The following is a 230,686-nucleotide window of genomic DNA, read 5'->3' as shown; positions in this document are numbered from 1 at the left end:
CACCCGGCCCACGGTGGCGGTGCGGTGCTCCAGGTCGTCGTCGGTCCGGGTCTGGAGGGAGACCGGCGAGGTCTCGGTCATGCCGTAGCAGATGGCGACCTCGGCCATGTGCATCTCGGCGACCACCCGCTTCATCACCTCCACCGGGCAGGGCGAGCCCGCCATGATGCCGGTGCGCAGGGTGGAGAGGTCGTAGGAGGCGAAGTCCGGGAGGTTCAACTCCGCGATGAACATGGTCGGTACGCCGTACAGGGACGTGCACCTCTCCCGCTGCACCGCCTCCAGGGTGGCCCTCGGCTCGAAGGACGGGGCCGGGATCACCAGGCAGGCGCCGTGCGAGGTGGCCGCCAGATTGGCCATCACCATGCCGAAGCAGTGGTAGAAGGGGACCGGGACGCAGATCCGGTCCCGCTCGGTGTACTTGACCAACTCCCCCACGAAATACCCGTTGTTGAGGATGTTGTGGTGGGAGAGGGTCGCGCCCTTCGGGAAGCCGGTGGTGCCCGAGGTGTACTGGATGTTGATCGGGTCGTCGCAGGACAACTCCGCCTCGCGGGCGCTGAGTTCGGCCCGGTCGACGGTGGCGCCGCGAGCGGCGAACGCCTCCCAGGACGGGTCCCCGAGGTAGACGACCTCGCGCAGTTCACGGCACCGCCCGCGGACCTCCTCGACCATGGCGCGGTAGTCGCTGGACTTGTGCGCGACGGAGGCGAACAGCAGCCGCACACCGGACTGGCCGAGGACGAACTCCACCTCGTGGGTGCGGTAGGCCGGGTTGATGTTGACCATGACGGCGCCGACCCGGGCGGTGGCGTACTGCACGAGCACCCACTCGGCGCGGTTGACCGCCCAGATGCCCACCCGGTCGCCCTTGGCGACGCCGCTCGCCAGCAGGGCGCGGGCGAGCCGGTCCACGTCGGCGTCGAAGGCGGCGTAGGTCCAGCGCCGCCCGGCGGCCACGTCGACCAGGGCCTCGCGCTCCGGCCAGGCCGCCGCCGTACGGGCGAGGTTGGCGCCGATGGTGTCGCCGAGCAGCGGGGTGGTGCCCGTGCCGTGGGCGTACGACAACTGCCGTGCGGTCACCGGAAGTCCTCCTCGCGGTACTCGTCCGCCGAACCCTGGGCGGTGGCCTCGCGCAGTTCGATGCGGCGGATCTTGCCGGAGACGGTCTTGGGCAGCGCGCCGAACTCCAGGCGGCGGATGCGCTTGTAGGGGGCGAGCACCCGGCGGGAGTGCTCGAAGACCACCTTGGCGGTGTCGGGTCCGGGCTCGTAGCCCTCGGCGAGCACGACGTACGCCTTGGGCACGGCGAGCCGCAGTTCGTCCGGGGCGGGCACGACGGCCGCCTCGGCCACCGCCGGGTGCTCCAGCAGCGCGCTCTCCAGCTCGAACGGGCTGATCTTGTAGTCGGACGCCTTGAAGACGTCGTCGGCACGGCCGATGTAGGTCAGGTAGCCGTCCTCGTCGCGGGCGGCGATGTCGCCGGTGCGGTAGTAGCCGCCCGCCATGGCCTCGGCGGTGCGGTCCGGGTCGCCGTGGTAGCCGGCCATCAGACCGACCGGGCGCGCGGCGAGGTCCAGCGCGATCTCGCCCTCCGCGGCGCCGGGCGCGCCGGTGACCGGGTCGAGGAGCTCCACGCGGTAGCCGGGGCTGGGGCGGCCCATGGAGCCGGTCTTCAGCCGCTGGCCGGGGCTGTTGGAGACCTGGACGGCGGTCTCGGTCTGGCCGAAGCCGTCCCGGATGGTCAGCCCCCAGGCGCGCCGCACCTGTTCGATGACCTCGGGGTTGAGCGGCTCGCCCGCGGCCACCACCTCGCGCGGCGGGGTGCGCAGCTGCCCCAGGTCGGCCTGGATGAGCATGCGCCACACGGTCGGCGGGGCGCAGAAGGTGGTCACCCCGGCGCGGTCCATCTCGGCCATCAGCCGGGCCGCGTCGAACCGGCCGTAGTTGAAGATGAAGACGGTCGCCTCGGCGTTCCACGGGGCGAACAGGTTGGACCAGGCGTGCTTGGCCCAGCCGGGCGAGGAGATGTTCAGGTGGACGTCCCCGGGCTTGAGACCGATCCAGTACATGGTGGCCAAGTGGCCGATGGGGTACGAGACATGGGTGTGCTCGACCAGCTTGGGGCGGGCGGTGGTGCCGGAGGTGAAGTAGAGCATCAGCGGGTCGTCGGCGCGGGTCGGGCCGTCGGGCGTGAACTCCGCGGAGGCGTCGTACGCCTCCTCGTACCGCGCCCAGCCCTCCCGCGGATCGCCGCCTACGCGGACGCGGGTGTAGGAGCCGGGCACCTCGTCGAACTTGGCGGCGTCCTCGGCCCGGACGATCACGTGCCTGATCCGGCCGCGCTCGACGCGGTCGCGCAGATCGGCGGGGCCGAGCAGCGGGGTGGCCGGGATGACGACGGCGCGCAGCTTCATCGCGGCCAGCGCGGTCTCCCACAGCTCGGCCTGGTTGCCGAGCATGACCAGCACGCGGTCCTCGGCGGCGACGCCCCGCGCGCGCAGCCAGTTCGCGACCCGGTCCGAGCGCTCGGCCAGCTCGGCGAAGGACAGTTTCGTCTCGTGGCTGTCCTCCTCCACGATGTGCAGCGCGGTGCGGTCGTTGCCGGCGGCGATCACGTCGAACCAGTCCAGCGCCCAGTTGAAGTGCTCAGGCCGGGGCCACTCGAACCCGTCGTGGGCGGTGGCATAGTCCTCGCGGTGTGCCAGCAGGAAGTCCCGTGCGTTCCTGAAGGCATCGGTCGCCGTCGTCATCCGTCGTCCTCCTATGTTCCCGACCATTGCCGGGCGGCTCCCCCGCATCGTCTAATCCGTGATGCAGGTCTCACTACCCCCGAACGGGGGTGTGGTCCGCGTGTGCACGGGGGGTGTGGTCCGCGCATCAGCCGCACCGAGGGAGCGACGAGTGACAGCACAGGCCGTGACGGTGGTGGAGATCCGTGGGGCGCTGCTCAGCCTGCGGCGGGCGACCGGGCTGCCGGTCGCGTTCGGCGGGCTGGTCGAGTCCGGCCGGCCCCAGGTGCGCATCAGCGAGCTGAGCGGCACGGCCACGGCGGCGCTGCGCTGCCTCGCGGTGTCCTCCGGCAGCGGTCTGGGCGGCAAGGCGGTGGCGCTGGCCCGGCCGTGCGCGGTGACGGACTACTCCAGCTCCCGGCAGATCAGCCACGAGTACGACGTGCCGGTGGCCGCGGAGGGCATCCGCTCGGTGCTCGCGGTGCCGGTGGTGGTGCGGCGCCGGGTGCGCGGGGTGCTCTACGGCGCGCTGCGCTCGGCCCAGCCGCTCGGCGACCGGGCGCTGGGCGCGGCGGTGGCGGTGGCACGGGACGTGGAGCAGTCGCTGGTGGTGCGGGACCAGGCGCGGGAGTTGCTGGCGGCGGCCCGGCCCGAGCCGGCCGGCGAGGTGCGGGCGGCGGCCGGGACGGGGCCGGCGGCCTGGGAGCAGGTGCGCGAGGCGCACGCGGCGCTGCGGGCGCTGGCGCCCCGGATCACCGATCCGGTCCTGCGGGCCGAACTGCTCGCCGCCTGCGGGCTGCTGACCGCGCCGCGCCCGGCCGACGGGCCCGCTCTGGCGCCGCGCGAGCTGGACGTGCTGTCCTGGGTGGCAGCCGGTGCGACCAACGCAGCGGTGGCCGAGCGGCTGGGGTTGCGCCCGGAGACGGTCAAGGGTTATCTGCGCTCGGCCATGCGGAAGCTGGGCGCCCACACCCGGGGGGAGGCGGTGACCGCGGCACGCCGGGCGGGGCTGCTGCCGTAGCCCCCGGAGAGGAAGGAAACCTTCCCATTCATGCGCAGACGCTTTGAATTTCCTGATGCTTGACCGTTTGTTATTTCCCTCACCACGGCTTCCGTCCGAATTTCCAGGATCGTTGCCTAGAATTTGGCCCGGACACGACATACGAGGGGAGCGGTGACCGTGCGACGGGACTTCCAGGAGCCTGCGAGATGCCGCTCCGACCTGGTCATAGGCCGCGAGGAGCGGTGCGCCGCCGCCCGCGCCCAACTCGCCTCCGGCGGCAGTGTGCTGCTCCACGGATCGGCCGGAATTGGGAAATCGACCATCCTGCGGGCATTGGCAGAGGAATACGCGTCCCCCGCGCACACCGTGCTGCGCTGCTCGGCGACCGAGTCGGAATCGCACCTTCCCTTCCTCGCCCTCGCCGACCTCCTCGGCCTGGTCCTCGACGACGTCTCCCCGCGGCTGCCCGCCGCCCAGCGCACCGCCCTGGAGTCGGCGCTCACCGGGCGCGGCGAGTCCAGCCTCCAGCGCGACGGCCTCGCCCTGCGCCTCGCGGTGCTGTCCGCGCTGCGCGCGCTCGCCGCCCGCGGCCCGGTGCTGATCGTCGCCGACGATCTCCAGTGGCTGGATCCGGCCAGTGCCGAACTGCTCGGCTTCGCCGCCCGCCGCCTCGGCGGCACCCCGGTCCAACTGCTGTGCGCGGCACGGACCGAGGGACAGGAGAGCCAGGAGTACGACCGCCATCTGCGGTCCTGCCCACCGGACACGCTCGCCGTCCGGCTCGGCCCGCTCTCGCACCCCCAGGTCGCCGAACTGCTCGGCCACCGCGGCCACGGAGGCCTGCCCCGTTCCACGGTCCGCGACATCCACCGCACCAGCGACGGCAACCCGCTGTTCGCGCTCGAACTCGGCCGCGCCCTCACCGAAAGCCCCACCCCGCCCCGGCCCGGCGAGCCGCTGCCGGTGCCCACCTCGCTGCGCGCCCTGGTGCTCAGCCGTCTGGACATGCTGTCGGTCGAGGCCCGCCGCACCCTGCTGGTGGCCAGCGCCGGTGCCCGCCCCACCCTGGCCCTGCTGCACGCGGCGGGGCGGGAGAACGCCGAGGCCGAGTGCGCCCAGGCCGCCGAACTCGGGCTGCTGGCCACGGAGTCGGACACACCCGCCGTACGCTTCGCGCACCCCCTCATCTCCGCCGCGCTGTACGCGGAGGCGCCCGCGCAGGAGCGGCGCGCCGCGCACGCGGCCCTGTCCACGGCCGCCTCCGACCCCATCGAGCGCGCCCGCCACCTCGCCCTCGCCACCACCGGGGCCGACCCGGAGGTCGCCGCCCGGCTCGCCGAGGCCGCCGCCCTCGCCCGGGACCGCGGCGCGCCCTCGGTCGCCGCCCAGCTGGGGCTGCTGGCCGCCCGGCACACCCCCGCCGACGGCTCCCCGAGCCCGCAGGAGCGGCGCCTGACGGCCGCCGAGGACGCCATCACCGCGGGCGAGGTGGACCTGGCCCGGGACATCGCCCGGGAGGTGCTGACCCGGGCGAGCGTGCCCGCCGAACGGGTGCGGGCCTGGATCATCGTCATCGACACCGCGGGCCACACCATGGCCGAGGTCGACGCCTTCTTCCCGCAGGCCCTCGCCGACGCCGGGGACGACCCCCGGCTGCTGGCCCTGGTCCACTACCAGCTGGGCTGGCGGGCGCTGATCGTGGAGGGCGACTTCACCGCGGCCCGCGACGCCGCCGCGCACGCCGCCGAGCTGGCCGCGCGCGGCAAGGACCGGCGCACCGAGCTGCTGGCCCTCGCCTTCCAGGCGCAGACCGAGACCCTGATGGGCCATCCGGAGGCGCCGCGCACCATCAAACGGGCCCTGCGCGAGCCCCAGGACCCCCGGGTGGCCTGGCACCACAACGGGGCGGGCAGCGCCCGGTTCCGCTGGCTGGTCATGGGCGACCAGCTGGCCGAGGCGCGGGCCACGGTCACCGGGCTGCTGCGCGAGGTGCGCCGGCGCGGCTCGGTGGAGAGCGAGGTGCACTTCCTGCGCGGCCTGGCCGAGACCGAACTGCGCGCCGGGCACTGCGGGCGCGCCCTCGACCTGGCCCGGGAGAGTCTGCGGCTCGCCCGGGACTCCGGGATCGGCGAGACCGCCTCGGCGATGCTGACCTCGCTCGCGGAGGCGTCCGGCGGGGACGTGGACCGGGCGCTCACCCTCGCCCGGGAGGCGGTGGAGCACGCCGAGGGGGACGGCGACCAGATGTATCTGTCCCGGGCCCTGGGCGCCCTCGGGTACGCCCAGTTGGTGGCCGGGGATCCGGCGGGCACCGTGCGCTCGCTGCGCCGGGTGCGCACCCTGGAGCTGGGCCTCGGCATCACCGACCCGGCGCGCGGCCGCTGGCAGGGCGATCTCGCCGAGGCGCTGGTCCGCACCGGTGAGCCGGCCGAGGCGCAGGACGTCATCGACACCGCCCGGGAGCACGCCCTCCGGCTCGGCCGGGAGAGCGTGCTCGCCGTCCTGGACCGCTCCGAGGCGCTGGTGCGCGCCGCCCAGGGCGCAACCGAGGCCGCGCTCGCCCAGCTGAGGTCCGCTCAGGACCGGCTGGGCAAGCTGGGTTACGGGCTGGAGGAGGCGCGGGCCGCGTTCGCGCTGGCCCGGCTGCGCGGCCGGCGCCCCGGGGCCGCGGCCTACGACGAGGCCACCCGGCTGTTCCGGCGCTGCCGGGCGCTGCCCTGGCTGCGCCAGGTGGAGGCGGCCCTCGCCACCCTCGACGCGGAACCGGCCCGGGCGGTGCGCGGCACCCTGGACGCGCTGGACGTGCTGGCCGCGATGGAGCGTCAGGTCGCCGCGCTGGTCATGGAGGGCGCCACCAACAGGGAGATCGCCGCCCGGCTGTTCATCAGCGTCAAGACCGTCGAGGCCACCCTGACACGGGTCTACCGGAAGCTGGGGATCCGGTCACGGGTCGACATCGTCCGATTGGCGGCAGGTCGGCGCGCGCACTGAGCACGGCTCTTGTTAACTGAACCGGACCGAGGGTTTTCCCTCACCCAACCCCCTAGGGGGTTCCCTCATTGGGAGCCGAGGGTTCCGGGACCTAGCGTAATGGGCGTGCCGCTCGCCCGGGCACAGGGGGTCGGTCCCGCGACCTCCGTGCACAACCCCCGCCCGTGCGAACCCCCCACCGGTGCAACCCACTGAGGAGACTCATGTTCGGGCCCAGACGTGCCAGACAGACCGCCGCGACCGTGCTGGCCGGCGCCGCCGCGGCGGCGACCGCGCTGCTCGCCGCCCCCACGGCGAGCGCGGCTCCCCAGCCCATCGTCGGCGGTACGGCGACCACCACGGCCGCCTACCCGTTCGTCGTGCAGATCACGGACGCGGCCGGCAGCCAGTTCTGCGGCGGCACCCTGGTGGCCGCCAAGAAGGTGGTGACGGCCGCGCACTGCATGGCCGGCGAGACCACCGGCAGCGTCCGCGTCGTCGGCGGCCGCACCAGGCTCGACGGCACCGACGGCACGGTGAGCCGGGTCGGCAGGATCTGGGTGAACCCGGACTACCGGGACGCGACCCAGGGCGACGACGTGGCCGTGCTGACCCTCTCGACGGCGATGCCGTACAAGCCGGTGTCGTACGTCTCCTCCACCCAGACGAACGTGTACGCGCCGGGCACCACGGCCCGGATCCTCGGCTGGGGCACGACCTCGGAGAACGGCAGCTCCGCCAACCAGCTGCGGACCGCGACCGTGCCGGTCGTGTCCGACTCCAGCTGCCGTTCCTCCTACGGTTCGGACTACGTGCAGTCCGACATGGTGTGCGCCGGATACAGCTCCGGCGGCGTAGACACCTGCCAGGGCGACAGCGGCGGTCCCCTGCTCATCGGGGGCGTCCTGGCAGGGATCACTTCTTGGGGCGAGGGGTGCGCGGAGGCGGGTTACCCGGGTGTCTACACCCGGCTGACCACCTTCTCGGACCAGGTGACCGCACAGGTCGACTCGTGACCCGGAAGGACTCCCGAGCACCCCTCGGGTAAGGCCAGGGGGGCGTTGCGAGCGACCACGAGCAGCCCGCAACGCCCCCCTCTCCACGTCCACCCCCGTGGGACGCGGGACTACTTGTCGGCGGTCAGCCGTCCCGCCGCGCCCCAGCTGTCCGCGGGCACCTCGTGGATCCACACCTGCACGCTCTCGGCGGGGATGCGGTACGCGTCCACGAAGGCGTCGGTGACGCGCTTGACCAGGTCACGCTTCAGCTCGGCGTCCCGCGGGCCCTGCTGGATGGTGACGATCGGCATGACTGAACTCCTCTGTCCCGGGCGGTGCTTGCCGCCCTTTCGGGTGTGCGGGGTCCAGTCCACCGCGCGGGACGCCGCCGGCCAAGGAGCAGTCCGCGACCGCAGCGATCAGCTTTCGTGATCGGTGCAGGCCAGCAGGAGACTCTCCAGGTGCTCGGTGGGGTCCGCGGCCGGTACCGCGAGCCCCGTGGACAGGGCGAGGCCGGGGGCGCGGAAGGGGACGTAGGCCACCCGGGGGGTGTGCAGCACGCGCGCGTGGGAGGCGAAGACGACGGTCCACAGGGGCCGGGCGCCGATGGTGGCGAGGGTGTCCTGGAGGGAGCCGTTCGACGGCCCCGGCACCGGCTCGAACCCGGCCGCGTGGCAGGCGCCGACGACCAGGTCCACGAGGGCGGGGTTGTTGCGGCGCGGGGTGAGCGCGAGGGGCAGCGCGGCCAGGTCGGACAGGTCGATCTCCGGGGCACGGGCGAGCGGGTGCGCGGCGGGTACGGCGGCCACCAGCGGGTCGGACCACAGGGGCAGCACCCGCACGCCGGACGGGGGTTCGGCACCGCGCACGAAGGCCGCGTCGAGCCGGCCGGCGGCGACACGGGCCAGCCGTTCCCCGACCGGCAGCGAGCACAGCTCCACCGGGACGCCGGGGGCCCGCTCGGCGAACGCGGCGAGCACCCGGTCCAGGTGGGTGCCGAGGCCGGTGCTGGTGCCGAGCCGCAGCCCCGCGGGCGGTGCCACGGCGGCGCGGGCCCGTTCGGCCGCCGTGAGGACGGCGCGCGCCTGTGGCAGCAGCCGTTCCCCGGCCGGTGTCAGCCGCACCCGGCGCGGCGAGCGGTCGAACAGCTCGGCGCCCAGTTCCCGTTCCAGCCGCTGTATCTGCTGGCTCACCGCGGACTGCACGATGTGCAGCCGGTCGGCCGCCCGCCCGAAGTGCAACTCCTCGGCGACGGCGACGAAATAGCCGAGCTGCCGCAGTTCCATGGGCCGACTGTAGCCGGTGGCGCCGACGGGAATGACCGCGGCGCCCACGGCCGTTGGCGTTGGGGAGATCGATTCCGTCCAAGGAGCAGAGATGACCGAGGCGTTGGTGCTGGGTGGCGGCGGGGTGGGCGGGATCGCCTGGATGACCGGGCTGCTCGCGGGGCTCGCGGATACGGGACAGGACGTCACGGGGGCCGGTCTGCTCGTGGGAACCTCGGCCGGGGCGGCCGTCGCGGCCCAACTGGGCAGCGAGGTCGGCCTGGAGGAGCTGTACGCGCGGCAGGTGGACCCCGCCCGGCAGGCCGCGGAGATCATGGCCGAGCTGGACCTGGAGAAGTTCACCGCGCAGATCGGTGCCGCGCTGGCGACGGCCGCCTCCCCGGCCGATCTGCGGCGCGCGGTCGGGCGGCTCGCGCTCGGCGCGCGGACGGTCGGCGAGCCGGAGCGGCGGGCGGTGATCGAGTCCCGGCTGCCGGTCCACGCGTGGCCCGAGCGGGCGCTGAAGATCGTCGCGGTGGACGCGGAGAGCGGCGCGTCGCGGATCCTGGACCGGGACTCGGGGGTCCTCCTGGTGGACGCGGTCGCGGCGAGCTGCGCGGTGCCCGGGGTGTGGCCGCCGGTGACGATCGGCGAGCGCCGCTACGTCGACGGCGGTATCCGCTCCGTCGCCAACGTCGACCTGGCCGCCGGCGCGGACCACGTCCTGGTGCTGCTGCCGCTGGGCGCCGTCGAGCCCTTCCCCAGCGACCATCCCCTGGACCGGACCGTCGCCGACCTGCGGGAGAGGGGCGCCGAGGTCACCCTGGTCGCCCCGGACGAGGCGTCCGCCGCCGCGATCGGTCCGAACCCTCTGGACCCCGCGACCCGCCGCCCGGCGGCGGAGGCGGGCCGGGCGCAGGGGCGGGCGCTGAGGATCGGCTGAGGGAGGCCGGGTGAGCGGGCGGCCCCTCGCCGCGGCCGCCCGGTGGCCCCGCCCCTCAGGTCACGGCACCTGGTCGCACACCGACGGCAGCCACGTCTGGTCCGGGGCCCGGGTGAGGGTGTCCAGGTTGGTGAGAAGGGTTTCCAGGTGGCCGGGGTGGGCCAGGTAGTCGATGGTGGCCTCGGCGAAGGCGTCGCGGACGGTGGGCGGCATGGCGTCCGAGGCGTCGAAGCAGTGGGCCGCCCGCCGGTCGAGGAGCGTCGCGGCGAGGCCCCGGTGCCAGGCGGGTCCCGCCGCGCCGGGGGCGGGCTGGGCCCCGGCGTGCACCGAGAAGCCCGACTCCGCGGTGTTCCAGGCGCGTTGGGCGTTCGCGGAGGCGAGGTAGCGGATCAGCTGCTCGGCCTGCGGGGTGGCGTGCAGCAGGGCGACCAGGTCGCCGGAGACCTCCCAGGCGTCGTGCGCGGTGGCGCCGGGGATGAGCCGGGCCGAGGGTTCGTAGCGGCCGTCGACCCGTTTCCACGCGTCGGACTGGGTGCGGATGAAGGACGCCTGGTGTTCGAGCGTGCAGCCGCGCGGGTCCGCGGCGACCGGCGCCGACGCCTTCCCGTAGTCGGTCTGCAGGGTGCGGCGCAGCAGGGTGTCGGAGGTGCCCGCGCCCATCAGCAGGCCCCAGGTCGTCCACGCCTTCCGCACCTCGGGAGAGCGCCAGGACAGCCGGCCGCCCGCCCACGCCTGGTAGGTGCGCGGGCCCTGCTGCTGGAGCAGGATGTCCTCGATCCAGTCCGTGCCGGGCCATCCGCTGGTCGCCCCGGAGCCCATGCCGACGCACCACTGCGCCGGCTGGTCCCTGGCCTGCCTGCGCTGCCGCTCGCCGGTGCCGGCCGGGTACCACACGATGCTCTTGAGGTCGGCCTTGAGCGGGAACCAGTAGACGTGTCCGTCCGTGAGCGGTGTGGCCCAGGACGCGCTGAAGTCCTCGCGGGAAATGAGGCCTTCGAGCGGCTGGAGCTGCTTCTGCCCGGCGTAGTCGGCGAGTTCGCCGGGACCGGTCAGCACCACCACGTCCGGCGGCGTACCGGCCTCCACATCGGCGCCGAGCACCTGGCTCTCGGCCGAACTGCCCTGGTAGTCGACGCGTACGTGGTACTTCCGCTCGAACGGCTCGATCACCGTCCGCCGCAGGTTGCCCTCGTCGCGCCCGGTCCAGTTGGCCAGCAGGGTGACGGTCGGCTCCCGGCCGGCGGCGCGGATGCCGAGGACCACGGCCGCCGCCAGCAGGACGAGGCAGCTCGCCACCACGGTGACGGTACGGGTGCGGCGGCGCGCGGGTCCGCCGCCCGGGTGCGCGCTCACCGCGGCCTGAACCGGTACTCGTCGATGTGCCGCCGCAGGCCCGTCTCGGCCAGTGCCATGACCAGGACGCCTCCTATCAGGATTCCCCCGGCCGCCGAGGCGCGGAAGCCGGTGTGTGCCAGGTGCGCGGCGGTCTCCCGCCCCGCGTCGGTGATGGCCGGCCCGGCGAGCCGGCGGTCGAGCAACCGCCGGGTGTCCGTCATGCCCTGGTGCGTCCACACCGTGAACAGCAGGGTGACGGCGAGCCCGGCCGCGAGCAGGGCGCCGGCCGCGAGCAGCCCGCGGTTGTAGCGGCGGCGGAAGCGGCGGCGCAGGAACAGCTGGGTCTCCAGCAGGCAGCCGGCCAGCGCGAGCGCGATCACCAGGGTCGCGGCCCAGCCGAGCCACAGCAGCGGTCCGAAGGAGGTCTGCCGGTGCACGGCGGCGCGCTGCTGTGCCTGAAGGACCTTCAGTCTGGCCAGTATCCCGGAGCCTTTGTCGGTCAGGATGCTGGTGGCGTAGCTGAGGTACGCCTGCCGCAGGGCGCTGCCCGCGGGCTGGAGCTGGGCCTGCTGGACCTTGACGGCGTACACGGTGATCAGTGCGGCGACGGTCTGCAACGCCTGCCGGCCCGGCGGTCCGCCGACGTTGTCGCCGGCGGCGGCCGCGAGGCTCTGCGCGGCGACCGAGATCTGCTTCTGGAAGTCGCTGGTGGGGGTCGCGGCCCCGGCGTCCCGCTCCGCCTCGCCGAGGGCGTACAGCGCGGTGTCGATGGACAGCACCGCCGGGGCGCTGGAGGTGCGCAGCGGGTCGGCGTCGCCGTGCACTCCCTCGTACGACATGAACAGCGACAGCGTGAGCAGCGCGGACAGGGCGAGCAGCAGCCGGTGGCGCACGGCGAGTTCGTGGGCGGTCGTGCTGGCGCCCGGGCCCGGCCGGGGGCGCCGGCGCCCGCCGAGCGGGCGCGCCGGTGCGCCGAGGCCGCCGTCGGCCGGTGCCCGGTGGTCGGCCCGGGGCGCGGGACCGGGCCCGGACGCGCCCGCCGGCGCGCCGGGGCGGGCCGTCGCGACGGCGGGCGGTTCCACCGGGTGAGCGCCGGAGCGGGCGCCGGGGCGTGCGTCCGGGGGCGCGCCGGTGGCCGGATCGGGGAGCGCGCCGGTGACCGGGGCCGGGGGCGCGCCGGCTCCCGGCTCGGAGCCGCTCGCGCGGGCCTCGTACCCGCGCTCCCCCGCCCCGCGCCCCGCCGGATCCCTGTCGGTGCTCATGCGGACGGTCCCCTCAGCCGGCGGCCGCAGTCGCCGCCGCAGTAGACCGAGTCGGCCGGGCCGAGCCAGCCGCAGTCCGGGCACTCGACGAGGCCGTCGGCGGCGGGCGGCGCCTGCGGGGCGGGCGGTGACGGGTCGCCGGCCGGGTGGCGCGGTGGGCTGGTCATGGCGCTGGAGAGGATGAGGTGCTGCCAGTCGACGTCCTTCAGGCCGGTGCGGACACGGCCGCTGCCGGGGCCGTCCTCGATCCGGCGCAGCGCGTCGAGCAGGTGGCCGTCGCCGAGTTCGCCCGCCAGGTGCACGGCCCGCGCGAACTCCCGGTCGGCGGCCGGTCGGCCCTCGCTGCCGCGCAGCCAGGCCCGGTAGGCGAGGGCCACGGCGGCGCTGGCCTGCTGGTACAGCTCGTGTCTGCGCACTCCGGGGTGGCGCCGGGAGGCGTCGAGCGGGTTGTCGGTCCAGCGCACCAGGATGGGCCGGGGCCGGGGCAGCCGCACCGGGTGGCCGAAGTCGGGCACGGCGACCTCGACGGCGGCCAGTTGCAGGTACTCGCCCCGCTCGCGGCCGGTCGGGTCGGCGGCCAGCACCACCTGGAAGTGCCGTACCTCCTCGCCCCAGGCGCGGGTGACGTACTCGGTGGCGCGGCCGGCCGCGCCGGCGGGCAGCAGTTCCTGTTCGCCGGGGACCACCTGGGTGACCCGGCGGATGACGGTGCCGGGGGTGGGGGTGAGCCTGATGCGCAGCTCGGGCACCGCCGTGCCCAGCAGACCGTTCACCAACTCCTCGTAGGCGGCTGGCAGTTCGTGGTCCTCGCGGACGGCCCTGGCGCGGCCGTGCAGCCGTCGGGTGATGCTCAGCAGCAGGTCGGCGTCCCAGTCGTCGCCGATGCCCCAGGCGTCGCAGACGAAGCGTCCCTCGCAGGCGTCGAGGGCGGTGTCCAGGGGCATGGTGGCCCGGTGGTCGTGCTCGTTGCGTCCGTCGGTGAGCAGCAGGACGTGTTTGACGGCCGCGGGGTGGTCCTTGAGCAGGCGGCGGGCGAGGTCGAGCCAGGTGCCGATGGCGGTGCCGCCGTCCGCGTCGAGGATGCGGACGGCCCGTTCGGCGGCGGCGCGTTCGGCGGGCCCGGCGACGGCGAGCGACGCGCGGTCCGGGCCGGGGTGGACGACGCCCGCGTGGAAGCGGCCGGAGAGCACGGCGAAGGCGGTGCCCTCGGGCAGCAGCCGGACGGCGGCGACGGTGGCGTCCTTGGCCGCGTGGAGTTTGGTGGCGGGGTGGAGCATGGAGCGGGAGGTGTCCACGATCAGCACCTCGGCCAGCGCGGGTGCGCCGCCGGGCGCCCGTCCGCCGATCAGCCCGGCGCCGCCGTGGACGCCGATCTCCAGGATGGCGTGCATCTCCTGTTCGACGCCCCGCCCCCGGCCGGCCGGCTCGGCGGGCAGGTCCGTCTCCTGGCCGACCGTGAGCGTCACCTCGGTCTCCTCGGCCACGGTCATCGGTGTCTCTCTCCAGGGGTCATGGGTGTCCTCAGAAGGTGGTCAGGGGCCGCACCGCGTGGGCCAGGTCGAGCAGCCTGCCGTGTTCCCCGGCCGTGCGGGCCTGGGCGGCCAGCTGGCGGAAGGAGTGTTCGAGCAGGGTGCGCAGGCCGTGCTCGTCGCCGGGCCCGAGGAGGTCTCCGGCCGGTCGGCCGAGGGCGCGTCCGTGCAGGGCGTTCTCGCGGACCTCGGCGACCAGCCGGGCCCGGGACTCGCCGTCCCGCGCCCCGCCGTCCAGGCGCAGTTCGGGCAGTCTGCGGGCCGCGTCGGCCAGGTCGGCGGGGGTGGGCGGGCGGCCGTGCAGCAGTCCCGCGCGGATGCGGACGGCGGCGACGCGGGCGGCGTCGTGGTGGCGCGAGGTGGCCGGTACGTCGTCCAGGACGCGGACGGCGGCGTCCCGGTCGCCGCCGGCCAGGTGGCCGCGGGCCAGGCCGAAGGCGGCGGCGGTGTGCGCGAAGTCCCGTTTCCACACGGCCTCGTAGAAGCGCATGGCGCGGGCGGTGCGTCCGCCGTGCTCGGCGCAGTGGCCGAGGGCGAGCTTGGGCACGTACTCGCCGGGCAGCGCCCGGTACACGGCGTCGAACCGGGCGCCGGCCAGCTCCACTTCGCCCCTGCTGAGGTGCAGTACGCCACGGTGCCAGGCGATCCGCCAGTCGTGGGCGGCGGCACGCTCGCCGAGCTGGGTCTCGGCCTCGGCGAGCCAGCCGGCCGCCTCGTCCCGCTCGCCGCGCCTGAGGTAGGCGCGGCACAGCCACAGCGCGGTCTCCGGGGTGCCGTAGCGGGACTCCCGGGGCCACTGCCGGGCCACCCGGTCGGGGGTGTCGGGCGAGAAGGTGTCCAGCAGCAGGGCGGCGCCGTCGGCGGGGTCGGGGACCGGTTCGGGCAGGGCGCCGGCGACCTCGGCGGGCGAGGGCGGGGAGACGTCCAGTTCGGCGGGGTGCCCGGCGGGGCGGGCGGTCCAGTGGTCCAGGGCGGGGATCGCGCCGAGTCCGGCGTCCAGGCTGGCGCCGGTGGCGCGGAACCGGGTGGAACTCTCCGGCAGCTGCTCGCCGAACTGGAGCGACCTGAACTCCCGCAGCACCTCCCACAGTTGGCGGGACATCTCGGCGGCGGAGCGGAACCGGGCGCGGGGCTCGGGGTGGGTGGCGCGGGCGATGAGCCGGCGGAAGGAGTCGGGGGCGAGGCCCCGGGCCGGTTCGGTGGCGCGGGCCAGGGCTTGCAGGGTCATGCCGACGGTGTAGAGGTCGCTGTCGATGTGCCAGCCGCGCCGGTCGATCTCCTCCTTCGGCGGCGCGAACGTCGCGGTGTACATGTAGGCGGAGGCGCGGTCGCCGATCGCGCGGACCGCGCCGAGGTCGATGACCTTCACGGCCCGGCCGAAGTGGATGACGTTGGCGGGCTTCATGTCGCAGTAGAGCAGGCCGCGTTCGTGCATGTACTCCAGGGCGCCGAGGATCTTGCAGCCGTAGGTGAGGACGTGGTCCAGGCGGGGGCGGCCGTGGAAGACGCGCTCGATGTCGTCGGCGTCGAAGAGCTGTTGCAGGGAGCGGCCGCCGATGTAGTCCATCACCAGGTACCCGGTGGGTGGTTCGGCGCCCGCGGCGCGGTGTTCGGCGTACGTGATGATCCGCACGATGTCCGGGTGGTGCAGGTCGGTGAGGGAGCGGCGCTCCTCGACGGCGGTACGGCGGGCGAGCGCACCGCCCGCGTTGATCTGGCTCTTGAGGACGACGCGGTGGCCCTCGGCGCGGGTGTCCTCGGCGAGGTGGATCCAGCCGAGACCGCCGTGGGCGAGACAGCCGAGCACCCGGTAGTGGTCCGCGACCAGCTCGCCGCGGGTCAGCTGGGGCAGGAAGGAGTACGGCGTGCCGCAGCGGGGGCAGCGGCCGGTGGCGCGGGCGGGCTGGCCGCCGTAGCCGACCCCGACGATCATGCTGCAGTCGCCGCCGTCGCAGCGGCGCCCACCGGTGGGCGGGCTGGGGTCCGCCACCAGGACGTCGTCGGGCTCGGGCACCTCGGGCAGCACGACCAGTCCGTGCTGGTCGAGTTCGCCGACCCCGGCGACGGCGTGCACGGTCGCCGGTCCCGGACTCTCCTCGGTGACGACCGGCGCGGTGGCGGCCCGCCCGGCGCGGGGCGGCGCGCTGTGCGGCTCGACGTGCCGGTGCCCGCAGGTGTCGCAGTACCCGGTGTCCATGATGCGCCCGGCGCATCCGGGCCGTACGCAGGAGGTCATGAGCCACGCTCCTTCCGGGGTCCGCGGCCCGTCCGCCACGGCAGGGGACGTCCGGCCGCGCCGTCGCCGCCGCCGGGCCGGGGCGGAGCGGCACCGGGTGGCCGTGCGTGTCCGGCCACCCCCTCGTCGTACGGCCGCAGACGTCCGCCCGCTCCCCCCGCGAGGGGCGGCTCCGGCCAGGGCGGCGGGCCGGGGGGAGGGACGTGACCGGTGCCGGCGGCCCCGGGAGGCGACGGCCGGTCCGGCACCGCCTCGGCTCGTGACGCCCCGGTGCGAGCGCCCGCCCCCGGGTCCGGTGATCGGGCCCGGCCGCTCTCCGCCGCCCCGGGCAGCCGTGGACCGCCGTCCTCGCGCGCCGCAGGGGGGCGTGCGTGGTCCGTCGCGTCACCGCCGCCGGGCGGCCGCGGACGACCGGACGCTCCCCCGCCACCGGACGCCCTGCGACGACCGCCCGCCCCCGGGTCACCGTCCGCCTCACCCGGACCGCGCGTCATCCGCCCCCGCGCCGAACCCCCGGCTGCACCTGAACGCCCTTGTCCGCCAGGGGAGTCGGCGTCGTCCGCGGGTTCGCCCCCCGTTCCCGAGCAGAATCCGATGAACCGCTCCACCGCGGTCTCCGCCGCCTCGATGTCGCACGGCGTCCGGCGCAGGAGTACCAGGGCGGACTCGTAGAGGCGGTACGCGGCGATCACGCGGTCGCCGTCCTCCGTGGCGCGGGCGCGGCACAGGGGCCACTCGGCGGTGACCCGGCCGCGGAGTTCCTCCCAGCGGCGCAGGCGGGCGTCGAGGACGGCGAGGGCCTGGTCCAGGCGCTGGCGGCGGCGTTCGGCGGCGTCCTCGAAGGTGAACAGCAGGTCGGCGCGCCGCGGTTCGCGGTCCGCGGCGGAGCTGTGGGCGACCCATGCGCGCAGCATCCGGCTGCGGCCGACGGCGGCCTCGGCCGCGTCCAGCAGCGCCCCGGTGCCGGGCCCGGCGGTCACCCGGTCCCGGCGGGTGTCCAGGGCGGGGCCCAACTCGTCGACGATGCGGTCGAGTTCCGCGCCGAGCCGGGACCAGCGTGCGCGCAGCGGCCGGTGTACCAGCGATTCGGCGGCCTGTGCCGCGCGTCCGCCCTGGCGGCGGTGGACCAGCAGCAGCCGGGCCCCGTGCCGGGCGAGCCGGTCCAGCAGGGCGAGCAGGGCGTCCGGTTCGGCGGACTCGTCGACGCCGACCAGGACCGCGGCGAGCGGGACCCGCAGGGTGGCGAGCCGTTCCGGGCGGGGGTCGTCGCGGATGCCGAGGCGTTCGGCGATGCGGTCCATGACCTGGGCGGCCGTCAGCCCCTTGACGTCGAGCGCGAGGTCGTGCGCGCCGGCCGGGGGCACGGTCTCGGGCGGGTCGTCGCTGAAGGCGCTGGTGTTGCGGTGCGTGCGCAGCTCCCGGTCGGCGAGGGTGACGGCCCGCTCCAGCGTGAAGGCGCGGTCGCCCCGGTCCGGCACCACGGTGACCAGGACCGGCCAGCCCTCGCCCCGGAACCAGCCGGCGAGTTCGGTGGCGAAGGGCACGTCGAGCCGTCCGCCGCCGCCCGGCGCACGGCTGCGCAGCCGGGGGTCGACGGCCTCGGCGCCGTCGGTCCAGGCGGCGACCTGCGGCAGATGGCTGAGGATGGTCTCGGTGGGGCTCATCTGGCTGAAGGCGGAGACCTGCCCCTCGTCCACGCTGAGCACGATGCCGATGACCTGGTCGGTGGCGTGGTCGACCACTCCGCCGCCGCTGAAGCCGGGCGCGGCCAGCTCGTCCGGGGTGATCGGGCGCAGCTGCACCCGGCTGTCCCGGCCGCGCGCGGCGACCAGGGTGGCGCCGTGCCAGCGGCCGCCGTCGTCGCCGGCCGGGAAGCCGTACATGCTCACGGGTCCGTGCGGTGAGGCGAGCCGGTAGAGGCGGGTGGCGTGTTCGGCGGGCAGCGGTTCGGCAAGGCTCAGCAGGGCCAGGTCGCCGCTGCGGTCGCCGAACGCGTCCTCGCGCTCCGGTACGTGCTCGTCCGGGCGGACGGTGGCGGCGACGGCGCCCTGTCCCGGCACGCCGACGAGTCGTACGACGTACGGCGCGCCCGGTGTGACGACATGGCCGGCGGTGAGCACCCGGTCCGCCGCGAGCAGCACCCCGGCGCCGAGCACCACACCGTCCGGGTCCTCGATGCGGGCGATCCAGGTCGGTGTGCGTAAGCGGGACTTGACGGCTCGTTCCCCCGTGCGCGTCATGCCGCCGAGGTTACTCCCCGTACCGGCCCGGAACCACCAGTGTGCACGAGGTGGTGGCATGTGAAGGTGCGAACACATTCGAACGACGTTCTATACACTGTGTGTATAGTCCCCGCATGGCCTTTTCCCTCAGCACGACCCCGACGCCCGCTTCCGCGACCGGGAAGACGCGCGAACGGCGCCGCGGGTTCCGCGCGGCCGCGCTCGTCCCGGCCGCGGTCGGCCTGGCGCTCGCCCTCACCGGCTGCGCCCAGGTCGACACCACCTCGCCGAGCACCGCGCGGAAGCAGGCGGCGCAGGGGGCGCAGGGATCGCCGTCGAAGTTCGGCGACGTCGACTGCCGCAAGGCGAAGTGCATCGCGCTCACCTTCGACGCGGGCCCCAGCGAGAACTCCCCCAAGCTGCTGGACATCCTGAAGGAGAAGAAGGTCCACGCGACGTTCTTCCTGCTGGGCAAGCGGCACATCGAGAAGTACCCGCAGCTCGTCAAGCGGATGTCGGCCGAGGGGCACGAGGTGGCGAGCCACACCTGGGACCACAAGATACTCACCGACATATCCGACGACCAGGTGCGCGACGAACTCGTGCGGCCCAACGAGGCGATCGAACGGCTCACCGGGCACAAGCCCACCCTGATGCGCCCGCCGCAGGGCCGCACCGACGCCAACATCCACAAGATCTGCAAGGAGTTGGGGCTCGCGGAGGTGCTGTGGAGCGTCACGGCCAAGGACTACGCGACCAACGACTCGGCGCTCATCAAGAAGCGCGTCCTCGAACAGGCCGACCGGGACGGGATCATCCTGCTGCACGACATCTACCCCGGCACCGTGCCCGCCGTCCCCGGCATCATCGACGCCCTGAAGGAACGCGGCTACCACTTCGTGACGGTCCCCCAGCTCCTCGCCCCCGGCACGGCGGAGCCGGGCAAGGTCTACCGTCCCTGAGCCGCCCGGGGCACCACCGCTCGGCCGACCGGGTGAGCGGGCGGCGAACTCACGGCAGTCCGACGGGCACTGCCTACGATCGGTGCCGTGCCGACCTTCACCCTCACCCGTGCCGTCCCGCTCTCCCCGGACGAGGCATGGCGCCGGCTCACCGAGTGGCCCCGCCACGCCGGTGCGGTGCCGCTGACCCGGATCAGGGTGCTCACCCCCGGGCCGACCCGGGTCGGCACCCGCTTCACCGCCCGCTCGGGTGTCGCGCCGCTGACGCTGGACGACACCATGGAGGTGACCGTCTGGCGCCCGCCCCTGGGCGAGGAGGGCGGGCTGTGCCGGCTGGAGAAGCGGGGTCGGGTGATCCTCGGCTGGGCGGAGATCGAGGTGCGGCCGCGTCCCGGGGGCGGCAGCCGGGTGCGGTGGCGGGAGGAGCTGCGGGTGCGTTCGCTGCCCCGCGCCCTCGACGGCATCGTCAGGAGCACGTCCCGCATGGTGTTCGCACGCGCGCTGGACCGGCTGCTCAAGCGACCCTGAACGGCCGTACAGGCGACGGCACTTCAACTGTCGCGGCCCGTCGCCGCCACCGTCACGCCCAGCCCGATCAAGGTCAGGCCGCCGATGCCGCCGACCGCGGACAGCCGCCGGGGCGAGCGGGCGAACCAGCCGCGGGCGGCCGAGGCGAGCAGCCCCCAGGCGCTGTCCGAGACCAGCGCGATGACGTTGAAGACCAGGCCGAGCAGCAGCATCTGGAGCGGCACCCGCCCCTGGGCGCGATCCACGAACTGGGGCAGTACGGCGGCGAAGAACACCATGGTCTTGGGGTTGGCCACGCCGACCGCGAATCCCTCCCCGAGGGTGCGCAGGCCCCCGCCCCGCCCGGGGCGCTCCGTGCACTCGAACGCGGCTCGCAGCGAGCCGCGCCGGCGCCACGTCCGCACCCCGAGGTGGACGAGGTAGGCGGCGCCCGCGAGCTTGAGCGCGGTGAAGAGCGGCACGGAGCGCTCCACCACCGGACCGATGCCGAGGGCCACGGCGGCGACGAGGACGTAGGCCCCGAGGGTGTTGCCGGCCACGGAGGTCAGCGCGGTGCGGCGGCCGTGCGCCAGCGCCCGCCCGATGACGAAGAGCACGCTCGGGCCGGGTATCACGATCAGCAGGAGGGACAGCGCCGCGAAGGCGGACAGCCGGTCGGTGGAGACCATGTCCCCATGCAACCCAGGGGCCGGGGCGCGCGGCAATCGGTTTTCCGCGCCCCTCACGCCACCGAGCCGATCCGCGCCTCCCCCGCGTCGTGGTGGATCGGGGTGTGCCCGCCGGTCAGCGCGCGGCCGCTGCCGCCGCGCCGTTCGGCGACGATCTGCGCGGCGATCGACAGGGCCGTCTCCTCCGGCGTGCGGGCACCGAGGTCGAGGCCGATCGGGGAGCGCAGCCGGGCCAGTTCCGGCTCGGTGACGCCCGCCTCGCGCAGCCGCCGGGCGCGGTCGAGATGGGTGCGCCGGGAGCCCATCGCGCCGACGTAGGCGACCGGCAGCCGCAGCGCCACCCGCAGCAGCGGGATGTCGAACTTGGCGTCGTGGGTGAGGACGCACAGCACGGTACGGCCGTCGGTCCCGGTGCGCTCCAGATACGTGTGGGGCCACTCGACCACGATCTCGTCGGCCTCCGGGAAGCGGGCGCGGGTGGCGAAGACCGGTCGGGCGTCGCACACCGTGACGTGGTAGCCGAGGAACTTCCCGGCGCGCACGAGGGCGGCGGCGAAGTCGATCGCGCCGAAGACGATCATCCGGGGCGGGGGCACGGAGGACTCGACCAGCACGGTGACCGGCGCGCCGCAGCGCGAGCCGCGGGCACCGATCTCCAGGGCGCCGGTGCGCCCGGCGTCCAGGAGGGCGCGGGCCTCGGCGGCGACGGTGCGGTCCAGTTCGGGGTGGGCGCCGAAGCCGCCGTACGAGGAGCCGTCGGGGCGCACCAGCAGGGCCCGGCCCGAAAGCCCGGCCGGCCCCCGGGTGATCCGGGCGAGCGCCGCCGCCTCGCCGCGTGCGGCGGCGGCCAGCGCGGCCGCGGCCACCGGCCGGGCGGGGTCGTCCGCCCGGACCGGGGTGACCAGGATGTCGAGGACGCCGCCGCAGGTCAGGCCGACCGCGAAGGCGTCCTCGTCGCTGTAGCCGAAGCGTTCGAGGACGGTCTCGCCGTCCAGGAGGGCCTGCCGGCACAGCTCGTAGACCGCGCCCTCCACACAACCGCCGGAGACCGAGCCGATGGCCGTGCCGTCGGCGTCCACCGCGAGGGCGGCGCCGGGCTGCCGGGGCGCGCTGCCGCCGACGGCCACCACGGTGGCGACGGCGAAGTCACGGCCCTGCGCGGTCCACCGGTTCAGCTCCTCGGCGATGTCCAGCATCTGTCGTTCTCCTCAACGAGCTTGCGGAAAAGGGGGGTTGCTAGTGGACTCCGAGCCAGCCCTCGACGGGATGGAGCGCGAAGTAGACCAGGAAGACGGCCGTCAGGCCCCACATGAAGGCGCCGACCTCGCGGAAGCGGCCCTGGGCCGCCTTGATGGCCGTCCAGGAGACGACACCCGCGGCGACACCGGTGGTGATGGTGTACGTGAACGGCATCAGGACGACGGTCAGGAAGACCGGGATGGCGGTGGCACGGTCGCCCCAGTCCACGTGCCGGGCGTTCATCAGCATCATCGCGCCGATGACGACCAGGGCGGCGGAGGCGACCTCCTGCGGGACGATCGCGGTGACCGGGGTGAAGAAGAGGCACGCGGCGAAGAACAGGCCGGTGACCACGGAGGCCAGGCCGGTGCGCGCGCCCTCGCCGACGCCGGTCGCCGACTCGATGAAGACGGTCTGCCCGGAGCCGCCGGTCACCCCGCCGATCGCCCCGCCCGCGCCGTCGATGAACAGCGCCTTGGACAGGCCGGGCATCCGGCCCTGGGCGTCGGCGAGCCGGGCCTCGGTGCCGACCCCGATGATGGTGGCCATCGCGTCGAAGAAGCCGGCCAGGACCAGGGTGAAGACGATCACCGCGATGGTCATTCCGCCGACCTGGCCCCAGCCGCCGAAGCCGACGTGGCCGAAGAGCGAGAAGTCCGGCATGGAGACCGCGCCGCCGTGCAGTTCGGGCGCGCCGCCCGCCCACTGGCGGGGGTCGATGACGCCGAGGCCGTTGAGGACGGCGGCGACGACGGTGCCGGCGACGATGCCGATGAGGATGGCGCCGGGGATGCCCCGGGCCTGGAGCATGAAGATCAGCAGCAGGGTGCCGGCGAAGAGCAGCACCGGCCAGCCGGTGAGCTGGCCCGCGGGTCCCAGGCCGAGCGGGGTGCCCTTGCCCTGGTGCACGAAGCCGGACTTGTAGAAGCCGATCAGGGCGATGAACAGGCCGATGCCCATGGTGATGCCGTGCTTGAGCGCGAGCGGGATCGCGTTCATGATCATCTCGCGCAGGCCGGTGACGACCAGCAGCATGATGACGGCGCCGTACAGCACGCACATGCCCATCGCCTGCGGCCAGGTCATGTGGGGGACCACCTGCGCGGACAGCACGCCGGAGACCGACAGGCCGGCGGCGAGGGCGAGCGGCACCTTGCCGACGAAGCCCATCAGCAGGGTGGTGAGGGCCGCGGCGAAGGCGGTCGCGGTGATCAGGGCCTTCTGGCCGAGGGTGTCCCCGTGCACGTCCTTGCCGGACAGGATCAGGGGGTTGAGCAGGAGGATGTAGGCCATCGCCATGAAGGTGGTGATGCCGCCGCGCACCTCGCGCGCGACCGTGGATCCTCTGCGGGATATGTGGAAGTACCGGTCGAGCCAGGACCGGCCGGCCGGGACGCGGCTGCCGTCTCCGGCGTCCTCGGCGGTGGTCCTGGGCTCCACTGATGGGTGGGTCATGGTGCCGTCTCCCAAGGTTCACAGGGGCACCCACGACTCCGCTGGGGAGCGCGGGATTTGGGATGTGCACGTAAACCCGGGGGACGGCCCGGCGCTGCACGTGTGGGGTGGGCCGGGGACGAGCGGTCGCCCGGCGCCGGGGTGCCGCGGCGGGCACCCGCATGGGGGTGCCCGCGGCGGCGGTGGGTGGGGTTACGCGGTGCCCGTCAGGTGTTCCGGGCGCACCGGCGTGCGGTTCAGTTCCAGGCCCGTGGCGTCGCGGATCGCCGCCAGCACGGCCGGGGTCGAGGACAGCGTCGGGGCCTCGCCGATGCCGCGCAGGCCGTACGGGGCGTGCTCGTCGGCGAGTTCGAGGACGTCGACCGGGATGGTCGGGGTGTCGAGGATGGTCGGGATCAGATAGTCCGTGAAGGAGGGGTTGCGCACCTTCGCGGTCTTCGGGTCCACGATGATCTCCTCCATCACCGCGACGCCCAGGCCCTGCGTGGTGCCGCCCTGGATCTGGCCGGTGACGGACAGCGGGTTGAGCGCCTTGCCGACGTCCTGGGCGCAGGCCAGTTCGACGACCTTGACGAGGCCCAGCTCGGTGTCCACCTCGACCACGGCGCGGTGCGCGGCGAAGGAGTACTGGACGTGTCCGTTGCCCTGCCCGGTGCGCAGGTCGAACGCCTCGGTCGGCCGGTGCCGCCACTCCTCCTCGACCTCCACGGCCTCGCCCTCCAGGACGTCGACCAGGTCGGCGAGCGCCTCGCCGCCGTCGGTGACGACCTTGCCGCCCTCCAGCAGCAACTCCGCGGTGGCCCAGGCCGGATGGTAGGAGCCGAACTTGCGCCGGCCGATCTCCAGCACCCGCTCGCGGACGAGTTCGCAGGCGTTCTTGACGGCGCCGCCGGTGACGTACGTCTGACGGGAGGCGGAGGTGGAGCCCGCCGAGCCCACCTGGGTGTCGGCGGGGTGGATGGTCACCCGGGAGACGCCGAGTTCGCTGCGGGCGATCTGGGCGTGCACGGTGACCCCGCCCTGGCCGACCTCCGCCATCGCGGTGTGCACGGTGGCCACCGGCTCGCCCGCGATCACCTCCATGCGCACCTTCGCGGTGGAGTAGTCGTCGAACCCCTCGGAGAAACCGACGTTCTTGATGCCGACGGCGTAGCCGATGCCGCGGACGACGCCCTCGCCGTGCGTGGTGTTGGACAGGCCGCCGGGCAGCTGCCGTACGTCGGCGCCCTCGCTGGACTCCCACTGGCGCTCGGGCGGCAGCGGCATCGCCTTGACGCGGCGCAGCAGTTCGGCGACCGGGGCCGGGGAGTCGACGGGCTGTCCGGTGGGCATGAGGGTGCCCTGCTCCATGGCGTTGCGCTGCCGGAACTCCACGGGGTCCAGGCCCAGTCGGTGCGCCAGCTTGTCCATCTGCGCCTCGTAGGCGAAGCACGCCTGGACCGCGCCGAAGCCGCGCATGGCGCCGCACGGCGGGTTGTTGGTGTAGAGGGCGATGGCCTCGATGTCGACGTCGTCCACGACGTACGGTCCGACGCCGAGCGAGGAGGCGTTGCCGACGACCGCCGGGGAGGCGGAGGCGTAGGCGCCGCCGTCCAGCACGATCCGGCACTTGACGTGGGTCAGCTTGCCGTCACGGGTGGCCCCGTGCTCGTAGTACAGCTTGGCCGGGTGGCGGTGGACGTGCCCGAAGAAGGACTCGAACCGGTTGTAGACGATCTTCACGGGCTTGCCGGTGCGCAGCGCGAGCAGACAGGCGTGGATCTGCATGGACAGGTCCTCGCGGCCGCCGAACGCGCCGCCGACGCCCGCCAGGGTCATCCGCACCTTCTTCTCGGGCAGGCCGAGCACGGGCGCGATCTGGCGCAGGTCGGAGTGGAGCCACTGGGTGGCGATGTAGAGGTGGACGCCGCCGTCCTCCTCGGGGACGGCGAGGCCGGACTCGGGGCCGAGGAAGGCCTGGTCCTGCATGCCGAAGGTGTACTCGCCCCGGACGATCACGTCGGCGCGGGCGGCGGCCGCGGCCGCGTCGCCCCGGACGATCGGCTGGCGGTGCACGATGTTCGGGTGCGGGACGTGCCCGATGTGGTGGTCGTCGCGGTGTTCGTGGACGAGCACCGCGTCCGGCGCGAGGGCCGTCTTCTCGTCGGTGATCACCGGGAGTTCGCGGTACTCCACCTTGATCTTCGCGGCGGCGCGGCGGGCGGTCTCCGGGTGGTCGGCGGCGACGATGGCGACCGGCTCGCCGTGGTGGCGCACCTTGCCGTGGGCGAGCACCGGGGTGTCCTGGATCTCCAGGCCGTAGTGCTTCACCTCGGTGGGCAGGTCGTCGTACGTCATCACGGCGTACACGCCGGGCAGGGCCAGGGCCTCGGAGGTGTCGATGGAGACGATCTCGGCGTGCGCGACGGTGGAGCGCAGGATCTGGCCCCAGAGCATGTCCTCGTGCCACATGTCGGACGAGTAGGCGAACTCGCCGGTGACCTTGAGGGTGCCGTCCGGCCGGAGGGTCGACTCGCCGATGCCGCCCTTGGTGCGGGAGCCCTGCGTGATCTTCGTGGGTGCGCCGTTGGCGGGCATGGTCAGACCCCCTCGGACTGGCGGGCGGCCGCGAGGCGGACCGCGTCCATGATCTTCTCGTAGCCCGTGCAGCGGCACAGGTTGCCCGACAGCGCCTCGCGGATGTCGGCGTCGGACGGGTTCGGGTTGCGCTCCAGCAGTTCGTCGGAGGCGACGAGCAGGCCCGGGGTGCAGAACCCGCACTGGACGGCGCCCGCGTCGATGAACGCCTGCTGGATCGGGGCGAGTTCGGCGCCCTCGCCGGTCTGCGAGTCGGTGCCGCCCGCGGCCTGCCAGCCCTTGGCCGCGTCCAGGGAGGTGCCCTCGCCCTCGCCCTGGGCGCGCTGCCTGGCGAAGTCGGCCAGCCCCTCGACGGTCACCACGTCCCGGCCCTCGGCCTGCCCGGCCGCGACCAGACAGGAGCAGACCGGCACGCCGTCGAGCCGGACCGTGCAGGAGCCGCACTCGCCCTGCTCGCAGGCGTTCTTGGAACCGGGCAGGCCGAGCCGCTCGCGCAGCACGTAGAGCAGGGACTCGCCCTCCCAGACGTCGTCGGCCTGCTGCGGGCGTCCGTTGACGGTGAAGTTGACGCGCATCACGCAGCTCCCTCGGTGGTGCGGCGGGCGCCGCGGTAAGACTCCCAGGTCCAGGTCAGCGTCCGGCGGGCCAGCACGCCGATCGCGTGGCGGCGGTAGCTCGCGGTGCCGCGGACGTCGTCGATCGGGTTGCAGGCGGCCGCGCACAGGTCGGCGAACCGCTTGACGGCCGACGGGGTGACGACCTTCCCGTTGTCCCAGAAGCCGCCTTCCTCCAGGGCCGCGTTGAGGAACTCCTCCGCGGCCGTGGCGCGCACCGGCGTGGGCGCGGCGGAGCCGATGCCGGTGCGCACGGTGCGGGTGGCCGGGTGCAGGGCGAGTCCGAAGGCGCACACGGCGATGACCATGGCGTTGCGGGTGCCGACCTTGGAGTACTGCTGCGGTCCGTCGGCCTTCGCGATGTGCACGGCGCGGATCAGCTCGTCGGGCTGGAGCGCGTTGCGCTTGACGCCGGTGTAGAAGGCGTCGATCGGGATCATGCGGGTGCCGCGCGCGGCCGACGCCACCTCGACCTCGGCGCCGGCCGCGAGGAGCGCGGGGTGGGCGTCGCCGGCGGGCGAGGCCGTGCCGAGGTTGCCGCCGACGCCGCCGCGGTTGCGGATCTGCGGGGAGGCGACCGTGTGCGCGGCGAGCGCGAGGCCCGGCAGCTCGGCACGGAGCTGCTCCATGATCGCGGTGTACGGCACGGAGGCGCCCAGCCGTACGGTGTCCTCGCCGGCCTCCCATTCCTGGAGTTCGCCGACTCGGTTGAGGTCGAGCAGGTACTCGGGCCTGCGGTGGTCGAAGTTGATCTCGACCATCACATCGGTGCCACCCGCAATCGGCACAGCGGTGGGATGCTCGGCCTTCGCGGCGAGCGCCTCCTCCCAGCTGGCGGGGCGAAGGAAGTCCATGACCGGCTCTCTTCTTCGTCTCGTGGGTTGTGCGAGGTGAGCCAATCCGTGTGCGGCGGGCGCGGCTCGTTCCTGTCCTGTTGACGCGGAGTGGAGTCAGTACACCGCCGCGTACTCCGGCGGGGTCAGTCACCGAAACCATGAAGGAGTTCGCTGGCCAGGCCGAGCATCTTGTAGATTCGTATGAACGGAGGACATCGGAATCCTCTCCGTTTCTCCCGGGACACACGGGAAGCGGCTTCCCGCCGGCGGCGGGAGCGGCGGCGGAGACCCCGAGCGGGCCCCGGAGCGCCGCGCCGGTCGCTCCCCCTTCACCCTCCCAAGATCCAACGTAGATTTCGAGACACAGAAACGGCGGCGACGAGATGCGGCTGCGCGCACTGCTGGACACCGACGCGCTGGGCCTGCTGCTGCTCGGCGGCGAGGACGAGCTGGACCGCTCGGTGCGCGGTGTGATGACGACCGACCTGCGCGACCCCAGCCGCTACCTCTCCGGCGGTGAGCTGGTGCTGACCGGGCTGGCCTGGCGCCGGGACGCGGCGGATTCCGAGCCTTTCGTGCGCATCCTGGTGCAGGCCGGGGTGGCGGCCCTCGCGTCCGGCACCGCCGAGCTGGGCGGGGTGCCGGAGGACCTGGTGGCGGCCTGCGCCAAGCACCGGCTGCCGCTGTTCGCGGTGGACGAGTCGGTCTCCTTCGCCACGGTCACCGAGCATGTCGTGCGCCAGGTCTCCGGCGAGCGCGCCGGGGACCTGGCCGCCGTCGTGGACCGGCACCGCCGGATGATGACCTCGGGCCCCGCGGGCGGCGGCCCGGACGTGGTGCTCGACCTGCTCGGCTCGGACCTGGACATGCGCGCCTGGGTGCTCTCCCCCACCGGCCGGCTGATCGCCGGTTCCAAGGTGGCGGGCCCGGCCCTGCCCGCCGAGACCTGTGCCCGGCTGGCCGCCGAGCACCTGGCCGCCACCCGCAGCGGCAGGCGCGGCCCGCACCGGGTGCCGCTGGGCGGCACGACGTACTCGCTCTTCCCGGTCCGCTCCTCGGGGCGCGCCCCGCAGGCCGCGCGCGACGTGCGCGAGACGGTGCTCTCGGACTGGCTGCTGGCCGTGGAGGCGGACGCGGGCGACTGGCCCGAGCAGCGCATGGACCTGCTCCAGGGCGTCACCCAGCTGATAGCCGTCGAGCGCGACCGCCGGGAGGCGGCCCGCACGGTACGGCGCCGGCTCGCCCAGGAGGTCCTGGAACTGGTGCAGACGGGCGCCGCGCCTGCCGAGATCGCCGCCAGGCTGCGGGTGGCCGCGCCGGTGCTGCTGCCCGGACTCGGGGCGGCCCCGCACTGGCAGGTCGTGGTGGCCCGGGTGGAGTGGGAGGGCGAGGAGATCGAGGGCGGTCCGGTGGCCCAGTCCCTGCTGGAGGAGGTGCTGGTCGACCCGCTGGCGACCGGCCCCGAGCCGTCCGACCGGATCGCCGTGGCGCACACCGGCGACGAGGCGGTCGCCCTGGTGCCGCTGCCCGCCGTGCCCGCCGTCGCGGCCGACCACGAGGGCGCGGAGACCGGTCTGCTCGCCGACGCCCTGCTGCGGGCGGTGCGCGAGCCGCTGGCGGCGGGCCTGGACGACGACGGGCGGCTCACCCTCGGCGTCAGCGCGGCCGTGCACTCGGCGGAGGGCCTGCGCGGCGCCCTGGAGGAGGCCCGGCACGCCCGCCGGGTGGCGGCGGCCCGCCCAGGCCGGGTCTGCGCGGCCGGCCACCAGGAACTGGCCAGCCACGTCCTGCTGCTCCCCTTCGTCCCGGACGACGTGCGCCGCGCCTTCACGGCCCGGCTGCTGGACCCGCTGAAGGACTACGACCGCCGGCACCGGGCGGAGCTGATCCCGACCCTGGAGGCGTTCCTGGACTGCGACGGCTCCTGGACGCGCTGCGCCACCCGGCTCCACCTGCACGTCAACACGCTGCGCTACCGGGTCGGCCGGATCGAGCAGTTGACGGGACGCGATCTGTCCCGCCTGGAGGACAAGCTCGACTTCTTCCTGGCACTGCGGATGAGCTGAACCGAACCGGGCGAAGCGGACGAAGCACGGCGTGCCGACTCCCCGCCACTTTGTGAAAAGTTTCACCCACCCTCTTGGCCCCGCCACTCGATCGGTGCTGGAATGCGGCCACCACTCATGGGCTCGATGGCGTGCTAGGGGAGGTCAACGTGGCGCATACCGCCATGTCTGGGAACGGAACGACCGCCGGTGACGATCCTCTCCAGACCGCGGTATGGAGGCTGCGCTCGCGGGCCTGCTGGGCCGACGCCGCGGCCCTGCTGCCACCCGACAGCCCGGGCGCGGCGCTGCAACGGGCCATGCTGCTGGTCGAACGCTGCCTGTACACCGAGCGCGGCTGGGCGGACGCGGAGGACGCGCTGCGGACGGCGGAGGCGCTCGCGCACACCGACGAGGAGCGGGGCGCGGCCGCCTGCGAGCGCGGCCAGCTCGCCTACGCCGCGACCCTGCACGGCGTGCGGGACCGGGTGGACGAGGCGCGGGCGGCGCTGGGGCGGGCGGCGGCGCTGATCCCGCCGGGGGCGGCGGGCCGGGCGCTGCTGGACTTCCGCCGGGGGCTGCTCGCGGAGAACCTGTCCCGTTCGCCGCAGGCGGCGCGGGCCGCCTACCGCCGGGCCCACGCGGGCGCCACCGCGCACGCGGACCCGCTGCTGCTGTCGTTCACCTGGCGCCATCTCGCCGGACTCGCCCTGCGCGACGGGGAGTTGGCGGAGGCCCGGCACGGCTTCGCCGAGTCCCTGCGGATCCGGGAGGAGCTGGGCTACCTGGTGGGTACGGCGCCGGCCCTGGTGTCGCTGGCCGACACCGAGGAGGAACCGGCCGCGTCCCGGCTGCGGGAGGAGGCCCGCCGCCTGTTCCGCCTGCTGGGCGGCGTACCGACCTGGCTGGCGGCCCAGCTGGCCCCGCCGGCGGCCGGGACCGCGACCGCGTGAGCGGAGATGCGTGGGGGGACGGGGTGCTCAGAGGGAACTGAGAGACGGCTGTGCCAGTCTGACGCGCCCCGAACCCCCCACTCCAGGAGAACGTCGGATGACACTCGTCAACGGCCTGCCGGCCCATGTCCTGCTCGTGCACGTCGTCGTGGTCCTGATACCCCTGACGGCCCTCGCCCTGATGGCCGCGGCGCTGTGGCCGCGGGCCGCGCGGCGGCTGGGCGTGCTGCTGCCCGTGCTGGCCTTCGTCGGGCTCGTCAGCGTGCCGCTGACCACCAACGCGGGCGAGTGGCTGGAGCGGCACGTCGACTCCGACCCGCTGGTGCGCCGGCACACCGAACTGGGCGACGGGCTGCTGCCGTGGGCCCTCGGCCTCTTCGTCCTCGCGGCGTTCGTGTGGTGGGCGGGGCGTCGCACGGCGGGCGCCGAGCGCGGCGGGCGCTGGTCCGCGCTTCCGGTGCGGGTCGTGGTGGGCGTGCTGTCCGTGGTCGTCGCGGTGGGCGCGGTGGTGGACGTGTACCGGATCGGAGACTCCGGGGCGAAGGCGGCGTGGCACGACGGCTTCTCGAAGACGGCGCACGAGGAGCGCGGTGCCGACGGGTCCTGAGCGGCGGGCCGCCGTCGCGGCGGGCGGCCGTACCACCGGCCGGGTGCCTCACCGAGGCGCCCGGCCGGTGTTTTCGTGCGGCCCGGGGGCGCCGATCAGCTCACGCCCGCGAAGTGCTCGGTCACCAGCCCCGGCACCACGTCGAGGTCCCCGGCGACCAGCGCGTCCAGCAGGGTCACGTGCTCGGCCGCGTCCGCGGCCAGGTCCGCGCGGGCGTGGCGGACGGCGCCGCCGACGAGGGGCCACTGCGCCCGCCGGTGCAGGTCCTCCGCGATCCGGACCAGTTCCTCGTTGCCGGACAGCCCCAGCATCGCCCGGTGGAAGGCACGGTCGGACTCCGCGTACGCGGCCGGACAGCCCGAGGCCGCCGCCCGCACCGATTCCTCCGCCAGCGGCCGCAGCGCCGCCCAGCGCTCCGCCGGCACCGTCCGGGCCAGCCGCAGCATCACCGGGACCTCGATCAGCTCCCGCACCTCCGCCAGCTCGGCCAGCTCGCGCGCCCCGCGCTCCACCACCCGGAACCCGCGGTTGGGCACCACCTCGACGGCGCCCTCCAGGGCGAGCTGCTGCATGGCCTCCCGCACGGGCGTGGCCGAGACCCCGAAGCGTTCCCCGAGCACCGGCGCCGAGTACACCTCGCCCGGCCTCAGCTCGCCGGTCACCAGCGCCGTGCGCAGCGCCTCCAGGATCTGTCCGCGCACCGAGGACCGCCGCACCGAAGGGCGCTCGGCCGCGGCCGACGGACCGGCGACCGGCCGGTCACCGCGCGTGAGATCACCCGGTACGGCCCCCGGTGCGCCGGCGTCCGGCTCGCGTGCGGGGCGCTCGGCGCGCGCCGGGCGCAGTTGCGCCGGCACCCGCGCGCCGTTCCGCGCCCCGGCGGAGCCCTGCACGCCCTGCTTCACCGGGTCCTCCTGGCGGCTTGTCGGTACTTGGGGTCATTAACGACGGCTTGTCGGTTGTTCGTCAAGCACCTTAGACATACCGAGCGGCAGGTCAAACTCGATCGAGGAAGATAAGGGAAGGCTCACCTCACCAATTTGCCCGCTCGCCGGGGCGGGAGCCGCGCCGAAGCACCACATCTTCCCCGCCACCCGCCCGCCGCACCACCGGGATCACCAACAACCGGGCTCGCGAGGCCGCCTGACGGGCCCTCAACGACAGAAGGGCCCCGGCCGTCCATTAAGATCGACGCGAATCGGACCGCCCCGCCCGGACAGGTGATTCACAACTTCCTCACCTCTCGCAGGAACTTTCCGAGGAACCATCCGTACGGGTAGTCTTATTCGAACTCAACTCCCGCCCCTCACGCGGTAGTTCGAGCAGAACGCCGTCCCTGGGCATCCCCTCGCACCTTCTTGGCGGCCTCTTGCCGCGAAACCCCCTGAGGGCCGCCGGGAGTGGGCCACTATGGCGGGCGTTACGCCCTATCCCAATGCAAGGGACCCCTATGAGACTGACCGACATATCGCTGAACTGGCTGCTTCCCGGCGCCGTACTGCTCCTGGGCATGCTGGCGGCGGTGGCGGTGCTCGTGCGCGGCAAGCGCTCCTCCGGGGAGAACGCGAACGCGGACGACTCCTGGGAGCGCAGCGAGGAGCGCCGCAGGCGCAAGGAGGCCATCTACGGCACCGCCTCCTACGTGCTGCTGTTCTGCTGTGCGGCGGTGGCGGCCGCCCTGTCCTTCCACGGCCTGGTCGGCTTCGGCGAGCAGAACCTCGGGCTGAGCGACGGCTGGCAGTACCTGGTGCCGTTCGGCCTGGACGGCGCGGCCATGTTCTGCTCCGTGCTCGCCGTGCGCGAGGCCAGCCACGGTGACGCGGCGCTCGGCTCGCGCATCCTCGTGTGGCTGTTCGCGGCGGCCGCGGCCTGGTTCAACTGGGTGCACGCGCCGCGCGGCGCCGGGCACGCGGGCGCCCCGCAGTTCTTCTCCGGTATGTCCCTGTCGGCGGCCGTCCTGTTCGACCGCGCGCTGAAGCAGACCCGCCGTGCGGCGCTGCGTGAGCAGGGTCTGGTGCCGCGTCCGCTGCCGCAGATCCGCATCGTGCGCTGGCTGCGGGCGCCCCGCGAGACCTACCGCGCCTGGTCGCTGATGCTGCTGGAGGGCGTGCGCAGCCTCGACGAGGCCGTCGAGGAGGTCCGCGAGGACAAGCGGCAGAAGGAGCAGGCGCGGCAGCGGCGGCGCGAGCAGGAGCGGATGGAGCGCGCCCAGCTCAAGGCGATCAGCCGGGGCCACGGGCGGCTGGTGGGCCGTCCCGGCGGCCGGCAGGTGGAGGTGCAGGCGGTGGAGCGCGGGCCCGCGCCCGCTCCCGCGGAGCCTGCCATATCGGGTACGGACCAGCTTCCGGTACCGTCCCGTCCCTCTCTTCAGCCGGTTCGCAAGGGGTCTGAGCCGGTGACCGTCGACCTCACCGCGGAGGACGACACCATGGCCCTGCCTCGACTGGACTCCCTGGAGCGCAAGCTCAAGGACCTGGAGCAGCAGTTCGGCTAGTGCGGCCGGGAGCGACGGCTCCTCATGGGTCGGGGGCGTGACCGGCGGTCACGCCCCCGACCCATGTCCGCTGCGCCTCAGGCCGCTTCGGCGCCCAGTTCGAACCACACCGACTTGCCGACCCCGTGCGGCCGGACGCCCCAGGCGTCGGCGAGGGACTCCACCAGGACCATGCCCCGGCCGTGGGTGTCGTCGTCCGGCTGGGGGGTGCGCACCTGGGGTCTTCGGGGCACGAAGTCCCGTACCTCCACGCGGAGTCCGCCGGGCGCCACGACGGCGGTGAGCACGGCGTCGTCGTCGGTGTGGACGAGCGCGTTGGTGACCAGCTCGCTGGTGAGCAGCTCGGCGATCTCCGACTGCCCCGGCTTGCCCCAGTCCCGCAGCAGCTCCCGCAGCTCCCGCCGCGCCTCCGGCACGGCCCGCAGGTCGGCCCGCCCGAGTCTGCGCCACAACCGCTGCGGGTACTGCGGCCCGGCTTCGGCACGAAGGCCGTGCCTGGCGCCCGCCCTCCCCCGCCCGGCGCCCTCACCGGTGCGACGGCCGTCCTCCCGCCCGGCCCCCGCGCCGGCCCTGTGGCCGGACTCCCGTCCGGACCCCGCGCCGGTACCGTGCCCGCCGTCCCGGGCGTCCGCGGTCGCGGCGGCCCTCTCCCGCGTGGCGTCCGCGGTCGCACCGCCGTTCTTCCACGCGGTGTCCACGGCGGGGCCCCGCCGCTGCCGCGCGGCACGGGGGCGGTGGCCCGCGGAGCCGGTGGCGGGGACCGCCGTGTCGCTCACGGCGGCGGCCGGCACCCCGGCCCTGCCCCCCGGGGCGTCCGCGGCCCCGCCCGGAGCGGCCTCCTCGACGAGCGGTTCCGCGCCCCGGCCGTACCCCTCGGCCACCGGGCCCCCGCCCGGCCCCGGTACCTCCGCCAGGGCGCCCGTGACCCGGCCGGACCCCTCACGCGCGTCGTCCGGCAGGCTCCCCCGGCGTCCCCTCACGGCATCCGCGCCACCACCGCTCTCCGCCCGCGCACCGCCGACGGCGCTCCCGGTCCCGGTGGCGAGACCGTCTCGGGCGCCGTCCATGTCGGCCGGCCTCACGGACCCGTCTCCCCATGCCTCCGCGAGCTGCCCCGAGCCGCCCTCCACGGCTCCCGCGAAACGCCCCCGGCGCCCGCCCTCGGCCTCCGGCAGCAGTCCCACCGGCTGCCGCGGCGATCGTCCCGGCGTCTCCCGTAAGGACCGCGCCGGACGTCCCGCCGTCCCGTCCCCGGCCGCCGGCATCCGCCCCGCCTGCTCCCCCGCCGGCTGGGCCCCTCGTCCCGCCGTCCCCTCCACCGCCTCCGGCATCCGCCCGGCCGGTTCCCCCACGGCGTCCCCAAGGCGTCCCGCCGCTTCCCCCACGGTTTCCCCCGTTCCGTCCTCCGGCTCCGGTGAAGAGGTGCCCGTGGTCGCGGGACCTCCTCGTGCCTGCCTGTTCATGGCCCCCGCCCGCACGCCGCTCGAACCCTGCCCCTTCTGGTCGAACACGTTCACGGGGGATGCTTGCCCAGCCCTCACCCCGGCAGTCCTGGGGGTGGGGCGATGACCGGCGGTTCGGCCACCGACGGGGGGCCGCGGCCCGGGCGCGGGGTGCGCGCGGTGGCCGGAGGAGCACCCGCGCGGGGGCCGCCTGGCGCCGCTGACGCCCCGTGACGGCGGGGCAGCCGCGTCCGGCACGGGCGGTCGGCGTGTCGTCACGGGCCGTGAAACTGGCCGAAATCCGCTCCCCGGTCCGGGTGGTGTCAGGGGCGCGGCACGTTGCGGAGGTTGGAGCGGGCCATCTGCACCATGCGGCCGACGCCGCCGTCCAGCACGATCTTGGAGGCGGACAGCGCGAACCCGGTGACCATCTCGGCGCTGATCTTCGGCGGGATGGACAGCGCGTTGGGGTCGGTGACGATGTCCACCAGCGCCGGCCCCTTGTGCCGGAACGCGTCCTTGAGCGCGTCGGCCAGCTGCTTGGGCTTCTCCACCCGCACCCCGTACGCCCCGCACGCCCGGGCCACCGCGGCGAAGTCGGGGTTGGCGTTGGCCGTGCCGTACGAGGGCAGGCCGGAGACCATCATCTCCAACTCCACCATGCCGAGCGAGGAGTTGTTGAAGAGGACGACCTTGACCGGAAGGTCGTGCTGTACGAGGGTCAGGAAGTCGCCCATCAGCATGGCGAAGCCGCCGTCCCCGGACATGGACACCACCTGCCGGCGCCGGTCGGTGAACTGCGCGCCGATCGCCATGGGCAGCGCGTTCGCCATCGAGCCGTGCGAGAAGGAACCGATGATCCTGCGGCGGCCGTTGGGCGAGATGTAGCGGGCCGCCCACACGTTGCACATCCCGGTGTCCACGGTGAACACCGCGTCGTCCGCGGCGACTTCGTCGAGCACCGCGGCCACGTACTCGGGGTGGATCGGGACGTGCTTGTCGACCTTCCTGGTGTACGCCTTGACCACGCCCTCCAGCGCGTCGGCGTGCTTCTTCAGCATCCGGTCGAGGAAGCGCCGGCTGGTCTTCTCCTGGACCCGGGGGGTGAGACAGCGCAGGGTCTCGCGCACATCGCCCCACACGGCGAGGTCGAGCCGGGACCTGCGGCCGAGCACCTCGGGCCGCACGTCGATCTGGGCGATCTGCACGTCGTCGGGGAGGAAGGCGTTGTACGGGAAGTCGGTGCCGAGCAGGATCAGCAGATCGCACTCGTGGGTGGCCTCGTAGGCGGCGCCGTAGCCGAGCAGTCCGCTCATGCCGACGTCGTACGGGTTGTCGTACTGGATGAACTCCTTGCCGCGCAGGGCGTGGCCCACCGGCGCCTTGAGCTTCCCGGCGAACTCCATGACCTCGGCGTGCGCCCCCGCCGTGCCGCTGCCGCAGAAGAGGGTGACCTTGCCGGCCTTGTCGATCATGTCCACCAGGGCGTCGATCTCGGCGTCGCCGGGGCGGACGGTGGGCCGTGAGGTGACCAGGGCGCTCTGCGCGGACCGCTCCGGCGCGGGCTCGGCGGCGATGTCGCCGGGCAGGGCGACCACGCTGACCCCGCTCTGCCCGACCGCGTGCTGGATCGCGGTCTGCAGCAGCCGGGGCATCTGCCTGGGGCTGGAGATCAGCTCGCTGTAGTGGCTGCACTCCTGGAAGAGCCGGTCCGGGTGGGTCTCCTGGAAGTACCCGAGGCCGATCTCGCTGGAGGGGATGTGGGAGGCGAGGGCCAGCACGGGGGCCATCGAACGGTGGGCGTCGTACAGGCCGTTGACGAGGTGCAGGTTGCCGGGGCCGCAGGAGCCCGCGCAGGCGGCCAGCTTCCCGGTGATCTGGGCCTCGGCCCCGGCCGCGAAGGCGGCGGTCTCCTCGTGGCGGACGTGGACCCAGTCGATGGTGGAGTGACGGCGCACCGCGTCCACGATCGGGTTGAGGCTGTCGCCGACGACGCCGTAGAGGCGGCGCACGCCGGCGCGGACGAGGATGTCGACGAACTGCTCGGCTACGTTCTGTTTGGCCATGTTCTCTCGTCTGCCCCTTCCGAGGTCCCGGGTGTCCGTGGTCCCGGTTCCATGGAGGCATACGAGCAGCCGTCACGCCTCCCACACGGCCGCCGCCGTACGGTCGTCGGCGTAGCCCTTGACCCGCACCCGGGTGTCGGCGAGGAACGCGGCGAGACCGGGCGCGCGGCGGCCGGACCAGCGGCGGGCCAGGTGAGCACCGAGCGCGGGCTCCTCGCGCAACGGCTCGGCCAGGCCCGTCGTACACATCACCAGGACATCACCCGGGCGGGCTAGCGAGGCGTGGAAGCGGAACGGCGCCGGGTCCGGCGCGGGCCCGGCGGGCGGGACGCCGAGGCCGAGGGTGACCCGGTCGTCGTCGGACGGCGTCGCGCGTGCGGCGGGCGTGGCCCGCGGCTCGATGTCCCGGAAGGCGCCGTCCCGCAGCAGGAACAGGCCGCCGTCGCCGGTGCCGAAGAACAGCCGGGTACGGCAGTCCGGGTCGGCCGGCAGCAGCAGGCAGCGCAGGGCCGCCGTGTACTCCCGCGGGTCGAGGCCCCGTTCGACCGCGCTCGACCGGAGCCGGCCGAGGCCCCGGTCGGTCAGCCGGTGCAGGCCGGCCCGCAGATCGGCGCGCCGGGCCGCCCGCAGGTCCTCGGCGAGGCGCCGGTGGCTGCGGCCCACCGCCCGGCCGATCCAGCGGCACGCCTCGGCCGCCGCCAGGTGCGCCTCCGGCGTGGTCCGGGCGCCGGTGGCCATCGCGACGAGCAGCAGCGCCTGCCCGCCGGTGCCGAACCGGGCGGTCAGCAGCGCGTCCCGGCGCGGCTCGCCCCGGTAGCGCGCCGAGTCCCCGCGCAGCGAGACGGAGCGCAGCGTCCACGCGCCGTACCGGGCACCGTCCAGCACGGTGTCCGGCACCGACTCCTCCAGCGCCTCCGGCTCGGCGGCCGGCAGGGCGGTGGGCTCGGGGTCGTAGGTGGGCGGCCCCGAGCCCACGTAGTCGAGGGGGGAGGCGGGCTCGGGGGCGGGCGGGTCCGGCGGGGTCCGGGGCCCTTTGACCGTCCGCTCGACCGAGGTGAAGCGGTCGTCCAGGGAGTCGGGCGCGGCCGTGGGGCCCGTGTCCCCGGTGGCGTCGTCGTACAGGTCCCCCCACCAGTCGTCCTCGGGACGGACGGCGGGTCTTCCCCCCTGCTGGCTCATGCCCTGATTGTCACCACGGGGGCGGTGGGAAAACGGGGGATCGGGAAAAACCGCCGCCCGGCAGGCGCCCAGGGCGGCGTGTCGGGGGACGGGTCGTACGGCCGTACGACGAGGGGCGCGGGGTGGCTCGTGGTGGAAGGCCGCCGGGCGGTCCCACCCCCCACGGGGGGACCGCCCGGCGACGTGCGAAGTGACCCGGCCCCGTGTCCCCTCCACGTCCTCGGCACGTCCTCGGACGCGCGGACACGCACGGGCCCGGGTCACGGTCCTTCGGTACCGGGCCTTGTCGGCCACCGGTCCACCGGCCGGATCGCGGCGTCGTCGCCTCGGCCGCGGCGGCGCGACCGGGCGCACGGACGCCCCGGCCCGGCAGGTCTCCGGGCACGAATGCCGCGGTGAGGCCCACCTTGGCAGAGGCACCCGCGGTACCGCGATGATGGGCGGCGGCGGGTTTGCGTCGTGGCCGGTTTCCGCCAGCCGCGGGCCCGTGTGACGGCTTGTTCTCACACTGCTCGGACTCAGGGGAGGGACGCGGGGCGATGCTGGCGGCGATAGGGCTGGACGAGAGACACGAGGCGGCGTACCGGGCGCTGGTGGCGGTGGGCGCGGCCGAGGTGGCCGATCTGGCGCGGCGGTTGACGCTGGCGGAGCAGGACACCGAGCACGCGCTGCGCCGGCTGGAGCGGCAGGGGCTCGCGGCCCGCTCCTCGGCGCGTCCCGGCCGCTGGGTGGCGGCGCCGCCCGCGGTGGCCCTGGGCGCGCTGCTGACCCGGCAGCGGCACGAGCTGGAGCAGGCGGAGCTGGCGGCGGCGCTGCTCGCGCGGGAGTACCGGGCGGCGGCGGACGAGCCCGCGGTGCACGACCTGGTGGAGGTGGTGACCGGCGCCTCGGCGGTGGCCCAGCGTTTTCTCCAGCTCCAGTTGGGCGCCGCCGACGAGGTGTGCGCGCTGGTGACGGGGAACCCCGTGGTGGTCTCGGCGGCGGAGAACGAGGCGGAGGAGCAGGCGGCCGGGCGCGGGGTGCGCTACCGGGTGGTGGTGGAGCGGGCGGTGCTGGATCCGCCGCAGGGGCTCGGCGGGCTGGCCGCCGCGCTCGGCCGGGGCGAGCGGGTGCGGGTGGTGGACCGGGTGCCGACGAAGCTGGTCGTCGCCGACCGCTCGCTGGCGATGGTGCCGCTGACCTCGCGCAGCGCGGAGCCGGCCGCGCTGGTGGTGCACGCCAGCGGGCTGCTGGAGCTGCTGGCGGGGCTGTTCGAGTCGGTGTGGCGCGAGGCGCTGCCGCTGCGGCTGAACAGGCAGGGGGCGGCCGAGGAGGTGCCGGACGGGCCGGACGGCACCGATCTGGAGGTGCTGTCGCTGCTGCTGGCCGGGCTGACCGACGCGAGCGTGGCCAAGCAACTGGACCTGGGGCTGCGGACGGTGCAGCGCCGGGTGAAGCGGCTGATGGAGCTGGCCGGGGTGACCACCCGGCTGCAACTGGGCTGGCACGCCCACGAGCGGGGCTGGGTCGCGCGCGAGCCGGGCTGATGCGCCGCCGTCCGGTCGTGTGCGGCTGCCCGTGCTGGGGGCGGTGGCGCCGAAGGGCCGCTCACGTGTGGCCGGTCGGCGCGGGCAGGCGGAGCGCGCGGCGGACCGTCTCGGCCACCGCGGCCATGCCCGCGTCGGTGAAGTGCAGGTGGTCGCCCGGGTCGTAGGCGGGGCGGATGCGGGTGGGGTCGGCTCGGTCGCGGACGGCGGCGTCGGCGTCGGCGACCGCGTCGAAGGCGCCGCCGGTGCGGATGAAGGCGTTGACCCGCTGCCGTACCTCCTCGCGGGCGACCGTGTAGGCGGCGTACCCGTTGAACGGGGTGAGGGTGACGCCGACGACCCGGATGCCGTGCGCGTGGGCGCGGTCGACGATGGTGCGGTAGGCGTCGGCGTAGGCGGCGGGGTCGTTGGCCGGGGGGAGGCCCTTGATGTCGTTGATGCCCTCGAAGACGACGAGGATCCGCGCGCCGGTCCGGTCCAGGGCGTCGGCGGCGAGGCGGCTGAGGGCGCTCGGCCCGGCGCCGTCGCGCAGCAGCCGGTTGCCGCCAATCCCGGCGTTGAGGACGCCCGTGCCGGAAAGGCGCGCGGCGAGCCGGTCGGGCCAGCGGCGGTTGGCGTCGGGGGTGGATCCGGTGCCGTCGGTGAGCGAGTCGCCGAAGGCCACGACGCTGCCGGTGGCGCGGCCCAGGACGTCGACCCCGGTGACGTAGTACCAGCAGGTGAGGGTGGCCCGGTACGCGGAGCCGTCCGCGTCGGCGGCGTGGCCCGCGCCCTCGGCGGCCACGTAGCTGGTCTGGAGGGCGGTGGCGTGGTAGGTGGCGCGTCCGTCGTCCTCGGGGGTGTACACGGTGACGAGGAGGTCGGCGGCGGCCGGCACGGTCAGCCGCACCGGGTCGCTGACGGTCTCCCCGCCGGGCGGGACGGTGGCGGTGGCGGCGCCCCGGAACGTGGCGGCGCGCAGGGTACCGGGCGCGGCGTCCGGACCGGCGGCCCGGCGCAGCGCGACGGTCACCGCGCCGAGCCGCAGGGGCGCGCTGCCGAACCGGTTGCTGAGCCGCACCCGCACGGCGGTGCCGCCGACGCTGAGGTGGACGACGTTGCGGACGGCCGCGCCGGGCAGCGCGGCGGCGGTGCCCGACGGCGCGGTCTCCCAACTCCCGGTCCAGCGAGGCGCGTTGAGTACGGCGCCGACCGCGGGGACGGCCCCGGCGGTGGCCCGCGCGCCCGGCAGTCCCAGCGCCAGCAGCAGGACCGCGAGGACCCGTCCGACCTTGCCCATGTGTACGCCCGCCCTTCCCCGTGTTCCGCCGGAGGCGACCGTGCCACAGCCCGGCGCCGCCGCGCCGCAACTCCGTCCCGTTTCCACCCGGTCGGCGCAACGGCCCGGCGGGCCGGGCGAGTCGGCGGCTCGGGCGCTCAGCCGGAGACCCGGGGAGCCCGCCCCGTGACCAGGCCGTCCTCGGTGGCGGCCATGAATGCGAGCATCAGCCGGTTGGCCAGGTCCGCGTGGTCGATCTGCGGTCCGTGCCCGGTGTCCGCGACGATCTCGGCGCGGGCGCCGGGCACGAGCCGGGGCACGCGCTCGACCTGCCGCCGGGGGTGCACCAGGAGGCTGCGCTTGCCGAGCAGCAGGTACAACGGCGTGCGTATGGTGGCGAGTTCGGCGTCGGTCAGCGGCTTCGGCACCGGCCGGCGGATGCGGTAGGCGCGCACCCCGGTGTGGGTCATCGCGCGCAACTCGGGTACCACCAGCACCGGTTGCTCCAGCCAGGACGCGAGGCGGGGCCGCAGCGCCTTGGGGGCGAAGGTGGCCAGCAGGCTGGCGAAGATCCAAACGAAGAAGCGCAGCCCGACCTTCTCCAGGCCGCCGGGGTCGAGCAGTGTGACCGAGGCGAGCCGTTCGGGCCTGCGGTGGGCCTGGTTCAGGGCGAGCCAGCCGCCGTAGGAGGTGCCGACCAGGTGCACCTTGTCGAGGCCGAGCCCGGCGAGGGCCTCGTCCAGCCAGCGGGCGGCGTGCTCCGGCTCGTGGATGGGGGCGCGTTGCACGCTGCGGCCGGGGTCGCCCGGGGTGTCGAGGGCGTACACGGTCCGCTCGGCGCTGAGGGCGCCGGTGTTCGGGTACCACATCGCCGAGCAGCTGCCGGCGCCGTGCACCAGGACGACGGGCGTACGGTCGCGGGTCTCCCCCGCCGGGTCGCCGCCCTCCCGCGCCGGTCCGGGCTCGGGGCCGTAGCGGTAGACGTGCGTGGTGCCGAAGGACGTCTCCACGTCCTGTTCCCCGGACGCGGCCACGCCCAGCGCGAACACCGCGTCGCAGGCGGCGAAGTAGCGGTCGCGCAGGGCGTCGCTGACGAAGCGGCCGACGTCGGCCTGGGGACGGGCTGCTGCGGGCCGGGACACGGCCACCTCCGGGGGCAGTCGGTTTTTCGTGATACGAACGTACCACGTTGCTGGTACAGCTGTACCATGAAGCCCGGATCAGCGAACGGCGGGCCGGACGGCACCGGTCCGCGGGACAGGGAGAGGGCGGCGGATGCCCAGGCGCGTGGACCACGCCGAGCGGCGGACCGAGATCGCGGAGGCCCTGGTGCGGGCGGCGGCCCGGCTCGGGCTGCACGCCGTGGGGATGCGCGACGTGGCCGCGGAGGCGGGCGTCTCACTGCGGCTGGTGCAGTACTACTTCGAGTCCAAGGAGAAGCTGCTGCTCTTCGGACTGCGCCACCTGGCGGAGCGGTTCGGGCAGCGGGTGGCCGCCCGGGTCGCCGCGGCCGGGCCGGAGCCGGGGCCGCGCGCGGTGATCGAGGCGCTGCTGACGGCCGCGCTGCCGGTCGACGCGGAGAGCCGTACGTTCCACCACCTCTACACCTCGTACGCCGTGCTGTCGGTGACCGACGAGGCACTGGCCGCCCAGCCGTTCATCAAGGACCCCGACGCGGCCGAGGCGACCGTGGCCGCGCTGCTCCGACGGGCCGCCGACGCCGGGCGGTTGCGGCCCGGCACCGACCCGGGGGCGGCGGCGGCCGGCCTGCTGGCCATGTCCGCCGGACTGGGCACCGGCGTCCTGGTCGGCCAGCGCTCCGCCGAGTCCGCCGCCGAGGTGCTCGCCTATCACCTGGACCGGATCTTCCGGCCGGACTGAGCCGCCCGGGGGTCAGGCCCGCGGACAGGCGAGGACGGCCAGCACCCTGCGGTGCGTCTGGTCCGGCGGGCTCGCGCGAGTGGCCTCCGGCGGGCGCCGGCCGCCGGACCGTCAGTTCCCCCGCGGCGCCGCCAGGGCCCCCTCCAGGGTCAGCAGCCGCACCTTGCGGTCGAGGCCGCCCGCGTAGCCGGTCAGGGAGCCGTCGGCGCCGATCACCCGGTGGCAGGGGCGCACGATCAGCAGGGGGTTGGCGCCGAGCGCTCCGCCGACGGCGCGAACGGCCGCCCGGGGCGCGCCGATCCGGGCGGCGAGCCGGCCGTAGGTGACGGTGGTGCCGTACGGCACCTCGTCCATCGCGTCCCACACCCGCCGCCGGAACTCGGTGCCCTCCGCCCGCAAGGGCAGCCGGAATTCCCGGAGTTCACCGGCGAAGTAGGCGTCGAGTTGTTCCCGCGCGGCGCGGAACGGCCCCGGGTCCTCCCGCAGCCCGTCCGGAATCTCCCCCGCGCAGCGCAGGGAGGTGAGCGCCCCGTCCGGGTCGGCGGTGAGCAGCAGCCGGCCGAGGGGCGAGTCGAGACGGGTGAAGCATCCGGCGGTGGTCATCGTGTCAACTCTCCTGCTGCGTAAAGGTGGTGGACGGCGTAGGTGCGCCAGGGCCGCCAGGTGTCGGGCACCTGGATGCCGGGCGGGGCCACGTCGGGGTCGCCGAGGGCGCGGGCGCACAGGACGGCTGCCGTGTCCGGGTCCATCCCCGGCAGGGCGAGCAGCGCCCGCCGGGCGTCGTCCCGGTCGGCGCCCGGGTCCAGCCGGAGGGCGCCGTCGGCGAGGGCGGCGGCGAGCGCGGTGAGCGGGTTGCCGGCGCGGCCGTCCGCCTCGGCGAGCGCATCCGGTTCCGGGAAGAGGTGGGTGAGCGTGCCGCTCGGGGCGTCGAGGGTCTTGCCGTGGCGCTGGACCAGCCGCGCGGCACCCGCGGGGCCGGCCAGGGCGCGCACGGCGGGTTCCAGGGGGTCCACGGCGCCGGGTGCGCGCAGGCCGGGGCGGGCGGCGACCAGGGGGGCGAGGCGGGGGTCGGCGGCGAGCCGTCCGTCCACCGCGTAGGGGTCGGCGTCCAGGTCGAACAGCCGCCGCAGCCGCTGCACGGCGGTGGTCAGGTCCCGCGGGTCGGTGAGGTGCAGACGGGCGTCCAGCCAGCCGCCGGGATGCGTGCCGGTGCCCGGGCGCGGTGTCCGGGTGCGTTCGGCGACGGCGGCGATCCCGGTGCCGTAGGGCAGCCGCAGGGTGCGCCGGTAGGTGAGGGCGCCGGGGCGGCCCGTGACCTCCTCGATGCCCGCCACCGCCTCCCGGGCGAGCTGGTCGAAGACGGCGGCGGCCTGGTACGGGCCCCGGTGGGCGAGGCGCAGCGGGATGCCGGTGCCCGCGGCGGCCCGGCGGGCCCCGCTGCCGCGCGGGGCGGCGGCCCGCACCTCGGTCGGCGTCGCCGCGTACACCTCGCGGACGGTGTCGTTGAACTGGCGCACGCTCGCGAACCCCGCCGCGAACGCGATCTCGGTGACCGGCAGTTCCGTGGTCTGGAGCAGCACCCGCGCGGTGTGCGCCCGCTGCGCGCGGGCCAGCGCCACCGGTCCGGCGCCCAGCTCGGTGGTGAGCTGCCGCTGCACCTGCCGGGCGCTGTAGCCGAGGCGGGCCGCGAGCCCGGCGACGCCCTCGCGGTCCACCACGCCGTCGGCGATCAGCCGCATGGCCCGGCCGACGACGTCCGCGCGCACGTTCCACTCCGCCGAGCCCGGCACCGCGTCCGGCCGGCAGCGCCGGCAGGCCCGGAACCCGGAGCGCTGGGCGGCGGCGGCCGTCGGGAAGAACCGCACGTTGCGCCGCTTGGGTGTCACCGCGGGGCAGCTGGGCCGGCAGTAGATCCCGGTCGTCTCGACGGCGAAGAAGAACGCCCCGTCGAACCGTCCGTCCCGGCTGCGCACCGCCTCGTACCTGCTGTCCTCGTCCATCACAGGTTCCAGTGTGGGCCCCGCCCGGACGAACGGCTGGCGGAAAACGGACACCCAGCTACGGGGCCCGGCCACGACTCAGATGCTCTCCCACTGGTCCAGGATGTCGTCGGTGGTGCCCGCGTCGGCGCCGGCGGCCGGGGTGGGGCGCTCCTCCTGCGGGGCCAGCTCGGCCCAGATCACCTTGCCGCGCGCCGTGTAGCGGGTGCCCCAGCGGGTGGCGAGCTGGGCGACGAGGAACAGGCCGCGCCCGCCCTCGTCGGTGGCCGCCGCCCGCCGCGGGTGCGGCGCGGTGCTGCTGCCGTCGGCGACCTCGCAGATCAGCCCGCGGTCGTGCAGCAGCCGGACCCGGATGGGCGAGGCGCCGTAGCGGACCGCGTTGGTGATCAGCTCGCTGAGGATCAGCTCGGCGGTGTACCCGACGTCCCCGAGGCCCCAGGCGTCCAGGGTGGCGGCGCACTCGGCGCGGACGGGGGCGACGGCCGCCGGATCGCGGGGCACGTCCCACTCGGCGACGTGCTCGGGGCCCAGCAGCCGGGTGCGGGCCACCAGCAGGGCGACGTCGTCGATGGTCGGGGCGGGCAGCACCGTCTCGAGGACGGCCGCGCAGACGGCCTCCGGAGCGCGGCCCGCCGAAGCGGCCAGCGTGCCGCGCAGCAGTTCGAGGCCGGTGTCGAGGTCCCGGCGGCGGTCCTCCAGCAGCCCGTCGGTGTACAGCACCAGCTGGGACCCCTCCGGCAGCTCCAGTTCCAGCGTCTCCACCGGCATGCCGTCGCCGAGGCCCAGCGGCGGGGAGACCGGCACGTCGGGGAAGGTGGCGGTGCCGTCGGGCAGCAGCAGGGCGGGCCCGGGATGACCGGCCCGGGCGATGGTGGCACGCCCGGCGACCGGGTCGTACAGCGTGTACAGGCAGGTGGCTCCGGTGACGTCCGCGACCGCGTCCCGCCCGTCGCCCGCGCTCCCGTCCCCCCGTTCGTCGCTGTCGATGCGGCTGACCAGTTCGTCCAGGTGGACGAGGAGTTCGTCGGGGCTGAGGTCGAGGGCGGAGAAGTTGTGCACGGCGGTGCGCAGCCGGCCCATGGTGGCCGCCGCGTGCAGCCCGTGCCCGACGACGTCGCCGACGACCAGCGCCACCCGCGCGCCCGGCAGCTGGATGACGTCGAACCAGTCGCCACCCACCCCGGCCTGCGCCGGCAGGTACCGGTAGGCCACCTCGAGCGCCGACTGGTCGGGGACGCCGCGCGGCAGCAGGCTGCGCTGGAGGGTGACGGCGGTGGTGTGCTCCCGGGTGTAACGGCGGGCGTTGTCGATGGCGACCGCGGCCCGGGCGACCAGCTCCTCGGCGACCGCCATGTCCTCCTGCTCGAACGGCTCGGCGTCCGCCGAACGCCAGAAACTGGCCACGCCCATCAGGACGCCACGCGCCCGCACCGGCACCACGAGCATCGAGTGGATGCCGTGGGCGAGGATCCGGGAGGCGTTGGCGGGGTCGTACTGCTGCCATCCGGTGCCGCGGCTCAGGTCCGGCTCCAGGACCGGCACGCCGGTGCCCATGCCGATCGCCTGCGGGGTCTGGGAGGCGAAGTCGGTGAGCGAGCCGACCGGGTACAGCGGATGGTCCGAGTCGATGGCGGTGAGGGCCGTACGGCGCATCGTGGTGCCCTCGGGCTCGCCGCCGCGCAGGATCGAGTCGAGCAGGTCCACGCAGGCGTAGTCGGCGAACCGGGGGACGGTGAACCGGGTCAGCTCCTCGGCCGTGCGCCGCACGTCGAGGGTGGTGCCGACCCTGCTCATGGCGTCGTACAGCAGCCGCAGCCGCCGCTGGGCCACGGCCGCGCGGCCGGCGACGGCCCGCAGCTCGGTGGTGTCGAGCAGGGTGACGACGCTGGAGGGCGCGCAGTCGTGCGACGTGGTGGGCCGGACGCTCACGGCGAGCAGCCGGTCGCCGGCCTCGCACACCTCGTCGGTGACCGGCCGCCCCGCGGTCAGCAGCTCGGCGAGGGACGGCGCGAGCCCGAGGCCGGCCAGCTGTCTGCCCTCGGCGTCCGCGGGCAGGCCCAGCAGGCGCAGCGCCTCGTCGTTGGCGAGCAGCAGCGTGCCGTCGGCCGCGACGATGAGCACGCCCTCGCGGGCGGCGTGCAGCACGGCGTCGTGGTGGTCGTACATCCGCCGCAGCTCGGCCGGTTCCAGGCCGCGGGTCTGCCGCCGCAGCCGGCGGTTCACCAGTACCACCCCGGCCGTCGCCAGCAGCAGCGCGCCGCAGCCGGCCGCGAGCAGCAGCGGCAGCTGCCGGGTGACCTGCGCCTCGATGCTGCGCGTGGTGATGCCGACGGAGACGAGTCCGACGACCTTGTGGTGGGCGTCGACGACGGGGGCGGTGGAGTCCACGGCCACGCCCACGGGGGTGTCGGCGGTGATGGTCCGCGTGTGTCCGCGCAGCGGCCGCTCGTAGGAACCGATGACGTGTTTGCCGATCAGCTGCGGGACGGGGTGCGTCCAGCGGATGCCGGCCGGGTTGAACGCGACCACGTAGTCGACGCCGGCGGCCTTGCGGATCGCCTCGGCGCGGGGTTGCAGCACCGCCGTGGGGTCCGGGGAGCGCATCGCGTCGAGGGTGCCCGGGGAGTTGGCGAAGCTGACGGCGGTGGCGAGCGTGCGGTGCCGTGCCTCGTTCAGTCCGGCCTGCCGGGCCTGGAGCACCAGGGTGGTGCCGGCCACGGCGCCGAACAGCAGCAGGATGACCAGCTGGAGGAGGAACATCTGTCCGGCGACCGTGCGGACGCCGGGCGGCAGCCACCGGGACCGGCCGGGGTCGGCACCGGCCAGGGACGCTCCGGCCGGGACGGAAGCGTCCCACCCCTGAAACAGGCCGAAACGCCTCTTCATGATGCATTTCTAACATTCACCAATGAAGGGGACACGGTTCGACCTGCCGGGGTGGGTGATACGGGTCAGCTCCAGCGGCCCCGTTTCGCCTCCATCGCGGCCTTGCCCTCCGCGCCCCTGCGCTTCCATTCCCGCCTCAGCTCGGCACGGACGCGGGCGTCGGTCTTGGCGACGATCCACTGGTTCTCACGGATGAGTTTGCGGTAGCTGTCCAGCCTGCGCACGGCGAGTTCACCGCTGTCCACGGCGGCGAGCACGGCGCAGCCCGGCTCGCTCTCGTGGGCGCAGTCGTGGAAGCGGCACCGGCCGGCCAGCTCCTCGATCTCGGCGAACACCTGCCCGACCCCGCTCTCGGCGTCGTACAGGCCGACGCCGCGCAGCCCGGGCGTGTCGATGAGGACGCCCCCGCCGGGCAGCGCGAGCAGGTTGCGGGTGGTCGTGGTGTGCCGTCCCTTGCCGTCGACGTCCCGCGCGGCCCGGACGTCCATCACGTCCTCGCCGACGAGCGCGTTGGCCAGGGTGGACTTGCCCGCGCCGGACTGGCCGAGCAGCACGGTCGTCCCGGAGCCGGTCAGCGCGAGCAGGACGTCGAGACCGTCGCCGGTGTGGGCGCTGACGCCGAGCACCGGCACGCCGGGCGCGCTGTGCTCGACGTCCTGCACCAGGTGCGCGAGGGAGACCGGATCGGCCACCAGGTCACTCTTGGTGAGGACGACCACGGGCTGGGCGCCGGACTCCCAGGCGAGGGCGAGGAACCGTTCGACCCGGCCGAGGTCGAGTTCGACGGCGAGGGACACCGCGACCACGGCGTGGTCGACGTTGGCCGCGAGGATCTGCCCCTCGGACCGCTTGGAGGAGGTGGACCGCACGAAGGCGGTACGGCGCGGCAGGTACGTCCGGACGTACCGGGGGTTGCCGCCCGCTTCGACGGCGACCCAGTCGCCGGTGCACACGACCCGCAGGGGGTCGTGCGGGGTGACGAAGGCGGTGTCGGCGCGGACGACGCCGTCGGCGGTGACGACGTCGCACTGCCCGCGGTCGACCCGTACGACCCGGCCGGGCAGCAGCCCTTCGGCCGCGTGGGGGGCGAACGCGTCGGCCCAGTCGTCGTCCCAGCCGTAGGGAGCCAGGGCGGAGTGCACAGCGGAGGTGGAAGACAAGGGAAACCCTTCGAAGGGCGGCCCCGGGCAGCGGCGGTCGACGCCGTCGACCCGCTCGGATCAGCCGGTGGCCACGGAGGTGGAGATGAGGTGTTCCTGGGTGTGGGCAGCGCCCGGCACGGTGACAGCCATCGTCGACACCTCCTCGTCCTCGCTCGTGGTCGCGCACGCCACCTCGGCGTGTGGGAGGACAGTAGCCCGGGTGCGGGGGGCCGCGTCAACGCGTTTTCCGCGCGGCGTCGTGCGGCGCTCGTCCGGTGCGGGCGCGCGTCAGCCGCCGGCGCAGGGCGCGCCGTTGAGGGCGAACCCGCCGGGGGCGCGGTTGGCGGCGGCCCAGGTGCCGGTGAAGCCGAAGGACACGGCGGTGCGGGCGGGGACGGCCTGGTCGTAGTCGGCGGCGGTGGCGGTGACGCGGGCGCCGGTCTGCCGGGCGGTGGCGGCCCACATCCGGGTGATCTGCTGGCCGTCGGGGAAGGACCAGTCGACCCGCCATCCGGCGAGGGCCCGCTCGGCGGTGACGGTGACCGTGGCCTGGAATCCGCCGGACCACTGGCCGACCAGGTCGTAGGCGACATGGCAGGAGACCGGCGGGGTGGTCGTGGGGGCGGGGGCCACGGCGGCCGCCCCGGTGTCGCCGGGGCGGCGGGCCGGGGAGGGGACGCCGGAGGGCGCGGTGTCGGGGGCGGGGCTGGGTGTCGTACGGCTGGAGTCGCGGGTGCCGGGGGTGGCGGGCGTGCGGGTCAGGGTCGCGGCCGGGGCGGGCGAGGGGTCGGCGGTGGCCGGGCGGCCGCCGGGGGTGGCCTGGATTCGGCCGTGGTCGCGGGACGCCTTCTCGCCCGGGGCCCCGGTGTCGTCGGGTGCCGTGCCGTCCTCGCGGGTGGCGGCGGTGTCGTCGCGCGCGGCGAAGGAGTCCGCGCCGGAACCGCCGTACGGCATCAGCGAGGCGGCCAGCGCCAGCGCCGACAGCAGCAGCGCGGTGGCGAACAGGCCGCCGCCCCGCAGCAGCCGGCCGAGCCCCGCGCGCTTGTCGGTCTCGCCGCCGTCCGCGGCCTCGGCGGGCCGCCCGGTGCCCTGCCGCACCTCGCTGGCCCGCCGGCGCCGTTCCAGGTAGGCGAGGGAGCCCCAGCCGATCACCGCGCCGGCGAGGACAGGGGCGAGTGCGGCGCCCTGCTGCCGGGCGGCGGGGCCGGCGCAGTGGGAGCAGGCGGGCGGGTGCCCGGGAGAACCGGCGCGGGCGCAGACCCGGCACTCGCCGTCCGCCCCGCCCTCGCCGTGGGCGTGGCGGCAGCGGTCCCGGAAGAGCGTGCGCACCCGTTCGAGTTCACCCGAGACGGCGGCCGGCTCCAGACCGAGCCGGCGGGCGGCCGCGGACGGCGGCAGCGCCTCCACCTCCGCCAGCCACAGCAGCGCCGCGTCGGCCTCCGCCAGGTCGCGCAGGGCGCGCAGCGCTGCGGGGCGCTCGCGGGGCGGGCCCAGGTGGCGGGCCGCCTCGGCGGAGTCCAGCCACTCGCTCAGGCCGGGGTCGAGCCGGTGCCCCTGCCCCTCGGCCTGCCAGCCGGCCGCGGTGGCGCGCACCGCGGTGAGCAGGGCCGGGATCGTCGGCAGCCGCGGGGTACGGCGGCCCGCGCCGCGCACATGGGTGCGCGCGGCGGCACGGACCTCGCGCATGCCGCGCGTGAACGCCTCGGTGGCCAGCCGGTGGGCCGTGGCCGACCCGGAGGTGCACAGGTCGGCGTACGAGAGCACCGCGTCCCAGGCCTCCGAGAACAGCGCGGCCTCGGTTCCCTGGGGGGTCGGCAGGTCGGGCATGGAACTCCTGCATCCACGGGCGAGGTCAACTCACCACAGGAACGACGGAGTTGGCAGAAACCTCGCGGCACTCCCCCGAGCCTTTCACGCACCGGGCGCCGCTGACAAGCGGCCCGTACGCTTCCGGTCACGCACAGTGGCGGCCTTGGCCCCGGCCTGGTCAGGCCTCGGCCGGCTCCTGCGCGGGCAGGCTGTCCATGAAGGAGCTGACCGAGAAGACCGCGCGGCCGGGCCCGGGCGGGCCGTAGCCGGGCGGGGAGGACAGGCCGAAGTCGTCCATGGTCTGACGGTAGGCCTGGAGCAGCCGGATGTGGTACTCCAGCGGCGCGCCCTGCGGGTTGGCCTTGCCGAGCGGGGTGGTGGGCTCCGGGCACCAGGTGGTGAAGCGGGGCGTGATCCCGTGCGACATGAAGAAGCGCAGCCCCTCGGTGGTGGAGGCGATGGCCTCGTCCACGGTGGTGAAGCCGAACGGCTCGGCCATCTCCACGCCCGCCACGAAGTTGGGGATCACATTGCGCGGCCCGAACACCTCGGCGGAGTCCAGGATCCGCTTGTGCCACTCGTCGCGGCCGACGTAGCGCTCCTTGCCGGGGCAGTACAGCTCGAACAGCCGGCGGTCCCACACCTCGAAGTTGGGGTGGTAGATCTGCACGCCGTAGTCCTTGAACCGCTGCACGTCCGCCTTGGGCAGCGCCTGCGCCACCACCTTGCCGATCCAGCGGCCGGGGAAGCGCTCCTCGATGGCCTTGGCGTAGTGGCCGTAGAAGTCGGCCTCGTCGCGCCCGGCGACCGTCTTGGTGATCGCGCCGCCGGTCAGGGTGTACGCGGTGGACGCCTTCTGGGTGTCGTACCGGTCGATGATCTCCAGGGCCTCGAGGACCTCCTCGACGTCCTTCACGCCCGTGTACGGCCGCCCCGCCGCCTTGTGCTGGCGCCAGTTGTGGTTGATGTCGCAGTACTGGCACTCCTCCTTGGCGCCGAAGTACTGGCAGACCCGGAAGACGGTCAGGTAGATCAGGTAGCCCCACTGGATGGTGGGCGCGACCTCCATGACGGACTTCCCGTTGGAGAGGGTGTGCCGGTAGTACTCGGGCATCGGCGGCACGCCGACGTCGGCGATGCGCTTGCCGTCCAGGTAGAGGCCGAGCAGCCCCTCCTCGTCGGCGGCCACCCGGTAGGGGGAGGCGGGGTTCACCCGTACGGAGACGACCGTACGGCGCAGGTCGTACGGGCCGCCCGTGAGGATGATCTCCTCCGGGGGCCGGCGCAGCGCGGCCTCGCCCAGCTCGGGCAGGGTGCCGTGGTCGAAGGAGAAGATGAAGTACGACTTCGGCTTGACGTCACCGTTCTCGTTGTCGCTGAGGGCGGATTTGTCGAAGGCGACGCCGCCCCGGAGCAGGTCCTCCTTGAAGACGGCTTCCCGCGGCACGTGCGGGAACCGCTCCATCAGATCCTCGACCAGCGCGGTGCGACTGCCCATCCGTATGTCTCCTCCCGGCTCAGGCGTACTTCCCACACCGTATGCCCCCGGGTCCGGGGAATCCGTGGCGGGTCCGGGTGACGTGTCCGGGAGGGGGTGTGCGCGGTGCGGCGGGGGGTGGCGCATACGGCGCACATCGGGCGATGTGCGGCATACGGGCGTCAGGCCAGCCGGTCGAGCGCCGTGGGGTCGACCGGGTACAGAAGCCCGTCGCCGGCCGACAGCCGGGCGGCCTCCTCGACCACCGTCCGGCCGAGGCGGGACACCTCGTTCCCCTGGGAGCCCGCCAGGTGCGGGGTGATGAACGCGTTGGGCAGGTCGAACAGCGGCGAGTCGGCGGGCAGCGGTTCCGGGTCGGTGACGTCCAGGACGGCGGCGAGCCGGCCCGTGGCCAGCTCCTCGGCGAGCGCGTCGTGGTCGACCAGGGCGCCGCGCGCGGTGTTGACGAGCACCGCCCCGGTGGGCATCAGGGCGAGTTCACGGGCGCCGATCATACGGCGCGTCCCGGGTGTCTCGGGGGCGTGCAGCGTGACGACGTCCGAGGTGCGCAGCAGCTCGTCCAGGGGCAGCAGCGGCACTCCGAGCCGGGCCGCCTCCGGGGCGTCGACATGCGGGTCGGTGAGCGTGACGGCGAGGTCGTACGGGCGCAGCAGTTCGATCAGCCGGCGTCCGACGCGGGAGGCGCCGACGACGCCCACGCGGCGGCCGTGGTTGCCGATGCCGGGGGTGACGTCGCCGTACGGGAAGTCGCGCCGGGCGCGCAGCAGCCGGCGGAACGCGAAGACGTCCTTGCCGGTGAGCAGGATCATGGCGAGCGTGTACTCGGCCACGGGCAGGGCGTTCGCGGCGGCCGCCGAGGAGACGACGATGCCGCGCCGCCACACCTCGGCGGTGGCGAAGCCCTTGACCGAGCCGGCCGCGTGCAGCACCGCGCGCAGCTTCGGCGCGGCGTCCAGGGCGGCCGCGTCGAGGCGGGGGCAGCCCCAGCCGGTGATGAGGATCTCGGCGCGGGCCAGGGCCTCGCGCAGCCGCGGCTCGGTGAAGTCGTGCGCGACGAGCGCCGGGTCGATGTCCACCGAGGCGCGCAGCCGGGTGAGGAGTTCGGGCGGGAAGAGGTGCGGGACGTTCTCGGCCGCCATGGCGAACACAGCCTGCGGGCGCTCGGTCAAGGGCGGACCTCCCGGTCGGTGAGGCGCGGACGGCAAGCGATCTCTACCGTAGGTCGCGGCGGACGAGAGGGTCAACGGACCCGCGCCCCTGTGGAAGGAACGGCGATATGAGCGAAATGGTGACCAACTGGGCACACACCATCACCTACGGCGCGAAGGAGTACCAGCGCCCCCGCACGCTCGACGCGTTGCGCGCCCTGGTGGCCGGCGCCGCGAAGGTGCGGGTGCTGGGCAGCGGGCACTCCTTCAACCGCATCGCCGATCCCGGTCCGAACGGCGTTCTGCTGTCGGCCGCCCAGCTGCCGCCGGTGATCGACGTGGACTCGGCCGCGCGGACCGTCCGGGTGTCGGGCGGGGTCCGCTACGCCGAGCTGGCCCGCGCGGTGCACGCCCGGGGTCTGGCCCTGCCCAACATGGCCTCGCTGCCGCACATCTCGGTGGCCGGTTCGGTGGCGACCGGTACGCACGGCTCGGGGGTGGCCAACCCTCCGCTGGCGTCGGCGGTGCGCGAGGTGGAGCTGGTCGTCGCGGACGGTACGACGGTGACGATCGGCCGGGGCGACGCCCGCTTCGACGGCGCCGTGACCTCGCTGGGCGCGCTGGGCGTCGTCACCGCGCTCACGCTCGACCTCGAACCGGCCTTCGAGGTGGAACAGCGGGTGTTCACCGAACTGCCGTGGGAGGGCCTGGACTTCGAGGCGGTGGCGGGGGCCGCGTACAGCGTGAGCCTGTTCACGGACTGGCGGGAGCCCGGCTTCCGGCAGGTGTGGCTCAAGGCGCGCACCGACCGGACGGCGGGTGCCTTCCCCGAGGCCGCTGCGGCGGTCGAGGCCATGCATCCGGTGCCGGGCATGCCGGCGGAGAACTGCACCGTGCAGTTGGGGGTGCCGGGGCCGTGGCACGAGCGACTGCCGCACTTCCGGGCGGAGTTCACGCCGAGCAGCGGCGAGGAGATTCAGTCGGAGTACCTGCTGCCGCGCTCGGCGGCCGTCGACGCGCTGTCCGCGATCGACCGGATACGGCACACCGTCGCCGGTGTTCTCCAGATCTGCGAAGTGCGTACGGTCGCCGCCGATCCCCAGTGGCTCAGCCCGGCCCATGCGCGCGACTCGGTCGCGCTCCACTTCACCTGGGTGCGGGACGAGGCGGCCGTGCTGCCGGTGGTGCGCCGGCTGGAGGAGGCGCTGGAGCCGTTCGATCCGCGCCCGCACTGGGGAAAGGTATTCGGTATACCGTCGGCGGTGCTTCGCGGACGGTACGCACGACTCGGCGACTTCCGGGCCCTCGTCCGAACCCTCGACCCGACCGGCAAGTTCACCAACGCCTTCGTCGCCGACCTGCTCGACGCCTGACGATCCCTCCCGCCTGACCCACCCGACCTCGTGTGGCACCAGATCGGAGACCGATGTCCGTCCCCCTGCGCACCGCCGTCGACTACGTCGAGGACGTCTCCCCCGGCTCCGGGACGCTGCCGCCCCGCGCCTGGTACGCGTCCTCGGACGCCAAGGCCCTTTCCCTGAACGGGGAATGGCGGTTCCGGCTGTCGCCGGCGGCCGGTGCCGAGGACGACTCCTTCGCGCGGGAGGGGTTCGACGCGCACGGGTGGGCGCGGATCGCGGTGCCGGGCCACTGGGTCCTCCAGGGCCATGGTTCTCCCGTCTACACGAACCACCGCTACCCGTTCCCGGTGGATCCGCCGCGGGTGCCGGCCGAGAATCCGACCGGCGACCATCTGCGGGTCTTCGATCTGCCGCCCGACTGGCCGGACCGCTTCGACGGCGAGGCGGTGCTGCGGTTCGAGGGGGTGGAGTCCTGCGCCCGGGTGTGGCTGAACGGGACGGAACTCGGCACGTTCAAGGGGTCGCGGCTGCCGCACGAGTTCGCGGTCGGCCGCCTGCTGAGGACGGCCGGCAACGTGCTGGCGGTGCGTGTCCACCAGTGGTCGGCGGGCTCCTATCTGGAGGACCAGGACCAGTGGTGGCTGCCGGGCATCTTCCGGGACGTCACCTTGGCGCACCGCCCGGCCGACGGTGTACGGGATTTCTTCGTGCACGCCGGCTACGACCACCGCGCGGGCACCGGCACCCTGCGCGTCGACTCGGTGGTGCCCGGCCGGGTCACCGTCCCGGGGCTCGGCATCGACGTCCCGACCGGGGAGCCGGTGACGGTGCCGGTGCAGCCGTGGTCGGCGGAGGTGCCGCGGCTCTACGACGGTGTGCTGGCCACCCGGGGCGAGCGAGTGCCGCTGCGGATCGGCTTCCGCACGGTGGAGGTGTCGGACGGCCTGCTCAGGGTCAACGGCAGGCCCGTCCTCTTCAAGGGGGTCAACCGGCACGAGTGGCACCCGGAGCGGGGCCGCGCGCTGGACCTCGCGACCATGCGCGAGGACGTGCTGCTGATGAAGCGGCACAACGTCAACGCCGTCCGCACCTCCCACTACCCGCCGCACCCCGCCTTCCTCGACCTGTGCGACGAGTACGGCCTGTGGGTGATCGACGAGTGCGATCTGGAGACCCACGGCTTCACCGAAGCGGGCTGGCGGGACAACCCGGTGGACGACGACCGCTGGACCCCCGCCCTGCTGGACCGGGCGGCCCGCATGGTCGAGCGGGACAAGAACCATCCGTCGATCGTCCTGTGGTCCCTCGGCAACGAGGCGGGCACGGGCCGTGGCCTGACCGCGATGGCCGAGTGGATCCACGGCCGCGACCCGTCCCGCCCGGTCCACTACGAGGGCGACCCCGACTGCCGTGACACGGACGTGTACTCCCGGATGTACGCCGGCCACGCCGAGGTGGAGCGCATCGGGCGCGGCCTGGACGGCGGACCGCTCGGCCGGCGCCGACTGCCGTTCCTGCTGTGCGAGTACGCCCACGCGATGGGCAACGGGCCCGGCGGACTCGCCGAGTACCAGCGGCTGTTCGAGTCGTACGAGCGGTTGCAGGGCGGGTTCGTCTGGGAGTGGATCGATCACGGCATCACGCACCCGGAGCTGGGCCACGCCTACGGCGGTGACTTCGGGGAGGAACTGCACGACGGCAACTTCGTCTGCGACGGCCTGCTCTTCCCGGACCGGCGGCCCTCCCCGGGGCTGGTCGAGTACCGGAAGGTGATCGAGCCGGTCGGCATCGCGGGCGACGGCAGGGACGGCACGGTCCGGGTGACCAACAAGTACGACGTGGCCGATCTGTCGGCGCTCGCGTTCTCGTGGTCGTACCAGGTCGACGGGGAGACGGTGGCGTCCGGCCCCCTGCCGGTGCCCCCGCTCGCGCCCGGCGGGTCGGCGGACGTCGAGCTGCCCGTGCCGCCGCGTGACGCGCCGGCCGGGGAGGCGCACTGGCTGGTCCGGGCGGCGCTCGCGGCGGACGCGCCGTGGGCGGACCGGGGCCATGTCGTCGCCTGGGGCCAGTTCCCGGCGTCGGAACGCACGGCCCCCCACGTCCGGGCGACCGCCCGGCCGCGCACCGGGGACGGCGTGCTCACCCTCGGCCCCGGGACGTTCGACGCGCGGAGCGGCGCCCTGGTGGCGGTCGGCGATGTGGCCGTCGACGGTCTGCGGCTGGACGTGTGGCGGGCGCCCACCGACAACGACGAGGGCGCCGCCTGGCAGAGCGAGCCGCGCTGCGGCCCGCTGTGGCGCGGGATCGGGCTGCACCGGATGCGGCACCGGCTGGACGCGGTGGAGATCGGCGAGGGCGCGCTGACGGTCCGTACCAGGGTGGCGCCGGCCGGGCGGGAGCTGGGACTGTCGACGGTGTACCGCTGGACGTCCGACGGAGACCGGCTGCGGCTGACCGTGGGCGTTGTACCGGAGGGCGACTGGACGGTGCCGCTCCCCCGGCTCGGCATCCGCTTCGGATTGCACACGGCCGACCGTGTGCGGTGGTTCGGCGGCGGACCGGGCGAGGCGTATCCGGACACCAGGACGGCGGCCGTCGTCGGCCGTTGGCAGTCGACTGTGGACGGTATGCAGACGCCCTACGTCCGCCCCCAGGAGAACGGCGCCCGCATCGACGTCCGCTGGGCCGAGCTGGGCGGTCTGCGCATCGAGGGCGACCCCCTCTTCTTCCTCACCGCCCGCCGCTGGACCACCGAGCAGCTGGACGCCGCCGCCCACCGCACCGACCTGGTGCCCGGTGACTCCGTCTGGGTCAACCTCGACCACGCCCACCACGGCATCGGCTCCCAGTCCTGCGGCCCCGGCCCCCTGCCCCGCTACCACCTGCGCCCGGAACCGGCCGGGTTCTCCTTCGTCTTCTCCCCGCTGCCCTCCTGATCCGCCGGCGCCTAATTCGGAGGCTCCGGCGCGGCGCGGGACGTACCGTCTGCCGGGTATGACGATCAACGCCCGCCGGCCGGGCGTGCGTTGCCACCGGGAGAGGACGAGCGATGACCGAGACGGGGCGCCAGGACGGCCGCGACCACTACGACGTGACGGGCGGCGGGCCCGTGCTGCTGGTGCTGCCGGGCGGGGCCGGGCACCCGATGGGGCTCGGGCCGCTGGTCGAGCGGCTGGCGACGCGGTTCACCGTGGTGACGTACGACCCGCTGGGACTCGCGCACGGCCGGCTCGGTCTGCCGGTGGCCGAGCAGCGGGTGGCGGACTGGAGCGAGGGGGCGCACCGGGTGCTGGAGGCGGTGCTGCCCGAGGGTGAACCGGCGTATGTGTTCGGCACCAGCTCGGGCGGTATCGCGGTGCTCGACCTGCTCGTGCGGCATCCGGGGCGGCTGGCGCACGTGGTGGCGCACGAGCCGCCCTGTGTCACCGTGCTGCCGGACGGTGCCGAGCTGCGCGCCGAACTCATCGGCCGACTGGACGGCTCCGGTCGGCCCCCGGCCGAGGGCGAATCGGCGACGCCGATGGGGGTGTTCCTCGCCCGGGTGCTGCACCCGTTCGTCCGGTACGCACCCGCCGCGGTACCGGCGGGCGTTCCGCTCACGCTCGCCGCGGGCGCGGACTCCCGCGGCCACGTGCTGCACCGCACGGCGGAGTTCCTGGCCGAGCGGCTGGGCGGGGCGTTCACGGAGTTTCCCGGCGGACACCTGGGCACGCTGGAACACCCGGTGGAGTTCGCCGACAGGCTGGCCGAGTCGCTGCTTTCCGGCGCGCGGAGCCCGTCGTAGGCCGGTGCCTGCCGTCCGGGAGCGGCCGGCAGGGCGCCGCCGTCACGAGGCCAGCGACGGGTGCCGTGCGACGGCCAGGACCGGCTGATCCCCAACGGCTCGCTCCGCCCCGCTGATCTCGGCCCAGACGGCGTCGAGGGAGAGGCCGAGGGTGTCGGCGATCGCCGCGATGGTCGGGAAGGCGGGGGTGGCCACACGGCCGGACTCGATCTTCCGCAGGGTTTCCGGCGAGATGTGCGAGGCGAGCGCCACGTCCAGCATCGAGCGGCGGCCACGGGCCCGGCGGAGCAGGGCCCCGAGGCGCTGTCCGCGTTCGATCTCGGCGGGGGTGAGCGGCAACCTGACCATGGGGCAATTCTAATACCGGTACAGTTAGACCGGTATAGTTATTGGACACACATGAGAGGTCCCCATGATCGAGATCCTGAACTCCGCGCGGCTCGACCGGGCGAGGGACACCGGCGCCCTGGTCGGAGACATCCTGCACACGCTGAGGCAGCGCAGCGCGGTCGGGACGAACCTGCTGGACATCGACCGGTGGGCCAAGGAAATGATCGTCGAGGCGGGTGCGGAGTCCTGCTACGTCGACTACGCGCCTTCCTTCGGGCGCGGCCCGTTCGGGCACTACATCTGCACGGCCGTCAACGACGGGGTGCTCCACGGGCTGCCGCACGACTACACGCTGGCGGACGGGGACCTGCTGACCCTCGACCTCGCCGTGGCCAGGGGCGGGGTGGCCGCGGACGCGGCGATCAGCTTCCTGGTGGGCGACGCCAGGCCGGCGGAGAGCGTCGCGCTGATCGAGACGACCGAACGCGCGCTCGCCGCCGGCATCGCCGCCGCCCGGCCCGGGGCGCGCATCGGCGACCTCTCCCACGCCATCGGCACGGTCCTCGGCAAGGCGGGCTACCCGGTCAACACCGAGTTCGGGGGCCACGGCATCGGCTCGACGATGCACCAGGACCCGCACGTCCCGAACACCGGGCGGCCCGGCCGCGGTTACCAGCTGCGCCCCGGACTGCTGCTCGCCCTGGAGCCCTGGGTCATGGCCGACACCGCCACACTGGTCACCGACGCGGACGGCTGGACGCTGCGCAGCGCGACGGGCTGCCGCACCGCGCACAGCGAGCACACCATCGCGATCACCGAGGACGGAGCCGAGATCCTCACCCTGCCCACGCACGCGCGAGCGTGAGCACCCGCACCGGTGCCTCCCCGGCGGACCCGGCCGGGCCGCGCCGGCGGTACGTCGTGTGGGCTAGCGTCGTGGCATGACCGGCAACGTCTGCTCCCCCAGCCTCGCCGCCGCCCTCGCCGCCGGCACGGTCGTACTCGACGGCGGACTGTCCAACCAGCTGGAGTCCGCCGGGCACGACCTGAGCGACGCGCTGTGGTCGGCGCGGCTGCTCGCCGAGCGGCCGGACGCGATCACCGAGGCCCATCTCGCCTACTTCCTCGCGGGCGCGAGCGTGGCGATCACCGCGAGCTACCAGGCCACCTTCGAGGGCTTCGCGCGGCGCGGCACAGGGCGCGCGGAGGCGGCCCGGCTGCTCGCGCTGAGCGTGCGGCTGGCCCGGGAGGCGGCCGGGCGGGCCCGGGAGGCGGGTGTGCGGCGGCCGTTGTGGGTGGCGGCCTCGGCGGGGCCGTACGGGGCGATGCTCGCGGACGGCTCCGAGTACCGGGGCCGCTACGGGCTCGGCGTGGCCGAGCTGGAGCGGTTCCACCGGCCCCGGCTGGAGGTGCTGGCCGCCGCCGGGCCGGACGTGCTGGCGCTGGAGACGGTGCCGGACACCGACGAGGCCGTCGCGCTGCTGCGTGCGGTGCGCGGGCTCGGGGTGCCCGCCTGGCTCTCGTACACGGTCGACGGTCCGCGCACCCGCGCCGGGCAGCCCCTGGAGGAGGCCTTCGCCCTGGCGGCGGAAGCGGACGAGGTGATCGCGGTCGGTGTGAACTGCTGCGCGCCCCGGGACGTGGGACCCGCCGTGGAGATCGCGGCGCGGGTCACCGGGAAGCCGGTGGTGGCCTACCCCAACAGCGGGGAGTCCTGGGACGCGGGGGCCCGGGCCTGGGACGGGCGCACCACGTTCGGCGCCGAGCGGGTCACGGCGTGGCGGGCCGAGGGGGCGCGGCTGATCGGCGGGTGCTGCCGGGTGGGCCCGGAGTCCATCGCCTCGATCGCACGGGCGCTGGAGGCGGGGACGGCCTGACGCGCCGCGGGCCGCGTCGGGTGCGTCCACCGCGCCCCGACATCCGCCGGCCCCCAGGTCGGGCACGCGCCCCCGACCGGGGTCTCCGCCCCCGGATCAGCGGCGCAGGGCACCGACCGAGCGGCGCAGACGGCGCATGGCGGAGGCCAGTTCGGCGCCGGGGGCGCGGGGGACGGCGGCCGGGCGGGGCGGCGGGGTGACGGGGACGGCCGACCACAGGGCGACTTCCGCGTCCCGGGGACCGTACGCGGTATGCGCGACGCCGTCGCCGAAGATCCGCACCGGATGCGAGGCGTCCCACGCCTCCCAGCCGGGGTCCCCGCTCGTCGCGAACCGCACCCACGCCGTGTGCATCTCGTCGCACAGCTCGTGCGGCGCGCCGTGCCCGGCGAGCTTCTGCGACTCGGGGATGTCGCCGGAGTCGAACACGAAGCCAAGCTCCAGGGCGTGGCAGGCGCGGAGTCCGGGGCGCAGGGAGGGCCAGGCGAACTCGTAGAGATGGCTCCTGCCGGGGCGGGCGTCGGCGAGACGGTGCAGCGGGACGCGCAGCAGGTGGTCGGTGACCATCTGGCCGACGATCTCGGCGGCGCCCGCGTCGGGGTGCAGGGCCCGGTAGCCGCGCGGGACCTCGTGGCCGGAGTGGCAGCGGGCCATGGCTCCGGCCAGGGCGACGGCGCCGAGCCGGTCGACGTGCTCCACCAGTCCCCCGGGCACCAGCCACAGCCGGTACTCGTCCCGGGTCCAGCCCATCAGCAGGTCCACGTCCCGGGCGGCGTCGTGCTCGGCCAGGGCCTTCAGCGGGTCGCGGGGCACGAGGTCGCCGTCCACGACGACGCCGAACGCCGGCCCGCCCAGCACCGGGCTGGAGAGCCGGCCGACCTCGGCCTGGGTCCGCAGCAGCAGTTCGCGGTCGACGGCGGCGAAGGCCTCGGCGGTGGCGGGGACCTTCAGCCGGGCGGCCATCCGGCGCACCATCCGCCGTACCTTTTCGCGGTCGGAGATCTCGGGCGCGCCGCTCTGCAGCACCGCGCGCCGGACCAGGCCGTCCGTGTGGGGCGAGGCGAGCAGGACGCCGGCGCTGATGGCGCCCGCCGACTGGCCGCACAGGGTGACGCGGCCGGGGTCGCCGCCGAAGGCGCCGATCGCCTCGTGCACCCAGCGCAGCGCGGCGAGCTGGTCGCGCAGCCCGGGGTTGGGCGGCGCGTCCGGGAACAGTCCGTAGCCCTCGACGCCCAGCCGGTAGTTGACCGAGACGAAGACGACGCCGTCACGCGCGAAGGTGCGGCCGTCGTAGACCGGCACGGCGGAGGAACCCCTGGTCAGCGCGCCGCCGTGCAGCCACACCAGGACGGGCAGCCGGGCGCCGGGGGCCGGGTCGGGCGTCCATATGTTGAGGTTGAGGCAGTCGTCGCCGGGGATGGCGGGGTCGGACAGGTACTCGGCGAACGCCTCAGAGTACGGCGGTTTCGGCGCGGTCGGTCCGAACACGCCCGCGTCGCGCACCCCGTCCCAGGGCTCGGGCGGCTCGGGCGGCCGGAAGCGCCGGGGGCCGAAGGGCGGGGCGGCGTACGGGATGCCCCGGAATACCGCGACTCCCCCTTCGTACCGGCCGCGGACCGCACCGTGGGGCGTTCTGGCCACCGGGCCCGTCGGGTCTGCCGTCATCGCCCACCAGCCCTTCGCCGACGAGTCTTGCCCTGTTCACATCAGAGCAACACGGCGACCGGATGTATTCCGGTGCACAGACCACGCGGTAGGCCGTCCGGTGTACCCGGACGGCCGGACACGACGAGGCCGGGCCGCCTCCCTGGAGGGGAGGTGCCCGGCCGCCGTCGCCCCCGAGCACGCGGCCGTACGACCGCGTGGGCGCGTGGGTCCCGTCCGGTCTCCGGTCAGTCCTCCTCGTCCGACGGTCGGGGGTTGCCGAAGAGGGCCTCGATGGCGTCCACGGCGCTGCCGTCGTGGTCGCTGCCGGCGTCTCCCCGGCCGGTCTGCACGTTGGCCGTGCGGTCGACCTCCAGCCAGGAGTCGGCGTGCGAGTTGTCGACCACCGTGACCAGGCTGTCGTCCGCGACCGCCGGGACGGCGCCGCCGCCGAGGAAGGCGACGGCGAGCGCCACCGCCGCTCGGGCGCGGGCCACCCGGGCGCCGGTCACACGCCCACGCTCTGGGGAACCAGCCGGTCGCGGGCGATGTTGCGCTCCAGCAGGGTGGTGGACGCCTGCACCCCGATACCGCTCGCGGGATCCACCTCGGGCAGCCGGCCGTCGGCGGCCTTCAGCCCGGTGAGCGCGGAGTCCATCGCCTCGTGCGCGGCGAACAGACACGGGGTGCTGTAGATGGCGACGTCCACGCCGAGGTCGGAGAGTTCCCCGAGGGAGAGGCGGGGGGACTTTCCGCCGGCGATCTGGTTGAACAGCAGCGGCTTGTCGCCGACGACCTTCCGGATCCGCTTGATCCACTCCACGCTGCGCACGCCGTCGACCAGGACCACGTCCGCGTCGGTCGCGGCGAGCCGCTCGGCGCGGTGCAGGATGTCGTGCTCGTCGGTGGCGTCGGTCCGGGCGACGACCACCAGGTCCTTGCGGGTCGCCAGCACCTGGTCGAGCTTCTCCAGGTACTCCTCCAGGGGCAGCACCTGCTTGCCGTCGGCGTGGCCGCAGCGGCGGGGCCGCTTCTGGTCCTCCAGGATGACGCCCGAGGCGCCGATGCGCTCCAGGCCCTCGACCACGTGGCAGGCGACCTCGGGGTCGACGTAGCCGTCGTCGATGTCCACCAGGAGGTGGTGGTGCGGGAACGCGCCCCGCAGCCGCTGGACGAAGGCCACCATGTCGGGCCAGGCGATGAAGCCGATGTCCGGCAGTCCGTAGTACGAGGCCGCGAAACCGAATCCGGAGACGAACATCCCGTCGTAGTGCTTGGCCGCGATCGATGCCGAGTACATGTCGTAGACGCCGATCAGCGGTGTGGTCCCGGGCCCGGCGATGCGATCGCGCAGCTTCTTCCCGTAAGTCAAGGTCCGGCTCCTCCTGTGGGTGGGTGGCACGACGGCGGGAGCCGCCGCACCCAAGCGCCCTTTGCCAAGCCAAGAGCATCACCAGGTACACACATTGGTGAGTGATTACGCAAGCTTTACTCACTCGGGTGGAGCAAACCGTTCACCGCAGAAACGTCACTTGAGGGCCGCGGGCTGTAAATCGGTCCGGCGGCTTCACGCTGGCCCGGCCGGTACGCGGGGTGCCGGGTGAACCGGGCGCCGAGCAGGGTGCCGTGGTACGGCCATCCGTACTCCGTGCGGGCCGCCGCGTGCACCCCGGCGAAGCCGCCGCCCGCGTCCGGGTGGCGGGCGAGCCGGGCACGGCCGGCCGGGGTCGGCACGTCCCCGCTGGTGGACAGGGGGACGACGGCCGCGTAGCCGTCCAGCAACTCCCCAGGGGGGCGGGGTCCTCGGTGTGCTCGACGGCCTTGAACGGCACGGCGGTTGACCGTAGCCTCCCACGGGGTGAACGCCATTCCCGCGTATCTGGACCACCTCGTCCTCGCCACCCCCGATCTGGCCGCGACCGTCGCCGAGTTCGCGCGGCGCACCGGGGTGACGCCCGCCCCCGGCGGCGCGCACCTCGGCCATGGCACCCGCAACCATCTGGTGGGGCTGGGCGGCCGGGCCTATCTGGAGATCGTCGGCCCGGACCCGGAGCAGCCGGAGCCCGCCGGGGCCCGGCCGTTCGAGGTCGACCGGCTGCCCGGGCCGCGCGTGCTGACCTGGGCGATCAGTCCGCCGGACCTGGACGAGGCGATCGCAGCGGCCCGGGCGCGGGGCTACGACCCCGGCCCCGCGCACCCGATGAGCCGCCGCACCCCGGACGGCACGGTGCTGCGCTGGCGGCTGACCGGCGGCGACGCGCACCCCTCCGGGCTGGTGCCGTTCCTGATCGACTGGGGCGACTCGCGCCACCCCACCGCCTCGGGCCTGCCGGTCACTCCCCTGCTGGAGGTGTCCGCGACGGCTCCGGGACCGCGGGAGGTGGCCGGACCGCTGGCGGCCCTGGGCACCGGTCTCGCCCTGGCCGAGGGACCGGTCTCGCTGACCTTCACCGTGGACACGCCCAGGGGGCCGGTCACCTTCGGCTGAACCCTCGGCCCGGGCCGTCCGAATGCCCGGCCCGGGGCGGCTCCAGGTGGCCGCGCCGGGTGTCCGATTCCTTCAAGACCCGGCGCGCGGCCGCCGCCTACGGTGGCCGCATGACCCCACGTTTCGCGCTGATCGGCGTGGTGGCCTCCGACATGGCCGCCTCGCTCGCCTTCTACCGCCGCCTCGGACTGGTGTTCCCGGAGGGCGCCGAGACCCTGCCGCACGCCGAGGCCGAGCTGCCCGGCGGGCTGACCCTCGCCCTGGACACCGAGGAGACCGTCCGTTCCTTCCACCCCGCCTGGCGCCCGCCGGCCGCCGGTGGCCGCCTCTCCCTCGCCTTCCGGTGCGGCTCGCCGGGAGAGGTCGACGCGCTGTACGAGGACCTGGTGGGCGCCGGGTACCACGGGGAGCTGAAGCCGTGGGACGCCGTCTGGGGCCAGCGGTACGCCACCGTGCTCGACCCCGACGGCAACGGCGTCGACCTGTTCGCCCCGCTACCGGCCGCCGAGTAGCCGCCCGAGCGGCATGCCCGCCAGCTCCCGTACGTCCCGCGCGAGATGGGACTGGTCCGCGTATCCGGCGCGGGCCGCCGTCTCGGCGTACGGCACGCCCGCGCGGGCCAGTTCCAGGGCCCGTCGCAGGCGCAGGATGCGGGCCAGGGTCTTGGGACCGTAGCCGAAGGCGGCGAGGCAGCGGCGGTGCAGGGTGCGGGCGCCGAGGCCGAGTTCGGCGGCGGTGGCGGCGACCGGGCGGCCCTCGTCGAGGCGTCGTACCAGCCGGTGCACCCATGGATCGGGGGGCGGCGCCACCGCGGCCCGGTCCAGGGCGATGTCCTCCAGGGCGGTCGCCGGGTCGGCCGCCGCCGCCATCCGGTCGTGCAACCGCCGGACCCGGGCGGCCGGCCACAGATCGGCCAACTCCACTCGCCGGTCGAGGAGCTCGCGCGCCGGGACGCCCAGCAGGGCGGGCGCGGTGCCGGGCTGGAAACGGACGCCCACCCAGCGGCGCGGGCCCTCGGCGTCGGTGATGCAGGGGCGGGTGTCGGGGCCGGCGACCAGCAGCCGCTCCCCGTTCCAGAGCAGGTCCATACAGCCGTCGGGCAGCACGGGTGCGGCGGCGGCCGGTGTGTTCGTCCACACCACCGCGCCGGTCAGCCGGGACGTCCGCTCCGTGTACACGGCCGCCAGGGTACGACCCCGCGGGCCGGCGCGGTCACGTCACCACTGGCGGAAGGGCGCGCCCCCGTTCGCGCCCCCGTCGCCGTCCCCGGCCCCGTTGCTGTTGCCCAGGGCGTGCGGCTGCTCCCCGCCCCCCTTGCCCTGGTCCTTCCGCTCCTTGCCCGGCCCCTGCGCGTTCTTCGGGTGCGCGCGCAGCCGGGCCGTGACGTCCTCGGGCGGCAGGAAACGGGACCAGCGTTCGGGGAACTCGGAGGGCATGTCGGGGTCGTCCGGGTCCGGGTCGGCCTCGCGGGCCGCGGCGGCGCGGGCGACGTACTCGGCGATCTGCGCCGAGCGCACCCGGTCGTTGGCCTCGCGGGCGGCGGCCGTGGCGGCGGCCGGCCACACCCGGTCGATGGCGGCGTTGACGGCCGCGCCGACGAGCACGGCGAAGGCGGACACGCCGATCCACAGCATGACGGCGACGGACGCGGCGAGGGAGCCGTAGATCGTGGCGCCCTCGATGGTGTGCACGAGGTAGATGCGCAGCAGGAAACTGCCGAGGACCCACATGGCCAGGGCGACCAGGGCCCCGGGGACGTCCTCGATCCAGGGCGAGCGCACCGGCACGGACACGTGGTACAGGGTGGTCAGGAAGACGATGGACAGGACGATGACGACCGGCCAGTAAAGGATCTGCACCACCGTCTCCGACCAGGGCACCACCCGGACCACCGCGTCCGGGCCCGCCACCATCAGCGGCAGCGCCACCGAGCCGATCAGCAGCGCCACGATGAACAGCACGAAGGACATGATCCGGGTGCGCACGATGCCCCGGACGCCGTCGAGGCCGTACATGACGGTGATGGTGTCGATGAAGACGTTCACCGCGCGGGATCCCGACCACAGGGCGAACAGGAAGCCCAGGGAGATGACGTCGGGCCGGCCGCCCTTTATCACGTCGTGCAGGATCGGTTCGGTGATCTCCTTGACGCCCTTGTCGGACAGGACGGTCCGGGAGGCGTCCAGCATGTTGGTCTCCAGGCTGCCGATGGTGTGGGCGCCGGTCCAGGTGTCGACGTAGGCGAGCAGCCCGATGAGGCACAGGAGCAGCGGCGGCACGGACAGCAGGGTGAAGAACGCGGCTTCGGCGGCCAGGCCGAGGATGCGGTACTCCATGCAGGAGTTGACGGTGTCCTTGAGCAGCAGCCAGGCGGTCCTGCGCTTGGAGACGTTCCGGTAGAGGGCGCGGGCCCGGTGGAGCCGTCCGACCGGCCGTTCGGGGGATTCACTTGCTGGCTGCACGACCCAAAGGTATCCGCAGCGACGGGCCTGCCTCACCTCCCGGGGCGCGCTGCCGATCGGCTCGTCGCACCCTGTGCACACCTGCCCGTTTTCGCCCGGTCGCGGCGGCCGCCCTGTGTCACCCTGGAGGCCATCACCACCGCCGTTCCGGGTAGGTTCGCAATCATGGCAGGCATCTCCTCCCACACCGTGACGAACCAGCCGCCCCCGCTGGCCGGCTACGACCTGTTCACCGCCGACCGGGCACTGGTGGAGGCCGTCGAGCGGCACACTCCGCAGGCGCTGGTGGACGAGGTGCGCGGGGAGCTGTCGGCGCTGGGCCGGGCCGGGGGCTCGGCGCAGCTCCAGGAGTGGGCGACGCAGGCGAACGAGCGGCCGCCCCGGCTGCGCAGCCACGACCGCTACGGCCACCGGATCGACGAGGTGGAGTTCCACCCGGCCTGGCACCGGCTGCTCGGCAAGGGCGTCTCGGCGGGGCTGACCGGCGCCTGGACGCGACCCGCCGGGCATGTGCGCCGGGCGGCCGGGTTCCTGCTGTGGACCCAGGTCGAGGCGGGCACCTGCTGCCCGCTGTCCATGACGCACGCGGCGGTGCCCGCGCTGCGCACCGACCCCGCGCTCGCCGCGGTCTGGGAGCCCCGGCTGACCTCCACCGTCTACGACCAGGAGCTGCGGCCGGCCGCGGACAAGCCCGGCGCCCTGTTCGGGATGGGCATGACCGAGAAGCAGGGCGGCAGCGACGTCCGGGCCAACACCACCCAGGCCCGCCCGCTCGCCGAGGAGGGCACTTACGCGCTCACCGGGCACAAGTGGTTCTGCTCGGCGCCGATGTCGGACGGGTTCCTGGTGCTGGCGCAGGCCCCCGGGGGCCTGACCTGCTTCCTGGTGCCGCGCGTCCTGGACGACGGCACCCGCAACGTCTTCCTGCTCCAGCGGCTCAAGGACAAGCTGGGCAACCGGTCCAACGCCTCCGCCGAGGTGGAGTTCGACGGCACCTGGGCGCGCCGGGTCGGCGAGGAGGGACGCGGGGTGCGCACCATCATGGGGATGGTCGCCGCGACCCGGCTGGACTGCGCGCTCGGCTCGGCGGGCCTGATGCGGCAGGCGGTGGCGCAGGCGGTGCACCACTGCGGCCACCGGGAGGCGTTCGGCGGCCTGCTGCTCGACAAACCGCTGATGCGCAATGTGCTCGCCGACCTCGCGCTGGAGTCGGAGGCGGCGACCGCGCTGGCGATGCGGCTGGCGGCGGCGTACGACGACGGGGGCGAGCGGGAGCGCGCCTTCCTGCGGCTCGCGGTGCCGGCCGCCAAGTACTGGATCGCCAAGCGGTGCGCGCCGGTCGTGGTCGAGGCCGCCGAGTGCCTGGGCGGCAACGGGTACGTGGAGGAGTCGGGGCTGCCCCGGCTGGTGCGCGAGTCGCCGCTCAACTCCGTGTGGGAGGGCGCCGGGAACGTGCAGGCGCTGGACGCGCTGCGGGCGTTGCGGCGGGAGCCGGGCGCGCTGGACGCCTGTCTGACCGAGATCGGGCAGGCGCACGGCGCCGATCACCGGCTGGACCGGGCGGTGAAGGACCTGTTCACCGAACTGGCCGATCTGGAGGGCGTGGAGGGCCGGGCGCGGCGGCTGGTGGAGCGGCTCGCGCTGGTGCTCCAGGGCTCCCTGCTGGTGCGGCACGCGCCGCCGGAGGTGGCCGACGCCTTCTGCGCCTCCCGGCTGGGCGGTGACCACGGCGGGACGTTCGGCACGCTGCCCGGCGGGCTGGATCTGGTCCCGGTGGTCGAGCGGGCACGGCCGGTCTCCTGAAGCACCGCACGTCCACGGGGGGTTGTTCGATGTCCTGGCCGGAATCGGCCGGTGCCCGGCCGGGGGTGGTGCTGCGCCGACACGGCACCACCCCCGCCACATGGGCCCGTTGCAGAAGCCCGTGGACGCCACGGAGGGCGTCGTGGTCAAGTCTCGACCGGGTTCGGACGGTTCACCAGGGTTGCAGGGGGTTGCAACTTCTCGGCGCACATGCGCGGAGTGTGTGCCTCCGGCCTGCCCGGCCCGGCAGTATGAGAGGAACAGCCGACCGGAATGCGCCGCCCGGGCGGCTCGAGGAGTTTGTTCGACGTCCTTCTCCGGGAGGGGACCCGTGGTGAACCCGCCGATGAACGTGGCGCGCCTGGCCGCCGTGGACGCGGCGCAGGCGGCCCGGGTGATGAACGAGGTGCGCGAGGCGACGCTCGCCGGTCAGCGCGGGCCCGTCGCGCCCCGGCCGGTGATCGAGCAGTCCTGGGGGCGGATGATGCGCAGCGGTGTCGACCCGGAGCGCGACTGCAGATCGGGGCTGTTGCCCCTGGAGGAGGTGCGGCGGCGGCGCGAGGAGTCGCCGCTGCGGCATGTCCTGCCGGTGCTGCGCGAGGGGCTGCTCTCGGTCGCCGACGTGGCCCAGCACATCATGGTCGTCGCGGACGCCGAGGGACGGGTGCTGTGGCGCGAGGGGTCGGTTGCGGTGCTGCGCAAGGCGGACGGGCTCGGCTTCGAACTGGGCGCGGACTGGCGGGAGGACGTGGTCGGCACCAACGGGGTGGGCACCCCGGTGGTCGTGCGCCGGCCCGTGCAGGTGTTCGCCGCCGAGCACTTCGTGCGCTCGCACACCTCCTGGACGTGCACGGGGGCGCCGATCACCGATCCGCGGGACGGCCGGCTGCTCGGGGTGGTGGACGTGAGCGGCCCGCTGGAGACCATGCATCCGGCGACCCTCGCCTGGGTGGACTCGGTGGCCAAGCTCGCCGAGGCGCGGCTGCGGGAGCTGCACCTGACCTCGCTGGAGCGGCTGCGGACGGTGGCGGCGCCGGTGCTGGCGCGGCTTCCGGGGCGGGCCCTGGTGGTGGACCGGGACGGCTGGGCGGCGGCCGTGACGGGGATGCCGTACGTGCGGCGGGTGGGGCTGCCCAAGTCGCTGGTGCCCGGCCGCCGGTGGCTGCCGTCGCTCGGCTGGTGCGCGGTGGAGCCGCTGTGCGGGGGCTGGCTGCTGCGGGCGGACGACGAGCCGCACACCGCGTCGTCCGCCCGCGTGGTACTGGACCTGACCCGGCCCGAGCGCGCGGCGGTGACGGTGTCGGCCGGATCCTCGGCGGGCACGTGGTCGCGTGAACTGAGCCCACGGCACGCGGAGTTGCTGTTTCTGCTGGCGGAACACCCCGGCGGGCGCGGGGCGGCGGAGCTGGCCGGGGACCTGTTCGGGGACCCGTCACGGACGGTGACGGTGCGGGCGGAGATGTCGCGGATCCGCCGGTATCTCGGGGGACTTCTCCAGCATCGGCCGTATCGTTTCTCTGAAGCGGCGGACATCGAGTTGCTGCTGCCCGAGAACCCCCGTGACCTGCTGCCCCGTTCGACGGCCGGGGCGGTGGAGCGCCGTCGGGTGGCCCTGACGGGGGACCGTCCGGCGCCCGCGTGACGGCGGGGGCACGGCTCTTCCCGTGTGTGTTCCGGGTATTTGCGGGGTCTTCGCCCTGCGCGGACCGTTACTGCCGTAGCATCCCTACGGGCCCGGCAGCACGGGGTGCGCGTCAACCGGCGCGTGGCCGGGCGCAGTTGGACCACCCCGGCCGCGGGGCCGGGGCGACGGCGTGCGCCGGAGCGAAGGGACCCTGAAGAGGGGACGACATGAACCATCGCGGCAGACACCGTCGGCGCAGGCGGGGTTCGGCCCTGCGCGCCGCGCTGACCGGGACCGCGCTGGCGCTGACCGCGGCCGCCACCCTGATCAGCACCTCGCAGGCGCAGGTCACCGAGCGCCCGGGCGCGCTCAAGCCGCTCACCGCCCCGGCGGACACCGCCCCGCTGCGGCTGCGCGAACAACGGGTGCCCGGCCGCGCCCTGGACCGGCTGGCCGCCGCCATGGGCCGTCCGGTCGGCGTGGACGCCGTGCTGGGCAGCGCCGACCGCACCCTCGCCGAGGGCGCCGGCTGCTCCGACACCGACCGCGCCTCCCTGCCGGTCACCCCCTCCGCCGCCCGCGCCTACTGCTGGGACCCCGCCGACACCGCCGCCGGCACGGACTGGCGGCCCACCGCGGTGACCACGTCCGGGGACGCCGACGAGGACGGGGTGTGGGGCAGCCACCGGGTCGTCCTGAGCGGCTGGACGCACAGCGCCGAGGACGGCCCGCGCGCCGAGCGGGGCCTCGCCCGGGTCGCCTTCGTGAACGCCGACGACCCGGACCGGCTCTCCTACCGCTGGGTGCTGCTGGTGGTGCCGGTGGACGGTGGCCGCGACTACCGGGGCCTCGGTTCCGGGATCTCCTCCATGGTCTGGTACCAGGACAAACTGCTGGTCACCACCCGGCGGGCCGGCGCCACCGCGCTCTATGTGTACGACATGGACCGCATCCAGCGCACCACGGTCGACGGACCCGGGGTCGGCCGGGTGCGCGGCGGCTGGTCCGCAGACGGCTACCGGTACGTGATGCCCGCGGTCGGCTCCTACCGCTACACCGGGGGCCGCTGTTCGGCGTCCGGGCCGCCCTGTCCGAGCGCGCTGGCGCTCGACCGCAGTACGGCGCCGGACAGCCTGGTCGCCGCCGAGTGGACCACCCCCGGCAGCGAGCGGACCGCCCGGCTGTGGCGGTACGCGTTCAGCACCGCGCCCGGGCACGAGGGGCTGCTCGCCACGAACGCCGCGGGGCAGGTGAACGCGGTGGAGGAGTACCGGACCCGGGTGACCGGCATCCGGGGCGTGCTGTCGTACCGGCGGGCCGGGGCCGAGCGTCCGTCCTGGTATGTGGGACGACTGCCCGGCTCGCAAGACGGGCACGGCGGGCTGCTGCGCCAGGACACCCGGGGCGCCAGGGCCGCCGAGTGCGGCGCGGACGGCACCCACCGCTGCTGGGCCGACTCCCCGGGCTCCCTGTCGTACTGGCAGGAGACCGGCGAGGTGTGGTCCCTGTCCGACCGGATGCTGTTCGCGCTGCCGCTGGCGGAGCTGGACCGGTCGCTGGACTGAGACCGAGCGGGACCGTCGCCGCACGGGGCGGGCGTCCCACCGCGGGGGGCGGCGCACGGCGGCCGTCGACAGACCCCGCGGCGGGATGATTCCCTGGCCCGCATGAGCAGCAACCCTGTCACCACCTGGTACCTGGAGCAGACGTCCCCGGCCGATCTGCTGCCCGCCGCCGCGCCCGAGGGCGATGTCCGCATCGTCCGCGCGGAGGTGCCCTCCCCCGAGTTCAACCGGTTCCTGTACACCGCGGTGGGCGGGGACATCCGCTGGACCGACCGGCTCGGCTGGCCGTACGCGCGCTGGCAGGAGCTGCTGGAGCAGCCGGGAACGGAGACCTGGGTGGCCTACGACCGCGGCACCCCGGCCGGGTACGTCGAGTTGCAGGCCCAGGACGAGGGCGCGGTGGAGATCCTCTACTTCGGGCTGCTGCCGGCCTTCCGCGGCCGGGGCATCGGCGGCCATCTGCTGGCCCAGGGCACCGCCCGCGCCTGGGACCTCGCCGAGCGCTGGCCGGGCCGGACGCCGACGAAGCGGGTGTGGGTGCACACCTGCGACAAGGACGGCGAGTTCGCCATGGCCAACTACCAGCGACGCGGGTTCAAGCTGTACGACACCAGGGTCGAGCCGGAGCCCGACGTGGCGACGCCGGGGCCCTGGCCCGGCGCCCACCCTGCCTGACCTGCCGGGACAAGCCTCCGCCCGGCACATGTGAGCGACGACACCCTTGTCCCGCGATTTGGGACAAGGGTGTCCGCATGCCGGAAGAAGCTGGACTGTGTCCAGATCGCCGTGACACGCTGCCGTCATGCCTGGAACTGGAATTGCCTTGGTGAGTCGGCGGCACGTCGACCTCGGCCGCATGTCCAGCGCCATCTGTCCGGCGAGCTGACCCCTACAGCACCGCCGTTCCCGCACTTCTGATCTCCGCCTGACCCCTGCCCGCGCACGGCCGCGCATCCCTGCCCGTGCGCGCATGTACGTGCAGGTCAGAGCCGTCAGACCCGCCTTTCCTCCGGTCCCGAAGGACGTAGCAGCCATGGCCGCCACCCCACAGAACCCAGCCGCCTCCGCGCCCCGCCGCAAGGTGAGCCGTCACCGCGGCGAAGGCCAGTGGGCCCAGGGCCACTTCACACCGCTCAACGGCAACGAACAGTTCAAGAAGGACGACGACGGTCTCAACGTACGGACACGTATTGAGACGATCTACGCCCAGCGCGGGTTCGACTCCATCGACCCGAACGATCTGCGCGGCCGGATGCGCTGGTGGGGCCTGTACACCCAGCGCAAGCCGGGCATCGACGGCGGCAAGACCGCGATCCTCGAGCCCGAGGAGCTGGACGACGAGTACTTCATGCTCCGGGTGCGGATCGACGGCGGCCGGCTGACCACCGCGCAGCTGCGGGTCATCGGCGAGGTCTCCCAGGAGTTCGCGCGCGGCACCGCCGACATCACCGACCGGCAGAACATCCAGCTGCACTGGGTCCGGATCGAGGACGTCCCGGAGATCTGGCGGCGCCTGGAGGCGGTGGGCCTGTCCACGACCGAGGCCTGCGGCGACACGCCCCGCGCGATCCTCGGTTCCCCGGTGGCCGGCATCGCCGAGGACGAGATCGTCGACGGCACCCCGGCCATCGAGGAGATCCACCGGCGCGTCGTCGGCAACCCGGCGTACTCGAACCTGCCGCGCAAGTTCAAGACCGCGGTCTCCGGCTCGCCGCTGCTGGACGTGGCGCACGAGATCAACGACGTCGCGTTCGTCGGTGTCGAACACCCCGAGCACGGCCCCGGATTCGACCTGTGGGTCGGCGGCGGGCTGTCCACCAACCCCAAGATCGGCGTGCGGCTGGGCGCCTGGGTGCCGCTGGAGGAGGTCGCCGACGTCCACGAGGGCGTCATCTCGATCTTCCGTGACTACGGCTACCGGCGGCTGCGCAACCGGGCCCGGCTGAAGTTCCTCGTCGCCGACTGGGGCGCGGAGCGGTTCCGGCAGGTGCTGGAGGACGAGTACCTCGAGCGGAAGCTGATCGACGGCCCGGCGCCGGCCCAGCCCGTGGAGCGCTGGCGCGACCACGTCGGCGTGCACCGGCAGAAGGACGGCCGCTTCTACGTCGGCTTCGCGCCGCGCGTCGGCCGGGTCGACGGCACCACGCTGGCCAAGATCGCCGATGTCGCCGAGGCACACGGGTCCGGGCGGGTGCGCACCACCACCGAGCAGAAGATGATCGTGCTGGACGTCGAGGAGACCCAGGTCGACTCGTTGCGCACGGCGCTCGACGCGCTCGGCCTCAGCGTCTCCCCGTCCCCGTTCCGGCGCGGCACCATGGCCTGCACCGGCATCGAGTTCTGCAAGCTCGCCATCGTGGAGACCAAGGCGCGCGGCAGCGCCCTGATCGACGAACTGGAGCGCCGGCTCCCCGAGTTCGACGAGCCGCTGACCATCAACATCAACGGCTGCCCCAACGCCTGCGCCCGCATCCAGGTGGCGGACATCGGTCTCAAGGGCCAGCTGGTCCTGGACGAGGACGGCAACCAGGTCGAGGGCTACCAGGTGCACCTGGGCGGCGCCCTCGGTCTGGAGGCGGGCTTCGGCCGCAAGGTGCGCGGGCTGAAGGTCACCTCGCAGGAACTGCCCGACTACATCGAGCGGGTGCTCAGGCGCTACCTGGCCGAGCGCGAGGACGGCGAGCGGTTCGCCGCCTGGGCCGGCCGCGCCCCCGAGGAGGCCCTGTCGTGAGCGAGCGTGCGGCACCCTTCCACTGCCCCTACTGCGGCGACGAGGACCTGCGGCCGAACGAACAGGGCCACGGCGCATGGGAGTGCGGCGCGTGCAACCGCGCCTTCCAGCTGAAATTCCTCGGGCTGCTCGCCCAGGGACTGCGGCGAGCCGACGACCACAAGGGCGGACGGATATGACGGAAGTTCAGCAAGGGCGCACCGCCGAGGAGTTGCGGGAGCTGGCCGAGCGCGCGGGCCGCGAGCTGGAGGACGCCTCCGCCCTGGACATCCTGCGCTGGGCGGTGGACACCTTCGGCGCGGAGTTCTGTGTGACCTCCTCCATGGAGGACGCCGTCGTCGCGCACCTCGCCTCCCGGGTGCGCGAGGGCGTGGACGTCGTCTTCCTCGACACCGGCTACCACTTCCCGGAGACCATCGGCACCCGGGACGCGGTGGCCGCCGTGATGGACGTCAACGTCATCACCCTCACCCCCCGGCAGACGGTCGCCGAACAGGACGCGGAGTACGGCCCGAGGCTGCACGACCGCGACCCCGACCTGTGCTGCGCCCTGCGCAAGGTGCGGCCGCTGGCGGAGGGCCTGGCGAACTACCGGGCGTGGGCCACCGGACTGCGCCGTGACGAGTCGCCGACCCGGGCGAACACCCCGGTCGTCGGCTGGGACGAGAAGCGGCAGAAGGTCAAGGTCTCCCCCATCGCCCGCTGGACCCAGGACGACGTGGACGCCTACGTCGCGGAACACGGCGTCCTCACCAACCCGTTGCTGATGGACGGCTACCCCTCCATCGGCTGCGCCCCGTGCACCCGCCGGGTGCTGGAGGGCGAGGACCCGCGGGCCGGACGCTGGGCGGGCCGCGCCAAGACCGAGTGCGGGCTGCACGGATGACGCCCCACCCGATACCCGATCCGACACAGGAGAACGACGTGACCACCGGAGCCACCGTCTGGCTCACCGGGCTGCCGAGCGCCGGCAAGACCACCATCGCCCATGAACTGGCCGCCCGGCTGCGGACCGACGGCCGCCGGGTGGAGGTGCTCGACGGAGACGAGATCCGCGAGTTCATCTCGGCGGGCCTCGGCTTCTCCCGCGAGGACCGGCACACCAATGTGCAGCGCATCGGCTTCGTCGCCGAACTGCTCGCCCGCAACGGGGTGCTGGCGCTGGTGCCGGTGATCGCGCCGTACGCGGACAGCCGGGAGGCGGTGCGCAAACGGCACGAGGAGAACGCCACGCCGTATCTGGAGGTGCATGTGGCGACGCCGGTCGAGGTGTGCAGCGTCCGCGATGTGAAGGGTCTGTACGCCAAGCAGGCCGCGGGCGAGCTGACCGGGCTGACCGGTGTGGACGACCCGTACGAGGAGCCGGAGTCGCCCGAGCTGCGGATCGAGTCGCAGCACCAGACCGTGCAGGAGTCCGCGGCCGCCGTGTACGCCCTGCTGAGCGAGAGGGGACTGGCATGACCGCGGTCGCCGAGGCCCAGGGCGGTACGGACAGCCCGTACGCCCTGTCGCACCTGGACGCGCTGGAGTCCGAGGCGGTGCACATCTTCCGCGAGGTGGCGGGCGAGTTCGAGAACCCGGTGATCCTGTTCTCCGGGGGCAAGGACTCGATCGTGATGCTGCACCTGGCGCTGAAGGCGTTCGCGCCCGCGCCGGTGCCCTTCGCGCTGCTGCACGTGGACACCGGGCACAACTTCCCCGAGGTGCTGGACTACCGGGACCGCGCGGTCGAGCGGCACGGGCTGCGCCTGCACGTGGCGTCCGTGCAGGACTACATCGACCGGGGCGTCCTCAAGGAGCGCCCGGACGGCACCCGCAACCCGCTCCAGACGCTGCCGCTGACCGAGAAGATCCAGTCGGAGAAGTTCGACGCGGTCTTCGGCGGTGGCCGCCGCGACGAGGAGAAGGCCCGCGCGAAGGAGCGGGTGTTCTCGCTGCGCGACGAGTTCTCCCAGTGGGACCCGCGCCGCCAGCGCCCCGAGCTGTGGAACCTGTACAACGGCCGCCACGCCCCCGGCGAGCACGTCCGGGTGTTCCCGCTGTCCAACTGGACCGAGCTGGACGTGTGGCAGTACATCGCCCGCGAGGGCATCGAGCTGCCGCAGATCTACTTCGCCCACGAGCGCGAGGTGTTCCGGCGGGCCGGCATGTGGCTGACCGCCGGCGACTGGGGCGGCCCGCGCCCGGAGGAGACCGTGGAGAAGCGGCGCGTCCGCTACCGCACCGTCGGCGACATGTCCTGCACGGGCGCCGTCGACTCCGACGCCACGACCCTGGACGCCGTGATCGCCGAGATCGCCGCGTCCCGGCTCACCGAGCGGGGCGCCACCCGCGCGGACGACAAGCTGTCCGAGGCCGCGATGGAAGACCGCAAGCGCGAGGGGTACTTCTAGCCATGAGCACCACCACGACCGAGGCACTCTCGGCCACCACCCTGCTGCGGTTCGCCACCGCCGGCTCCGTGGACGACGGCAAGTCCACCCTCGTCGGCCGGCTGCTGCACGACTCCAAGTCGGTCCTCGCCGACCAGCTCGAAGCCGTGGAGCGGGCGTCGGCGAGCCGTGGCCAGGACGGTCCCGACCTCGCCCTGCTCACCGACGGTCTGCGCGCCGAGCGCGAACAGGGCATCACCATCGACGTGGCGTACCGCTACTTCGCCACGCCCCGGCGGCGGTTCATCCTCGCCGACACCCCGGGCCATGTGCAGTACACCCGCAACATGGTCACCGGCGCGTCCACGGCGGAGCTGACCGTCATCCTGGTCGACGCCCGCAACGGCGTGGTCGAGCAGACCCGCCGGCACGCCGCGATCGCCGCCCTGCTGCGGGTGCCGCACGTGGTCCTCGCGGTCAACAAGATGGACCTGGTCGACTACGCGGAGCCCGTGTTCGCCGCGACAGCCGAGGAGTTCACGGCGTACGCGACGGAGCTGGGCGTCCCGGAGGTGACCGCGATCCCGATCTCCGCGCTGGCCGGCGACAACGTGGTGGAGCCGTCCGCGCACATGGACTGGTACGGCGGTCCCACCGTCCTGGAGCACCTGGAGACCGTCCCGGTCAGCCACGACCTGGCGCACTGCCACGCGCGGCTGCCCGTGCAGTACGTGATCCGCCCGCAGACCGCGGAGCACCGCGACTACCGGGGGTACGCGGGCCAGATCGCGGCGGGCAGCTTCCGGGTCGGCGAGGAGGTCACCGTCCTGCCGTCCGGGCGGACCTCGACGATCTCCGGCATCGACCTGCTGGGCGAGCCGGTGGACGTCGCGTGGACCACGCAGTCCGTGACCCTCCTGCTGGCGGACGACATCGACGTCTCGCGCGGCGATCTGATCGTGCCGACGAAGGACGCGCCGCCCACCACGCAGGACGTGGAGGCGACCGTCTGCCACGTCGCCGACCAGCCGCTGACGGTCGGCCACCGGGTGCTGCTCAAGCACGGCACGCGCACGGTCAAGGCGATCGTGAAGGACATCCCGTCCCGGCTCACCCTGGACGACCTGTCCCTGCACCCGCACCCCGGGCAGCTCGCCGCCAACGACATCGGCCGCGTCAAGATCCGCACGGCCGAACCCCTCCCGGTCGACTCCTACGCCGACTCCCGCCGCACCGGTTCGTTCATCCTGATCGACCCGGCCGACGGCACCACGCTCACCGCGGGCATGGTCGGCGAGTCGTTCGCGGCGCCCGACCCGGTCAAGAGCGCGGCCGACGACGACGGCTGGGACTTCTGACCATGAACCCTCCCGATTTCTTCTCGGCGTTCGCGAAGGAGGGCGGCCGTGTGGGCAGCGGCGCCCTCGGCAGCGGCCAGGGCGGGGTCGCGCGATGTGTGCGCTGACGTACGCGCACCGCTCGCGCGCCCTCACCCCCCACCGCCGTAAACGAAGACCTGCCGACCTCCCGGCCACGACCTGAGAGACCGTGACCGCCGGGCCAACGAGAGGAAAACCTCCCGTGCCTGCCATCAACTCCCGCGTGCTGCGCCGCTCGACGGCCGCGCTGGCCGCGCTCCCCCTGCTCCTGCTCGCCGCGTGCGGCTACGGCTCCGAGGCGAAGACCGACGACACCGCGAAGGTCGCCGCCGGGGCGAAGAAGACCGACGGTCTCGACTCCGTGAAGATCGGTTACTTCCCGAACCTGACCCACGGCACCGCGCTGGTGGGCCGGGAGCGCGGTCTGTTCCAGAAGGAACTGGGCGCCACCAAGGCCGAGTACGCCACGTTCAACGCCGGACCCTCCGAGATCGAGGCGCTGAACTCGGGCTCCATCGACATCGGCTGGATCGGCCCCTCCCCGGCGATCAACGGCTACACCAAGTCCGACGGCAAGAGCCTGAAGATCATCGGTGGTTCGGCGTCCGGCGGGGTCAAGCTGGTCGTCGACCCCAAGAAGATCACGTCGCTGAAGGACGTCAAGGGCAAGAAGATCGCCACTCCGCAGCTGGGCAACACGCAGGACGTGGCGTTCCTCAACTGGGCCGCGGAGCAGGGCTGGAAGGTGGACCCGCAGAGCGGCAAGGGCGATGTCACGGTCGTGCGCAGCGACAACAAGGTGACCCCGGACGCCTTCAAGTCGGGCTCCGTCGACGGCGCCTGGGTGCCGGAGCCGACCGCGTCCAAGCTGGTCGCCGAGGGCGGCAAGGTGCTGCTGGACGAGTCCTCGCTGTGGCCGGGCAACAAGTTCGTGATCACCAACATCGTCGTGCGCCAGGCGTTCCTCAAGGAGCACCCGAAGGCCGTCGAGGCGGTGCTGAGGGCGTCCGTCGAGGCCAACAAGTGGATCAACGCCAACCCGGAGCAGGCGAAGCAGGCCGCGAACAAGCAGCTCGCGGACGACTCCGGCAAGGCGCTGCCGGCCGATGTGCTCGACCCGGCGTGGAAGTCCGTCCGCTTCACCGACGACCCGCTGGCCGCCAGCCTCGACAGCGAGGCGGCGCACGCGGTCAAGGCCGGGCTGCTGGCCAAGCCGGATCTGAAGGGGATCTACGACCTGACGATCCTCAACAAGGTTCTCAAGGCCGAGGGCGGACGTCCGGTCGACGCCGCCGGTCTCGGCACCAGCTGACACCCGCCCCACGACGTCCCAGGAGGTGACGACCATGGCCACGACCCTCGCCAAGGCCGCGCGGTCGGTGGAGTACGCCGCACGCCTTGAGCATGTCTCGAAGTCCTTCGCCACACCGGGCGGGCCCCAGCTCGTCCTGGACGACATCGGCATCGATGTCGCACCCGGCGAGTTCGTCACCCTCCTGGGTGCCTCGGGCTGCGGTAAGTCCACGCTGCTCAACCTGGTGGCGGGCCTGGACAAGCCCACCACGGGCACCATCCACACCGACGGCCGCCCCGCGCTGATGTTCCAGGAACACGCCCTGTTCCCCTGGCTGACCGCCGGCAAGAACATCGAACTCGCCCTCCGGCTCAGGGGAGTCCCCCGCCCGGAGCGGCGCGGCAAGGCCGAGGAACTGCTCGAACTCGTCCGGCTGCAGGGCGCGTACGGCAAGCGCGTGCACGAACTGTCCGGCGGCATGCGCCAGCGGGTCGCGATGGCCCGCGCGCTGGCGCAGGAGAGCCGGCTGCTGCTGATGGACGAGCCGTTCGCGGCCCTGGACGCCATCACGCGGGACGTGCTGCACGACGAGCTGACCCGGATCTGGTCGGAGACCGGTCTGTCGGTGCTGTTCGTGACGCACAACGTGCGCGAGGCGGTGCGGCTCGCCCAGCGGGTCGTGCTGCTCTCCTCCCGGCCCGGCCGCATCGCCCGGGAGTGGGAGGTCGGCATCCCGCATCCGCGGCGCATCGAGGACGCGCCCGTGGCGGAGCTGTCCCTGGAGATCACCGAAGTCCTGCGTGGGGAGATCCGCCGTCATGGCCAGCAGTGAGACGACGACCGGTCCCGCGACGGACGGTCCCGCGACGGACAGCGTGGGGGCGGGCCTCGACGCGCTGGAGACCACCCCGTCGCGCCGTACCCCGTTCCGCAAGACCCTCGTCGACAAGATCGTCCCGCCCCTCGCCGCGATCGTCGTGGTGCTGGTGGTGTGGCAGGGCCTGATCACCCTGAAGATCGTGGACGATCCCACCAAGCTGCCCACGCCGGGCGCGGTCTGGGGCGCCTTCCGCGACGACTGGCTCCAGGGCAAGCTGCTCGGCTACATCTGGACCTCCGTCTCCCGGGGCCTGCTCGGCTTCTGCCTCGCACTCCTGATCGGCACCCCGCTGGGGCTGCTGGTGGCGCGGGTCAGGTTCGTGCGCGCGGCGATCGGGCCGGTGCTGTCCGGGCTCCAGTCGCTGCCGTCGGTGGCCTGGGTGCCGCCCGCGGTGATCTGGCTGGGCCTGAACAACTCCATGATGTACACGGTGATCCTGCTCGGCGCGGTGCCGTCCATCGCCAACGGGCTGGTCTCCGGGGTGGACCAGGTCTCCCCGCTGTTCCTGCGCGCGGGCCGCACGCTGGGCGCCACCGGCGTCAGGGGCACCTGGCACATCACCCTGCCGGCCGCCCTGCCCGGCTATGTGGCCGGCATGAAGCAGGGCTGGGCGTTCTCCTGGCGCTCCCTGATGGCCGCGGAGATCATCGCCAGCTTCCCCGATCTGGGCACCGGCCTCGGCCAGTTGCTGGAGAACGCGCGCACCGCCAGCGACATGGCGATGGTGTTCGAGGCCATCCTGCTGATCCTGTTCGTCGGCATAGCGATCGACCTGCTGATCTTCAGTCCGCTGGAGCGGTGGGTGCTGCGCAGCCGCGGGCTGCTGGTGAGGGGCTGACCGGCATGAACGGGCCCGTGCTCCTCGTCATCGCCCACGGCAGCCGCGACCCGCGGCACGCCCGGACCGTGCACGCCCTGGTGGAGCGGGTGCGGTCGCAGCGGCCCGGGCTGCGCGTGGAGACCGGCTTCCTGGACTTCAACGTGCCCTCGGTGCAGGGCGTCCTGGGGTCCCTGGCGGCGGAGGGGGTCCGGGACGTCGTGGCCCTGCCACTGCTGCTGACCCGTGCCTTCCACGCCAAGGCCGACATCCCGGCGGTGCTGCGGCAGGCGCCCGCGCGGCTGCGCATCCGGCAGGCGGAGGTGCTCGGCCCGTCGCCGCTGCTGCTCGCGGCGCTGGAGCGGCGCCTGTACGAGGCCGGGCTGTCCCCGGCCGACAAGTCCTCGACCGGGGTCGTACTGGCCTCGGCGGGGTCCAGTGACCCGGAGGCGATCGCGGTGATCGCCGACATCGCGCGGGAGTGGTGGCACACCGGTTGGTGCGCCGTGCGGCCCGCGTTCGCCTCCGCCTCCCTGCCGCGCACCGAGGACGCCGTGCGCGAACTGCGCGCGCTCGGCTGCGCCCGCGTGGCCGTCGCGCCGTACGTGCTGGCCCCCGGCTTCCTGCCGGACCGCATCGCGCGCGGCGCCGCCGGTGCGGACGTGCTCGCCGAGGTACTGGGTCCCGCGCCGGAGGTGGCGCGGCTGCTGCTGCGCCGGTACGACGCCGCGTGCCGCCCGGCGCTCCAGGTGCTGGGCGCCTGAGGGGCACCGCCGAGGCGCGCACCGCGCCGGCCGGCGGTCACAGCCCGAGGGCCTGCACCAGCTGCCGGGTGTAGGCGAGGCTGGCGGTGCCGGCCGATGCCCCGATGCAGATGTCGTCCAGCGCGGAACGGATGCGGCCGCGGTTGGGCGGCAGCCCGTCGTCGGCGGACTCCGCGAACGCCGCCTCGATGATCTGGCCCTGGCGGACGAGCCCCGGGCACTCCCTGCGCAACGCCTCGGTGAGCCGGGCGGAGACGGCGATCAGGGCATCGAGGGGCGGGGTGCCGTGCGTCAGGTCGAGGGCGACGAACTCGCCGTACTGTCCGGGGCCGTTGACGTGTCCGTAGTCATAGGTGCTCATGTCCAGTCCTCGCTCGTGGATCGGAGGTGACGTTGCCGGCGGTCCGGGCGGGCGCCGCGGCCCGGTGGCGCGGCGCCTGCCCGCCGCGACGGCGAACGCGCCGAGTAGGCCGAAAATCGCCGCTCGTTCGGGCGAACGGTGTCGGTCGGCCGGGCCGGGCGTGCAAGCGGAACCGCGCGCGCGTGCTCCGGCGCGGGTCCCGGACCGCCCGGCGTGGCTTCAACCCTAGGCATGCGGGCGGGACTTGTCGCGTTGTTCGCAGACCCTGACCCCTTGCGGGCGAGGTCGTGGTAAAAGCCGTCACGGCCCGGCGCTCCCCTGTGACGTCGGACCGCGACGGCTCTTCGTTCTGCGTCCCGGGCGGCCCCGGTGTCACAGCGGAGGATCAAGCAGCCGCGCCCCAGGGGCGGTTATCGGCCATCTGTACGCCGGCTCACCCCGGCTCCGGTTGCGGCCAAGCGGAGAGCGGGTCAGTACGTCCGCCGCTCGGCCTCGTCGGCCATGCGGACCAGGTCGGCGATCGGCAGGGAGCCCGCGGGCCGGCGCTCCCGGGCGAAGGTGCCGGCGAGACGCTGGAGGAGTTCGTTCAGCGGGGTGGGCACGCCGTGCAGCCGGCCGAGGAGGACGATCTCGCCGTTGAGGTAGTCCGCCTCGATGCTGCCGGTGCCGCGGACGAGGGACTGCCAGGAGGAGCCGCCGCCGCGCGGGGCGCCCTCCAGCGGGACCAGGGTCACCTTGCCGCCGCGCGCCGCGCGCTGCTCCTCGGCGCTCGCCCAGTCGATCCGCGCGGCCTCCAGCACGGCCTCCCCCTCGGCCCGCACCCGCGCGGACAGCGCCTTGGCGGCCTCGGACGTGCCGGGCCCGCTCACCGCCTCCTGGGCGTTGGCCAGGTTGCCGAGCAGCTTGGCGTACTGCCAGCGGGCCACGTCCGGCACGACCGGCGCCTCGAAGCGGGCGTCCGCGAGGTCGGCGGCGACGCTCCGGGCGGTGCCGTCGGTGTCGTGCGGGGCGCGGCCCAGGTGCAGCACACCGGTCAGCGGGGAGCCGGCGGCGGAGACGACACCGGGTTCCACGAAGGTGGCGGGCAGCCAGACGCAGACGCCGTAGACCCGGCGGAAGCGGCGCAGCGCGAGCCGGGGGCCCTCCACGCCGTTCTGGAGGCAGAACAGCGGCAGCCGCTCACCGGCGGTGCCGCCGCCGGCCACCGGGGCGCCGGCCCAGGTGTCCAGGGCGGCCACGGTGTCCTGGGTCTTCACGGCGAGCAGCAGCACGTCGTCGGCCCGCAGCGCGCCGAGCGGCTCCGGGCCCGCGACGGCCGGCAGCCGGTGCCTCAGCTCGCCCTCGGGGACGCGCAGGCGCAGCCCGTGCTCGCCGAGCGCCGTCAGCTGGGTGCCGCGGGCGACGAGCACGACCTCACGGCCGGCCTGGGCCAGCCGGCCGCCGACGGCGCCGCCGACCGCGCCCGCCCCGATCACGATGTAGCGCATCGGCCGGTCCCCTCTCCGTGTTCAGGTCGCCGGCGTGGTCAGCTCGACCAGCTTGACCACGGTGTTCCAGTTCCGGCTGGTGGCGATCAGGTCCTTGGTGGCGCGCGGCCGGCTCAGCGCCGCGGCGAGCTTGGAGCGGCCGAGGCCGTCGGGGGCGTACAGGTACAGGCAGCGGTCGCCGAGGCGGAACTCCTCGGGGAGATGGGCCGCTTGGTCGATGTGCGCGTAGCGGTCGGGGGTGACGGGCGCGGAGAAGTAGGTGACGTGCAGTTGCCGGGCCGCCAGGTCGGCGGCCGGGAAGGGGCAGGCGCGGGCCACTTCGGCCAGGTAGGCGTGGTCGCGCACCAGGACGTCCACCGCGAAGCCGAAGCGCTCCTCGATCGCGTCGGCCAGCTCCGCCGCGAGGGTGTCCTCGTCGCCGTGGCCGGCGGTGAACACCGCCTGGCCGCTCTGCAGATGGGTGCGGACGCCGGTGTGGCCGAGGCCGCCGAGCAGGGCGCGCAGGTCGGCCATGGGGAGCTTGCGGTTGCCGCCGACGTTGATCCCGCGCAACAGCGCCGCATAGGTGGTCACCCGGTCAGCTTAGAACGGCCGTCGTGCCCCGTGGGGGCGGGCACGACGGCCGGGGCCCGTGCTTCGCTCGGGCTGCGCGAAACTCTGCCGGTTCGACGGGGTCGGGATCAACCTCTGCACGCGGCTGTGACTTGTTCAACAAGCTTTCGTAATCACAAAGTGGATCTCTGGCGGCGGAACGGACATCCCCGCCTCGCGGGCGGGCCCGGCCAGGGCGAATGGGAGACTGGCCGGGGGAAACGGCATCCGCCGGGACCCCGTACGACGGCTCGGGACGACGGAGGCACGACGATGGACGAGGCACGGGCGCGGGAGGTGCTGGCCGCGGCTGGGGTGCCGACGGTCGCGGCCGGGGACGCGCGGCTGCTCGCGCTCGGCGAGAACGCGGTGTTCGCCGCCGGTGACCTGGTGGTCAAGGTGGGCCGGGACGCCGAGCTGCTGGAGCGGGCCCGGCGCGAGCTGGCCATCGCCGGGTGGCTGGCCGAGGCGGGCGTGCCCGCGGTACGGGCCGCCGAGCCGGAGCCGCGTCTGGTGGGCGGTCACCCGGTGACCGTGTGGCACCGGCTGCCCGATGCCGAGCGGCCCGCCGAGCCCAGGGACCTGGCCGAGCTGCTGCGGGTCGTGCACGCCCTGCCCGCCGCGCCGTTCGCGCTGCCGCGCCGGGAACTGCTCGGCGGGGTGGAGCGCTGGCTGCGGCTGGCGGGTACGGCGATCGACCCCGAGGACGCGGCGTATCTGCGCGAGCGCCGGGACGGCTTCGCGGCGGCCGCGGCCGCGCTGACGCCCCGTCTGACGCCGGGCCCGATCCACGGCGACGCGCTGCCCCGCAATGTGCACATCGGTCCGCACGGGCCGGTCCTGGTGGACCTGGAGACCTTCTCGGCCGACCTGCGCGAGCACGACCTGGTGGTCATGGCGCTGTCCCGCGACCGGTACGGGCTGCCGGCCGAGGCGTACGACGCGTTCACCGGGACCTACGGCTGGGACGTGCGCGAGTGGGAGGGGTGCTCGGTGCTCCGCGGCGCCCGGGAGACGGCCAGCTGTGCCTGGGTGGCCCAGCACGCGCCGAGCAACCCCAAGGCGCTGGCGGAGTTCCGCCGCCGGGTGGCCTCACTGCGGGACGGGGACGAGTCGGTGCGCTGGTACCCCTTCTGAGCGCCGCGCCGAACCGCTCTGCCGCACTCCCGCGAACGCCCCGTCACACCACCTCGGGCGTCAGCTCCCGCAGCGGCCACGCGCCGTCCACCACCGCCGCCGCCTCCCCCTTGCGGCGCAGGAAGGCCTGGAAGTCGGCCGCCCACTGCGCGTACCACTCGATCTGCCTGCGGTGCAGTTCCGCGGGGCCGAGGGCGGCGATCTTGGGGTGGCGGTCGGCTATCGCGGTGGCCAGGCGGGCCGCGGCGAGGGCGTCGGCCGAGGCGTTGTGCGCCGCCTCCAGGACGACGCCGTACTCCGCGCACACCGCCTCCAGGTTCCGCTTGCCGCGGCGGTAGCGGTCGGCCCAGCGGTCGATCGTATAGGGATCGACGACGGGGGCCGGGGCGAGGCCGCCGAGGCGGTCGGAGAGCGACGGCAGTCCGTGGCGGCGCAGTTCGGCGGAGAGCAGGGTGAGGTCGAAGGCCGCGTTGTAGGCGACGACGGGGACGCCCGCCGTCCAGTAGGACACCAGCGCGCGGGCGATGGCGTCGGCCACCCGGTCGGCCGGCTCGCCCTCGGCCGCCGCGCGTTCGTTGCTGATGCCGTGCACGGCGACCGCGTCCTCCGGGATCTCCACGCCCGGGTCGGCCAGCCACTCCCGGTGTCCCAGTCGTTCGCCGGCCCTGACCTCGATCACCGCGCCGCTGACGATGCGCGCCTCGCGCGGATCCGTGCCGGTCGTCTCCAGGTCGAAACCGATCAGCAGCTCCCGGTGCCAGCCCATGGGTGGTCCCCCTTCTTGACGGTGCGTTCCCCCAGTGGTCTCCACCTTCGCACGCGCCACTGACAACCAGAGGACCGCGTTCCGCTTCTCGCCGGGGACGGTTCAGGACACCGGGCGCGAATCGGCCCAGGCCAGCTCGAACTCCTCACGGTATGTCGGGAACAGCCCGGCTTCGCCCGCGTCGTCCGACTTGACCAGGCGGCTGCCGTTGCGCAGCACCAGCACGGGGGACTCCATGCCGCGCGCCCCGCGCAGATAGGACTGCACCACGGCGACGCCGTCGGCACCGTCGCCGTCCACCAGGTAGGCGGTGAAGCGGGGCGTCTCGTCGTAGACCTGGATCTCGAAGGCGCCCGGGTCGCGCAGCCGGGAGCGCACCCGGCGCATGTGCAGGATGTTCATCTCGACCGAGCGGCTGAGTTCGCCGCGCTTCATGCCGAGTTCGCGCTCGCGGCGCTTGACCGAGCTGGAGGCGGGGTTGAGGAAGAGCAGCCGCACCCGGCAGCCGGACTCGGCGAGCCGGATCAGGCGCCGCCCGGAGAAGTTCTGCACCAGCAGGTTGAGGCCGATGCCGATGGCGTCGAGGCGCCGGGCGCCGCCGAAGATGTCCTCGGCCGGGAACTGGCGCATCAGCCGCACCCGGTCAGAGTGCACGGCGACCACGTCCGCGTACCGGTCGCCGACCAGGTCCTCCACCGCGTCGACCGGCAGCCGGCGCGCGGAGGGCACGTCGCCGCCCGCGCCGAGCATCTCCAGGAGCCGGGCCGAGGCGCGCTCCGCCTGGCCGAGCACCGCCTCGGACAGGGCCCGGTTGCGGGAGACGACGTTGCGGGTCACCTCCAGCTCGTCCAGGGCGAGTTCGAGGTCGCGGCGCTCGTCGAAGTACGGCTCGAAGCAGGGCCAGTGCTGCACCATCAGTTCGCGCAGCTGCGGCAGCGTCAGGAAACTGAGCACGTTGTCGTCGGCCGGGTCGAGCAAGTAGCCCTTGCGGCGGCTGACTTCGCGGACGGCGACCGCGCGCTGCACCCACTCCTGACCGGCCGGTCCGGCGGCGGCGACCACCCACTCGTCGCCGTGCACGGGCTCGTAGACCGGCCGCAGGACGGCCGCGACGACCGACCGCAGCCGCTGCTCCACCAGGTTCAGCCAGATGTAGGCCCGGCCGGCCCGCTGGGCGCGGGTGCGCACCTCGTGCCAGGCGTCGGCGTCCCAGTCCAGCTCCGGCCCGATGGAACCCGCGTCCATCGGCCGTGCCAGCGACACCGCGCCGGGCGGGACGTCCGCGGAGTTCCCCTCGTGACCCTCGTCACCAGGGGGCAGCTCCAGCCCTCCCGAGCCCACCCGTGCACCGCCTTCCACTTCCGGGCCTCTCCCGTCTCAACGATCAAGGAAGGGTACTCCGGTAGCACTGTGCGCTGCAGCCGGATGGACAGGTCGGTTCCCCGGCTGCTTCGCTCAACTGCTTGGGGTTTCCGGGCCGTTCCGCCCCGGCGGGGCACCGGGAGTGAGCGGTTTCATAGCGGGGGCTCCCGGGGCGCACCCGGCCGGGCCACCGGCGCCTCCGGCCGCCGACGTGCCGTGCGCGCCCACGGCCCCCGCTCCCGGCGCGCCCCGCCCTGCCCCACCCGGTCCGGCCGCGCCCCCTCACACCTGTTCCCGTTTTCGGGGGAGACTTCCTGCCGTCAGGGGGACTCGTAGCGCAACGCGGCCCGAGCGGGCCGCACAGCTGGGAGAGTCGTGTCCATGCAGGTCTGGCCTGGAGAGGCATATCCGCTCGGCGCCACCTATGACGGCGCCGGCACCAACTTCGCGGTCTTCACGGAGGCCGCGGACCGAGTAGAGCTGTGTCTGCTGCACGACGACGGCTCGGAGACGGCGGTGGAACTGCGCGAGAGCGACGCGTTCGTGCGGCACGCGTACGTACCGGGGGTGATGCCCGGGCAGCGGTACGGCTTCCGGGTGCACGGACCGTACGACCCCGGGCGCGGGCTGCGCTGCAACTCGGCGAAACTGCTGCTCGACCCGTACGCGAAGGCGATCGGCGGCCGCATCCGCTGGGGCGAGGAGGTGTACGGCCACCACTTCGACGCGCCCGAGCGGCGCAACGACCTGGACTCGGCGCCGCACACCATGTCCTCGGTGGTGATCAACCCGTACTTCGACTGGGGCGACGACCGGCCGCCGCGCACCGAGTACCACCACACGGTGATCTACGAGGCGCACGTCAAGGGCCTGACCATGCGTCACCCGGACATTCCGGAGGAGCTGCGCGGCACGTACGCGGGGCTCGCCCACCCGGCGCTGATCGAACACCTGACCAAGCTGGGCGTGACGGCCCTCGAACTGATGCCCGTGCACCAGTTCGTGAACGACCACCGGCTGGTGGACCTGGGCCTGAGCAACTACTGGGGCTACAACACCATCGGCTTCTTCGCCCCGCACAACGCGTACGCCTCCTGGGGCGACCGCGGCCAGCAGGTGCTGGAGTTCAAGTCGGCGGTCCGCGCCCTGCACGAGGCCGGGATCGAGGTCATCCTGGACGTCGTCTACAACCACACCGCCGAGGGCAACCACCTGGGCCCCACCCTGTCGTTCAAGGGCATCGACAACCCGTCGTACTACCGGCTGGCGGACGACCCCCGCTACTACACGGACACCACGGGCACCGGGAACTCGCTGCTGATGCGGTCCCCGCACGTACTCCAGATGATCATGGACTCGCTGCGCTACTGGGTCACCGAGATGCACGTCGACGGCTTCCGCTTCGACCTCGCCGCCACCCTGGCCCGGCAGTTCCACGAGGTGGACCGGCTGTCCTCGTTCTTCGACCTGGTGCAGCAGGACCCGGTGGTCTCCCAGGTGAAGCTGATCGCCGAGCCCTGGGACGTGGGCGAGGGCGGCTACCAGGTGGGCAACTTCCCGCCGCTGTGGACCGAGTGGAACGGCAAGTACCGGGACACGGTGCGGGACCTGTGGCGGGGCGAGCCGCGCGCGCTCGGGGAGTTCGCCTCCCGGCTGACCGGCTCCTCCGACCTCTACCAGGACGACGGCCGCCGCCCGCTCGCCTCCATCAACTTCGTCACCTGCCACGACGGCTTCACCCTGCACGACCTGGTGTCGTACGACGACAAGCACAACGAGGCCAACGGCGAGGACAACCGGGACGGCGAGAGCCACAACCGGTCCTGGAACTGCGGGGCGGAGGGCGACACCGACGATCCCGCCGTCCTGGAGCTGCGCGCCCGGCAGATGCGGAACTTCGCGGCCACGCTGATGCTGTCCCAGGGCGTGCCGATGATCAGCCACGGCGACGAGTTCGCCCGCACCCAGCGGGGCAACAACAACGCCTACTGCCAGGACAACGAGCTGAGCTGGCTCGCCTGGCCGGACGACGGCGGCGAGCTGCTGGAGTTCTGGCGCACGATGGTGTGGCTGCGCCGCGACCACCCGGTGCTGCGCCGGCGCCGCTTCTTCCACGGCCGTCCGGTCGAGGGCACCCACGACGAGCTGTCCGACATCGCCTGGTTCACCCCCGAGGGCGAGGAGATGACCCAGCGGGACTGGCAGTCGGCGCGGGCCTCCGCGCTCACGGTGTTCCTCAACGGCAACGCGATCTCCGAGCCGGGGCCGCGCGGCGAGCGGATCACCGACGACTCCTTCCTGCTGATGTTCAACGCCTCCCCGCAGCCCCTGGACTTCCTGGTGCCGGTGAACCACGGCCGGCAGTGGCAGGTGGTGGTGGACACGGCCCGGCCGCAGGGGGTGCCGCCCGGCTCGGGGGCGAAGGCGGGGGCGGGCGACCGGCTGCGGCTGGCGGACCGCAGCCTCACGGTGCTGCGGCGCCCGGGGTAGCCCGAGCGGGCGACCCGATCCGCCGGTCGGCCCGGCGGCGGTGACAGGGCGGGCGGGATGGGTACCTAGGTTCCCATGACCTCAGCGCGACCCGGACCGGAGGTGCCCACGGCCACCTACCGGCTCCAGCTCCAGCCCGCCTTCCCGTTCTCCGCCGCCGCGGCGGCCGTCCCGTACCTCGCCTCGCTCGGCGTGTCGCACCTGCACCTGTCACCGGTCCTGGAGGCCGTACCGGGCTCCACGCACGGCTACGACGTCGTGGACCACACCCGGGTGCGCGCGGAACTCGGCGGGGAGGAGGGGCTGCGGGCGCTGGCCGGCACCGCCCGGGAGCACGGTCTGGGCCTGGTGCTGGACATCGTGCCCAACCACATGGCGCTGGCGCCCCGGCACAACCAGGCCCTGTGGGAGGTGCTGCGCGAAGGGCCGCGGTCGCCGTACGCGCGCTGGTTCGACATCGACTGGGCGGCCGGGGACGGCCGGGTGCTGCTGCCGGTGCTGGGCGGACCGCTCGGCGCGCAGCTGGAGCACCTGAGGGTCGACGGCGACGTCCTGCGCTGCCACGACCACGTGCTGCCGCTGCGCGCCGGCACCGCGCACCTGCCGCTGCCCGAGTTGCTGGACGCCCAGTGGTACCGCCCGGTGTGGTGGCGGCTGGCCCGCACGGAGCTGAACTACCGGCGGTTCTTCAGCATCTCGGAGCTGATCGGGGTGCGGGTGGAGGACCCCGAGGTCTTCGAGGCCATCCACGGCAAGGTCCTCCAACTGCTGGCGGAGGGCGTGGTGGACGGGCTGCGCGTGGACCACCCGGACGGCCTCGCCGACCCCGACGGCTATCTCGCGCGGCTGCACGAGGCGACCGGCGGGCGCTGGACGGTGGTGGAGAAGATCCTCGCCGACGGTGAACACCTGCCGCCCTCCTGGCCGGTCGCGGGCACCACCGGCTACGACGCCCTGCGCCAGGTCGACGGCCTGTTCACGGACCCGGACGGCGCGGCCGAACTCCTCGCCGAATACCGGGACTTCGCGGCTCCGCAGCCGGACCGCGGCGGGGTCTGGGACGCCACGGTACGGCGGGCCGCCTACAAGGTGCTCACGCACGAACTCGCCACCGAGACCGACCGGCTCACCCGGGTCGCCGCCCGGCTGTGCGCCACCTCGCCGGACCTGGCGCTGCGCGACCGGGCGCCCTGGGCGCTGCGCACGGCCCTGGAGGAGCTGCTGGTCCGCATGCGGGTCTACCGGCCCTACGCGTCCGGCGACGCGGCCCTCGCGATCACCGAGGAGGCCGCCGAGGAGGCCCGGCTCGCCTTCGTGGTGCCGGAGGAGGCGGCGGCCGTCGACGTCGTGCGCCGGCTGCTGGTCGAGCCGCCCGGCGACCCGGCCGCGCCGGACCACGCCGACCGGGTGGAGCTGCGCACCCGGTTCGCGCAGACCGCCTCCGCGCTGCGCGCCAAGTCGGTGGAGGACACGGCGTTCTACCGCTACGTTCCGCTGCTGTCGGCGACCGAGGTGGGCGGTGACCCGGGCCGGCCGGGGGTGTCCCCGCGCGAGTTCCACGCCCACTGCGCACGGGTGCAGCGCGACTGGCCGCTCACCGGTACGGCGGTCACCACGCACGACACCAAGCGCAGCGCCGACGTCCGCGCGGCCCTCGCGGTGCTCACCGAATGCCCGTCCCGCTGGGCGGAGCTGGTGGCCGAGCTGACCCGGGGGCAGGAGGGCGTGCCCGACGGGCAGCTGGCCTGGGCGGCCTGGCAGACGGTGTTCGGGCTGGGGCCCGCCGAGGAGGAGCGGGTGCGCGAGGCCCTGCTGAAGCATGTGCGCGAGGCGGGCATGTACACCAGCTGGACCGAGCGGGAGGCGCCGTACGAGGAGGCGGTGGCCGCCTTCGTCGCGGCCGGTCCGTGCGGGCCGCCCGGCGACCGCGTGGCCGCCTTCCGCAAGGCCCTGGAGCCGCACATCCGCGCCAACGTCCTCGGCACCGCCCTGGTCCATCTGACGATGCCGGGGGTCCCGGACGTCTACCAGGGCGCCGAGGGCGAGTTCCGGGCCCTGGTGGACCCCGACAACCGGCGCCCGGCCGCCTTCCCGCCCCTGTCGCCCGGCGAGAAGAACGCGCTGACCGCCGCCGCGCTGCGGCTGCGCGCCCGCCGCCCCGACGCCTTCGGCCCCGCCGCCTCCCACACCCCCCTGCCCGCCGAGGGCCCCGCGGCGGAGCACTGCACGGCGTTCGCCCGCTCCGGCGAGGTGATCACGGCCGTCACCCGCCTCTCGCTGCGGCTCGCCGAGTCGGGCGGCTGGCAAGACACCCTGCTGCCCCTGCCCCCCGGCCGCTGGACCGACGTCCTGCATCCCGAACGCGAGTTCACCGGCCGTGTCCGGGCGGCCGACCTGTTCGCGCCCCTGCCGGTCGCGCTGCTGGAACGGAGCACGGCGGACTGATCCGCCGACGCGGTGCGGCGGACCGCGTCCGCGCCGGCCGGCCCCGATCACCACCGGGTGCCCGACCGCACCCGGTCGGTAGGGTCACCGGAATGGATCACGAACCCGTGCTCGAAGCGTTCCGCCGGGAATCGACGGCGCTGGACGATGCGGTGTCAGGACTGTCCGAGGCGGAGTGGAGCCTGCCGACACGCTGCGTCCCGTGGACCGTGCGCGACCTGCTGGGGCACATCTGCGTCGTGATCGACTGGCTCCCGGGCATGCTCGACGCGCCCGCCCCGGACGCGGCCCGGATCTCCGCGGCGGAGTACTACCGCCCGGACGACCGCTTCTCGGCCCGGACCAACGGCGCCCGGATCGCCCTGGCCCGGGACCGGGCGGCGCAGCCGGCCGAGGGCGGTGACATCGCCGCGGACTTCACCGCGACCTGGCGACGCGTCGACCGGCTGTGCCGGGCCCAGCCGCCCGGCCGCACCGTGCGGACGCGTCACGGTGACGCCATGCTCCTGCCGGAGTTCCTGCTCACCCGGGTCGTCGAGGTCGCCCTCCACGGCCTCGACCTGGCCGACGCACTCGGCCGTGCGCCCTGGCTCACCTCGTCGGCCGGCGACGCCGTGCTGGAACTGCTCCTCGGCCCCGAGCAGGCGACCGCCACCGGGACACTGGGCTGGAGCCGCGCGCGTTTCCTGCGCAAGGCCACCGGCCGCGAGCCGCTGGACGAGACGGAGAGCGCGCGGGTCGGACAACTCGGCGTCCGGTGGCTCGCCCTGGGCTGACCGCCGCTCGCCGGGCGACCGGCACAGCACCCGCGGACGGCCGGACCCACGCGTGCGCCCGCAGACGCCCGGACCGGCGCCCCGGCCGTCACCGCCGGGCCCGCCATGCCCGGACGGTCGCGCCTGCGGCCCGGATCACGCGGTGCCGGACCGCTGCGGAAGCCCGCTCACGCTGGGCCAGACGGCCCGCAGCAACGTCACGAAGGCCTCGGCGGCCCCGGTGGGCGGCACCCGCGCGTAGACGGCGAGCGGGCGCCGCCAGACCGGGTCGGGCGTGAGCACGACGCAGTCCTCGCCGACCGCGCCGCGCACGATGTGGGCGGCCGCGGCGCACACCCCGACCCCGGCGGCCGCCATCCGTACCGCCGTGGACGCCTGCTCGGTCCACACCGCCGTCCGGGGCGTGAACCCGGCCTGCCCGCAGGCCCAGTCGAGGAAGCGCGCGCCGTGCACCACGGGTTCCATCGCGCAGCGGACCCAGGAACGGTCCGCGAGTTCGGGCAGCGTCACCGTCGTGCGCCCCGCCAGCCGGTCGTCGAACGGCACCACCAGGACGATCTCCTCCGCCCCGATCGGCACCACGGTCCCGGGCGGCTCGACGGGCTCGGGGCCCACGGCGAGATCGGCGGTACCGCGGCGCACGGCCTCCTCCAGCGCCTCCGACGTGGCGTACTCGTGCAGCCGCAGCAGGACCCTCGGATGGGCGGCGCGCCAGCGGGCGAACACGTCGGGCAGGGCCCCGACGGCGATGGAGTGCAGGGCGGCGACGTGCAGTTCGCCGCCCTCGGCCCCGGCGGCGGCGCGGGCCGCGCGACGGGCCTGCGCGGCGCTGCGGACGGCGAGTTCGGCGTGCGGCAGGAAGGCGCGGCCCATCGGGGTGAGCCGCACACCCCGGGGCAGCCGCTCCAGCAGTGCCCCGCCGACCGCCTTCTCCAGCGCCTTGATCTGGTGCGAGAGGGCGGGCTGGGTGACGTGCAGGGCGTCCGCCGCACGCGTGAAGGACGCCTCCTGGACGACCGTCACGAAGTACTCCATCTGCCGCAGGCTCAACTCCCCGCCCTCCCATGAGCGTTCTGCATGGATTCCACAAGAACATTGCCTTGGACGCATGGCAAGGGACAGCCGCAGGGTGGTGGCCATGAGCATGGACACAGCGGATGTGATCGTCATCGGCGGTGGCACGGGCGGCTACGGCACCGCCCTGCGCGCCGCCGCCCTCGGCCTGGACGTCGTCCTCGTGGAACGCGACAAGCTGGGCGGCACCTGTCTGCACCGCGGCTGCATCCCGAGCAAGGCGATGCTGCACGCCGCCGAACTGGTCGACGGCATCGCCGAGGCCCGGGAGCGGTGGGGGGTGAAGGCCACGCTGGACGACGTGGACTGGACGGCGCTGGTGGCCACCCGCGACGACATCGTGGAGCGCAACCACAAGGGGGTGGCGGCGCACCTGGAGCACGCGGGCGTGCGGGTGGTGCGGGGCAGCGCCCGGCTGACGGGGCCGCGCACGGTGGAGGTTCAGGGCGCGGGACGGCCGAAGGCTCCGGCTGCCGCGCCCGGCGCGTACCGGCTCACCGCACGCCGGGGCATCGTCCTCGCCACCGGTTCGCGCCCGCGCACGCTCCCCGGGCTCGTGCCGGACGGGAGCCGGGTGGTGACCAGTGACGACGCGCTGTTCGCGTCGGGGCTGCCGGGCTCGGTCCTGGTGCTCGGCGGGGGCGCGATCGGGGTGGAGTACGCCTCCTTCCACCGGTCGATGGGCGCGGAGGTCACCCTGGTCGAGGCGGCCGAGCGGATCGTGCCGCTGGAGGACGCGGACGTGAGCCGGCATCTGACGCGCGGGCTGCGCAGGCGCGGCATCGACGTGCAGGCGGGGGCCCGGTTGCTGGACGCGGAGGTGCTGGACGGCGGGGTGCGGGCCCGGGTGCGCACCGCGCGCGGCGAGACCCGGACGCTGACCGCCGAGCGGCTGCTGGTGGCGGTCGGCCGGGTGCCGGTCACCGAGGGCCTGGACCTGGCCGCCGCGGGCCTCGCGGCGGACGCGCGCGGATTCGTCGTACCGGCCGACTGGGACCGGCTGGAGACGGCCGTGCCGGGCGTCCATGTCGTCGGCGATCTGCTGCCGCCGCCCTCGCTCGGCCTCGCGCACGCCTCGTTCGCGGAGGCGCTGGTGGTGGCCGAGACCCTCGCCGGGCTGCGGCCGGCGCCGGTCGACTACGCGGCCGTGCCCCGGGTGACGTACTCCTCGCCGCAGACCGCCTCCGTGGGCCTGGGCGAGGAGGAGGCGCGGGCGCGGGGGCACGAGGTGGACGTCAACACCATGCCGCTGACCGCCGTGGCCAAGGGGATGGTGCACGGCCGGGGCGGGATGGTGAAGGTGGTGGCGGAGGCCGGCGGCGGGCGGGTGCTCGGCGTGCATCTGGTCGGCCCGCACGTGTCGGAGATGGTCGCGGAGGGTCAGCTGATCGTCGGCTGGGACGCCGAACCCGCCGACGTGGCCCGGCACGTCCACCCGCACCCGACGCTCTCCGAGGCGGTGGGCGAGGTGTTCCTGACGCTCGCGGGGCGTGGGCTGCACCAGCGGTGAGCACGGCGGATCCGGTGGCCCGTCCTCCGGTTGCCGCTTGCCCGCGGGGCATCCCGCCGGATGCTTGACAGCCACCCCGTGCCGTGCGGGACTGGGAGGGCGAAGCCGGGTGGGGCCAAACGGGGGTGAGTCTTCTGCCGGAGCTGCGCTACCCCAGCGTTCCCGAACTGGTCGCCAGCGCACAGGCGTTGGCCGCCCAGGAACCCGGGCTGTGCGCGCTGCGGCAGGTGGGCCTGTCCCGGGCGGGGCGACCGCTGCACCTGCTGTCGGTCGGCCACGCGCCGCGGGCGGTTCTGGTGGTGGCGGGCGCCCACGCCAACGAACCGGCCGGCGGCTCCACCCTGCGGGCGTTGGCCCGACGGGTGATCGCCGAGCGGGAGTTGCGTGCCGGAACCTCCTGGCACTTCCTGCTCTGCGCGGACCCGGACGGCGCCGCCCTGCACGTCACCCCGGCCCCGCGCAGCCTGCTCGACTACCACCTCGGCTTCTACCGGCCCACCGGCGCGGAGCAGCCGGAGTGGTCGCCGTCCGTGCTGCCGCCGGACCGGCTGCCGCCCGAGACCCGCGCCCTGACCGGGGTGATAGACGAGCTGCGCCCCTACCTCCAGGTGACGTTGCACGGCACCGATCTGGGCGGCAGCTGGGTGCAGTTGACCAAGGACGTGCCCGGCCTCGCCGAACCGTTCGCCAAGTCGGCGGCGCAGCTGCACATCCCGGTGGAGACGGGCGCCTCGGACGCGGCGGGCTGGCCGGCCTCGGGGCCGGGGGTGCATGTGATGCCGGGGCCGGAGACGGGCGCCGCCTACCCGAGCATGCCGGACGACGCCCGCCACAGCACCTGGTACCACGCCCACCGCTACGGCGGGCTGACCGCCGTGGTGGAGGTGCCGATGTGGGCCAGCGACCTGGTGGACGACCCCGCGCCGCACCCGGCGCCCGCGGCGGCGATGCGGCGGCTGGCCCAGCGGCTGCTGCGGGACGCGCGGGAGGTGGAGCGGGTGCTCGCCGAGGCGCTGCCCCGCCTCGACGGCGCGGACGGGCCGCTGCTGCGGGCCGCCCGGTGGGCGCTGGAGCTGATCCCTGGCCTGGCCGAGGACTGGATCCACACCCCGCCGGCCGGCACGACGATGGCGTACGTGGGCAGCGTGGACGCCTTCGGGCGGCGGCTGCCGCTGCGGGCGGCCGCGATGCTGCTGCGGGTGCTGCGGGAGAGCGACGACCGGGCGGCGCCGCGCCTGGAACGGCTCGTCGCCGCCTGGTCGGAGGCCTTCGGCGAGCGCTTCCGGGCCCGCTGGGTGCCGCTGGACCACCAGGTGGAGCACCAGTCCCGCACGGTGCTGCTGGCGGCCCAGCAGGCCCGGGAGCAGGCGGAGCGGTAGGCCGCCGGTCAGTCCCCCAGGGCGAAGACGGCACCCGTGCGCGCCCGCAGTTCGCAGGAGTTGGTGTACGTCCTGCGGAAGTCGACGGTCCGTCCGTTCCAGTGGCCGCGCGCGGTGGCGGTGACCGGGGAGTAGATCCGCGGGCAGAAGACCTTGCGGGCCGGGATGCGGTCGATGTCGCCGCGGGCCGCCGTCAGTTCGGCGCAGGCCTCGGTCGCGTACGGGTGGCCCTGGGGCGGGGCGCAGCGCAGCAGCACGTCGTGCGCGCCGCCGGCCCGGGCGCCGTCCCGGGTGACCGTGAGGTGCAGCCGGTTGCCGTAGGGGTGGGACGCCGCCCGGGCCGGGCCCGCGGCGAGGAGACCGGCGACCGCCAGGACGGCGCCTGCGCTCGCTGTCGCTCTGGTGAGATACGTCATGCCCGTTGCATCGGCAGGACGCCCCGCGTGCCGCAGGGCGAGTCACCCGTTCGCACCACTGCGGCCGGTCGCCGGCACGGGTGCTCAGCTCACCGCCAGCCGGTACGCCACCCGCCCGAAGGCGACCTGGTCGCCCTCGCGGACCACGACCGCGCCGATGACCCGGCGGCCGTTGACGGTGGTGCCGTTGGTGGAGCCGAGGTCCCTGAGGACCCACAGACCGCCCTGGTGGCTGAGTTCGGCGTGCACCCGGGAGACGGTCTCGTGGGTCAGCCGCAGCCCGTTGCCCGGGTCGCGGCCGATGCGCAGCGGACGCAGGTGCTCCGGTCCGGGCAGCAGCAGCTTGGGCAGCCGCTCGGCCTGCCAGGCGCGGCGCAGTCGTACCGTGAACCCGGAGACCGCCTCGACGCTGCCGAACAGCGCGCGGGAGAAACGGTTCTCGCGGGGCAGGTCGGCGACGAGTACGGCGATCTCGTCGGCATGGCGCGCGCCGAGCACCAGTTCCATGCGGCGCACGAACGTGTCGTGCGACAGCCGGCCCTTGGCGACCCCGTCCCGCAGCACCTCCAGCGCCCTCTCCCGCTCCGCGTCGGACAGCCGCGCGGACGCCGGTACGGGGGCGGAGGAGGTGGAGAACTCGAAGGACGACGTCACGCCTGTGATTGTCGGTCAGCGGACGTCGGGTGTCCACACCGGAGAAAGCGGGCAACCGTCGCCCGCGCGCGGCCACTTCCGCACGGCCCGCCGGGAAACGTTCCACGACACCTGGGGGGAAAGGCCCCGATTCGAAAGCGGATTGATCGTCCGGACGGCACGATGGGGACGCGGGACATCACGGTGAGCAGACGAAGGGGAACCGTCCGTGCAGTTCGAGGTGTGGGCACCGCAGGCAGACCGAGTGACGCTCCAGTGCGAGGGCGTGGCGCACCCGTTGGGGCGCGATCCCGAGCGGGCGGGCTGGTGGAGGGGGGAGGCGGAGGCGGGCGACGGCGCGCGCTACGGTTTCGCGCTGGACGACGGTCCGGTGCTGCCCGACCCGCGCTCGCGCCGCCAGCCGGACGGCCCGGACGGGCTCAGCGCGGTCGTGGAGCACGAACGGTACGCCTGGCGTGCCGACTGGCCGGGGCGGGCGCTGCCGGGCGCGGTGCTCTACGAGCTGCACGTGGGCACGTACACCCCCGGGGGCACCCTGGACGCGGCCGCCGCCCGCCTGGACCACCTGGCCGAACTGGGCGTCACCCACGTCGAGTTGATGCCTCTGTGCCCGTTCCCGGGGCGGCACGGCTGGGGTACGAGGGGGTGTCGCCGTGGGCGGTGCACGAGCCGTACGGCGGCCCCGAGGCGCTGAAGCGGTTCGTGGACCGGGCGCACGAGCTGGGCCTGGGCGTGATCCTGGACGTCGTGCACAACCACCTCGGGCCCTCCGGGAACCATCTCCCGCGGTTCGGGCCGTACTTCACGGACGCGTACACCACCCCGTGGGGCGCGGCGGTGAACCTGGACGCGCCCGGATCGGACGAGGTGCGCGCGTTCCTGATCGGCAGCGCGCTGGCATGGCTGCGGGACTACCGGCTGGACGGGCTGCGCCTGGACGCGGTGCACGCGCTGTACGACACCCGCGCCCGCCACTTCCTGGAGGAGCTGTCCGCCGCGGTGGACCGCCTCGCGGCCGAGCTGGGCCGGCCGCTGTCGCTGATCGCCGAGTCCGACCTCAACAACCCCCGGTTCATCACCCCGCGCGCGGAGCACGGGCTCGGGCTGCACGCGCAGTGGAACGACGACTTCCACCACGCCCTGCACACCGCGCTGACCGGCGAGTCCCAGGGCTACTACGCGGACTTCGCGCGCGCCCCCTTCGCCGCGCTGGCCAAGACGCTCACCGGGGGCTACTTCCACGACGGCACCTACTCCAGCTTCCGGGGCCGGCACCACGGGCGTCCGCTGGACCGGGCGCGGGTGGCCGGGCACCGGCTGCTCGGCTACAGCCAGACCCACGACCAGGTCGGCAACCGCGCCCAGGGCGACCGGCTCTCCGCCCACCTCTCCCCCGGCCTGCTGGCGTGCGCCGCGACGCTCGTGCTGACCGCGCCGTTCACCCCGATGCTGTTCATGGGCGAGGAGTGGGCGGCCGGCACGCCCTGGCAGTTCTTCACCGACCACACCGACCCCGGGCTGGCCGAGGCGGTACGGCGGGGCAGGCGGCGGGAGTTCGCGGCGCACGGGTGGGCCGAGGAGGACGTGCCGGACCCGCAGGACCCGGCGACCCGGGAGCGGTCCTGCCTGGACTGGTCGGAGCCCCTGCGCCCGCCGCACGCCCGGGTGCTGGACTGGTACCGGCGGCTGATCGCACTGCGCCGCGAGCAGCCGGACCTCACCGATCCCGACCTCGCCGACACCAAGGTGGCCTACGACGAGGAGGCACGCTGGCTGGCCTTCCGGCGCGGGGACGTCCGGGTCGCCGTCAACCTGGGCAAGGACCCGGCCGCCATCCCGCTGGGCGCCCGCCCCGCCCTGGTCCTCGCCGCGTGGGAACCGGTGGCGGCCCCGGGGCCGGACGGACTGCTCCACCTGCCGGGTGAGTCCTGCGTGGTGCTCGCCCAGCCCTAGGGGTCTCTCGTTCGGATCACGCCGGGCTCGCGGGGCCCGGCGGGCGGATCAGACGGGTGGCGAGGCGGTAGCGGACGCGGATGCCGCGGTACTCCGGGCCGGCGGCGACCCTGTCCGGGAGGTTGGTCCGCTCGCTGCGGGACGACGACTCCCGTTCGCCGGTGCCGGGGAAGCCGACGGCCGTCCGGGGCTCGTCCTCGAAGCGGAGCCGGTCACCGCGGACGGTCGCCTCGAACGAGATGTCCGGGCGCGGCGGGCGGGCGGTGCCGCGCGCGGGCGGGGAGCGGTCCGCCGCCGCCCCCGTGGCGGGACTGCCGGCCGTTCACGGCGGTTCCTCCCGCCGTCGCGCGGTGCGCCGCCTGCGGGGCGGGGCCGGGTCCCCGGCCGCGCCGTCCTCGTCGCGGGTCCGGCGGGCCCGGGCGGTACGGCCGGGTTCGGTGCGGCCGGCCTCGGTGGGGTCGCCTCGCCGGGCGGCCCGGCGCGCCGCCGACGTGGCCGTCCGGCGGGCCGCGCCGCGCTCCGCCGCGGTGGCGCTCCGCGCGGCTGCCGGGACATCCTCGACGGCGTCCCCGGCGGTGCCCGCGGCCCGCCGCACGGTGGTCCCCGCCTCGCCCACGGCCTCCCCGGCCCCCCTCGCGACCCGGCCCGCCCCCTCGCCGACGTCCTCCACCACGCGTCCGGCCCCCTCACCGACGTCCTCGACCACCCGCCCCGCGCCGCCGCCGACGTCCTCCACGGCACGCCCCGCCCCGCCGCCGACGTCCTCGACGGCCGCGCCCGCGCCCTCCCCCACGTCCCGTACGGCGTGCCCGGCGCCGCGGCCGACCTCGTCCACCGCGGAGCCCGCGCCCCGGCCCACGTACTCGACCGCGTCCCCGGCCCCGCGTCCGATGTCCCGCACGGCGTACCCGGCGCCGTGGCCGACCTCCTCGACGGCCCGGCCCGCCCCGCTGCCGAGTTCGCCGACGGCCTGCCGGGCGCCGCCGCCGACATCGCGAACCGCCGACCCGAGCCCGCCCGCCAGTTCCTCCAGGATCTGCGGGTTGCGGTCGAGGGTGGTGAGCACCCGGTTGATGATCAGCGCGACGTTGTCGAGCCGTACCCGGAGCTGGGCCTGTGCCTCCACGCCCGAGATGCCCAGGTGCACCCGCCCGAGGGAGACGTCGGCGCCCACGTTCAGCCTCAGCAGGTCCAGCACCTCGGCCTGGAGCGAGACGTGGGCGCGCAGGTCCTCCACGTCCAGGTCGATCTCGTCGACCCTCAGCTGCGGGACGTCCAGGAAGACGTCGGGCTCCGCGTCGGCCCGGGTGCGCGGCGGCTCGGCCGCGACGTACGCGCTGGCTTCCCCGGCGTCCTCCTCGTACCACTCGGCTCCGGCGTCCTCGCCGGGTTCCCCGGCCGCGTCCTCGTCGTCCGCCTCGGGCTCCTCGACGGCTTCCTCGTCGTACTCCTCGGGCTCCTCGGGCTCCTCGACGGCTTCCTCGTCGTACTCGGCGTCGTCGCGCATCCTCGCACCTCCGCGAGCCGGGCGGGCGATCTGTCCGTTCCCTCCCAGTATCGTGAGCGGCGGGGCGGGGGCCACAGGCGGCGGGGCGCCGTCGTCGCCCCGCGGACCCGCCCGTGCCGCGCCCGGGCGCTGACCGGCGGGGCCTCGCGGCACGCGGACGGTGGCGGACCGGTGGGCCGGACGGGTGACGGCGGCGGGGCGTACGGGACCGCGGCGGTTCAGCAGGGGCCGGTCAGGGCTCCTCGCCGGCCGTCTTGAAGTCCGTCACCCGCTCCAGCAGGATCGGCTCCCAGGCCCGGCGCAGCTGGGTGCGCAGCAGGGACAGGGAGCCGGTGGCGCGGCCGTCGAGGTGTTCGGTGAGCCGCAGGACGGTGTCGCAGCGGGCGAGCCACAGGCCGCGCAGACAGGGGCGGGCGCCGTAGCCGGCGAGGGTGGCGGCGCGGACGGCGGCCGGGGAACCGACGGCGACGGCGAGTCCGGCGATGTCCTCGGCGGGGTCGCCGAGCGCCGCCTCCGTCCAGTCCAGGATGCCGCGCACCCGCCCGTCCGCGCTGACCACCACGTGTTCGCCGGACAGCCCGTGGTGGGTGAGCACGGCGGCACCGGGCTTGGTGGCCAGCTGGCCGGCGCCGACCGGGGTGAGCTGGTGCATCCGCTCGGCGTCGAACTCGTCGGCGGCGGCGAGCCGTTCGGCCGCGTGCACGGCCATCCGGCGCAGCGCCTCCAGGGAGCGGGGCGCGGTCCGCGGCACGCCGAGCGACTCGGCCTGGCGTGCCGGCACCGCGCGCAGCCCGTTGAGCAGTCCGGCGAGGTCCGCCTCACCGGCCGCCGAGACGTCGTGCTCCTCGGCGGTGCCGCCGGGCACGACGGTGTCGAGGGTGCAGGCGAGACCGGGCGCCCAGTCGGCGTGCGCCACGCTCGTGGGCACGGCCACCGGCACGTGCGGGCGGACCAGGGCGCGCAGCCGCAGTTCCCGGCGGCGGCGGGCGGAGGCCTCCCGGTCGGGGGCGAGGCGCAGCACCCGGCGGGCGCCGACCCACCAGGTGTACGGATGGCCCTCCCGGACGGGCCGGACGTCCGGTGCGTCCGCGCCCCCGGTGCCCTCCGGGTGGTCCTTGAGCAGCGAACGGACCAGTGCGCGGACGCTGTCCGGGGTGGGGGTCGGTGGCTGGGTCATGGGGTCCTGCGTTGCCGTTCCGGTGTCGTCGAGGGTGGCCTGCCGGCCCTTTTCCGGGCCTGTCAGTCCACTATGACCATCTCACGGGTGGTGTTGTTGAGGCGGCGGCCGCCGTCCTCGGTGACCGTGACGATGTCCTCGATGCGCACCCCGAAACGGCCGGGCAGATAGATGCCGGGCTCCACGGAGAAGCACATCCCGGGCACCAGCGGCAGTTCCTCGCCCTCGATCATGTACGGCGGCTCGTGCGTGGTGACGCCGATGCCGTGCCCGGTGCGGTGGATGAAGTACTCCCCGTAGCCGGCGTCGGTGATCACCGCGCGGGCGGCGCGGTCGACCTCCTGGCAGGCCACTCCCGGCCGCACCGCCTGGCAGCCGGCCTCCTGGGCGGCGCGCACGACGTCGTGGACCCGGCGCTCCTCCTCGGTGGGCTCGCCGACGTGCACCGTGCGCGTGGTGTCGGAGCCGTAGCCGTCCTTCAGGCCGCCGAAGTCGAGGACGACCATGTCGCCGCGCCGGATGACGCGGTCGCCGACCTCGTGGTGCGGGTTGGCGCCGTTGGGTCCGGAGCCGACGATGGTGAAGTCGACCTGGGAGTGGCCGAAGCGGCGCAGCAGGGCGGCGAGGTCGTGGCCGACGTCGGACTCGCGGCGCCCGGCGAAGGGCATCTTGCGGATCTCCTCGAACGCCGCGTCGGCCGCGGCCCCGGCGGCCGCGAGCAGTTCCACCTCGGCGGCGTCCTTGACGGCGCGCAGCATCGGCAGGGCCTCGGTGAGGGCGGCGTAGGAGCTGTCCGGCAGGGTGCGCTGGAGGCCCAGCACGTGCATCGCCCAGGTGTTGTCGCTGATGCCGTACCGGCCGCGGCCGTCGAGGAGGTCGGCGGTGACGGCGTAGGGGTCCTTGCCGTCGGTCCAGTCGCGCAGCGTCAGCACCTCGCCGGCGGCGGAGTGCTCGGCGTCCGGGGCCTCCAGGGTGGGGACGACGAGCACCGGGTCCTGGCCGGGGGCGAGGACCAGCAGGGTGAGCCGCTCGGTGATCGCGGTGGGGGTGTAGCCGGTCAGCCACACCAGGTCCGGGCCGGGTGCCACGAGCAGCCCGGCGAGGCCGGCGTCGGCCGCGGCGCGGGTGGCGCGCTCCATGCGGGCCCTGTGGTCGGCGGCGCTGAAGGGCGTGGTCGTGGTACCGGTCATCCGGGCCTCCGGGCGGATCGCGCTGGTCGGGCGGGTGGCGGGACGGCTTGGTGGCGTCCCGGGCAGCATCCTGCCCGTCCGGACCGGCCGACGCGAGCCCATTCGGTGATCCCGCGCCCGCGACGGACGCCGGCGGGACGCGGCCACCGGACCTGACCGGACCGGTGGCCGGGACCCGGAGCGGCCGGCTCAGCCCGTGTGCCCGCCGTGCCCGCCGTCGTGCGACGCCCCGTGGTCGAACACCATGGCCTCGGGCGGCATGACGACGAACGGGCGCATCATCCCCATGTCCTCGTGCTCCAGCAGATGGCAGTGGTACATGAACCTGCCGTACGCCCCGTCGAAGCGGCCCATGACCCGCAGCATCTGGCTGCCGGGGACCCGGAAGACGTCCTTGTTGCCCTGCTCGTTGGGCGCGAGCGGGATCGCGGTGCCCGCGTCGTACCGGATCGGGGTGCGGGTGCCGCCCACGGCGGGGTCGAAGCCGGAGACGTCGTAGGCGTCCCGGCCGAGGAGCTGGAAGTCGGCCAGGTGGATGTGCATGGGGTGCACGATGGGCGCGAGGTTGAGGAAGCTCCACTGCTCGTGGCTGCCCTCGCCGATGGTGAACCCCAGCCCGTCGTTGAACGTCCGCGCGGTGCGCCGGTACGTCTTCGTGGTGCCGTCGGGGCCGGTGATCTGCACGATGCCGTCGGCCGGCAGCGCCAACCCGCCGGTGTCCGCGACCTCGGTCATCTCCCAGATCTCCGGGTGGCCGCCGGCGCCCTTGGCCGCGGGCGGGGTGAGCAGGACAAGCCGGTGGCCGTGCGGGATGTCGTGGGTGAGGCGGCGGAAGGATCCGGACAGGACCTGGGGCGGTTCGAAGGTGTCCGGTTCCGCGGCCCTGCGGACGCGGAACTCCAGGACGGCCGGGTAGCGCACGTCACCGGCCGGGTCGGGCACGCCCGCCGGCCGGTTGGGCCCCTTGTTGACCAGCCGCAGGGTGCGCCCGGCCAGCCGCCGGAAGTCCACCAGCAGGTCGAAGCGCTCGGCGGGCGCCGCGGTCAGCGTCGGCAGGGCCGGACCGAAGTCCACCGGCACCGGGCGCGGCAGCAGTCCGCCGTCGCTGCCGATCTGGTGGACGACGCCGGGCACCGGGTCGCCGTCCTCGTCGATCAGCACGAGGTCGAAGATGCGGGCGTTGGACGCGTTGACCAGCCGGAAGCGGTACCAGGCCGAGTCCACCTCGGCGTACGGCCAGATGCGTCCGTTGACGGTGGTGTACGGGCCGGTGAACGGGATGGACACCGGCTTGCCGGTCTCCGCGTTGTGCTCGTCGACGACGACCGTCTTGTGCAGCAGCCGCCCGTTGAGCCGGCCGTCCTCGTCGGTGTCGAGGTTGCGGTCGGCGAGCAGCAGCGGTATCTCCCGCTCCCCGGAGGGGAGCCGGAGCGCGTCCTCCTCGTCGTCCCGGACGAGGTAGGTGCCGTAGAGGCCGCTCATCACGTTCCAGCGGGTGATGTTCATGGCGTGGTCGTGGTACCACCACTGGGTCGCCTGGTGGTCGTTCGGGTATTCCGACAGCTGGGCGTCGCCGAAGCCGACCGCGTTGTCCGCCCAGCCGTCGTTGCCCGCGCCGGTCTGCGCGCCGTGCAGATGGGTCACCGACCAGGCGGGCAGGGCCGCGACGTCCTTGTCGGGTTCGACGCCGCCGCGGCCGGGCTCGGTGGTGGCGGGCGCGGTGCCGGGCGCGCGGACGGGCACCGCGACCGAGGTCACCGGGTACTCGGACTCCTTGGGTATGCGGTTGGTCCAGGCGATGCGGACGCGTTCGCCGCGCCGCACCTCGATGGTCGGACCGGGGACATGGCCGTCGTAGCCCCACATCAGGGTGGGTGGCAGCTGCGGGTGCAGCCGCACCCAGGTGGGGCGCAGGGCGATCTCGGTCTCCCGCCGGACGTCGCCCGCCGCGGGCCGCAGCACGGGCGGCACCGTCAGCGGTGCGACGTAGGGACGCAGTTCCCCCGGTGCCTGCTTCTTCTCCCCCGCGGCCCCGGTGATCCTCTCGACGGCCTGCTCGATGATCTCGGTCAAGCTCGAACACCCCCCGTGTTCTCGCGTTGTGTCGTTCCCCTTGGCTATGAGGACTCGCGAAAGCTCGCCGAAGTTCCCTGAATGCCCCGTTCCGTACGAGAAGATGCGGAATCTTCCGGTCAGCCCAGGGCGAGCACCGGTCGTGCGGGCGTGCGGTCGGGCAGGAAGCGGTGGGCGCGCCGGCTCAGCCACGCGTCCTTGTAGCGGTCCACGTTCCGGTGCCAGTTGAGGATGCCGGCCAGCCAGTTCTGCAGATCGAGGACGTAGCCGTCCATCGCCCTGCGGGCCTCCCGCGACAGCTCGAAGTCGTCGTAGAGGACGGGCAGTTCGTGGGCGACCACGTGCTCGAACTGCTGCATGCGCTGGGTGGTGAGGTCGTGCACGACGCCGAGCGCGGTCGGGTAGTCGATGCCGAAGAAGTTCTGCACGACCAGGATCGCGTTGTGGATCTCGCCCTCGTACTCGATCTCCTTCTGGTACGAGAAGATGTCGTTGAGCAGACAGGCGTAGTCGATGGCGGCGTTCTCCAGGGAGCGCACCGGGCCGCTGCGGTACACCTCGGGCGGGATCGCGGGGCCGTGGCCCATCCGGCACAGGCTCAGGGTGAGGTCGGAGCCGAAGGTGGAGCGGCGCATCTCCAGGTAGTCGACCGGGTCGGGGACGCGGTTCTGCACCTGGTTGGACAGTTCCCACACCCAGCTCTCGGTCATGGTGTCCACGGCGGCCTTGAGGGTGCGCCGCTGGTCGGCGGTCATCTCGGCGGTGGTGCGCGCCCACAGGTCGATCAGGGAGCGTTCCATGGCGTTGCCGGGCACGAGCGTGGGCTCGCCCTCGACGGGCATGCAGGCCGACAGCCGGGCGGTGGTCAGGCGGGCGGCGGCCAGGTCCCTGCGGTGGCCGTAGACGAGCGGGTAGTAGTCGTCGCCGTAGGTGCCGAAGGCGAGCCACTGGGCGCTGAGGTCGAGTGCCTCGGGGGTGGCGTCGGGGTCGAGTCCGGCGGAGCACAGGGCGAGGTCGTAGGCGCGCAGCTTGTCCTCGTCCCAGACGCCCTCCTGGAGGATGCCGACCTGGTCGCACCAGGTGCGCAGATTGCGGCGGGCGGCGTCGAGGTGGGGGCTCAGCTCCAGCGGGAACGGCATGTGGAACTCGGGCAGGATCGACGGGCCGACCTTCTGGTAAGGCACGTGGGAGTAGGCGCGCAGGCGTTCCTGGGCGGCGGAGGCGAGCAGGGTGCCGATGTGGGCGGCGGAGGTGCCGGGGCCGCTGGGCAGCTGCCAGGGCGAACCGCTGCGCGCGCCCTGGTTCATGTAGCGGCTGGAGCGCAGGTGCCATTCGTGGCCGCCGGACTGCCAGTCCTGGAGTCCCTTGGTGTACGCGGCGATCGCGGCCGTCTCGGCCGGGGTGAGGCCGTTCTCCAGGGCGACGGCGGGGACTTCGGTGAGCGCGGTGTGCTCGAACTGGTGCAGGCGCGAGGTGAGGATGTCGTTGACGGTGTCGGCGGCCTGCTGGGTGGTGCAGCCGAAGAAGGTCTCCAGGACCAGCACGCCGTTGCTGTTCTCGCCCTCGTCCTCGACCTCGCGCTGGTAGGAGAACAGGTCGTTGCGCAGGTGGACGGCGTCGGCGAAGGTCTCCATGAGCACCCGCAGCGGCCGGCTCCCGGCGACGGCCGCGGGCACCTCGGCGGTGGCGTACTCCACCAGTCCGGCGGACCAGGGGGCGCCGCCGACCTTGCGGCGCATCTCGATGTACTCGACGGGGTTGGCGATGCGCCCCTCGTTGATGTTCGACAGCTCCCACATCGACTCGTTGAGCAGGTGCTCGGTGGCGACGGAGAAGCGGCGGCGCCAGTCCACCGACATCGACGGCACCGTACGCGCCCACAGGTCCTTCAGGCCCGCCTCGACCGGGTTCTGCGGCTCCGGTACGGGGGTCGCCACCTCGAGCGGCATGAACAGCGGCAGCCGGTCGAGGTGGGCCTTGCCGGCGGCGCGGTCCTGGGTGCGCTTGTACATGTCCAGGAAGTGGTCGTCGAAGAAGAAGACCCACACGTACCAGTCGGTGATCAGCGAGAGGGCGGGCCCGTCGCAGTCGGGGTGGGTGTAGGCGCACAGCAGTCCGTAGTCGTGCGCCTCCAGGTCGGACTGGTCCCAGATCCCGGAGCCCTCCAGCATGCCCATCTCCCGGGCCCACGCGGTGGAGTGGGCCCGGGCCTCGTCCAGGTGCGGATTGAGCCGTGCGGGATACGGCATGTAGAAGTGCGGGAGTTCGAACGGCTGCGTCATGGCCGGGGCCCTACCCGTGCCCCTCAACTCCCATCCGTCACGGGGGACATGATCACACCATCGCGTGAAACATCGCCGGGGTGTGCCCCGTCCGCGCTCTTGCCGTGCTCCGGCGCGAGGGACACGGTAGGCGCATGAACTCCTTCGTGCTGCCCCATGAGGTGCACGGCGACGGCGCCCACCAGGTGTTCGCCGTGCACGGCTGGTTCGCCGACCGGTCCGCCTACGCGGCCGTGCTGCCGGACCTGGACCGCACCGCCTTCACCTATGTGCCGGTCGATCTGCGCGGCTACGGCGAGGCCCGGGACGTCGCCGGGTCCTTCACGACGGCCGAGGCGGCCGCCGATCTCCTCGCGCTGGCCGACCGGCTCGGCTGGGCGCGGTTCTCGGTGATCGGGCACTCCATGGGCGGCGCGGTGGCCCAGCGGCTGCTCGCGCTCGCCCCGGACCGGCTGCGCCGGATCGTCGGCGTCTCCCCGGTGCCCGCCTCGGGCATGCCGCTTCCGGGCGAGCAGGGCGCGCTGTTCACGGAGGCGGCGCACAAGGCGGCGAACCGGCGCGCGATCCTCGACTTCACCACCGGGGGCCGCCGCCCCGCCGCCTGGCTGGACCGGATGGTGGCGCGCTCCCTGGAGCGCAGCGACGCCGGGGCGTTCCGGGCCTGGCTGGACTCGTGGGCCGGCGAGGACTTCCATGCCGAGGTGGCGGGCGCCACGGTGCCCGCGCTGGCCGTGGCGGGGGAGCTGGACCCGGCGCTGTCCCCCACGCTGATGCGCCGGACATGGCTGTCCTGGTACCCGCACGGCCACCTCGTCACCCTGCCCGGCGCCGGGCACTACGCGATGGACGAGACACCGCTGGACCTGATCCGGGTCGTGGAGGACTTCCTGCGCGCGGACGGGGCGGGCGGCGCGGACGGGGGCGGTCCGGCGTGAGCGGTGCCGAGGCGGGGCGGGCGCCCGGTCCCGGCGGGGTGCCCGACGTCTTCGACCCGCGCCGGTACGCCGCCGCCGTGCCCTACGACGACTACCGCGTGCTGCGCGAGCGGCGGCCGGTGGTCTGGCAGGAGGAGCCCGAGGTGCTGGGCTGGCCCGCCGGGCCCGGGTTCTGGGCGGTGACGCGGCACGCGGACGTCGTACGGGTCCTGAAGGACTCGGCCACCTACTCGTCGTACCTCGGCGCGACCCAGATCCGCGACCCCGACCCGGAGGACCTGCCGTTCATCCGGCGCATGATGCTCAACCAGGACCCGCCACAGCACGGCAGGCTGCGGCGGCTGGTGAGCCGGGCGTTCACCCCGGGCCGGATCGAGCGGTTCGCGCAGGTCGCCCGGGAGCGGGCACGGACCCTGCTCGCGGGGGCGCTGGAGCGGGCCGCCGAGGGGGACGGCACGGTCGACCTGGTGGCGGCCGTCACCGACGAGTACGCCCTGCTGAACCTGACCGACCTGCTGGGCGTCCCGGAGCACGACCGGCGGCTGCTGCTGCGGTGGACCCACCGGGTGATCGGCTACCAGGACCCGGACGAGGCCGGCCCCTCGGTGCGGGACCGGGCGGGCCGGCCGGTGAACCCGCGCTCCCCGGCGATGCTGCGGGACATGTTCGGCTATGCGCAGCAGTTGGCTGCGTACAAACGACGGTATCCCGCCGACGACATCCTCACGACCCTCAGTCACGACGCGGAACTCACCGGTCCCGAGCTGGAGATGTTCTTCTTCCTGCTCACCATCGCCGGCAACGACACCGTCCGCAGCGCGGCCCCCGGCGGACTGCTGGCACTGGCCGAGCACCCGCGGGCGTACGACCTGCTGCGCACCGGGAAGGCACACCTCGCCGAAGCCGTCGAAGAGTTGCTGCGGTGGCACCCGCCCGTGCTGACCTTCCGGCGCACCGCGGCCAAGGACACCGAGCTGGCGGGCCGGCGCATCAGGGCGGGCGACAAGGTCGTGGTCTTCCACGCCTCCGCCAACCGCGACGAGCGGGTCTTCACCGACCCGGACCGGCTCGACCTCGGCCGCTCCCCCAACCCGCACGTGTCCTTCGGCGACGGTCCGCACGTCTGCTTGGGCGCGCACTTCGCCCGGCTGCAACTGCGCGTCCTCTACGAGGAGGTGCTGCGCGCCCTGCCCGTGCTGCGCCCCGCCGGACCGCCCGAGCGACTGGTGTCCAACTTCATCAACGGCATCAAGACGCTGCCGCTGCGCATCACCTGACCTGGATCAGCGCATGCGTGCCGCCGGTGCGCCAGCGCTGCCCCTCCGCCGCCACCAGCTCCGCCTCGGTCCCGGCGGACAGGCCGGTGATCACCTCGGACTTCAGGGTGCGCAGCGCGGCGACGGGGCCCGGGAAGTACGCGGTCGCCGCCGCGAAGGACGTGGTCGGCGGCCACCTCCGGTCGCCGACCAGCCGGCGGTAGTTGAGGTCGCCCTTGAGCACGGTGAGGGTCGCGGCGGCGAACTCGGCGCGCAGGTCGTCCGGCATCCGCTCGTACGGCAGCGGTGCGCAGGAGAAGGGGTGGGCGCGCACCGCGAGCCGGCCGTCGGACAGCGCCGACCACAGCAGCCGCCCGTACTCGGCGGCCTCGCCCGGCGCGGCGCGGAGCCGGTCCAGGGCGTCGAGCACATCGGCGGTGGTGGCGTCCGAGACGTAGTACGGGTACGGCTTGACGTGCAGCACCGCCCGCGCGGCCCGGCCCCCGGCGAGGAGGTGGGCGATCAGCAGCAGGTCGGGGACGAGTTCGCGGCCCGCGTTGTCCGCGACCAGGACGAGGGTCGCGTCCCCGCCGGGCGGCAGCAGCGACCACAGCCGCGCGCTGTCGTCGGCGACCAGCGCGGGCGCGGGCGCGCGCTCCTCGGCGCCCTCGGCGGAGAGCCGGAACCCCAGGTCGGCGCGGTTGCCCCAGAGGGAACCGTGCAGCAGGGCCCGCCCGCGCTCCGGTTCCGGCAGCTCCCGCAGTGCGTCGAGGGCGGCGAGTTCCCGGTCGGTCTCCGGGGCGTCCAGCTCGGCGCGCTTGACGGGGCGGAAGGGGTCGATGCCCTGCCAGGCGCCGGGGCCGAAGTAGCCGACGGCCGCGAGCAGTTGGCGGTAGAAGTAGCTCTCGGACCACAGCCACGGCACGTCGTACCAGCGCTGTCCGGTGTACGCGTCCGCTCCCCACGCCCGCCAGTGCTCGCGGTCCGGGGCGTTTGCGGGCAGCGGCTCGATGGTGCCCTCGGTGCAGCTCGCCAGCAGTGCGTCCAGCGCCCGCCGCTGCGCGGGGGCGTACGGGAGGGCGCCTCGCACCTGCCGGATGATCGCCGGGTGCCGCTCGGCCAGCACGCCGTGCGGGAAGGAACCGGGTACGTTGCCGAGGATCACGGGTGCGAACGGGGTGTCGGGCATGTCCGTCACCGTACCGCGCGGTTCAGGCGGTTCTGATCTCCCGCTCCAGCTGCGTGGCGAGGGTGACGTAGCGGGGGCGGCGGTGCACCGGGACCAGGCCGCGGATCATCAGGTGCCACATCTCGGCGACCCGGCGCGGCAGCCGCCCCACCGGTTCGAACCGGCCGGTGACCCGGGTGCCGAAGAAGAAGCAGACGAGCGAGTGGGCGGCCGCGGCGACGTCGAGGTCGCTGTGCACATCGGCCTCCCGGACGGCCCCGCTGAACTTGCGGGCGGCGAACTCCAGCCACTCGGTGTAGGGGTGGCGCAGCGGCGGCCGTACGGTGACGTCGGCGGTGGCGAGGCGGAGCCCGGCGCGCGGCACCGGGTCGTCCACGGCGAGCCGGGCGACCCCGAAGGTGGTGCGCATCAGACCCTCCAGGGAGGAGTAGCCGCGGCCCTCGACATCGGCCACGAGCTGCCGGGCCGCCCGGGCCTCCAGCTCCAGGATGGCGTGCGCCAGGTCTTCCTTGGCGGCGAAGTGGAAGTAGAGGGCCCCCTTGGTGACCTTCGCGTGTGCGACGATGTCGCTGAGACTGGTGGACTCGTAGCCGTGCTGGTCGAACAGATCCGCGGCGGCGGAGATGATCGTCGACCGGGTCTGTTCGGCGCGTAACTGCCTCGCCATCGTGGGACCCCTCCTCGCGAGACGAACGAACGGGACATGCGGTTTGTTTTAACCCCTTGCATACGATAACTCACCGAATGCCAACGGGAGTCCGAAGTGCGAGGGCCCGGCACCGGCCTCGAACGGCCGCTCGACGGCCGCCTGGCGCACCCATGATCGCCACGATACGAGGCGGACGGCCGGCCCTCAACGGGGCCTCGGGGGGCGGCCGGGGCACGCACAGCATGGCGGCGCCGTCCCGGTGGGGGTGCCCACCGGGACGGCGCCGCCTCGCGCCATGTTCAGAGAGTGCCGGTCAAACCGCCTCTCGCGAGCGTCAGTTGACGAACACCTTGGCTCCGCCGTCGGTCACCGGCGCGTACTTGGCCGAGAAGTAGGCCGTGGAGAAGCACAGCGACGAGCCGGAGATCTTGGTGAACTGCTGGTTGGTGAAGGTGATGCTGTTGTCGCTGTTGTCCGCCTTGCCGGTGAGGCTCGGGCCCTGGTAAATGCAGGTGACGCTGCCCAGCAGGGTGTTGAGCTTGACCGTGGACTGGATGACGGAGCCGCTGCGGGGCGTGACGGTGAGGGTGCCGTCGGAGGCGACCGTCGCCGAGTAGGGCAGGTTGTCGATGGTGATGCCGCCGACGCTGAGCACACCGGTGACATTGCTGGTGCAGTTGGTCGCGGTGTGCGCGGTGACGGACTCGGTGGCGGTGCCGGGCGCGGTCGGGTTGCCGGTGACCGAGGCGGTGAACTGGGAGTTGGTGCACTTCACGCCGCTGGTGCCGGTGGCGCTGGAGTAGAAGGTGGCGTTGGTGCCGCTCGCCAGGGGCGCGGTGAGGGTGTCGCCGACCGCGACGGCGGTGCCACCGGCGCTGCCCGTGGTCAGGACCGCGCCGGCCGCGGAGGCGGGACCGGCCGACACCAGGGCGAGAGCGGTGGCGGTGGCGGTACCGGCGAGGGCGACGAGGATTCGCGTACGCATGCGGGTGCCTCTCTGCTGAAGTGGGGTGACGAGGTGGGGACGTGGGGGGTGGCGGGCTGTGCAGAGGCGGTGCGCCCTGGTACGGGGGTGGCACGCGTCGTACCCGGGTGGTACGCGTCGTACCAGGGGTATTTCGTCGTACTCGGGTGGCGCTCGGCATGCCGGGGCGGCATGCGTCGTGCCGAGGCGGTGCGAGCGGTGCCGGTTGGTGCGCGTGTTGCCGCCGGCGCGGGGCCGTCACGCCTTCTCCTTACGCGACGGACCAGCGACGGCGGCGAGCCGGACACCGGCCGGTACCCGGAGGAATCGGCCGGGCCGGACGCTCTGGGGGATGCCGGTACGGACCCGTGGGGGAGCTGTCCGTGCCGTGCTCGCGCGGAGTGCGAAGGGGTGCTCGTGCGAAACGGATCACCGTGAGGTCGAGCGTGCCACGAGAGGGCCGGGAACGCGGCCGGTGCCCGTGCGGGACACGGCCGCTGCCGCTCGGCGGATCCGGCGCCACGGATCCGGGGAATCTGGGGAAGTTGTAGCCCCGTCAACCATCGGCGTCAAGAGACTCGGCACGGCAACCTCGCGGCGAACAAGGCGAGTTGAACGGGCGGAACGGCTCGCACGCACCGTCAACACCCTTTTTTCACATCTCCCTTGACCCCAAAAAGTAACCGGCGGTAACTTCCTCGAAAGGCTACCGCCGCGTAACGAGAAAGCCCTCGCACCCGCCGGGAGTGCGAGGAGGCGTCCGCGGCGGCCGCTGTCCGCGCCAGGACATCGTGCCACTGAAGCCCAACCCGCATCGGATCCATGCCCATGGGAGCAGACATGGCCTCGTCCCCGGACATCTCGTCCACCGGCAACACCCCTGAGAACCCGGGAAGCGGTTCACCCTCCGAAGCACCGAGCGGCGCCGCCGCCCCCAGCGGGGTGAGACGGGGCCGCGTCCGGGCCCGCCGCGCCGCGGTGATGGCGGTGCCCGCCACGATCGTCGCCGCCGGCCTCGCGGTGCTCACCGCGCAGGGCGCGCTGGGCGTGCAGTTCGCCATCTCCGGCATGCCGTTCACGGTCACCGCGGAGCAGCTGAACGGAACCGGCTTCGAGCAGTTCGGCGGCCTGGACAACATGGCCGACGACAGCCCGAACGCGGGTGACACCGGCGGCCAGGTGCTGGTCGTCACCTCCGCCATCAAGAAGGCCACGCTGTCCAAGCTGTGTCAGAGCGTCGACCTCGGCGGCACCAACCTGCGGATCACCGCGGGCAACGGCGCCAACAAGGTCACCGCCTCCGATCTGACCACCGACTCCACCGAGATGTCGGGCGACGCGGCGTTCAACAACATCGAGATCGGCAACGACGCCAGCACGCTGACCGAGGCCAACGCGAAGGGCCCGAAGGGCGTCTTCAGCCAGCAGGCCGACAAGGTGCACATCGACAACCTGCGGCAGACCAACTACGCGACCACGGCTGGGGTGTTCAAGCTGCCCGGCCTCAAGCTCAGCTTCAGCGACAAGGCTTGCTGAGCGCCATGGCCGACCGTACGAGCCGGGGCCCGCGGGGCACCTTCCGGGCATGGCGGGCCCGGCGGCCGTTCTGGGGCGGGCTGCTGCTCGCCCTGGGCGGTGGCGAGATCCTGCTGACCGAGAAGGCGTCGCTGAAAGTCGTGATGCACATCGGCATGCAGGGGCTCGCCGGCTATCTGCTGCCGGGTCTGATGGTCCTGCTGGGCCTGCTGCTCCTCTTCAACCCGGCCCAGCGGCTCTTCTACTCCATCACCGCAGTGCTGCTCTCGCTGGGCACCTGGCTCACCTCCAACCTGGGCGGCTTCTTCATCGGACTGCTGCTCGGCGTCGTCGGCAGCTGCCTCGCCTTCGGCTGGCTCCCCGACCAGGAGCCGCGCACGAGCCGCCGCAAGCGCCGCCAGGCGCGGGCCCTCGCCGCACAGGAGGCCGAGGGAACCGCGGCATGACGTCCCGGAACTTTCCGGCCCCACCGTCAGTTTCTACGGTGTTGTAGAAGTTGCCGGTGGGGTGTCGTGGGGCGCCCCGCCGCGGATACGAGGAGCAAGCATGGCCCTGTGGGACCGCATCAAGGAGTCGGCGTCGCAGATGCAGACCCAGTTGGTGGCGAAGAAGAACGACCTGAAGAGCGGTGCGTTCCGGGACGCGAGCATGGCGATGTGCGCGCTGGTCGCCGCCGCCGACGGCACCGTCGACCCCTCGGAGCGCCAGCGCGTCGCCCAGCTGATCGCCACCAACGAGGTGCTGCAGAACTTCCCCGCGGACGATCTGCGGCGCCGCTTCGACGACAACCTGAACAAGCTGACGGCCGACTTCGCCTTCGGCAAGGTGAGCGTGCTCCAGGAGATCGCCAAGGCGAAGAAGAAGCCCGCCGAGGCGCGGGCCGTCATCCAGATCGGCATCGTCATCGGCGGCGCCGACGGCGACTTCGACAAGACCGAGCAGGCCGTGGTCCGCGAGGCCTGCTACACCCTGGACCTGCCGCCGCACGAGTTCGACCTCTGAGCGAGACGGAAACGGGGGGCGCGGCCGAGATCCTCGGCCGCGCCCCCCGTGCGTCGGACCGGCGTCAGCCGAGCCCGGCCGACTTCAGCCAGGTCTTCGCGACGTCCAGCGGGTCCTTGCGCTGGTTCTGCACCTGCGCGTCCAGGTCCAGCAGGGTCGCGGTGTCGAGCTTGGCAGAGACGGCGTTCAGCGCGTCCACGCCCTTCTGGGACACGGCGCTCTTGACGACGAGCGGCTGCACGTTCTGGAAGCCGAAGAGGTTCTCCGGGTCCTTGAGGGCGACGAACTTCTCCTTGGCGATGGTCGGGTCGGTGCTGAAGATGTCGGCGACCTGGACGTCGTCCTTCTTCAGGGCGGTCTGGGTGAGCGTGCCGCCCGCGTCCAGCGCCTTGAAGGACTTGAAGTCGAGGCCGTAGACGGACTTCAGGCCCACCAGGCCCTGCTGCCGGGTCTGGAACTCCGGCGAGCCGCCGATCACCAGGTCCTTCGCGACGCCCTTCAGGTCCGCGATGGTGGACTTCTCGGTGAGGTGGTACTTGCGCGCGGTGGCGGCGTTGACCGCCAGCGAGTCCTTGTCCTCGGCCGCCGAGGGCTCCAGCAGGGTCAGCTTGGCGTCCAGTTTCGTCTTGATGGCGGCCGTGGTCCCCTCGGCGCTCTTCGGCGTCGCCTTGGGGTCGAGGTAGGCCAGCAGCGCGCCGTTGTACTCGGGCAGCACCGAGAGGGAGCCGTTCTTCAGCAGGCCGTAGGTGGTCTCCCGGCTGCCGATGTTCGGCTTGTACGTGACCTTGATCCCCTTGGCCTTGAGGGCTTCGCCGTAGATGTCGGCGAGCAGGGTGCTCTCGGGGAAGTTGTTGGAGCCGACGACCACTTCGCCGCCGCTCGCCTTGCCGCCCGACAGGGGGTCGGACTTTCCGGAGTGGGAGGAGCAGCCTGCCAGCAGGGCCGTCGCCGCCGCGAGGGCGACCACCGCCGCGCCCCGGTTCCTCCGCATGGACCTGCTGATGTCGGTTGTGGAAGTCACCACCTGATCCAATCCAGCCGCTTGACGCCGAGTCAACCGCGCACCGCTGTCTCGTAATCCATTCTTGATGAAGACCGCGCCGCGATCGCACGCGCGGATCCCCCGACGGTGACCGCGGTCACCGTCGGTTCAGGCGCTTCCGCGCACCCCCCGGGACACCGTGAGCCGGGACACCGCCCAGAAGAGCGCGAGGGTGGCCAGGGCCAGCGCGGCGACGAGGGTGGCACCGCCCACGACCTTCTCGTAGTCGCGCTGGTACAGGCCGTCGATGATGTAGCGGCCGAGGCCGCCGAGGCTGACGTACGCGGCGATGGTGGCGGTGGAGATGATCTGGATGGCCGCCGTGCGCAGCCCGGAGAGGATCAGCGGCAGCGCGACGGGCACCTCCACCTGGAACAGCACCCGGGCCTCCGACATCCCCATCCCCCGGGCGGCGTCCACCGGGGACGGGTCGACGGAGCGCATCGCCTCGTAGGTGGTGACCAGGATCGGCGGCACGGCGAGCACCACCAGCGGGATCATCACCGGCACCAGCCCGAAGCCGAGCCAGATGAACATCAGCACCAGCAGCCCGAAGCTGGGCAGCGCGCGGCCCGCGGTGGCGATCAGCGCGAGCGCGTTGCCGCCCCGGCCGTAGTGGCCGGTGACCAGGCCCACCGGCAGCGCGACCGCGGCGGCGATGAGCAGGGCCTCCAGCGAGTAGGTGAGGTGCTCGACGAGCCGGGTCGGGATGCCGTCGTAGCCGTGCCAGTGGGCGGGGTCGCCGAAGAACGAGTGCGCGAAGTCGAGTACGTTCACCGGGTGGCGCCCTTCCTCGGCATCCAGGGGGTCAGCAGCCGGCGCAGGAGGACCAGCAGGGCGTCGGCGAGGATGCCCAGCACCGCCGTGGTCAGCACCGAGTTAACGGCCAGGGCGGGCCGGTGGTAGGTGTTGGCGTCGTAGAGCATGTTGCCGAGGGCGCCCTGGTTGCCGATCAGCATGCCGACGCTGACCAGGGACAGGCTGGAGACGACCGCCACCCGCAGCCCGGCGATGATCGCCGGTGCGGCGATGGGCAGTTGGACCTGGAGGTAGCGGCGCAGCGGGCCGAAGCCCATCGCCTCGGCGGCGGCCAGGGTCTCCCTCGGCACCGAGCGGACGCCGTCCACGATCCCGGGCACCAGCACCACCAGGCTGTAGACGGCGAGCGGGATCATCACCGTGGTCTCGCTCTGCCCGAAGTAGTCGATGAGAACGACGAAGAAGGCCAGCGAGGGGATCGAGTAGAGCACGGTGGTGAGGCCGAGCACGGGCGGGTAGATCCAGCGGAACCGCGCGCACAGCTGGGCGACGGGCAGCGCGATCAGCAGCCCGGCCAGCACCGGCAGCAGCGCCTCGCGCAGATGCAGGCCGACGAGCCCGAGGTAGCTGTGCTGGAGGTCGCTCGGCAGGTCGAAGAAGCCGTTCATCGCGCGGCCTTCACCCCGGCGCCCGCCCGGCCGTGCGCCGCGCGGATCGCCTCCCCGATGACCTGCTGCGAGACGACACCCACGGCGCGCCCGTCCCCGTCCACCGCGACGGCCCAGCCGGTCGGCGACAGCACCGCCCCGTCGAGCGCGGTGCGCAGCGAGTCGGCGCCGGGCCGGAACGGCCGCCCGTGGTCGAGCAGCCGCTCCGGGTCCAGGGGCCCGTCGGGCTCGGCCCAGCCGAGCGGTCTGCCGTCGGCGTCGGTGACCAGGAGGTAGGGAGCCCCGGAACGGGCGCCGCCGCGCTGCGCCGCGTCGGCGCCCAGCGGGACCAGCGGCCCGGTCTGCAACGGCAGTTCGTCGGACGGGAAGAAGGACAGCCGCCGGATGCCCCGGTCGGCGCCGAGGAAGTCCTCCACGAAGGGGTCGGCGGGCGCGCTGAGCAGCTCGGCGGGCGGCGCGAACTGGGCGAGCCGGCCCCCGGTGCGCAGTACGGCCACCATGGTGCCCAGCTTGATCGCCTCGTCGATGTCGTGCGTGACGAAGACGATCGTCTTGCCCAGCTCGTCCTGGATGCGCAGCAGTTCGTCCTGGAGCCCCTTGCGGACCACCGGGTCGACGGCGGAGAACGGCTCGTCCATCAGCAGCACCGGCGGATCGGCGGCGAGCGCCCGCGCCACACCGACGCGCTGCTGCTGGCCGCCGGAGAGCTGGTACGGGTAGCGCTTGGCGAGCGAGGTGTCCAGACCGACCCTCTCCATCAGCTCGGCGGCCCGGCCCCGCGCCTTCTGCTTGCTCCAGCCGAGCAGCCGGGGCACGGTGGCGATGTTGTCGAGGATGGTGCGGTGCTGGAAGAGACCGGCGTTCTGGATGACGTAACCCATGGAGCGGCGCAGGGAGTTGACCGGCTGCTGCCGGATGTCCGCACCGTCCAGCAGGATGCTGCCCTCGGTGGGGTCCACCATCCGGTTGATCATGCGCAGCGTCGTCGTCTTGCCGCAGCCGGAGGGCCCGACGAGGACGGTGATCGCGCGGTCCGGTGTGTCCAACGACAGCCGGTCGACCGCGACCGTGCCGTCCGGGTACCTCTTCGTGACTGCATCTATCCGTATCAAAACGCCGAACACCCTTCGGGTCTGGCAGCTTTCCGCCCGTTCGCGGCCACGGGCCGGGCAGGCGCGGGCCGTTGCCGGGAGAGTCTAGACGGCCGCCTTCCCCGCCCCGCGGCGATCACGCCGCCCGTTCACCTCCCGGTCACGAGCCGCGACGGCGGCCGTGCACCGGCCCGGCGCCGCTACCACCCGGGTCTGACAATCGCCGGGGAGCGTCGACGACTTTCGGTCGGCCCGGCCCGGCGCACCGGTGCCGGGCGCCCGGGACGCGCCCCGCGAGCACGCCCGCGCACGCCGGCGGCCTGCGGGTAACCCCCGTCACCGGCTTGACCGGATCTCACCGCCCCGCCGCGCCGCCCGCCCGATGCTCCGTGGACCGACCGGCCGGCGCACGGGCGCCGGCCGTCCGTGCCGATCGAGGCCGAAGGGGAAAGCCGTGTCCATCGACGACGACACCATCACCGCACTGTCCCGGCGCCGCATCGAGCTGGCCCGGCAGGCGGGCAGCGACTGGCGGTTCTCCGAGAGCCTCAAGGAACTGAGCGAGGAGATGGCCCAGGAGTACGCGGGGCGCACCCTGGTGGAGCTGGTCCAGAACGGCCACGACGCGCTCGGCCCGGGCGGCCGGGGCCGTATCGCCGTCCTGCTCGACCTGGAGTCGCCCGGCCCCGAGGGGGACCTCGACCACCGGGGAACGCTCTACGTGGCGAACGACGGCGACGGGTTCACCGAGGCCGACTTCCGGCGGATCATCGAGTTCGGGCTGTCCGGCAAGGGGCCCGGCGAGGGCATCGGCAACAAGGGGCTGGGGTTCCGCAGCGTGCTCCAGCTGACCGACTGGCCGGAGATCCATTCCAGATCCGGGGCGGACTCGGCCGGCTTCGACGGGTTCTGCTTCCGCTTCGCGACGCCGGACGACGTGCGCGCCCTCGTCGCGGACCCCGAGGCCGCCTCCTGGGTGATCGACAAGGTGTCGCCGCTGGCGCTGCCGGTGCCCGCCGCCACCGCGGACCCCGTCGTCGAGGACTTCGCCGCACGCGGGTTCTCGACGGTGGTCCGGCTTCCGCTGCGCACGCGGAACGCCGTCGGCGCCGCGTTCGCCCAGGTCGCGGAGCTGGTGCGGGCCGAGGCCCCGCTGCTGCTCTTCCTCGACCGGATCACCGCCCTGACCGTGGAGACCCGGGGCAGCGCCGGACGGACCGGACGGCATGTGCTGACCCGCTCGGAGCGACCGCCCGCCTGGGCCACCGCGGAGGTGGGCGGACGGCTCACCGAGGTGGACCTGGGCGAGGCGGGCCGGTATCTGCTGGCGCGCGGGAGCGTCGCCGCCGACGCGCTGCGCGACGCCATCGAGCGGAGCGTCTCGGGCAACGAGATCCACAAGAAGTGGCGCGACTGGCGGGGCGACGCCTGGGTGGGCATCGCCCTGCCGCTCGACCGCGATCTCGACACGGGCGTGCTGTACACGTTCCTGCCGATGGGAGCCGAGGCCCCGGCGCCCTTCCCCGGGCACGCGCACGCCCCCTTCTTCACGAGGATGGCCCGGCTGCACCTCAACGACTCGGTGGCGCTCAACGACTTCCTCCTCGACGAGCTGGCCGCCCTCTGCCTGGACACCGCGCGGCGCCTGCGCGCCCACGCGCCCCGGGCCCTCGCCGTCCGCCTGGTGCCCGACGCGGTGTGCTGGACCCGCCTCGACCGGATCGACGCCGCCGCGCACGGCGCGCTGGCCGACGAAGCGGTGGTGCCGCTCGCCGGACCCGGTGAGGACGGATGGGGCTGTCTGCGGGAGTCCTTCGCCTGGCCCGACGACGGGGCCCCGTGGAAGGTCATGACCGCGACGGCGCTGGCCGCCTGCGGCGCCCCGGTCGTGGACCCCGCGGTGGGTGCCGCGCGCCAGGACAGGATCGACGTCCTGCACAGGGAGCTGCTCGGCGGACGGCGCATGCGGGCGGGGGCGCGGGTCAAGGCCGACTGGGCGGAGCGCCTGGCCGCGAGGCTGCGTCCCGGCACCTCCTCGCCGGTGGGCACGGAGTGGGCCGACTTCTACGACGACCTGGCGCAGGCCTTCCGGTGGGAAGGGGCCGCCGAGCTGCGGGGCCGCGCCGTCGTCCTGGACCACAACGGGGAACTGCACGCGACCCTGGGGGGCGAGTCCGGTGCGGGCCGCAGGCAGGAGAGCGTCTTCTTCGCGCCGGAGGGGCCCGGCACCGACCCGGCCGCCCGCGTCCCGAGCGACCTGCGGGCCCTGCGCAGACGTCTCGTCTTCACCCACCCCGCCATCGCCTGGCGGCCGCCGGGCCGCGGCTTCTTCGAGGGCAACCGGCTGATCCGCCGGTACCAGCCCGACCGGGTCCTGGACGCGCTGCGCGAACTGCTCGCCCAGCGGCCCTCGTCCGCGCTCTGCCGGGACGCGCTCGTCTTCGTCCACCGCCTGTACCCGCACCTCGGCCAGCCCCAGCGCGGACGGCTCGCCGGCATCGGCTTCCAGGTGCCCCTGCCGGGCGGCGGCTGGGCGAAGGCGGCCGACTGCCTGATGTCGCCGCGGTGGGGCACCGAGGGCGCCAGGCTCCTCGCGGACTTCCTGGACTCGGGCGGCGACACCGTCCCCGAACTGGCCGCGCTGCGGCGGCGCTGGATCTCCCCGCCCGAGGACTGGCCCGTGCGCGTGCCCGATCCCGCGCCGTGGCGCGAGTTCCTGCTGAGCGTCGGCGTCCGCGACGGACTGCCCCTCGACGAGGTCACGCTCCCCGCGGCCGAGGGCCGCAACCTCGCCCCCGGGCGCCTCGCCCACCGTTTCCCGCTCACCCCCGCGGTGGCCCGGGGCTGGGCGTGCGACGTGCGACGGAGATGGTCGTCGGGCGAGCACCCCCAGACGCCCTACGCGTTCGACCGGGCGGTGCCGCACCTGCCGGGCATCGAGGCGGTGGCGGGGCTCGACGCCGCGAGCCGGCGCCGCTTCGCCGACCTGATCCTGCACGGGCTGCGGACCTGGCCGCAGCACGCGCTCACGGTCGGCGTCCGCCGCCCGAGCCCCCGGCACCAGCGGAATCCGGACCCGCACACCTGGCCCACTCCGGTGAGTTCCGCCCTGCGCCATCTGCCGTGGCTGCCGGTCGAGGACGGCGCGGAGGGCGGCCTCTCCTTCGTCGCCCCCGGCCGGGCGTGGTACGGCGACGACAGCGAGCTGCCGCCCTTCGTCCCCCAACTCCCGCTGCCGGTGCGGCGGATGCTCGGCGAGAAGCGCACGCTGGAGCGGCTGCGCCGGCTCGGGCTGCGCGCGTGGGACGACCCCGGCGACGCGGCCGCGGCGGTACGGGACCTCGGGGTGCTGCTGGCCGACGGCCAGGTGCCGGCCCGCTTCGCCGTCCGCTTCAAGCGGCACTACCGGCAGGCGTGGCAGCACACGGCCGCCTCCGGGGCCTGGCCGTGGGCCGACGACGAGCCGGTCCGGCTGGCCGTGACGCAGTCGAACGCCCTGGTCGCGCACGCACTGGCGGACGAGGAGGCCGGTGCGCGGGGCGAGGGGCCCGGGGAACCGGACGCGGATACCGTCTACGTCGTCGACGAGGCCGCCCCGTTGAAGGAGTCCCTGATCGAACTCGCCGGGCACCCCGTTCTCGTCACCGCCCCCGAGCACGGCAAGGAGGTCGCGCGGCTGCTGACGCTCCATGGCGTTCCGCTGCGCAGGCTCTCCGGGACCGAGTTCCAGGTCCGCGCCCGCGACGGCCGGCCGATCACCCCGGCGGCCGACCGGCCCCTGCTGACGGACGGCAGGGAGTGGCTGGTCGTCCTGGTCGCCCTGGTCCTGGAACTGAAGTCCGGCGCCTTCACCCGCCGTGGCGAGCAGCGGGTCAGGGGGCTCCTGGACCTGCTGCACCTCGTCCGCGTCGCCCGGACCGAGGAGGTCGACATCCTGGTCGCCGGTTCCCCGGTGACGCCCCCGCCGACCGCGCGTGCCCTGGCCCTGCCGCACCCGGAGCACCCCACGGTCGTGGTGTGGGCGGGCGACGACGGCCGCTGCGAACTCCAGGCGTGCGCGCCCGCCCTCGCCCAGCTCCTGGGCGGCCCCGCGCTGCACGACGCGCTCGAACTGGCGCTGATGAAGGTGCGGCAGCGGCTGGGCACGCCACCGGCCGAACTCGTCGACGTGGACGACCGCACGCTCGCGTTCGCCCTCGACACGACCGAGCAGAAGGTCGCGGAGGTGCGCCGCGGCCTCACCGGCGAACTGGCCACCCTGGTACGCCGGTTGCGGCCCGTGCTGGTCTGCGCGGCGGGCCCCGCCCGGGCCGCCGAGGTGGACGGGGCGCTGCGCGGCGCCCGCTGCGAAGAAGCGCTGCTCGACGTCGTCGACCGCTACCGGACGGCGGTGCCGGCAACCGCGGCCGACCTGCTGGCCCGCGCCCGTGAACACCGCTCCCTGGCCGATCTGCGCGACGCCCTCGGCCTGGACTTCACCGCCTTCAACGCGGCACTCGAAGCGATCGGCCCGCCCTACCGCCCGCTGGCCCATCCCGAGCTGCACGAGCGGGCCCTCGACGAGTTCGTGCGCGCCCACGCCGACGCGATCCTGGACCGGCTGCGCGAGCACTACGCTCCCCTGGCGGCCGGCGGCGCGGACGTCTCGGGGTACGCCGTGGCCCGGCACTTCGAGAGACTGACCCCCGACCCGGCGTGGCTGCCGCTGTTCCGGGTGCCGCCGCCGGAGGTCATGCGCGGGCACGTCGGCGCGTGGCTGCGCGCCCAGGGAGCCGAGGAGGACGGCTGGGACGGCCCGCCGGACCCCGCCCTCACGCCGGTGGCGGAACTCCGCGCGGCCAACGCCGCCGGGCTCGACGCCCTCGTCCCCCGGCTCGTTCCGCTGGTGCGGGCGTGGTGCCGGGTCCACGGGGCCCCGGTTCCCGCGGCCTGGCAGCAGGCGCCCCTGATGCGCGCCAAGGACGGCCTCGACCGCTCCGGCCTGGCCGACCTGTCGCTCCTCACCGACGAGCAGTTGCTGCGCGCCGTCTTCCGCGAGCTGGGCCGGCCCCCGGGGATGCCGCTCGCCGCCGACGCGGCGAAGCTCGGTCTGTCCCCGGCGGATCTGGCCGCGGGCGCGTCCCGCCGTCCGGGCGGATCCGCCGCGCCCACGCCCACGATCACCATCGGCGGCACGGAGCTCCCTGTGGGCCGCGAGCAGTTGGCCCGGATCGCCGAGGTGGCGCACAGAAGCGTCGACGAGGCCCTGCTGGCGCAGCCCGGGACCGCCCGGCTCACGCCCATGGCGCCGGCCCCGCCCGCCCGCGGTGCCCGCCCCGCCGGGTCCGGCACCGGCGGCGCCGGGGTCCCCCGCCCCACTGACGCGCAGCGGGAGGCGATCGGTCTGGTGGGCGAGGTGGTGGCGGGCGCCTGGCTGCGCCGCAGGCACCGGGTCGTCCACTGGCGTTCGCGCCATGCCGCGCTGCTGGGAAGCCCCGCGGAAGCGGCGGCCGCATCGGATTCCCACGGCTGCGACTTCGAGGTCCCCTGGCGCAACACCTCACTGTTCTACGAGGTGAAGGCCCTGTCCGGCGCCTGGACGGGGTCCCCGGGGGAGCTGGAGTACGAGTTCGAGCTGGGCGCCTCCGAGCACCGCGCGGCGACGGCGCACGCCGCCACCACGCGCTACCGCGTCCTGCTCGTGACGTCCGCTCTGGACCCCGCGTCCCGCCGGCTGTTCGAGCTGCCCAATCCGCTCTCGCCCCGGGGCAGGGACTACTTCCGCATCGTCGGCCACGGACTGCGCCTGCGCTGCGCTCCCGGCCGGTGATCCGGCCCCGGCCTCACTCGCCGGCGGGTTCGAGCCGCAGGGAGATCGAGTTGATGCAGTACCGCTGGTCGGTCGGGGTCGGGTAGCCCTCCCCCTCGAAGACGTGCCCGAGATGCGAGCCGCAGCGGGCGCAGCGGACCTCGGTGCGCACCATGCCGAGGGAGCGGTCCTCGACCAGCTCCACGGCGTCGGTGTCCTTCGGGTCGTAGAAGGACGGCCAGCCGCAGTGGGAGGCGAACTTGGTCTCCGAGGTGAACAGTTCGGCGCCGCAGGCGCGGCAGGAGTAGACGCCCTTGGTGGTGGTGTCCGTGTACTCGCCGGTGAACGCGGGTTCGGTGGCGGCCCGGCGCAGTACCGCGTACTCGTTCGGGCTCAGCTCCGCGCGCCACTGCTCGTCCGGCTTCTCGACGTCGTACGACATGAGCCTCAGCCCCTTAACTCTGCGACAGGCGGTCCAGGATCAGCGGGCCCAGGTCGGTCACGTCGCCCGCGCCCATGGTGAGAACGAGATCACCGGGCTTCGCCATTCCCGCGATCACGGCCGGGATCTCCGCCTTGTCGTGCACCGCGGTGACGTCGGCGCCCGCGGCCCGCGCGGCCTCGATGATCAGCTCGCTGGTGACACCCGGGATCGGGTCCTCGCGGGCCGGGTAGATGTCCAGGACCACCGAGGCGTCGGCGAGCGCCAGGGTCTGTCCCATCTCCTTGCCCAGCTCCTGGGTGCGGGAGAACAGGTGCGGCTGGAAGACGACGAGGATGCGGGCGTCGCCGGCGGCGGCCCGCATGGCCTCCAGGTCCGCGGTCATCTCGGTGGGGTGGTGGGCGTAGGAGTCGATCACCTGGACCCCGGCGGCCTCGCCCTTCAGCTGAAGGCGCCGCTTGACGCCGGTGTAGGCGGCGAGCGCGGGCGCCAGCTCGGCGGCCGGGATGCCGAGCGCGGCACCGGCGGCGAGCGCGGCGACGGCGTTGAGGGCGTAGTGCCGACCGGGCACGGAGACCGCGAAGGTCAGCTCCTCGCCGTCCAGCACCACGGTGACCTGGCTCTTCAGCCCCTGCGGCACGATGGCGGTGACCCGGACACCGGCGTCCTCGGCCTCGCCGTACGTCACCGTCCTGACGGTTCCGGCGAGCCGGCGGGTCAGCTCGCGGGCGCCCTCGTGGTCGGCGGAGATCACCAGGGTGCCGCCGGGCACGATCTTCCCGGCGAAGGTCTCGAAGGACTCGTAGATCTCGTCCATCGAGGCGTAGTTGGCGTGGTGGTCCAGCTCGACGTTGAGGACGATGGCGACCTCGGGCGCGTACGTGTGGAAGCTGCGGTCCGATTCATCCGCCTCGGCGACGAAGATGTCGCCGTCGCCGTGCAGCGCGTTGGAGCCGGGCGCGTCCAGGTCGCCGCCGATGGCGTACGACGGCTTCAGGCCCAGCTCGCCGAGGGAGACCGCCAGCATCGAGGTGGTGGTGGTCTTGCCGTGGGTGCCGGCGACGGCGATCGGGCGCAGCCCGGTCATCAGCGCGGCCAGCGCGTCCGACCGGTGCACGACCGGGATGCCCAGCTCTGCGGCGCGGGCCAGCTCCGGGTTGTCCTGGCGGATGGCCGACGAGACGACGACACAGCTGGCGTCGTCGGCGAGGTGCTCGGCGGCGTGCCCGATGTGCACGGTGGCCCCGAGCGCCCGCAGCGCCTCGGCGGTCGCCGAGTCCTTGGCGTCGCTGCCGGCCACCTTCGCCCCGCGCTGCGCGAGGATCTTGGCGATCCCCGACATCCCGGCGCCGCCGATGCCGATGAAGTGCGGTCGGTCCATGGCGGTAGGAAGGCCGGGTGCCATGCGTTTCTCCCCAGAGACGGTGCGAGCTTGAGCGGCCCTAGCCTATGCGCTGGAGCACCGGGCTCCGCGCAAGGAGGGCCGGCCGGTACGGCCCGGGGCGATCACGCCTTGCTGTGCGAGAACAGCTTGAGCACGGGCACGCCGACCCGGTGCCGGGCCCGCGAGGCCCAGTCCCGGTGGAAGAACTCCTCCACATAGTGCGGATCGGTGAGCACGATCACCTCGTCCGCCCCCACCTCGGCGACCATCGACTTCAGCGCGTCCAGCGGGTGGTCCTCGATCAGCCGGCCGTCCGCCGTGCTGCCCGACGCCCGCAGGGCGGTCACGGACACGTCGAGGGCACGCTGCCCGACGCTCCGCGCGTCCTCGCCCTCCGGCGTCTCGTGTTCGCGCACCGCCTCGTCCAGCTCTCCGAGCGCGATGTCGTCGATGGCGCGCAGCAGACGGTCCGCCTGGTCGCCGCGCGGCTGGAGGAGGACATGGAAGGTGACGGGCTCGTCGCCGTGCAATGTGGTGACGAACTCGACGTCGGCCGACGTCATGGCCTTCTCGATCATCAGAATGCTTGTGAACACCAGACGCCTCTTCTCCTCCGTGGGCCCGGGCGAGCCCCCTGCAAAAACCATCCTTCCCCGTGCTCGCACGGGTACTGCCGGTCTAAGTGTGCCCGCCGGAGACCAAACGGAACGGCATGTTCCGCCGATGTCAGGGCCGGCGGTAACGACCGAACAGGAATCCGTCCTCCTCCAGGAGCGACACGAGGTCGAACCGGCGCGGCACGGCGACCGAGGGTCCCCCGGCGATCCGCTGGGCGTCCCCGGCGGTGAGCGTCGGCGAGAGGGTCAGGCACAGCTCGTCCAGCACCTCGGCGGCGATCAGCTGGCCGAGCAGCCGGGGGCCGCCCTCGGTGAGGAGCCGCGTGTGGCCGAGGGCCGCGAGGGCGCTCACCGCGCGGGCCGGGTCGACACCCATGCCCTCGCCCGCGACGACCACCCGGGCGCCGGCCCGCTCCGCGGCGGCGACGCGCTCGGGCGCGGCCGCGGCCCCGGTCAGGACCAGGGTGGGCACGAGCGGCGAGGTGAACAGCGGCAGCGAGTAGTCCAGCTCCAGGCTCGCGGAGACGACCGCGATCGCCGGGGCGGGGGCCTGTCCGGCCGCCTCGCGGGCCGCGGCGAAGTCCGCCCGGGCGCGGGCCGGCCGGTACCCCTCCTGCCGTACCGTTTCCGCACCGACGACGATCACGTCCGCGAGCGCCCGCAGCGTGCCGAAGATCCGCATGTCGGCGGCGCTGGAGATGGGCTGGGAGTGCCCGTCGTGCTGGGCGGCGCCGTCGAGCGAGGAGACCATGTTGCCGCGCAGCCAGGGCCGGGGCGCGTCCGGGGCGTGGTCCCGGGGCTCCGGGTAGGCGTAGGCGGCGGCCAGCTCCGCGAAGCTCCACTCTCGGTCGGCGGCCGGCGCGCCGGGGGCCTGGGCTGGTGTTTCGTCGGTCACAGGGAACAGGCGTCGCATGTCGTGCAGTGTGACACGGCGCTTAGCATGGGTAACCGTGTCGTCCTCCACCAGCGCCCCCGGATCCAGCGCCCTGACCGAAGCGGGCCCCCTCTCCCTGTGCGAGCGCGAGCCGCACGTCCCCGCGGACCGGCTGGTCGCCGAGATGGTGCCGCCGCCGCGCTTCGACTCGGTCCGCTTCTCGACCTACATCCCGGACCCCAACCAGCCCAGCCAGAGCGAGGCGGTCACGGTCCTGGAGGGCTTCGCGGCCGGGCTCGGCGGGGCGCACGCCTCCGGCTCGGGCCGGCGCGGCTTCCTCGGCTTCGGCCGGGCCAAGGCGCCCAAGACCCCGGCGGGTCCTCGCGGGGTGTACCTCGACGGCGGCTACGGCGTCGGCAAGACCCACCTGCTCGCCTCCCTGTGGCACGCCACCCCCGCCGAGCCCTCCCGCAAGGCGTTCGGCACCTTCGTGGAGCTGACCAACCTGGTGGGCGCCCTCGGCTTCCAGCAGACCGTGCGCACGCTCAGCGACCACCGGCTGCTGTGCATCGACGAGTTCGAGCTGGACGACCCGGGCGACACGGTGCTCGTCTCCACGCTGCTCGGCAAGCTGGTCGAGGCGGGCGTGGCGCTGGCCGCCACCTCCAACACGCTGCCCGGCAAGCTGGGCGAGGGCCGGTTCGCGGCCGCCGACTTCCTGCGCGAGATCCAGGGACTGTCCGCCCACTTCCGCACCCTGCGCATCGACGGCGAGGACTACCGCCACCGCGGCCTGCCCGAGGCGCCGGCGCCGTTCACCAACGAGCAGGTGACCCGGGCGGCGCACGCCACCGAGGGTGCCTCCCTGGACGACTTCCCGCGGCTGCTGGAGCACCTGGCGAAGGTGCACCCGAGCCGGTACGGCGCGCTGACCGACGGGCTGAAGGCGGTCTGCCTCACCGATGTGCGGCCGGTGCCGGACCAGTCGACGGCGCTGCGCCTGGTGGTGCTCGCGGACCGGCTCTACGACCGCGAGGTCCCGGTGCTGGCGTCCGGGCTGCCGTTCGACCGGCTGTTCAGCGAGGAGATGCTGAACGGCGGCTACCGCAAGAAGTACTTCCGCGCGATATCCCGGCTCACCGCCCTCGCCCGGGACGCGAAGGGGCTCGTCGGCTCCTGAGCGGAGAAACACAGGTCAGCATCGCCTCCGTCCCTCCATGGGGTGAATTGCCACCCATGGGGGGCTTTGCCGCGCTAAGGTCGTTCTTGACCTTTCATTGACCAGTGCTTGGCCTGCACGAGAGGCGTGGTCCGCTGATGCAGCCCCTCATCGACAACGCCCGGGACTTCGGACGGCGCCCCGAGGAGTTCGCCCGGCTGGCCGCGGGCCAGTCCCCCGAGGTCCTGTTCATCACCTGCTCCGACTCCCGGGTCGTCCCGGCCCTGATCACCGGCGCCCGCCCCGGCCAGCTGTTCGAGCTGCGCACCGCGGGCAACATCGTCCCGCCGCACACCTCGACCCACCCCACCAGCGAGGCGGCCACCATCGAGTACGCCGTGCAGGTGCTCGGCGTCCGCGACATCGTGGTCTGCGGCCACTCGCACTGCGGCGCCGTCGGCGCGCTGGTGCGCGGTGACGACCTGACCGCCGTCCCCGCCGTGCGCGACTGGCTGGCGCACGCGGCGCACCGCCCGTCCGGCGCGGCCGAGGACCCGGAGGTCGCCGAGGCCGTGCAGTGCCACGTGCTGACCCAGCTGCTGCGGCTGCGCTCCTACCCGTGCGTGGAGCGCGCCCTGGCGCGGGACCGGCTCACGCTGCACGGCTGGTACTACGAGGTGCACACCGGCGCGGTGCGGGCTTACCGGGCGGAAACCGACTCCTTCGACTCCCTCTGAGGAGTTACAAAAGTGGCATATCGTTGCATGGACAGATGAAACGGACCTCTGTGCGAGGGGGTCATCATGGCCCAGGAGCTGGTGGGGGCGATCGTCGCGCTGGTCTGCGTCGCCCTCGTGTACATGGGGATGGCGGCCCGGGTCGTCAAACAGTACGAGCGAGGGGTGCTCTTCCGGCTCGGCCGGGTCGCCGGTGACGTACGGCCGCCGGGCCTGACGCTGATCCTGCCCTTCGTGGACCGGCTGCAGAAGGTCAACATGCAGATCGTCACGCTGCCGATCCCCGCCCAGGAGGGCATCACCCGCGACAACGTCACCGTCCGCGTGGACGCGGTCGTCTACTTCCGGGTGGTCGACGCGACGAGCGCGCTGGTGAAGGTCGAGGACTACAAGTTCGCCGTCTCCCAGATGGCCCAGACCTCGCTGCGGTCGATCATCGGCAAGAGCGATCTGGACGACCTGCTGTCCAACCGCGAGCAACTCAACCAGGGCCTGGAGCTGATGATCGACAGCCCGGCCGTGGGCTGGGGCGTCCAGGTGGACCGGGTCGAGATCAAGGACGTCTCGCTGCCCGACACCATGAAGCGTTCCATGGCCCGCCAGGCCGAGGCGGACCGGGAGCGCCGGGCCCGCATCATCAACGCCGACGCCGAACTCCAGGCGTCCAAGAAGCTCGCCGAGGCAGCCGAACAGATGTCGGGCACCCCGGCCGCGCTCCAACTGCGGCTGCTCCAGACGGTGATGGCGGTGTCGGCCGAGAAGAACTCCACCCTCGTCCTGCCGATCCCGGTGGAACTGCTGCACTTCCTGGAGCGGGGCAACCGGGAGCCCGCCCCGAGCGGGGAGCCCGGATCCCGGCCGGCCCCGGGCCTGCTCCCGCAGCCCGACGCCGAGCGGGACCCGCGGGGCGAGGCGCCCGACGGCGAGGCGGTGCCGGGTCCCGGCCTGCGACTGGACCCGCCGACCGGCGGCCCGGACCTGGAGCCGGGCTCCCCGGTCACCGCGCCCGACGGCGAACCGGCGGCACACCCCGGCGTGCGACTCGACCCGCTGACCGGCGCCCCCGACCTGGAGCCGGGCCTGCGGGACGGCACGCCGGACGCCGAACCGGGCAGGCACACCGACCGGTAACCTGCCTGGATGTCACGATCCATACCTTCGGACGCGCCGGTGCGCGGGGCGCAGGTGCGCGAGGCCGTCGCCCACTGCGTCGAGACGCTTTCCGGGGTGCCGTCCGACCAGTGGGGGGTTGCGGCCGGCGACCTGGAGTGGACCTGCTGGGAGACCCTGGAACACCTCGCGGACGACCTGCTCACCTACGCGTTGCGCTTCGGGCTCGCGCGCCCGATGGGCGTCCCGCGGGTGCCGCTGCGCCTGTCCCGTGACCGCGCCGGCGGTCCGGCGAACGTCGTCTTCGGCGACTCGGCGGCGGGGCCCGAAGGACTCCTGACGGTGGTCGAGGCGTGCGGCGGCCTGCTCGCGGCGGCCGTGGACAGCGCCGACCCCGCCGTGCTGGCCCCGCATGTCTTCGGCGCTTCCGACCCGGAGGGGTTCGCCGCCATGGGCGTCGTCGAGACCCTCGTCCACACGTACGACATCGCCCGGGGAGTCCGGCGCGACGGGACCCCGCCGGAGGACCTGAGCCGCCGGGCCCTCGACCGGCTCTTCCCGGACGTGACTGTCACCGACAGCGCCTCGGCCACCCTGCTGTGGGCCACCGGCCGCACCGGCACCCCCGAACGGCCCCGCCGAACGGACTGGCGCTGGTACGGCGCTCCCCGAGGGGCCCGGTGACCGCCTGAAGGACCGCGGGGCCCCCGGCCCCCCGTCACCAGGGGCCATATCTCTCGTCAGCCCGGCAGGGCGTTCTCCAGGAGCACTTCCGCCGCTGCCCGCGCGTGGCGGCCGTAGTCCGGGTCGCCCAGCACCATGGCCCGACTGGCCGCGCCGTCCGCGAGCGTGACGAGCTGCTCGGCGAGTGCGGCGGGCTCGCGGCAGCCCAGCTCCGCCACCAGCGCGGTCACCAGCCGCACCATCAGCAGTTTCTGTTCGCGGGCGTAGGAGTGGACCGCGCTGTCCGGGTCGGGGAACTCCGCGGCGGCGTCGATGAACGGGCATCCGCGCACCGGAGCCGCGTCGGCCGCGGGCAGGGCGAAGAGCGCGAGGATCCGCTCCCTCGCCGGGACGTCCTCGCGCAGCAGCACGCTCTCCAGGGTCCGGCCCGTCGTGGCGAGGTCCTGGAGATGGGCGACGACCAGGTCGCTCTTGGTCCGGAAGTGCGCGTAGAGCGTGCGCTTGGACACCGGCGCCTGTTCCGCGACCTGTTCCATGCCGGTCGCGTTGATCCCCTGGCTCGCGAACAGCCGGGCGGCCGCGGCCAGGATGCGCTCGCGCCCGCCACGCCCCTGCCGCCGGGGCGCCGTCGTCACCGTACTCATGAATGAAGTATACGTTCCCGTTTACTCCAGAGGGCATGTGTGGGCTACAGTGGCGCCGCAAGTAAACGAGAGCGTTTACCTAAGCGTCCCTGAGGAGTCTCATGAGCGGGCCGAATCCCACCGAGCTGAGCCACTACGCGGAGAAGCTGATACGCGGCCGGCACGCGACACGCGCGTTCCGCCCCGAAGCGGTGCCCGCGGACACGATGCGCGCCGTCTTCTCGCTGGCCGGCGCCGCGCCGTCCAACTCCAACGCGCAGCCGTGGCGGGTCGAGGTGGTCAGCGGCGCACGACGCGAGCGCCTGGCGGACGCCTTGCTGGCAGCCCACGCCGAACAGCGCGCCTCGGCCGACTTCCCGTACTCCGAGGGCATGTACGCCCCCGTCCACCAGGAGCGGCGGGCGGCGTTCGGCGCCGGTCTGTACGGAGCGCTGGGCATCGGCCCCGAGGACCACGCGGCACGCGCGGCCTACGACGCGGAGAGCCTGCGCTTCTACGGGGCGCCCCACGCCGCTTTCCTCTTCGTCACCGGCGACGGCGGCGCACGGCTGGCCGCCGACGTCGGCGCCTACATGCAGACGCTGCTGCTGGCCATGGCCGCCTACGGGGTGGACAGCTGCCCGCAGGGCCTGCTCAGCTTCTACGCCGACACCATCCGGCGCGAACTGGGCGTCACCGAGGGGAAGTTGCTCGTGGGCGTCTCGTTCGGCTACGCCGACGAGAGCGCGCCGGTGAACCGGGTGACGACCGAGCGCGCCGCTCTCGAGGCGACCACCGCGTTCCACGGCTGACGAGCCTGCCGCGGCTCGCCGGTCCCGCCGCCCGCACACCCGGCCGGTGGTGCACTAGCGTGCCGGGCATGCGCAAGGAAGTGGCGATCGTGGCGGCCGTACTGGCGGTTGCCGTCGCGGGCTGCGGAGGCGGTACCGGCGAGGGCACCGGCGCGGGCTCCCCCACCACCGCGGCCCCCGCCTCCGCCCGCCGGATGTCGGTGACGAGCCCGGCCTACCCCGACGGCGGCACCATCCCGCGCCCCCACACCTGCGACGGCGAGGACGTCTCGCCCCCGCTCGTCCTGACCGGCGTGCCCGGCGGCACGGACTCGCTGGCCATGGTGATGCGGGACCTCGACACCCCGCACGGCGCCTTCGCCCACTGGCTGGTGTGGGACATCGGCGCGGGCACCCGCCGACTGGCCGCCGGACAGCGCCCGCCGGGGGCCGAGGAGGGCCGCAACGGCTTCGGCACGGACGGGTACCGAGGCCCCTGCCCGCCCCGCGGTGACCACCCGCACCGCTATCTCCTCACGGTCTACGCCACCGACCGCCGCCCGCCCGTCTCCCCCGGCGCCTCCCTGGACGCCCTCCGGCGCGCCCTGTCCGGCCACACCCTCGCCACCGCCACCCTGACCGGCCGCTACGGTCACTGAGCGGGGACCGGCCGGCGGATCGCGCGCCGCCCGACGCACCATCGAAGGACGCATACGCGGAAGGAGCGCCCGTGGCCGGGAGGAGCGAACTGCGCGAGCTGCTCCGTCTTCCGCCGGGCGAGCCCGTCGAGCTGGCCGCGCACGACGCTGCGGCCACCCCGGGCGCCCCCGGCGGCAAACGGGCCTCGCTCGCCGACGCCGCCCGCACCGGCAAGAAGCTGGCCCGCCTCCAGGAGCGGCTGTGGGCGGCGGGCACCGCGGGCGACCGGCGCCGGGTGCTGCTGGTGCTCCAGGGGATGGACACCAGCGGCAAGGGCGGCACGGTCAAGCATGTGATCGGCCACCTCGACCCGTCGGGCTGCCGTGTCCGCGCCTTCAAGGCGCCCACCGAGGAGGAACTGCGGCACGACTTCCTGTGGCGGGTGCGGCGGGAGCTGCCCGAGCCCGGGGAGATCGGCGTCTTCGACCGCTCGCACTACGAGGACGTCCTGGTCGCCCGTGTCCGCCACCTGGTCCCGCCCGCCGTGATCGGCAGCCGCTACGGCCTGATCGGCGACTTCGAACGCGCCCTCGCCGAGGACGGCGTGACGGTGATCAAGTGCTTCCTCCACCTGTCCGCCGAGGAGCAGCGGCGCCGGTTGCTGCGCCGCCTGGACCGCCCGGACAAACGCTGGAAGTTCGCCCCTTCCGACATCGACGAACGCGCCCTGTGGCCCGCCTACCAGGAGGCGTACGCGCTGGCCCTGGAGCACTGTTCGGCCCCGTACGCGCCCTGGTACCTGGTTCCCGCCGACCACAAGTGGTACCGCAACTGGGCGGTCGGCCGGCTGCTCCTGGAACACCTCCGTGAGCTGGACCCCCGGTATCCGGGGGCCGGCGTCGACGTGGCGCGGTGCCGGGAGCGGCTGCTGGAGGAGACGTGAGCCGGGCCGGGGCGGGGGTACCCGGCGGGCATGCGCAAGGTCACCGAGTCGTACTGGCTGGGCACCGCCCCAGGACCCCGGCACCCCGCCCTGACCGAGGACGCCGAGGCCGACGCGGCCGTGGTGGGCGCCGGGATGGCCGGACTCAGCACCGCGTACGAACTGGCCCGGGCCGGGCTGCGGGTGGTGGTGCTGGAGGCCGGCGAGGTCGCGGGCGGGGTCACCGGCTACACCACCGCCAAGCTGTCGGCCCAGCACACCCTGATCTACGACCGGCTGCGGCGCACCCGGGGCCCCGAGGGGGCGCGGCTGTACGCCCGTTCGCAGTCGGAGGCGATCGGGCACGCGGCCGCCCTCGTGGCCGAGCTGGGCATCGCCTGCGAGTGGGAGACCCGCGACGCGTACACGTACGTGCGCGACCCGGAGCGGGTGGACGAGGTGCGGGCGGAGGCGCGGGCGGCGCGCGCCGCTGGCCTGGACGCCTCGTTCACGACGGAGACCGGGCTGCCGTTCCCGGTGCCGGGCGCGGTGCGGGTGACCGGGCAGGCGCAGTTCCACCCGGTGAAATACCTGCGGGCGCTCACCGAGGACCTGATCGCGCGCGGCGGCCGGGTGTACGAGGGGACGCGCGTCGTCGGCCTGGACGAGGGCGGCGGTTCGGGCCCCTGCCGGCTGACGACGGAGTCGGGCCGTACCGTGACCGCCCGGGACGTCGTCGTCGCCACCCACTACCCGGTGTTCGACCGGGCCCTGCTGTTCGCCCGGCTGCACCCGCGCCGCGAACTGGTCGTCGCCGGGCCGCTGGGCGACGGCCCGGACCCGGAGGGCATGTACATCACGCCGGAGGAGAACACCCGCTCGGTGCGCACCGCGCCGTACGGCGAGGGCGGGCGGCTCCTCGTGGTCACCGGGGAGCACTTCACCCCGGGCACCGGCGACCCGGGAGCCGGATTCGACGGGCTCGCCGCCTGGGCCGAGAAGCACTTCCCCGGGGTGGCACTGGACCACGCCTGGGCCACGCAGGACAACGACTCGACCGACACCGTGCCGCTGGTCGGCCCGCTGCACCCGGGCGCCCGGCACACCTATGTGGCGACCGGTTTCGGCGGCTGGGGCCTGAGCGGCGGCATCATGGCCGGGCTGCTGCTGACCGCGCTGATCACCGGCCGGGACAGCCCGTGGCGGGAGCTGTACGACCCCCGGCGCCTGAAGTCCGTGGTGCGTGAGGCGCCCTCGCTGCTGAAGACGCAGGCCGAGGTGGCCCGGCACCTCGTCGGCGACCGGCTGAAGCCGCCGGCCGCCCTGGACGACCTGGCCCCGGGCGACGGCGCGCTGGTCCGCGCCGGGGACCAGCGGCTCGCGGTGCACCGCGACGACGAGGGCGCGCTGCACGCCGTCTCGGCCCGCTGCACCCACCTGGGCTGCCTGGTCTCCTTCAACCGTGCCGAACGCGCCTGGGAGTGCCCCTGCCACGGGTCGCGGTTCGACGTCGACGGCCGGGTGCTGCAAGGGCCCGCGGTGCGGCCCCTGGAGCGGCGGGACATCGGGTCCGCCGAGTGAGGCCGCGCGGGTGACCGTACCGCCGCGCCACGAGTCATATCGGCATACAAACGGGCAATCAGCCCTACGTTCGTAGGGTGATCCCACCAGCACGCCGTATTGCCGCCGTCACCGCCGTCTGCGCCCTGGGCGCGGCCCTCGCCGCCTGCGGGACCGAGCGCCCCGCGGGCACCACCCGGCCGGTCCCGGCCAGGTCCTCCGTCTCCGCCTCCCCGTCCGCCTCCCGTCCGCCCGTGCTCACCCCGGGCCCGAACGGACTGACCCCGGTCTTCGAACACGGCCCGCGCACGCTGGGGAAGACCGTGGCGTTCACCTTCGACGCCGACATGACCGCCGACGAGGGGCCCCGCGCGGCCGCCGGCGAGCACTTCGACAACCCCGGCCTGATCGGCGCCCTGCGCGCCCTCAAGGTGCCCGCGACCGTCTTCATGACCGGCCGGTGGGCCGAGCAGTACCCGGACGAGGCCCGCAGCCTCGGCGCCGACCCGCAGTTCGAGGTCGCCAACCACTCCTACAGCCACTACGCGTTCACCCCCAGCTGCTACGGCCTGCCCACCATCGACGCCTCGAGGATGCGGGCGGACGTGGAGCGGGCGAACACCGCCTTCCGCAAGGCGGGCCTGCGCGACGCGCTGCCGTACTTCCGTTTCCCGGGCGGCTGCTACAACGACCAGGTGCTGCGCACGCTCGGCGGGCTCGGCATGACCGCGGTCCAGTGGGACGTGGTGAGCGGGGACGCGTTCGCCACGGACGCCGACGCGGTCGCCAAGCAGGTGCTGGACGGGGTGAAGCCGGGCTCGGTGGTCATCATGCACTGCACCCGCAGCGCCGCCCCGACCACCGAGACCGTCGTCCGCACCGTCGTACCGGAGCTGCGCAAGCGCGGCTACCGGTTCGTCAAGGTCTCCCAGCTGATCGGCGAGAGCCCCGGCCACCGCTGAGTCCGCTCAGGGTGTTCTGCGGGCGGTGAGCGCGCAGGCCAGGGCGAACGCCGCGGCCGTGAGCAGGATCGCCCCGGCCAGCGGCAGCAGCGGCACCGGCACCCGGCCGGACTGCGAACCGGTGACCAGCCCGCCGACCGCGGCCCGCGCCGGGGAGCCCGCGGCCACCGTGGCCAGCAGCGCGCCCAGCAGCATCGCGGGCACCGCGCGCCCGGCGCCGCGCAGCAGCGGCCAGTGGGTGAGCGCGCCGACGGCCGCACCGAGCAGCGCGCACACGAGCACGGCCGACAGCCCCGCGGCCCCGGCCGCCGGGCGGGACACCGGGACCCGGTCGCCGTTGCTCGCCGGATCGCTGATCAGGGTGAGGACGACCGTCGCCGCCGTACCGAGCAGCGCCGCCGCGAGCAGCGCCGTCAGCAGACAGGCGAGGTGCGCCCGGGCGGGCCCGCGCGGGGCGGCGGCGCAGGCCCGGGCGGCCGGCGGCTCGCCGGTGACACAGATCCGCACCAGCCAGGCGGCCACCGGCAGCAGCCCGGCGGCCGTGTAGCCGAGCGAGTCCAGCACCGGCTGGCCGCCCTGCACACCGACCGCGAGGAACGCGGCGTACAGGATCGCCGGGGGCAGCCAGCGCTGGGAGCGCAGCAGCAGTTCGGCGTGGTAGCGCAGGAGTGCGGTCATGGCCGGGTCTCCGGGTTCGGGGACGGTGCGGGTACGACGCTCACCACGTGCCAGGGCGGCCGGGCGCTGAGCAAGGCCCGCAGCAGGGCGTCGGAGCGCGCGGCGGGGACGACGAGCCGGTGACCGACGTGCCCCGCCGCCTCGGCGGAGACGACGAGCCGCGCCGCGTCGGCCGGCAGCGGCGCCCCGGCGGGACCTTCCGCGACCACGACCGCGCACGCCCCGGCCGCCTCGGGGGCCGCGGCCGTACGGTGCTCCAGCCCGCCGTCGACCACGGTGTACGTGGCGTCCGGCGCCCCGGCCAGCCGGCGCGGGTCGTGGTCCACGAAGACGACGGCGCCGCCCGCGGCGGTCCGCTCGGCCACCGCCCGCTCCAGCTCGGCCCGCGCCGCCGCGTCCAGCCCGGTCCAGGCCTCGTCGAGGACCAGCAGCTCGGGTTCGGCGAGCAGCGCCTGCGCGACGGCGACCTTCTGGCTGCCGCCCTTGGACAGCCGTGCCATCGGCGTGCCCGCGTACCCGGCCGCGCCGAACCGCTCCAGCCAGACCCCGGCGGCGCGGGCGGCGGAGGCACGGGACAGACCGTGCACGGTACCGAGGCGGGTGAGGTAGCCGGCGGCGGTGAAGGGCAGCGCGGACGGGAACCGCTCCGGCACGTACGCCGTGCGGGGACGGCCGGTGATCCGGCCCTCGGTAGGCGCGTCGAGCCGGGCGAGCAGACGCAGCAGGGTCGACTTGCCGGTGCCGTTCGCCCCCTCCACGCGGATGAGGGTGCCGGGGGCGATGCCGAGGTCGACGCCGCGTAACACCCAGGGGCCGCGGACCCCGTAGCGGCGCCCCACGGCGGTCAGGCGCAGATGACGGTGCATGGGGGTCATTCTTCTGCAGCGCGCCTTGGCGCGGGGCCGTGGCCGGGATGCGGGACCGCGCGTTGATCGGCGCGCGGGCGGCTTCGTAGGCTGGACCCTCGTGAGCGAAGTTCCCGAGTACGTGCTGCCCCTCGTCGTCCGCATCGAACGCGCCGCGCCGCCCGCGCGCACCGATGCCCTGGAGACCTCCGCGCGGGCGGTGCTGACGCTGCTCGGCGACGAGCGGGCGCGCGGCGACGGCGAGTGGGCCGAGCTGGTGCGCGGCTGGGAGGACGCCCGGATCCGCAAGGTGGTCCGGCGGGCCCGGGGCGCCGAGTGGCGGCGCGCGGAGGCGCTGCCCGGCATCACGGTGACCGGCAAGACCGCGGAGGTACGGGTCTTCCCGCCGGTCCCGCTGGACGGCTGGCCCAAGGACCTGGCGAGGCTCCAGGTGTCCGGCACCGAACTCGACGACCCGGAGCCGCCCCGTCCCGCGGACCCCGGCACGCCGGTCCTCTGGCTCAACCCGGAACTGACGATGTCCGCCGGCAAGACCATGGCCCAGACCGGCCACGGCGCCCAACTGGCCTGGTGGGCCCTGCCCGAGGAGGCCCGCGCCACCTGGCGCGCCGCCGGCTACCCCCTCTCCGTCCGCACGGCTCCCCCGACCGACTGGCCCCGCCTCACGGCAAGCGGTTTGCCGGTGGTGCGCGACGCGGGGTTCACGGAGATCGCACCGGGGTCCTGCACGGTGGTCGCGGACCATCCGGCGCTGCACTGAGCCTGCGCCAACGTGAAACCGCAGTTCAAAGGGGTGGTCTGACCGATTCTCGGAGTGCTCACGCTGGTCGGGGGCGGCATGGCGAGCGCGCGTCGAGGGAGCGGCCCTCTGGCTCGGGGCCTTCGGAGAGGTGGGCCTGGGAGCTGATGCAGCGGAAGCCTGACCCTCGGCAGCAGAAGACAAAAGCCCAGCCCGCTCTGGTCTTCCGGATCCAGTGCGGGGCGGGCGCCCATGGAGCCGATTCCCGGATCGGTCCTGCGTAGAGCCACCATGCAGGCGGCTCGTACGGCCGGTCTGAGCGCCTACCCAACCGCAACAAACTGACGGTCGATCAGGAAAAGCGTCACAGTTGGCGCTGACAATCTGACCATGGTCAGCAATTTTGTCGAGTGCCTCGCGACGAATCGGACTGGATCATGAACGCGGCGTCGCGAGCTGGGTGAACACATCGGCAACCTGCGAGCCGCGGCCCACCACACCTCGGAGACCCTCTCCGAGGCCACCGGCACCCCCCAGCGCATCGATCCGGCGAGACGGACGTCCGCTACAGCGACTTGCTCCGCATCGCCTCCGCCCTCAAGAGCGACGTGGCAGCGCTCATGGAGACAGACGCCTCCTGGTCGAGCCTGGGCCAGAGGGAAGTTGCCAGAGGCGACGTTCATGCCGCGATCGACACAAGAACGGGCCTTGCGGCCGAAGAACCGCAAGGCCCGTGCCAGGTACGCCTGTTGCTGCACGGAGTACCGTTCTGAGTGTCGAGTTCAGAACGGAGTCCAGTATGCCCCCGCACTCTGAAGAACACACGGGCGCACGCATCGCGCACGTACGTAAAACCCGTCGCTTGACCCAGCGCGAACTGGCCGCGCTTTCCAACGTCTCCTACAGCACAGTCACCAAGGTCGAACAGGGCGTCATGCCCCCCAGCCCCTCAGTGGTGGGCGCGCTGGCCCGCGCCTTGTCCGTGCCGGTGTCCGACCTCAACGGGCAGCCGTACTTTGACGAGCTGCGCCAGGACCAGCTCGACGGTCTCATCAACCCGATCCGCGAGGCGCTGAACATCTATGACCTCGGGCCCGATCCGGACGTCACACCCCGCGCGCTGGCAGCACTGGAGGAGCACGCGGATCAACTGTGCGCGCAGGTGCGCGCCACGAACATCAAGCAGGTCGCGACAGAGCTGCCAGGGCTGATCCATGAGGCGACGACGGCAGCCCACACCAGCGGCAGCGCGCGGAGCTGGCAGCTGCTGGCCAGCACCTACAGGACCGCGTACGACGTCACGACCAAGCTCGGCTTTCCCGACCTCTGCACGGTCGCCCTGGACCGCATGGACTGGGCAGCACAGCGCGCCTCCGATCCGGTGCTGGGCGGCATGCGCCAATACCTGCGCGCCCTGGCCTACCTCCGGGCCAGCGACTACAAGACGGGCAAGCGGCTGGTCCGCCTCGGCATGTCCATCCTGGAACAGGCCGAACCTGGGCGCGTCCTTGACGTCGTTACCGGGCAACTGCATCTGGGAGCCGCCGTGCTCGCCGGCCGGGACAAGGACACGGACACGGCCGAGGAGCACCTCGCCGAGGCGGCCCGCATCGCGAAGCGCACCGGGCCTGCCGAAAAGGTGCACTGGCTGTCCTTCGGGCCCACGAACGTCGGCGCGCACCGAGTCAGCGTCCTCGCTGAGCTGGACCTATACCCGGACGCCGTCCGCCAGGCAGAGGACATGGTGATCGCGGGCGACTGGCCGCCGTCCCGGCTCGCCCACCACCACGCGGAGGTTGCGCGGGCCCAGATGTGGACGGGCCAGACCGAGGCGGCCTTCAAGAGCCTGCTCAAGGCGCGCAAGCTCGCCCCGCAGCAGACCCGCTACCACCCGACCGTCCGCGAGACCTATGCCGGTCTGGACGCGGCGAGGCGCCGGATGCCTGATTCTTTCAGCAACTATGGTGCATGGCTTGGCATGTGACACTAAGACAACTATTGGCCCTAGCTATCAGTGATGTCTGATAGTTAGGGCCTTTTCGTGTCGGCATCCTGCTAACAGAAGAACCCCGGCGACCGCGCGAACGGCCCCGGGAGTGGCCAACGCTCAAAACTCAGTGGGAGCGTCGACATGTTGAACACTACCGTTCAGCCCCCGGTGGACGCACGGGGCAGAATGACGATGCGGGTCTACACCGTGGACCGCGACGGCACGATCACCCAGGACCGGGGAACGGTCACCGTGGCTATCAGCGAGAAGAAGCCGCCGCTGCCCACGTCCGACTCCTACCCGCCGTGCCGTTGCCCGCTCCACCGAGCGGAACAGGCGGTGAGCCGGTGAACCCGACGATGAAGCAGGCCGCCGACACGGAACCGCTGGACATCGCCTTCATGCGCGAGACGGCCGCCCTGCTGCTCGGCCCCGAGCGCGAGCCCAGCGCGCTGCCTCCGGTGCCCGCGGACGTGGACACGCTCATCCTTGCGCTGCGCGGCCACCTGGAGCTGCTGATCCCCGAGGTGGAGCAGCGGGCCAGGCAGCTGCCGAAGGACAGCGCCGTCCGGTACTGCGCGAACGCGTGCGTGGGCGAGGCCCGCGGCAAGCTCCAGGCCGGTCCCAGCCCCCGCTACGGCGGAGAGGCGGGCCACGCCCGCCGCCTGGCGCGGGTCCTGCGGGCGCTGTGCGACCACTACGAGAACGAGCTGAGGCCGACGCCGTGAAGGCGATCGCCGCCCTCCTGTTCTACGTGGTCGTCGTGACCGGCCCCGCCCTCGCCTTGGTACTCACGAGGGCTTCGCACTGAAGCACCCCCATGGCGGCCGTCTCGGGTCAGGGCCGCACCCACCAGCCCCGCCGCTGGAAGGCAGTTGCTCGCCTTCCGCCACGAGTGCGGCGGGACGCCGCCCCGCCCGGGATCCGGAAGACCCGGGCGGGGTGCGCGCCACGAAGGAGAACGATGCACATCGAGGACAACGCCTTACCGGTGCCTGCACCCTTCATGTTCACCTGCGACGGGTGCTGGCAACGGCTGGTTCTCCTGGCCAAGAAGGTTCGGGCGGACGCCGACTGCTTTGCTGAGCAGGTCTACCTCGCCCGGCACGTCTCCGCGGAGCACCCGGACGAAGTGCCCCCGCCGCACACCGATTGCCCGCTCTGCCCCAAGTACGCGGAGTTCCCGGACGACACAGGCACCTGGGCCCAGCACAGGGCCCGCGACCTGTTCCTGCCCGACGACGTCGCCCGGCTGCTGTAGGCGCACCGTGCACCACCGCGGTGAACCGCCTGACGAGCGGCTGAACGCCGGCTGAGCCCAGCCATCGGGCAAGACACCCCTCCCCGGTGTGAGGACCTCACCTCGCATCGGCCCCAGACGCCCGGCGTGGGGAGCACACCTTCCCGTCCCCCACGGCAAGCACCTCCCCGCGCCGGGTCCCTGCGCCATCACTCACACCAGGCGATGGTGCGGTGACCACCACAGATCAGGCTCGGCACCCGCCGCGCCATCAGCGACAGGAGACATTCGTGACGACAGCGTTGGACCGCGAAGCGTTCCCGCTCACCCCGCCCGGAGGCAGAACCCCCTACAGCGGGGAGGTGCCGTCCGGCCCGGACACGCGGCCGTGGGTGCTGCGGGGCGCTCGCACCCCGGACTCGACCGCGGCCATCCGTGTCCCGGCGCACGAGTACGACGAGGCACGGCAGGTCAGCATCTCCTTCGACGGCGGCCGGCTGACCTGCATGGCCAACACGCACACGCCGACTGTGCCGGACGGCTCGGTCTCCAACCCGCCTCCGCTGGACGAGGGGCCGAAGGACTGATGGCCGCGCCCGTTCTGATCGTCGCAGCTCGCGATGACTGGCCTACGGACCGGATCGTCATCGAGCTGGAGAGTCGCGGCGTGGAGGTGTTCCGCATGGACACCGCCGACTTCCCGCAGCAACTCAGCCTGGCCGGCCCGGATCGACCAGGAACAGGCGTGGACGGGCGAACTCGCCACCGGCTACCGGACGGTGGAGCTGTCCCGGGTCGGCGCGGTGTACTACCGCGCCCCCGGGGCGTTCCAGTTCCCCGAGGGGATGTCCGGCCCGGAGGAGAGGTTCGCTGCCGCCCAGGCCCGCGCCGGCCTGGGCGGTGTCCTGTCCGCACTGGAGTGCCGGTGGGTGAACCACCCCACGGCGATGGCGCGCGCCGAGTACAAGCCCGTGCAGCTCGCTGCTGCACGGGCTTTCGGGCTTCGGATTCCCGCCACGCTGATCACCAACCGGCCGGCCGACGTCCAGGAGTTCGCCACCGAGGTCGGTGGGCCGGTGGTGTGCAAGCCGGTGTCGTCGCCCGTGCTCATCGAGGACGGCCGTCTCAAGTCCGTCTACACCCGGCGGCTGGCCCCGGACGACCTGGTCGATCTGCGCGGCATCAGTACGACCGCGCACCTGTTCCAGGCGTGGGTGGACAAGGCGTATGAGGTGCGGCTGACCGTGGTCGGCGAGCAGATGTTCGCCGCGGCCATCCACGCCGACAGCGACGCCGCCCACGAGGACTGGCGCAGCGACTACGGCTCTCTCACCTACACGACCACCGCAGTGCCCGAGGCCGTGACGACGGGGATGCTTGCCATGATGGGCCGGCTGCAACTGCGTTATGGTGCTGCCGACTTCGTCGTGGGACCTGATGGGCAGTGGACGTTCCTGGAGGTCAACCCGTGCGGGCAGTGGGACTGGATCGCCGGGGCGACTGACCTGCCGATCGTTGAGGCGATCGCCGACGACTTGCAAGGAGCCGGCTGATGGACTGGAAGTTACACGCGGCGGCGCTCGCGGCCCTGGCCACCCACCCGCTATCGCCCTGGTGGGCGCCGGTCACGGACATCCCCCGGCACGTGCTGGTCCCGCGCTGGTTCACGCCCGGCGCGAACGGGTGGTCGGCAGTGGACGGGCCCGCCGACGAGGGGGCGTGGGCGGCCGCCGCCTACGCGGACACCACGCTCGTCACTCGGGTCGGTCCTGTGCACGCCGACCAGGCCGTGTCCGGGCAGTCTGTGACCGGGTTGCCGACCTCGTCCTCGACGCTGCCGAGCCTGGTCGTGTCGATGCTGGAGCACGGGCGTCTCGGGCCGGGCCTGCGACTGCTGGACGTGGCCACCGGCTCCGGATACAGCGCCGCTCTGGCCTGCCACCGGCTCGGCGACGACATGGTGACGACGCTGGACGTCGACGCGTATCTCTCCAAGGCGGCGGCCGAGCGGCTGGAGCGGATCGGCTACCGTCCGGATGTCGTCACCGCAGACGCCACCGCCGAACTGCCCGGCGTCTTCGACCGGATCGTGTCCATGGTGTCGATGCCCCGGATTCCCGTCTCGTGGCTGCGCGGCCTCGCTCCGCAGGGGCGCCTCGTGACGACGATCACGGGCACGGGGCTGATCCTCACGGCCGACAAGAGCCCCGACGGCGGCGCGACCGGGCGCATCGAGTGGGACCGGGCCTCGTTCATGGCCACCCGGACGGGCGCCGACTACCCGCCCCAGCTCGATGACGTGTTCGCCGCCAGCGCGGAGGACGGCGAGGTGGGCCTGTCGCCGTTCCCGGTGCTGGACGTGATGCGGGCGTGGGAGCTTTGGTCGATGCTGTCGCTGATGGCGCCCGGAATCGAACACCGCACCGGCACCGATGAGCACGGGGGCCGTCTGGCGTGGATGCTGCACCCGGACGGGTCATGGGCCCGGGCCCGCACCGCGCCGGGCGAGAACACCGCGACCGTCCACCAGGGCGGCCCGCGCCGCCTGTACGACCTGCTGGACGAGATCCGCTGGCGGTGGCTGGAGCACGGCGAACTCCCCGTGTACGGCGCGCAGGTCACCATCAGTCCCGACGGCGAGACGACGCTGTCGCGGGGCGGTTGGACGGCCACACTGTGACTGGCGCGGGGTACCCGGGCCCATGGCCGCGAGGCACACTGAAGGCGGCCGACGTTGGAGGGACCGATGGACGACGAGCCCCTTGAGGAATGGGCGGAGCGCCGCGAGCTACGCCGACCAGCACGCGGGGAGCGGCGGGCCACCCCGCTCGGCGACCAGCCAGAGCGGGGAGCGCACGTAGGCCCGGACACTCCGCGCGGCATCCAGGAATGGGACGGGCAGCAGTGGACACCCGCCGGTGTCGCCGAGGACCAGACCGCCGCGGCTACCGAGACGGGGCGGGACGCGAACACCCGCGCCGAACGTGTTCCTCTGCCGGCGTTCGGCAAGCTGCCACCCATGCCCCAGCCCTGGCGCCCTACACAGCGCTTCTACCGCCCCGACCCGCCAGGACAGTGATGCGGAGCCGGCCCCGCTCGCCCGTCGCCCGCGATACGGACGAGCGGCGCCTTACGTGTTGCTCACCGTGGCCGGTCAGTGGTCGAGGAGGGCGATGCGGATGGCCCGTTCGACGTGCGCGGCGGTGATGGCGTGGCCCTCGGCGTTGGGGTGGACCAGGGTGACACGCTTGTTGATGGGAGCGCAGTTCAGCAGGGTGCCGGGGAGCTTGGCGGGCCAGTAGTCCGCGGCGTCGCCACAGATCCCCTCGACCCACTTGGTGCCCGCGGGCTGGCAGGCGTCGTGGCCCACGCTGGAGGAGTAGACGTCGACGTAGCGGTCGCCGAAGAACGACGTGACGCGCTGGATCGTGCTGTTCAGCGGCTTGAGGACGCTGTCACGGAGCCAGTCGATGTCGGCGTGCTTGATCGCGCCCAGCTCGGTGAGGGAGAGCCGGTTGCAGTCACTGCCCTGCTCCGGCAGGACGGCCGGGTAGCCAACGGTGATCACCTTGGCGTTGGGCGCGGCCTCGTGCACCTTGGCCAGCATCTGAACGTACTCGTCCTGGACCCTGGCGAGCTTGTCCTCGATGCTCTCCTCCCCCTCGGGGGGATTGGTGTAGTACTCGCGGCAGGTCTTGCCGGGCGTCGCGCCCAGTTGGAGGCACTTGAGGAGCATGCCGCCGAAGGGCAGGCTGTTGCCGCCGACGCCGATGGTGACGACGTCGGTCTTGTCGTTGAGCTTCGCCCGCCGGATCTGCGGGTCCACTGCGGGCCAGCCTTCGGCGGGGGGCTGGACCGGGCTGATCGGTGTCTGCTTGGTGTCGGCGATGTCGGCGATGGTGGCGTTGCCGCAGCTGACGTTGGTCAGGTGGACCGGCCTGCCCGGCGGGAACTCGTCGAGCTCCCGCTCGACCACGCCGGGGTAGGCGTCGCTGGTGCGGTCGCAGCCGTCCCGCGACGCGCTGCCGAGCGGGGGCTGCGGGTCCCCGACGAACCCGCCGGCGGTGTACGAGTCACCCAGCGCGGCCCACTCGTACTGATCGGCTGCGCCGGCGGAGCCCGAGGGCACCAGCGCGGACACGGCCAGCGCGAGCCCCACGGCCAGCGCTCTCGTACGCAGGCGCGAGACGGGGCGCCGCACGGCTTCACCGGGGCGGCCCGGCAGGGTGGGGGCTACCGGTCGGCCCATAGACGTCCAACGCATCCACGCTCTCCAATCACTTTCGGTATCCATATGACTACGGCGTGAAAATAGGCGAGAGCACGTCTTCACCGGACGGGTGCGGCGGGTAAACCACCCGCGCGTCTTCTCCTGAGGCTCTCGGGGGCACGCTGAGTGCGCCGGGTGGCCAACCGGGACAGCGAGATCGCACCGGGGTCGTGCACGGTGGTGGCGGACCATCCGGCGTTGCACTGAGCCTGCGTCGACGTGGAACCGCAGCTCCAAGGGCTGGTGTGACCGGTTCTCGGAGTGCTCGCGCTGGTCGGGGGCGGCTGTCCTGTCTGAGATCTGCCGCTCGTCGGCAGGGTCGCCGCGCACGCGGCCGGACGAGCGTGTCCGACCGCCCCATCGTCATGCCCCCTTGGCGGTGAGCCGGCCGATGGCCCGGATGACCTGGCGCCGGGTGGCCAGGCGTCGGGCGAGGAAGACCATCACCCGGTTCATGCGGCCTGCGATGACGCTGGGCGGCGGGTTCCTGCGGTCCAGGGCGGCCAGCGCGGTGCGGACGACGTCGGCGGGTGAGGCGAGCCTGGTCCCTCCGGCGGCCTGTGTGGTGCCCACGACGTCGAAGAACTCGGTCCGGGTCGCACCGGGAGACAGGGCCAGCACCCGCAGACCGGTGCCGCGTGACTCCTCCCACAGAGCCTCGGTGAGGCTGAGCACGAACGCCTTGGTCGCCCCGTAGAGCGCCATGCGCGGGTTGGGCTGGTAGGCGGCCATGCTCGCCACGTTGACCAGCACCCCGCGGCCCGCGGTACGCAGTTGGCCGATGAAGGCACGGCTGATGTCGGCGACCGCGGTCACATCGACCGCGATCTCCCGGCGCAGCCGATCCGGGTCCGCCTGGTGGAAGGGGCCGAAGGTGGCGAACCCGGCGTTGTTGATCAGGCTCGTGACGTGCAGGCCGAGCTGGTCCATGTGCGCGGCCAGCGCCTGCCCGGGGTGGTCCGTGGCCAGGTCCATCTCCACCGCGTGCACCTCGATCCGATGCTGTTCGCGCAGCTCGGTGGCCAGCTTCTCCAGGCGTTCCCTGCGGCGGGCGACCAGCACCAGGTCGGAGCCGCGGGCGGCGAGCTGGCGGGCGAACTCGGCGCCGAGGCCCGCGCTGGCCCCGGTGATGAGGGTGGTGTGTCCGTGGTAGTCGACGGCTGGCATGGTCGTCCTTCTTTCAGTCGCTGCCTTCCTGGCAGTTAATGCCAAGCAGGCGGTCGCTGTCCAGAGGGGTACCCTGACGCCATGACGACCTTGTGGGAGCGTTCGCGGCAGGTCGCCGTCCAGGCGATCCTCGACACGGCGGTACGCCTGTTCGCCGAACAGGGCTACGAGCAGACGACGATCGCGCAGATCGCGCGGGAGGCGGGGATCTCGCAGCGCTCCCTCTTCCGCTACTTCGGGACCAAGGAAGACCTGGTCTGCGGCGACCAGGAGGCGCTGGGCGAGCTGCTGAAACGGACCGTCGAGCAGCAACCGGCCGAGATGTCCGCCTGGGATGCCCTGCGCGCCGGATTCGAGGTAATTCTGACCGCCAACCATCCCCCCGAGCGTGCGCTGGAGCTGTCCCGTCTCATCTTCGACACGCCCTCGCTGCGTGCCCGCTACATCGAGAAGCGACTGCGCTGGCAGGCCGAACTCGTCCCCGTCGTCCGGGCGCGACTGGGCAACGGCCCCGGCCGCCCGGCCCCCGACACGCAGGCCAAGGCGATCGTCGCGACGGTCTTCGCCTGTATCGACACGGCGACCGAACTCTGGGCCGGACACGACGGACGGATCGACCTGGCAGACCTCTACGACCAGTGCCTCGCGACGGTGCGGGACCACGGCTGAGGTACCTATGGCTCGGGAATGCAGTCAGCGGAACAGGCGGAAGAATCCGCGCACCTGCCTGACCAGCGACTCCGGCTGCTCCAGCGCGGCGAAGTGGCCGCCGTGCGGCAGCTCCTCGAACCAGCGCAGGTCGGTGAACCGCAGCTCGGCCTCCCGCCTCGACGGACGGGTTATGTCGCGCGGGTAGACCGACAGCCCGGATGGCGCGGTCACCTTGTCCCGGAAGTTGGCGAAGCCCTCCCAGTACAGGCGCGCCGACGACGTGGCGGACGCGGTGAACCAATAGACCGAGATCTCGTCGAGGATCGTCTGCCGCGACAACGCGTCCTCGGGATGGCCGTCGTTGTCCGTCCACGCCCAGAACTTCTCGGCGATCCAGGCCGCCTGCCCCGCCGGGGAGTCGGTGAGGCCGTAGCCGAGCGTCTGCGGCCGGGTCGCCTGGATCGCCGAGTATCCCCGGCCTGTGCGCTGCATCTCCTTCTCGGCCTCGCGGTTCGCCAGCTCCGCGTGGGCGTTCCTCGCGACGCCCCTGCCTCACGTTTGGTTGAGCCAGGCACGAACCTCGCAGAAGTCAGCGGGTGGTGAGGCCGCCGTCGACGGCGAGGATGGTGCCGGTGGTCCACTGGGCCGAGGCCAGGTAGGCGGCAGCGGTGGCGACGTCATCGGCAGTGCCGAGGCGTCCCAGGGGATAGGAGTGCTCGATCCGCTCGTCGTGTGCGGTGCGTTCCTCTGCGGTCATGGGGGCGAGATGGGAGCGTTCGTACTTGGGAGTGCGGACGGCGCCGGGAGCGATGGCATTGACACGGACTCCTTGGGGGCCGAGTTCACTGGCCAGCGCCCGGGTCATGGAGTTGAGCGCTCCGCGGGTGGCGGAGTAGGCGGCCGAATGACGGCCGGCGACCATTTTGCGGGCCCAGTAGCTGCTGATGTTGATGATGCTTCCCCGAGCGTTCACGAGGGCGGGCAGGAGGTGCCGGCTCAGCAGCAGCGGCACCTGGACGTTGAGGTGCCACATGGTGTTCATCTCGTCGACCGTGGTGTCGGCAAGGGAGGCGAAGTGTGCGGTGCCGACGTTGTTGACGAGGGTGCCGACCCGGTCGGTCAGGTCTCCGACGTGCGCGGCGATCCGGGCGGGGGCATCGGGCGCGGAGAGATCCGCGGGGACGGTGTGTACGACGGTGCCGTGCCGGCCGAGTTCCTTGGCGGCGGTCTCGAGCTTGCCGCGGTTGCGGGCGACGAGAATCAGGTCCGCTCCGTCGCGGGCGAGGGCACCGGCGATGGCCAGGCCCAGGCCCTCGCTGCCGCCGGTGACGACAGCGAAACGGCTGGTAGTGCGGTGTTCCGGCATGTCAGATCGCCTTTGTGTGGTCGGTGGACATACTCAGCGTCGCGAACCGGCGCAGCTCTGCGAGTTGGTCGCCGCGGGCGCTCTGGATGCCGGCGAGGGCGTCGCTGCCGAGCGGAAGGCGCAGCGGGGGGCTCGGCATACCGGCGAGCGCGACGAGGGCCTGGGCCATACGCGCGGGGTCGCCGACCTGGTCTCCCACGGCGCCGGCGGAGCGCGCCAGCGCTTCGTGCACGGGGAGGTAGTCGGGGAGGGCGGCGCCGCCGGACAGCCGACTCGCCCAGTTGGCACGGAAGTCGGTGCGGGCTGCTCCGGGCTCCACGATCGTCGTCCGGATGCCCAGCGGGGCGAGTTCGGCGGCCAGTGAGACGCTCAGACCTTCGAGGGCGTGCTTGCCGGCCGTGTAGGCGCTCATCCCCGGGGCGCCGATCTGGCCCGCCAGCGAGCTGATCTGCAGTACACGGCCCGCTTTTGCCGCGCGCAGGTGGGGCAGAGCGGCGCGCAGGACATTGGCGGCGGCGAAGAAGTTCACTTCGAACTGGGCGCGCAGCTCGGTGTCGTCCAGTTCCTCGAAGGGGCCCGCCAGCGCGTAGCCGGCGTTGTTGACGACGACGTCGAGGCGGCCGAACCCGGTGATCGCGTCATCCAGTACCGGACGCAGCGTACCGGCGTCGGTGATGTCCACGCTCACGGTGCGCAGACGCCCGGGAAAGGCGGCGGTCAGCGGTTGCAGCGGCTCGTCGTCACGCGTGACCGCGATCACTCGCTCGTCCGAACTCAGGACCTCACCGACCAGGGCCTGGCCCAACCCGCCGGACGCGCCAGTGATCAGCCACACGCGGGACCCCATGCTTCGCACCTCTCGCGCAAAACAAACGGACAGATCTTGTCCGTTTCCATGAGAGTAGAGGAGGCGGACAGAAGCTGTCCACTTACGGATAGGATGGGGTGATGAACACGGAGCGGTCTGCGACGACCCAGGGGGCGGCGATGCCCGTGCGCGCCGACGCCCAGCGCAATGCCGCACGGGTTCTCGCGGCCGCGCGTCGTGCCGTCGCCTCTGCCGGACTGGACGTGAGCTACCACGAGATCGCCCGGGAGGCCGGCGTCGGCGTGGGCACCGTCTACCGGCGCTATCCCCAACGCGACCAGCTCATGGCGGCGGTGCTGAGCGACATCCTCACCGAACTGATCGACACCGCACACCGGGCTCTGGACTGCGATGACGCCTGGGAGGGCTTCTCGTCGCTGTTCACCGGCCTGGCCCTGCGCACCGCGCAGAACGCGGGACTGTCCGGCTCCCTGGACCAGCACGGCGGGCCCGCCGTCTCCCAGCAGCGCCACGAACTCCTCGACCTCACCCGCAGGGTCATCGAACGCGCTCAGGACCAGGGACGTCTTCGCCGGGACCTCGCCTGGCAGGAAGTGCTGCGGCTGACCGGCGCCCCAGCGGTACAAGGATGCGTGCTGGGACTCGAACCCGACCCTGCACACGGCCACCACTTGGTGCTGACCGTTCTTCTCGACGGTCTGAAATCCGGCTGACACTGGCGACGTGCCGAAGCCCCCAGGCGCGGATGACATCGTCGGGAAGTGGACGACACCGCCGGATCATGCCGTGCGCCCACCGGCGTTCGGCAAGTTGCCGCCCATGCCCCAGCCCTGGCGCCCTACTCAGTGCTTCTACCGCCCGAATACGCCAGGGCTCTGACACCGTGTTGTCCTACATGGTGTCAGCCCTGGGGTGTCAGCACCGCGTACGTCACCGCTGTCCCATCGTCCATGGTTCCCCTGAACAGTTGCTCGTTCAGCAGGGGTGAGGTCGTGAGTACCGAGGCCAAGACGCCGGCTGCCGCACCGACGAAACGCAGGACCGCCGGCGCCGCATTGAAGCCGACTGCGTGTTCAATCTCCTTCTGGAGAGCCTCCGACGAGAACTCTTCGATTATGCCATTGACTTCACTTGGCGGATCGGGCGGACCGTTATAGATCGTCACGTAGTAGCCGCTTTCCCGGCGTTCGCTGACGGTTATCTGGGCATCGTCTCGAATCGCCTTGCCTTGCGGCGCCTCCGAGGGTATCGGAATCAAGGTACCGTCGGGATCGGGCGCGGCCTCGAATCGGGTCGTGTTGTCGCTAGCCGGGTTGGGAAGTGTGTCTGCCATTTCAAGCCTTCGATCCTGATGGGGCCCAGGACTGGCAAAGATTCGTGGCTTGAGATGTGAGGCCGATGTGCACTCAGGTGACCAGCCCCGGGCACAACTGGGCGAGTGATGGTCTGGAGTTGATGCGACCTAGCCCTGCTCCACAGAGCCCCCTCTCGCGCTTACACGAAGACGGAAGCCACCAGCGCGGCATCGGAGACATCATTCTTTGCCGCGTCAATCATCTCCTGGATATTTATGTTGACATTTGCTTTCCATTCCCCCTGGTCTCCGAATCCGGTCGGCCACAGCTGCTGGATCATTGGGTCGTTTTCCGTTCCCGCGAAGTCGTGGTCCCTTGACCCCGGCTCGAGAGTACCGTGCACCCGACCGGTATGACCGAATGAAATGGGTCGCCCTTCGTCGTCGGCCACGATGAACACAACCGAGACGTCGTAGCTTGGCAGACCAGAGGCATGAAAATGCCCGGTCATCGAGTAGGTGCCGTCGGAGAAAACACTCAAATGAGCATTTCCGCCTGCCGCGACCCCGTCGCCGAATACGATCGGTCCAGTGTCGAAGTCTTTCCTGTCCGGCATGTCCGAGCTCCTATCGCGCCGGAGGATCAACAATCCTTGTGCCGAAGGTTCGTTGGTCCCTGGCGAATCGCTGGCTCTTCCAGGTTCACCCCGGCCAGGACATGCTGCAAACCCGAAGCGGCCCGCCGCCGACCGGGCGACCGGCCCCGGGCGGACGGCCTGTTGACTCGGAGGTCAGAGCAGGCCTTGCCCAACTGCCCTGGTTCTGTGACACGCTTGTCGATGGGAGCGCAGTGCAGCAGTGTGCCGGGGCGTTGGCGGGCCAGTGGTCTGCCGCAGATCCCCTCGATCCACTTGGTGCCCGCGGGCTGTCGATGTCGGTGTGCTTGATCGCGCCCAGCTCGGTGATGTCGAGGCGGTTGGTACCCGACGGCGATCACCCTGGCGTTGGGTGCGGCCTCGTGCGCCTTGGCCGGCATCCGGACGTACTCGTCCTGGACCCCGGCGGGCTTGTCCTCGATGCTCTCCTCCCCCACGGGAGGGCTGGTGTAGTACTCGCGGCAGGACTTGCCGGGCGTCGCGCCCAGTTGGAGGCACTTGAGGAGCATGCCGCCGAAGGGCAGGCTGTCGCCGCCGACGGCGATGGTGACGACGTCGGTCTTGTCGTTGAGCTTCGCCCGCCGGATCCGCGGGTCCACTGCGGGCCAGCCTTCGGCGGGGGGGGCCGGACCGGGCTGATCGGTGTCTGCCTGGTGCCGGCGATGTCGGCGATGGTGGCGCTGCCGCAGCTGACGTTGGTCAGGTGGACCGGCCTGCCCGGCGGGAACTCGTCGAGCTCCCGTCCAACGCATCCACGCCTCTCCATTCGCTTCATGCAGCCATTCGACTACGCGGTGAACATAGCGAGGGCATGTGTCGCCGCCGGACGGGTGCGGCGAATGAACCACTCACGCGTCTTCTCCTGAGGCTCTGGGCCGCGGTGAGTGCGCCGAGTGGCCGACGAAGGCGTCGCCGACCCTCTTGTGCGCGCCCGGCGAACCTCAAATGTTGCTCTGAAGCCGGCGCGGGCGGGGTTCGGGGGCGGGCGGGGTGGGCCATACCCCCCTCGTGGAGAGGGGGGCGGGGATGGATCGGCTGGGGACGGGGATCGGCTGGCGGCCCGAGATCGCCGAGGCCGTGGAGCGCATGCCCGGCGTCGACTGGGTGGAGGTCGTGGCGGAAAACGTCTGCCCGGGCCATCTCCCGGCGTCGCTGCGGCGGTTGCGGGAGCGCGGGGTGGCGGTGGTGCCGCACGGTGTCTCGCTCGGTCTCGGGGGTGCGGAGCGGCCCGACGAGGGGCGGCTGACGGCCCTCGCGGAACGCGCGGCGGCGCTCGGGGCACCGCTGGTCAGCGAGCACATCGCGTTCGTCCGGGCGGGCGGCCCGCTCACCGCCTCGCCGCGCCTCGAAGCGGGCCATCTGCTGCCCGTGCCGCGCACCCGGGACGCGCTCGACGTGCTCTGCGCGAACGTGCGGATCGCGCAGGAGGCGCTGCCGGTGCCGCTGGCCGTGGAGAACATCGCCGCGCTGTTCTCCTGGCCGGGCGAGGAGCTGACCGAGGGGCAGTTCCTGTACGAGCTGGCCGAGCGGACCGGCGTACGGCTCCTCGTCGACGTGGCCAATCTGCACACCAACCACGTCAACCGCGGCGAGGACCCCGCCGAGGCGCTGGCCGAGCTGCCCCTGGAGGCCATCGCGTACGTGCACGTCGCGGGTGGCTTCGAGCGCGACGGCGTCTGGCACGACAGCCACGCGCACCCCGTGCCCGACGCCGTGCTCGGCATCCTCGCCGACCTCGCCTCCCGGGTCGCCCCGCCCGGGGTGCTGCTGGAACGCGACGAGAACTTCCCCGAACCAGCCGAGCTGGAGCGGGAGTTGGGTGCCATCAGGGAGGTCGTGGGGGCGTGCGGGGCCGCCGCCGGGGATGCTCTCGGGGGGCGTGGCGAGGCGGTGGACCCCGGGGTAGCGCGGCAGCGGCTCGGGGTCGCGCAGGCCGCCGTGCTGTCCTCGCTGGTCGCCGGGACTCCGGTGCCGGAGGGGTTCGACCGGGTGCGGATGGGGGTGCAGGCGCGGGCGCTGGCGAGCAAGCGGGCGGACGTGGTGGCGAAGGTGGCGCCGGAGTTGCCGGTGCTGCTGGGCGCGGGGTACCGGGGGGCGTTCCTGGAGTACGCGCGGGAGTCCCCGATGCGCGGCGGGTACCGGCGGGACGCGCTCGACTTCGCCGCCTTCCTGCTGGAGCACCGGCGGCCGGGGGTACCGCGGCGGGAGTTGCGGGACTGGTGGCTGGACCGGGCGGGACCGGCACCGCGGGGGCGGCTCGCACGGACCGCGGGACGGGTGCTGGCGCGCAGGCGGCACCCTTGGTCCGGAGCCGGCGCCCCACCGCTCACAAACGGAACGTCACATACCGGCAACACTATGTCCACATGGTGAAAAGAGCATGGCATCCGCCCGGACCCCTGGCATACAAAAAACCTCATGTTCTGGCTCCTCCTCCTGCTCCTGGCCTGGGCGTTCGCCGGTACGGCCTGTACGCGTCTGTGTCTGACGGCGGTCCGCGCCGCGGACTCGGACCCCGGTGCCGGAGGTGAGGACGGGGTACCGGATCTGACCCTGTACGAGGCGGCGTTCCTGTCCGGGGGACCCGAGCGGGTCGCCGATGTCACCCTCGTCTCCATGGCACGCCAGCGACGGCTGCTCCTCGCGCACACCGGCTGGGCCACGGTCGTGGACCCGTGCGGGCGGGACGAGATCGAACGGTCCGTCATAGGTGCCATAGGTCCGCAGGGGCAGTCCCGGATCGCGCCGGTACGGGCCCGCGCGGCCGGCACGGACGAGGTGCGGCGGCTCGCCGACCGTCTCGTGCGCACCGGCCTCGCCGTGCCCGAGGGCGCTTTGGCCGTCGGCACCGCCGTGCGCCACGTGCGGGCCGCCGCACTGGCCGTGGCCGTCCTCGGCGCGGCCGCGCTGCTGCTGCCCCCGCAGACCGGCACCTCGCGGCCGATGGTCGGCCTGTGGTTCGCCCTGCCGCTCGTCCTGACGCTGAGCTGCCTCGCCATAGCCCGCTTCGAGGTGCACCCGTACTCGCCGTGGGCCTCCGCGGCCGGTCAGCGGCGGCTGGGCACACTGCTGCGCCGGCGGCGGCCCGGTGAGGAGCCGTCCCTCCTCACCGCGGTCGCCCTGCGCGGCATCCGCGCGATCGGCGAGCCCGAGCTGCGCGCGGCGTTCGCCCACCGCGACGCGCCGCCGCGGGAGTAGGGGGCGCATCGGGGCACCGGGGCCGACACCGGCCGGGTGGTGCTTGCCTTCCCCGGCAGCGGGCCGAAACATCCCTTGTGCCGTCGCCGGACGCACCGAAGGGATGCCCGTGAAGACCGTCGCCCTGTACTCGGCCGCCGGGGCCTTGCTGCTGACCACACTGGGCGCCGCCCCGGCGGGGGGCGCGACGGCCGTCCCCGGCGCCGCCGAGCTGCGCGGCACCCTCGTGGCCGCCGTCCGCGCCCGTACCGCGGGAATCCGCTTCGGCCCCTGCGACCCCGCCGACGTGCCACGGATCCCGCACTCCCCCGCCGGACTGCGCTGCGGCACCGTCGCCGTCCCGCTGGACTACGCCCACCCCGACGGCGCACGGATCCGGCTCACCGTCAGCCGCACCCCGGCCACCGGGAAGGACGGCGGGCGGACGGTGCCCCGGCGGGGCGCCCTCGTCTACAACCCGGGCGGTCCCGGCGCCTCCGGGATGTACTTCGCGCTGGCCGGCACGCTTCCCGCCTGGCGGCGGATCGCGGCGGCCTACGACCTCGTCGGCTACGCCCCGCGCGGCGTCGGCCGGTCGGCACCGCTGTCCTGCGAGGACCCGAAGCAGTACGGCAAGGCGCCCACCCAGGCGCCGACGCACCCCTCGGAGGCGTACAAGCGGCAGCGCGTCGCCGAGGCGAAGGCGTACGCGCGCGGCTGCGCCCGGCGCTCGGGCCCCGGCCTGCGCTTCTTCAACTCCCTCAACAACGCGCGGGACCTGGACGTCCTGCGGGCCGCGCTGGGCGAGCACCGGCTGACGTTCATGGGCGCGTCGTACGGCACCTACATCGGCGCGCTGTACGCGGCGATGTTCCCCGCCCATGTGCGGCGGATGGTGCTGGACTCGGCGGTGAACCCGGACCCGGAGAAGGTCTGGTACCGCGACAACCTCGACCAGTCGGCCGCGTTCGAGGAGCGCTGGGCGGACTTCCGGGACTGGATCGCCCGGCACGACGACGTGTACCGGCTCGGCGACACCCCGCGGAAGGTGCAGGCCGGTTACGACAGGGCCGCCGCGCGGCTGGCCCGGAAGCCGGCGGGCGGGAAGGTCGGCCCCGGGCAGTTGCAGAACGCGTTCCTGACGGCCGGGTACTACGACACCTACTGGCCGAGCCGGGCCGCCGCCCTCTCGGCGTATCTGCGCGGCGATCCGAAGCCGCTGATCGCGTCGGCCGCGCCGGGCCCCGGCTCGGCCGCGGCGGAGAACGGCGGCGCCGTCTACACGGCCGTCGAGTGCAACGACGCGCCCTGGCCCACCAGCTGGGCGGTGTGGGACCGGGACAACACCCGGCTGGCGCGGGTGGCGCCGTTCGAGACGTGGGACAACGCGTGGATGAACCTGCCCTGCGCCTACTGGCCCGCGCCCCGGCAGCGGCCGCTGGACGTGCGCACCGGCCCCGGCGAGCTGCCGCCGGTGCTGATCCTGGCGGCCGAGCGGGACGCGGCGGCGCCGTACGCGGGGGCGCTGGAGACGAACCGGCGGCTGGCCGGCTCCCGGCTGGTGACCGAGCGGGACGCGGGCACGCACGGCATCGGAGGCGGCCCCAACGCGTGCGTCGGCGCCTACCTGGACGGCTACCTGCTGGAGGACCGCCTCCCCGAACGGCACGCCTCCTGCGCGCCCCACGCGGAGCCCGAACCGGACGCCCGCCGGAGCTGACCGGCGGGGAACGGCGGGCGGACGGGCCCTTACGCCAGGTCGGCCACCAGCTGGGCGACGTCCTTGCGGCGGCCCGTGAAGAACGGGATCTCCTCGCGGACGTGCATCCGGGCCTCGGAGCCGCGCAGGTGGCGCATCAGGTCGACGATGCGGGCCAGCTCGTTGGCCTCGAAGGCGAGGATCCACTCGTAGTCGCCGAGCGAGAACGAGGCGACGGTGTTGGCGCGCACGTCCGGGAAGCCGCGGGCCATCTTGCCGTGGTCGGCGAGCATGCGGCGGCGGTCCTCGTCGGGCAGCAGGTACCAGTCGTAGGAGCGCACGAAGGGGTAGACGCTCACGTAGTCGCGGGGCGTCTCGTCGGCGAGGAACGCCGGGATGTGCGAGCGGTTGAACTCGGCCGGGCGGTGCAGCGCCATGTTGGACCACACCGGCTCCAGCGCACGGCCCAGCTTGGTGCGGCGGAAGAGGTTGTACGCCTCCTGGAGCTGGTCGCTGGTCTCGGCGTGCCACCAGATCATCAGGTCCGCGTCGGCCCGCATGCCGGACAGGTCGTACGTGCCGCGGATGGTCACGTCCTTGGCGGCGAGCTGGTCGAACAGCTCCTGGACCTCGTCCGCGTAACCCGCGCGGTCGGCCGGCAGCACGTCCTTCAGCTTGAAGACGGACCACAGGGTGTAGCGGATGACATCGTTGAGGTCCTTGGCCAGCTTGCCCTTGTTGGGGATCCTGCCGGACTCGATGATGGGGGCGTCGTCACTCATGTTCCTATTCTCCCGCTCCGCCGTGAAGGCTCTGCACCGGGTTGGCCGTCAGTTCCTCGACCCCGCTGAGATCCCCGGACAGCTGGTCCACGGCCGCGTGGGCACTGGCGATGCACGCCGGGACACCCACGCCGTCGTACTGCGCGCCGCACACCGCGAGGCCCGGCAGCTTCGCGATGTGCTCACGGACCCGGGCCACGCGCGCGTGGTGCCCGACCGGGTACTGCGGCAGCCCGTCGGTCCAGCGGGTGACGCGGGTCTCGACGGGGGCGGCCTCGACGCCGACGGCCTCGCGCAGGTCGTGCCGGGAGACCTCGACCAGGTCGGTGTCGTCCCGGCCGAGCACCGCGGTCTCGCCGTACCGTCCGACGGAGGTGCGCAGCACGACCGTCTCCGGGTCCTCCTCGGCGATCCAGCCCCACTTCTGCGAGGCGAAGGTGGAGGCCTTGATGGTGCGTCCGTCGACGGGCGGGACCAGGAAGCCGCTGCCCTCGGGCAGGGACAGGTCGGCGCGCCGGTAGGCGAGGGTGATCAGGGCCATCGAGGCGTACTCGACGGCGGACAGTTCGGCGGCGGCCGCCGGGCACTCCGCGCGCAGCAGCCGCGCGGCGGCCGGGGCGGGTACGGCGACGACCACGGCGTCGGCGCGCAGCTCGCGCTCCCCGGCGGTGACGCGCCAGCCGCCCGCGGGCTCGCGGCGCAGTGCGGTGACCGGGGTGCCGGTGAGGATCTCGCCGCCGTGCGCCCGCACCGATTCGGCGACCGCGAGCGGCAGGGTGCCCACACCGCCCTCGATGCCCATGAAGACGGGCCCGGTCTGCCGGTTCGCCGCCGCCTTGGCCTGGATCTCGCGGACGCCCTCGGTGAGGGAGGTATGCGCGCGGGCGGCCTGGAAGAGCTGGGGGACGGCGGAGCGCATCGAGATGCGGTACGCGTCGCCCGCGTACACCCCGCCGAGCAGGGGCTCGACCAGGCGGTCCACGACCTCGCGGCCGAGCCGGGCCGCCACGTACTCCCCCACCGCCACGTCGTCGCCGACCTCGGTGCGGGGCAGTTCGGCGTCCCGCTCGATGCGGGCCAGGCCGTCGTCGGACAGGACTCCGGAGAGGGCGGCGGCGGTGCCGGGCACGCCCATCACATGGCCCTTGGGCATGGGGCGCAGGGCGCCCCGGGTCCAGATGGCGGCGCTCGCGACGGCGGGCGGCTGGAGCCGGTCGGCGAGGCCCACCTCGCGGGCGAGATCCACCGCCTCGGGCCGGCGGGCCAGCATCGACTCGGCGCCCAGGTCGACCCGGACGCCCGCGATCTCGCCGGGCAGCAGCTTGCCGCCGACCCGGTCGGCGGCCTCCAGGACCGTCACCCGCGCGCCGCGCGCCAGCAGCCGGTGCGCGGCGGCCAGCCCGGCGATGCCGGCTCCGATGACGACGACCTGCCCCGGACTCGTACCCGTTGTGCTCATGTCCCCCACTCTCTCAGACGCCGCCGACGGTCCTGGTAGGGCCACAGGTCCCCCGGTGCCGCGCGCCACGGTGAGCGTCTAGCGTTGCCCCCATGAGCGTGCATCAGGGGCGGGAGCGGCTGGTCGTCGTCGGCGGGGACGCGGCCGGCATGTCGGCGGCGTCGCAGGCGCGGCGGATGAAGGGGCCCGAGGAGCTGGAGATCGTGGCGTTCGAGCGCGGTCACTTCACCTCCTACTCGGCGTGCGGCATCCCGTACTGGGTGGGCGGCGCGGTCGCCGAGCGGGACGCGCTGATCGCCCGCACCCCCGAGGAGCACCGCGCCCGGGGCATCGACCTGCGGCTGCGCACCGAGGTCACGGAACTGGACGTGTCCGGCGGGCGGGTGCGGGCGCGGGACGTCGACTCCGGCGCCGAGTCGTGGACGTCGTACGACCGTCTGGTGATCGCCACCGGGGCCCGTCCGGTGCGCCCGGAGCTGCCGGGCGCGGACGCCCTCGGGGTGCACGGGGTGCAGACCCTGGACGACGGGCAGGCGCTGCTGGACACCCTGGCCGGGGTCCGTGGGCGGCGCGCGGTGGTCGTGGGCGCCGGGTACATCGGCGTGGAGATGGCCGAGGCCCTCATCGACCGGGGCTTCGAGGTGACGGTCGTCAACCGCGGCAAGGAGCCGATGTCGACCCTGGACCCGGACATGGGCCGCCTGGTGCACCGCGCCATGGAGGGCCTGGGCATCACCATGGTGAACGACGCCGAGGTCACCAAGATCCTCACCGGCCCGGACGGGCGGGTCCGCGCGGTGGCCACCCAGCACGCCGAGTACCCCGCCGACGTGGTGGTCCTCGGCATCGGCGTGCGCCCGCAGACCGCGCTCGCCCACGCCGCCGGGCTGCCGCTCGGCGCCCACGGCGGGCTGCTCACGGACCTGGCCATGCGGGTGCGCGGCCACGAGAACATCTGGGCGGGCGGCGACTGCGTGGAGGTGCTGAACCTGGTCTCCGGGCAGGAGCAGTACGTCCCGCTGGGCACCCACGCCAACAAGCACGGCCAGGTCATCGGCACCAACGCGGGCGGCGGCTACGCCACCTTCCCCGGGGTGGTCGGCACGGCGGTCAGCAAGGTCTGCGACCTGGAGATCGCCCGCACCGGGCTGCGCGAGAAGGACGCCCGCCGGGTGGGCCTGCGGTACGAGACGGTCACCATCGAGTCGACCAGCCGGGCGGGCTACTACCCGGGGGCCGCTCCGATGACGGTCAAGATGCTCGCCGAGCGCCGCACCGGACGGCTGCTGGGCGTGCAGATCGTGGGCCGGGAGGGGGCGGCGAAACGGGTGGACATCGCCGCGGTGGCGCTGACCGCGGGGCTGACCGTGGAGCAGATGACCGCCCTCGACCTCGGCTACGCGCCGCCGTTCTCGCCGGTGTGGGACCCGGTGCTGGTGGCGGCGCGCAAGGCGGCCGCGAAGGTGCGGGAAAGCTGACCGGCGCGGGGACCACCCGATTGGCCCAGGGCCCGGCGGGCACTACTGGTGTGTGGTCATCCCCGTCCATGACGTCAATCCGGTGCGCCGCACCCCCTGGGTGACGTACGCCCTGATCCTCGCGAACGTCCTCGTGTTCCTGTCCACGCCCGGCATGCCCGGCTCGGTGACCGGCGCGGAGAACCTCGCGCAGCTGTGCCATCTGGAAGCCTTCATGAACCGCTTCGCGGCGGTCCCGAGGGAGCTGGTGCACGGCCAGTTGCCGCATCTGGTGCCGACCGGCCAGGTGGGGCTCGGCCCGCACGGCCCGGGCTGTGTGGTGGCGCCGCCCGACTACCGGAAGTCGCCGCCGCTGTCGGTGTTCACGGCGATGTTCGTGCACGGCAGCTGGCTGCATCTGCTGGGGAACATGCTGTTCCTGCTGATCTTCGGCAACAACGTCGAGGACCGGATGGGCCACATCCGCTTCCTCCTCTTCTACGTCGTCTGCGGCTACGCGGCGGGATACGGCTTCGCGCTGCTCAACGCGGGCTCGGCCGACCCGCTGATCGGTGCGTCCGGCGCGATCGCCGGGGTGCTCGGCGCCTACATCGTGCTGTGGCCGAGGGCGCGGGTCTGGGTGCTGGTGCCGTTCCTGATCTTCCTTCCGCTGCGGCTGCCCGCCTGGCTGGTGCTGGGCTTCTGGTTCGTGCTCCAGGCCGTGTACTCGTCCGGGCAGGCGGTCTCGGACGCCGGGACGGTGGCGTACGCGGCCCATGTGATCGGCTTCCTGGCGGGCCTGCTGATCGCCCTGCCGCTCAAACCCGGCACCCCGCCCCCGCCGCAGCCGCCCGGCATCCTCTTCGGCGGCAGGGCGCGGCCACGGCAGGTCTGGTAGGCCCACCGGGGGCCCGGCCGCCGGAGCCGGTGCCCCCACCGACCATCCTGGGCCCGGCGGGCCGGCCGTTTCCCGCCTGCCGGCGCACTGTTCTGTTCCGACGGCGCACGGACGCGTGTCCGCCCGCGCGGTTTCTGCCTGCGGTTCTGCCTGGAGACGCGGGTGATCCGCTGCTTGGCTGTTCGGTGCGGGCGGGAACCCGGGCCTCGCCGATGCGGTCCGGTTGCGCTCCAGCGAGGTCGCTGCCCGTACGACGAGCCGTCCGGCCCAGCCGGGCACCGGCCGCGGCCCTCCCGGGCGCCACGCGGCCGGCCGTCCCGTTCCCGTCCGCCACAGCCCCGAAGCAACGCCCCCTGAGGGGAGAACAACTTGAGTACGGTGTTGACGACGGCCTCCGTGCCGGACCGGGACAAGGTCGTGTACTGGAACAACGCGGTGAGCAGGACGCTGGTGCCGATGACGGTCGCGCCGCGCGGCGACGGCCCGTTCGACGGCCGGATCGCCACCAACCGTCTCGGGTACCTCCAGGTCTCCACCATGGAGGCGGACGCCAACCGGGTCAGCCGCACCCCGGCGCTGATCGCCCGCTCGCCGCAGGAGCTGGTGGCGGTCGGCGTCCAGGTGTCCGGCACCGCCACCTTCATCCAGGACGGCCGCAGGACCGAAGTGGGCGAGGGCGACCTCGTCGTGTACGACACCACCCGGCCGTACTCCTTCGACTACCCGCAGCGGTTCACCACGCACATCTTCCAACTGCCCCGGCGCGTGCTGGGCCTGACGGACACCGACATCCGGCAGGTCACGGGCAACGCCATCGGCACCGGGGACGGCTTCGGCGCGATGCTGCTGCCGTTCCTGGCCACCCTGGCCTCCTCGGCGGACGGCTATCCGCCGGCCGTCGCGGACCGGCTGGCCGGCAACGTCGTCGACCTGTTCGCCACCCTGATAGCCGAGCGGGCCCATCCGGGCGGCCCGGACGCGGACACCGCCCGCGGCCACCTGCTGGCGCGCATCCGCGAGCACATCAACCGGAACCTGGGCGACCCGGACCTGTCACCGGAGAGCATCGCCCGCACCCACCGCATCTCCGTCCGGTACCTGCACCGGCTGTTCCAGGGCGAGGGCACCACCGTGGGCCGGCTCATCCAGCAGCGGCGCCTGGAGGAGTGCGGCCGGGAGCTGGCCCGCCGCGGCAGGACGACCCCCACCGTGTCCGCGGTGGCCCAGCGCTGGGGCTTCGTCAACCCCGCCCACTTCAGCCGGGCCTTCCGCGCGGCCTACGGGGTCTCCCCCCGTGACTGGCGCAACCAGCGCACCGCCCAGGAGGACGGCGGGCGGCCCGCGTCGGGCGCCCCCGTGCCCGGGACCTTCCCGAACCCGCGACCGGCGTCCGCGGCACCGGCCCGCCTGGCGGCCGTCCCGGTACCGGCCAACGGGTAAGGTCCCCGGTCGAAACGTCGCGGACCGCCCCGTGCCCGCGGCGGCGCCCCGGCCCGGCACCCGGCAGCCAGGCCGCGGACACCGCCGTCCCCCAGACGTCCCCCACCCCGAACAGCCCTTTTCGTCCTTCCGCCCCTCGGCCCCGCCGGCAGGAGATCGTGTGTCCGACTTCGCTCCCTCGTCCGTCCGGCACCCTGTCCTGGACCGCCCCACCCGAGCCCTGGTGGCCAGGCACGCCGGCCTGCCGTCGGCGGACGACCGGGACCCGGAACAGGCCCGGCTGGGGCTGGCCCGTCTCCAGGAGGAGGGCGACCCGCTCGACGAGGGGGCGACCTCCGCGGAATGGCTCGCGCTCCCCGGCGGGCCGACCGGGCACGTACGGGTGAAGGTGGTCAGGCCCGCCGACAGCGTCGGCGAGATCCCCGTCGTGCTGTTCCTGCACGGCCTCGGCTGGGTGCTCGGTGACGCCGGCACCCATGAGCGCCTGGTGCGCGAACTGGCGCTCGGCGCGGACGCGGCCGTGGTCTTCGTGGAGTACGAGCGCGCCCCCGAGGCGCGGTACCCGGTCGCCGTCGAGCAGTGCTACGCGGTCGCGCGGTGGATCCACGAGCAGGGCGCCGAGATCGGCCTGGACGGGAGCCGGATGGCCGCGGTGGGCGACTCCGCGGGCGCCAACCTGGTGGCGGCGCTGACCCTGCTCGCCAAGGAGCGCGGCGGGGTGCGGCTGCTCCAGCAGGTGCTGCTCTGCCCGGTCACCGACGCCGACTTCGACACCCCGTCGTACCGGGAGTTCGCCAAGGGCTACTTCCTCGGCCGGGAGACCATGCGCTGGTTCTGGGACCAGTACCTGCCCGACGTACGGCAGCGCAGCGAGGTCACCGCGTCGCCGTTGCAGGCATCCCTGGAGCAGCTCACCGGACTGCCCCCGACGCTGGTGGTCACCAGCGAGGCCGACGTGGTGCGCGACGAGGGCGAGGCCTACGCGGACAAGCTCCGCGCGGCCGGCGTGGCGGTGGTCTCGATGCGCTACCACGGGACGATCCACGGCTTCATGGTGCTCGCCCCGCTGCACGACACGGACGCCGCCCGGGCGGCCCGCATCCAGATCCTGGACACCGTTCACGTCGCCCTGCACCGGTACGGCGGCTGATCCGGGCGCCCGCACGGCGCGGTGGGAGCGTTCCCGGTCGCCGCCCGCACGCGGCCGGCCGAAGCGGCCCGTCACCCGCCGTCCGCCAGCAGTTCGGCGACCACGCGGTCCAGGTCGACGAACAGCCCCTCCGCCCCCGGCGGCACGACCGCGCGGGTCCGTTCCAGGAACGCGGTCACCGCCGGGACCGCGACGTACAGCACGGCCGCTCCGGCGCGGGACCTGACGACGATCCGCAGCGCGTGCCGGGGCCCGCAGTGCCAGGGCGTGACCAGGATGTCGCCGACGCCCGCCGGCCGGCTCAGCCCCTGTGTCAGGAGGCTGCGCGCGAACACCCAGTCGACCGTGCCGGTCGAGGTCATCCCGATGGAGAGGCACACGGCGTAGGGGTCCGACCGGTCGTAGCGGAGCTCGGCGGGCAGGGACACCGGCGGTTCGTCGGCGACGACGACGTGCACCACCACCTCGTCGGTGACCGAGGTTTCGGCGGCGCTGAAAAACGGCTGAGTCATGTCTTCCGTCCAGCAGGTTCTGAGGGGGTGGCGGTCTGCGCGACCGACCTTAGAACCGCCGGCGTACGCGGATTGCCGGGGAACGTACGGGGCGTTGCCCGTCAGGGCACCGGCCAGGGAAACGGCCCGTCGTACCGGTTTCGGCCACCGCGGGGTGCGGCTCACTCGGCGGGGAGCGAGTCCAGGATTTCCCGCGCGGTCGTCAGGGCCTCGGGGTCGACCGCGTCCTCGCCGAGGTCCAGGACCTGGCGGAGGCGGGAGCGGGCCTCCTCGGTCTCTCCCAGCTCGATCAGGGCCGGTCCCAGGTACACCAGCGCCTGGCCGGTCCGGTAGGTCAGGCCGATGCGCTCGGACCGGACCAGGGCGTCGCGGTAGTGGCCGGCGGCCTCCCGCCACCGCCCGAGGGCCGCGTGGTCACGACCGAGTGCGTGGGTCACATGGGCTCGGAAGGCATCGGCGACGTGCCCGCGCACCGGGCAGTCGGGCGCGTCGAGGAAGGCGATGACGCGCGTGTCCGTGGTCAGCGCCTCCTCGGCCCGGCCGAGCAGGCGCAGGGCGGCCGCGTGGCTCATCATGGCGTTCAGCCAGACCTCGTACGCGCCGACGGCTTCCGCCACTTTGATGGAGGCGAGGCATTTCTCGGCGGCGGCCCTGACCTCGCCGAGGTGCCGGTGCGCGCTCGCCGCGTGCATCAGTGCCGCGGCCTGCTGGGCGACGTCCTGTGCGCTGCGGGCGCATTCCAGCGCTTCGCCGGCCAGTTCGAGGGCCTCGCGGTAGCGGTGCTCGCAACAGATCAGCGCCCAGGAGCGCAGGTTGAGGTGGAGGGCCCGCAGTTTCGGGTCGTCCAGCGCGGCGGCGGCCTCGCTGGACAGCCGGTAGACCTCCGGCCAGTGCCCCCAGAAGATCCACAGGTCGCAGAACCACTCCATGGCGTCGGCGGTCCGCACCACCCGGGTGTGCTCGCCGCGCTGCGCGGCGCCGCGCAGCGCGGCGAGCCAGGCGGGAGCCTCGTTGCGGAGCCAGGCCTCGGCCTCCTCGGCGCTGCGCAGCGGGTCCGGGCCCCGCCAGGACGACGGCGGCTCCCCGTACCCGGGCTTGAACCAGCGGCCGGCGACCGTCGCGGTGTCCAGCAGCCACCCGCGCAGCCGGTCCTCGGCCGCCGCCCGCTCGGCGGGCGTCTCCTCGCGCGACAGCCGGGCGCGGCCGAACAGCCGGAGCAGGTCGTGCAGTTTGTAACGGCCGTTGAAGGCGACCTGCAGCAGCCCGGCCTCGATCAGCTCCTCCATCACGTCCTCGGCCTCGAACACTCCGGTCTCGCCCAGGGCCGCGCCGTAGGAGGCGGTCAGGTCGGGCGCCGGGACCAGGCTCAGCAGGCGCAGCAGCCGGGCGGCCTGGGGAGTGAGCTGCCGGTAGGACAGTTCGAAGGCGGCCTCCACCCGCACGTCCCCGACGGCGAGCGCGCCGAGCCTGCGCTCCTCGTCGGCCAGGCGCCGGGCCAGCCGGCCCACGCTCCACCCCGAGCGCACCGTCAGCCAGTTCCCCGCCACCCGCAGGGCCAGCGGCAGCCGTCCGCACAACTCGGCGACCCGGGCGACCGATGCGACCTCCGCGTCCGCGCGCTCGGCACCGAGGATCCGGCGCAGCAGCTCCACGGCCTCGGACTGTGCCATCTCGGACAACGCCAGCCGGTCGACGTCCTCCAGCCCCGACAGGGGCCGTCGGCTCGTGACCAGGACGAGGCTCTCCCCGCCCGCCGGCAGCAAGGGACGCACCTGCCCCTCGTCGCGGGCGTTGTCCAGCACCACCAGGCACCGGCGCTCGGCGAGCAGCGACCGCAGCAGCCCCGCATGGCCCGCCGCGTCCTCCCGCCCCAGTCGCCGGTCCGACACCCCCAGGGCCCTCAGCAGCTTCAGCAGGGCCTCGCCGGGGTCCACCGGGCCCGCCACGCCGTGCAGGTCCACCACGAAACAGCCGTCGGGGAACTCGCCCACCAGGTCCGCCGCGGCCTTCAGCGCCAGCGTCGTCTTCCCGCACCCCGGAGGACCCGAGACCACCGCCACCGACGCCCCCGCGCCGGTGCGGGCCCGTTCGGCCGCCTTCCGGAGGAACGCCAGCTCGGGGCCGCGCCCGGTGAAATCCCGCACGGACCGCTGCGGCACGGTCGAGGCGGACGCCACCGCACGCGTCGTACGCGTCGTACGCGCCGCACGCGCCGCCGCGATCAGCCCTTCGCGCTGCGCGTCCGCGAGGCCCAGCCCGTCCGCCAGCGCCACCACCGTGCGCCGCTGCGGGACCCGGCTGCGGCCCCGCTCCATGTCGCCGATCGCCCGGACGCTGACCCCCGACGCCTCGGCCAGCTCCTCCATCGTCAGCCGGCCCCGCCGGCGCAGTCCGCGCAGCACGGCCCCGAACGGACTCTCGTCCGACACGCCTTCTCCGTCTCCTCGCCCGACGGAAGAATAACGGCGTCCTCGCGGCCTTCGGCCGGGATGCCGGCCGCCGCCCGGGGACGTGGAGTGCGCCGAGCGCGCAGGGGTCGTGTGCCGACGGCGCACCGGCCGCGGAACCTCTCACGAGGAGGCCGTGGAAGCGGGAGGGGGCCTCGCCGGGGCCGCGGTGGGCTCCGCCGCACGCTCCGCCGCACACGCCGGTGCCCAGGACCGCCGGAAGGCGTCCTGGGCACCGGGCGCGCTCAAGCGCCTCATCGGGTGTTCGGCGGGCCGCGTGGGGCCGGCCGGGCCGCCCCCTTGGTCTCGGGCGCCCCTCAACTCCCCGCTCTCCACGCCCCCTTCATGGTGACCACGGCGGCGAGCAGCGCCGACAGGGCTCCGGTGGCCAGGGCGGGCGCCGGGGAGAACGACGACAGGAGGACCAGGGCGGCCGTGCCGAGGAAGGGCGCTCCCTGTGCGACGCTCCTGTGGTGGGGCCGCAGGTGCAGCGCCCAGACGGTGGTCAGGAAGACGGCCGCCGGTACGGCGACCATGGCGCCCGCGGTCTGCGGGGCGATGCCGGTGCGGTGGGTGACCTGGTCGGCCTCGACGGCCAGGCCCGCCCCGACGGCGGCGGCGGACGCGAAGATCAGGTAGTGGCCGTAGGCCCACCGGAACCTTCTGCCGGGCCCCCGGTGGGTGGTGGCGAGCAGGGTGTGGGCGGGCCGGGCGAAGTACAGCCACCACATGGCGAAGACCGTCAGCAGACCGCCCGCCGCCACCGCGCACAGCTGCCAGGTGCCGCGGTGCTCGTCGAAGGCGGTGCGCACGGCGGCCGTGGCGGAGGCGACGGACTCACCGAGCACGATCAGGGTGAACGACGCGTACCGCTCGGCGATGTGGTGCGGATGCCAGGGGGTCGTTCCGGCGGCCTGCGCCCACACCGGGACGCACACCTCCCCCGCCACCAGCAGCGCGACGCCGGCCGGCCGGACCGCCGCGGGCACCAACAGCAGCCCCACCCAGCCGAGCTGGCACGCCACCACCCCGGTGGCGAAGCGCAGCGCGGTACGGCGCCGCCGGGGGTCCGCCCGCGCGGCGCGCAGCCAGAGCCCGGCCAGCGCGCACCGCATCACCACGTACCCCAGGGTGATGACGCTCAGGTCGTCCCCGTCGAACGCCCGCAGCACCCCGGCCGCGAGGATCAGCGACCCGGTGATCTGGGCGAACACCGTCAACCGGTACGGGACGTCGTCCGGGTCGTAGGCGGAGGCGAACCAGGTGAGGTTCATCCAGGCCCACCACACGCTGAAGAAGACGATCCCGAAGTGCAGCACGCCCGCCGTGCCGTGCCCCGCGCCCACCGCGGCGCGCAGCCCGGCGGACGCCTGGCTCACGGCGACCGCGAAGCACAGGTCGAAGAGGAGCTCCAGGGAGGTGGCGACCCGGTGCTCCTCCCCGGGGTCCCGGGCCCGCATGGGGCCCGGCCCGCGCCTCCGCTCCGACGGCGCGCGCCGGACCGGGCTCACTTCTCCAGGAAGGCGAGGAGGGCCGCGTTGACCTCGTCGGCGTGGGTCCACAGCAGGCCGTGCGGGGCGCCCTCGATCTCCAGGTAGTCGGCGGACGGCAGCGCCCGGTGGAACGGCCGCGCGGTGCCCTCGGCGGGCAGGATGCGGTCGGCCGTGCCGTGCACGATCAGGGCCGGCACGTCGATGGCCGGGATGTCGGCCCGGAAGTCGGTGTACCAGGTCGACGGCGCGGCGGCCGCGGCGAAGAAGCCGCCGCCCGCCGCGACGTTCCAGCTGTTGCGGACGGCTTCCTCGCTGATCCGCGTGCCGAGGTTGTCGTCGAGGTTGTAGAAGTCCCGGAAGAAGTCGGTGTAGTACGCGTAGCGGTCCGCCTTCACGGCCGCGACGACGCCGTCGAAGAACTCCTGGGGCGCGACCCCGTCCGGGTTGTCGTCGGTCTTGAGCAGGCAGGGCTCCAGCGAGGCCAGGAAGGCGACCTTGGCCACGCGGTCGGAGCCGTACGCGGACACGTACCGGGCGACCTCGCCGGTGCCCATGGAGAAGCCGACCAGGACGGCGTCCCGCAGGTCGAGGGTCTCCAGCACGGTGTTCAGGTCGGCCGCGAAGGTGTCGTAGTCGTACCCGGTCGTCGGCTGGCTGGACTGCCCGAAGCCGCGGCGGTCGTAGGTGATCACGCGGTAGCCCGCGTCGAGCAGCACCGCGCTCTGCCGCTCCCAGGAGTGGCCGTCGAGCGGGAAGCCGTGGATGAGGACGACCGGCTGCCCGGTTCCGTGGTCCTCGTAGTAGAGGTCGATCGGGGTGGAGTTCTCCTGGCCCACGGTGATGTACGGCATGGCTGTGTGTTCTTTCTTCCGAAGTGTCTGGCGGGGGCGGTCAGCTCAGGGCCTGGCGGAGCCAGTGCCTGACGTCCGGGGTGACCGGGTCGGCGATGTCGGCGAACTCCTCGTGCTTGCGCAGGAACGACGCCACGTAGGGGCAGACCGGCACGACGCGCTTGCCCGCCCGCCGTACGTCGGTGAGGGCCTGCTCGACCAGGCGGGAGGCGAGGCCCTGTCCGGCGAAGGCGTCGCCGACCTCGGTGTGGTAGAAGACGCGCTGCTCGTCACGGTCCAGGTACTCGGTGAAACCCGCGAGTTCGCCGTCGACCAGGATCTCGTAGCGGTGTCTGTCCTCGACTCGTTCGACGACGGGGGCGGCGGGCGTGGCCATGTCAGGGTGCCTTTCCGGGGATCGGGACGCGTGACGGCCGGATGCCGGGTGGCCGCCGAGGCGGACCGGACCGCGGACCCACTCGGCCGCCGACGAGAACGCTAGGGTTCCTCGCCCGCCCGGTGTTGTCCCTGCGTGCACCGCGACCGGCTCACCAGCGCACCGCCGTGGGCGGCGGCGCGTCCTCGACGGCCGCCCGAAAACGCGTCCGGCCCCCGGCGGTGCCGGGGGCCGGAGGGTGTTCGCGCTGGTGGGTCAGCGGGCGGTCGCGCCGTGCACGTACTCCACGAGGCGGGTCAGCGCGTCCGGGTCGGTGGTGGGCAGCACACCGTGGCCGAGGTTGAAGACGTGCCCCTCCAGACCGGCGGCGGCGTCCAGCACCTCCTGGGCCTTGGTCTCGACGGCGTCCTTGCCGGCGAACAGCACGGTCGGGTCGAGGTTGCCCTGGAGCGCCTTGCCGGGGCCGACGCGGCGCACGGCCTCGTCCAGCGGGACGCGCCAGTCGACGCCGACGACGTCCGCGCCGGCCTCGCCCATCAGCCCCAGCAGCTCGCCGGTGCCGACGCCGAAGTGGATGCGCGGCACCCCGTACGGGGCGACCGCGTCGAAGACCTTCGCCGAGGCGGGCAGCACCGAGCGCCGGTAGTCGGCGGGGGCGAGCGCGCCGGCCCAGGAGTCGAAGAGCTGCACCGCGGAGGCGCCGGCCTCGATCTGCACCTTGAGGAAGGCGGTCGTGATGTCGGCGAGGCGGTCCAGCAGGTCGGCCCAGAGTTCGGGGTCGCCGTACATCATCGCCTTGGCGTTCTCGTACGTGCGCGAGGTGCCGCCCTCGACCAGGTAGCTGGCGAGGGTGAAGGGGGCGCCCGCGAAGCCGATCAGCGGGGTGGACCCCAGCTCGCGGGTGAGCATCCCGATGGCCTCGGTGACGTACGGGACGTCCTCGGGGGTGAGGTCGCGCAGCCGGGCCAGGTCGGCGCGGGTGCGGATGGGCTGCTCGACGACCGGGCCGACGCCGGGCTTGATGTCGAGGTCGAGGCCGATGGCCTTGAGCGGGACGACGATGTCGCTGTAGTAGATCGCCGCGTCCACGTGGTGCCGCCGCACCGGCTGGAGGGTGATCTCGGTGACCAGCTCGGGCCGCGTGCAGGACTCCAGCATGGGGACTCCCTCGCGCACCTTGCGGTACTCGGGCAGGGAGCGGCCGGCCTGGCGCATGAACCAGACGGGGGTGTGCGGCACGGGTTCGCGCCTGCACGCCTTGAGGAAGGCGCTGTCGTACGTCTCGGTCGGCTGCTTGCCCGCAAGGGCCTCGTTGGCGGTCACGGGAAAAGTCTCGCATGCCGCCGCGGGCGGCCGTGCGCAGGCGGCGAGGAAGCGCACGTCGCGGGGTGTCTTGCCTGCGCAGGGCCCCGGTTCCCCTTACTCTTCCCCGCATGGCTGCGGCTCACGGACGAATGTCGGAAGGCGCTGACGGATTGGGCGACGTGAAGGACACCGAAGAGGCGGACCGGCACTCGGGTGCCGCGGGTCCGCCGGCTTTCCGGGCCGCGGTCGACGCCCTGCGCGCCTGCCGGCTGCGGCCGCAGGTCGAGGTGGAGCCGACCCCCGCGCCGCAGCGGCTCGCGCCGTACGCGTACGCGCTGGAGGCGGTGGTGGTCGACGGCGACCAGGAGCTGGCGGACGGGCGCCTGGTGCTGCTGCACGACCCGGCCGGGCATGACGCGTGGCGGGGCACGTTCCGGCTGGTGACGCTGGTGCGGGCGGAGCTGGAGCCGGAGATGGCGGCCGATCCGCTGCTGCCGGAGGTGTGCTGGTCGTGGCTGACCGGGGCGCTCCAGGCGCGCGGCCTCGGCTACGGCGAGCCCAGCGGTACGGTCACGCGTGCCGGCTCCCACTACTTCGGCGGCCTCGCCGACCGGCCGCCCGCCTCGCAGATCGAGATCCGGGCGTCCTGGACGCCCCGCGAGGGGCTGGGCGGGGTACCGGACGCGGCGGCCCACCTGGCGTCCTGGTGCGATCTGCTGGCGCAGGTCGGGGGGCTGCCGCCGGCCGGTCCCGGCGACGCGTCCGTGGTGACGCTGCCGCAGCGCAGGGGTCCGCAGTCCCGGTGAGGTGACGGCCGGTTTCGGCCGTCGTCATCCTGTTGGGCGCCTTATTGACCATCTCTTTGTCGATACGGCCACATTGCGCACTCGAATCGCATCCGCTCGAACCGATTCGATCTTCGGGTGATCGATCGCGTGTCCGAATTGCGCAGATTGTTACTCACTAGATCGTGATCACTCCCTAAAGGCGGACACGTTTGCTGCCGAAGACGACTGTGACCTTGAAAGCACGGTTCGTCCCGGCTTCTTCCCCACAAGCCGGCCCCGTCCCCCCACCCAGGAGGCCTGGTGTCCGTTCTCCTTGAGCAACCCGCAAGCCTGGTCGCCTACCGCCCGAACAAGCCGACCGCCATGGTGGTCGTGGCCGACCCGCGCGTGCGCTCCACCGTCACCCGCCATCTGTGGGCGCTCGGTGTGCGCGACGTCATCGAGGCCTCGTCCATCGCGGAGGCTCGTCCCCGCATCGGCAACCCCCGCGACATCTGCGTCGCCGACGTCCACCTGCCCGACGGCTCCGGCCTGACCCTGCTGTCCGAGACCCGCGCGGCGGGCTGGCCCAACGGGCTCGCCCTCTCCGCCGCCGACGACATCGGCGCGGTCCGCAACGCCCTGGCCGGCGGGGTCAAGGGCTATGTCGTCACCGGCACCCGCACCAATATCGGACTCCCCGCCCGGCCCGGTGCCGCCCCCCTCGGCGCCGCCGCCCGTATGCACCGCCGCCCCCCGGGTGCCCCGAGCCACCCGGGCGGCTACCGCGAACTGTCCGGACGCGAGGTCGAGGTGCTGCGGCTGGTCGCGGAGGGCCAGTCGAACAAGGCCATCGGCGTCTCCATGGGCCTGTCCGCCCTCACCGTGAAGAGCCACCTCGCCCGTATCGCCCGCAAGCTGGGCACCGGTGACCGGGCCGGCATGGTCGCCGTGGCCCTGCGCACCGGAATCATCCACTGACCGCTGACGATGCCCCTTGACCACTTCCGGGGAGCGGCCGGTTCACCCGCGTGAACCGGCGGTTTCACCGCCCTGACTGGTTTACGACCCCTCGGCGCCCGTCGACGGAACGTTCCGGCGACGGGTGCTGTCCACGCATGGATACCCTTGACAGGTGACCGACGCCCAAGACACCGCAGCAGACAGCACCCGGCGCAGCAACGGAGAAACGCCTCCCGACGAGCCCGGATCTTCTGTGACGGAGGCGCCGACACCCCTTCTCGAACCCCGCGAGGGCATTCCGCCCGTGATCGCCGACGAGGCCTCGCTCGCCGAGGCGGTCGCCGCCTTCGCCGCCGGCTCGGGCCCCGTGGCCGTGGACGCCGAGCGCGCCTCCGGCTACCGCTACGGCCAGCGCGCCTATCTGGTGCAGCTGCGCCGCGAGGGCGCCGGCACCGCGCTGATCGACCCCGTCGCCTGCCCCGACCTCTCCGCCCTCGGCGAGGCGCTGTCCGGCGTCGAGTGGGTGCTGCACGCCGCCACCCAGGACCTGCCCTGCCTGCGCGAGATAGGCATGGTGCCGACCCGGCTGTTCGACACCGAGCTGGCCGGCCGGCTCGCCGGGTTCCCCCGGGTGGGCCTCGGCGCCATGGTGGAGAACGTCCTCGGCTTCGTCCTGGAGAAGGGCCACTCCGCCGTCGACTGGTCCACCCGCCCGCTGCCCGAGCCCTGGCTGCGCTACGCCGCGCTGGACGTGGAACTCCTGGTGGACCTGCGCGACGCCCTGGAGAAGGAGCTGGACCGGCAGGGCAAGCTGGAGTGGGCGCTCCAGGAGTTCGACGCGATCGCGAGCGCCCCGCCCGCCGAGCCCCGCAAGGAGCCCTGGCGCCGCACGTCCGGGATGCACAAGGTACGGCGCCGGCGGCAGCTGGCCGTCGTGCGGGAGCTGTGGGAGACGCGGGACCGCATCGCCCAGCGGCGTGACGTGTCGCCGGGCAAGGTGCTGCCGGACGCCGCGATCGTGGAGGCGGCGCTGGCCCTGCCGGGCAATGTGCACGCCCTCGCCGCGCTGAACGGGTTCGGGCACCGCACCGGGCGCCGGCAACTGGAGCAGTGGCAGACCGCCGTGGACCGGGCCAAGGCGCTGCCGGAGGCCGAGCTGCCGCAGCCGGGCCAGCCGGTGACGGGTCCGCCGCCGCCCAGGGCGTGGGCCGACAAGGACCCCTCGGCCGCGGCCCGCCTGTCCGCCGCGCGGGCCGCCGTGACCTCGCTGGCCGAGCGGCTCTCCATGCCCCAGGAGAACCTGGTCTCCCCGGACACGGTCCGCCGCCTGTGCTGGCAGCCGCCGGGTGTGATCGACGCCGGGACCGTCTCGGCCGCGCTGTCCGGCTACGGGGCGCGTCCCTGGCAGGTGGAACTGGTGACGCCCGTGCTGGTCGCGGCGCTGACCAAGGGCGCCTGACCGCCGCAGGGCGGAAGGACGCGGGACGACGGCCCGGGCACGCTCCGACGGGGGCGCGCCCGGGCCGTCGAGATCACGCCAACATGCCGACCGCCCTACTTACCGTGGTGTGACCTTCACCGCTGGCCCCGCTGGGACTGTGCAGCTACATTACTCGCAAGTAGCATGGGCTTAAGCAAGCGCTCAGCGTCCCGCACCATGGAGGAGAGCCATCGTGCCTCGTACCGTCAGGGACGTCGTCTTCGTCGACGGCGTCCGCACCCCGTTCGGCAAGGCGGGCCCGAAGGGCATCTACCACGAGACTCGCGCCGACGACCTCGTCGTGAAGGCGATCCGGGAGCTGCTGCGCCGCAACCCCGGCCTGGACCCCAAGCGGATCGACGAGGTCGCCATCGCCGCGACCACCCAGATCGGCGACCAGGGCCTCACCCTCGGCCGCACCGCCGGGATCCTCGCCGGTCTGCCGCAGTCCGTGCCCGGCTACTCCATCGACCGGATGTGCGCCGGCGCGCTGACCGCCGTGACGACCACCGCCGGTTCGATCGCGTTCGGCGCCTACGACGCCGTCATCGCCGGTGGCGTCGAGCACATGGGCCGCCACCCGATGGGCGAGGGCGTGGACCCGAACCCGCGGTTCGTGAGCGAGAAGCTGGTGGACGAGTCGGCCCTGTTCATGGGCATGACCGCCGAGAACCTGCACGACCGCTACCCGAGCATCACCAAGCAGCGCGCCGACGAGTACGCGGTGCGCTCGCAGGAGAAGGCCGCCAAGGCGTACGCCAACGGCAAGATCCAGCAGGACCTGGTGCCGATCTCGGTGCGCCGCACCAGCCCCGAGGGCGGGGAGACCGGCTGGGGTCTGGTGACCGCCGACGAGCCGATGCGCCCGGGCACCACCCTGGAGAACCTGGCGGGCCTGAAGACGCCGTTCCGCGTGCACGGCCGGGTCACCGCGGGCAACGCGGCCGGTCTGAACGACGGCGCCACCGCGTCGATCATCGCGTCCGAGGACTTCGCCCGCGAGAACGGCCTGCCGGTCAAGATGCGCCTCGTCTCCTACGCCTTCGCGGGCGTGGAGCCGGAGGTCATGGGCTACGGCCCGATCCCGGCCACCGAGAAGGCCCTCGCCAAGGCGGGCCTGTCCATCTCGGACATCGGCCTGTTCGAGATCAACGAGGCCTTCGCCGTCCAGGTCCTGGCCTTCCTGGAGCACTACGGCATCGCCGACGACGACGCACGCGTCAACCAGTACGGCGGCGCCATCGCGTTCGGCCACCCGCTGGCCTCCTCCGGCGTCCGTCTGATGACGCAGCTGGCCCGCCAGTTCGAGGAGCAGCCGAACGTCCGCTACGGCCTGACCACCATGTGCGTCGGCTTCGGCATGGGCGCGACGGTCATCTGGGAGAACCCGCACTTCGAGGGGGACAAGTGAGCACCACCGCCGAGCTTCTGAAGCAGGCCTCGGACCTGTTCCCCGACGAGGTCGTCACCAGCGCCCACGTACGCCACTTCGAGCTGCCCTTCGGCGCCGGCCGGTTCGCGCTGATCACGCTCGACAACGGCCTGGACCACACCAAGCCCACCACCTTCGGCCCGGCCTCGCTCGCGAACCTCGACACCGCGATCGACCAGGTCGAGAAGGAGGCGGCCGACGGTGAGATCGTCGGCATCGGCATCACCGGCAAGCCGTTCATCTTCGCGGTCGGCGCCGACCTCAAGGGCGTCGAGCTGCTGAAGGAGCACGAGCACGCGCTCGCCATCGGCAAGGGCGGCCACGAGGTCTTCAAGCGGCTGTCCAAGCTCGCCGTGCCGACCTTCGCCTACTACAACGGCGCGGCCATGGGCGGCGGCGTCGAGGTCGGCCTGCACTGCACCTACCGGACCGTCTCCAAGGCGCTCCCCGCGTTCTCGCTGCCCGAGGTCTTCCTCGGCCTGGTGCCCGGCTGGGGCGGCTGCACCCTGCTGCCGAACCTGATCGGCGCCGACAAGGCCGTCTCGGTCGTCATCGAGAACTCGCTGAACCAGAACAAGCAGCTCAAGGGCAAGCAGGTCTTCGAACTCGGCATCGCCGACGCGCTGTTCGAGGGTGCCGACTTCCTGGAGCAGTCGCTGATCTGGACCGCCAAGGTCCTCAAGGGCGACGTCAAGGTCGAGCGCCCGGAGGTCGACCGCGGCGAGGCCTGGGACCAGGCCGTGGCCAAGGGCCGCTTCATCGCCGACTCCAAGGTGCACGGCGCGGCCCCGGCCGCCTACCGCGCCCTGGACATCATCGAGGCCGCCAAGAACGGCGACTTCCAGCAGGGCTTCGACGCCGAGGACCAGGCGCTCGCCGACCTGATCATGGGCGGCGAACTGCGCGCCGGCATCTACGCGTTCAACCTGGTGCAGAAGCGCGGCAAGCGGCCGGCGGGCGCCCCGGACAAGAACCTGGCCCGCCCGGTCACCAAGGTGGGCGTCGTCGGCGCCGGTCTGATGGCCAGCCAGCTCGCGCTGCTCTTCCTGCGCCGCCTGGAGGTGCCGGTCGTGCTGACCGACATCGACCAGGAGCGCGTCGACAAGGGTGTGGGCTACGTCCACGCCGAGATCGACAAGCTGCTCGGCAAGGGCCGGATCAACCAGGACAAGGCCAACCGCCTCAAGGCGCTGGTCACCGGTGTCCTGGACAAGGCCGAGGGCTTCGCGGACGCGGACTTCGTCATCGAGGCCGTGTTCGAGGAGATGAGCGTCAAGCAGAAGGTGTTCGCGGAGGTCGAGGCGGTCGCCCCGGCGCACGCGATCCTCGCGACCAACACCTCCTCGCTGTCGGTGTCGGAGATGGCGTCGAAGCTCCGGCACCCCGAGCGGGTCGTGGGCTTCCACTTCTTCAACCCGGTCGCGATCCTGCCGCTGCTGGAGATCGTCCGCGGCGAGCAGACCGACGACGCCTCCCTGGCCACCGCCTTCGCGGTCGCCAAGAAGCTGAAGAAGACCGCGGTGCTGGTCAAGGACGCCCCGGCGTTCGTCGTCAACCGCATCCTGACCCGCTTCATGGGCGAGATCCAGAACGTCATCGACGAGGGCACCCCGGTCGCCGTCGCCGAGAAGGCGGTCGAGCCGCTGGGCCTGCCGATGTCGCCGCTGGTCCTGCTGGAGCTGGTCGGCCCGGCGATCGGTCTGCACGTCTCGGAGACCCTCAACCGGGCCTTCCCGGACCGCTTCACGGTGTCCCCGAACCTCAAGGCCGTGGTCGACGCGGGCAAGCGCGGCTTCTACGTCTACGACAGCGGCAAGCCGGAGCTGGACCCGGAGGTCGCCGCGCTGCTGAAGCAGGGCGACGCCGTGCTGACCGAGGAGCAGGTGCGCACGCGCGTCCTGGACGCGGTGGCGCAGGAGATCGGGCTCATGCTCGACGAGGGCGTCGTCGCCGAGGCCCAGGATATCGACCTGTGCCTGATCACGGGCGCCGGCTGGCCCTTCCACCTGGGCGGCATCACGCCGTACCTGGACCGTGAGGGCGTCTCGGAGCGCGTGAACGGCAAGAAGTTCCTGGCCCCGGGCGTGGCCAGCGTCCCGGCGTAACACCGGAACACGGCAGGAAGGGCCCCCGCGGCGGCGGGGGCCCTTTCGCATGCCCGGTGGGGGCCTCGGGACCATCCCGGCCGCGGCGCGGCCTCAGACGGCCCGCCAGGCCTCCAGCGCCAGCCCCGGCTCGTCCTTGCGCCGGGTCAGCAGGAGCCGGCCGGTCGACGGGGACAGCGTGGCGGCCACCACCCGGCCGTCCGCGTCCGTGCCGAGGCTCACCCGGGCGTCCACGGTGAGCTGCGGGCCGGACTCGGTCCACCAGGCGCCCGCGGACTCCAGTTCGGTCGGATAGGCCGCGAAGGCGACCCGGCCGCTCGCCGAACGCTGGGCGAGCAGCGTGCAGTCGTGGCCGTCGAGTTCGCAGCGGACGGCGGCGACCGGGCCGTGCCCGGCGGAGGGCAGCAGGGCGACCGGCTTGCCGCCCGGGCGCCAGGCCCACAGCTCGCCCTCGGTGCCGGTGTAGTAGAGCGTGGTGCTCGCGGGCGAGGTGGCGAGGGCGTACAGCGTCCCCGGGCGGACCGGCGCCTGGACGGACTCCGCGAGGACCGGGCGGCCGCCGGGCTCCTCCTGACGCCAGTACAGCAGGCCCTCGGGGGCGGCCGCGTACAGTTCGACCCTGCCGGACTCCCCCGTCACCGCGGCGAGCCCGTCCTGGACGGCCTTGCCCTTGATGTCCTGCCAGGCCTCCCAGCCGCCCTTCTCCTTCTGCGCGAGCATACTCACGCCGCCGCCCTTGTTGCGCACGAAGACATGGGCGCGGCCCTCGGCGTCCACCGCGACGGCGGGCGTCCCGGTGCGGTCGCCCTTCTTGTTCGGGTGCCCGACCGGGTTCCAGTCCAGGGCCGCGAGGCGGGCGCGGAAGTGCGTGGAGTGCACCAGCCCGGCCTCGCCCTGGACGGTGGGCCGCCAGGCCACCAGGTGGGCGTACCGGTCGGCGCCCTGACCGACGGCCACAACCGGAAGCAGCTTCTGCTCTCCCCCGACCTTGCGCGGTTCGTCCCAGGGCCCGCCGGGCGCGCGCTCCGCGCGGCACAGGACGGCATCGCCGGACGACTGGTAAACACTGAGCCGGCCGTCTCGGCCACGAAGAAGCCAGTCACCGTTCACCCGGTCACTTTAAGCCGCGGCGGACCGGCGCCGGGCGAGGGGGCACCATGGCGGGTATGACGAACCCCTCGGACACCCCGGACACCCCGGACACCCCGGGCACCCCGGTCCCGCCCCTGCTGATCGTCGACGGCGCGAACGTCGTCGGGTCCGTGCCCGACGGATGGTGGCGGGACCGGCGCGGGGCGGCGGAGCGGCTGCGGGACCGGCTGGTGGCGTACGCGCGGACCGGTACGGCGGAGCTGGCGGGGCCCGTCGAGGTGGTGCTGGTGGTGGAGGGGGCCGCCCGCGGGGTGGCCTCGGTGCCCGGGGTGCGGGTGGTGGCGGCGCCCGGCAGCGGGGACGACCGGATCGTGGAGCTGGCGGCCGAGGGCGCGGGCCGTACCTGTCTGGTCGTCACGGCCGACCGGGAGCTGCGGCGGCGGGTGGGCGCGCTGGGCGCGCGGGTGGCCGGCCCGCGTACGGTGCGCGGTTGAACCGGCCCGTGCGGGCCGCTCACGGCGCCGGCGGCGCGGGCTCCGGTTGCTGCCGGCCGCGCTCGGCGAGGCGGCTGTGGGTACGGCCGTAGAGGAAGTAGACGACGAAGCCGATCACCATCCAGATGGCGAACCGCAGCCAGGTCTCGGCGGGCAGATTGAGCATCAGCCAGAGCGTCGCCAGCACGGACACGACGGGCACGAACGGGACCCACGGGGTACGGAAGGCGCGGGGCAGGTCGGGGCGCGTCCTGCGCAGGATGATCACGCTGATCGCGACGACCACGAAGGCGAACAGCGTGCCGATGTTGACCAGTTCGGCCAGTTCGCTGAGGCTGGTGAAGCCGGCGACGATCGCGATGACCACGCCGAGCAGGATGGTCGGCCGGTGCGGGGTCCGGAACCGGGGGTGGACCCGGGAGAAGAAGCGCGGCAGCAGCCCGTCGCGGCTCATCGCGAAGAACACCCGGGTCTGCCCGAGCAGCAGGATCAGGCACACCGTGGTCAGGCCGATGGCGGCGCCGAAGCTGATCACGCCCGCGTACCAGGGGTGGCCGATGGCCTTGAAGGCGTCGGCGAGCGGGGCGTCCACGGACAGCCGGGTGTACTTCTGCATGCCGGTGACGACGACGGAGACGGCCACGTAGAGCACGGTGCAGATGAACAGCGAGCCGAGGATGCCGCGCGGCACGTCCCGTTGGGGGTTGCGGGTCTCCTCGGCGGCGGTGGCCACGATGTCGAAGCCGATGAAGGCGAAGAACACCACGGAGGCCGCGGTGAAGATGCCCATCACGCCGAAGTTGGCGGGCGCCCAGCCGAACATCAGCTGCACCAGCGGGGCCTTGAGGCTGCCGCCGGCCGGCACCGGCTGGGCCGGAGGGATGAACGGGCGGTAGTTGTCGGTGTTGACGAAGAAGGCACCGGCGATGATCACGACGAGCACCACGGCCACTTTGATCGCGACGACCAGCGAGGTGATCCGGGCCGATAGCTTCATGCCGAGGACGAGGATGGCGGTGAGCACCAGCACCAGGACCGCGGCGAGGATGTCGAAGCCGAAGCCGTGGGCGCCGTCCCGGCCGGAGAGGTACGCGGGCAGGTGCCAGCCCGCGTTGTCGAGCAGCGAGCGGATGTAGCCGGACCAGCCGACGGCGACCACCGCGGTGCCGAGCGCGAACTCCAGGACCAGGTCCCAGCCGATGATCCAGGCGGGCAGCTCGCCCAGGGAGGCGTAGCTGAAGGTGTAGGCCGAGCCCGCCACCGGGACCGTGGAGGCGAACTCCGCGTAGCACAGGGCGGCGAGGGCGCAGACCACGCCGGCCGCGACGAAGGCGAGGGCGACGGCGGGACCGGCGTTGTTCTTGGCGACCTGTCCGGTCAGCACGAAGATACCGGTACCGATGATGACACCGACGCCGAAAACGGTCAGATCGAGCGCGGAGAGCGACTTCTTGAGCGCGTGCTCCGGTTCTTCCGTGTCCCGGATCGACTGCTCGACGTTCTTCGTCCGGAAGAGCGAGCTGCTCACGTTGCTGCCTCCCACGCTTGTCGTCCTCGACCTGGCTCGACACGATCGAGAGGACCGGGGCGCGAGTGCCCCGTGACAGGCAGGCTTACGCACCCGGGCCGGTTCCGCCACCGCAAGGAGGGGCGGAACCGGCCCGGTCGGAAGCGCTCGTCCTAGTCGCGCGCGGGTTCCACGGAGTCCACCGTCTGCGCCGTACGGTCGAACCGGCCGTCGAGCTTGGCGACCAGACCGGTGACCTGGCGGGCGATGTCGGGCGCGGTCAGCCCGATCTCGGTGAGCACCTCGGCGCGCGAGGCGTGGTCGAGGAAGCGCGGCGGGATGCCGAAGTCGCGCAGCGGCACGTCCACGCCCGCGTCGCGCAGCGCCTGGGCGATGGTCGAGCCGACGCCGCCGACACGGCTGTTGTCCTCGACGGTGACGACGACCCGGTGCCGCTCGGCCAGCGGGGCCATCGCTTCGTCCACCGGCTTGACCCAGCGCGGGTCGACGACCGTGGTGGAGATGCCCTGCTGGTCGAGCAGGCCGGCGATCTCCAGGCACATCGGGGCGAGGGCGCCCACCGAGACCAGCAGCACGTCCGGGCGGTCGGTGCCCGCCTCGCGCAGCACGTCCATGCCGCCGACCTTGCCCACGGCGGGTACGGCGGGACCGACGGCGCCCTTGGAGAAGCGGACCACGGTCGGCGCGTCCTCGACGGCGACCGCCTCGCGCAGCTGGGCCCGCACCTGGTCGGCGTCGCGCGGCGCGGCCATCCGCAGGCCGGGCACGACCTGAAGGATGGACATGTCCCACATGCCGTTGTGCGAGGCGCCGTCGGTGCCGGTGACCCCGGCCCGGTCCAGGACGAAGGTGACGCCGCACTTGTGCAGCGCCACGTCCATCAGGACCTGGTCGAAGGCGCGGTTGAGGAAGGTGGCGTAGACGGCGAAGACGGGGTGCACCCCGGCGTGGGCGAGGCCGGCGGCGGAGACGGCGCCGTGCTGCTCCGCGATGCCGACGTCGTACACCCGGTCGGGGAAGCGCTTGGCGAACTTGTCGAGGCCGACCGGCTGGAGCATGGCCGCGGTGATGGCGACCAGGTCCTCGCGCTCCTCGCCGAGCTTCACCATCTCCTCGCCGAACACGGAGGTCCAGTCGGCGCCGGAGGCGGCGATCGGCAGGCCGGTGTCCGGGTGGATCTTGCCGACGGCGTGGAAGCGGTCGGCCTCGTCCTGGAGGGCGGGCTGGTAGCCGCGGCCCTTCTCGGTGAGGCAGTGCACGATGACCGGCCCGCCGAACCGCTTGGCGCGGGCCAGCGCGGACTCCAGCGCCTCGATGTCGTGGCCGTCGATCGGGCCGACGTACTTCAGGCCCAGGTCCTCGAACATGCCCTGCGGGGCGATGAAGTCCTTCAGGCCCTTCTTCGCGCCGTGCAGCGTCTCGTACAGCTGCCTGCCGACGACCGGGGTCTTCTCCAGCACCTCGCGGGTGCGGGCGAGGAAGCGCTCGTAGCCGTCGGTGGTGCGCAGGGTGGCCAGGTGGTTGGCGAGGCCGCCGATGGTGGGCGCGTACGACCGCTCGTTGTCGTTGACCACGATGACGAGGGGGCGGTCCTTGGCGGCGGCGATGTTGTTCAGCGCCTCCCAGGCCATGCCGCCGGTGAGCGCGCCGTCACCGATGACGGCGGCGACGTGGCTGTCCCGCTTCATCAGCTGGTTGGCCTTGGCGATTCCGTCGGCCCAGCCGAGCACCGTGGAGGCGTGGCTGTTCTCGATGACGTCGTGCTCGGACTCGGCCTGCGCGGGGTAGCCGGACAGGCCGCCCTTCATCTTCAGCCGGGAGAAGTCCTGCCGGCCGGTGAGCAGCTTGTGCACGTAGGACTGGTGACCGGTGTCCCACAGCACCTTGTCCTTCGGGGATTCGAAGACCCGGTGCAGGGCGATGGTGAGTTCGACCACGCCCAGGTTGGGGCCGAGGTGTCCGCCGGTCTTGGACACGGCGTCGACGAGGAAGGTGCGGATCTCCCCTGCCAGCTGGTCCAGCTCCTCCAGGCTGAGCCGGTCCAGATCGCGCGGTCCCCTGATGCGGGTCAGCAGCGGCACCCGTGCCTCCTTGCAATAGAGCTGATCGAGCTTCCCGGGCTCGCCAGAGTCTAACTTTCCGGTAGCGCTCGGCATGAACGTGCCCGGCACCTTCGCGGGTGCCGGGCACGTTGGTCCGCCGGAACGGGGTGTGTTACGCCCGCCCTGCGGTCTTCTGCGTCTTACGGGTGATCGCGTCGATCACGACGGTCGCGAGCAGCACACCACCGGTGATCATGTACTGCACCGGCGACGCGATGCCTTCGAGCGCGAGGCCGTACTGGATCGAGACGATCACCAGCACACCGAGCAGCGCGTTCCACGTGCGGCCGCGGCCGCCGAAGAGCGAGGTGCCGCCGATGACCGCCGCCGCGATCGCGTTCATCAGCAGGTCACCGCCGCCGGCGCCCTGGTTCGCCGCGGCGATCTTGGAGGCCATCATCAGACCGCCGACGGCCGCGAAGGTGCCGGAGATCGCGAAGACCGAGATGCGCACCAGGTTGACGTTGATGCCGGCGCGGCGGGACGCCTCGACGCTGCCGCCGAGCGCGAACACCTTGCGGCCGTACGCCGTGCGACGCAGCACGAAGTCCGTGACGACCAGCATGGCGAGGAAGATCACCACGGCCAGCGGCAGGCCCTTGTACTGGTTGTAGACGGCCGCGGCGGCGAAGGACACGATCGCGAGCAGCACCGTGCGCAGGATCGTCTCGCTCAGCGGCCGCGAGGGCACCCCGGCCGCCTCCCGGCGCCGGTTGCCCAGGAAGGAGGTGAGGAAGAACAGCACGGTGGCGACGAGGGCGAGCCCGTAGGCGGCGGCCACGTCGGAGAAGTAGTAGCTGGTCAGCTTGGCGACCAGGCCCTCGCTGTCCAGGTTGATGGTGCCGCTGTCGCCCAGGATCTGGAGCATGAAGCCGTTCCAGAAGAGCAGACCGGCCAGGGTGACGGCGAACGCCGGGACACCGATCTTCGCGAAGAAGAAGCCGTGCAGCGCGCCCGCGACGGTGCCCACCAGGATGGACAGCACCAGGGCGAGCCAGGCGGACATGCCGTGGGTGACCGTCAGCACCGCGTAGGAGGCGCCCGCGACACCGGAGACCGAGCCGACCGAGAGGTCGATCTCGCCGAGCAGCAGCACGAAGACGATACCGACGGCGATCATGCCGGTGCCGACCATCGCGACGGAGATGTCGGAGAGGTTGCCCGCGGTGAGGAAGTTGGAGTTCAGGCTCTGGAAGATGATCCAGATGACCGCGAGGCCGATGATGACCGGGACCGAGCCGAGGTCACCGGCCTTCATCTTCCGCTTGAACTCGGTGACGTAGCCCGCGAAGCCCTGCTCGCGCACGAGCAGGCGGGGGTCCACGGCGGTGACGGTGCCGGCCGCCGCCTCGGGGTTCTCCACGGCGTCCTGGGGAGCGTGGTCCTCGGGAGGCGTGGAGGTCTTGTCCAGGCTCACTTCTGGACCTCCTTGGTGGTGCGCGCCGCACGCCGGGTGACGGCGTTGTCCGTGGCGCCGGTGATGGCGGAGATGATCTCTTCCTGGGACGTCGAGGCGACGTCGAACACGCCGTTGTTGCGGCCGAGCCGCAGCACCGCCACCTTGTCGGCGACGGCCTTGACGTCGGCCATGTTGTGGCTGATGAGGATGACGGCGTGGCCGCGCTCGCGCAGCCGCTCCACCAGGTCGAGCACCTGTGCGGTCTGCTCGACGCCGAGCGCCGCGGTGGGCTCGTCCAGGATGACCAGCTTGGGCTCGCCGAGCATGGAGCGGGCGATGGCCACCACCTGGCGCTGACCGCCGGAGAGGGAGGCGATCGGGATGCGGACGCTGGGGATGCGGATCGACAACTGGTCGAGCAGGGCGCGGGAGCGGCGCTCCATCTCGACCTCGTCCAGGACGCCGTACTTGCGCAGCTCCCGGCCGAGGTAGAGGTTGCCGACGACATCGATGTTGTCGCACAGCGCGAGGTCCTGGTAGACCGTCGCGATGCCCAGCGCCTGGGCGTCGTTGGGCCGGTTGACCTGGACGGCCCGGCCTTCCCATTCGATGACGCCTTCGTCGATGGGATGCACGCCGGCGATCGTCTTGACCAGCGTGGACTTTCCGGCGCCGTTGTCGCCCACCAGGGCGACCACCTCACCGGCGTGGACCTCAAGCTCTACGTCGGTGAGCGCCTGGACGGCACCGAACCGCTTGGAGACCCCGCGCAACGCCAGCACGGGCGTAGCGGACACGTGAACCATCTCCTTCGCCGCCTGACCCGGCGGGAGGTTGTGCAGAGAGTTTGGGGGGTTCCGTCCGGCGCCCCGCGCCGAGCTTGCGGGGCTGTATGTGTCACGGAGCGCCGGAGGAGAGTGGGACGCCCTCACTTCTCACGAGGGGGGACCCCAGGGGGGTTACGGGGGTGAACTCCCCGGGAGTGAGGGCGTGTTGCGGCGGCCTACTTGAGGCCGAGCTTGTCGCAGGCGGCCTTGTACTGCGAGGTGCAGATGTCGGCGGCCGTGTAGACGCCGTCCTTGACGACGGTGTCCTTGATGTTGTCCTTGGTCAGCGCGGTGACCGGGAGGATGACGGTCGGCACCTGCTTGGTGGTCGGGCTGTCGACCTTGTCCTTGGCGATGGAGTCGAGCGACTTGCCCTGGGCGAGGGCCACGGCCATCTCGGCGGCCGCGTCGGCCTCCGGGGCGTAGGGCTTGTAGACGCTCATGTACTGGTCGCCGGCGACGATGCGCTGGACACCCGCGAGCTCCGCGTCCTGGCCGGTGACCGGGACGGAGATGCCGGCCGCCTTGAGGGCGGTGACGATACCGCCGGCCATGCCGTCGTTGGCGGAGTAGACGCCGATGATGTTCTTCTTGCCGAGCGCGGAGATCGCGGCCTCCATGTTGGAGTTGGCGTTCTCCGGCTTCCAGTCCTTGGTGTCGTACTCCTTGCCGACGTTCACCTTGCCGTCGAGCACCTCGTGGGCGCCCTTCTTGAACTGCGCGGCGTTCGGGTCGGTGATGGAGCCGTTCATCATGACGATCTTGCCGGACTTCGCCTTGGAGCCCAGGGCCTTCAGCAGGGCCTCGCCCTGGGTCTTGCCGACGGTCTCGTTGTCGAACGAGGTGTAGGCGCTGATCGGGCCCTGCGCGAGACGGTCGTAGGCGACGACGGGGATGCCCGCGTCCTTGGCCTTCTGCACCGAGCTCTTGATGGCGGCCGTGTCCACGGCGTCCACGATGAGCACGTCCACCTTGTTGGTGATCATCGTGTCGACCTGCTGGTTCTGCGTGCTCGCGTCCTGCTTGGCGTTGGCGTAGACCACCTGGGCCTTGCCGTTCGTCAGCTCCTTGACCTTCTTCTCGATCAAGGGGCGGTCGAACTTCTCGTAACGGGCGGTCTGGTTCTCCGGCAGGAGCAGACCGACCTTGATGGCGTCGCCCTTCTTGGCGCTGTCCGTGGTCTTGGACCCGCCCCCGGACTCCTTGGCGCTGCCACAGGCGGCGAGCGAGACGGCCATGGCACCAGCGGCAACGGCGAAGGCCGCACGACGCATACGCGTGTTCACTTCTCAAAACCTCCCTGACGAGGCCGCGTCGTTGCGGCCGAGGTGGCTGGAAGTCAACTCGGCCACACGTACGACGTCAAGAAGTAAATCCTTAACGAGATGGCAACGGTGCCATCCGTTCTCTAAGTGAAGGCAGGGGTGGCGGCGGTCGGGGCTCCGGTGACGGAACCGTCCAGAAGGGCCGAATCGCCCATCTCGCTCAGGGCCAGGGCGAGCGCGCCCAGCACCTCGGCGCGTCCGCCAAGTGCCCCGGGAAGTACGGAGAGTTGGCGGGCCGCGCTGGGGATGGCGTAGCGGCTGACGGACTCTCGGATGGGCCCGAGGACCAGCTCGCCGGCCTCGGCGAGATCACCGCCGAGGACCACCCGGCTGGGGTTGAGGAGATTGCAGAGGTTGGCCACACCGCTGCCGATGTGCCGGCCGACGTCGGCGACCACCCGGCGGCATCCGGGGTCACCCTCCCTGGCGAGCCGTACGACGCCCTCCATGGTCAGGTCCGGTCCGTGGCTCGGCTGGAGCAGCGGGAGCACGTAGCGGGCCGCGGCGAAGGTCTCCAGGCAGCCGCGGTTGCCGCAGCGGCAGACCGGGCCGGACTCGTCGAGGGTGATGTGCCCGATCTCGCCCGCGGTGCCGCCGGGACCGCGGTAGATCTTGCCGTCGATCACCAGGCCCGCGCCGACACCGCTGGCGACCTTGATGTAGGCGAGGTCACGCACGCCCTTGCCGCTGCCCCAGACCAGCTCGCCGAGGGCGCCCAGGTTGGCGTCGTTGTCCACGTGCACCGGCACGCCGAGGCGTTCGCGCAGCTCCTCGGCGGGCTTGGTGCCGCCCCAGCCGGGCAGGATGGCGGTGGAGCCGAGGGTGCCGGACTCCAGGTCGATCGGGCCGGGCACGCCGAGACCCACCCCGGCGACCTTGGACCGGTCGACGCCGGTGGCCGCGATCAGCCGGCTGACCAGCTCTTCGGCCCGGTCGAAGCCCTGCGCGGCGGAGGCGTCCACGTCCAGCGGCTCGGCCTCCTCGGCCAGCACCTGGTGGGCGAGGTTGCCGACGGCGACCCTCAGGTGCATATGGCCGAAGTCGACCCCGATCACGATGCCCGCGTCCCCGCTGAGGCTGACGCTGCGGGCCCGGCGCCCGCCGGCCGAGGTGGGCGTGACCTCGACCGTCCCGCCGTCCTTCAGCTCCCGCACGATGTTGGAGACCGTGGCGGCGGACAGGCCCGTCGTCCGTGCGATCTCCGCCTGCGTGAGCGACCCGGCCAGCCGGACGGCCCGTACCACCCGCTCCAGGTTGGCTCGGTGCAGTGACGACTGCGACCCTGGAGTCTCCACGACGACCTCCTGAGCGCGGGGCCGCTTCGGCGGGGCCCCGTGTATGTCCAACTAGTGAACTCTAAGCTGAGCCGTTCGGGGCGACTCACGTCAAGAGGTTGAGCCGGATCAGGGTCCGCACACGGCGGCGCACGCCGCCCGGATTCCGGAACGGCGTGCGCACGGCCGATTACGCTCGGCCATCCCACCCGGTGGGGCGCTACTTGAGCGCCCCCGCGGTGAGCCCCTGGACCACCTGCCGCTGGAAGACGACGTACGCCCCGAGCACCGGCAGCATGGCCATCACCAGGCCCGCGAACAGGCCCGACCAGTCACCCTTGTAGCCCTGGCTGACCGCCAGTTGGACGAGGCCCTGGGTGAGCACCTTCTTGTCCGGGTCGGTGTTGAGGACCGTGGGCAGCATGTACTGGTTCCACTGGCCCAGGAAGTTGAAGATGCCCACGCTGATCAGACCGGGCTTGGCCATGGGCAGCATGATCTGGAAGAACGTACGCGTATGCGAAGCCCCGTCCACGAACGCCGCCTCCGCCACCGAGGTGGGCAGGGTGCGGAAGAACGCCGTGAGGAAGAAGACCGTGAACGGCAGCGAATACGCGATGTAGACCAGGATCAGCCCGTGGATGGTGTTCAGCAGGCCCATGTTGTTCACGACGTAGAACAGCGGGACCAGCGCCAGCATGATCGGGAAGCTCATGCCGCCGATGAACAGGTAGTAGATGAAGCGGTTGCCCGGGAAGTCGAAGCGGGCGAGGACGTAGGCCGCCATGGAGCCGAGCACCAGGGTGCCGACGAGCGAACCGCCGACCACCAGAACGGTGTTGAGGAAGTAGCCGCTCATGTTGGCGTCGGTCCAGGCCCGCGCCCAGTTCTCGAAGTGCAGCCGGTCCGGCAGCGCCCAGGGCGAGCCGAAGATGGAGCTGTCGTTCTTGAAGGACGTCATCACCGCCCACAGCAGCGGCATGACCACCATGATCGCCCAGATGATCAGCACGCCGTGCGAGAAGACGTTGAGGACGCCGCCCTCGCGCTTGTGCGGGGCGGGTCCCGGGGCCGGGGCCCGGGTCTTGGAGACGCTCGCGCCGGGCTCGGCCGGCGGCGGGGCGGGGGTCTCGGTCGTCTTCATCGCTTCAGAACTCCAGCCGCTCGCGACGGCCCAGCCGCATCACGATCGCCGCGAACGCGAGCGTGACGACCAGCAGGGCGACGCCGATGGTGGTGGCGTAGGCGGCCTGACCGTCCCGGAACGCCTTCTGGTACACGTACAGGACCAGCACCGTGGTCGAGTAGTCGGGCCCGCCCGGTCCGGTCGTCATGATCTGTACGACCGCGAACGACTCGGCGCCCAGCGCGAGGATGCCCATGTAGACCCAGCCGGACTGCACGGTGTCCCACAGCAGCGGCAGGGTGATGCGGAAGAAGGTGGTGAAGCGGCTGGCGCCGTCGATCAGCGCCGCCTCGTACAGCTCGGCCGGGATCGAGGCCATGCCCGCGGAGAACAGCACCACGAAGAAGCCGACCGTGGACCAGACGAGCACCGCCATCACACACCACAGCGCGAGGTTCGGGTCGCCCAGCCACAGCGGCTGGACATGGTCGAGCCCGATGCCCCGCAGGATCGAGTTGACCGCCCCGCTGTCCGGGTTGTACGCGAACTGGAACAGCAGCGCCACGATCGCGATGGACAGCACCTGCGGGAAGAAATAGACGATCTTGTAGAAGGAGGAGCCCCGGACCCCCCTGATCGCGGGGCCGCCCCTTCTGCGCCGCCCGCCCACATTGATCATGAAGGCGAAGAACAGCGCCAGGCTGATCGTGACGACCGGCAGCACCAGGGCGAACAGCAGGCTGTGCTGCAACGACTTCCAGAAGATGTCGTCGTGCAGCATCCGCTGGTAATTGTCGAAACCGACCATCTTGAATTCGGGGCTCAGGCCGGTCCAGTCCGTGAACGAGTAATAGATGGACTGGATGAACGGCCACACCACGAAGAGCGCGTACAGTCCCAGGGGCACTGCCAGAAACCCCACGATGAACCGGTACTTGCCGTGCTGCATCGCCACTCCGGTGCGTTCGGGGGTGCTGGTTACTGGTGCTTGTAGTGCTTGATGGAGGTGTCCTTGGCCGCCTCGTCGGCGAAGCCCTGGATTTTCTTTATCGCCTCCGCCGGGGTGAGCCGGCCCGCCATCATCTCGCCGAGACCGGACACACCGATCTTTTCCTTCTCGAGCTGCACGTACCAGTCCTGCAGCCGCGGGTTCACCACATTGGTACCGGCCAGCTGGAGCGCCGCCACGCCCGACTTCAGGCCCGGGGTGAGGTCGATGCCGCTGGTGCCGCCGTTGTAGGCGGTCAGCGACTTCACCTTGGCGGTGAAGTTCTTCGAGGACGCCTCCGACAGCATGATGCGCAGCTGCTCCATGCCGCCTTCGGGGTTCGCCGCCTTGGAGGGCACGATGAACGGCTCGCCGCCGGAGGCCCAGATGGTGCCGAAGGGCATCTTGTCGCTGCTGTCGATGCCGGAGGGCGCCGAGACCGCGAGGTCGAAGTCCTTCGGGATGACGTTGGCCGACTCGTTCTCCACCCAGGAGCCGTTGGGGATGAACAGGGCCTCGCCCTTGGCCCAGGCGGTCTGCGACTGGATGTGGTCCAGGCCGGGGGTGCCCCGGAGGATGTAGCCCTTCTTGAACAGCTCGTAGTACGCCTCGAAGCACGTCTTGACCGCCGGGTGCTTCCAGGCGTTCGGCTCCAGGTTGTCGATGGCGTCCAGCACCTCGCGGCCGCCGACCTTGCCGATCATCGGGTAGAGCGAGAAGGGGATGTAGTACGGGTACTTGCCCGCGTACGTCCAGCCCGCCATGCCCTTCTTCTTGGCCTTCTCGCACACCTGGAGCATCTCGTCCCAGGTCTTCGGGTACTCGGCGTCGAGCGAGTCGAGGGCCTTCTGCGAGTACCAGACGCCGTACACCGTGTACGCGTAATAGAAGATCCACACCGGCTTGCCGTCGAACTGGCCCATCTCCACGATGCCGGGGCGCAGCGTGTCGCGGACCTTCTTGTTCGGGTCGTCGTACGACGGCGCGTCCAGCAGCGGGGTGAGGTCGGCCAGCTGGTTCTTGCCGACCAGGACGCCCATGTCCATCTGCTCGGCGCCGGAGTTGTCGATGAGGTCCGGCGGGTTGCCCTGGTTGAAGCGGGGCTGGAGGGTGGACTGGATCTTCTGGGTGGCGGAGAACTTCACCGTGGCCTTCGGGAAGTCCTTCTCGTAGATCTTGACCGCGTCCTCGGCGTACTCCTTGCCGAAGCCGCCGTCGAACAGCACGAACTCCATCTTGGCGGTGTCGTTCACGCCGAGTGGGTTCTTCGCGGTCTTCTTGCCCTCCTTGGCCTTGCTCTGGCCGCCGCCCCCGCTGCTCGCGCAGGCGGACATCAGGCCCATCCCCGGGACGGCCACCAGGCCGAGCGCCGCGGAGCGCTTGATCAGATCGCGGCGGCCGACACCCTCACGGTCGTGGTGCGCAGTGGATCCCATGCTCAAGTCCTCGCCTTCTCCAGGACTCAGGCGGTGAACCGGATCCTGCCCGGCACCGCGGTCGGGTCAAGCTGGGTGGTGCAGGAAGTTCTTCGTGCATGTACTGCCGGGAGTGCTCTTGTACCGGGCGCCGACAGGTATAGTCCAGTTCCCGCCAGCTGAGCAAGATCGAAAGCAGAGTTCCCGGCGGGTCTTTTCCGAGTTGAGACCTCCCGGACATATGGGCGGGCTGTGAGCGGTCCGTGGAAAAAGAACGCGGCCCCGACCTCGGGAATGACACGCCCAACACCCTTGACACCAACGGCCACTTGACCACCTACTTGGTTCCTGCGCCCCGAACTGACAACGTTGTCCGATCGGCGCAGGGAGGGAATCCGTAGATGCAGCGGAGAACTCGGCACAGATGGGGCCGGGCGGTCGTACTCACGGCCGCCTTCGCCATGGCCGCCGGCGCACAGGGCGCCGCGGTCGCGGTGCCCGCCAAGGCCCCGGCGGCCGACCGGGAATTCGCGTCCTCGTTCGAGGCGGGCGATCCCGCACCGGACTGGCTGAGCACCGTCGACACCGGCCCGGACGGCACCCCGCGGGCCTCGGGCGTGGACGGCGGCTACAGCACGGGGATACCGGGCAATGTGAACGACCACGTCACCGACGTCCGCGCGAGCGGCGAGAACACGGGCGCGGGCGAGGTGAAGGAGAACCTGGTCGACGGCGAGCCGGGCACCAAGTGGCTGACCTTCCAGCCCACCGGCTGGGTGGAGTTCGACCTGGACAAGCCGGTCAAGGTGGCGGACTACGCGCTGACCTCGGCCAATGACGCCGCCGAACGCGACCCGAGGGACTGGACGCTGCTCGGCTCCACCGACGGCAAGGACTGGAAGAGCCTGGACACCCGCTCGGGGCAGACCTTCTCCGAACGCTTCCAGACCAGGACGTACGACCTCGGCGATCCCGCCGAGTACCAGCACTTCCGGCTGGAGGTGAGCCGGAACAACGGCGCGCCGGACATCCTCCAGCTCGCCGATGTGCAGTTGTCCACCGGCGACGGCGGCGGCCCGGTGCCGCAGGACATGCTGACGCTGACCGACAAGGGCCCGACCGCCTCGCCGACGGCCAAGGCGCGCGTCGGGTTCACCGGCACGCGGGCGCTGCGCTACGCCGGCCGGCACACGGCGAAGGGCCGGGCGTTCTCGTACAACAAGGTGTTCGACGTCCATGTGAAGGTCGGCCGCGACACCCAGCTGTCGTACCGCGTCTTCCCGTCGATGGCCGACGGCGACCGGGACTACGACGCCACCAACGTCTCCCTGGACCTCGCCTTCACCGACGGCACCTACCTCAGCGACCTGGGCGCGCTGGACCAGCACGGCTTCCCGCTGTCGCCGCGCGGTCAGGGCGCCGCCAAGTCGCTCTACGTCAACCAGTGGAACAACGTCGTCTCGCGGATCGGTTCGGTGGCGGCCGGGAAGACGGTCGACCGGATCCTGGTGGGGTACGACTCCCCCAGCGGGCCGGCGAAGTTCCGCGGCTGGATCGACGACGTGTCGCTGAAGCCGGCGGCGCCAAAGAAGCCGAAGGCGCACCTGTCCGACTACGCGCTGACCACGCGCGGCACCAACTCCAGCGGCAGTTTCTCGCGCGGCAACAACTTCCCGGCGACGGCGCTGCCGCACGGCTTCAACTTCTGGACGCCGGTCACCAACGCCTCGTCGCTGAGCTGGCTGTACGAGTACGCGCACGCGAACAACGACGCCAATCTGCCGACCATCCAGGCGTTCAGCGCGAGTCATGAGCCGAGCCCCTGGATGGGCGACCGGCAGACCTTCCAGGTGATGCCGTCGGCCGCGGCCGGCACCCCGGACACCGGCCGCGAGGCGCGCGAGCTGGCGTTCCGGCACGAGAACGAGACGGCGCGGCCGTACTACTACGGGGTGCGGTTCGAGAACGGGCTCAAGGCGGAGATGACGCCGACCGACCACGCGGCGGTGCTGCGCTTCACCTACCCCGGCTCGGACGCGAGCGTGCTGTTCGACAACGTCACCGAGCAGGCGGGGCTGACGCTGGACAAGGAGCACGGCACCGTCACCGGCTACTCGGACGTCAAGTCGGGCCTGTCGACCGGCGCGACGCGGCTGTTCGTGTACGGCGAGTTCGACCGGCGGGTCACGGACGGGGCGTCGAGCGGGGTGAAGGGCTATCTGCGCTTCGCCGCGGGCGCCGGCCACACCGTCACGCTGCGCCTGGCGACCTCGCTGATCAGCGTCGACCAGGCGAAGGCCAATCTGCGCCAGGAGATCCCGCCGGGCACCTCCTTCGACACGGTGAAGGCGCGGGCGCAGCGGGTCTGGGACCGGCTGCTCGGCAAGGTGGAGGTGGAGGGCGCCACCCCGGACCAGCTGACCACGCTGTACTCCAGCATGTACCGGCTGTACCTGTACCCCAACTCGGGCTACGAGAAGGTGGACGGCGAGAACCGGTACGCCTCGCCCTTCTCGCCCATGCAGAGCCAGGACACCCCGACGCACACCGGCGCGAAGATCGTGGACGGCACGGTGTACGTCAACAACGGCTTCTGGGACACCTACCGGACCACGTGGCCGGCGTACTCGCTGCTGACGCCCTCCCAGGCGGGCGCGATGGTGGACGGGTTCGTGCAGCAGTACAAGGACGGCGGCTGGACCTCGCGCTGGTCCTCCCCCGGTTACGCGGACCTGATGACCGGCACCTCCTCGGACGTGGCGTTCGCCGACGCCTATGTGAAGGGCGTGAAGTTCGACGCGAAGGCGGCGTACCAGGCGGCCCTGAAGAACGCGACGGTGGTTCCTCCGGCGTCCGGCGTGGGCCGCAAGGGCATGAGCACCTCGCCCTTCCTCGGCTACACCGACACCGGCACCGCCGAGGGCCTGTCGTGGGCGATGGAGGGCTATGTCAACGACTACGGCATCGCCGAGATGGGCAGGGCCCTGTACGAGAAGACCGGCGAGAAGCACTACAAGGAGGAGTCCGACTACTTCCTCAACCGGGCCCGTGACTACGTGAACCTCTTCGACCCGGCGGCGGGTTTCTTCCAGGGCAAGGACGCGCAGGGCAACTGGCGTGTGAAGTCCGGGAGTTACGACCCGCGGGTGTGGGGTTACGACTACACGGAGACCAACGGCTGGGGCTACGCCTTCACCGCCCCGCAGGACACCCGGGGCCTGGCGAACCTCTACGGCGGCCGGCAGGGGCTCGCCGACAAGCTGGACGAGTTCTTCGCCACCCCGGAGACGGCCTCCCCGCAGTTCGTCGGCTCCTACGGCGGGGTCATCCACGAGATGACCGAGGCGCGGGACGTGCGCATGGGCATGCTCGGCCAGTCCAACCAGGTCGCCCATCACGTCTCGTACATGTACGACGCGGCCGGGCAGCCGTGGAAGACGCAGGCGACGGTCCGGGAGATCCTGTCCCGGCTCTACCTCGGCAGCGAGATCGGGCAGGGCTACCACGGGGACGAGGACAACGGCGAGCAGTCGGGCTGGTTCCTCTTCTCCGCGCTCGGCTTCTATCCGCTCGTCATGGGCAGCGGCGAGTACGCGATCGGCTCCCCGCTGTTCAAGAAGGCCACCGTGCACCTGGAGAACGGCCACGACCTGGTGGTGAACGCACCGAGGAACAGCGCGCGGAACGTGTACGTGCAGAGCGTGACCTTCAACGGCCGTCCCTGGACGTCGACCTCGCTCCCGCACTCGCTGCTGTCCAAGGGCGGTGAGCTGACCTTCGCCATGGGGCCCCGGCCTTCGGCGTGGGGCAGCGGCAAGGACGCGGGACCGGTCTCGATCACCCGGGATGACAAGGCGCCGACGCCCCGCTCGGACATCCTCGAGGGTGACGGCCCGCTGTTCGACAACACCTCGGCGACGGAGGCGACGGTCACCTCGGTGGCCCTGCCGGCAAGCCGGTCCGCTAAGCCGCTCCAGTACACGCTGACGTCCCCGGCGGACCACACCAGGGCCCCGGCCGGGTGGACCCTCCAGGGCTCGGACGACGGTACGACGTGGCGGACGCTGGACCGGCGCTCCGGGGAGTCCTTCACCTGGGACCGCCAGACCCGGGCGTTCACCATCGCGGCGCCGGGTTCGTACCGGGCGTACCGGCTGGTGCTGGACCGTCCTTCGACGCTGGCGGAGGTGGAACTGCTGGGCTGACGGGCACCGGGAGGCCGGGTTCCGGGCGCGCACCGCGCCAGGGGCCCGGCCTTCGCGTGTCCGGGGCGCCTCGCGCCGTCCGGGGCCCGGCAGAATTACATGTAGGCTACAAATAAATGTGAGCGCGCCCACCACCCGTGGCGGGCGCCCCGGTTGAGAGGCGCGGGGAACAGGACGTGGCGGACGACGGACAGCGGCACGGCGACCGGGCGGCGCGGCCGGCCCGGCTGCCCTGGGCCAGGACCCTGACCGAGGCCGTCTGGTTCCCGGCCGTCCTCTTCCTGGGCTTCCTGTTCTGCTTCGCCCCCGCGCTCCACTCTCCCCAGCCCCATCACGCGCACGTGGTCGTGGCGGGCCGCCAGGCGGCCCACGACGTGGACGCCGTCCTGGAGCGGACCCAGCCGGGCGGCTTCGACGTCACGGCCGTGAGCGACGCGCCGGCGGCGCGCCGGGCCGTGCGCGACCGGACGGCGGTGGCCGGCTTCGTCCCCGGGCAGCGTCCCGTGCTGTTCGTCGCCAAGGCGAACGGCGCCTTGCTGGAGCAGGCGCTGACCACCGCTTTCACCCAGGCCGCCGGGGACCGGTCCGGGCAGCTCGCCGTCCACGACGTCGCCCCCACGGTGGGCAAGGACCGGATGGGCACCACCCTGGTCTACTTCGGCATCGCGTGGAACGTGCCGGGCTACATCCTCGCCACCACCCTGCTGCGCGCGGCCTCCTTCGACCGGCGCAGGAAGCTGCTGGCCATCCTGGGCGTCTCCGCGCTGTTCAGCCTCGTCGGCTACGCCGTCGGCGTGGGCCTCGGATACCTGCCGCACGACCCGATGACGCTGGTCGTCGCCTTCCTGCTGACGACGTCCGTGGCCACCTTCGGCACCGGCCTGGCCCCCTTCGCCCGCCGGTTCTTCCCCGCGGTGGGCATGACGCTCTTCATCGTGCTCAGCATCCCCACGAGCGGTGGCGCCGCGCCCGCCGCGATGCTCCCGCCGTTCTTCCGGTTCGTGCACGCCGTGATGCCGCTGGCCAACGGCGTGGAGGCGCTGCGCTCGGCGCTCTACTTCGACGGGGCCGGGATGCTCGGGCCGGTCCTGGTCCTCTGCGCGTGGACCGCGGTGGGCGCCCTCCTCATGGGCCTGGACGCCTGGCGGCACCGGCGCGCGGCCCGGCCGGGACCCGGTGAGCAGGTCGAGGAGCCGCCGGTGGACGACCCGTCGGTGGAGGCACCGGTGCCCGCGGCGCTCCCGGCGCACCGCCACCGCTTCGGCGAACCGGAGCCCGACCTGGTCGGCACGGTCCGCGACCCGCACGAGCGGCCGGTCCCGCGGGCCCTGGTGACCGTGCTGGGGCCCAGCGGCCGCCAGCTGGTGTCCACGCTGACGAACGCCCGGGGCGAGTACGCCGTGACCGGGCTGCCCGAGGGCTTCCTCAGCGTCGTGGCCGCGGTGCCGGGCAGGGAGCCGGCGGTCCGGCAGACGCCGCTGGGCTCCGGCGACGTCGTACGCGCCGACTTCGTGCTGCGGGACCGGCACGGTGCCGTACCCGCCGGGGGCCCCGGGCGGGACTGACACCCGCCGTCGGCGCGGGGGCCACCATGGACATCACCCATGGCGGCCATGCGGCCACCGTCCGCGCACCTCGTGGGGGTCAGGCGTCGGTGCGGATCACCACGTCCAGGGTGCGCGGGCCGTGCACGCCCTCGACGCGCTCCAGCTCGATGTCGGAGGTCGCCGACGGCCCGCTGATCAGTGTCGTGGGCCGCTCCGGGACCAGCCGGGCCACCGCCTCCGGCACGCCGACCACCACCGACGAGAGGTCCACGACGCAGACGTGCAGGTCCGGCACCAGCGACAGCGCGCGCCGACCCTGGTCCGGGGAGCCGTCCAGGAAGATGGTGCCGGTCTCCGCGCAGGTCACCGCGGACCCGGTGACCACGCCGTCGAGCGCGGCCAGCCGGGGTGCGGGCACGTCGGCGCGGTCGCGCTCGACCTCGCCGTCGTAGCGGGCGAGCCAGGCGTCGTCGAGGCCGGCGGGCACGCCGATCCGGCGGGCGCCGCGCTCGCGGAGCGCCTCGGCGATCACCTCGGCGGTGCGGTCGGCGGTGCAGGTGCGCACCGTCGCCTTGTAGTCGACCAGGCGGTCCACCAGGAGGTCGAGCCGTTCGGGGCCGGGCAGGGTCCGGCCGGTGCGGTACGCGCGCGGCACCGCCGGGGCCGGCCCCGGCCCGGACAGGGCCAGGGCGTCCCGGATGCGGCCGAGCACCGTCTCGCGTGCGGTCGTGGTCATCGGTTCCCCTCCTCGTGGGAGTCGTGCCGGGCGGTGTCGTTCCCGGGACGGGCGCCTTCCTCGGCCGCCGAGCGCAGGGCGGCCGCGCCCTCGGCGGAGGCCAGCCAGGAGCGGAAGGTCCGGCGGGGCGGGGCCGGGAGGTCCCGGGTGTCGGTCCAGCCGTCGAAGGGGGCCGGGAGGCGCGAGATCTTCCGGTCGCGTCCGGCCACCACCCGGCCGCCCGCCCCGGCCGCCTTCTGCGCCGCGGTGTACAGCCCGGGCCGGCTCATCACCGTCGCGGCCGTCCTCATCGCCAGCTTCTCGGCGGTGGCGCCGGCCTGCTCGGTGTGCTGGTGCCGCAGCTCGACCAGGAGCGACGGGATGTCGATCTTCACCGGGCAGGCGTCGAAGCAGGCGCCGCACAGGCTGGAGGCGTACGGCAGCGAGCCGTTGGGGTCGTTCTTCGCGGCGTCCATGCCGGCCAGCTGCGGGGTGAGCACGGCACCGATGGGGCCGGGGTACGTGGAGCCGTAGGCGTGGCCGCCGGCCCGTTCGTACACCGGGCAGACGTTGAGGCAGGCCGAGCAGCGGATGCAGTGCAGGGCCTCGCGGCCGATCCGGTCGGCGAGCGCGGCGGTGCGCCCGTTGTCGAGGAGCACCAGGTGGAACTCCTGCGGTCCGTCGCCGGGGGTGACGCCGGTCCACATCGAGGTGTACGGGTTCATCCGCTCACCGGTGGAGGACCGCGGCAGCAGCTGGAGGAAGACCTCCAGGTCCTGGTAGCGGGGCAGGACCTTCTCGATGCCCATGACGGTGATCAGCGTCTTCGGCATGGTCAGGCACATCCGGCCGTTGCCCTCGGACTCGACGACCGACAGCGTGCCGGTCTCGGCGATGCCGAAGTTGGCGCCGGAGACCGCCACCGGGACGGTCATGAACTTCTCCCGCAGGTACGCCCGCGCCGCGGCGGCGAGGTGGGCGGGCACGGAGTCCAGTTCCGGATCGACGCCGGGGATGGCGGAGCGGAAAATGTCGCGGATCTCGTCGCGGTTGCGGTGGATCGCCGGTACGAGGATGTGCGACGGCTTGTCGTGCGCGAGCTGGACGATCAGTTCGGCCAGGTCGGTCTCGTACGCCGTGACGCCCTGGCCCGCCAGGTGCTCGTTGAGACCGGTCTCCTGGGTGGCCATCGACTTGACCTTGATGACCTCGTCGCTGCCGGTCTCCTTGACCAGGCGGGTGACGATCTCGTTGGCCTCGACGCCGTCCCGCGCCCAGTGCACGGTGCCGCCGTGCTCGGTGACCTTGCGTTCCAGTTGCTCCAGGAGTTCGGGCAGCCGGTTCATGGTGTCGGCCTTGATCGCCGAACCAGCGTCGCGCAGCCGCTCCCAGTCGGGCAGTTCGGAGGTGACGGCGAGCCGCTTGGCGCGGATGGAGTGGGTCGCCTTGTGGAGGTTGCGGCGCAGCTGACCGTTGCGCAGCTCGTCGTGGGCGGCCTTGGGGAACGTGCGCTCGCCCCGCAGGTTGCCGGTCCCGTACGGGGAGCGCGGCGGGGTGGCGGGCATGCCGAGGAATGTGCTGCTCATCGGGCGGCGGCCTCCGTCTTCGGGAACGCGTGGGGCGAGGTGCGGGTGGAGGCGAGGATCTGCGCCAGGTGCAGGGTGCGGGTGCCGGCCTGGATGCGGGAGAGACCGCCGCCGATGTGCATCAGGCAGGACGAGTCGCCGGCCGTGCAGGCGTCCGCCCCGGTGGCCAGGACGTTGCGCACCTTGTCCTGGAGCATGGCGCCGGACGTGTCGGCGTTCTTGACCGCGAAGGTGCCGCCGAAACCGCAGCAGGCGTCCGCCTCGGGCAGTTCCACCAGGTCGATGGAGTCCACCGCGCGCAGCAGCCGCAGCGGCTTGTCCCCCACGCGCAGCATGCGCAGCGAGTGGCAGGTGGGGTGGTAGGTGACCCGGTGGGGGAAGTAGGCGCCGACGTCGGTCACGCCGAGCACGTCGACGAGCAGCTCGGACAGCTCGTAGGTCTTGGCCCGGACGGTCGCGACGCCGTCCCGCAGCGCCGCGTCCCCGTAGCGCTCGGCCACGAGCGGGTGCTGATGGCGGACCGAGCCCGCGCACGAACCGGACGGCAGCACCACCGCGTCGATCGACGGATCGCCGAACTGCTCGGCGAACCGCCGCACCAGCGGGACGGGTTCGCGCTGGTAGCCGGTGTTGACGTGCATCTGGCCGCAGCAGGTCTGCCCGGCCGGGAACACCACCTCGTGGCCGAGCCGGGCGATCAGGATCGCGGTGGCCTTGACCGCGTCGGGGAAGAGCGTGTCCCCGAGGCAGGTGGCGAAGAGTCCGATGCGCATGGCACCTCCTTGAGACAACGCTGGGACGCGAGAAAAGCCGAGTACGGTCTGACCATACTAGGTCCGACCGTAAAGCTCACGGTCCGGAAATCATTCCGGACACGTTTCGGTCAGACCTTATTGACATGCGACGTCATCGATGCCCTACTGAGTGCCGTTCAGCGACGTGCGCCGTGTCACGCGCCGGCCGGCGGGGCCCGGACCGGCGTGTTCCGGTGGTGCCCGCGGCACCCCGCACCGGCGCGCAGCTCGCAGGAGTCGCTCATGGAGGAGCACCTACGTGACCACCGCGCCACCGGCCGTCCTCGCGGCCTACACCCCCGACACCCATGCCGTCGGGGGCAGCCTCACCGGTACGGCCCTGCTCGGGCTGGTCCCGCTGGCCGTCTTCTTCCTGCTCCTCATGGTGGCCAGGCGCTCCGCCCTGCACTCGGCGCTCGGCTCGCTGGTCGCCGCACTGCTCGTGGCGGTGCTCGGTTACGGGATGCCGGTGGGCCTGAGCGTCCTGTCCGCCACGCAGGGCCTGGTGAACGGCCTCTTCCCGATCATGCTGATCGTGGTGGCCGCCATCTGGTTCTACGAACTCACCGTCGTCAGCGGGCGGTTCGAGGACCTGCGCCGCTCCTTCAGTGCCGTGGGCCGCGGCGACCTGCGGATCCAGGCGATGCTGATCGCCTTCTGCTTCGGCGGGCTGCTCGAAGCCCTCGCCGGCTTCGGCGCGCCCGTCGCCATCACGGCCGCCATGCTGATGTCCATAGGCCTGCCCAGGCTCAAGGCCGCCGTGACCGTCCTGGTCGCCGACACCGCGCCGGTCGCCTTCGGCGCCATGGCCATCCCGATCACCACCGGCGGCAGCCTCACCGGCATCCGGCCCGAGGACATCGCCGCGGTGGTCGGCCGCCAGACCCCGGTGCTCGCCCTCTTCGTGCCGATGCTGCTGCTCTTCCTGGTCGACGGCGTGCGCGGCTTCCGCCAGCTGTGGCCGCTCGCCCTGGTCACCGGGGCCGTCTTCGCCGTCGTCCAGTTCTGGTGCTCCCAGCACTTCGCGTACGAGCTCACCGATGTGGTCGCCTCGCTGATCGGCTTCGCCGCCGCCGTGGTGATGCTGCGCTTCTGGACCCCGCGGACCCCCGACGACCAGCGCTCGCGGGTGGAGGCCGAGCCGCTGACCGGGCGCCGCGTCACCCTGGCCGTACTGCCGTACGCCCTGGTGATCCTGATCTTCGCCCTGGCCAAGCTGACGGTGGGCGTCGACATGCCCGCCCTGCTCGGCAACGCCGCCGTCAGCTTCCACTGGCCCGGCCTGTACGGCCATCTGCTGACCGTCGCCGGCACCCCCTCGACCAGCGCCGTCTACAGCCTGGACGTGCTGGGCAACCCCGGCACCCTGCTGATCGTCGCCGGGCTGCTGGTGATGCTCGTCTACGGCCTGGCCGCCGACCGGGACCGCTTCCCGATGTCGGGCCGCATGGGCCTGGCCGCCGCGGGCAGCACCCTGCGGACCATGCGGGGCGCCATCGCCACGGTCGCCACCGTGATGTCGCTCGCCTACGTCATGAACCAGTCCGGGCAGACCGTCGCCATCGGCACCTGGCTCGCCGCGGTCGGCTCGGTGTTCGCCCTGCTGTCCCCCGCCCTGGGCTGGCTGGGCACCGCCGTGACCGGGTCCGACACCTCGGCGAACGCCCTGTTCGCCACCCTCCAGCAGAGCGCGGGCAAGGCCGCGGGCATCGACCCGACCCTGCTGGTGGCCGCGAACTCCTCGGGCGGCGTGGTCGGCAAACTGGTCAGCCCGCAGAACCTGACGATCGCCGCGACCGCGGTGGAACAGCCCGGCTCCGAAAGGGTCCTGCTGGGCAAGGTGTTCGGCTACAGCGTGGCGATGCTGGCCCTGCTCGGCGTACTGGTCTACCTCCAGTCGACGCCGGTGCTCTCCTGGATGCTGCCCTGACGGACGGGGTGTAACGATCCGCGGCCGGGGGCGCCCGCCTTCCGGCCGCGGGCCGGGTCAGTGCCCGGTGCCGACCAGTCCGCCGTGGAAGCCGCGGATGTGCTGCTCGGCCACGTCGGCGGCCTGGGCGCCCTCGCCGGCGCGCACCAGGCGCAGCATCCGGGCGTGCTCGTCGTTCAGGGCCTCGGCCGTGGCCGGCCAGTCCTCGGCCCCCTCCAGCGCCTGGAGGATCATGGGGCGCACCGACTCGCGCACGGCGGCAGTGAGGGTGGAGATGAGGTGGTTGCCGGAGGCGCGGGCGATCAGGACGTGGAAGCGCGTGTCCAGGTCGCTGAACTCCGCCGCGGTCACACCCGGCGCCCGCATCCGGTGCAGGATGCGCTCCGCCTCGTCGAGGTCCTCGGCCGAGGCGTGCTCGGCGGCGGCCTCGAAGCTGTGGCGTTCCAGCGTGACCCGCGACTCCAGGACGTCCTGGAGGCTGTAGCTGCCCAGCGCCACATGGAGGCGGAGCAGCCGGCCGAGGGCGTCGTCCGGGTTCCGTACGATGCGCGCTCCGGCGTCCGGACCGCGGCCGGACTGGGCGACCAGCACGCCGATCGTCTCCAGCACCCGCAGCGCCTCGCGCAGGGCGGACCGGCTGACCCCGAGGACCGGCGCCAGCTCACGCTCGGGTGGCAGCCGGTCCCCGGCCTTGAGTTCGCCGGCCACCACCCGCTGCTCGATGCTCTCGAGCACGAGTTCGTGCGTGCGAGCCTGCCGAACGGGCTCCCACTCGACGGACATGACTACTCCCCACCTGCTCGAAGCTCCTGGAGCGACTATGTCATACCTCAAACGCGGTCGGACCGAAGCAGCGCGTCCCCCACCAGCCCCCAGGACACCCGTCCAGGTGCTGGACGGCGCATGGCCATACCCTGAACTCCAGTGCTACAAATGCGGCATGTCGGACACCTCCGTTCGATCCGAGCGCCCCGGCCGGCGCTCCCTGATCGGCAAGGGCCCCCGCAGCGTCGCCGGACAGGTCTTCCTGCTCCAGGTGGCCCTCGTGGTGCTGCTGGTGGTCAGCGGCGTGATCGCACTGTTCCTCCAGTCCGAACGGGACACCCTCGCGGAGGCGCGGAGCCGTTCCGTCGCCGTCGCCCAGACCTTCGCGCACTCCCCCGGCGTCCTTAAGGCACTGCGGACCCCGGACCCGTCCAAGGTGCTCCAGCCGGTCACCGAGGCCGGGCGCAAGGCGGCGGGGGTCGACTTCATCGTGGTCATGGACACACACGGGATCCGGTACACCCACCCGATGCCGAGCAAGATCGGGCAGCGGTTCGTCGGGAACATCGGGCCGTCGCTGGCGGGCCGGACGTACACCGAGAGCGTCAACGGGCCGCTCGGCCACGAGATGCAGGCCACCGTGCCCGTCAAGGACGCCCGCGGCCGGGTGACCGCCCTCGTCTCCGCCGGGCTCAAGGTCACGCACGTCAACAGCCAGGTGGACCGGCAGATACCGATCATCCTGGGCGCCGGGGCCGGGGCGCTCGTGCTCTCGACCGGCGGAACCGCGCTGGTGGGACGGCGGCTGCGGCGCCAGACCCACAGCCTGGCCCCGGACGAGATGACGCGGATGTACGAGCACCACGACGCGGTGCTGCACTCGGTGCGCGAGGGCGTGCTCATCCTCGACGCCGACGGCCGGCTGCTGCTCGTCAACGACGAGGGCCGGCGCCTGCTGCGGCTGCCGGCCGACGCCGAGGGGCGGCACCTGTCCGAGCTGCCCGGACTCGACCCGGAGACGGTGGAGCTGCTGGCCTCCGGGCGCGAGGCCACCGACGAGGTGCTGTTCGCCGGGGAGCGGCTGCTGGCGGTCAACCAGCGGCCCACCGACCACGCGGGCGGCCCCCGCGGCACCGTGGTCACCCTGCGCGACACCACCGAGCTGCAAGCGCTGTCCGGCCGCGCGGAGGTCGCCCGGGAACGGCTGAAACTGCTCTACGACGCCGGTCTGGGCGTCGGCACCAGCCTGGACGTGCGCCGCACCGCGGAGGAGCTGGCGCGGATCGCCGTACCGCGGTTCGCCGACTTCGTCACCGTGGACCTGGACGACGGCGTGCTGCACGGCGAGGAACCGGCGCCCACCGCCGGCACCCTGCGCCGGCTGGCCGTGCACGGCGTCCGCGGGGACCACCCCCTGTACGAGAAGGACCGGCTGATCCACTTCAAGCCGTCCACGCCCCAGGCCCGCGGCTACCACACCGGCCGCTCCGAGCTGGTCCCCGACCTGTCCGCCGCCATGGGCTGGCGGGCCCAGGACCCGCCGCGCACCCAGGCCGTCCTCGACTACGGCATCCAGTCCCTGGTCTCCGCCCCCATCCGGGCCCGCGGGGTCGTACTGGGCATCGCCAACTTCTACCGGGCCAAGCGGGACCCCTTCGACGAGGAGGACCTGTCGCTGGCGGAGGAGCTGGTGGCCCGGGCGGCGGTGAGCGTCGACAACGCCCGCCGCTACGCCCGCGAGCACACCCTGGCGGTCACCCTCCAGCGCAGTCTGCTGCCGCGCGCGCTGCCCGAGCAGAGCGCGCTGGACGTCGCCTACCGCTATCTGCCCGCGCAGTCCGGGGTGAGCGGGGACTGGTTCGACGTCATCCCGCTGCCCGGCGGCCGGGTGGCGCTGGCCGTGGGCGACGTCGTCGGCCACGGGCTGCACGCCGCCGCCACGATGGGCCGGCTGCGGACCGCGGTGCACAACTTCTCCACCCTCGACCTGCCGCCCGACGAGCTGCTGAGCCATCTGGACGACCTGGTGGGCCGCATCGACCAGGACGAGCCCGGCACCGGGAGCGCGGCCGAGATCGTGGGCGCCACCTGCCTGTACGCGATCTACGATCCGGTGACCCGCCGGTGCACCATGGCCCGCGCGGGGCACCTGGCGCCCGCCCTGGTGCGTCCCGACGGCACCGTCACCTACCCCGAGCTGCCGGCCGGGCCGCCGCTCGGCCTCGGGGGCCTGCCGTTCCGGACGGCCGAGCTGGAGCTGGCCGAGGGCAGCCAGCTGGTGCTGTACACCGACGGCCTGATCGAGGACCGGGCCCGCGACCTGGACGAGGGCATGGAGCTGCTGCGCCGGGCACTGGCCGGCCATCCCGACCGGTCCCCGGAGGCGGGCTGCCGGGCGGTGCTGGAGGAGTTGCTGCCCGAGGGCCCGAGAGACGACGTGGCCCTGCTGATCGCGCGCACCCGGGCGTTCACCCCGGACCAGGTGGCCGAGTGGGACGTGCCCGCCGATCCGGCCGCCGTGTCGGGGCTGCGGCGCGCCGTGTCCGACCGGCTCGCCCGGTGGGGCCTGGAGGAGGCCGCCTTCGGCATGGAACTGGTGCTCAGCGAGCTGGTCACCAACGCGATCCGGTACGGCTCCGAGCCGGTCCGGCTGCGGCTGATCCGGGACCGGGCGCTGATCATCGAGGTGGCCGACGGGAGCAGCACCTCACCGCACCTGCGGTACGCCGCGACGACGGACGAGGGCGGCCGGGGGCTGTTCCTGGTGCAGCAGATGACCGAGCGGTGGGGGACGCGCTACTCGCCGCAGGGGAAGGTGATCTGGGCGGAGATGGCCGTGCGCCAGGGGCTGCCGGGTTTCCCGGAGGTCTCGCTGGACTCGCTCGACTCGCTGGACTCGTTCGATCTGTGAGCGCGGACGACGACGCAGGGCCGCACCCCCTGCCCGGGGGTGCGGCCCTCGACCGCGTCGCCCTGCCGCTTACTTGCGGATCAGGTTGCGCAGCACGTACTGCATGATGCCGCCGTTGCGGTAGTAGTCGGCCTCACCGGGGGTGTCGATGCGGACGACCGCGTCGAACTCGACACCGGTGTCGGTGGTGACCTTGACCGTGCGCGGCGTGGTGCCCTCGTTCAGCTCGGTGACGCCGGAGATGGAGAAGGTCTCCTCGCCGGTCAGGCCGAGGGACTCGGCGGAGGCACCCTCCGGGAACTGCAGCGGCAGGACGCCCATGCCGATGAGGTTCGAGCGGTGGATGCGCTCGTACGACTCGGCGATGACGGCCTTGACGCCGAGGAGCGCGGTGCCCTTGGCCGCCCAGTCGCGCGACGAGCCGGAGCCGTACTCCTTGCCGGCCAGGACGACCAGCGGGATGCCGGCGGCCTGGTAGTTCTGCGAGGCGTCGTAGATGAAGGAGACCGGGCCGCCGTCCTGCGTGAAGTCACGCGTGTAGCCGCCCTCGGTGCCCGGCGCGATCTGGTTGCGCAGGCGGATGTTGGCGAACGTACCGCGGATCATGACCTCGTGGTTGCCGCGGCGGGAGCCGTAGCTGTTGAAGTCGCGGCGCTCCACACCGTGCTCGGTGAGGTACTTGCCGGCCGGGGTGTCGGCCTTGATGGCGCCGGCCGGGGAGATGTGGTCGGTGGTGACCGAGTCGCCCAGCTTGGCCAGGACGCGGGCGCCGGCGATGTCCTCGACCGGGGCCGGCTCCATGCCCATGCCCTCGAAGTACGGGGGCTTGCGGACGTAGGTGGACTCGGTGTCCCACTCGAAGGTGTCGCCGGTCGGGACCGGGAGGGCCTGCCACTGGGCGTCGCCCGCGAAGACGTCCGAGTACGACTTCTCGAACATGTCCTCGCCGATGGCGGCCGCGACGACCTCGTTGACCTCGGCCTCGGTCGGCCAGATGTCCTTCAGGTAGACCGGGTTGCCGTCCTGGTCGGTGCCCAGGGCGTCACGGGTGATGTCCACCTTCATGGAGCCCGCGATGGAGTAGGCGACGACCAGCGGCGGGGACGCCAGGTAGTTCATCTTGACGTCGGGGTTGATGCGGCCCTCGAAGTTCCGGTTGCCGGAGAGGACCGAAGTGACCGCGAGGTCGTGGTCGTTGACGGCCTTGGAGACCTCCTCCGGCAGCGGGCCGGAGTTGCCGATGCAGGTGGTGCAGCCGTAGCCGACCAGGTTGAAGCCCAGCTTGTCCAGGTACGGCGTGAGGCCGGCCTTCTCGAAGTAGTCGGTGACGACCTTCGAGCCCGGGGCGAGGGTGGACTTGACCCACGGCTTGCGGGTCAGGCCCTTCTCGACCGCCTTCTTGGCGACCAGGGCGGCGCCGATCATGACGTACGGGTTGGACGTGTTGGTGCAGGAGGTGATGGCCGCGACGGTGACCGCACCGTGGTCCAGCTCGTAGCTGGTGCCGTCGGGGGCGGTGACGGTGACCGGCTTGGAGGGGGTGCCGTTCGGGATGGTCGACGGGGCGTCGGAGCCGGGGAAGGACTCCTTGCTGGCCTCGTACTCGTCGTTGACGTACGCGCGGACGTCCTGCTTGAACTGCTCGGCGGCGTTGGCGAGGACGATGCGGTCCTGCGGGCGCTTCGGGCCGGCGATGGAGGGGACGACCGTCGACAGGTCGAGCTCCAGCTTCTCGGAGAAGTCCGGCTCGGCCTTCGGGTCCAGCCAGAGGCCCTGCTCCTTGGCGTAGGCCTCGACGAGCGCGACCTGCTGCTCGCTGCGGCCCGTCAGGCGCAGGTAGTTGAGGGTCTCGTCGTCGATCGGGAAGATCGCGGCGGTGGAGCCGAACTCCGGCGACATGTTGCCGATGGTGGCGCGGTTGGCCAGGGAGGTGGCGGCCACGCCCTCGCCGTAGAACTCCACGAACTTGCCGACGACGCCGTGCTTGCGCAGCATCTCGGTGATGGTGAGCACGAGGTCGGTGGCGGTGGTGCCGGGCTGGAGCTCGCCGGTGAGCTTGAAGCCGACGACGCGCGGGATCAGCATGGAGACCGGCTGGCCGAGCATGGCGGCCTCGGCCTCGATGCCGCCGACGCCCCAGCCGAGCACGCCGAGGCCGTTGACCATGGTGGTGTGCGAGTCGGTGCCGACCAGGGTGTCGGGGTAGGCCTTGCCGTCACGGACCATGACGACGCGGGCCAGGTGCTCGATGTTCACCTGGTGCACGATGCCGGTGCCCGGCGGGACGACCTTGAACTCGTCGAAGGCGGTCTGGCCCCAGCGCAGGAACTGGTAGCGCTCCTTGTTGCGGCCGTACTCCAGCTCGACGTTCTGCTTGAACGCGTCGTTGGTGCCGAACTTGTCGGCGATGACGGAGTGGTCGATGACCAGCTCGGCCGGCGCCAGCGGGTTGATCTTGGCCGGGTCGCCGCCCAGCTCCTTGACGGCCTCGCGCATGGTGGCGAGGTCCACGACGCAGGGCACGCCGGTGAAGTCCTGCATGATCACGCGGGCCGGCGTGAACTGGATCTCCTGGCTGGGCTGGGCCTGGGAGTCCCAGCCGCCGAGGGCGCGGATGTGGTCGGCGGTGATGTTCGCGCCGTCCTCGGTGCGGAGCAGGTTCTCCAGCAGGACCTTGAGGCTGTACGGCAGCCGGGCCGAGCCCTCCACCTTGTCCAGCCGGAAGATCTCGTACGACTCGTCGCCCACCTGCAGCGTGCTGCGGGCGTCGAAGCTGTTCGCCGACACGACAGTCTCCTTCATTGATGTGCGCGTACCACCGTCAATCGTGCCGCCACGCCGGCTTGGCCGGTCCAGTGAGGTCAGGCTAAGTTAGGCATGCCTTACCGGAGTGGCGACCGCGGTGCGCCTCGGCAGATATCTCGATGTCGAGATAACTCTAGTACATCGGTGGCGGATGGTCATGCCGGGCCGGGGTGCGGGCCGCCGTCCGCCCTGTCGCGCCCGTGGCCGGAACTGTGGCTTCCACCATGGCCCGGCGCCCGCGGCCCTGATGGGATGAGCCGATGCGCGAAGCCACGCCACTCCTCCCGGCCCTCGCCGTGCTGCTGCTGCTCACGGCGTGCGGATCCGAACACGCGGGCGCCCCCGGCGCCGCCGCGCCCGCGTCCGGGGTCCCGGTCACCGACCCGCCGGTGGAGGGCGTCCGGATCACCTCCATCACCCTCCCCTCCGCCACGCCCGCCCCCACCCCCTCCGACCGGTTCCGGGTACACCCCGACCCGCTCCCCGCCACCGGTGACTCCGGGATCTCGGCCGCCTACGAGGTCACCAACAGCGGCACCGGGGCACTGACGTACACGATCCTGTTCGACTTCACCACGGACGCCGGCGAGGTCATGGGCAACCGCCGCGAGACGGTGCGCTCCCTCGCCCCCGGCGCCACCCGGCGCGGCACGGTCCGGCTGGGCGCGCCGGCCCCCGGCTCCTCCCGGGTGAGCCGCGTCAAGGTCGCCCAGGTGACCCGGGTGCCCGCCGCCGAGGCGCCACCCGCCCCCGGCCAGTGCCCGCCCTCCGGCGTCCGGCTCACCGCCGACGACGGCGACGCCGCGATGGGTCTGCGCGTGGTGGGCCTGCACCTGGAGAACTGCGGGAAGCGGGACTACGCGCTCGACGGCTATCCGCTGCTCGAACTGCTGGACGAGGACCTGGCGCCCGTCCGGGGCGTGCGGATCGTGCACGGCAGCGGGGGCGTCAGCCCCGACGCCCGGTTCGACGAGCCGGCCCGCCCGCTGGTCCTGAAGCCCGGCGACAGCGCCGTCTCGGGCCTCATGTGGCGCAACACCACCGGGTTCGGCACCCCTGTCGACGTCCCGTACGTCAGGGTGCGGGCGGAGCGGGGCGCCGCGCCGGTGACCGTGACGCCCCACCTCGACCTCGGCACCACCGGCAAGCTGGCCGTCCGCGCCTGGGCCCGGCCGCCGGCGCTGGACTGAGGCATGGGACCGGGGCCGGCGGCGGCCGGGCGGCGTCAGCAGCCGCAGGCGGCCGCGGCCGGGGCGGTGAGGGGGTCGGCGGCGGGGTGCTGCGGACCATGGGCGGTGTCGTAGGCGAACCCCTCGCGCACCCAGTACTCGAATCCGCCGAGCATCTCCTTGACCTGGTAGCCGAGTTCGGCGAGGGCGAGGGCGGCGCGGGTGGCGCCGTTGCAGCCGGGGCCCCAGCAGTAGGTGACGACGGGGACGGACCGGTCGAGCAGGCCGGCGGCCCGTTCGGGGATGAGCGCGGTGGGGAGGTGGACGGCGCCGGGGATGTGCCCCTGCTCCCAGGACGGCGCGGAGCGGGAGTCGAGGAGGACGAATCCGGGGTCGCCCCCGGCGCCGAGGGCGGCGGCGACGTCGGCGACGTCGGCGTGGAAACGGAGCAGCGCGCGGAAGTGGGCGGCGGCTTCGGCGGGGGCGGCGGGGGCGGTGCGCAGAACGGGGTTGGTGACGGTCGCGGGCACGGCTCGGGTCCTCTCCTGGTGCGGGTCGAACGGCTCGATCGCCGTCCGGGCACCGAATCTATGGGCCTCGTCCGGCACTCTGAAGGCACGATCCACGGCACCCGACGGAGGTCGGCCGGGGAATCCGTGCTATTTCTCGCCCATGACCGCGATATCCCTGGACGCCATCGACTGGCGCATTCTCGACGCCCTCCAGCGGGACGGCCGGATCAGCTTCGCCGACCTCGCGCGCACCGTCTCCATGTCGGCCAGCGCGGTCACCGAGCGCGTGCGGCGACTGGAGGAGGCGGGGGTGATCAGCGGCTACGCGGCGGTCGTGGACCCGGACAAGGTGGGGCTGACGATCATGGCGTTCGTGCGGCTGCGCTACCCGAACGGCAATTACAAGCCGTTCCACGACCTGGTCGAGGCGATGCCGGAGATCCTCGAGGCGCACCACGTGACGGGCGACGACTGCTTCGTCATCAAGGTGGCGGCACGCTCGATGCGCCATCTGGAGGAGGTTTCGGGCCGGATCGGCGGTCTGGGCTCCGTGACGACCAGCGTCGTCTACTCCTCCCCGCTCCCCCGGCGCCCCGTAAGCGAGTAAATCCGTTACGAACGGCAATACGTAATGAATCGCCCACCACTGCCGTATCCGCCCGAACCCGCAGACCATTGACACGCCATCACCCGAATGGACCCCCCAACGAGCGCCATCTCATATCTGAGATAACCTCAACCTCATGGCAGACGACTACCTCGTACGCATCGGCAAGCTCATCCGTGACGCCCGGCAACACCGAGGCTGGACACAGACGCAGCTCGCGGAGGCGCTCGGCACCAGCCAGAGCGCGGTGAACCGCATCGAGCGCGGCAACCAGAACATCAGCCTTGAGATGATCGCGCGCATCGGTGAGGCGCTCGACAGCGAGATCGTGTCACTGGGCTATGCCGGTCCGATGCACCTGCGGGTCGTCGGCGGCCGCCGGCTGTCCGGCGCCATCGACGTCAAGACGAGCAAGAACGCCTGTGTCGCCCTGCTGTGCGCCTCCCTGCTGAACAAGGGCCGCACCGTGCTGCGCCGGGTCGCGCGCATCGAGGAGGTGTACCGCCTGCTGGAGGTGCTCAACTCCATCGGGGTCCGCACCCGTTGGATCAACGACGGGGTCGACCTGGAACTGGTGCCGCCGGCCGAGCTGGAGATGACGGCGATCGACGCCGAGGCGGCCGTCCGCACCCGCTCGATCATCATGTTCCTCGGCCCGCTGCTGCACCGGATGGACCAGTTCAAGCTGCCGTACGCCGGCGGCTGCGACCTCGGCACCCGCACCATCGAGCCGCACATGATCGCACTGCGCCGGTTCGGCCTCCAGATCGCGGCGACCGAGAACCAGTACCACGCGCAGGTGGACCGCACGGTCCGCCCCGACCGCCCGATCGTGCTGACCGAGCGCGGGGACACCGTGACGGAGAACGCGCTGCTGGCCGCCGCGCGGCACGACGGCGTGACCGTCATCCGCAACGCCTCCTCCAACTACATGGTCCAGGACCTGTGTTTCTTCCTGGAGGCGCTGGGCGTGAAGGTGGAGGGCATCGGCACCACCACGCTGACCGTGCACGGCGTGCCGAACATCGACGTCGACGTCGACTACTCCCCCTCCGAGGACCCGGTCGAGGCGATGAGCCTGCTGGCCGCCGCGGTGGTCACCGAGTCCGAACTGACCGTGCGCCGCGTGCCGATCGAGTTCCTGGAGATCGAGCTGGCGGTCCTGGAGGAGATGGGCCTGGACCACGACCGCTCCCCGGAGTACTTCGCGGACAACGGCCGCACCCGCCTGGTCGACCTCACGGTCCGCCCCTCCAAGCTGGAGGCGCCGATCGACAAGATCCACCCGATGCCCTTCCCGGGCCTGAACATCGACAACGTCCCCTTCTTCGCCGCCATCGCCGCGGTCGCCTCCGGCCAGACCCTCATCCACGACTGGGTCTACGACAATCGCGCGATCTACCTCACCGACCTCAACCGCCTCGGCGGGCGCCTGCAGTTGCTGGACCCCCACCGCGTCCTGGTCGAGGGCCCCACCCGCTGGCGCGCCGCCGAAATGATGTGCCCCCCGGCCCTGCGCCCCGCCGTGGTCGTCCTGCTGGCGATGATGGCGGCGGAGGGCACGTCGGTGCTGCGCAACGTGTATGTCATCAACCGCGGTTACGAGGACCTCGCGGAGCGCCTGAACTCGGTCGGGGCGCAGATCGAGATCTTCCGGGACATCTGATACGACGATGCCGCCGCACCCCGTCTGACCTGCCATTTGGCGGGTCAGGGAGGGGTGCGGCGGCATGTCTGGGACTTCTCTGGGACGTTGGGCCCCGCAGCGGGCTACGAGCCACGCTCCACGGGCTTCACCGGCCGCAGCCACGCGAAGATCGCGTCGATGACGGCGCCGCCTCGTGCGCCCGCGCGGGGCAGGAAGTCGGAGCGCAGCGCGATGGACGGCGACGTGATCCGCTACCGCAGGAGCAGTTTCATCACCCGTCGGGTCGCGATGCCGATCGGCGAACCCGACGGCCGCACCACCCCGCGACTGGAACGGATCGTGGAGACGTTCCGTACTGCCGGGATCAACGCCAAGGCCGAGCGGCAGATGGACGCCTGGCTCAGGACGCACGCCGCATTCGAGGTGCCGCTCGGACAGGCGGTACACGCGCCGGGCGGCCCGGTAGCGCTGGCCGACGACCCGGACGCGGTCCGCGGCATGCTCCACCTCATGCGGCAGAACCTGGCCGCGATGGAGACGCCGCCGGTACCTCGCGCGTTCGCCACGTTGCGGGCGCTGCCGCAAGGGCTCCTCGTGGCCGTGCTCCGGCGCTTCCTGAAGAGCCCGCCGGCCGCGCACAGCGGACTCGACGACCCCTCGCCTGCCATGGCGGCCGAACTCGAGCAGCTGACCGAACAGCTCCGCGCCCCTGCGAGAGCCCGCTGAGCGACCCAGGACGGCGAAAACCTCCGGCCGCCCGCCGGATGGAGGTCGCCGCCGAGGCCGCCTACTGGCCCGCCCGGGAGGCGAGCGCGGTGACGACGGCAGCCGCCCCGTGTCTGAACGAGGAGGACGCCCGCCACCTGCTCTCCCGCTTCGCCCGCCGGGACTCCCGGTTCCGAGTCCGGTCCCGGTACCCGGGCGATCACCCCGCCGCGAGGCGCGCCGCGATCTCCGCCGCGGGTTCTCCGGTGTGCAGGCCGAGGACATCGGCGATCAGCGCGTCCAGCGGCGGCCAGGGCAGCTCGCCGTGGTCGTTGTAGAGCACGACCAGACCGTGCAGCGCGGTCCACAGCAGCAGCCCGTTCTGCCACTGCCGCGCAGGCGGGGACTGCTCGCCGGCGCGCTCCCGGACGGCGGCGAGCGAGGCGATGACGGAGCCCAGCAGCGCCTCGCCCGCACCCTGGTCCTGGAGGAGGGCGAGGTCGGCCGGCATCCGGCCGCCGAAGAGCGTGCGGTACTCGCCGGGATGCTCGACCCCCCAGCGCACATAGGCGGCGCAGCGGCCGAGGAGGTCGTCGAGGGGGTCGGCGGCGGGCGCCGCCGCCTCGTCCATCAGGCCGGCCAACTCGGCGTACCGCAGCCGCAGCACGTGCTGGACCAGTGAGCCGAGGTCGGGGAAGTGGCTGTAGATGCTGGCGGGCGCGACCCCGACCTCGCGGGCGACCTGCCGCAGGGTCAGCGTCTCGGGCTGGTCGAGGGTGGCCAGCAGGTGGGCGGCGGCCTCGACCAGCTGGGCCCTGAGCACCTGCCCCTGCCCGCGGGGGTTGCGCCGGCGGCGCGGGGCCTCCTCACCGCCCATTCCCGGTTCCTCCCTGTCGGCGACGGAAGATCACCCTACCTTTCGGCGCCGCCCGCCCGTTCGTCTGCTCGGGCGCGCTCGTCGGCTCTGGGGGAGTGCCTTGACAGCCATCACCAACACGTGTTCACTCAAGTAACCAACACCTGTTCAGTTATGGAGTCGTCATGCGCATCGCAGTCCTCGGCGCGACCGGCCGGGTCGGCCGCCTGGTCGTGGAACAGGCGCTCGACCGGGGCCACGAGGTGGTCGCCCTCGTCCGCCGTCCGCAGCAGTACGCCCAGCCCGCGCGGGGCGGGGTCGAGGTCCGGCGGGCCGACGTGACCAACCCGCAGTCGTTCCCGGAGCTGGGCGACGTGGACGTGCTCGTCTCCGCGCTCGGCATCAGCAAGGGCGACGGCCCAGGCACCCTGCTGGCGGGCGCGCGGCTCCTGGCGGGGCTGCCGGTCCGCACGCTCTGGCTGGGAGCGCTGGGCTCGGGGTCCTCCACCGGCGCCGGCGGCGCGATCTACCAGAGCGTCATGAAGATGTTCGTCGGCAGGGAACTGGCGGAGAAGGGAGCGGCCGACGCGATCGTCCTCGCGGGCGGCGCCACCGTCTTCCACGCGCCCGACCTCTGGGTCGGCGAGGTCAGCACGGCCCGCCGCAACGTCCCGCTGGCGCAGTACCCCAAGCCGCTCCTGCCGCCGCACGCCTCCCGCGCCACCGTCGCCGCGCTCATCCTGGACGAGGCCGAGCGGCCCACCGCTGGAGCCGGCATCCTCGTCCCGGTGGCGAGCGCGTGATGGCGGGCTACATCGCCATCGAGGAGGCCGTCGCGATCCCGGGCCTCGCCGACCGCCGGCCCCCGTTCGCCATCCCGGACGAGATGGACCCCGCCTTCGTCGCCGACGTGGCCCGGCGACTGCCCGACATCACCGACCTGCGCCTGCCCGACATGGACGCCAACGGCATCGCCATGCAGGTGCTGTCCCTGACCGTCCCCGGCATCGAGGCCGACCCCGACCCGGAACGCGCCGTGGCGAACGCCGGCTACGTCAACGACTCCCTGGCCGCGATCGTCACGACGCACCCCGACCGGTTCGCCGCCTTCGCCGCGCTCCCGCTCCAGGACCCGGCCGCCGCGGTCGCCGAACTCCGGCGCGCGGTGGGGGAACTCGGCTTCAAGGGGGCCCTGGTCAACGACCACATCCAGGGCAAGTACCTCGACGACCCCGCCTTCGACGCCGTCTGGGCCACCCTCGTCGAACTGGACGTGCCCCTCTACCTGCACCCGGGCATGCCGCCGGCCGATTCCTGGCACGTACTGTCCGGCCATCCGGAGATGAACGGCGCGCTCTGGAGCTGGCAGGCCACGACGGGCGGGCACGCCATGCGGATCGTGCTCTCCGGAGTCTTCGACCGCCACCCGCGGGCCCGGATGATCCTCGGCCACGCGGGGGAGTTCCTGCCCTTCCAGCTCTCCCGGTTCGACTCCCGCTACGCCACGCTGGCCGTCCCGACCCCGCTGCGCCGCAGCCCCTCGCAGTACTTCGGCACCAATGTGCTGGCCACCACCAGCGGGATCCTCGCCCCGGCCGCGATCGAGGCGCTGGTCCACGTGCTCGGCCCGGACGCGGTGCTCTTCGCCGTCGACTACCCCTACGAGAAGACCGGCGCCGCGGTCGCCGCCCTCAAGCAGACCACCCTCCCGCCGGACGTCAGGCACCGGATCGGCTCGGCCAACGCCCGGAACCTCCTGCGCCTCTGACCGACCGTCGGCTGCTCCTGGCGCCTGCCGAACGCCTGCACCGGTCCTTGTTGCGATCCTCGGCCGCCCCGAAGGGCGACCGCCAGGCTGCTTGAACAGTGGAAACAGCCTGCCGCTCGCTCCTCTGTGGGTGAGCATCGCGTAACGGAGCCGCTGAATACGGACATACGGCTCAGGTGTGATTGGCGTGTCGCGTGTGTGCTATCTGCTCGACCGCGTGGTGGTGGATCCGGCTGCCCACGAGTGCGGCGAGTAGCCGGCGGTCGTCAGGCGGCCCGGAGGGCGGTCGTCAGGCGGTGGGCGGCGCGGGCGCGTCGAGCGGGGAGCCGGGCCGGGTCACCATCGCCTCGACGATCCTCATCAGCCGCTCCCCCGCCCGGTCGATGCTTCCGTTCTGCGCGCTGACCTGCGCGCCTTCGAGGACGAAAGTGATCTCGGCCGCGGCCTGCTCGGGGTCGGGCAGCCCGGCCTCCGCGCACATGCCGACCAGCCTGCGGGTCTGACGGGCCTTGTGCCGCTCGATGACCTGCCGTGCGGGGTGGTCGCGGTCGGGCAGTTCGGCGATGGAGTTGATGAACGGGCAGCCCCGGTGTGAGATCGCGGGCAGTCCGTCGGCGATGAAGCGGGCCAGGGCCAGGATCTGCTCCCGGGGCTGCCCGGGGTGTTCGGCCTCGGCCCGGTCGAAGGCCGCCTGGTAGTCGGCGGCGACGATCCGCAGCCACTCCGCGACCAGCGCGTCCTTGGTCTCGAAGTGCCGGTAGATCGCCATCTTGGTGGTCTCGGCCTTCTCGGCGATCGCCTGGACGCCGACCCGCCGGATCCCCTCGCTCTGGAAGAGCTCTTCCGCCGCGTCGAGGATGCGTTCACGGGGCGGCAGTTTCGCCACCCTGCCCGGCCTGCTGGTGGTCGAAGCCATGACTACTCCGTGACGTCCGAGCGGTTCGCGTGTTCCTCAGCCCTGCTACGGTACCAGTCCGTCCCGCTCGATACCGTTCGGTATCGTCCGAGACTCATGAGTATCGTTCTGTCCGGGGAGGGACAGTGAGAGTGAGCGAGTACGTGAGCTACGACGCGGTCGGGCTCGCGGAGCTGGTGGCCGGGCGCGAGGTGACCCCCGCCGAACTGGAAGCGGCCGCACGCGAGGCCGCGGCGGCGGTCGGCCCGCGGATCAACGCCGTCGTGGAGACGTGGCCGGCCGACGACGATCCGCGGCCCGGCAGCGCACCGCTGGCCGGGGTGCCGTTCCTGATCAAGGACATCGGGGTCACCATGGCCGGCCGGCGGACGGAGCTGGGCAGCCGGCTGGCGGCCGGTCTTGTCGCCCCAGCCGACTCCTTCCTGATGGCGCGCCTGCGCCGGGCCGGCCTCGTGACCATCGGGCGCACCGCGACGCCGGAGCTGGCCTACGACATCACGACGGAACCGGTGCTGTACGGCGCGACCCGCAACCCGTGGGATCCGACGCGCAGCGCGGGCGGTTCCAGCGGGGGCGCGGGCGCGGCCGTCGCCGGCGGGGTGGTCCCGATCGCGCACGCCACCGACGCCGCCGGCTCGCTGCGCATCCCCGCCGCCTGCAACGGGCTCTTCGGGCTGAAGCCCACCCGCGGCCGGGTCTCCATGGGGCCCGACGCCGACGAGGTCTTCAGCGGCCTGGCCGTGCAGGGCGCGGTCAGCCGCACCGTGCGCGACAGCGCGGCCCTGCTCGACGCGATCAGCGGCCCGGAGCCCGGCGATCCCTACGTCGTCCGGCAGCCGTCACGCCCGTACGCGCAGGAGGTCACCCGCCACCCGGGCCGGCTGCGCATCGGTGTGCTCGCCCAGGCCTGGGGCGGTCGCCGCACCACGGCGCCCGTGGCCGACGCGCTGTCCCGCACCGCCCGGCTGCTCGAATCCCTCGGCCACCACGTGGCGCCGGTCACGGTCGAACTCGGCGTGGACTGGGAGGAGTTCGTGCTGGCCAACGCCCGGCTGATGACGGTGAACCTGGCGGCCACGGTGGACGGGCTGGCCGCCGCCCTCGGCCGGCCCGTCGACTCCTCGACCCTGGAGCCGGTGAGCCTGGCCGGCCACCGCTACGGGCAGCGGGTCAGCGGCCCCCTGTTCGCCGCCGCCCTCGCGATCCGCAACCGGGTCGCGCGGAGCCTGGCGTGTTTCTTCGAGGGCCACGACATCCTGCTCACCCCGACCCTGCCGGAGCTTCCGGCGCCGCTGGGCGCCCAGGCCGAGGGCGCGCAGGCGCTGGACGGCCTCGGGTGGATCGCCCGCGTCCTCGACCGCGCGCCGTTCACCATGGCGTTCAACGTGGCGGGCACGCCCGCGATGTCCGTGCCGGTGACGGCCGACCCCGGTACGGGGCTTCCGATCGGCATGCAGTTCGCGGCCGGTCACGGGCTGGAGGGCCGGCTCTTCCGCCTCGCCGGACAGCTCGAACGGGCCGCGCCGTGGTCGGGCAGGACCCCGGCGGTGTGGGCGGGACGGCACCGGGGTCAGGCCGCGAGCGGCACCTCGGCGCCCGGGGCGACGCCCGGGTAGGCGTCGACGACCAGGTTCCCGGCGAGATCCCGAACGTGAGGACCGGCAGGGCCGGCCACACGGCAACGGGCCCACGGCGCTTCGTCGTCAGGCCCGGCAGCGGGAGCACGACGGGGGCGCCGGCACCGGCAACCGGCGCGACCGCCCGCCAGAAAACCTGTGAAGGCAGTTGGCGATTCAATGAAAAGTCGTCATGCGTTCGTGATGCAGGGCCTTCCTCAGGTTGTGCTCCGCGATCGCCCGCATCACCGCGCGGTGGGGGAAGTCGCCGTCCAGCAGGCGCAGCGGTCCCGCGGTGAGGGAGAGGTGGTGGGCCAGGGTGTAGAGGGCGAGCCTGGGGGCGTCCAGACCGGGGTCGAAGAGGGGGTCGTAGGAGTCGCCCAGCCGGATGCGGAGGTAGGCGTGTTCCCACTCCCGGTCGAAGTACAGGGTGCCCTCGATGTCGATCAGGGCGGGGGTGCCCGTCTCGTCCACCAGGACGTGGTCCGGGCCCAGTTCACCGTGGACCACCGTGTGACGCGTACGGGGGCGCACCTCGGTGGCCAGGGCGAGCAGGTGGTCCGTCAGGCGGGTCCTGGCCGCCGCGAGACGGGGCTCGCGTACGGCGCCCTCGGCCAGGTCCTGAAGGGCCCGGGCCAGGACGACCTGCTCGCAGCTCGTGCCGTGCGCGCGGCCCCCGCCGTCGACCAGGGCCACCTTGCCGTAGCCGGGGGCCCGGTGGGCGTGCATCGCCGACAGGGCGTCGCGCAGTCCGGCCATGGCCCGGGCGGCCGCCTGGGGGGCGTCGGCGAGCAGCGCCTCCAGGGTCCGGCCACCGAGGTCCTCGACGATCGCCAGGCCCGAGCCGGTCCGGTCGAGGAGGCGGAGCGCCGGGACGCGGACGCCCAGGGCGGTCAGCCGGGTGTGGGCGGCCGCGAAGAGGTCCGGGCCGGTGCCCGGTGCGAAGGGGTCCGCAAGGTCGTCGTCGCCGGCCGTCGCGGGCCAGTAGTTCTCACTGTCGTCCCAGACGTAGGCGATCGCCGTCGTCGCGTCGTCCATCCGCAGGCGGTAGACGCCCTTCTTGCTGCCGCCCGCCAGCCGCCGTGCCGCTTCCAGCCGGCGGCCGCCGCCGAGCGCGGAGCGCGCCGCGGCGGCCAGCCGGTGCCAGGGCAGCGATCTGGGGGGCTCGTCCTCCGTCGCCACGGCGATCCTTCGGTAGAGGTGGGTTCACGATCCTTTCGGCCGACGACGCTATGCCAGGACGCGGTGCGCGCGCGAACAGTTATGCGGTGGCCACCGGTTGCCCGGCCCGCCGGGCGGCGCGCTCGCGCCAGGGGATCCAGGTCGCGGTCAGGGTGACCGCCAGGGCCGAGGCCGCGACCACCGCCATGCCCAGGGTGAGACCGCCCGCGCCCGCCACGAAGCCGATCAGGGCGGGGCCCGCCAGCAGGCCCGTGGTGCCCATGGCGGCGACCAACGACAGCGCGTCGGAGCCGTGTTCGGCGGCGGCGACGTAGACGCACGGGGTGATGGCGGCCGCGCCCAGGCCCACGCAGGCGAAGCCGAGGAGGGTCGGGACCACCCCGCCGGCCGACAGGGCCAAGGCCAGACCCACGGCGGCCAGCGCGCTGCCGGCCCGCACCACCGGGCCGTCGCCCCAGCGGTCGCGCCAGCGGTCCGCGCACGCCCGGGCCAGGAGCATCGTCGCGGAGACGACCGCGATGCCCAGCGGGGCCACCGTGGACGACGCCTTGACCGAGTCCTTGAGGTAGAGGGTCGACCAGTCGTTCATCGCCCCCTCCGTGATGGTGCCGAACGTCATGGCGCAGCCCATCAGGAGGGTGGTCCAGGAGGGCAGCCTGCGGCGTCTCGGCTGTTTCCCGGTGGTGGCGGGCGGTGGGGAGGTGTCGGGCAGCAGGGCCCGGCGGGCGGTCGCCGGCAGGAGGAGCAGGAGCGCTCCGGCCGCCGCGAAGTGGACCGGGACCGACTGCGTCAGGGAGGTGACCCCCGAGGTGAGGAGGGACGCCCCGAGCAGGCCCGCGCTGAACGTGGCGTGCAGCTGGGACATCGCCGTCCGGCCGTACGCCGTCTCCAGGGCCGCGCCCTGGGCGTTCATGGCGACGTTGAGGCAGCCGACGGCCACGCCGTCCGCGCAGACCGCGAGGAGCGCGAGGGGGTAGTCGGGGACCACCGACAGGGCCGCCAGTACGGCGACCAGGGCCAGCGCCGACCACAGGGCCAGACGGCGCGAGCCCAGGCGCCGCATCAGGACCGCGACCAGGGGGAACGCGGCCGCGGCGCCCGCGCCGCAGGCCATCAGGAGGAGGCCCACTTCCCCGGCTCCCAGGTCCAGGCGGGTCTTCAGCGCGGGGAGGCGGGAGACCCAGGTGCCGTACTGGAAGCCGAGGAAGCAGAACAGTGCCGCGATCGACCACTTGGCCCGCGGGAAGGAGGGCATCAGCGGGTCCTCACCGTCTCGCGGGGCAGGAGTGCGGTCGTGGCCGCGGACATGTAGAGCGCGTCCCTGCCGTAGGCCGCCGGGACGCGGGCCTCGTGGTGGGGTTCGTAGCCGTTGCCGCGCCAGAACGTCTCCTTGCCGTCGACCGCGACCAGCGAGACGGTCTCGAAGCCCAACGCGGCGGCCACGCCGGTCACATGGCGGGCCAGGCGGCTGCCGAGACCCCTGCGGCGCAGGGGCGCGCTGATCACGAGGTCGTGCAGGTGGAGGTTGGTGGTGGCGCGGTGGACCGCGTGTTCCGGGCGGGTGGGGTCCGGGCAGTCGAGGTGGGGGTAGGGCAGGGCCAGGGCGTAGCCCGCGAGGCGGCCGTCCGCGTCGAGGGCGAAGCAGGTGGCGGGTGAGGAGGCGGCCCGGGAGCGCAGCAGTTCCTCGCCCTCGGCGAGCAAGAGGTGCGCGTAGGCCTCGTGTTCCAGGGCCGCGAGGCGGGGCCAGTCGCGGGCCGAGATCTCCCGGATGTGGATGCGGTGTTCCATCTCAAGGCCGTTCGTCGTCTGGACGGTGGTGCGTGCGGACGCAGGAGCAGGGCAGTGGACCGAAGCCGTTGAAGCCCCGGGTGGTGTAGCTGGTGGCGTAGGCGCCGGCGGAGAGGATCCACACCGGGTCGCCGGAGGTGACCGTCACGGGAACGCGCACCGGGTGGCGGCCCTCCCCGTACGCGTCGTCGCTGTCGCACGTCGGACCGGCGACGATCGCGGGCACCGTGTCCGCCGTGGCGGGCTGGCCGGGGAAGACCATCTCGTGGGTCAGCTGGTCCATCTCGTAGAGGCCGTTGAACTTGCCGCAGCTGAGGTACAGCCAGTGCGCGTCCTCGCCGTCCGGTTGCCGGCGGCGGGTGAGGCGGGCGACATGGGCGCGGACGGCGCCGTGGTCGGCGACCAGGTGGCGGCCGGGTTCCATGACGAAGTCGACGGGGGCGAGGGCGCGCAGGCGCTCCATGCCCTCGCGGAGCACGGTGAGGATCTTGTCGAGGGGCGGGTCGAGGGGGTTGCCCTGCCGGTCCCGGTAGCCGAGCGCGGGCAGGCCGCCGCCGAGATTGACGTGGTCGGGTGCGATCCCCCGCCCGGCCAGCGCGGTCAGGGTGTCGGCGAGCAGGTCGAAGGCCGCCTGCCAGCCCTCGGCGGTCATCTGCTGGGAGCCGACGTGGACGGAGAGCCCGGCCGGGGTCAGGCCCGCCGCGCGGGCGGTCTCCAGCACCCTTACGGCGTCCTCGGGGGCGCAGCCGAACTTGCGGTTCAGGCCCCACAGCGCGCCCTGCCCGCTGGTGGCGAGGCGGCAGAACACCCGGGCGCCGGGGGCGTGCCGGGCGATGGCCGTGACGTCCTCGACGCTGTCGGTGGCGTAGGTGCGCACGCCCAGCCGGTGGGCCTCGCGGATGTCCTGGTCGGACTTGACCGTGTTGCCGTAGTGGACGCGGTCGGGGCCGACGCCGGTGCGCAGGGCCTGGGCGATCTCGGCGGGGCTCGCGGCGTCGAATCCCGCGCCGCGGTCGGCGAGGCAGGTGAGGACCTCGTCCACCGGGCAGGCCTTGAGGGCGAAGCGGACCAGGGTGCCGGGCAGCTCGGCCAGCAGTAAGTCGTACTGGCGCTCGATGCCGGTGAGGTCGTAGACGATGCGGTCGGTGTCGGCGGCGGACAGGGCCGCGGTGAGCGCGCCCGCCCGGGTGCGCGGCGGGCGCTCGCGGTCCCGGGCCTGCGGCCGCGCGCCGGGCCCGGCGCCGTGCCCCTGCGGTGCGCTCATGTGCGGGCCGCCTCGATCAGCGCGGGCCAGGACTCGATCAGCCGGGCGTAGTCCTCGATGTCCGACCGTGCCTCGTCCAGCAGGGTCTCGCGCTCCCCCGCCACCAGGTCGGCGAACTCGGCGTATCTGCCGCCCAGTTTGCGGTAGGCCGTGTCCAGCCGGTCCAGGCGCCAGATGTTCTCGGTGCGGTCCAGGGCGGTGCTCTCGCGGAGGAAGGCCGTGACCGTCTCGGGCCGCACGTGTCCGAGGTCGTCCAGGAGGGCGGTGCCCGCGCCGGCCATGCGGTCGTAGACGTGGTGGAAGTAGCGCATCGACAGCAGGAACTTCACGAAGCGGCGCTGGTAGGCGAGGAAGCCGGCGGGGGTGCGGCGTTCGGGGGTGTGGAAGTTCTCGATGTGGCGGTTGTGCAGGATGCCGGGCAGGGTCGCGTCGTGGACGAGGTGGATGAGGAAGTAGTCGCTGCCGATGGTGTCGGTGGCCGGTGGCAGCGGGACCCGTTCGTAGACCGCCCGGTCGAAGGCGATGTTGCACATGTCCACCCGCATCGGGTCGACCAGGGTGAGGGTCGAACGATCGCCGGTGAAGGGGGCGGTGCCCGCGCCCGTGAAGGACTCGGCCACCAGGTCCCGGGTGCGCTCCTCCGGCCAGTCGCCGGGGGCCCAGAGGCTGACCACGTCGTGGTAGACGGCCGGGTCCAGGTTCCGTATCTCGCCGATGTCGACGGAGAGTTCGCCGATGAAGGAGGCGCCGGCCATGGACACCGGGTGGTGGGCGTGGGCCGGGTCGAGGTCGGTGCGCAGGCCGGCGGCCGTGGCCTCGGCGGCGGGGCGGCCCAGCCAGGGCAGCTCGTGGTGGACGGGGAACACCGGTTGTCCGGCGTGGAGTTGGTAGGTGCTGTCGGAGTCCCTGCGGTGCACGGAGTCGCAGCCGAGGGCGGCCGCGAACAGGAAGGCGCGGTTGGTGCAGGCGCCGTAGGAGACGGTGGGCGGGAGCATCAGGGGCAGCAGGCGGGAGGGCAGGCCCGCCTTCTCGATCAGCTCGCCGAGCCGGGCGCGCTGCTCGGTCTCGTCCAGGTGGTGGACCGTGACGCGCGGCCGCTCGGGCAGTGCGGCGATCGTGTTCAGGTGGTCGGCCCGGGTGCGCTCGTCGGCGGAGTCGAGGATCAGCAGCTGGACGTCGGCGCCGAAGTGCCGGGCGGCGTAGTCGGCTTCGGCGTGCAGGGCGGTGATCGTCGTGGGGCAGGCCCGGTTGGTGGGCAGGCAGAGGCAGATCCGGTTCACTGTGCGTCGTCCCCGCTGGTCCAGGAGTCGAGGCCGAGCAGCTTGCGCCCGAGCCCGGTCAGTTCGGCGGGCCCGTAGCGCAGGGCCTCCGGTAGGCGGGCGTCACCGAGCAGGGTGCCGTTCCAGTCGGGGGTGGCGAGGGTGCGCCAGGAGTGCACGCGGGAGTCGCGCAGGGCGGTGTGCTCCTCCAGGGCGGGCATCATCGACAGGTACTGCACGGCCCGGACACCGTTGTCAGAGCGGTTCGGGGCGACGCCGTGCGCGAGCAGGCCGTTGAAGATCAGCAGGTCGCCGGCCTGGAGGTCGGGGCGGACCACGGGGAACTCGGCACGGTCGGCGTTCGGTCGGATGGGGTCGCGGCCCGGTGGCTGGGCGACGCGCCATTCCTCGAAGCGCCGGAAGAGTTCCGGGGCGCACTGGAAGCCGCCGAGTTCGGGGCGGGTGTCGTTGAGGGCGATGATGCCCTGCACGCGCTGGGGCAGCACGGCGAGGGTGGTGTCGACGTCCCAGTGCAGTTCGATGTCGAAGCCCTCGTCGGTGGGGTCGATCAGGGCGCGCGAACGGGTGCGCGTGTTGGGCGGGTTGAGGTTGAGGCGGTCGAGGGTGACCCACAGCTCCTCGCAGTCCCAGACGTCCACGAAGGCGTCGTGGACCCGCTGGGTCTGGCGGCTGTTCCAGATGAGCTGGTGGTGGTACGCCTCGACGAAGCCGTAGATGAACAGGTGCTGGTCGAGTTCGGAGCGGAACTCCGGTTCCTCGTACCAGGTGTCCGGCCGGTCGGGGTCGAGTCCCTGGAACTGCCAGGCGAAGTCCAGGAGTTGTTTGGCCTCGCCGGGGGTGATGGCCTCGCGGACGACGACGTAGCCGTACGTCTGCCAGAAGGCGAGGTCGTCTTCGGAAAGGACCCTGAGCGGGAGGGACTTCTGGATGTCGCGCAGGGGGGTCGGGGCGAGGTAGGTCTCGCCGTCGGCGCTGAAGTAGGGGCGGTGGGACGCCGCGCGGTGGAGATAGGGGGCGGGTGTCTGCATGCGGGCACTCCGGGATGACGGATGCGGATGGCGGTGAGACATGTGCCGGTGGCATGCGCCGGGGCGCGAGAGGGCCACCAGGTTCCCTGAAAGGCGTGGAGGGCGGCCGCCGCCCGCCGGTCGGGCGTGTGGGGGACGGGCGACGGCCGTGCGGGGCGGGGACACGGTCCCCGCCGGGTGGGGGTGAGGAAGCGATCCTCACCGGACTCGGGGCGAGGACGACGGTCCCCGCCGGAACTGCGGGCGAGGAGGCGATCCTCACCGGACTCGGGGCGGAGACGCGGTCCCCGCCGGACCGGGGCGGGCGGTCCCCGCCGGGGTGGGGCGGGGCTCAGCCCGCGACGACGGCCTCGGCGGCCGCGACGCCGCAGACGCGGGCGGCGCCGTAGGTGGCGATGTGCAGGGCACCGCGCGGGGCGGCGCCGGGCAGGCCCATCTCCACGACGACGGTGTCGGGGCGGGCGGCGAGCAGGGTGTCGAGGGCGGTGCGCATCCAGTCGTGGCGGTGTTCGTCGCGGACCACGGCGACGATCCGGCGGCCGTCGGCGGCGGCGAGGGCGAGGGCGCCCGCGTCCGCGCCGGTGAAGGAGCCGGCACTGCTGCCGGGCAGCAGCCGCCGCAGCTCGTCGGCGACGCCCCAGGGGGTCTGGTCGCCGACGGCGATATTGGGTTCGGGGTTGAACTGGGCCACGTACACGGGCGCGTCGACGGGCGCGGCCGGCCCGGACCGGGTCACGCGCACCGCGCGGCGGGCCGCGGTCAGACCGATCTCCGGCGCGGGTTCCGTCTTCGCCGCGTCGCCGCGCGCGGCGGCGGTCCAGCTCGCCAGCTCGCGCACCCGGGCGGCCGCGTCGGCGAGCCGCTCCTCGGGCAGTTCGCCGGAGCGTACGGCGGCCACCAGCGCGTCCCGCAGTTCGAGCACGGTGCCCTCGTCGGACGGTCCGCCGCCCACGCAGATGGCGTCGGCGCCGGCCGCGATGGCGAGGACGACGCCGTGCGCCATGCCGTAGGTGCCGGAGATCGCGTGCATGTCGATGCCGTCGGTGACGATCAGCCCCTGGTAGCCGAGTTCGCCACGCAGCAGCTCGGTCAGCACGCGCGGGGAGAGGGTGCCGGGGCGGTCCGGGTCCAGGGCCGGGACGAGGATGTGCGCGCTCATGATCGCCCGGGTGCCGGCGGCGATCGCCGCGCGGAACGGGGGCAGTTCGCGGGCGAAGAGGGTCTCCGCGTCGACGTCGATGCGGGGGACGACGTGGTGCGAGTCGACGTTGGTGTCGCCGTGACCCGGGAAGTGCTTGGTGCAGGCGGCGACGCCGGTGGACTGGAGCCCCTCGACCCAGGCGGCGGTGTGCCGGGCGACCAGGTCGGTGTCGGCGCCGAAGGAGCGGACACCGATGACGGGGTTGTCCGGGTTGGCGTTGACGTCGGCGGAGGGCGCCCAGTCGAAGTTGACGCCGCAGGCGGCGAGGCGGCGGCCCAGCTCGCGGGAGACGGCACGGGTCAGGTCCGGGTCGTCGACGGCGCCGAGGGCGTGGTTGCCGGGGAGGGCGGAGCCGGTGCGCACGTCGAGGCGCGTGACGTCACCGCTCTCCTCGTCGATGGCGATCAGCAGGTCGTCCCGCTCCGCGCGCAGCTGCGCGGTCAGCGCGGTGACCTGGGCCTCGTCGACGACGTTGCGGCCGAACAGGGCGACGGAGGCGAGGCCCTCCCCCAGGCGGCGGCGCACCCAGTCGGGGACGGTGGTGCCGGCGAACCCCGGTTGCAGCACCGCGAGGGCGTCCCGGGTGAGGGTGTCGCCCGCGGCGGAGCCGCTGCCGGACCCGGTGGTGGCGAGTGTGGTCATGGGGGCGTCATCCCTTCACGGCGCCGTCGGTCAGACCGCTGACAGCCTTGCGTTGCAGGAAGATGAAGAGGATCAGGATGGGCAGCGCGAACAGGGACGACGCGGCCATGGTGGCGCCCCAGTCGTCGCCGAAGGCGGTCTGGAACTGGGACAGCCACAGCGGCAGGGTCTGCTTCTCGATGTCCTTGTTGAGGATCAGGACCAGCGGGAACTCGTTCCAGGCGGTGATGAACCCGAACAGCGAGGTGGCCATCAGACCGGGCGCGAGCAGCGGGAAGATCACCTTGCGGAAGGCCTGGACGCGGGTGCAGCCGTCGACCATCGCCGACTCCTCCAGCTCCTTCGGCACGGCGGCGATGTAGCCGCGCAGCGTCAGGACGGTGAGGGGCAGCACCATCATCGCGTAGAAGACGGTGAGCGGCACCAGGCTGTTCAGCATGTCGCCGTCGCGCACGATCATGTAGATGGCGATGATCATGACCTCCCAGGGGGCCATCTGCGCCAGCATGAACGTGATGATGAACCCGCGCCGGCCCTTGAACCGCATCCGGGCGAGCGCGAACGAGGCGAACAGGGCGATGACGAGCGACAGCACCACCGAACAGAGCGTCACGGTGACGGAGTTGACGACCAGCGTCCAGAAGTGGTCCGCGTGGACCGCCTTGTCGAAGTGGCCGAAGGTGACGTGGGTGGGGAACCACACCGGGTTCTCGGTGATGATGTCGCCGGTCGGCTTGAAGGCCGTGGCGAACATCCAGTAGACGGGGAACACGAAGCCGACGAAGAGGACGACGGCGGTCGCGTTGGGCCAGATACGGCCGAAGAGCGAGCGCTTCACAGCTCGTCCTCCTCTTGCTTGAGCACCATGCGCAGGTAGTACGAGGTGATGACGAGCAGCACCAGGATGGTCAGGAAGGAGATCGCCGCGCCGACCCCGAAGTGCTGGTTGCCGACGCCCTCGACGTAGGCGTAGATCGGCAGGGTCTCGGTGAGCCGGTCGGGACCGCCCTCGTTCATGGCGAAGACCTGCGGGAACGCCTTGAAGACCCAGATGACCTCGAGGAAGGTCGTGGAGTAGAGGAAGGGCCGCAGGAAGGGCAGGGTCACGGAGGTGAAGCTCTGCCAGGCGCCGGCGCCGTCCAGGGACGCCGCCTCGTACAGTTCCTTGGGGATGGTGGTGGTGGCGGCGTACAGGTTGATCGCGACGAACGGGACCGACTGCCACACGATGAGCACGACGATCACGAAGAACGTGGAGAACTGGCCGCCCATCCAGTTGTAGTCGGCCATCGAGTGCCAGCCCAGCTTGTCCAGGACCCAGTTGACGACGCCGAAGCGCTGGGCGAACAGCCACTGGTAGACGGTGGTGGCGGCGATGACGGGCATGGCCCAGGCGAGCACGAGGCCCACCAGGAGGGTGAGGCGCATCTTCTTGCCGAGGCGGGCCAGCAGCAGTCCGGTCAGGGTGCCGATCACCATGATCAGGACGACGTTGGCGGCGGTGAAGAAGACCGAGCGCTCGACGACCTTCCAGAAGTCCGAACCGGTCAGGACCTGCTGGTAGTTGTGGAAGCCGTTCCACTCGGTGAGGTGCTGGATGAGCTGCCGCGGGTTGAGGTTCTGGAACGACAGCATGCCGTT

Annotated in this window: 194 protein-coding genes and 2 pseudogenes (2 of these 196 only partly in view); 91 read left to right on the top strand and 105 right to left on the bottom strand. The window is 73.2% G+C overall.

Translation table 11 applies throughout. The features are described 5' to 3' along the window. Both BLW85_RS30315 and BLW85_RS30310 read right to left on the bottom strand, forming a co-directional pair. Window positions 1–1,083 carry the 5' portion of an AMP-binding protein gene (locus tag BLW85_RS30315; protein ID WP_244174933.1) on the bottom strand. 531 nt of this gene lie to the left of the window's left edge, so 1,083 of the gene's 1,614 nt are visible here — the first part of the coding sequence; its start codon is at window positions 1,081–1,083; the stop codon falls past the left edge of the window. Next, window positions 1,080–2,753, bottom strand: coding sequence for an AMP-binding protein (locus tag BLW85_RS30310; RefSeq protein ID WP_074994056.1), 1,674 nt, complete (start codon window positions 2,751–2,753; stop codon window positions 1,080–1,082). Before BLW85_RS30310 ends, BLW85_RS30315 begins: the two co-directional genes overlap by 4 nt. A 151-nt stretch (window positions 2,754–2,904) precedes the next feature. On the opposite strand from BLW85_RS30310, the gene BLW85_RS30305 reads away from it, so the two are divergent. The 3 genes from BLW85_RS30305 to BLW85_RS30290 all read left to right on the top strand — a co-directional run bounded on the left by BLW85_RS30305 (window position 2,905) and on the right by BLW85_RS30290 (window position 7,721). Then, on the top strand, window positions 2,905–3,753 hold the full coding sequence (locus BLW85_RS30305; RefSeq protein WP_074994054.1) for a response regulator transcription factor: 849 nt from the start codon (window positions 2,905–2,907) through the stop codon (window positions 3,751–3,753). A 153-nt stretch (window positions 3,754–3,906) separates the two neighbouring features. Continuing rightward, on the top strand, window positions 3,907–6,726 hold the full coding sequence (locus BLW85_RS30300) for an ATP-binding protein (protein WP_074994051.1): 2,820 nt from the start codon (window positions 3,907–3,909) through the stop codon (window positions 6,724–6,726). Between the two features lie 203 nt (window positions 6,727–6,929). Next, on the top strand, window positions 6,930–7,721 hold the full coding sequence (locus tag BLW85_RS30290; RefSeq protein ID WP_070025605.1) for a S1 family peptidase: 792 nt from the start codon (window positions 6,930–6,932) through the stop codon (window positions 7,719–7,721). 110 nt (window positions 7,722–7,831) lie between these two features. Here BLW85_RS30290 and dmpI read toward each other — a convergent pair whose 3' ends face one another. After that, window positions 7,832–8,077 (bottom strand): 4-oxalocrotonate tautomerase DmpI, encoded by a 246-nt coding sequence (gene dmpI, locus BLW85_RS30285; RefSeq protein WP_275657236.1) that lies wholly within the window; start codon window positions 8,075–8,077, stop codon window positions 7,832–7,834. A gap of 45 nt (window positions 8,078–8,122) precedes the next feature. Then, on the bottom strand, window positions 8,123–8,989 hold the full coding sequence (locus BLW85_RS30280) for a LysR family transcriptional regulator (RefSeq protein WP_070025687.1): 867 nt from the start codon (window positions 8,987–8,989) through the stop codon (window positions 8,123–8,125). A 91-nt stretch (window positions 8,990–9,080) separates the two neighbouring features. Between BLW85_RS30280 and BLW85_RS30275 the strand changes: the two genes are divergently transcribed. After that, window positions 9,081–9,911, top strand: a complete 831-nt coding sequence (locus tag BLW85_RS30275; RefSeq protein ID WP_074994048.1) for a patatin-like phospholipase family protein — start codon at window positions 9,081–9,083, stop codon at window positions 9,909–9,911. A gap of 60 nt (window positions 9,912–9,971) precedes the next feature. Here the strand turns inward: BLW85_RS30275 and BLW85_RS30270 are convergent, their stop codons facing one another. From BLW85_RS30270 to BLW85_RS30250, 5 genes are read right to left on the bottom strand one after another with little or no spacing between them, the layout of a single operon-like run. Then, entirely contained in the window at window positions 9,972–11,264 is a 1,293-nt protein-coding gene (locus BLW85_RS30270; RefSeq protein ID WP_074994045.1) for an extracellular solute-binding protein, read from the bottom strand. Then, the gene (locus tag BLW85_RS30265; protein ID WP_244175069.1) at window positions 11,261–12,508 is read right to left on the bottom strand and encodes a hypothetical protein; all 1,248 of its coding nucleotides are present in this window, start codon (window positions 12,506–12,508) and stop codon (window positions 11,261–11,263) included. Before BLW85_RS30265 ends, BLW85_RS30270 begins: the two co-directional genes overlap by 4 nt. Then, window positions 12,505–13,998 (bottom strand): VWA domain-containing protein, encoded by a 1,494-nt coding sequence (locus tag BLW85_RS30260; RefSeq protein WP_074994043.1) that lies wholly within the window; start codon window positions 13,996–13,998, stop codon window positions 12,505–12,507. The genes BLW85_RS30265 and BLW85_RS30260 overlap by 4 nt, the downstream gene beginning before the upstream one ends. 31 nt (window positions 13,999–14,029) lie before the next feature. Further along, on the bottom strand, window positions 14,030–16,273 hold the full coding sequence (locus BLW85_RS30255; RefSeq protein ID WP_074994041.1) for a tetratricopeptide repeat protein: 2,244 nt from the start codon (window positions 16,271–16,273) through the stop codon (window positions 14,030–14,032). Next, entirely contained in the window at window positions 16,270–18,513 is a 2,244-nt protein-coding gene (locus BLW85_RS30250; RefSeq protein WP_244174932.1) for a S1 family peptidase, read from the bottom strand. The genes BLW85_RS30255 and BLW85_RS30250 overlap by 4 nt, the downstream gene beginning before the upstream one ends. A 116-nt stretch (window positions 18,514–18,629) precedes the next feature. Here BLW85_RS30250 and BLW85_RS30245 point away from each other — a divergent pair, with 116 nt between their 5' ends. Next, complete coding sequence (locus BLW85_RS30245; RefSeq protein ID WP_074994039.1) at window positions 18,630–19,457, top strand: polysaccharide deacetylase family protein; 828 nt, start codon at window positions 18,630–18,632, stop codon at window positions 19,455–19,457. Between the two features lie 87 nt (window positions 19,458–19,544). Next, window positions 19,545–19,985 carry an SRPBCC family protein gene (locus tag BLW85_RS30240; RefSeq protein ID WP_074994036.1) on the top strand — a complete coding sequence of 147 codons (441 nt, stop codon included), beginning with the start codon at window positions 19,545–19,547 and terminating at the stop codon, window positions 19,983–19,985. A 23-nt stretch (window positions 19,986–20,008) separates the two neighbouring features. Here BLW85_RS30240 and BLW85_RS30235 read toward each other — a convergent pair whose 3' ends face one another. From BLW85_RS30235 to BLW85_RS30210, 6 genes are all read right to left on the bottom strand, one after another. Further along, on the bottom strand, window positions 20,009–20,653 hold the full coding sequence (locus BLW85_RS30235) for a LysE family translocator (RefSeq protein ID WP_074994034.1): 645 nt from the start codon (window positions 20,651–20,653) through the stop codon (window positions 20,009–20,011). A gap of 53 nt (window positions 20,654–20,706) precedes the next feature. Continuing rightward, complete coding sequence (locus BLW85_RS30230) at window positions 20,707–21,849, bottom strand: XdhC family protein (protein ID WP_074994031.1); 1,143 nt, start codon at window positions 21,847–21,849, stop codon at window positions 20,707–20,709. A gap of 40 nt (window positions 21,850–21,889) precedes the next feature. Next, entirely contained in the window at window positions 21,890–23,347 is a 1,458-nt protein-coding gene (locus tag BLW85_RS30225; protein ID WP_070025595.1) for an NCS2 family permease, read from the bottom strand. 192 nt (window positions 23,348–23,539) lie between these two features. Further along, the gene (locus BLW85_RS30220; protein WP_070025594.1) at window positions 23,540–25,924 is read right to left on the bottom strand and encodes a xanthine dehydrogenase family protein molybdopterin-binding subunit; all 2,385 of its coding nucleotides are present in this window, start codon (window positions 25,922–25,924) and stop codon (window positions 23,540–23,542) included. A 2-nt stretch (window positions 25,925–25,926) separates the two neighbouring features. Beyond that, a complete protein-coding gene (locus tag BLW85_RS30215) occupies window positions 25,927–26,499 on the bottom strand; it encodes a (2Fe-2S)-binding protein (RefSeq protein ID WP_070025593.1) in 573 nt (190 codons plus the stop codon). Next, a complete protein-coding gene (locus BLW85_RS30210) occupies window positions 26,499–27,392 on the bottom strand; it encodes an FAD binding domain-containing protein (RefSeq protein ID WP_074994028.1) in 894 nt (297 codons plus the stop codon). The genes BLW85_RS30215 and BLW85_RS30210 overlap by 1 nt, the downstream gene beginning before the upstream one ends. A gap of 365 nt (window positions 27,393–27,757) precedes the next feature. On the opposite strand from BLW85_RS30210, the gene BLW85_RS30205 reads away from it, so the two are divergent. The 3 genes from BLW85_RS30205 to BLW85_RS30195 all read left to right on the top strand — a co-directional run bounded on the left by BLW85_RS30205 (window position 27,758) and on the right by BLW85_RS30195 (window position 30,979). Further along, on the top strand, window positions 27,758–29,440 hold the full coding sequence (locus BLW85_RS30205; protein WP_074994025.1) for a PucR family transcriptional regulator: 1,683 nt from the start codon (window positions 27,758–27,760) through the stop codon (window positions 29,438–29,440). 164 nt (window positions 29,441–29,604) lie between these two features. Then, a complete protein-coding gene (locus tag BLW85_RS30200; protein WP_074994022.1) occupies window positions 29,605–30,372 on the top strand; it encodes a hypothetical protein in 768 nt (255 codons plus the stop codon). Window positions 30,373–30,469: 97 nt separating this feature from the next. After that, on the top strand, window positions 30,470–30,979 hold the full coding sequence (locus BLW85_RS30195; protein ID WP_074994020.1) for a DUF2231 domain-containing protein: 510 nt from the start codon (window positions 30,470–30,472) through the stop codon (window positions 30,977–30,979). Window positions 30,980–31,074: 95 nt separating this feature from the next. Here BLW85_RS30195 and BLW85_RS30190 read toward each other — a convergent pair whose 3' ends face one another. After that, on the bottom strand, window positions 31,075–31,884 hold the full coding sequence (locus BLW85_RS30190) for a GntR family transcriptional regulator (protein ID WP_074994018.1): 810 nt from the start codon (window positions 31,882–31,884) through the stop codon (window positions 31,075–31,077). A 545-nt stretch (window positions 31,885–32,429) separates the two neighbouring features. On the opposite strand from BLW85_RS30190, the gene BLW85_RS30185 reads away from it, so the two are divergent. Further along, window positions 32,430–33,473 (top strand): DUF2637 domain-containing protein, encoded by a 1,044-nt coding sequence (locus BLW85_RS30185; protein ID WP_070025587.1) that lies wholly within the window; start codon window positions 32,430–32,432, stop codon window positions 33,471–33,473. Window positions 33,474–33,550: 77 nt separating this feature from the next. Here BLW85_RS30185 and BLW85_RS30180 read toward each other — a convergent pair whose 3' ends face one another. The 3 genes from BLW85_RS30180 to BLW85_RS30170 all read right to left on the bottom strand — a co-directional run bounded on the left by BLW85_RS30180 (window position 33,551) and on the right by BLW85_RS30170 (window position 38,160). Further along, window positions 33,551–33,925 carry an ATP-binding protein gene (locus tag BLW85_RS30180; RefSeq protein ID WP_074996257.1) on the bottom strand — a complete coding sequence of 125 codons (375 nt, stop codon included), beginning with the start codon at window positions 33,923–33,925 and terminating at the stop codon, window positions 33,551–33,553. Window positions 33,926–35,238: 1,313 nt separating this feature from the next. Then, complete coding sequence (locus BLW85_RS30175) at window positions 35,239–36,981, bottom strand: pyruvate dehydrogenase (RefSeq protein ID WP_074994016.1); 1,743 nt, start codon at window positions 36,979–36,981, stop codon at window positions 35,239–35,241. Window positions 36,982–37,053: 72 nt separating this feature from the next. Beyond that, the gene (locus BLW85_RS30170) at window positions 37,054–38,160 is read right to left on the bottom strand and encodes a protein phosphatase 2C domain-containing protein (RefSeq protein WP_074994014.1); all 1,107 of its coding nucleotides are present in this window, start codon (window positions 38,158–38,160) and stop codon (window positions 37,054–37,056) included. Between the two features lie 539 nt (window positions 38,161–38,699). Here BLW85_RS30170 and BLW85_RS30165 point away from each other — a divergent pair. Continuing rightward, window positions 38,700–39,686 carry a helix-turn-helix transcriptional regulator gene (locus tag BLW85_RS30165; protein WP_074994011.1) on the top strand — a complete coding sequence of 329 codons (987 nt, stop codon included), beginning with the start codon at window positions 38,700–38,702 and terminating at the stop codon, window positions 39,684–39,686. Between the two features lie 61 nt (window positions 39,687–39,747). Here BLW85_RS30165 and BLW85_RS30160 read toward each other — a convergent pair whose 3' ends face one another. Next, entirely contained in the window at window positions 39,748–40,965 is a 1,218-nt protein-coding gene (locus tag BLW85_RS30160) for a GDSL-type esterase/lipase family protein (protein WP_074994009.1), read from the bottom strand. 137 nt (window positions 40,966–41,102) lie between these two features. Continuing rightward, window positions 41,103–42,092 carry an alpha/beta fold hydrolase gene (locus BLW85_RS30155; RefSeq protein WP_074994007.1) on the bottom strand — a complete coding sequence of 330 codons (990 nt, stop codon included), beginning with the start codon at window positions 42,090–42,092 and terminating at the stop codon, window positions 41,103–41,105. 127 nt (window positions 42,093–42,219) lie between these two features. Between BLW85_RS30155 and BLW85_RS30150 the strand changes: the two genes are divergently transcribed. Further along, window positions 42,220–42,825 carry a TetR/AcrR family transcriptional regulator gene (locus tag BLW85_RS30150; protein ID WP_070025581.1) on the top strand — a complete coding sequence of 202 codons (606 nt, stop codon included), beginning with the start codon at window positions 42,220–42,222 and terminating at the stop codon, window positions 42,823–42,825. A 111-nt stretch (window positions 42,826–42,936) separates the two neighbouring features. Here the strand turns inward: BLW85_RS30150 and BLW85_RS30145 are convergent, their stop codons facing one another. The 7 genes from BLW85_RS30145 to BLW85_RS30115 all read right to left on the bottom strand — a co-directional run bounded on the left by BLW85_RS30145 (window position 42,937) and on the right by BLW85_RS30115 (window position 53,329). Further along, window positions 42,937–43,428: a methylated-DNA--[protein]-cysteine S-methyltransferase gene (locus tag BLW85_RS30145; RefSeq protein WP_070025580.1), complete on the bottom strand. Its 492-nt coding sequence runs from the start codon at window positions 43,426–43,428 to the stop codon at window positions 42,937–42,939. Beyond that, the gene (locus BLW85_RS30140; RefSeq protein WP_208624918.1) at window positions 43,425–44,825 is read right to left on the bottom strand and encodes a DNA-3-methyladenine glycosylase 2 family protein; all 1,401 of its coding nucleotides are present in this window, start codon (window positions 44,823–44,825) and stop codon (window positions 43,425–43,427) included. Before BLW85_RS30140 ends, BLW85_RS30145 begins: the two co-directional genes overlap by 4 nt. 78 nt (window positions 44,826–44,903) lie before the next feature. Further along, the gene (locus BLW85_RS30135; protein ID WP_079172455.1) at window positions 44,904–47,711 is read right to left on the bottom strand and encodes a SpoIIE family protein phosphatase; all 2,808 of its coding nucleotides are present in this window, start codon (window positions 47,709–47,711) and stop codon (window positions 44,904–44,906) included. Between the two features lie 65 nt (window positions 47,712–47,776). Continuing rightward, window positions 47,777–48,871: a ribosome small subunit-dependent GTPase A gene (gene rsgA / locus BLW85_RS30130; RefSeq protein WP_074994003.1), complete on the bottom strand. Its 1,095-nt coding sequence runs from the start codon at window positions 48,869–48,871 to the stop codon at window positions 47,777–47,779. Window positions 48,872–49,141: 270 nt separating this feature from the next. Then, window positions 49,142–50,680 carry a cellulose-binding domain-containing protein gene (locus BLW85_RS30125; RefSeq protein ID WP_074994001.1) on the bottom strand — a complete coding sequence of 513 codons (1,539 nt, stop codon included), beginning with the start codon at window positions 50,678–50,680 and terminating at the stop codon, window positions 49,142–49,144. Window positions 50,681–50,840: 160 nt separating this feature from the next. Next, window positions 50,841–52,160, bottom strand: a complete 1,320-nt coding sequence (locus BLW85_RS30120; protein WP_070025576.1) for a radical SAM protein — start codon at window positions 52,158–52,160, stop codon at window positions 50,841–50,843. A 161-nt stretch (window positions 52,161–52,321) separates the two neighbouring features. Then, complete coding sequence (locus BLW85_RS30115) at window positions 52,322–53,329, bottom strand: hydroxyacid dehydrogenase (protein ID WP_074993999.1); 1,008 nt, start codon at window positions 53,327–53,329, stop codon at window positions 52,322–52,324. A gap of 107 nt (window positions 53,330–53,436) precedes the next feature. Here BLW85_RS30115 and BLW85_RS30110 point away from each other — a divergent pair, with 107 nt between their 5' ends. From BLW85_RS30110 to BLW85_RS30100, 3 genes are all read left to right on the top strand, one after another. Then, window positions 53,437–54,681 carry an FAD-binding protein gene (locus BLW85_RS30110; protein ID WP_074993997.1) on the top strand — a complete coding sequence of 415 codons (1,245 nt, stop codon included), beginning with the start codon at window positions 53,437–53,439 and terminating at the stop codon, window positions 54,679–54,681. A gap of 53 nt (window positions 54,682–54,734) precedes the next feature. After that, window positions 54,735–57,605 (top strand): glycoside hydrolase family 2 TIM barrel-domain containing protein, encoded by a 2,871-nt coding sequence (locus BLW85_RS30105; protein ID WP_074993994.1) that lies wholly within the window; start codon window positions 54,735–54,737, stop codon window positions 57,603–57,605. Window positions 57,606–57,718: 113 nt separating this feature from the next. After that, a complete protein-coding gene (locus tag BLW85_RS30100; protein WP_074993992.1) occupies window positions 57,719–58,453 on the top strand; it encodes an alpha/beta fold hydrolase in 735 nt (244 codons plus the stop codon). 42 nt (window positions 58,454–58,495) lie between these two features. Here BLW85_RS30100 and BLW85_RS30095 read toward each other — a convergent pair whose 3' ends face one another. Continuing rightward, window positions 58,496–58,801, bottom strand: a complete 306-nt coding sequence (locus tag BLW85_RS30095) for a helix-turn-helix domain-containing protein (RefSeq protein WP_070025571.1) — start codon at window positions 58,799–58,801, stop codon at window positions 58,496–58,498. A gap of 64 nt (window positions 58,802–58,865) precedes the next feature. Here BLW85_RS30095 and map point away from each other — a divergent pair, with 64 nt between their 5' ends. Together map and mmuM are read left to right on the top strand one after the other, a co-directional pair. After that, window positions 58,866–59,648 (top strand): type I methionyl aminopeptidase, encoded by a 783-nt coding sequence (gene map / locus BLW85_RS30090; protein ID WP_070025570.1) that lies wholly within the window; start codon window positions 58,866–58,868, stop codon window positions 59,646–59,648. A 76-nt stretch (window positions 59,649–59,724) separates the two neighbouring features. After that, entirely contained in the window at window positions 59,725–60,660 is a 936-nt protein-coding gene (gene mmuM / locus BLW85_RS30085; protein WP_070025569.1) for a homocysteine S-methyltransferase, read from the top strand. 96 nt (window positions 60,661–60,756) lie between these two features. On the opposite strand, the gene BLW85_RS30080 is transcribed toward mmuM, so the two are convergent. From BLW85_RS30080 to BLW85_RS30065, 4 genes and pseudogenes are all read right to left on the bottom strand, one after another. Further along, complete coding sequence (locus tag BLW85_RS30080; protein WP_208624917.1) at window positions 60,757–62,325, bottom strand: carboxylesterase/lipase family protein; 1,569 nt, start codon at window positions 62,323–62,325, stop codon at window positions 60,757–60,759. 227 nt (window positions 62,326–62,552) lie between these two features. After that, a complete protein-coding gene (locus BLW85_RS30075) occupies window positions 62,553–62,816 on the bottom strand; it encodes a hypothetical protein (protein ID WP_177329963.1) in 264 nt (87 codons plus the stop codon). Next, on the bottom strand, window positions 62,813–63,676 hold the full coding sequence (locus BLW85_RS30070) for an isocitrate lyase/PEP mutase family protein (RefSeq protein WP_070025567.1): 864 nt from the start codon (window positions 63,674–63,676) through the stop codon (window positions 62,813–62,815). Before BLW85_RS30070 ends, BLW85_RS30075 begins: the two co-directional genes overlap by 4 nt. 200 nt (window positions 63,677–63,876) lie before the next feature. After that, window positions 63,877–64,121, bottom strand: a pseudogene (locus BLW85_RS30065) (ThuA domain-containing protein); the annotation flags it as partial. A gap of 41 nt (window positions 64,122–64,162) precedes the next feature. On the opposite strand from BLW85_RS30065, the gene BLW85_RS30060 reads away from it, so the two are divergent. Together BLW85_RS30060 and BLW85_RS30055 are read left to right on the top strand one after the other, a co-directional pair. Continuing rightward, entirely contained in the window at window positions 64,163–64,792 is a 630-nt protein-coding gene (locus BLW85_RS30060) for a VOC family protein (protein WP_070025566.1), read from the top strand. 110 nt (window positions 64,793–64,902) lie between these two features. Next, window positions 64,903–65,304 carry a VOC family protein gene (locus BLW85_RS30055; RefSeq protein ID WP_074996256.1) on the top strand — a complete coding sequence of 134 codons (402 nt, stop codon included), beginning with the start codon at window positions 64,903–64,905 and terminating at the stop codon, window positions 65,302–65,304. On the opposite strand, the gene BLW85_RS30050 is transcribed toward BLW85_RS30055, so the two are convergent. Together BLW85_RS30050 and BLW85_RS30045 are read right to left on the bottom strand one after the other, a co-directional pair. Then, window positions 65,287–65,970 carry an AraC family transcriptional regulator gene (locus BLW85_RS30050; protein ID WP_074993988.1) on the bottom strand — a complete coding sequence of 228 codons (684 nt, stop codon included), beginning with the start codon at window positions 65,968–65,970 and terminating at the stop codon, window positions 65,287–65,289. The genes BLW85_RS30055 and BLW85_RS30050 overlap by 18 nt on opposite strands. A gap of 39 nt (window positions 65,971–66,009) precedes the next feature. Further along, a complete protein-coding gene (locus tag BLW85_RS30045; protein WP_205009785.1) occupies window positions 66,010–67,254 on the bottom strand; it encodes a YihY/virulence factor BrkB family protein in 1,245 nt (414 codons plus the stop codon). A 165-nt stretch (window positions 67,255–67,419) separates the two neighbouring features. Here BLW85_RS30045 and BLW85_RS30040 point away from each other — a divergent pair, with 165 nt between their 5' ends. From BLW85_RS30040 to BLW85_RS29970, 15 genes are all read left to right on the top strand, one after another. Further along, window positions 67,420–69,057: an acyl-CoA dehydrogenase family protein gene (locus BLW85_RS30040; protein ID WP_074993985.1), complete on the top strand. Its 1,638-nt coding sequence runs from the start codon at window positions 67,420–67,422 to the stop codon at window positions 69,055–69,057. Window positions 69,058–69,403: 346 nt separating this feature from the next. Further along, complete coding sequence (locus BLW85_RS30035; RefSeq protein ID WP_208624983.1) at window positions 69,404–70,699, top strand: helix-turn-helix domain-containing protein; 1,296 nt, start codon at window positions 69,404–69,406, stop codon at window positions 70,697–70,699. Window positions 70,700–70,908: 209 nt separating this feature from the next. Continuing rightward, window positions 70,909–72,246 (top strand): hypothetical protein, encoded by a 1,338-nt coding sequence (locus BLW85_RS30030; protein WP_074993980.1) that lies wholly within the window; start codon window positions 70,909–70,911, stop codon window positions 72,244–72,246. A 102-nt stretch (window positions 72,247–72,348) separates the two neighbouring features. Then, on the top strand, window positions 72,349–72,921 hold the full coding sequence (locus BLW85_RS30025) for a GNAT family N-acetyltransferase (protein ID WP_074993978.1): 573 nt from the start codon (window positions 72,349–72,351) through the stop codon (window positions 72,919–72,921). A gap of 127 nt (window positions 72,922–73,048) precedes the next feature. Further along, window positions 73,049–73,132 (top strand): putative leader peptide, encoded by an 84-nt coding sequence (locus BLW85_RS40800; protein ID WP_310739661.1) that lies wholly within the window; start codon window positions 73,049–73,051, stop codon window positions 73,130–73,132. Between the two features lie 147 nt (window positions 73,133–73,279). After that, window positions 73,280–74,977, top strand: a complete 1,698-nt coding sequence (locus BLW85_RS30020) for a nitrite/sulfite reductase (RefSeq protein WP_070025560.1) — start codon at window positions 73,280–73,282, stop codon at window positions 74,975–74,977. Then, on the top strand, window positions 74,974–75,156 hold the full coding sequence (locus BLW85_RS30015) for a hypothetical protein (protein ID WP_070025559.1): 183 nt from the start codon (window positions 74,974–74,976) through the stop codon (window positions 75,154–75,156). The genes BLW85_RS30020 and BLW85_RS30015 overlap by 4 nt, the downstream gene beginning before the upstream one ends. After that, a complete protein-coding gene (locus BLW85_RS30010) occupies window positions 75,153–75,863 on the top strand; it encodes a phosphoadenylyl-sulfate reductase (protein WP_070025558.1) in 711 nt (236 codons plus the stop codon). The genes BLW85_RS30015 and BLW85_RS30010 overlap by 4 nt, the downstream gene beginning before the upstream one ends. Before the next feature lie 38 nt (window positions 75,864–75,901). Beyond that, window positions 75,902–76,438, top strand: a complete 537-nt coding sequence (gene cysC / locus BLW85_RS30005) for an adenylyl-sulfate kinase (RefSeq protein ID WP_070025557.1) — start codon at window positions 75,902–75,904, stop codon at window positions 76,436–76,438. Then, window positions 76,435–77,370, top strand: coding sequence for a sulfate adenylyltransferase subunit CysD (cysD, locus tag BLW85_RS30000; protein ID WP_070025556.1), 936 nt, complete (start codon window positions 76,435–76,437; stop codon window positions 77,368–77,370). The genes cysC and cysD overlap by 4 nt, the downstream gene beginning before the upstream one ends. A 2-nt stretch (window positions 77,371–77,372) precedes the next feature. After that, on the top strand, window positions 77,373–78,707 hold the full coding sequence (locus BLW85_RS29995) for a sulfate adenylyltransferase subunit 1 (RefSeq protein ID WP_070025555.1): 1,335 nt from the start codon (window positions 77,373–77,375) through the stop codon (window positions 78,705–78,707). Between the two features lie 223 nt (window positions 78,708–78,930). Continuing rightward, window positions 78,931–80,040, top strand: a complete 1,110-nt coding sequence (locus BLW85_RS29985) for an aliphatic sulfonate ABC transporter substrate-binding protein (protein WP_070025554.1) — start codon at window positions 78,931–78,933, stop codon at window positions 80,038–80,040. A gap of 34 nt (window positions 80,041–80,074) precedes the next feature. Further along, on the top strand, window positions 80,075–80,854 hold the full coding sequence (locus BLW85_RS29980; RefSeq protein WP_070025553.1) for an ABC transporter ATP-binding protein: 780 nt from the start codon (window positions 80,075–80,077) through the stop codon (window positions 80,852–80,854). Then, the gene (locus BLW85_RS29975; protein WP_074993976.1) at window positions 80,841–81,740 is read left to right on the top strand and encodes an ABC transporter permease; all 900 of its coding nucleotides are present in this window, start codon (window positions 80,841–80,843) and stop codon (window positions 81,738–81,740) included. Before BLW85_RS29980 ends, BLW85_RS29975 begins: the two co-directional genes overlap by 14 nt. A gap of 5 nt (window positions 81,741–81,745) precedes the next feature. Next, a complete protein-coding gene (locus tag BLW85_RS29970) occupies window positions 81,746–82,483 on the top strand; it encodes a sirohydrochlorin chelatase (protein WP_070025551.1) in 738 nt (245 codons plus the stop codon). Between the two features lie 37 nt (window positions 82,484–82,520). Here the strand turns inward: BLW85_RS29970 and BLW85_RS29965 are convergent, their stop codons facing one another. The 3 genes from BLW85_RS29965 to BLW85_RS29955 all read right to left on the bottom strand — a co-directional run bounded on the left by BLW85_RS29965 (window position 82,521) and on the right by BLW85_RS29955 (window position 84,904). Beyond that, complete coding sequence (locus BLW85_RS29965) at window positions 82,521–82,844, bottom strand: hypothetical protein (RefSeq protein WP_070025550.1); 324 nt, start codon at window positions 82,842–82,844, stop codon at window positions 82,521–82,523. A 470-nt stretch (window positions 82,845–83,314) separates the two neighbouring features. Continuing rightward, the gene (locus tag BLW85_RS29960) at window positions 83,315–84,331 is read right to left on the bottom strand and encodes a ketopantoate reductase family protein (protein WP_074993974.1); all 1,017 of its coding nucleotides are present in this window, start codon (window positions 84,329–84,331) and stop codon (window positions 83,315–83,317) included. Between the two features lie 21 nt (window positions 84,332–84,352). Next, entirely contained in the window at window positions 84,353–84,904 is a 552-nt protein-coding gene (locus tag BLW85_RS29955) for a DUF1697 domain-containing protein (protein ID WP_070025548.1), read from the bottom strand. Window positions 84,905–85,195: 291 nt separating this feature from the next. Here BLW85_RS29955 and BLW85_RS29950 point away from each other — a divergent pair, with 291 nt between their 5' ends. Continuing rightward, window positions 85,196–86,059, top strand: coding sequence for a phosphotransferase enzyme family protein (locus tag BLW85_RS29950; protein WP_070025547.1), 864 nt, complete (start codon window positions 85,196–85,198; stop codon window positions 86,057–86,059). Between the two features lie 43 nt (window positions 86,060–86,102). Here the strand turns inward: BLW85_RS29950 and BLW85_RS29945 are convergent, their stop codons facing one another. Then, window positions 86,103–86,825, bottom strand: coding sequence for a 3'-5' exonuclease (locus BLW85_RS29945; protein ID WP_074993971.1), 723 nt, complete (start codon window positions 86,823–86,825; stop codon window positions 86,103–86,105). A 102-nt stretch (window positions 86,826–86,927) separates the two neighbouring features. Continuing rightward, window positions 86,928–88,166, bottom strand: a complete 1,239-nt coding sequence (locus BLW85_RS29940; RefSeq protein ID WP_070025545.1) for an SAV2148 family HEPN domain-containing protein — start codon at window positions 88,164–88,166, stop codon at window positions 86,928–86,930. Between the two features lie 402 nt (window positions 88,167–88,568). On the opposite strand from BLW85_RS29940, the gene glgX reads away from it, so the two are divergent. From glgX to BLW85_RS29925, 3 genes are all read left to right on the top strand, one after another. Beyond that, entirely contained in the window at window positions 88,569–90,677 is a 2,109-nt protein-coding gene (gene glgX / locus BLW85_RS29935; protein WP_074993968.1) for a glycogen debranching protein GlgX, read from the top strand. 102 nt (window positions 90,678–90,779) lie between these two features. Beyond that, window positions 90,780–93,122, top strand: a complete 2,343-nt coding sequence (gene treY / locus BLW85_RS29930; RefSeq protein ID WP_074993966.1) for a malto-oligosyltrehalose synthase — start codon at window positions 90,780–90,782, stop codon at window positions 93,120–93,122. Between the two features lie 92 nt (window positions 93,123–93,214). Beyond that, complete coding sequence (locus BLW85_RS29925; RefSeq protein ID WP_074993964.1) at window positions 93,215–93,898, top strand: maleylpyruvate isomerase N-terminal domain-containing protein; 684 nt, start codon at window positions 93,215–93,217, stop codon at window positions 93,896–93,898. Between the two features lie 135 nt (window positions 93,899–94,033). Here BLW85_RS29925 and BLW85_RS29920 read toward each other — a convergent pair whose 3' ends face one another. Continuing rightward, entirely contained in the window at window positions 94,034–94,948 is a 915-nt protein-coding gene (locus BLW85_RS29920) for a LysR family transcriptional regulator (RefSeq protein ID WP_070025541.1), read from the bottom strand. A gap of 94 nt (window positions 94,949–95,042) precedes the next feature. Here BLW85_RS29920 and lpdA point away from each other — a divergent pair, with 94 nt between their 5' ends. Beyond that, the gene (gene lpdA / locus BLW85_RS29915) at window positions 95,043–96,482 is read left to right on the top strand and encodes a dihydrolipoyl dehydrogenase (protein ID WP_074996255.1); all 1,440 of its coding nucleotides are present in this window, start codon (window positions 95,043–95,045) and stop codon (window positions 96,480–96,482) included. A 125-nt stretch (window positions 96,483–96,607) separates the two neighbouring features. Further along, on the top strand, window positions 96,608–97,861 hold the full coding sequence (locus BLW85_RS29910; protein ID WP_070025540.1) for a M14 family zinc carboxypeptidase: 1,254 nt from the start codon (window positions 96,608–96,610) through the stop codon (window positions 97,859–97,861). An 8-nt stretch (window positions 97,862–97,869) separates the two neighbouring features. On the opposite strand, the gene BLW85_RS29905 is transcribed toward BLW85_RS29910, so the two are convergent. Together BLW85_RS29905 and BLW85_RS29900 are read right to left on the bottom strand one after the other, a co-directional pair. Continuing rightward, entirely contained in the window at window positions 97,870–98,277 is a 408-nt protein-coding gene (locus BLW85_RS29905; protein ID WP_074993962.1) for an SSI family serine proteinase inhibitor, read from the bottom strand. 84 nt (window positions 98,278–98,361) lie between these two features. Then, window positions 98,362–98,931, bottom strand: coding sequence for a DUF1707 and FHA domain-containing protein (locus BLW85_RS29900; RefSeq protein ID WP_070025538.1), 570 nt, complete (start codon window positions 98,929–98,931; stop codon window positions 98,362–98,364). 208 nt (window positions 98,932–99,139) lie between these two features. On the opposite strand from BLW85_RS29900, the pseudogene treZ reads away from it, so the two are divergent. Then, window positions 99,140–100,884: pseudogene (treZ, locus tag BLW85_RS29895) on the top strand (malto-oligosyltrehalose trehalohydrolase). 322 nt (window positions 100,885–101,206) lie between these two features. Here the strand turns inward: treZ and BLW85_RS29885 are convergent. The 5 genes from BLW85_RS29885 to cyc2 form a co-directional block, all read right to left on the bottom strand. Then, window positions 101,207–102,391, bottom strand: coding sequence for a hypothetical protein (locus tag BLW85_RS29885; protein WP_074993960.1), 1,185 nt, complete (start codon window positions 102,389–102,391; stop codon window positions 101,207–101,209). Between the two features lie 232 nt (window positions 102,392–102,623). Further along, the gene (locus BLW85_RS29880; RefSeq protein ID WP_070025535.1) at window positions 102,624–103,568 is read right to left on the bottom strand and encodes a phosphotransferase family protein; all 945 of its coding nucleotides are present in this window, start codon (window positions 103,566–103,568) and stop codon (window positions 102,624–102,626) included. Window positions 103,569–103,630: 62 nt separating this feature from the next. Further along, a complete protein-coding gene (locus BLW85_RS29875) occupies window positions 103,631–104,758 on the bottom strand; it encodes an aminopeptidase P family protein (protein ID WP_070025534.1) in 1,128 nt (375 codons plus the stop codon). 189 nt (window positions 104,759–104,947) lie between these two features. After that, window positions 104,948–106,831 carry an O-aminophenol oxidase PhsA gene (gene phsA / locus BLW85_RS29870; protein ID WP_208624916.1) on the bottom strand — a complete coding sequence of 628 codons (1,884 nt, stop codon included), beginning with the start codon at window positions 106,829–106,831 and terminating at the stop codon, window positions 104,948–104,950. 119 nt (window positions 106,832–106,950) lie between these two features. Further along, window positions 106,951–109,113, bottom strand: coding sequence for a germacradienol/geosmin synthase Cyc2 (gene cyc2, locus BLW85_RS29865; protein WP_074993958.1), 2,163 nt, complete (start codon window positions 109,111–109,113; stop codon window positions 106,951–106,953). 134 nt (window positions 109,114–109,247) lie between these two features. Here cyc2 and BLW85_RS29860 point away from each other — a divergent pair, with 134 nt between their 5' ends. Both BLW85_RS29860 and BLW85_RS29855 read left to right on the top strand, forming a co-directional pair. Then, complete coding sequence (locus BLW85_RS29860; protein WP_074993956.1) at window positions 109,248–110,048, top strand: alpha/beta fold hydrolase; 801 nt, start codon at window positions 109,248–109,250, stop codon at window positions 110,046–110,048. Next, window positions 110,045–111,325, top strand: a complete 1,281-nt coding sequence (locus BLW85_RS29855) for a cytochrome P450 (protein WP_074993954.1) — start codon at window positions 110,045–110,047, stop codon at window positions 111,323–111,325. The genes BLW85_RS29860 and BLW85_RS29855 overlap by 4 nt, the downstream gene beginning before the upstream one ends. Here the strand turns inward: BLW85_RS29855 and BLW85_RS29850 are convergent. From BLW85_RS29850 to BLW85_RS29840, 3 genes are all read right to left on the bottom strand, one after another. Then, window positions 111,318–112,493 (bottom strand): damage-control phosphatase ARMT1 family protein, encoded by a 1,176-nt coding sequence (locus BLW85_RS29850; RefSeq protein ID WP_070025530.1) that lies wholly within the window; start codon window positions 112,491–112,493, stop codon window positions 111,318–111,320. The two genes, BLW85_RS29855 and BLW85_RS29850, sit on opposite strands and share 8 nt — an antisense overlap. 22 nt (window positions 112,494–112,515) lie before the next feature. Next, window positions 112,516–113,160, bottom strand: a complete 645-nt coding sequence (locus BLW85_RS29845; RefSeq protein ID WP_070025529.1) for a ScbR family autoregulator-binding transcription factor — start codon at window positions 113,158–113,160, stop codon at window positions 112,516–112,518. A gap of 316 nt (window positions 113,161–113,476) precedes the next feature. Next, on the bottom strand, window positions 113,477–114,127 hold the full coding sequence (locus BLW85_RS29840) for a Tat pathway signal sequence domain protein (RefSeq protein ID WP_070025528.1): 651 nt from the start codon (window positions 114,125–114,127) through the stop codon (window positions 113,477–113,479). 819 nt (window positions 114,128–114,946) lie between these two features. Here BLW85_RS29840 and BLW85_RS29835 point away from each other — a divergent pair. From BLW85_RS29835 to BLW85_RS29825, 3 genes are all read left to right on the top strand, one after another. Further along, window positions 114,947–115,642 carry a DUF6230 family protein gene (locus BLW85_RS29835; RefSeq protein ID WP_070025527.1) on the top strand — a complete coding sequence of 232 codons (696 nt, stop codon included), beginning with the start codon at window positions 114,947–114,949 and terminating at the stop codon, window positions 115,640–115,642. A gap of 5 nt (window positions 115,643–115,647) precedes the next feature. Continuing rightward, window positions 115,648–116,088 carry a DUF6114 domain-containing protein gene (locus tag BLW85_RS29830; RefSeq protein WP_107409205.1) on the top strand — a complete coding sequence of 147 codons (441 nt, stop codon included), beginning with the start codon at window positions 115,648–115,650 and terminating at the stop codon, window positions 116,086–116,088. Between the two features lie 100 nt (window positions 116,089–116,188). After that, complete coding sequence (locus BLW85_RS29825) at window positions 116,189–116,644, top strand: tellurite resistance TerB family protein (RefSeq protein ID WP_070025525.1); 456 nt, start codon at window positions 116,189–116,191, stop codon at window positions 116,642–116,644. Window positions 116,645–116,708: 64 nt separating this feature from the next. On the opposite strand, the gene BLW85_RS29820 is transcribed toward BLW85_RS29825, so the two are convergent. The 4 genes from BLW85_RS29820 to BLW85_RS29805 form a co-directional block, all read right to left on the bottom strand. Continuing rightward, on the bottom strand, window positions 116,709–117,635 hold the full coding sequence (locus tag BLW85_RS29820; protein WP_208624982.1) for an ABC transporter substrate-binding protein: 927 nt from the start codon (window positions 117,633–117,635) through the stop codon (window positions 116,709–116,711). Window positions 117,636–117,794: 159 nt separating this feature from the next. Next, entirely contained in the window at window positions 117,795–118,463 is a 669-nt protein-coding gene (locus BLW85_RS29815; RefSeq protein WP_070025524.1) for an ABC transporter permease, read from the bottom strand. After that, entirely contained in the window at window positions 118,460–119,113 is a 654-nt protein-coding gene (locus BLW85_RS29810; RefSeq protein ID WP_070025523.1) for an ABC transporter permease, read from the bottom strand. Before BLW85_RS29810 ends, BLW85_RS29815 begins: the two co-directional genes overlap by 4 nt. Next, a complete protein-coding gene (locus BLW85_RS29805) occupies window positions 119,110–120,225 on the bottom strand; it encodes an ABC transporter ATP-binding protein (protein ID WP_074993950.1) in 1,116 nt (371 codons plus the stop codon). The genes BLW85_RS29810 and BLW85_RS29805 overlap by 4 nt, the downstream gene beginning before the upstream one ends. Before the next feature lie 433 nt (window positions 120,226–120,658). On the opposite strand from BLW85_RS29805, the gene BLW85_RS29800 reads away from it, so the two are divergent. Beyond that, window positions 120,659–126,013 carry a sacsin N-terminal ATP-binding-like domain-containing protein gene (locus BLW85_RS29800; RefSeq protein ID WP_074993948.1) on the top strand — a complete coding sequence of 1,785 codons (5,355 nt, stop codon included), beginning with the start codon at window positions 120,659–120,661 and terminating at the stop codon, window positions 126,011–126,013. 13 nt (window positions 126,014–126,026) lie between these two features. Here BLW85_RS29800 and msrB read toward each other — a convergent pair whose 3' ends face one another. The 4 genes from msrB to BLW85_RS29780 form a co-directional block, all read right to left on the bottom strand. Continuing rightward, complete coding sequence (msrB, locus tag BLW85_RS29795) at window positions 126,027–126,434, bottom strand: peptide-methionine (R)-S-oxide reductase MsrB (RefSeq protein WP_070025520.1); 408 nt, start codon at window positions 126,432–126,434, stop codon at window positions 126,027–126,029. 13 nt (window positions 126,435–126,447) lie between these two features. Continuing rightward, entirely contained in the window at window positions 126,448–127,839 is a 1,392-nt protein-coding gene (gene murC / locus BLW85_RS29790; RefSeq protein ID WP_074993947.1) for a UDP-N-acetylmuramate--L-alanine ligase, read from the bottom strand. A gap of 101 nt (window positions 127,840–127,940) precedes the next feature. Next, window positions 127,941–128,414: an indole-3-glycerol phosphate synthase gene (locus BLW85_RS29785; RefSeq protein WP_177329961.1), complete on the bottom strand. Its 474-nt coding sequence runs from the start codon at window positions 128,412–128,414 to the stop codon at window positions 127,941–127,943. A gap of 130 nt (window positions 128,415–128,544) precedes the next feature. After that, the gene (locus BLW85_RS29780; protein WP_074993945.1) at window positions 128,545–129,348 is read right to left on the bottom strand and encodes a pyrimidine reductase family protein; all 804 of its coding nucleotides are present in this window, start codon (window positions 129,346–129,348) and stop codon (window positions 128,545–128,547) included. Window positions 129,349–129,385: 37 nt separating this feature from the next. On the opposite strand from BLW85_RS29780, the gene zapE reads away from it, so the two are divergent. From zapE to BLW85_RS29760, 4 genes are all read left to right on the top strand, one after another. After that, a complete protein-coding gene (gene zapE, locus BLW85_RS29775) occupies window positions 129,386–130,489 on the top strand; it encodes a cell division protein ZapE (protein ID WP_074993943.1) in 1,104 nt (367 codons plus the stop codon). A gap of 137 nt (window positions 130,490–130,626) precedes the next feature. After that, complete coding sequence (locus tag BLW85_RS29770; protein ID WP_074993941.1) at window positions 130,627–131,205, top strand: carbonic anhydrase; 579 nt, start codon at window positions 130,627–130,629, stop codon at window positions 131,203–131,205. Window positions 131,206–131,271: 66 nt separating this feature from the next. Further along, on the top strand, window positions 131,272–132,336 hold the full coding sequence (locus BLW85_RS29765; protein WP_074993939.1) for a slipin family protein: 1,065 nt from the start codon (window positions 131,272–131,274) through the stop codon (window positions 132,334–132,336). A 9-nt stretch (window positions 132,337–132,345) separates the two neighbouring features. Further along, entirely contained in the window at window positions 132,346–132,999 is a 654-nt protein-coding gene (locus BLW85_RS29760; RefSeq protein WP_074993937.1) for a maleylpyruvate isomerase N-terminal domain-containing protein, read from the top strand. 56 nt (window positions 133,000–133,055) lie between these two features. Here BLW85_RS29760 and BLW85_RS29755 read toward each other — a convergent pair whose 3' ends face one another. Beyond that, the gene (locus BLW85_RS29755) at window positions 133,056–133,643 is read right to left on the bottom strand and encodes a TetR/AcrR family transcriptional regulator (protein WP_074993935.1); all 588 of its coding nucleotides are present in this window, start codon (window positions 133,641–133,643) and stop codon (window positions 133,056–133,058) included. Window positions 133,644–133,744: 101 nt separating this feature from the next. Here BLW85_RS29755 and BLW85_RS29750 point away from each other — a divergent pair, with 101 nt between their 5' ends. From BLW85_RS29750 to BLW85_RS29730, 5 genes are all read left to right on the top strand, one after another. After that, on the top strand, window positions 133,745–134,434 hold the full coding sequence (locus BLW85_RS29750; RefSeq protein ID WP_070025512.1) for a nitroreductase: 690 nt from the start codon (window positions 133,745–133,747) through the stop codon (window positions 134,432–134,434). Window positions 134,435–134,502: 68 nt separating this feature from the next. Continuing rightward, entirely contained in the window at window positions 134,503–135,072 is a 570-nt protein-coding gene (locus BLW85_RS29745) for a YbhB/YbcL family Raf kinase inhibitor-like protein (protein WP_208624915.1), read from the top strand. Between the two features lie 71 nt (window positions 135,073–135,143). Beyond that, the gene (locus BLW85_RS29740) at window positions 135,144–135,995 is read left to right on the top strand and encodes a PPK2 family polyphosphate kinase (protein ID WP_074993932.1); all 852 of its coding nucleotides are present in this window, start codon (window positions 135,144–135,146) and stop codon (window positions 135,993–135,995) included. Between the two features lie 30 nt (window positions 135,996–136,025). Next, complete coding sequence (locus BLW85_RS29735) at window positions 136,026–137,555, top strand: FAD-dependent oxidoreductase (protein ID WP_074993930.1); 1,530 nt, start codon at window positions 136,026–136,028, stop codon at window positions 137,553–137,555. 77 nt (window positions 137,556–137,632) lie between these two features. After that, window positions 137,633–138,496: a polysaccharide deacetylase family protein gene (locus tag BLW85_RS29730; protein WP_070025509.1), complete on the top strand. Its 864-nt coding sequence runs from the start codon at window positions 137,633–137,635 to the stop codon at window positions 138,494–138,496. A 6-nt stretch (window positions 138,497–138,502) separates the two neighbouring features. Here the strand turns inward: BLW85_RS29730 and BLW85_RS29725 are convergent, their stop codons facing one another. Continuing rightward, complete coding sequence (locus BLW85_RS29725; protein WP_074993928.1) at window positions 138,503–139,174, bottom strand: ABC transporter; 672 nt, start codon at window positions 139,172–139,174, stop codon at window positions 138,503–138,505. Then, complete coding sequence (locus BLW85_RS29720; RefSeq protein WP_074993925.1) at window positions 139,171–140,040, bottom strand: ABC transporter ATP-binding protein; 870 nt, start codon at window positions 140,038–140,040, stop codon at window positions 139,171–139,173. The genes BLW85_RS29725 and BLW85_RS29720 overlap by 4 nt, the downstream gene beginning before the upstream one ends. Before the next feature lie 100 nt (window positions 140,041–140,140). Between BLW85_RS29720 and BLW85_RS29715 the strand changes: the two genes are divergently transcribed. The 9 genes from BLW85_RS29715 (at window position 140,141) to BLW85_RS38915 (ending at window position 147,088) form a co-directional block, all read left to right on the top strand. Further along, window positions 140,141–140,800 (top strand): peptidyl-tRNA hydrolase, encoded by a 660-nt coding sequence (locus BLW85_RS29715; RefSeq protein ID WP_074993923.1) that lies wholly within the window; start codon window positions 140,141–140,143, stop codon window positions 140,798–140,800. 778 nt (window positions 140,801–141,578) lie between these two features. Beyond that, window positions 141,579–142,763, top strand: coding sequence for a helix-turn-helix domain-containing protein (locus BLW85_RS29710; RefSeq protein ID WP_074993921.1), 1,185 nt, complete (start codon window positions 141,579–141,581; stop codon window positions 142,761–142,763). 192 nt (window positions 142,764–142,955) lie between these two features. After that, window positions 142,956–143,120, top strand: coding sequence for a hypothetical protein (locus BLW85_RS38535; RefSeq protein WP_244174930.1), 165 nt, complete (start codon window positions 142,956–142,958; stop codon window positions 143,118–143,120). Further along, entirely contained in the window at window positions 143,117–143,497 is a 381-nt protein-coding gene (locus BLW85_RS29705) for a DUF6415 family natural product biosynthesis protein (RefSeq protein ID WP_143060473.1), read from the top strand. The genes BLW85_RS38535 and BLW85_RS29705 overlap by 4 nt, the downstream gene beginning before the upstream one ends. A 236-nt stretch (window positions 143,498–143,733) precedes the next feature. Beyond that, complete coding sequence (locus BLW85_RS29700) at window positions 143,734–144,030, top strand: hypothetical protein (RefSeq protein WP_074993914.1); 297 nt, start codon at window positions 143,734–143,736, stop codon at window positions 144,028–144,030. Window positions 144,031–144,299: 269 nt separating this feature from the next. Next, window positions 144,300–144,596, top strand: coding sequence for a putative ATP-grasp-modified RiPP (gene tgmA / locus BLW85_RS29695; RefSeq protein WP_074993911.1), 297 nt, complete (start codon window positions 144,300–144,302; stop codon window positions 144,594–144,596). A 192-nt stretch (window positions 144,597–144,788) separates the two neighbouring features. Next, window positions 144,789–145,562, top strand: a complete 774-nt coding sequence (locus BLW85_RS29690; RefSeq protein WP_244174929.1) for an MvdC/MvdD family ATP grasp protein — start codon at window positions 144,789–144,791, stop codon at window positions 145,560–145,562. After that, complete coding sequence (locus tag BLW85_RS29685; RefSeq protein ID WP_074993908.1) at window positions 145,562–146,689, top strand: methyltransferase domain-containing protein; 1,128 nt, start codon at window positions 145,562–145,564, stop codon at window positions 146,687–146,689. The genes BLW85_RS29690 and BLW85_RS29685 overlap by 1 nt, the downstream gene beginning before the upstream one ends. Before the next feature lie 66 nt (window positions 146,690–146,755). After that, window positions 146,756–147,088, top strand: a complete 333-nt coding sequence (locus BLW85_RS38915) for a DUF6087 family protein (RefSeq protein WP_074993906.1) — start codon at window positions 146,756–146,758, stop codon at window positions 147,086–147,088. 75 nt (window positions 147,089–147,163) lie between these two features. Here BLW85_RS38915 and BLW85_RS29680 read toward each other — a convergent pair whose 3' ends face one another. Beyond that, window positions 147,164–148,258: an SGNH/GDSL hydrolase family protein gene (locus BLW85_RS29680; protein ID WP_244174928.1), complete on the bottom strand. Its 1,095-nt coding sequence runs from the start codon at window positions 148,256–148,258 to the stop codon at window positions 147,164–147,166. A gap of 384 nt (window positions 148,259–148,642) precedes the next feature. Next, on the bottom strand, window positions 148,643–149,446 hold the full coding sequence (locus tag BLW85_RS29675) for an SDR family NAD(P)-dependent oxidoreductase (protein WP_074993902.1): 804 nt from the start codon (window positions 149,444–149,446) through the stop codon (window positions 148,643–148,645). An 81-nt stretch (window positions 149,447–149,527) separates the two neighbouring features. On the opposite strand from BLW85_RS29675, the gene BLW85_RS29670 reads away from it, so the two are divergent. After that, complete coding sequence (locus BLW85_RS29670; RefSeq protein WP_074993900.1) at window positions 149,528–150,115, top strand: TetR/AcrR family transcriptional regulator; 588 nt, start codon at window positions 149,528–149,530, stop codon at window positions 150,113–150,115. A gap of 24 nt (window positions 150,116–150,139) precedes the next feature. Here the strand turns inward: BLW85_RS29670 and BLW85_RS29665 are convergent, their stop codons facing one another. From BLW85_RS29665 to BLW85_RS29655, 3 genes are all read right to left on the bottom strand, one after another. Next, complete coding sequence (locus tag BLW85_RS29665; protein WP_244174927.1) at window positions 150,140–150,589, bottom strand: hypothetical protein; 450 nt, start codon at window positions 150,587–150,589, stop codon at window positions 150,140–150,142. Between the two features lie 97 nt (window positions 150,590–150,686). Then, a complete protein-coding gene (locus tag BLW85_RS29660) occupies window positions 150,687–151,463 on the bottom strand; it encodes an SDR family NAD(P)-dependent oxidoreductase (protein WP_074993898.1) in 777 nt (258 codons plus the stop codon). Between the two features lies 1 nt (window position 151,464). Next, complete coding sequence (locus BLW85_RS29655) at window positions 151,465–152,310, bottom strand: SDR family oxidoreductase (protein WP_074993896.1); 846 nt, start codon at window positions 152,308–152,310, stop codon at window positions 151,465–151,467. Between the two features lie 101 nt (window positions 152,311–152,411). On the opposite strand from BLW85_RS29655, the gene BLW85_RS29650 reads away from it, so the two are divergent. After that, window positions 152,412–153,005, top strand: a complete 594-nt coding sequence (locus BLW85_RS29650; RefSeq protein WP_074993894.1) for a TetR/AcrR family transcriptional regulator — start codon at window positions 152,412–152,414, stop codon at window positions 153,003–153,005. Between the two features lie 188 nt (window positions 153,006–153,193). On the opposite strand, the gene BLW85_RS29645 is transcribed toward BLW85_RS29650, so the two are convergent. From BLW85_RS29645 to BLW85_RS29635, 3 genes are all read right to left on the bottom strand, one after another. Further along, window positions 153,194–153,625, bottom strand: coding sequence for a hypothetical protein (locus tag BLW85_RS29645; RefSeq protein WP_074993892.1), 432 nt, complete (start codon window positions 153,623–153,625; stop codon window positions 153,194–153,196). A 161-nt stretch (window positions 153,626–153,786) separates the two neighbouring features. Further along, a complete protein-coding gene (locus BLW85_RS29640) occupies window positions 153,787–154,203 on the bottom strand; it encodes a hypothetical protein (RefSeq protein ID WP_079172453.1) in 417 nt (138 codons plus the stop codon). 26 nt (window positions 154,204–154,229) lie between these two features. Further along, window positions 154,230–154,841 (bottom strand): SGNH/GDSL hydrolase family protein, encoded by a 612-nt coding sequence (locus BLW85_RS29635; RefSeq protein WP_244174926.1) that lies wholly within the window; start codon window positions 154,839–154,841, stop codon window positions 154,230–154,232. Between the two features lie 427 nt (window positions 154,842–155,268). On the opposite strand from BLW85_RS29635, the gene BLW85_RS29630 reads away from it, so the two are divergent. From BLW85_RS29630 to BLW85_RS29620, 3 genes are all read left to right on the top strand, one after another. Beyond that, a complete protein-coding gene (locus BLW85_RS29630) occupies window positions 155,269–156,615 on the top strand; it encodes an MbnB/TglH/ChrH family RiPP precursor modification enzyme (protein ID WP_079172452.1) in 1,347 nt (448 codons plus the stop codon). A gap of 45 nt (window positions 156,616–156,660) precedes the next feature. Then, on the top strand, window positions 156,661–157,440 hold the full coding sequence (locus tag BLW85_RS29625) for a TIGR04222 domain-containing membrane protein (protein ID WP_074993886.1): 780 nt from the start codon (window positions 156,661–156,663) through the stop codon (window positions 157,438–157,440). Window positions 157,441–157,549: 109 nt separating this feature from the next. Then, window positions 157,550–159,139, top strand: a complete 1,590-nt coding sequence (locus BLW85_RS29620; RefSeq protein ID WP_074996251.1) for an alpha/beta hydrolase — start codon at window positions 157,550–157,552, stop codon at window positions 159,137–159,139. 29 nt (window positions 159,140–159,168) lie between these two features. Here the strand turns inward: BLW85_RS29620 and hemQ are convergent, their stop codons facing one another. Continuing rightward, entirely contained in the window at window positions 159,169–159,900 is a 732-nt protein-coding gene (gene hemQ, locus BLW85_RS29615) for a hydrogen peroxide-dependent heme synthase (protein ID WP_074993884.1), read from the bottom strand. 4 nt (window positions 159,901–159,904) lie between these two features. Beyond that, window positions 159,905–161,359 (bottom strand): protoporphyrinogen oxidase, encoded by a 1,455-nt coding sequence (gene hemG / locus BLW85_RS29610; RefSeq protein WP_074993881.1) that lies wholly within the window; start codon window positions 161,357–161,359, stop codon window positions 159,905–159,907. 92 nt (window positions 161,360–161,451) lie between these two features. On the opposite strand from hemG, the gene BLW85_RS29605 reads away from it, so the two are divergent. The 4 genes from BLW85_RS29605 to BLW85_RS29590 all read left to right on the top strand — a co-directional run bounded on the left by BLW85_RS29605 (window position 161,452) and on the right by BLW85_RS29590 (window position 166,304). After that, window positions 161,452–162,837 carry an FAD-dependent oxidoreductase gene (locus tag BLW85_RS29605; RefSeq protein WP_074993879.1) on the top strand — a complete coding sequence of 462 codons (1,386 nt, stop codon included), beginning with the start codon at window positions 161,452–161,454 and terminating at the stop codon, window positions 162,835–162,837. A gap of 52 nt (window positions 162,838–162,889) precedes the next feature. Continuing rightward, a complete protein-coding gene (locus BLW85_RS29600; RefSeq protein ID WP_070025494.1) occupies window positions 162,890–163,714 on the top strand; it encodes a rhomboid family intramembrane serine protease in 825 nt (274 codons plus the stop codon). A gap of 369 nt (window positions 163,715–164,083) precedes the next feature. Then, window positions 164,084–165,154: an AraC-like ligand-binding domain-containing protein gene (locus BLW85_RS29595; protein WP_079172451.1), complete on the top strand. Its 1,071-nt coding sequence runs from the start codon at window positions 164,084–164,086 to the stop codon at window positions 165,152–165,154. 160 nt (window positions 165,155–165,314) lie between these two features. Next, on the top strand, window positions 165,315–166,304 hold the full coding sequence (locus BLW85_RS29590; RefSeq protein WP_070025493.1) for an alpha/beta hydrolase: 990 nt from the start codon (window positions 165,315–165,317) through the stop codon (window positions 166,302–166,304). A 71-nt stretch (window positions 166,305–166,375) separates the two neighbouring features. Here the strand turns inward: BLW85_RS29590 and BLW85_RS29585 are convergent, their stop codons facing one another. From BLW85_RS29585 to hemE, 6 genes are all read right to left on the bottom strand, one after another. Further along, window positions 166,376–166,816 (bottom strand): SsgA family sporulation/cell division regulator, encoded by a 441-nt coding sequence (locus tag BLW85_RS29585; protein ID WP_074993877.1) that lies wholly within the window; start codon window positions 166,814–166,816, stop codon window positions 166,376–166,378. Window positions 166,817–166,977: 161 nt separating this feature from the next. Then, window positions 166,978–169,245, bottom strand: a complete 2,268-nt coding sequence (locus BLW85_RS29580) for an ATP-binding protein (RefSeq protein ID WP_074993875.1) — start codon at window positions 169,243–169,245, stop codon at window positions 166,978–166,980. Window positions 169,246–169,580: 335 nt separating this feature from the next. Continuing rightward, window positions 169,581–170,723 (bottom strand): low temperature requirement protein A, encoded by a 1,143-nt coding sequence (locus tag BLW85_RS29575; RefSeq protein WP_074993873.1) that lies wholly within the window; start codon window positions 170,721–170,723, stop codon window positions 169,581–169,583. Window positions 170,724–170,770: 47 nt separating this feature from the next. After that, window positions 170,771–171,607, bottom strand: coding sequence for an alpha/beta fold hydrolase (locus BLW85_RS29570; protein WP_074993871.1), 837 nt, complete (start codon window positions 171,605–171,607; stop codon window positions 170,771–170,773). 40 nt (window positions 171,608–171,647) lie between these two features. Beyond that, window positions 171,648–171,983 (bottom strand): GNAT family N-acetyltransferase, encoded by a 336-nt coding sequence (locus tag BLW85_RS29565; protein ID WP_070025489.1) that lies wholly within the window; start codon window positions 171,981–171,983, stop codon window positions 171,648–171,650. Window positions 171,984–172,238: 255 nt separating this feature from the next. Continuing rightward, a complete protein-coding gene (gene hemE / locus BLW85_RS29560; RefSeq protein WP_070025488.1) occupies window positions 172,239–173,306 on the bottom strand; it encodes a uroporphyrinogen decarboxylase in 1,068 nt (355 codons plus the stop codon). A gap of 110 nt (window positions 173,307–173,416) precedes the next feature. On the opposite strand from hemE, the gene BLW85_RS29555 reads away from it, so the two are divergent. The 5 genes from BLW85_RS29555 to BLW85_RS29535 all read left to right on the top strand — a co-directional run bounded on the left by BLW85_RS29555 (window position 173,417) and on the right by BLW85_RS29535 (window position 180,035). Beyond that, on the top strand, window positions 173,417–174,094 hold the full coding sequence (locus BLW85_RS29555; protein ID WP_071828566.1) for a DUF3000 domain-containing protein: 678 nt from the start codon (window positions 173,417–173,419) through the stop codon (window positions 174,092–174,094). A 282-nt stretch (window positions 174,095–174,376) separates the two neighbouring features. After that, on the top strand, window positions 174,377–175,036 hold the full coding sequence (locus BLW85_RS29550) for a response regulator transcription factor (RefSeq protein WP_014675646.1): 660 nt from the start codon (window positions 174,377–174,379) through the stop codon (window positions 175,034–175,036). Window positions 175,037–175,190: 154 nt separating this feature from the next. Next, window positions 175,191–176,477 carry a ribonuclease D gene (locus BLW85_RS29545; RefSeq protein WP_074993869.1) on the top strand — a complete coding sequence of 429 codons (1,287 nt, stop codon included), beginning with the start codon at window positions 175,191–175,193 and terminating at the stop codon, window positions 176,475–176,477. Between the two features lie 214 nt (window positions 176,478–176,691). After that, on the top strand, window positions 176,692–177,909 hold the full coding sequence (locus tag BLW85_RS29540) for a thiolase family protein (RefSeq protein WP_074993867.1): 1,218 nt from the start codon (window positions 176,692–176,694) through the stop codon (window positions 177,907–177,909). Next, window positions 177,906–180,035, top strand: a complete 2,130-nt coding sequence (locus BLW85_RS29535) for a 3-hydroxyacyl-CoA dehydrogenase NAD-binding domain-containing protein (protein ID WP_074993865.1) — start codon at window positions 177,906–177,908, stop codon at window positions 180,033–180,035. Before BLW85_RS29540 ends, BLW85_RS29535 begins: the two co-directional genes overlap by 4 nt. 93 nt (window positions 180,036–180,128) lie before the next feature. On the opposite strand, the gene BLW85_RS29530 is transcribed toward BLW85_RS29535, so the two are convergent. Further along, window positions 180,129–181,145 (bottom strand): DUF8189 domain-containing protein, encoded by a 1,017-nt coding sequence (locus BLW85_RS29530; RefSeq protein WP_074993863.1) that lies wholly within the window; start codon window positions 181,143–181,145, stop codon window positions 180,129–180,131. A gap of 56 nt (window positions 181,146–181,201) precedes the next feature. Between BLW85_RS29530 and BLW85_RS29525 the strand changes: the two genes are divergently transcribed. Beyond that, window positions 181,202–181,621 carry a PIN domain-containing protein gene (locus BLW85_RS29525; protein ID WP_074993861.1) on the top strand — a complete coding sequence of 140 codons (420 nt, stop codon included), beginning with the start codon at window positions 181,202–181,204 and terminating at the stop codon, window positions 181,619–181,621. A gap of 19 nt (window positions 181,622–181,640) precedes the next feature. On the opposite strand, the gene BLW85_RS29520 is transcribed toward BLW85_RS29525, so the two are convergent. From BLW85_RS29520 to ngcE, 9 genes are all read right to left on the bottom strand, one after another. After that, a complete protein-coding gene (locus BLW85_RS29520) occupies window positions 181,641–183,149 on the bottom strand; it encodes an amino acid permease (protein ID WP_074996250.1) in 1,509 nt (502 codons plus the stop codon). A 152-nt stretch (window positions 183,150–183,301) separates the two neighbouring features. After that, a complete protein-coding gene (dxs, locus tag BLW85_RS29515) occupies window positions 183,302–185,230 on the bottom strand; it encodes a 1-deoxy-D-xylulose-5-phosphate synthase (RefSeq protein ID WP_070025482.1) in 1,929 nt (642 codons plus the stop codon). A gap of 133 nt (window positions 185,231–185,363) precedes the next feature. After that, entirely contained in the window at window positions 185,364–186,668 is a 1,305-nt protein-coding gene (locus tag BLW85_RS29510) for a sugar ABC transporter permease (RefSeq protein WP_070025481.1), read from the bottom strand. Beyond that, window positions 186,665–187,456, bottom strand: a complete 792-nt coding sequence (locus BLW85_RS29505; RefSeq protein ID WP_070025480.1) for an ATP-binding cassette domain-containing protein — start codon at window positions 187,454–187,456, stop codon at window positions 186,665–186,667. Before BLW85_RS29505 ends, BLW85_RS29510 begins: the two co-directional genes overlap by 4 nt. Window positions 187,457–187,653: 197 nt before the next feature. Continuing rightward, a complete protein-coding gene (locus tag BLW85_RS29500; protein WP_070025479.1) occupies window positions 187,654–188,751 on the bottom strand; it encodes a substrate-binding domain-containing protein in 1,098 nt (365 codons plus the stop codon). Between the two features lie 134 nt (window positions 188,752–188,885). Continuing rightward, window positions 188,886–190,097 carry an ROK family transcriptional regulator gene (locus BLW85_RS29495; RefSeq protein ID WP_070025478.1) on the bottom strand — a complete coding sequence of 404 codons (1,212 nt, stop codon included), beginning with the start codon at window positions 190,095–190,097 and terminating at the stop codon, window positions 188,886–188,888. Between the two features lie 199 nt (window positions 190,098–190,296). Next, window positions 190,297–191,220 carry a carbohydrate ABC transporter permease gene (locus BLW85_RS29490; protein WP_070025477.1) on the bottom strand — a complete coding sequence of 308 codons (924 nt, stop codon included), beginning with the start codon at window positions 191,218–191,220 and terminating at the stop codon, window positions 190,297–190,299. A gap of 4 nt (window positions 191,221–191,224) precedes the next feature. Further along, entirely contained in the window at window positions 191,225–192,151 is a 927-nt protein-coding gene (locus BLW85_RS29485; RefSeq protein WP_070025476.1) for a carbohydrate ABC transporter permease, read from the bottom strand. A 29-nt stretch (window positions 192,152–192,180) separates the two neighbouring features. Further along, complete coding sequence (gene ngcE / locus BLW85_RS29480) at window positions 192,181–193,626, bottom strand: N-acetylglucosamine/diacetylchitobiose ABC transporter substrate-binding protein (RefSeq protein ID WP_070025475.1); 1,446 nt, start codon at window positions 193,624–193,626, stop codon at window positions 192,181–192,183. 380 nt (window positions 193,627–194,006) lie between these two features. Here ngcE and BLW85_RS29475 point away from each other — a divergent pair, with 380 nt between their 5' ends. Beyond that, complete coding sequence (locus BLW85_RS29475) at window positions 194,007–197,810, top strand: GH92 family glycosyl hydrolase (RefSeq protein ID WP_208624914.1); 3,804 nt, start codon at window positions 194,007–194,009, stop codon at window positions 197,808–197,810. A gap of 176 nt (window positions 197,811–197,986) precedes the next feature. After that, window positions 197,987–199,375, top strand: a complete 1,389-nt coding sequence (locus BLW85_RS29470; RefSeq protein ID WP_074993859.1) for a carboxypeptidase regulatory-like domain-containing protein — start codon at window positions 197,987–197,989, stop codon at window positions 199,373–199,375. A gap of 79 nt (window positions 199,376–199,454) precedes the next feature. Here the strand turns inward: BLW85_RS29470 and BLW85_RS29465 are convergent, their stop codons facing one another. From BLW85_RS29465 to BLW85_RS29455, 3 genes are read right to left on the bottom strand one after another with little or no spacing between them, the layout of a single operon-like run. Next, on the bottom strand, window positions 199,455–200,093 hold the full coding sequence (locus BLW85_RS29465; RefSeq protein ID WP_074993857.1) for a LutC/YkgG family protein: 639 nt from the start codon (window positions 200,091–200,093) through the stop codon (window positions 199,455–199,457). Beyond that, window positions 200,090–201,658: a LutB/LldF family L-lactate oxidation iron-sulfur protein gene (locus tag BLW85_RS29460; RefSeq protein WP_070025472.1), complete on the bottom strand. Its 1,569-nt coding sequence runs from the start codon at window positions 201,656–201,658 to the stop codon at window positions 200,090–200,092. The genes BLW85_RS29465 and BLW85_RS29460 overlap by 4 nt, the downstream gene beginning before the upstream one ends. Continuing rightward, a complete protein-coding gene (locus BLW85_RS29455; RefSeq protein ID WP_070025471.1) occupies window positions 201,655–202,431 on the bottom strand; it encodes a (Fe-S)-binding protein in 777 nt (258 codons plus the stop codon). Before BLW85_RS29455 ends, BLW85_RS29460 begins: the two co-directional genes overlap by 4 nt. 280 nt (window positions 202,432–202,711) lie before the next feature. Here BLW85_RS29455 and BLW85_RS29450 point away from each other — a divergent pair, with 280 nt between their 5' ends. Beyond that, entirely contained in the window at window positions 202,712–204,382 is a 1,671-nt protein-coding gene (locus BLW85_RS29450) for an L-lactate permease (protein WP_074993855.1), read from the top strand. 57 nt (window positions 204,383–204,439) lie between these two features. Here the strand turns inward: BLW85_RS29450 and BLW85_RS29445 are convergent, their stop codons facing one another. Continuing rightward, the gene (locus BLW85_RS29445) at window positions 204,440–205,165 is read right to left on the bottom strand and encodes a FadR/GntR family transcriptional regulator (RefSeq protein WP_070025469.1); all 726 of its coding nucleotides are present in this window, start codon (window positions 205,163–205,165) and stop codon (window positions 204,440–204,442) included. A gap of 157 nt (window positions 205,166–205,322) precedes the next feature. Here BLW85_RS29445 and BLW85_RS29440 point away from each other — a divergent pair, with 157 nt between their 5' ends. Next, entirely contained in the window at window positions 205,323–208,058 is a 2,736-nt protein-coding gene (locus BLW85_RS29440) for a SpoIIE family protein phosphatase (protein ID WP_079172450.1), read from the top strand. Window positions 208,059–208,127: 69 nt separating this feature from the next. On the opposite strand, the gene acnA is transcribed toward BLW85_RS29440, so the two are convergent. Further along, window positions 208,128–210,845: an aconitate hydratase AcnA gene (gene acnA / locus BLW85_RS29435; protein ID WP_070025468.1), complete on the bottom strand. Its 2,718-nt coding sequence runs from the start codon at window positions 210,843–210,845 to the stop codon at window positions 208,128–208,130. A gap of 278 nt (window positions 210,846–211,123) precedes the next feature. On the opposite strand from acnA, the gene BLW85_RS29430 reads away from it, so the two are divergent. Further along, window positions 211,124–212,053: a DUF4232 domain-containing protein gene (locus BLW85_RS29430; RefSeq protein WP_074993853.1), complete on the top strand. Its 930-nt coding sequence runs from the start codon at window positions 211,124–211,126 to the stop codon at window positions 212,051–212,053. A gap of 35 nt (window positions 212,054–212,088) precedes the next feature. Here BLW85_RS29430 and BLW85_RS29425 read toward each other — a convergent pair whose 3' ends face one another. After that, the gene (locus BLW85_RS29425) at window positions 212,089–212,562 is read right to left on the bottom strand and encodes a rhodanese-like domain-containing protein (protein WP_074993851.1); all 474 of its coding nucleotides are present in this window, start codon (window positions 212,560–212,562) and stop codon (window positions 212,089–212,091) included. Window positions 212,563–212,704: 142 nt separating this feature from the next. Here BLW85_RS29425 and BLW85_RS29420 point away from each other — a divergent pair, with 142 nt between their 5' ends. The 3 genes from BLW85_RS29420 to BLW85_RS29410 all read left to right on the top strand — a co-directional run bounded on the left by BLW85_RS29420 (window position 212,705) and on the right by BLW85_RS29410 (window position 215,525). Continuing rightward, window positions 212,705–213,151 (top strand): Lrp/AsnC family transcriptional regulator, encoded by a 447-nt coding sequence (locus tag BLW85_RS29420; protein ID WP_070025466.1) that lies wholly within the window; start codon window positions 212,705–212,707, stop codon window positions 213,149–213,151. A 136-nt stretch (window positions 213,152–213,287) separates the two neighbouring features. Then, on the top strand, window positions 213,288–214,817 hold the full coding sequence (locus tag BLW85_RS29415) for a helix-turn-helix domain-containing protein (protein ID WP_070025465.1): 1,530 nt from the start codon (window positions 213,288–213,290) through the stop codon (window positions 214,815–214,817). A 159-nt stretch (window positions 214,818–214,976) separates the two neighbouring features. Further along, a complete protein-coding gene (locus BLW85_RS29410) occupies window positions 214,977–215,525 on the top strand; it encodes a ketopantoate reductase family protein (RefSeq protein WP_244174925.1) in 549 nt (182 codons plus the stop codon). Window positions 215,526–215,724: 199 nt separating this feature from the next. Here BLW85_RS29410 and BLW85_RS29405 read toward each other — a convergent pair whose 3' ends face one another. Next, the gene (locus tag BLW85_RS29405) at window positions 215,725–216,381 is read right to left on the bottom strand and encodes a TetR/AcrR family transcriptional regulator (RefSeq protein ID WP_071828565.1); all 657 of its coding nucleotides are present in this window, start codon (window positions 216,379–216,381) and stop codon (window positions 215,725–215,727) included. A gap of 164 nt (window positions 216,382–216,545) precedes the next feature. Between BLW85_RS29405 and BLW85_RS29400 the strand changes: the two genes are divergently transcribed. Both BLW85_RS29400 and BLW85_RS29395 read left to right on the top strand, forming a co-directional pair. Next, window positions 216,546–217,163: an NAD(P)-dependent oxidoreductase gene (locus tag BLW85_RS29400; protein ID WP_074993849.1), complete on the top strand. Its 618-nt coding sequence runs from the start codon at window positions 216,546–216,548 to the stop codon at window positions 217,161–217,163. Beyond that, window positions 217,163–218,128, top strand: coding sequence for an amidohydrolase family protein (locus BLW85_RS29395; RefSeq protein ID WP_070025462.1), 966 nt, complete (start codon window positions 217,163–217,165; stop codon window positions 218,126–218,128). The genes BLW85_RS29400 and BLW85_RS29395 overlap by 1 nt, the downstream gene beginning before the upstream one ends. Window positions 218,129–218,417: 289 nt before the next feature. Here BLW85_RS29395 and BLW85_RS29390 read toward each other — a convergent pair whose 3' ends face one another. Continuing rightward, the gene (locus BLW85_RS29390) at window positions 218,418–219,044 is read right to left on the bottom strand and encodes a TetR/AcrR family transcriptional regulator (RefSeq protein WP_070025461.1); all 627 of its coding nucleotides are present in this window, start codon (window positions 219,042–219,044) and stop codon (window positions 218,418–218,420) included. 125 nt (window positions 219,045–219,169) lie between these two features. On the opposite strand from BLW85_RS29390, the gene BLW85_RS29385 reads away from it, so the two are divergent. After that, entirely contained in the window at window positions 219,170–220,660 is a 1,491-nt protein-coding gene (locus tag BLW85_RS29385) for an amidase (RefSeq protein ID WP_074993847.1), read from the top strand. Between the two features lie 177 nt (window positions 220,661–220,837). Here BLW85_RS29385 and BLW85_RS29380 read toward each other — a convergent pair whose 3' ends face one another. From BLW85_RS29380 to BLW85_RS29340, 9 genes are all read right to left on the bottom strand, one after another. Further along, a complete protein-coding gene (locus BLW85_RS29380; protein ID WP_425275350.1) occupies window positions 220,838–221,842 on the bottom strand; it encodes a phosphotransferase in 1,005 nt (334 codons plus the stop codon). A gap of 79 nt (window positions 221,843–221,921) precedes the next feature. Beyond that, window positions 221,922–223,097 (bottom strand): MFS transporter, encoded by a 1,176-nt coding sequence (locus BLW85_RS29375; RefSeq protein ID WP_074993845.1) that lies wholly within the window; start codon window positions 223,095–223,097, stop codon window positions 221,922–221,924. Beyond that, window positions 223,097–223,630, bottom strand: a complete 534-nt coding sequence (locus tag BLW85_RS29370; RefSeq protein WP_070025457.1) for a GNAT family N-acetyltransferase — start codon at window positions 223,628–223,630, stop codon at window positions 223,097–223,099. The genes BLW85_RS29375 and BLW85_RS29370 overlap by 1 nt, the downstream gene beginning before the upstream one ends. Before the next feature lies 1 nt (window position 223,631). After that, window positions 223,632–224,894 carry a type III PLP-dependent enzyme gene (locus BLW85_RS29365; protein WP_074993843.1) on the bottom strand — a complete coding sequence of 421 codons (1,263 nt, stop codon included), beginning with the start codon at window positions 224,892–224,894 and terminating at the stop codon, window positions 223,632–223,634. Beyond that, the gene (locus tag BLW85_RS29360; RefSeq protein ID WP_074993841.1) at window positions 224,891–226,174 is read right to left on the bottom strand and encodes a DUF6271 family protein; all 1,284 of its coding nucleotides are present in this window, start codon (window positions 226,172–226,174) and stop codon (window positions 224,891–224,893) included. Before BLW85_RS29360 ends, BLW85_RS29365 begins: the two co-directional genes overlap by 4 nt. Then, entirely contained in the window at window positions 226,171–227,202 is a 1,032-nt protein-coding gene (locus BLW85_RS29355) for a phytanoyl-CoA dioxygenase family protein (RefSeq protein ID WP_074993839.1), read from the bottom strand. Before BLW85_RS29355 ends, BLW85_RS29360 begins: the two co-directional genes overlap by 4 nt. A gap of 331 nt (window positions 227,203–227,533) precedes the next feature. After that, complete coding sequence (locus BLW85_RS29350) at window positions 227,534–229,045, bottom strand: glycoside hydrolase family 3 protein (protein ID WP_070025453.1); 1,512 nt, start codon at window positions 229,043–229,045, stop codon at window positions 227,534–227,536. A gap of 7 nt (window positions 229,046–229,052) precedes the next feature. Further along, the gene (locus tag BLW85_RS29345; RefSeq protein ID WP_070025452.1) at window positions 229,053–229,883 is read right to left on the bottom strand and encodes a carbohydrate ABC transporter permease; all 831 of its coding nucleotides are present in this window, start codon (window positions 229,881–229,883) and stop codon (window positions 229,053–229,055) included. Next, a protein-coding gene (locus tag BLW85_RS29340; RefSeq protein WP_070025451.1) for a carbohydrate ABC transporter permease crosses the window boundary here: on the bottom strand, window positions 229,880–230,686 show its 3' portion. It continues 192 nt past the right edge of the window; only the last 807 of its 999 coding nucleotides appear in the window; its start codon lies beyond the right edge, outside the window; its stop codon occupies window positions 229,880–229,882. The genes BLW85_RS29345 and BLW85_RS29340 overlap by 4 nt, the downstream gene beginning before the upstream one ends.

This window comes from Streptomyces misionensis (assembly GCF_900104815.1).
GTDB lineage: Bacteria > Actinomycetota > Actinomycetes > Streptomycetales > Streptomycetaceae > Streptomyces > Streptomyces misionensis.
The sequence above is the reverse complement of the archived record's forward strand: the minus strand, read 5'-3'. Positions and strand labels throughout refer to the sequence as shown.

Bases quoted from the DNA above. Each gene is read 5' to 3' on its own strand.
- cysD (WP_070025556.1), top strand. From the start codon at position 76,435: ATGACCGCGGTCGCCGAGGCCCAGGGCGGTACGGACAGCCCGTACGCC.
- BLW85_RS29410 (WP_244174925.1), top strand. From the start codon at position 214,977: ATGACGGCGCCGCCTCGTGCGCCCGCGCGGGGCAGGAAGTCGGAGCGC.
- BLW85_RS29885 (WP_074993960.1), bottom strand. From the start codon at position 102,391: ATGCGCGACGACGCCGAGTACGACGAGGAAGCCGTCGAGGAGCCCGAG.
- ngcE (WP_070025475.1), bottom strand. From the start codon at position 193,626: ATGGGATCCACTGCGCACCACGACCGTGAGGGTGTCGGCCGCCGCGAT.
- BLW85_RS30055 (WP_074996256.1), top strand. From the start codon at position 64,903: ATGACCCCACGTTTCGCGCTGATCGGCGTGGTGGCCTCCGACATGGCC.
- BLW85_RS29570 (WP_074993871.1), bottom strand. From the start codon at position 171,607: ATGCCGTACATCACCGTGGGCCAGGAGAACTCCACCCCGATCGACCTC.
- BLW85_RS30265 (WP_244175069.1), bottom strand. From the start codon at position 12,508: ATGAGCACCGACAGGGATCCGGCGGGGCGCGGGGCGGGGGAGCGCGGG.
- BLW85_RS30175 (WP_074994016.1), bottom strand. From the start codon at position 36,981: ATGGCCAAACAGAACGTAGCCGAGCAGTTCGTCGACATCCTCGTCCGC.
- msrB (WP_070025520.1), bottom strand. From the start codon at position 126,434: ATGTCGTACGACGTCGAGAAGCCGGACGAGCAGTGGCGCGCGGAGCTG.
- BLW85_RS30280 (WP_070025687.1), bottom strand. From the start codon at position 8,989: ATGGAACTGCGGCAGCTCGGCTATTTCGTCGCCGTCGCCGAGGAGTTG.
- BLW85_RS29440 (WP_079172450.1), top strand. From the start codon at position 205,323: ATGTCGGACACCTCCGTTCGATCCGAGCGCCCCGGCCGGCGCTCCCTG.
- BLW85_RS29420 (WP_070025466.1), top strand. From the start codon at position 212,705: ATGACCGCGATATCCCTGGACGCCATCGACTGGCGCATTCTCGACGCC.
- BLW85_RS29960 (WP_074993974.1), bottom strand. From the start codon at position 84,331: ATGCGCTACATCGTGATCGGGGCGGGCGCGGTCGGCGGCGCCGTCGGC.
- BLW85_RS30110 (WP_074993997.1), top strand. From the start codon at position 53,437: ATGAGCGAAATGGTGACCAACTGGGCACACACCATCACCTACGGCGCG.
- BLW85_RS29840 (WP_070025528.1), bottom strand. From the start codon at position 114,127: ATGCGTACGCGAATCCTCGTCGCCCTCGCCGGTACCGCCACCGCCACC.
- BLW85_RS30290 (WP_070025605.1), top strand. From the start codon at position 6,930: ATGTTCGGGCCCAGACGTGCCAGACAGACCGCCGCGACCGTGCTGGCC.
- BLW85_RS29825 (WP_070025525.1), top strand. From the start codon at position 116,189: ATGGCCCTGTGGGACCGCATCAAGGAGTCGGCGTCGCAGATGCAGACC.
- BLW85_RS29710 (WP_074993921.1), top strand. From the start codon at position 141,579: ATGCCCCCGCACTCTGAAGAACACACGGGCGCACGCATCGCGCACGTA.
- BLW85_RS29835 (WP_070025527.1), top strand. From the start codon at position 114,947: ATGGCCTCGTCCCCGGACATCTCGTCCACCGGCAACACCCCTGAGAAC.
- BLW85_RS30245 (WP_074994039.1), top strand. From the start codon at position 18,630: ATGGCCTTTTCCCTCAGCACGACCCCGACGCCCGCTTCCGCGACCGGG.
- BLW85_RS30105 (WP_074993994.1), top strand. From the start codon at position 54,735: ATGTCCGTCCCCCTGCGCACCGCCGTCGACTACGTCGAGGACGTCTCC.
- BLW85_RS29675 (WP_074993902.1), bottom strand. From the start codon at position 149,446: ATGCCAGCCGTCGACTACCACGGACACACCACCCTCATCACCGGGGCC.
- BLW85_RS29525 (WP_074993861.1), top strand. From the start codon at position 181,202: ATGACGAACCCCTCGGACACCCCGGACACCCCGGACACCCCGGGCACC.
- mmuM (WP_070025569.1), top strand. From the start codon at position 59,725: ATGACCGGCAACGTCTGCTCCCCCAGCCTCGCCGCCGCCCTCGCCGCC.
- BLW85_RS30310 (WP_074994056.1), bottom strand. From the start codon at position 2,753: ATGACGACGGCGACCGATGCCTTCAGGAACGCACGGGACTTCCTGCTG.
- BLW85_RS30030 (WP_074993980.1), top strand. From the start codon at position 70,909: ATGAACCATCGCGGCAGACACCGTCGGCGCAGGCGGGGTTCGGCCCTG.
- BLW85_RS29970 (WP_070025551.1), top strand. From the start codon at position 81,746: ATGAACGGGCCCGTGCTCCTCGTCATCGCCCACGGCAGCCGCGACCCG.
- BLW85_RS29555 (WP_071828566.1), top strand. From the start codon at position 173,417: ATGGCTGCGGCTCACGGACGAATGTCGGAAGGCGCTGACGGATTGGGC.
- BLW85_RS29995 (WP_070025555.1), top strand. From the start codon at position 77,373: ATGAGCACCACCACGACCGAGGCACTCTCGGCCACCACCCTGCTGCGG.
- BLW85_RS29950 (WP_070025547.1), top strand. From the start codon at position 85,196: ATGGACGAGGCACGGGCGCGGGAGGTGCTGGCCGCGGCTGGGGTGCCG.
- BLW85_RS30220 (WP_070025594.1), bottom strand. From the start codon at position 25,924: ATGCCCGCCAACGGCGCACCCACGAAGATCACGCAGGGCTCCCGCACC.
- BLW85_RS29850 (WP_070025530.1), bottom strand. From the start codon at position 112,493: ATGCCCGACACCCCGTTCGCACCCGTGATCCTCGGCAACGTACCCGGT.
- BLW85_RS29490 (WP_070025477.1), bottom strand. From the start codon at position 191,220: ATGAAGACGACCGAGACCCCCGCCCCGCCGCCGGCCGAGCCCGGCGCG.
- map (WP_070025570.1), top strand. From the start codon at position 58,866: ATGATCGAGATCCTGAACTCCGCGCGGCTCGACCGGGCGAGGGACACC.
- BLW85_RS30250 (WP_244174932.1), bottom strand. From the start codon at position 18,513: ATGACGCGCACGGGGGAACGAGCCGTCAAGTCCCGCTTACGCACACCG.
- cyc2 (WP_074993958.1), bottom strand. From the start codon at position 109,113: ATGACGCAGCCGTTCGAACTCCCGCACTTCTACATGCCGTATCCCGCA.
- BLW85_RS29640 (WP_079172453.1), bottom strand. From the start codon at position 154,203: ATGCCGGACAGGAAAGACTTCGACACTGGACCGATCGTATTCGGCGAC.
- BLW85_RS29465 (WP_074993857.1), bottom strand. From the start codon at position 200,093: ATGACCACGACCGCACGCGAGACGGTGCTCGGCCGCATCCGGGACGCC.
- BLW85_RS29780 (WP_074993945.1), bottom strand. From the start codon at position 129,348: ATGCGACGCCTGTTCCCTGTGACCGACGAAACACCAGCCCAGGCCCCC.
- BLW85_RS30125 (WP_074994001.1), bottom strand. From the start codon at position 50,680: ATGCCCGACCTGCCGACCCCCCAGGGAACCGAGGCCGCGCTGTTCTCG.
- BLW85_RS30150 (WP_070025581.1), top strand. From the start codon at position 42,220: ATGCCCAGGCGCGTGGACCACGCCGAGCGGCGGACCGAGATCGCGGAG.
- BLW85_RS29905 (WP_074993962.1), bottom strand. From the start codon at position 98,277: ATGACGTATCTCACCAGAGCGACAGCGAGCGCAGGCGCCGTCCTGGCG.
- BLW85_RS29415 (WP_070025465.1), top strand. From the start codon at position 213,288: ATGGCAGACGACTACCTCGTACGCATCGGCAAGCTCATCCGTGACGCC.
- BLW85_RS30140 (WP_208624918.1), bottom strand. From the start codon at position 44,825: ATGGACGAGGACAGCAGGTACGAGGCGGTGCGCAGCCGGGACGGACGG.
- BLW85_RS29485 (WP_070025476.1), bottom strand. From the start codon at position 192,151: ATGCAGCACGGCAAGTACCGGTTCATCGTGGGGTTTCTGGCAGTGCCC.
- BLW85_RS29945 (WP_074993971.1), bottom strand. From the start codon at position 86,825: ATGGGCTGGCACCGGGAGCTGCTGATCGGTTTCGACCTGGAGACGACC.
- BLW85_RS29770 (WP_074993941.1), top strand. From the start codon at position 130,627: ATGCAGCCCCTCATCGACAACGCCCGGGACTTCGGACGGCGCCCCGAG.
- BLW85_RS30195 (WP_074994020.1), top strand. From the start codon at position 30,470: ATGACACTCGTCAACGGCCTGCCGGCCCATGTCCTGCTCGTGCACGTC.
- BLW85_RS29605 (WP_074993879.1), top strand. From the start codon at position 161,452: ATGAGCGTGCATCAGGGGCGGGAGCGGCTGGTCGTCGTCGGCGGGGAC.
- hemQ (WP_074993884.1), bottom strand. From the start codon at position 159,900: ATGAGTGACGACGCCCCCATCATCGAGTCCGGCAGGATCCCCAACAAG.
- BLW85_RS30225 (WP_070025595.1), bottom strand. From the start codon at position 23,347: ATGACCCACCCATCAGTGGAGCCCAGGACCACCGCCGAGGACGCCGGA.
- BLW85_RS29845 (WP_070025529.1), bottom strand. From the start codon at position 113,160: ATGGCGAGGCAGTTACGCGCCGAACAGACCCGGTCGACGATCATCTCC.
- BLW85_RS29460 (WP_070025472.1), bottom strand. From the start codon at position 201,658: ATGAGCAGCACATTCCTCGGCATGCCCGCCACCCCGCCGCGCTCCCCG.
- BLW85_RS29735 (WP_074993930.1), top strand. From the start codon at position 136,026: ATGCGCAAGGTCACCGAGTCGTACTGGCTGGGCACCGCCCCAGGACCC.
- BLW85_RS30275 (WP_074994048.1), top strand. From the start codon at position 9,081: ATGACCGAGGCGTTGGTGCTGGGTGGCGGCGGGGTGGGCGGGATCGCC.
- BLW85_RS30210 (WP_074994028.1), bottom strand. From the start codon at position 27,392: ATGGACTTCCTTCGCCCCGCCAGCTGGGAGGAGGCGCTCGCCGCGAAG.
- BLW85_RS30235 (WP_074994034.1), bottom strand. From the start codon at position 20,653: ATGGTCTCCACCGACCGGCTGTCCGCCTTCGCGGCGCTGTCCCTCCTG.
- BLW85_RS29665 (WP_244174927.1), bottom strand. From the start codon at position 150,589: ATGCAGCGCACAGGCCGGGGATACTCGGCGATCCAGGCGACCCGGCCG.
- BLW85_RS29370 (WP_070025457.1), bottom strand. From the start codon at position 223,630: ATGGAACACCGCATCCACATCCGGGAGATCTCGGCCCGCGACTGGCCC.
- BLW85_RS30010 (WP_070025558.1), top strand. From the start codon at position 75,153: ATGACGGAAGTTCAGCAAGGGCGCACCGCCGAGGAGTTGCGGGAGCTG.
- BLW85_RS29830 (WP_107409205.1), top strand. From the start codon at position 115,648: ATGGCCGACCGTACGAGCCGGGGCCCGCGGGGCACCTTCCGGGCATGG.
- BLW85_RS29625 (WP_074993886.1), top strand. From the start codon at position 156,661: ATGTTCTGGCTCCTCCTCCTGCTCCTGGCCTGGGCGTTCGCCGGTACG.
- BLW85_RS29810 (WP_070025523.1), bottom strand. From the start codon at position 119,113: ATGAACGGCTTCTTCGACCTGCCGAGCGACCTCCAGCACAGCTACCTC.
- BLW85_RS29355 (WP_074993839.1), bottom strand. From the start codon at position 227,202: ATGCAGACACCCGCCCCCTATCTCCACCGCGCGGCGTCCCACCGCCCC.
- BLW85_RS30160 (WP_074994009.1), bottom strand. From the start codon at position 40,965: ATGGGCAAGGTCGGACGGGTCCTCGCGGTCCTGCTGCTGGCGCTGGGA.
- BLW85_RS29650 (WP_074993894.1), top strand. From the start codon at position 152,412: ATGAACACGGAGCGGTCTGCGACGACCCAGGGGGCGGCGATGCCCGTG.
- BLW85_RS30145 (WP_070025580.1), bottom strand. From the start codon at position 43,428: ATGACCACCGCCGGATGCTTCACCCGTCTCGACTCGCCCCTCGGCCGG.
- BLW85_RS38535 (WP_244174930.1), top strand. From the start codon at position 142,956: ATGACGATGCGGGTCTACACCGTGGACCGCGACGGCACGATCACCCAG.
- BLW85_RS30185 (WP_070025587.1), top strand. From the start codon at position 32,430: ATGAGACTGACCGACATATCGCTGAACTGGCTGCTTCCCGGCGCCGTA.
- BLW85_RS29745 (WP_208624915.1), top strand. From the start codon at position 134,503: ATGCGCAAGGAAGTGGCGATCGTGGCGGCCGTACTGGCGGTTGCCGTC.
- glgX (WP_074993968.1), top strand. From the start codon at position 88,569: ATGCAGGTCTGGCCTGGAGAGGCATATCCGCTCGGCGCCACCTATGAC.
- BLW85_RS30040 (WP_074993985.1), top strand. From the start codon at position 67,420: ATGGCAGGCATCTCCTCCCACACCGTGACGAACCAGCCGCCCCCGCTG.
- BLW85_RS29750 (WP_070025512.1), top strand. From the start codon at position 133,745: ATGAGCGGGCCGAATCCCACCGAGCTGAGCCACTACGCGGAGAAGCTG.
- BLW85_RS29965 (WP_070025550.1), bottom strand. From the start codon at position 82,844: ATGAGCACCTATGACTACGGACACGTCAACGGCCCCGGACAGTACGGC.
- BLW85_RS29860 (WP_074993956.1), top strand. From the start codon at position 109,248: ATGAACTCCTTCGTGCTGCCCCATGAGGTGCACGGCGACGGCGCCCAC.
- BLW85_RS40800 (WP_310739661.1), top strand. From the start codon at position 73,049: ATGCCTGGAACTGGAATTGCCTTGGTGAGTCGGCGGCACGTCGACCTC.
- BLW85_RS29660 (WP_074993898.1), bottom strand. From the start codon at position 151,463: ATGCCGGAACACCGCACTACCAGCCGTTTCGCTGTCGTCACCGGCGGC.
- lpdA (WP_074996255.1), top strand. From the start codon at position 95,043: ATGGACACAGCGGATGTGATCGTCATCGGCGGTGGCACGGGCGGCTAC.
- BLW85_RS29400 (WP_074993849.1), top strand. From the start codon at position 216,546: ATGCGCATCGCAGTCCTCGGCGCGACCGGCCGGGTCGGCCGCCTGGTC.
- BLW85_RS29700 (WP_074993914.1), top strand. From the start codon at position 143,734: ATGCACATCGAGGACAACGCCTTACCGGTGCCTGCACCCTTCATGTTC.
- BLW85_RS29575 (WP_074993873.1), bottom strand. From the start codon at position 170,723: ATGCGGGCCCGGGACCCCGGGGAGGAGCACCGGGTCGCCACCTCCCTG.
- BLW85_RS29760 (WP_074993937.1), top strand. From the start codon at position 132,346: ATGTCACGATCCATACCTTCGGACGCGCCGGTGCGCGGGGCGCAGGTG.
- BLW85_RS29670 (WP_074993900.1), top strand. From the start codon at position 149,528: ATGACGACCTTGTGGGAGCGTTCGCGGCAGGTCGCCGTCCAGGCGATC.
- BLW85_RS29430 (WP_074993853.1), top strand. From the start codon at position 211,124: ATGCGCGAAGCCACGCCACTCCTCCCGGCCCTCGCCGTGCTGCTGCTG.
- BLW85_RS30035 (WP_208624983.1), top strand. From the start codon at position 69,404: ATGAACGTGGCGCGCCTGGCCGCCGTGGACGCGGCGCAGGCGGCCCGG.
- BLW85_RS30205 (WP_074994025.1), top strand. From the start codon at position 27,758: ATGCGGCTGCGCGCACTGCTGGACACCGACGCGCTGGGCCTGCTGCTG.
- BLW85_RS30215 (WP_070025593.1), bottom strand. From the start codon at position 26,499: ATGCGCGTCAACTTCACCGTCAACGGACGCCCGCAGCAGGCCGACGAC.
- BLW85_RS29390 (WP_070025461.1), bottom strand. From the start codon at position 219,044: ATGGCTTCGACCACCAGCAGGCCGGGCAGGGTGGCGAAACTGCCGCCC.
- BLW85_RS29565 (WP_070025489.1), bottom strand. From the start codon at position 171,983: ATGGCCACGCCCGCCGCCCCCGTCGTCGAACGAGTCGAGGACAGACAC.
- BLW85_RS29685 (WP_074993908.1), top strand. From the start codon at position 145,562: ATGGACTGGAAGTTACACGCGGCGGCGCTCGCGGCCCTGGCCACCCAC.
- BLW85_RS29925 (WP_074993964.1), top strand. From the start codon at position 93,215: ATGGATCACGAACCCGTGCTCGAAGCGTTCCGCCGGGAATCGACGGCG.
- BLW85_RS30095 (WP_070025571.1), bottom strand. From the start codon at position 58,801: ATGGTCAGGTTGCCGCTCACCCCCGCCGAGATCGAACGCGGACAGCGC.
- BLW85_RS29395 (WP_070025462.1), top strand. From the start codon at position 217,163: ATGGCGGGCTACATCGCCATCGAGGAGGCCGTCGCGATCCCGGGCCTC.
- murC (WP_074993947.1), bottom strand. From the start codon at position 127,839: ATGGCACCCGGCCTTCCTACCGCCATGGACCGACCGCACTTCATCGGC.
- BLW85_RS29880 (WP_070025535.1), bottom strand. From the start codon at position 103,568: ATGACCCAGCCACCGACCCCCACCCCGGACAGCGTCCGCGCACTGGTC.
- BLW85_RS30120 (WP_070025576.1), bottom strand. From the start codon at position 52,160: ATGGGCAGTCGCACCGCGCTGGTCGAGGATCTGATGGAGCGGTTCCCG.
- BLW85_RS30080 (WP_208624917.1), bottom strand. From the start codon at position 62,325: ATGACGGCAGACCCGACGGGCCCGGTGGCCAGAACGCCCCACGGTGCG.
- BLW85_RS29455 (WP_070025471.1), bottom strand. From the start codon at position 202,431: ATGCGCATCGGACTCTTCGCCACCTGCCTCGGGGACACGCTCTTCCCC.
- BLW85_RS29365 (WP_074993843.1), bottom strand. From the start codon at position 224,894: ATGAGCGCACCGCAGGGGCACGGCGCCGGGCCCGGCGCGCGGCCGCAG.
- BLW85_RS30230 (WP_074994031.1), bottom strand. From the start codon at position 21,849: ATGCTGGACATCGCCGAGGAGCTGAACCGGTGGACCGCGCAGGGCCGT.
- BLW85_RS29645 (WP_074993892.1), bottom strand. From the start codon at position 153,625: ATGGCAGACACACTTCCCAACCCGGCTAGCGACAACACGACCCGATTC.
- BLW85_RS29975 (WP_074993976.1), top strand. From the start codon at position 80,841: ATGGCCAGCAGTGAGACGACGACCGGTCCCGCGACGGACGGTCCCGCG.
- BLW85_RS29445 (WP_070025469.1), bottom strand. From the start codon at position 205,165: ATGTCCGTCGAGTGGGAGCCCGTTCGGCAGGCTCGCACGCACGAACTC.
- BLW85_RS29505 (WP_070025480.1), bottom strand. From the start codon at position 187,456: ATGGTTCACGTGTCCGCTACGCCCGTGCTGGCGTTGCGCGGGGTCTCC.
- BLW85_RS29475 (WP_208624914.1), top strand. From the start codon at position 194,007: ATGCAGCGGAGAACTCGGCACAGATGGGGCCGGGCGGTCGTACTCACG.
- BLW85_RS30200 (WP_074994022.1), top strand. From the start codon at position 29,605: ATGTCTGGGAACGGAACGACCGCCGGTGACGATCCTCTCCAGACCGCG.
- hemG (WP_074993881.1), bottom strand. From the start codon at position 161,359: ATGAGCACAACGGGTACGAGTCCGGGGCAGGTCGTCGTCATCGGAGCC.
- BLW85_RS30170 (WP_074994014.1), bottom strand. From the start codon at position 38,160: ATGAGCCAGCAGGGGGGAAGACCCGCCGTCCGTCCCGAGGACGACTGG.
- BLW85_RS29655 (WP_074993896.1), bottom strand. From the start codon at position 152,310: ATGGGGTCCCGCGTGTGGCTGATCACTGGCGCGTCCGGCGGGTTGGGC.
- BLW85_RS29720 (WP_074993925.1), bottom strand. From the start codon at position 140,040: ATGCACCGTCATCTGCGCCTGACCGCCGTGGGGCGCCGCTACGGGGTC.
- BLW85_RS29680 (WP_244174928.1), bottom strand. From the start codon at position 148,258: ATGGGCCGACCGGTAGCCCCCACCCTGCCGGGCCGCCCCGGTGAAGCC.
- BLW85_RS29350 (WP_070025453.1), bottom strand. From the start codon at position 229,045: ATGACCACACTCGCCACCACCGGGTCCGGCAGCGGCTCCGCCGCGGGC.
- BLW85_RS30165 (WP_074994011.1), top strand. From the start codon at position 38,700: ATGCTGGCGGCGATAGGGCTGGACGAGAGACACGAGGCGGCGTACCGG.
- BLW85_RS29755 (WP_074993935.1), bottom strand. From the start codon at position 133,643: ATGAGTACGGTGACGACGGCGCCCCGGCGGCAGGGGCGTGGCGGGCGC.
- BLW85_RS29765 (WP_074993939.1), top strand. From the start codon at position 131,272: ATGGCCCAGGAGCTGGTGGGGGCGATCGTCGCGCTGGTCTGCGTCGCC.
- BLW85_RS30135 (WP_079172455.1), bottom strand. From the start codon at position 47,711: ATGAAGAGGCGTTTCGGCCTGTTTCAGGGGTGGGACGCTTCCGTCCCG.
- BLW85_RS38915 (WP_074993906.1), top strand. From the start codon at position 146,756: ATGGACGACGAGCCCCTTGAGGAATGGGCGGAGCGCCGCGAGCTACGC.
- BLW85_RS29500 (WP_070025479.1), bottom strand. From the start codon at position 188,751: ATGCGTCGTGCGGCCTTCGCCGTTGCCGCTGGTGCCATGGCCGTCTCG.
- BLW85_RS29405 (WP_071828565.1), bottom strand. From the start codon at position 216,381: ATGGGCGGTGAGGAGGCCCCGCGCCGCCGGCGCAACCCCCGCGGGCAG.
- BLW85_RS29630 (WP_079172452.1), top strand. From the start codon at position 155,269: ATGGATCGGCTGGGGACGGGGATCGGCTGGCGGCCCGAGATCGCCGAG.
- BLW85_RS30260 (WP_074994043.1), bottom strand. From the start codon at position 13,998: ATGACCGTGGCCGAGGAGACCGAGGTGACGCTCACGGTCGGCCAGGAG.
- BLW85_RS29375 (WP_074993845.1), bottom strand. From the start codon at position 223,097: ATGCCCTCCTTCCCGCGGGCCAAGTGGTCGATCGCGGCACTGTTCTGC.
- BLW85_RS29725 (WP_074993928.1), bottom strand. From the start codon at position 139,174: ATGACCGCACTCCTGCGCTACCACGCCGAACTGCTGCTGCGCTCCCAG.
- BLW85_RS29820 (WP_208624982.1), bottom strand. From the start codon at position 117,635: ATGCGGAGGAACCGGGGCGCGGCGGTGGTCGCCCTCGCGGCGGCGACG.
- BLW85_RS29980 (WP_070025553.1), top strand. From the start codon at position 80,075: ATGGCCACGACCCTCGCCAAGGCCGCGCGGTCGGTGGAGTACGCCGCA.
- BLW85_RS30020 (WP_070025560.1), top strand. From the start codon at position 73,280: ATGGCCGCCACCCCACAGAACCCAGCCGCCTCCGCGCCCCGCCGCAAG.
- BLW85_RS30025 (WP_074993978.1), top strand. From the start codon at position 72,349: ATGAGCAGCAACCCTGTCACCACCTGGTACCTGGAGCAGACGTCCCCG.
- BLW85_RS30100 (WP_074993992.1), top strand. From the start codon at position 57,719: ATGACCGAGACGGGGCGCCAGGACGGCCGCGACCACTACGACGTGACG.
- BLW85_RS30255 (WP_074994041.1), bottom strand. From the start codon at position 16,273: ATGACCTCCTGCGTACGGCCCGGATGCGCCGGGCGCATCATGGACACC.
- BLW85_RS29585 (WP_074993877.1), bottom strand. From the start codon at position 166,816: ATGACTCAGCCGTTTTTCAGCGCCGCCGAAACCTCGGTCACCGACGAG.
- BLW85_RS29875 (WP_070025534.1), bottom strand. From the start codon at position 104,758: ATGACCGGTACCACGACCACGCCCTTCAGCGCCGCCGACCACAGGGCC.